This window comes from Streptomyces sp. NPDC001480, from assembly GCF_042894725.1.
In the GTDB taxonomy this organism is placed as follows: Bacteria; Actinomycetota; Actinomycetes; order Streptomycetales; family Streptomycetaceae; genus Streptomyces.
The window spans coordinates 504,681-721,708 of record NZ_JBIAVX010000002.1; the positions used below are offsets into that span (position 1 = coordinate 504,681).

A 217,028-nucleotide genomic window follows, 5' to 3' on the forward strand; every position below is an offset into this window, starting at 1 on the left:
CCGCCCGGCAGCTCGTGGATGCTGTGGCTGCCGTCCTTGCGCGCGCACAGCACCGGCACATGGCCGGCGCTGGAGCCGGTGACCCGTCCGTCGCCCGGGTCGATATGCAGCATGGTGCAGCTGGAGAATCGCGCCGCGCCCATCGTGACGAGCAGTTCGTTGGTGCGCGTCAGCACGGTTGCGGGATCCGGTTCGTGGGCGGCGATCGCGCGCATGGAGGCACGTACCTGTCCCATGGCAGCGGCAGCGTCCACGTCGTGCCCTTGGGCATCGCCGATCTCCATGGCGACCGTGCCGTCGGGCATCACGAAGGCGTCGTACCAGTCTCCGCCGATGTCCAGCCCGTCGCGGCTCGGCCGGTAGCGGGCGGCGACCTCCAGGCCCGCGAGGTGCGCGGGCAGCGTGGGGAGCATGGTCTTCTGCAGCGCCGTGGCCAGCTCGACTCGTGCCTGCTGCAATCTGATGCGCCTCAGTGCCTGGCCTGCCAGGTCGGCCAGCGTACCCATGAGGGTCCGCTCATCCAGGGACGGGCAGTATCCGCTGCCGTAGGTCACCAGCCACGCCCCGAGCGGCTGGTTGCCTGCCTCGCCGAGGGGGGTGATCGAGGTGGCGTAGTCGGAGCCGAGTCGGCCGAGCCGCGGAAATTCGGCCCCCTGCGGCCAACGACGGATGTAGTCCTCCCGGTCGAGGATGACCTGCGGCTTGCCGGTGCGGATCGCCTCGGGCAGGGCGCTCGGGTGGTCCAGCGGCAGGCCGTGCAGGACGTCGACCTCGCACATGGCTATTCCGGCATCGGTGGAGACGCTCAGGCGGCCTTCGTCGACGAGTGCGAGCAGGGCGCCGCTGGCGCCGAAGGTTGCGGCGAGCCGGGTGAGGGCGACCTGCTGCAGCTCCCGCTCCGTGGCTGCGGTGATCAAGGCGGAGGAGAAGTCGGCGATGTCTTTGGCGCGCTGTCGCTCGGCAGTCAGTGCGGCCTTCGCCTTCTCCTTGCGCTTCTCCTGCTTGGTGTCGTCGCGGAGCAATCCGAAGATCCGCTCGGGGCCGCCGTAACCCAGCCGGATCCGACGAGTCTGGGCGGTCAGTTGGTGCCAGCCCTCGTGCTGGGGGAGGTACCGCAACCTCACCCAGGGGGACTGCTGGGTGGAGGCCGAGCGCAGGAGCTGCCGCAGGGCCTCCCGGTCGGCAGAGTGCACTGCCGATATCACTGTGGAGAGCGACACAGTGGGGTCCGGAAAGAGTGCCGCCAGGGCGGGTGCGCCACCGAGCCACTCCAGCTGGTGCTCATCGGATGAATACATCCACAGGCCGAGGTGGGCGGCCGAGGTGGCCATCCGGAACGGGATCAGCAGGCTGGCCAGGTCGTTTCGCGCATCCAGGGCGTGCACCCAGACCAGCTGCTCGTCACTTGCAGGATCCTTCACCTGCTGTGCCTCGATCAAGGAAACAACGGGTGCTCCGCCTCGCCCGGGGAAGTCCAGCACCCGCATCGCGGCCGCCTTCGTCTTGGCGGCGTGAGCCACGAGACTCTCGGCCGACATCCGCTGGCCTGCGGGCCACAGATCACCGAAGCCACGCCCCAGGCACTGCTCCGCAGAACCGCCGAGCGCCGTGGCCATCGCGGCGTTGAGGCTGCGGATGACACCGTCCAGCGTCAGAAGAGCCGCCGGTTCAGCCCCTCGAAGGAGTTCGTCCGAGGCATCCATCTGTGACTCCCTGGCACATACCAAAACAGCCTCTTCAGCCATTTTCGCGCACTTTGCAGCGATGTTTCAGTGGAGGGCGTATCTGACCGCCCGCGTCGAGTGACGATGGCAGGGAACCCGCTGGAAACGGGAGACGGCCGCCCCGTGAAGAGGACCTACCGTTCCGCGCTCCGCTGCTGGTTCAGCGCCCTGGTCAGCTCGCGGTTGGCTCCGCGGGCGGCCTCCAACTCTGCGTCCTTCTCCTCCAGTCGCGCCGCCAGCTCGGTGTTTTGCTGCTCCAGACGGGTCACCTGGCGCCGCAGTTCCTCATGGTCGACGGGGGCGCCGAGTCCCGATTCGCGCCACGCCTGCTCACCCATGTACTCGGAGAGCCGTCGCTCCAAACGCCGGGTCTGCTCCACGAGCCGGGTATTGCGGGCTTGCGCGTTGGCCAGATCGGCCTGCAGCGAGGCGAGACTAACCGGCGGGCCGACCGAGGACGTCGAGCCAACGGGTTGGAGTTCGGCGGCGTGGATGAGGCCGAGGAGGTCGCGGTGGCGGTACAGGAAGGTGCGGTCGACCCCGGCCTGCCGGGCGATGCCGCTCACGCTGATCGCCGTGCCGTTGCGGGTGGCCTGCTCGATAGCGGATATCACCCGCTGGCGGCGGCGCTCGCCGTCAGCCCGGCGGCCGTCGGCCATGGCGTTGCTCATGCGGACCTCGTGGCGTGGCCGTCGGGCAGGGGTTGGCCGATGCGGGGCATGCCGAGCATCACACTGCGGTTGCGGTTGCGGCTGCGGCGTACGACGGCGACGGCCTCGCCGATCTGGGCCTGTTCCTCAGCGGTGAGGTCACCGAGATCGGCCTTGACCCCCTCGATCAGCCGGCGCACTCTACGGATCTCCTCTTCGGAGGGCATGGCCTCGCTGCGCGCCCAGTCGTCGGCGGCGAACGCCGACCTCAGCTTCTCCTGGCTGCGCAGCAGGCCGGCCAGGTACGCCTGCAGGTCAGGCAGGTAGGAGACGTCGGTACGGAAGTGGTCACAGCCCACGCACCGGAACCGGATCGGGCAGCTCTGGCCGCCGGCCGCGACGTTCGAGGGCTCCTGGCAGACGCCGTAGGGGACACTGACTTCGCCGATCGCCCGGCGGACGTGCTCGGAGTCCAGCAGCGACTGGGCCTTACGCCAGACACGAGTGCCGTTGCGGTCGAACTGCAAGGCGATGACCCGGTCCACGGCGTCACGCCGCCGCTCCTGGCTGACCCGGTAGTAGTTCTGGGTGGTCTTGAGATCGGAGTGGTCCATCAGCTCCTTCAGCACGTCCGGAGCCACACCGGCGTCCGCGTGCCGCTGGGCGTAGCTGTGCCGGTAGGCGTAGGGGAAGATCCGGCTCTTGTCGAAGGGCAGCAGGCGGGTGACCGCCTGCCCGTCCTCCTCTACGGTCGTGGGGACCAGGAAGTCGGGCAGCGCGTCGACCCAGGTGCGGTGGCCTTCGCCGATGGAGTGGATCGCCTTGGTGCCGTGCGGGTTGGCGCGCATGCTGGGCAGCAGCTTCAGCTCGCCACCAGGGGTGTCCGAGAACATGTCTCGCACCCGCTGCTGCTGGGTGGTGATGACGGCCGCGGTGGCCTTGCCGATCGGCAGCCGCCGGCCCATTCGGTAGGACTTGTGGTTGTCGTAGACCAGGACGAGGGAGCCGTCGCCTGCCCCAGGCAGTCCAGGGGCAGGTCGCGGATCTCCTCGGGGCGCCGGCCGGTGTCCATCAGCAGTTCGGTGCCCACGCGGACCTCGCGGCTGATGAGCTGCTCCAACTCGTCCAGGTGGTGGCATAGCTGACGCACGACCGCGTCGGGGAGGTCCTTGCCCGCCCCGGTGTCCTCGGGCTCGTCCGGGGTGTCTCCCCGCTGCAGGACGCCTGCCTCGGTACGGGCCTGAAGCCCGTAAAGGACCTCCGCGACGACCCGGTCCGGCAGTCCCCGCAGACACAGCTCTCGGTCGGCGTTGATGGCCGAGGTCGTAGACGACCAGCCCGCCCGCCAAGGCAGTGGCGGGCTCGTGGGTGTTCGACATCTTGTGGTCCGTTCGACCAACTGAGGGAACGGCGGGAATCGACCCGGGACGCCCTCCGGTCGGCAGTGGCTGGAGACGTGATGATCACGGCACAGCCCACCACCCGGAGGGAACACCCGATGAGCGACACCACAGTCCCCCTGAAACAGCGAGTCGGCCGGTACGGCGTCTGGAGTGTCGAACTGCGCTCGGAGGACCCGGCCCGGCGCGGCGAACTGGACGAGGCCGCGGCCGAACTGGAGGAACTCGAGTACGGCGCCATCTGGCTCGGGAACAACAGCACCGCCGACCATGCCGCCCCGCTGATCGGGGCGACGCGCCGCATCGTCGTCGGCACCAGCGTCCTGAACATCTGGCAGCAGGCGGCCGCCACGACCGCGGCCGGCTTCGCCGAGGTGGAATCGGTGCACCCCGACCGCTACCTGGTGGGTCTCGGTGTGAGCCACGGCCCGCTGGTGAAGGACTACAGCCGCCCGTACGCGGCGATGACCGACTACCTCGACGAGCTGGACGAGGCCGGCGTCGCCGCCGACAGCAGGGTGCTGGCCGCGCTGGGCCCGAAGATGCTGAAGCTGTCCGGCGAGCGGGCGGCCGGCGCCATCCCCTACCTGGTCACGCCCGAACACACCGCCCAGGCCCGCGAGATCCTCGGCGCCGGCCCGCTGCTCGCCCCGGAGCTGAAGGTGGTCCTGGAGACCGACCGGGCCCGGGCCCGCGTCCTGGCCCGCGATGCCCTCGCCATGTACCTCACCCTGCCGAACTACACCAACAACTTCCTGCGGCACGGTTTCACCGAGGCCGACCTGGCCGAGGGCGGCAGCGACCGCCTGATCGACGCGGTCTTCGCCTGGGGCGACGAGGACCGTGTTCGCGACCGCATCGACACCTTCCACCAGGCAGGCGCCGACCACGTGGCCCTCCAGGTGCTCACCGGCACCCACAGGGACAAGCTCCCGAGGGAGGAATGGCGCAGGCTCGCTTCTCTATGGGGATAACGGCCTCGGGAAACACCGGAACCGTGGTCATCCTGCCGAGGGCGAAACGGTCGAGCTCCCGACCTGACTCACTTCGGGGCCTACGCGCCCTGCTCTGCGAGTGTGGCCTTCCGGCCCGCGCGCGCCGCCTCTCGGATCCGCTCCAGCATGCGGTGTCGCCGCACGGCGTGCCGGAAGTCGGGAACGCCGTCCTCATCCGGCCCAAGGCTCCCGGTGATCTGGTCGCGCAGAAGCGCGTACTGGTGGGCGACGTTGCAGGCGGGCTCGGTGGATCGCTCGGTCCATTGCGTCAGCGACCGCTGGTAGCGGGCGGGGACCGGAAGTTCGACCAAGCCGCCGTCGTCGCCTCGGGCGCCGTACAGCCGCAGCCGCGCCATCCACCACAGGTCGTGGTCGGCCTTCACGACGAGATCGCCCTGGGTGCCGTTGATCTCCCAGTGGAACCCGGTGGCCCGGGATGTGCCGCCGCGGAAGTGCATCGCGGCCACGGCCCCCGATTCGAGCAGCCCGGTCATGGCGATCTGGTCCTCGGTGCTCTTGGCCGCGACCGCCCCGCTGGTCACGTGGGTGACCTCGGGACGCAGGTTCTCGATGTGAGCCGATACCTCGCGGAACTCGCCGAGCACCATGGTCAGCGCGTCGACCGAGTGCCCGAAGGGGATCGACAGCAGTGTGGCGCCGCTGGTGACGTCCAGCAGGTACGCATGGTCGTCGTCGTACGTGGCGCCCCAGGGCCCGCCCCAGCCGAGCATGCTGGTCGAGAGCACCCGCCCCACGGAGCCCTCGGCGACCAGGTCCCGCAGATAGCGAAGCGGCGGAGCCGATCGTGCCTGCAGGCCGACTCCTGTGAGCACGCCCCTGCGGTGCGCGAGGTCTGCCAGCTCCTCGGCCTGCGCAAGGTCGGCACCGAGCGGCCACTCGCTGAGCACCATCTTCCCCGCCTCCAGCGCGGGCCGGATGAGCTCCAGGTGGTGCGGAACCTTCACCGTCACCACTACGAGATCGACTTCCTCACTGCGGGCCAGCTCCTGTGCGCTGCCGAAGGCCAGCGGCACCGCGTACTTCTCGCCGGCCGCACGCGCGGATTCGGCGCTGCTGGCGCTCAGCGCCCGCAACTCGTATCCGTCGCTTCCTGCCAGTGCCGGCACATGGGCGGTGGCCGCCCACCCGCCGCTCGCGCTCAGTCCTACGACACCGACGCGGATCGGCTCCTGATGAGGGGAAGTGGACGTCATGTGCACCCCAGCGATTGCGGTCACCTGCTCTCTCATCTCAAAACGGCCCATAGCCATGGAGGACACGGTCTGAGCAACCCGGTCAGCTACATGCCGATTGGCTTGCCGTTCGTTTTCGCGGCACCTCACTCGGCGAGTTCGCTCCGAAGCGCCCTGCCCTACTCGTCGGCACAGACGACGTTCACTGAGTGAGCCCTGGGCAATGACCACCTGGTCGGAGTAGGTGGGGACGCCCACAGACTTGATGTTGACCCCGAACTGACTCGACCAGAAGACCGGAACCGCGAGGTGGGGGCGCCGCGGCGGCCCGGGACTGATCATGTTGTGGGCCGCCACCTCGGCCTGCGTGACCGCGTTGCCCCAGTGCTCCAGGGAGAGCATCTAGTAGTCGAAGAGCGGGTGGGGGAAGCGGGAGACGTCGCCGGCCACGAAGACGTCGTCGGTGACGATCCCGTACATGTCGAAGGCGCGGCACCCCGCATCACAGGCGACCCCGTGCGGGCCCGCCGCTAGCCCGGAATCCGCCAGCCACTCCACGTTGCGGACGGCACCCAGGGCGATGACGCACACGTCCGCGTCGATGTGGCTGCCGTCGGAGAGGTCGGCTCCGGTGAACCGCCCGCTGGCGTTCCCGCACAGCGCGGTGACCGTCACTCCGCAGCGCAGGTCCACGCCGTGGGCCCGCTGCAGGCCGGCTGCGAGCTTCGCCAGTGTGCCGCCGAGGGCGCCCACCAGCGGTGCGGTGCCGCGTTCTGCGACCGTGACCTCGATGCCCCGCTCCCGGCAGGCCGAGGCGATCTCCGAGCCGGTGAAGCCTGCGCCGATGACCAGCACCCGGCGCGGCCCGGCGGCCAGCCGCTCGGCCAGGCACCCGGCGTCGTCACGCGTGCGCAGGGTGAAGACTCCGTCCAGGGCGGCCTGCTCCGGTTGGGGCCAGGGGCGCGCCCGGGTTCCGGTGGCGATCAGCAGCCGGTCGTAGGGCAGGGACTCGCCGCAGCCCAGCAGGACCTGACGGCCGACCGGGTCGAGCCCCGTGGCACGTACTCCGAGCCGCCAGTCGGCGTCCGGGTCGCGGCGCATCGGCAGCCCGGTGGTGTCCGCCGCAGACATGCCGAGCAGCACCTGCTTGGACAGCGGTGGCCTGTCGTAGGGCGGGTGGGGCTCGTCCCCGACCACGGTGAGCGAGCCGGTGAAGCCCGTCTCGCGCAGTGCCTCAGCGGCCCGCAGCCCGGCCAGCGACGCCCCGACGATGATGATGGGGCCCTTGCGAAGGTCACCGGTCACCCGCTCTCACCTCCTCGCCCACGAGGATCGCCTGGACCGGCCACGCCGCCGCGGCTTGGCGTACGCGCTCCAGCTGATCGTCCGGGACTTCCTGGCGGTACTGCAGCGCTTCCTCGCCATGCAGCTCGAACATCTCAGGTGCGAGGAACACGCACTGTGCGTACGCCTGGCAGCGGGTGAGGTCCACGACGAGCTGCATCCCGAGCCTTTCCCTCCGCCGCCTTGAGCTCCCTGTCTCTTTCTAGGCTCGGAATGCGCCAGGCGCTCGCTCGGCTACTCCGTCGGAACCAGATCCAGCGGACAAGGGCATTCGAGAACGCGCAGGTGGGCCGGAACGAGGCTGCGATCGGGCACCAGGAACGTAGGGCGCCGTGAAAGCGATCAGTGTGGGGATCATCGGCGCCGGCCCAACCGCGGGTACACGATCACACAGAGCTGTACCACCACGTCAGCCTCGCCCAGACCGGCCCTGACCGCATGCCCAAGAATGCAGACATGTCCATCGCGGCCCAGCCCAGAGTCAGCCGATCGCGAGCTGTCCGCCGCGCGCCTCGAGAACCGCGCCGGTGATGTAGCTGGCACGGGAGGAGGCAAGGAACACAACCACTTCCGCGATTTCTTCAGGGTCGGCGACCCGCCCCAGTACGGTGGTTCGCCCGATCACCTGGAGGGTTTCATCTCCCATCTCCTCCGTCCCGGGGGTAGAAACAGGGCCCGGGGCCACGGCATTCACGCGGACGCCGTGGGCGCCGAACTCGTCAGCCCATACGCGTGTGAGAAGTTCGAGTGCAGCTTTGGAGGCCCCGTAAGCGCCCGTTTCCCGCACCGGCGTGGTAGCCGCCGCTGTGCTCAGACTCACGATGGCGCCACGCCCCCGTGCAGCCATTCCCGGGGCGAGGGCACCGACCAGGAGCATCGGCGCGCGTGTGTTGACGGCCATGTGAGTGTCGAACATCTCGGCGGTGGTGTCCGGCGTACTGGCGAACCGGTAGATACCGGCGTTGTTGATCAGAATGTCCACTTCGCCTGCTTCAGCGGCAAGACGCAGGACATCTTCAGAGCTGCTCAGATCTGCAGCGACGAACCGGGCCTTCCCGCCTGCGGCAGCGATCTCTTTGACGGTCTCAGCACCTCGCCGCTCGTCCCGCCCGTGGACGATGACCGAGGCCCCCGACGCTGCCAGGCGAAGGGCAATGGCCCGGCCGATGCCAGCGGTGGCGCCGGTGACGAGAGCGGTGGATCCGTCCAGTTCTGCAGCCATGGAAAGCTCCTCCAAGCCGAGAGGAACGACATGCTGTCGGTTGTTCCTCGTGTAACCGATGATCCTGAGGGTTCGTTGCAGGGCGGGGACGGACCCACGCCGGGCCGATCGTTGATCATGGTCCACTGCTCGTGGAGATTGACGAGTGCGCTGCGTCCGGACCGGTGACGACGAATGACTGGTCGAGCACATCGGTGAGGCCACTGTGGCGCCGTTCAGCAACCGGCTGAACCGCGGCGTCCGTCTCACCTTGTTCCCGGCTCAGCCATAGGGTGCGTCAGACCTCGCGGCCATCGCCGTCCTCGTCCTGCTTGGGCGCGTACGAGTTACGAAAGCGCCGCGGAGCGGCAGCCGCGGGGGGCGAGGCGCCACCCGCTGGCCGGCCTGCCACTGCCCCGGCCCTGACAGCGGCAGTCGTACACCACGCCGTGAGATCCACCTTCGAAGAACAGTCATGAACCTTGACAAACCTGATTCCACATAATGCCGATTATGTGGAATCAGCACTGTCAAGTTCCCGGCGGATGCTGTGCCGTTCGTTCTCAGCCGGCGCGGGCCGGTGGCTCGGTCTCGGGCTCGGGTCACACGGCCGTGCGGCCACCGTCGACGGGCAGCGCCACACCGTGCACGAAACTCGCGGCGTCGCCGGCCAGGTATGCGATCACTGCGGCGATCCCCCTCGGGGTAGCTGCCGTCCGGCGGGCGCCTGGGATGCGAGCCCTTAGCCGGATTTCCCACCGGTCCTGGGAGAGTTTGTACAGCTCAGCAAGCGGGCGCAGCGATGGCCGTAGGGGTGGCTACCAGGGGCGGATGAGGACGGTGCCGACCTTGCCGGGCCGTACCGCGTGTTCCACAGCCTCTGCCAGGTCGCCGAGACCGTAGGTGGCGGCTACGTCGAACTGGTCCCTGAGCTCCATAGCGATCAGCTTCGCGGCGGCGACGTCGGAAGCCTGTCTCTCGGCGGAGGTGTCTGACATCCAGCGGCCGATGGTCTTGCCGCGCAGCGTCAGCGATTTGTGCAGCAGCGTCGACGCGGGCAGTGAGATCGGCTCCGCGGCCATCTGCCCGTAGCAGATGAGTTTTCCGCCCGGCGTCAGCAGGTCCAGAAGGCTCTCGGTGAGTTTTCCGCCGATCGGATCGAGGGCCACGCTCACCGGACGGCCGTCGGCCGCGCTGCGGACGTCATCGGCCCAGCCTGCATGCTCCGTCGCCACCACCGGCACGTCCGGGAAGCGTGTACGCAGTTCCGCGGCACCGCGTTCGCTGCGGACAACGTTGACGATCGAGATGTTATGGGCCAGGCACACAGCGGTCAGCAGTCGTCCGACCGACGAGCCGGCGGCGGTCTGCAACAGAACGCCGTCGTACCCGATCGAGGCGTGTGCCTCCGCCTCTCGGCGCAGCATCACGGCGGTGATCGGGTTCACCAGCATCTGCGCGGCGACCTCGTCCGGCACTTCTGCCGGTACGGCGACCACCACCCGGGCGGCCGCCGTGATCCACTGGGACCAGGCGCCCGGGTGCGGGAAGACCGTCACCCGCGCGCCGGGGGCGACCCCCGGTGCCACCAATGTGTCCGGGCCGATGGCCTCCACCACGCCAGTGGCCTCGACACCGGCCGGGGCCGGTTGTCCGCTGTTCCCTGGATACGCCTCGACGGCCTGGAGATCGCCAGGGTGCACGGGGAACGCGGTGGTGCGGATGAGTACGTGACCGGTCTGCGGCGCTGCCGGCTCCGGCTCCTCGATGACGGTCAGGGCGTCGGCGGGCGCCCCGCCGCGGGTGTGGACGACACGACGGTTCATGACGCTCCTCCTGTGTGTGCTGGGCGTGCGTGTCGGGGGTGACCGAGGTCTGGGGCGTCAGCCGGCATCCTGAAGCAGGAAGTGCCGTGCGCTGAGCGGGCCGTCGAGCTGCATCAGCCGCCCGCCCTCTCGCAGACCACCGAGGTCCAGTGCGGCGAACCCGAACTCGTCCAGCAAAGCGGCCACGGGCGCCTTCGCGTCGGAGTCGTCGCCCGCGTAGAAGACCACCTGGCGGCCTTCCTCATGCCGGGGGTCGGCGGCAATGAACGCGGCGAACAGGGTGTTGAACGCCTTCACAATCCGCGCTCCGGAAAGGCGCTCGGCGACCCATTCGCTGCCCGTGAGGTCACCGACGTCGTACCGGCCCCGCCAGGGGCTGGCCGCGGCGAACTGATTCGTCGTGTCGACGACGATCTTCCCGGACCAGTCGGTAAGACCGGTCAGGTCCGGTACGGCGAAGAACGGCACCGCGAGGAAGACGAGGTCCGGCTGCGCCGCCTCCTCGGCCGTCACTGCGTGAGCCTTCGGCCCCAGCTGCGCCACGACCGCCTTGAGTGTCTCCGGGCCCCGGCTGTTGCCGATGACTACCTCATGTCCGTGACGGACGGCCTTGTCGGCGACGGCCCGACCGACCTCTCCCGCGCCGAGAATGCCGATGGTGCTGTGTGCGGCCATACTGCTCATCCTTGATCGTGTGTCGGGGCCGTTCCGGGCGGCCCGGCAGCGGCTGTGTGATCGATTCCGGCCGCTTCCTCTCGGGATGGTCCCGGCTTCAGCGGCAGGTGCGGCGGCGCCTACGCGCGATGCGGGTTGAAGTCCAGGAGGACCTTGCCGTTCTTCCGGAAGTACGCGAGTGCCTCGGGGAAGTCCGCCGCCTTGTAGACGGGCGCGGAGGGCAGGACGAGTTTCCCCTCGGCGACCAGCCGCGCGGACTCCGCGTGCAGAGCCGGAAGGCGGGGCAGAAACCTGTCCTGGTACATCCAGAACTCCGTCGTGGTGATGTTCTTCGTCTTCAGCGCGTCCGGGTCGGGCGTGAACGACCGGCCGCTCAGGTACCCGTAGATCACCAGCAGGGCGCCGTCGGTCAGCACGTCCAGCAGCAGCGTGGTCGCCGTTCCGCTGACACCGTCGAGGCCCAGCAGCACCGGATCGGATCCGATGGCTTCCCGTACGCGCGCACCGGCGTCCGCCGAGTCGACGACCACGACGGTGGCGCCGAGATCTCCGAGTTCGTTCACGAGTTCCGCACGGCGCACGATGTTGATCGTTCGCAGCCCGCGCTCCTTCGCGAACACGATGACGGACCGGCCTACCCCGCTGTTCGCCGCGTTCTGCACCACCCAGGAACCGGCCGGAAGGTCGCGCAGGCCGACCAAGAGCCCCGCGGTGACGGGATTGATGGTGAGCATCGCGGCCTGATCGAGGCCAATGGACTTGTCCAAGACGCTCAGGTCCGCTGCCTCGGCCACGACCTGTTCGGACCAGGAAAAGACGCCGAAGGGAAGCAGGACCCTGTCGCCGGGACGGACCTCCGTGACGTCGGGCCCTACGGACACGACCGTGCCGACGCCCTCGTTGCCGATGGCGGTGGGCAGCTCAGGGCGAACGGGGTAGATGCCCTGCGCCAAGAGGAGGTCGTGGTGGTCGAGCGGGGCATACTCGACCTGGACCAGCGCCTGCCCGGCGGTCGGAGCCTGGGGCTCGGGCACGTCCACCACCTTCAGGCTCTTCTCCGGCTCCCCGAACTGGGTGAGGTGAATGGCGAGCATGGGACACGACTCCTTGTTGCGAGACATCGGGTGCGGACGAAGTCATTGCTCAGGGACGCGCTCTCATCGCAGCTTGAACCTCCCGTCTCGGCGGCTTTTCGCGCCTCCCGCCGGGAATCAACCGATCTCGCGGAGCGCTCCCACAATGACCTGAGTCACCTCGTCGGCGTAGAAGAGCGCGACGGCGTGGGAGCCACCGCTGATCTCGGTGACGGTCGCCCCGATCCGCTCGGCTGGGGCACGCTCGGCGTCGGGATTGATGGCGCGGTCGGCGCCGGCAACGACGAACCATCTCGGGAGCGTCTTCCAGCCCGGCTCGATGGCGAGAGGCTCGTCGAACGCCGTCTCGGTTGCGGGCCGCTGGCTGGCGGCGAGCACGGCGGCCTCGTCGTCGGGCACGTCCGCGCAGAACACCGAGTGGAAGCGTTCCGGCTGGATGGAGAACTCCGTTGCCCGTCTCCTTTCCGCGCGGAAACGTAGCAGTGCGCTGTCCAGCTCGGCGGGCGGGAAACACTGCGCATACGCCGGGCAATGGGTGAGGTCCACGACGATCCGCATCCCAAGCCACTCCCTCCGTCGCCTCAGCTCCCCGTCTCTTTCTAGGCGCGGGCGGGATGAGGCGCTCGCCCGGCTAGTCCGGCGGAGCCCCCACGGGGCACAGCACAATGTGGGCCACATGTCGTCCCTGAGCAGCAGTCTCTACGGGTTGCTGCTTGCGGTGTCGATCCCGGTGTGCCGTGTGGCAGCGCAGGGGGCTTGTTCGGCTGAACGAGTGAATGTGGGCAAGGGCCAGCTGACATGACGTTGGGGCACCCGGCGTGACGCAGGATCGGATCCTGGACGAGGCCGTCGACTACTTCTCCAAGCGCTTCCGCAACCGCACCATGATGCGGGGCTCGCTCTCACGAGTCCTGCTATCGGAGCGTGACCTTCCGGCCGGTCTGTGCCGCGTCCCGGACCTGTTCCAGCATGCGGTGCCGTCGGACGGCGTGCAGGAAGTCGGGAACGCCGTCCGTGTCCGGCGCGAGGCGCCCGGTGATCTGCTCGCGCAGAAGCGCGTACTGGTGGGCGACGTTGTAGGCGGGCTCGGCGGATCGCTCGGCCCACTCCGTCAGCGACCGCTCGTAGCGGAGGGGAACCGGAAGTGCGGTCAACGTGCCGTCGCTTCCCCGGGCGCCGTACAACCGCAGACGCCCCGACCAGCACTGAGCCTGATCGGCCTTGACGACCAGATCGCCCTCCGTGCCGTTGATCTCCCAGTGGAACTGGGTAGCACGGGACGTTCCGCCGCGGACGTGCATCGCGGCCACGGCACCCGACTCCAGCAGACCGGTCACGGCGATCTGGTCCTCGGCACTCTTGGCCGCGACCGCGCCGCTCGTCACGTGGGTGACCTCGGGACGCAGGTTCTCGATGTGCGCCGACACCTCGCGGAACTCCCCGAGCACCATGATCAGCGTGTCGACCGAGTGGCCGAAAGGGACCGACAGCAGAGTGGCACCGCTCCTGACGTCCAGCAGGTACGCATGACTGTCGTCGTACGTGGCGCCCCAGCCCCCACCCGACCCGAGCATGCTGGTCGACAGCACCCGCCCCACGCAGCCCTCGGCGACCAGGTCCCGCAGATACCGAAGTAGCGGAGCCGACCGGGCCTGCAGACCGACGGCCGTCAGCAACCCCCTGCGGCGCGCACGGGCGGCCAGTTCCTCGGCCTGCGCGAGATCGGTACCCAGCGGCCACTCGCTGAGCACCATCTTCCCCGCATCGATCGCAGGCCGGATGAGCTCCAGATGCTGCGGAACCCTCACCGTCACGACCACGAGATCGACTTCCTCACAGCGGGCCGGCTCCTCTGCACTGCGGGCGAAGCACCGCCGGTCTGGTCCGGCGGGGCTGCCGGCTCGCCGCTCTGGAGGACGCGGAGGAGTGAGGCGGCGACGGCACGGGCTGTGCGGCCGATCGGCAGCACACTGCACATAGGACTGGATGGACGGCCCTGGACGGCTTCCACGACATGTGCCATGTGGTACCGCGGCCCACTCGCTGGCACCACGTACCACTCATCAAGATCCGGACCAGGTGCGGACCGACTCAGCCTGGTACTCGACGTTGCCTCTCTTTGTCGCAGGTCAGGAGCGAGGTCAGGCGTGTACCACCAGCAGACGAAGAACCTGCTGGTGTCGTACTCCCCGAAGAAGCTGGGCTTCTTCTAGGCCCGGCGGCCGGGCCCAGCGAGCGGTCGCGGCGGGGCAGCGTCAGCCGGCGCCGGACCGGCTCGGGCTCCAGGTCCGGTCCCAGATCGCCTTCACGTCGAACGTGTCCGCCTGCCAGGTGACCGAGGTCAGCGTGCCGCGGCCCTGGTAGGCGCGCATGATGGCGACGTGCGGCGGCCAGGCGATGAAGCCGTGCAAGGCGGCTGGGTCGCGCCATACGGCCACGGCCCCGCACCGGCGGGCGGTGGGGATCGTCCAGAGGCGCATCCCGTACGCCCCCGCGAGCTCGGGCCAGCGCGCCGCCAGTCGGCGGGCCTGCCGGTAGACGCCGGGCAGGTCCCTGATGCTGTCGAGCCTGAAGTCGGTGACGCTGACCAGCACCGGGCCACTGTGGTCAGGGGCCTGGCCAGGCGTCCACGAGGACCTCAGCATGTCGTGTCACGGCCGGCCGGGCTGTGGCGCGCGTCCGCTGCCGCATCGCCGGACGGGCCGCGCCAGCCCGGCGATCGGCCCAGGGTCGTCAGGATCCGTTCCAGCGTGGTCGCGCCGTCGCCCACGGGCAGTGCGGTCCTGAAGGCGCTGTCCGGGGCGAGGCGGAAGTCGCCGTCCGGGACGGCGCGGGCCAGGGGCAGTGCGGCGGCCAGGAGTTCGGGACCGGGGTCGTACGCGACGTCCAGGCTGCGGGCGACGTCCCAGCTGTGGACCACGTAGTCGATGAGGTGGAAGCCGATGGCCTGGGCGGCGGGGAACCTCCGGTCGGCCGACAGTTCGGGCAGAGCGAAGGGGCGCTCGGGGGCGGCCACGGCCGCGAACGCGGTGATGACCTGTTCCGCCGCTTCGCCGTACTCCATGACGGCGTCCTCGGCGGTGGCCTCCTCGGTGGTGGCGTCCTGGGCGGGAAGGCGGACCCGCCAGTGCGCGAGGTCCTCGCCGTGCCCGAGCGCGGCCGCCGCGAACCCGCGGTGCTGGCCCGTCATATGGGCGAGCAGATCGCCCAGCGTCCACGCCGAGCAGGGTGTCGGGCGGAGCAGGTCATCGGCGGTCACCCGGCGCACCAGGGCCACGCTGTCCCGGACCGCCTGCGCGTCGAGGCGCCGTAAGCGGTCCAAGTGTGCGGAGGAATTAGTAAGCATGCGCCTATGATGTGCACGCACCTATCAACAGTCAACGGGTATTTTCTTGGTCATGGCCGACAACGCAGATCAGGAAGGCACCGCAGGCGCCCCGCCGGAAGGACGAGCGACCCGCCCCGACCTCGCCGCGATGGTCGCGCCGCTGCTGCGCACCCTGATGGCCGCGGAACAACCCGTCCTCGACGCACACGGGCTGACGATGTGGGCGTATGCCGTGCTGCTGCACCTCGACGAGACCCCGATCCGCACTCAGGCCGCACTGGCCGACGCCATCCGGGCGGACAAGACCCGCATCATCGCGGTCCTCGACGACCTGGAGAGCCGTGGACTGATCCGCCGCCGGCCCGACCCCAATGACCGGCGCGCGCGCCTGCTGTCCCTCTCCGCCGAGGGGCGGCGACTGCGGGACACCGTCCAGTCCGCCATCCAGAAGGGCGAGGAACGGCTGCTCGCCCAACTGCCGCCCGCAGACCGCGACGGTTTCCTCAGGGGCCTCCAGGCCCTGTCCGCCCTGGCGGAGCCGGGAGCGGGTGGGTCCGGCCGGTAGACGAATCGCATCCGGTACGCAAGGACCGGCCGTGGTGCCTGTCGGAGGATGCTCAGTCGAGACCGAACTCGTCGCCCTCGACGTCCTGCATCAGGACGCACGAGTCTTTGTGTACGGGTCAGCGCTCCTGAAGTGCCGCCAGGGCGTGGACGGTTGCCGAGGTCTGCGGGTACAGCCGCCGGTAGAGTGCGTACAACTCGTCGTAGCGAGCAGTGTGCTCGGGGCGGGGCTTCACCGTCTCGCGCACCGGGTTCCATTCCTCGACGGAGGCGTTCCCGACGAGCTGTGCCGCCAGCAGCGCGCCGCCGTAACTGGCGCCGATGGTGACGGTGCGCAACTCCTGCGGACGGCCGGCGATGTCGGAGACGATCTGTGTCCACAGGGCGCCCTGAGTGCCACCGCCGACGGCGACCACACGGCGGATGTCGCCACCGGCCGCCTCGATGACCTCGATGTTGTGCCGGACACCAAAACCGGTCGCCTCGAGTGCGGCCCGGTACAGATCACCGCGGGTGTGGGACAGGGTCAGCCCCGCGATGACACCGCGGGCGTCCGGATCCATGACCGGGGTGCGCTCGCCGGAGAAGTACGGGAGCATCAGCAGGCCGTTGGCGCCCGGGCCCGACTCGGCGGCCAGGCGGGTGAGTTCGGCGTGGCCGGTACCGGCGAACAGGTCGCGCAGCCAGTTGGTGACCGCACCGGAGGTGGCCATGCCGCCGGCCAGGTTGCGGGTGCCGGGCAGGGCACCGACCGTGCCCCACAGGGACGGGCTGGTGAGCGGCTTGGGCACGGTGTGGATGAGGAACATGGTGGTGCCGTACATCAGCATCAGATCACCGGTGTGCTGCGCACCCACGCTCAGCGCCTCGGCCCAGGCGTCGATGGTGCCGGTGGTGACGGGGATGCCGGCGGGAAGGCCGGTCGCCCGGGCTGCCTCGGCGGTGAGAGTGCCGGCCGGTTCGCCCGGCCATCGCAGCGGCGGCAGATCGATGCCGGGGGCCACCGCGGCGGCCCAGGGGGTGTACCACTCGCCCGCGAGAGTGTCGTACAGCGGGGTGCACTGGCTGCCCGAGTGGTGGTCCAGGACGTAGGCCCCGGTGAGCTTTCTGACCAGCCAGGAGCTCGGCATGTAGAGGCGGCGCGCCCGGGCGTAGAGTTCGGGCTCCTCCTCGGCGATCCAGGCGATCTTCGGCCCGGCGGCCTGGGTGCTCAGGGCGGAGCCGCCGCGGCGGATGATCTCGTCGGCGCCGAGCCGTGCCTCGATGCGTTCGATCTGGTGGACCGAGCGGGTGTCCACGCCGTAGAGGACGGCGGGGCGCACCGGGGTGTCGTGCTCGTCGGTCAGCAGGACGCAGGGGCCCATGCCGCTGACCCCGACGGCGATCACGGAGGTGTCGTCCGGGGCGGTCAGTTCCCGGGCGAGCTCGGTGAACTCACGCCACCACACGGAAGCGTCCATTTCGAAGCGGCCGGGGCCCGGCCTTGCGGGAGCGTGCTCCCGTACGGCCGAGCGGATCAGCGCACCGTCGAGACAGACGAGGACGCCCTTGCTGCTCGATGTGCCGATGTCCACACCGATGACTGCGTTGCGGGGCATGATCAGGACGCTGACAGAAATCGGTCGCAGCTTCAAGAGTGCGCGCGAGCGGCCGCTTTGCGCCGGAAGGACCCTACGCGGCCTGGCGCACGGACAGCGTGTCCCTGTGCCGTTGCCACCGATGCGGGGCACACATGGCGGGATTTGGCCAGGGCCGGGGCAGGACGAGGCCGGGCCGCGCGTCGTCTGCTCCCTCTACTCCCCGACGGCCACGGCACCGGCCCCCCACCGGATCCGCAGCGCGCACAGCGACACGATCAGGGCCGAGGCGGCGACCGCGGACATGCCGACGGTGAGGCCGCCGGTGCCGGCGATGAAGCCGATCAGGGCGGGGCCGGCCAGCAGGCCGGTGGTGCCCATCGCGGCGACCAGGGCCAGCGCGTCGGGGCCGTGCGCCGCCGCCGCGACGTACACGCAGGGGGTGATCGCCGCCGCCCCGAGGCCCACGCAGGCGAAACCGGCCAGCGTGGGCAGTACCCCGCCGGCCGCGAGGGCGAGGGCAAGGCCGAGGCCGGCGACGGCGCCGCCGACGCGGACGACCTGGCCATCGCCCCAGCGGCTGCGCCAGCGGTCGGCGCACGCGCGGGCCAGCAGCATCATGACCGAGACGACGGCGATGCCCAGCGGCGCGACGGACGGTGAGGCCTTGACGACGTCCTTCAGGTAGAGCGCCGACCAGTCGTTCATGGCGCCTTCGGTGATCGTGCCGAACGCCATGGCGCAGCCCATCAGCAGCGTCATGGGAGCCGGCCGGGTCAGCACGGAGCGGCGTGCCCTCGGTTCCTCCGGCCGCTGTTCCGGCGGACTGTCGGTCAGCAGCCGTGACCGGGCCCGGCCGAGCAGCACCAGCAGCAGGACGGCGGCCACCGCGAAGTGGGCGGTGACGGCCGGTGTCACCGTGTTGACGCCGGAGGCCAGGAGTGCCGCGCCCAGCAGTCCGGCGCTGAACGTCGCGTGGAGCTGGGACATGGCGGTGCGGCCGTACTTGGTCTCCAGCGCGGCTCCCTGTGCGTTCATGGCGACGTTCAGGCAGCCGACGGCGACGCCGTCGCAGCAGATGACCAGCAGCGCCGTCGGGTAGTTGGGCGCCACGGACAGGGCCAGGAGCAGCGCGGCCAGGCACAGGGCGGAGCCGAGCGCCAGGCGCCGTGAGCCCAGTCGCCGGGTCAGGAACGCGACGAGCGGGAAGGAGGCGGCGGCGCCCGCGCCGCAGGCCATGAGCAGCAGCCCCAGTTCCTGCTCGGTCAGGTCCAGCCTGCTCTTCAGCGCCGGGAGCCGGGAGGCCCAGGTGGCGTACTGGAAGCCGAGGAAGCAGAACAGGGCCGCGATCGCCCACTTCTCGCGGCGGAATCCGTCGTGGGCGCGTGGCGTGTGCTTCAGCATCTGCGTGATCTGCATCAGCCCGGCTCCTCGTCGTCGTGCGGGGCGCTGGTGCGCAGCCCGGTGGACATGTACACCGCGTCGCTGCCGTAGCCCGGCGGGAGGACGGCCTCGTGGTGGGGGCGGTAGCCGTGGGCCTGCCAGTAGGTCTCCATGCCGCCGACCGCGACCAGCGAGATGCGTTCGAAGCCGCTCGCCCCGGCGGCGGTCGTCAGCCGGCGCAGCAGCAGACTGCCCAGTCCGCGGCCCCGCAGGTCCTCGGCGACGACGATGTCGTGCAGGTGGAGGTTGCGGGAGTGGAAGACGGTGTCCTCGGGTCTGGTGAGGTCCGGGTAGTGGAACCTCGGGTAGGGCAGGGAGAGTACGTAGCCCGCGATCCGGCCGCCGAGTTCCAGGACGAAGCAGGTGTCCGGGGAGCCGCGGCCCCTGGACTCCAGCGCGTCCTGGCCCTCCGAGAGCGAGCGGTCCGCGTACGCGGCGGCTTCCAGGGCCGCCACGGCCGGCCAGTCGGCGCCGGCCACGGGGCGGATGCGTGCGATGTCGTGCGGAAGTGGGCGGAAGCCGTTGAAGTGCTGGGCCATGTAGCTGGTGGCGTAGGCGCCGGCGGACAGGATCCAGACCGGGTCGCCGGAGGCCAGGTCCCCCGGCACGCGCACCCGGTGGTGCCCGGCTCCGTAGGTGTCGTCGCTGTCGCAGGTCGGGCCCGCTACGACTGCGTGGACGTACTCCGTCCCGTTGCGGCCCGCGTGGCCGGGGAAGACCAGCCGGTAGCCCAACTGGTCCATCTCGTAGAGCCCGTTGAACTTCCCCACGCTCAGGTACAGCCAGTGCTCGGCGGCTCCGTCCGGTCGCCGGCGGGCGGTCATCCGGTACACGTGGGCCCGGACCGCGCCGTGGTCCGCCACCAGGTGACGGCCGGGCTCCATGACGAAGTCGAGGGGGCCGGAGCAGGCATCCCGAAGCCGCTCCATGCCTTCGCGGATGACGGCGAACATCTTGTCCAGCGGGGGTTCCAGCCGGTGGCCCCAGCGGTCGAGGTAGCCGAGCGCGGGCAGGCCGCCGCCGAGGTTGACGTGGTCCGGCACGATGTCCCGCCCGCGCAGTGCCACGAGCACCTCGGCGAGGGTGTCGAAGGCGTCCTGCCAGGCCTCGGCCGTCATCTGCTGGGAGCCGACGTGCACGGACAGCCCCGCCGGGGTGAGGCCGGCCGCGCGAGCCGCTTCCAGCACCCGTACCGCGTCGTCCGGTGAGCAGCCGAACTTGCGGCTCAGCCCCCACAGGGCTCCCTCCCCGCTGGTGGCGAGGCGGCAGAACACCCGGGCGCCCGGCGCGTGGGCGGCGATCGCGGCCACGTCCTGCACGCTGTCGGTGGCGAAGGTCCGGACACCGAGCCGGTGGGCCTCGGCGATCGCCGCGTCGGACTTGACGGTGTTGCCGTAGTGGATACGGTCCGCGGGTACGCCCGTCCGCAACGCCTGCCCGATCTCGGCCGGGCTCGCCGCGTCGAAGCCGGCACCCCGGTCGGCGAGGCAGGTCAGCACCTCGTCGACGGGGCACGCCTTGACGGCGAAGCGGACGGCCACGCCGGGCAACTCCCGTACGAGAGCCTCGTACTGGGCCTCGATCCCGAGCAGGTCGAAGACGACGGTGTCCTCGGAGGCGGCGGCCAGAGCGGCGGACAGCGCGGCGGACAGCGGCGCGGACACGTCCCCGCTCACCGGTCCGAGCCCCTGACTCCGGTCCCCCGGTCCGCGCCCCCGAGCCCCGTCGCCCGTGCCGCGTCCACCAGCGCGGGCCAGGCCTCGATCAGCAGCGCGAAGTCCTCGATGTCCCGCCGGGCCTCGTCCAGCAGCCGTTCGCGGCGCACGGCCAGCAGGTCGGCGAAGTCCGCGTATCTGCCGCCGAGTTTGCGGTACGCGTTGTCGATCCGGTCCAGCCGCCAGACGTTCTCGGACCGGTCGAGGCGGGTGCTTCCCCGCAGGAAGCCCACGACGGCGTCGGCCCGGACGCGGTGCCGGTCGTCGAGGAGGGCGGCGCCCGATTCCGCCATCCGGTCGTAGACGTGGTGGAAGTAGAGCATCGACAGCAGGAACTTCACGAACCGCGTCTGGTAGGCGAGGAAGCCCGAGTGGGTGCGCCGTTCCGGGGTGTGGAAGTTCTCGATGTGCCGGTTGTGCAGGACTCCGGGCAGCGTGGCGTCGTGGACGAGGTGGAGGAGGAAGTAGTCGCTGCCGATGGTGTCGGTGGCCGGCGGCAGCGGCACCCGCTCGTACACCTCGTGGTGGAGGGCGATGTTGCACATGTCCACCCGCATGGGGTCGACCAGGGTCAGCGTCGAGTGGTCCCCGGCGAACGGGGCGGTGCCGGCACCCTTGAAGGACTCGGCGACCAGCTCCCGCTTGCGTTCCTCGGACCAGTCACCGGGCGCCCAGAGGCTCACGACCTCGTGGTGGAGGTCCTGGTCCAGGCGCTGTATCTCGCCGATGTCCACGGAGAGTTCGCCGATGAAGGACGCGCCGGCCAGTGACACCGGGCGGTCGGCGTGCGCGGGGTCGAGGTCCGTCTCCGAGACGTTCGCCGCGGCCCGCGCGGCGGGCATGCCGAGCGACGGCAGTTCGTGGTGCACGGGGAACACCGGCTCGCCGTTCGCCGACTGGTAGGCGCTGTCGGAGTCCCGGCGGTGCACCGACCGGCAGCCGAGCGCGCTCGCGATCAGGAAGGCCCGGTTGGTGCAGGCACCGTAGGAGACGCCGGACGGGAGCATGAGGTCGAGCATCCGGTCCGGGGCGGCGGGAGCGGCCCGGTGGATCACGTCCCGCAGGAAGTCCCGCTGGCCGGCCTCGTCGAGGTGATGGATGGTCAGCCCCGGCACCGGGGGCAGTGCGGCCAGGACGCGGGCGTGCTCGGACCGGGTCCGCTCGTCGCAGGAGTCGAGGACCAGCAGACGCACCTCGGCGTCGGAGTGGCGGGCCGCGTGGGCCGCCTCCTCGGCGACGGCGGCCAGGGTCGGGGCGCAGGCGCGGTTGGTGGGAAGGGCGAGGCAGATCCGGTGCGTGCCGGTCCCCGGGGTCACCGCTCGTCCCCCTGTCCGTGCCAGGAGTCCAGCCCCAGGAGCCTGCGGCCCAGGCCGTCGAGGTCGGCGGGGCCGTAGCGGAGGGCCTCGGGCCGGCGTGCGTCGCCGAGCAGGGTCGCGTTCCAGTCGGGGGTGCTGAGGGTCCGCCAGGACTCGACGCGGGAGGCGCGCAGGTCCGTGTGCTCCTCCAGCGCGGGCATCATCGACAGGTACTGGACGGCTCTGACACCGTTGTCGGAGAGGTTCGGCGCCACGCCGTGCGCCAGCAGCCCGTTGAAGATCAGCAGGTCGCCGGCCTGGAGGTCGGGCCGTACGACGGGGAACTCCGCGCGGTCGATCGCGGGCCGGATCGGATCGCGGCCGGCGGGCTGGGCGACGCGCCATTCTTCGAACCGCCGGAACAGATCGGGCGCGCACTGGAAGCCGCCGAGTTCGGGGCGGGTGTCGGTGAGGGCGATGATGCCCTGGACGCGCTGCGGGAGCACCCCGAGGGTGGTGTCGACGTCCCAGTGCAGCTCGATGTCGAAGCCCTCGTCGGTGGGTTCGATCAGGGAGCGCGAGCGGTTGCCCCGGTTGGGCGGGTTGAGGTTGAGCCGGTCCAGCGTGACCCAGAGCTCTGCGCAGTCCCACACGTCGGCGAAGGCGTCGTACACCCGCTCGGCCTGGCGGCTGTCCCACAGGAGTTGGTGGTGGTAGGCCTCGACGAAGCCGTAGACGTGCAGGTCGCGGTCGAGATCCGAGCGGAACTCCCGCTCCTCGTACCAGGTTTCGGGGCGGTCGGGGTCGAGTCCCTGGAACTCCCAGGCGAACTCCAGCAGGCTCTTGGCGGCGCCCGGGGAGATGGCGTCCCGGACGACGACGTAGCCGTACGTCTGCCAGAAGGCGAGGTCCGCCTCGGACAGCACGCGCAGCGGCTGTGACTTCTCGATGTCTCTCAGGGGCGTCTGTGCGAGGTACGTCTCGCCGTCCGCGCTGAAATAGGGGCGGTCCGATGCCGCTCGGAAGAGGTGGCGGTGGCGGTCAGGCGTCGGCATACGGCGACTCCGGGTTGATCGAACTGACGTGTCCTCACCTTGGACTAGACCACTTCACGCTTCAACGGATCACGGCCGAATTGCCGCCAACTGCCTGTCAAGTGCCGGTTGTTGAACAAAAGTGAGCGCCGGCGGGCACAGGGCCCGGCCGGCGCTCGTCGGTACTGCCTCGTCAGCCCGTGACGACGCGCTCCGCCGCCGCCACCGCGCAGACACGGGCGGCGCCGTGCGTGGCGATGTGCAGGGCGCCGCGCGGTGGTGCCTGCGGTACGCCCATCTCGACCACGACGGTGTCCGGGCGGGCGGCGAGGAGGACGTCCAGGGCCGCGCGCATCCAGTCGTGCCGGTGCTCGTCGCGGACCACGGCGACGATCCGGCGGCCACCCGACGCCTGGAGAGCCGCGCCGCCCGCGTCGGCCCCGGTGAAGGAGCCGGTCGTGGTGCCGGGCAGCGAGCGCTCCAGCTCGGCGCCGATGCCCCAGGGGGTCTCGTCGCCCACTGCGATGTTGGCGGCCGGGTTGAAGGTGGCGACGTACACCGGCTCGGTGACCAGTGCGGCGGGGCCCGAGCGGGTCACGGTCAGCGCGCGGCGCGCCGCGACCAGACCGATCTCCGGGGCGGGTTCGGCCGCGGCCTGAGGATCGCGCCGCGCCTCGGCGGTCCAGCGCGCCAGCTGCCGCACCCGGGCGGCGGCGTCGGCCAGGCGTTCCTCGGGCAGTTCGCCGGAGCGGACGGCGGCGACCAGCGCGTCCCGCAGCCCCAGCACCGTGCCCTCGTCGCACAGTCCGCCGCCGACACAGATCGCGTCGGCGCCCGCCGCGATCGCCAGGACGACGCCGTGCTCCAGGCCGTACGTCCCCGAGATGGCCCGCATCTCCATGCCGTCGGTGACGATCAGCCCTTCGTAGCCGAGCTCGCCGCGCAGCAGCTCGGTGAGGATACGGCGGGAGAGGGTCCCGGGGTGCCGCGGGTCCAGGGCGGGGACGAGGATGTGCGCGCTCATGACGGCGCGGGTGCCGGCCTCGATGGCCGCGCGGAACGGCACCAGTTCACGCTCGTACAGGGTGTCCACGTCGACGTCGATGCGCGGCACGGCGTGGTGGGAGTCGACGTTGGTGTCGCCGTGGCCCGGGAAGTGCTTGGTGCAGGCGGCGACGCCGGTGGACTGGAGGCCCTGGACGTAGGCGGCGGTGTGCCGGGCCACCAGGTCGGTGCCGGCGCCGAAGGAGCGTACGCCGATGACCGGGTTGTCGGGGTTGGCGTTGACGTCGGCGGACGGCGCCCAGTTGAAGTTGACGCCGCACGCGGCCAGTCGGCGGCCCAGCTCCCGGGCGACACCGCGGGTGAGGTCCGGGTCGTCGACGGCGCCGAGGGCGTGGTTGCCGGGGAAGGAGGAGCCGGTGCGGACCTCCAGGCGGGTGACGTCGCCGCTCTCCTCGTCGATGGCCACCAGCAGGTCGTCCCGCTCGGCCCGCAACTGGGCGGTGAGAGCGGTGACCTGTTCCTGACCGGCGACGTTGCGGCCGAACAGGGCGACGGAGGCCAGCCCCTCGCCGAGTCGGCGGCGCACCCAGTCCGGCGCGGTGGTGCCGGCGAAGCCCGGCTGCAACACGGCGAGCGCGTCGCGGGTCAGGGTGTCACCCGCGGCGGAGCCGCTGTCGAACGCGGTGGTGGCGCGTGTGGTCATCGGGCGTGTCATCCCTTCACGGCGCCGTCGGTCAGGCCGCTGACGGCCTTGCGCTGGAGAACGATGAAAAGGATCAGGATGGGCAGCGCGAACAGCGTCGACGCCGCCATCGTGGCCCCCCAGTCGTCGCCGAAGGCGGTGCGGAACTGGGACAGCCAGATCGGCAGGGTCTGCTTCTCGATGCTCTTGTTGAGGATCAGCACGAGCGGGAACTCGTTCCACGCGGTGATGAAGCCGAACAGCGAGGTGGCCATCAGGCCGGGCGCCAGCAGGGGGAAGATGACCCGCACGAAGGCCTGGACGCGGGTGCAGCCGTCGACCATCGCCGACTCCTCCAGCTCCTTCGGCACCGCGGCCACGTAGCCGCGCAGGGTCAGGATCGTGAGGGGCAGCACCATCATCGTGTAGAAGGCGGTGAGCGGGACGAGGCTGTCGAGCATGTCGTTGTCGCGGACCAGCATGTAGATGGCGATGATCATGACCTCCCAGGGGGCCATCTGCGCCAGCATGAAGGTCACGATGAGGCCGCGCCGCCCCTTGAACCGCATCCGGGCCAGGGCGAAGGCCGCGAAGAGCGAGATCACCAGCGAGAAGACCACCGAGCACACCGTGACGATGACCGAGTTGGCGACCAGGGTCCAGAAGTGGTCCGCGTGCAAGGCCTTGGTGAAGTGGGTGAACGTGATGTCCGTCGGGAACCACACCGGGTTGTCGGCGATGATGTCGCCGGCCGGCTTGAACGCCGTTGCGAACATCCAGTAGACGGGGAACACGAAGCCGACGAAGAGGACGAGGGCGGTCGCGTTGGGCCAGATACGGCCGAAGAGTGAGCGCTTCACAGCTCGTCCTCCTCTTGCTTGAGCACCATGCGCAGGTAGTACGAGGTGATGACGAGCAGCACCAGGATGGTGAGGAACGAGATCGCCGCGCCCACCCCGAAGTGCTGGTTGCCGACGCCCTCGACGAAGGCGTAGATGGGCAGGGTCTCGGTGAGCCGGTCGGGGCCGCCCGCGTTGATCGCGAAGATCTGGGCGAAGGACTTGAACACCCAGATGACCTGGAGGAAGGTCGTGGCGTAGAGGAACGGCCTGAGGAAGGGGAAGGTCACCGAGGTGAAGCTCTTCCAGGCGCCTGCGCCGTCCAGCGAGGCGGCCTCGTACAGCTCCTTGGGGATCGTGGTCGTGGCGGCGTAGAGGTTGATCGCCACGAACGGGATCGACTGCCAGACGATCAGCAGGGTGACCACGGAGAAGGTGGAGAACTGGCCGCCGAGCCAGTTGTAGTCGGCCATGGAGTGCCAGCCGAGCTTGTCCAGCACCCAGTTCACGACGCCGAACTGCTGGGCGAAAAGCCACTGGTAGACGGTGGTGGCCGCGATGACGGGCATGGCCCAGGCGAGGACGAGGCCAAGCATCAGCGTCAGCCTCATCTTCTTGCCCAGGCGGGCCAGCAGCAGGCCGGTCAGGGTGCCGAACAGCATGATCAGCACGACGTTGACCGCCGTGAACACCACGGAGCGCTCGACGACGTGCCAGAAGTCCGCCCCCTGGAGCACGGACTTGTAGTTCTCGACGCCGTTCCACTCGGTGAGGTGCAGGATGAGCTGCCGGGGGTTGAGGTTCTGGAACGACAGCATGCCGTTCTTCACCAGCGGCCAGCCGAGCAGGATCAGTGTGGCCAGCAGCGCGGGCAGCAGGAGCAGGTAGGGAGCGGCGGCACCGCGCCGCGCTGGGCGGCCGGCCCCACGCGCCTCACCCCTCGGGGGCACCGGCGCCTCGGCCTTGCGGACAGCGGGCTCCCCGGCCGTGTCCGTGCCTTCGGTCTGCACTGACATGAGTTGCCATCTCTTCCATGGCCGTACCGGCCGTATGCGTGCGTGATGCGTGCTGCCGGCCGTACGAACGACACGAATGAGCCGGGGGCGACGTGCGGCGCCCCCGGCGCGGGTTCATCAGTTCTGCTGGGCCAGACGCTTGTTGATGTCGCCATCCACCTGCTTGGCGGCGTCCGCGGGGGACTTACCGTTCAGCACGGCGGTCATGTAGGACTTGATCGGGTTCGGGGTGTTCTCCACCGCGGCCCACTCGGGGATCAGCGGGGTGGTGCCGCCGGCCGCGGCCGCCGGGGCCGCCGCCTCCGCCACGGCGTTGCCCTTGAGGTTGGTCTGGAGCGACTCCTTGTTGGGGATGACGCCGTTGAGCTTGGCCAGTTCGCCCTCGTACTTGTCGGACAGGGCGATCTTCAGGAACTCCTTGGCCAGCGCCTGCTTCTTGCTGCCCTGCGCGACCGCCAGGTTGGAGCCGCCGAGGAAGACGCCCTCGGGCTTGCCGGCCGTCTCACCGGGGATGGTGAAGTAGCCGAGGTCCTTCTCGATGGCCTTGTTGGCGGTGACGGCGGTGCCGGCCTCCCAGCCCATGCCGATGAAGGCGCCGGTCTTGCCCTTGGCGAACACCTCGGCCTGCTGCGGGGTGGCCTCGTCCTTGTCCTTGGGGGCCGTGGAGTAGGAGGCGTACTTCTTGTAGATCTCCATGGCCTGGGCAACCTTGGGGTCGGCCAGGTTGGAGACGTACTTGTCGCCGTCCTTCTTCACCAGGTCGGCGCCCTGTCCGATGGTCAGGCCGTCGAAGAAGTACCAGTTCTGGCCCGGCAGGTAGATCGGGTCGGCGTCGGTCTTCTTGTCGATGGCCTCGAGGTCCTTGTAGAACTCGTCGCGGGTCTTCGGGGTGGACTTGATGCCCGCCTTGGCCCAGATCTTCTTGTTGTAGATGACCACGCGGTTGGCGAAGTACCACGGCGCGGCGTACTGCTTGCCGTCGTAGACGGAGGACTGGGAGACGGACGGGGTCCAGTCCGAGCCGATCTGCTGCTTGAGGTCGGCGAGTTCGGCGAGGCCGCCGGTGGCCGCGTAGGCCGGGGTCTGGGTGTTGCCGACCTCGATCACGTCCGGCGGGTTGTCCTCGGAGAGAGCCGTGGTGATCTTCTCCTGGATCCCGTCCCACTTCTGGATCTCGAACTTCAGCTTCGCGCCGGTCTTCTTCTCGAAGGCGGCCTGCACGTCCTTGGTCCACTGGGCCGGCGCGGATCCGTCCATCGTCCAGACCCGCAGCGTCTGGCCCTTGAAGCTGTCCGGTCCCGCGTTCTTGCCGCTGTCGCCGTCGTCGCCGCCGCACGCCGCGACGGAGATCATCATGCCTGCGATACCGATCGCGGCTATCAGCTTGCGCTTCACGCCACCCTCCTCAGGGATGCCACTGACCCCCCACGCCCCCTGCCGTGACCTGCGTATGCCGCTGCCGCACGTGGGACTCGGGACCTGGCCACTAATGGTGTAGACCAGTACGGTGGAGCTTGGCCTAGACCTTTAGGGGTGTCAAGGGTGGTTCGGGAAGCCGTGCGGTCCGTTACGAGAAAGTCACCGGACGGCCGGCGGGCCGCCCGCGCGGCATGCGCGGCGCCTCTCTGGTTGGACTAGACCATAGGGCAGTTGGGGGCTATAACGGGAGACCGCCGAGTGAGCCGGGAAGGCAGGCCATGACCATCGACGTCAGCAGCGCCCACCGCGGGGGGACGCCCGGGCGCGGCGCGCGCGTGCCGAAGTACTACCGCATCAAGCAGCAGATCCTCGAGATCACCGAGGCCCTCAGACCCGGCTCGGCCATGCCCGCCGAACGGCTGCTCGCGGTACGGTTCGACACCTCGCGCACCACCGTCCGGCAGGCGTTGCAGGAACTCGTGGGCGAGGGACGGCTGGACCGCATCCAGGGCAAGGGCACGTTCGTCGCCCGGCCGAAGCTGTACCGCACGCTCCGGCTCACCTCGCACACCGAGGACATGCGGGCCCAGGGCCTGGACCCCGCCTCGCAGATGCTGGACATCGGCCATGTCGCCGCGGACGCGAAGCTGGCGGAACTGCTCGGGATCGGCGTGGGCGACAAGGTGCTGCGCATCGAACGGCTGCGGCTGGCCAGCGGCGAGCCCATGGCGATCGAGACCACGCACCTGTCCGCGCGCCGCTTCCCGGGCCTCAGGCAGTCGCTGAACACCTGCGGCTCTCTGTACACGGCCCTCGCCGAGGTGTACGGAGTGCGGCTCGCGGAGGCCGAGGAGACGATCGAGACCTCCCTGGCGACACCGCGCGAGGCCGGGCTCCTGGCCACCGACGTGGGGCTGCCGATGCTGCTGCTCTCCCGGCACTCCCGGGACGCCGACGGCACCCCGGTGGAGTGGGTCCGCTCAGTGTACCGCGGCTCCCGGTACAAGTTCGTGGCCGCGCTGATGCGTCCCGCGGACCGGGGCCGAGGGCACGGCTGACTCGGCCCTGACCGGAACCTCACAACAGCGGGACATGGTTGACGCATTGCCCGGCCGGGACCGCACGGCGACCGGCCGGGACCGCACAGCAACAGGACACGGTTGACGCACCCCCGACCGGGACCGCACAACAAGATGGGCTTGTCGTGACCGAAACGCCGACCCCGGAGACGCTCGCGGCAGCTCTGGTCGACGCGCGTGAGGCGCTGGGCCTCACGCAGGAGGGACTGGCGGAGCGTTCGGGACTGAGTGTGCGGGCGATCCGCAACCTCGAGACCGGCCACACCGCCCGGCCCCGCAAACAGTCCCTGCTCCTGCTCGCCCGGGCCCTCGGCCTGCCGCCCGGACGGCTGCCGATGTCGCCGCGCCCCTGCGGTCCGGCCGGTCCGGTGGCCGGTCCGGTGCCCGCGGAACTCCCCGCGGCACCCCGTCACCGGCTCGCCGGAAGGGAAGCGCTCATCGCCTCACTGAAGGGCCGTCTCGCCGGGGAGGAGCGCCGCGGGACCACCGGGCCGGCCGTCGTCGTGGGACCGCCCGGCGCGGGCAAGACCTCACTGGTCCTGCGGGCCGCCCACGGCGTGCGCGGCCGTTTCCCCGACGGGCAGGTCTTCGTGGACCTGCGTCCCGCCTCCTCCCTCCCCGTCACCCCGGACGCGGTCGTGCGCCGCGTCCTGCGCTCCCTCGGCGTGACGTCGACCGCGGACAGCGCGGAGGAGGCCGCCGCCCGGCTGCGGGACGCGCTGAGCAGGCGCCGCGTCCTCGTCGTCCTCGACAACGTCGACAGCGAGGCGCAGGTCCGCCCGTTGCTCGTGGACGAGGTGCGCAGCGCCGTCCTGGTGGCCGCGCGGCGCGAACTGCCCGCGCTCGCAGGGCAGTTACGTCACCAGGTCGGCGCCCTGGCGCAACCGGACGCCCACCGGGCGCTGGAGGACCTGGTCGGGGTCGCGCGCACCCGGGCGGAACGGTCCGCCGCCCTGAGCATCCTGCGCTCCTGCGCCGGGCTGCCGCTGGCCCTGCACATCGCCGGTCTGTGGCTCACGGCCCGGCCGCACCGGTCCCTGCGCGACCTGGCGGACCGTCTCGCCGACGAGCGGGCCCGCGTCCCGTTCCTGCGGGTCGGGGACCTGTCGCTGCGGGCGAGCGTGACGGCCTACCACCGGTTGCTGCCACCCCCGCTCAAGGAGTCGCTGCGACGACTCCAGCCCGTGCGGGGCGACTTCGGCGTGGACGACATGCTGGCCCGGGTGACACCATCCCCGGACCTCGCCGTCGACCTCCTCGAGGACCTGCTCCACCGCCAGATGATCCATGTCGCCGGGGCCGGGCGGGACGGCGCGATCCGCTACCGGTTGCACGACGCGGTACGGCTGTACGTGGCGCACTGTGCCGCGGAACCCCGGCCGCTCGGCACCGGCACCTGAGCCTTCCGGCCCCGGGTCGCGGCGGGCCGGTGAGCGGCGCACGATGGAGGCAGGGGATGAAGGAGGGGGACTCTGCCGAGGAGGTCAGCCATGGCCGACGTACGGCCGGGCGGCGTCGAGTCCGAGAACCATCCGTGGAAGATACGTCTCGTCGACCACCCCCCGCGTTTCGACTCCGATTTCTTCAAGGCCGCGAAACGCACGGCGCACAAGATCCTCGCCGAGGCCGCGGACGAGGAACTGCCTTACGGGCCGCGTCCGGTGGGTACCGAGCACTGGGAGATGCACCACGGGGGCAGCCTGTGGGTGAAGGGAGCCCGCGGCTGGCGGATGTACCGGGCCCGGGTCGGGATCGAGTGGAGCATGCAGTTCTGCGCCGACCCCGCGAAGGTGGACCGGCTGAGGCAGGAGGCCGCCGAACTCGTCGACGCCTTCCCTCTGACCCTGCCCGCGCTGGCGGCACTGGGGTACGAGGACGCCGAGGAACTGCTGCGCACCCCGGTGAAGGACGCCAAGGGCGTCGAGGCGTGGACCGACTCCCTGTTCAACTCGTGCGTGCCGCTCAGCCACGCCGACCACCAGGCGATCCTGCCCACCGTGCCGCCCGGTGAACACCATTACCCGTGGCCGGTGAAGAGCGCGGACTACATCCGGTTCGACGACTTCCAGCTGTGGGTCACCCTGCCCGACGGAACCCATGGCGCCGTGGCCCCGGTGGACCGGCGCGGCTCCGGCGACGGGCACGTACGGCTGGCCTTCGTGTCCGAGGGCAGCGAGGCGGCGCACGCCCTGGCCGAGGCGGAGGAACAGGGCAAGATGGCGGTCCTGCCACCGGACAGCCCGGTCGCGCTGGAGGCGTTCGCGAGGCAGATCGCCCCCGGGCGGCACACCGCGTCCGGCCCGCTCGCCCGCTGACCAGAACGGCAGTTGCTCCATCAGCATGTCCACAAGGGCTCGGGCGGACTTCGCCGCCGTCGCCGTCCACACCAACGGTCCCTGTGGACCCTGACGGGCCGGCGCTCCCGTCCCGTGCCCGCGGACGCGGTGCTGCACGCCGGCGTCCGGCTGCGGCGGAAACCAGATCCCGGCTGCCGCCCGGACCTGCCCGGCCCGGCGGACGGGGCCCGGTGGGCCGACCCGGACTGACGAAGCCGGTCCCGCCGCCCGGAGGCTGACCCGGACGCGAGCGCTCAGGGGCCTGCGACGTCCCAGTCCGCGAGCCGGTGCAGTGCGGCGGCGGTCCGGCTGAATCCGTCGTCGCCCAGCACGCGGCGGAGTTCGGCGTTGAACCGGTCGGCCTCGGGCTGCGCGGCGGTCAGGGCGGCCTGCCCGGCGCCGGTCAGTTCCAGGGCGACGGCCCGGTGTTCACGCGGGTGCGGGTTCCTGGCCAGCAGCCCGGCCGTGGTGAGCCGCCGGACCAGCGCCGTGACGGCGGGCTCCCCGAGGCCCAGCGTGCGGGCGAGCTCCCCCTGGGTCACCCCCGGGGTGTCGCGCACCGCGTACAGCGCGCCGAGCTGGGCCGTGGTGATCCCCGCGGCGGCCAGGCAGCGCCGGTCGGCGGCGGTGCGCAACTGGTGCGCGGCGCGCTGCAACAGGAAGAACAGGCGCTGGTCGGGCGGCTCGGACATGGGCCGATCTTGACAGACGGGCCGTGCCCGCGCCAGCCTGACTTCACTAGTGAAGTGATAACCGCACCGCGAGGGAGCCCGTGGCGACCGTGGAGACCCTGGAACTGGAAAGCGCCCGGAAAGCCCTGGCCGGGCAGCCCTTCAGCGTGCTGCTCGGCACCCGGCTGACGGCGTTCGGCGACGGCTCGGCGGAGCTCGAACTGGACATCCGCGCCGAACTGCTCCAGCAGTACGGCTTCGTGCACGGCGGCGTCCTCGGCTACGCGGCGGACAACACCCTGACCTTCGCCGCGGGCTCCGTGCTCGGCCCCCGGCTGATCACCGCCGGCTACACCATCGACTACCTCCGCCCGGCCCGGGGAACGATCCTGCGGGCCCGGGCCGAGGTGGTCCGGGCCGGTCGCACCCTCGCCGTCTGCCGGTGCGACGTGTTCACGGCCGACGCGGAGGGCCGGGAGACCCTGTGCGCCGTGGCCCAGGGGACGATCGCGGTGGCCGAGCACGCGCGGACCGCCCCTGGACGCCTGCCCGACGAGCCGTGAGACTGGGGCGTCAGCCAGCTCTCCCAGGCTCCGGGACGGTGACCATGGACCAGGAACAGACGGCGCCACGCGTCGAACTCACCCCGCAGGCCGCCGACCTGCTGCGCCGACTGCGCGCCGAGCACGGACCGCTGATGTTCCACCAGTCCGGCGGCTGCTGCGACGGCAGCGCGCCCATGTGCTACCCGGACGGCGAGTTCCGCACCGGCGACTCCGACGTGCTGCTGGCCGAACTGACGGTCGAGGGCGTCGAAGAGCCGGTGACCTTCTGGATGTCGAGGAGCCAGCACGAGGTGTGGAGCCACACCCGGCTGATCGTGGACGTGGTACCCGGACGGGGCAGCGGATTCTCCCTGGAGGCACCCGAGGGGGTGCGTTTTCTCACCCGTTCTCGCGTAGTCGACGCGTAGCGACCTCGCCGGACACCGCGGTCTGGTGCACTTCCCCCGAGTCCTGGGATATTTGACGTGACATCAGGGGGGACAGTGACGCGTCGTCGGAAACGGTACGCGACGGGCAGAGCGGTCGGCACGGTTCTCACGGCGTTCGGTGTGCTGGCCGGTGCCGCCCTGACGGGAGCGGCACCGGCCGCCGCCGTGCGGGGCACCGGCACCGAGATCGCGCCGGGCGTCACCTACGAGCAGTTCGACCTCCCGGCCGTCAAGGGCATGACCCACGCCCATCTGCTGACCGTGGACCTGCGCGACAAACACGTACACCTGGACCTGCTCCACCCGGGCGCGGTGGCCGCCCGCGCCCCCGTCTCCCAGCTGGCCGACACGGCGGGCGCGGTCGCGGCCGTCAACGGCGACTTCTTCAACATCAACGAGACCCAGCACCCGGGCGTCGAGGCGACGGGCGCCACGGTGGGACCGGCGATCGCACACGGCCGGGTGCTCAAGGGGGCGGTGCCGGACGGGCAGCGGTTCGGCCCCGCGCTGCCACCCGGCACGACCACCGAGGACGTCCTCGGCGTGGGCACCGACCGGCGGGCCCGCCTGGACCGGCTCCGCCTCGAAGGCGCCGTGGGCACGCCCGTGGGGCGGCTGCCGCTCGGCGGGCTCAACCAGTACGCGTTGCCGGTGGACTCCGTCGGCGCGTTCACCGCGCGGTGGGGCAGCGCCTCGAGGGTCCGCGCCACCTGCGGTACGGACACCGACCGGGCGGCCCCGTGCAGCGCGGACACCTACGAGGTGACGGTTCGTCACGGGCGGGTGGTGTCGGCCTCCGACAAGCCCGGCAGCGGTCCCATCGCGGCGGGCACCACGGTGCTGGTCGGCCGGGAGGCGGGCGCGCAGCGGCTGCGGAAGCTCTCCACGGGCAAGCGGGTGAGCGTGCGGTACCGGCTGGTGGCGTCCACCTCCGGGGTCCGGTACCGCTTCGCGCTGGGCGGCTATCCGGTGCTGCGGGGCGGGCAGCCGCTGTCCGGGCTTGACCGCGTCACCTCGGCGGTGCGGACGGCCGTGGGCATCGCGGGCGGCGGCCGCCGGCTGCTGCTGCTGGCGCTCGACGGCGCGCCGGACTACCGCAGTGGTCTGACGATCGCCGAAGTAGCCGACGAGATGCGGGCGTTGGGCTCGGTCGACGCCTTCAGCCTGGACGGTGGCGGCTCGACCGAGCTGGTCGCGCGCGAGCCGGGCGCCACCGCGGTGTCGGTGCGCAACCACCCGAGCGGTGGCGCAGAGCGCCCCGTACCCAACGGCATCGGGGTGTTCTCGGCGCCCTGACGCGCCGGCGGCTCACGGCCGTAGGCTGCCGACCAGTTCGGCGGTCGCGGCCAGTCCGCTGTGGATGGTGGGCGCCATGCTCGTGCTGGCCAGGTAGAAGCCGAGCAGGGCACAGACCAGGGCATGGGAGATCTTCAGTGCGCCGTTGCGAATGAAGATCACCGCCATGATCAGGAACAGCAGCACCACAGAGATGGAAACGGCCATCGCGAACCTCCTCCGCCACATCCACATCGCGGCTTTCGCCCGTAAGTGTGGCGTAGCGGAGGGTTCGTCCTGTGGGCTGACATGTCCGCCGTTCGTGTGATGTTTACGCGTTCGGGTGGGCGTCCAGGAATGCCTCCAGCCCCGCGAGGTCGTCGGTGTTGAAGTAGTCGACGCCGGCGGCGAGCAGCTCCGTCCACAGCGCGTCCCGCGCCGGACCGGCCGTGTCGGGGGTGGCCCAGAACCGCACCCGCTGCCCCCGGGCGTGCGCGTCCGCGATGATGCTCCGCAGCTTTAGCCGCTCGGCGTCCGGGAACGGACCGTCGCCCAGCCAGCTGAAGTTGAGCGTCCAGTTGTCACTGATCAACGGGATGAAGGAGGCGGGCGCCGCGCTGCCGAGGTCGGTGAGCCGGCCGTCGTAGAAGGCCCGGCGCACGCTCTGCGTCTCCATGGGGGTGCGGGCGGCGCGGTCACCGGAGATCACGGCGGTGACGGGACCGGGGCGGACGCGTCCATGGGCGAACGTGGTGAACAGGTGCTTGTGGCGCAGGAGGTGGCGGTCGAGTTCGAGATACGTCGAGGAACCCTCGGTCTTGATGTCGATGAGGAGCTGCAGCGGCCTGCGCCGACCGCGGTAGACCGAACCGTGGTTGGCCTTCACGCGGGCGGCGAGCGGGTCGAGGTAGAGGGACTCCAGGGTGCGGGACGGGTCGAGCTCGGTGGCGTCGTGGCCGATGAGCAACTGGTCGCCGACGAGGAAGATGTCGGCCTCGACGCTGCCGAAGCGGTGGTCGAGGGCGTCGAAGAGGGGACGGGGGTGCTCGTAGTCGTTGTGCGCGTGGGCACGCCACAGCGGGCGCGGGCCGTGCGTCCGCCGCACCGCCGACGCCTGCGTGCCGGGCAGGGCGAGCGGACCCGCGAGGGCGGCGCCGAGGGTGGTGAGGGCTCTGCGACGGGTGGTGGGGGCCATGTCATGCCTCCCTGTGAGGGCCTGTGGGATCTCAGTGAGTATGGGGTCCTTGAGCTCCCAAAAGACCTGAACCCGGCAGGAGTTGGCCGGACTGCCCATGTCTGTTCACCGCCCGCCGCCGGGCACACGAAAAAGCCCGCCCCAAGTGGGGCGGGCTCTTCCTGCTGTACGTCAGGGGGCTTGCAGGTCGACCAGTTCGGCCACCGCGGCACGGTGGGCGCCCGCCGTGCCGTAGGCGATCGAGTCGGCCTTGGCCCGCTTCAGGTACAGGTGGACGGGGTGCTCCCAGGTCATGCCGATACCGGCGTGCAGCTGGAGCGCCTCCTCGGCGGCGTGGACGGCGACCGGCGCCGCGTACGCCTGGGCCACGGCGACCGCCACGTCGATGTCCTCACCGGTCGCCAGCGCGTCGGCCGCGTTGCGGGCGGCGGCGCGGAGGTTGACGACCTCCAGCCACAGCTGGGCGAGCCGGTGCTTGAGCGCCTGGAAGCCGCCGACGGGCCGGTTGAACTGCTTGCGCTCCTTGAGGTAGCGCACCGTTTCCGTCAGCGTCCAGTCCGCCAGCCCCAGTTGCTCGGAAGCGAGGAGCCCGGCCCCGGCGCGCAGGGCGCGGCGTACGGCGGGTTCGGCGTCACCGATCCGGCGGGCGACCGCCCCGTCGAGGGTGACGGTCGCGAGCGGCCGGGTGAGGTCGAAGGAGGTCTGCGGCGTGACGGTCACGCCGTCGGCGCCGACGTCGAAGGCGTACAGTCCGCCGTCGTCGGCCGGCACCAGCAGCACGTCGGCGGCGGCCGCGTCCGCGATACCGGTCAGCTCCCCGTGCAGAATGCCGTCGTCGTGGCGTACGGCCTTGAAGGCGCCGCCCGGAGCGACGTTCAGCGCGACGGCGAGGGCTGCGGTCCTGCGCCCCGACGCCAGCTCGGCGAGCAGGTCGTCGGCGAGGTCGCAGGCGAGCAGTGCCTCGGTGGCGACGACGGCACTGGTGAGGAACGGCACGGGGGCGACGGCGCGCCCGAGCTCCTCCAGGACCACGGCGGCCTCACGGTGCGTGGCGCCCTGACCGCCCCGCTCCTCGGGCACCAGCAGGCCCGCGAGGCCCATGCCGTCGGCGAGGGCCTTCCAGGCCTTGAGGTCGTGCGGGGCGTCGGACTCGGTGCGCGCGATGACACCGGGCGCGTCGCAGTGGTCGGCGAGCAGGTCCCGTACGGCGGCCCGCAGCGCCTCTTCCTCCTCCGAGTACAGCAGGTCGGGCTGTGTTGTCATCGGGCGAGGTCCTTCCACGCGACGTCCTTGTCGGTGCGCGGCTCGGCGGGCAGGCCCAGGACGCGCTCGGCGACGATGTTCAGCAGGACCTCGGTGGTCCCGCCCTCGATGCTGTTGCCCTTGGAGCGGAGGTAGCGGTAGCCGGCGTCGCGGCCGGTGAAGTCGACCAGCTCGGGGCGGCGCATGGTCCAGTCGTCGTACAACAGGCCCTCTTCGCCGCGGAGTTCCACCTCCAGGCCGCTGATCTCCTGGTTGAGGCGGGCGAAGGCGAGCTTCATGCCGGCGCCCTCGGGGCCGGGCTGGCCGGCGACGAGCTGCTGGCGCAGGCGTTCGGCGGTGAGGCGGGAGACCTCGGCCTCGACCCACAGCTTCAGCAGCCGCTGGTGCAGGTCGTGGGTGCGCAGTTCGGGGCGTTCGCGCCAGGTCTTCGACACCGGGCCGATCATGCCGCCCTCGCGGGGCAGCCGCATTCCGCCGATGGCGACGCGTTCGTTGTTCAGCGTGGTCTGCGCGACCCGCCAGCCGTCGCCGACCGCGCCGAGGCGGTGGGCGTCGGGGATGCGGACGTCGGTGAGGAAGACCTCGTTGAACTCGGCCTCGCCGGTGATCTGCCGCAGCGGGCGGACCTCGACGCCGGGGTCGGTCATGTCGCACAGGAAGTACGTGATGCCGGCATGCTTGGGCACGTCCGGGTCGGTGCGGGCGATGAGGATGGCCCAGCGGGAGTTGTGTGCGCCGGACGTCCACACCTTCTGCCCGTTGACCACCCAGTCGTCGCCCTCACGCACCGCCCGCGTGCCCAGTGCGGCCAGGTCGGATCCGGCGCCGGGCTCGCTGAACAGCTGGCACCAGACCTCCTCGCCCGTCCACAGCGGCCGCAGGAACCGCTGCTTCTGCTCCTCGGTGCCGTACTTGAGGATCGTCGGCGCGGCCATGCCGAGCCCGATCCCGTTGCGGCGCGAGTCGTTGTCGGGGGCGCCGACGGCCTCCAGCTCGGCGTCCACCACGCCCTGGAGGGAGCGGGGCGCGCCCAGTCCGCCGAGGCCCTCCGGGTAGTGCACCCAGGCGAGGCCCGCGTCGAACCGGGCCCGCAGGAAGTCCAGCCGGTCGGTGTCGGCGGGCGGGTGTGCGGCCAGCAACTCGGCTGTGCGGCGCTTGAGTTCCGCTGCGTCGGTCATGCTGCGGCTCCGTTCTCCAGGGACGGCACGACGGCGACCCGGCCGATGGTGACCCCGTCGCCGACCCGCTGCACGGCCGCCGCCGCGTCGGCCAGCGGCACCCGCTCGCTCACCAACGGCAGAATCGCGCCCCGGGCGGCCAGCTCGGTGAGCTGCTCGTGGCAGTGCTGGACCAGCTTGGGGTTCTTGGTGTTGTACAGGCCCCAGTGCAGGCCGAGGATCGAGTAGTTCTTCACAAGTGCGTGGTTCAGCCCCGGGCTGGGGATGCTGCCGCTGGCGAAGCCCACGACCACGATACGGCCCTCGAAGGCGACGACCTTGGCGGACTGCGTGTACGCCTCACCGCCGACCGGGTCGTAGATCACGTCGGCGCCCCGGCCGCCGGTGGCCTCCTTGACGGCCGCGACGACGTCCTCGGCACGGCGGTCGATCACGACGTCGCAGCCCAGCTCGCGGGCGACGGCGGCCTTGTCGGCGCCGCCGACGACACCGATGACGGTGGCGCCGGCCGCCTTGCCGAGCTGCACGGCCGCGCTGCCGACCCCTCCTGCGGCAGCGTGGACGAGCAGCGTCTCACCGGCTTCGAGCCCGGCCCGGCGGTGCAGGCCGAACCACCCCGTCTGGTAGCCGATGTGCAGGGCGGCGGCCTCGGCGTCGTCCAGCGAGTCCGGCGCGGGCAGCAGAGCGGCGGCGTCCGCGACGGCGTACTCGGCGAATCCGCCGTACGGCAGCGCGGGATTGGCGAGCACGCGTCGGCCGTCCTCGGTCTCGCCGCAGATCTCCACGCCCGGTGTGAAGGGCAGTGGCGGGCGGACCTGGTAGTGGCCCCGGGCCATGAGCACGTCCGGGAAGTTGATGTTGGCGGCACGCACCTTCAGCAGGACCTGGCCGTCGCCGGGCGTGGGCCGCTCCACTTCGGCCAGCCGCATCACCTCGCTCGGCTCGCCGTTCTCGTGCACTTGCCATGCCTGCATGCGGGTGCCTCCACACGACTGCTTCGTCCGACGGGGTCGACTGCATACTAAGCGGTCGCTTGCCGTTCGGGGAACAGTCGCGTGCGTCACGCCTTCCGGGGCCGCGCCCGGACGTGCATCCGCTCCCCCTGCGGACCGAACAGGCTGAGGAACTCCACCGGCCCCTCCCCCGTCGACCCGAACCAGTGCGGCACCCGCGTGTCGAACTCGGCGGCCTCCCCGGCCGTGAGCACCACGTCGTGCTCGCCCAGCACCAGCCGCAGCCGCCCGGACAGCACGTACAGCCACTCGTAGCCCTCGTGGGTGCGCGGGTCCGGGACCGGCTCCCGCCGCGGTTCCAGCACCTTGTACGCCTGCAAGCCGCCGGGCTGCCTGGTCAGCGGCCAGTGGGTGCGCCCACCCCGCACGATCGGCTCGGCCCGCACCCGCGGATCCCCCACCGGCGGCGCACCGACCAGTTCGTCCAGCGGCACCTGATGGGCCTGCGCGATAGGCAGCAGCAGTTCGAGGCTGGGCCTGCGCAGTCCGGACTCCAGCCGGGAGAGGGTGCTGACGGAGATCCCGGTCGACTCGGAGAGCGCGGCCAGGGTCACCTCCCGCTCCTTGCGGATGCGCCGGAGCCTCGGACCCACCTCGGCCAGTACGTCTTCGGTCGTCATGGGCGTTATTGCAGAACCGGCAACAGCGTTTGTCAATGCGGCAGGTCGGCCGGGGTCACCGCGCAGCGGCGAGCTGCTGTTCGCCGGCCTCGACGCGGCCGCGGGGGTGTGGCCCAGGCGGCCCCGTAGCACCATGGCTGCATGCTGCTGTCCCGGCTCGCCCACGTCTCCCGCGAGGTCGCCGCCACCTCGGCACGGTCCCGGAAGACCGCCCTGCTCGCCGAACTGTTCCGGGAGGCGGAGGCGGACGACGTGCCGATCGTCATCCCGTACCTGGCGGGACGGCTGCCCCAGGGGCGGCTCGGGGTCGGCTGGAAGGTGCTCTCCCGCCCCGTCCCGCCCGCCGCCGAGCCGTCCCTCACCGTGGCCCAGACCGACGCCCGGCTCACCGAGCTCGGCAAGGTCTCCGGGCCCGGCTCGCAGGCGGAACGGACGCGGCTGGTCGGCGAGCTGATGGGCGCGGCCACCGAGGACGAGCAGCGCTTCCTGCTCGGGCTGATCACCGGCGAGGTGCGGCAGGGCGCCCTGGACGCGGTCGCCGTGGAGGGGCTGGCCGGGGCGACCGGCGCGGACGCGGCGGACGTACGGCGGGCGGTGATGCTCGCCGGTTCGCTCCAGACGGTCGCCGCGGCGCTGCTCGCCGAGGGGCCAGGGGCGCTGGACCGTTTCCGGCTGACCGTCGGCCGGCCGGTGCTGCCGATGCTCGCGCACAGCGCCTCGTCGGTCGCCGAGGCGGTCGACAAGCTCGGCGCCTGCGCGGTGGAGGAGAAACTGGACGGCATCCGCGTACAGGTCCATCGGGACGGGGCCGCGATCCGGGTGGTCACCCGCACCCTCGACGACATCACCGACCGGCTGCCGGAAGTGACCTCGGCCGCGCTGGAGTTGGCGGGTGAGCGGTTCATCCTGGACGGCGAGGTGATCTCCTTCGACGCGGCCGGGCGGCCCCGCTCCTTCCAGGAGACGGCGGGCCGGGTCGGCTCGCGGGTGGACGTGGCGAAGGCCGCCGAGGAGGTGCCGGTCTCCCCCGTCTTCTTCGACGCGCTCGCGGTCGGCGGCCGCGACCTGCTCGACCTGCCGTTCGCGGAGCGGCACGCCGAACTGGCCCGGCTGGTGCCCGAGCCGATGCGGGTGCGCAGGACGCTGGTGTCCGGGCCCAAGAACCCCGAGGACGTCGCCGAGGCCGAGCGGTTCCTCGCCGACACCCTCGCCCGCGGCCACGAGGGCGTGGTCCTCAAGGCCCTCGACGCCCCCTACAGCGCGGGCCGGCGCGGCGCGTCCTGGCTGAAGGTCAAGCCCGTGCACACGCTCGACCTGGTCGTCCTGGCCGCCGAATGGGGCCACGGCCGGCGCACCGGCAAGCTGTCCAACCTGCATCTCGGCGCCCTCACCCCGGACGGCGGCTTCGCCATGCTGGGCAAGACCTTCAAGGGCATGACCGACGCGATGCTCACCTGGCAGACGGAGCGGCTCGCCGGACTCGCGGTCCGGGAGCACGGCTGGGGGGTGACCGTACGTCCCGAACTCGTGGTGGAGATCGCCTACGACGGGCTCCAGCGCTCCTCCCGTTACCCGGCCGGCGTGACCCTCCGTTTCGCCCGCGTCGTCCGCTACCGTGACGACAAGCGCCCCGAGGAGGCGGACACCGTCGAGACGCTGCTGGCCGCGCACCCGGAGGTGAGGCCGTGAGCCCGAGCGTGCCCAGGCGCAGCGCCGGACTGCTGTTGTTCCGGCACGTGAACGGCGGCCTGGAGGTGTTGCTCGGCCATATGGGCGGCCCCTACTTCAGCAAGAAGGACGCCGGCGCCTGGACCGTCCCCAAGGGTGAGTACCAGCCCGACGAGCCCGCCTGGGACGCGGCCCGCCGGGAGTTCCAGGAGGAGCTGGGCCTGCCGCCGCCCGACGGGGAGGCCGTGGCGCTGGGCGAGGTCCGGCAGACCGGCGGCAAGATCGTCACGGCCTGGGCGGTCGAGGCCGACCTCGACCCGGAGACGGTCGAGCCCGGCACCTTCACCATGGAGTGGCCACCGAGGTCGGGCCGCTTGCGGGAGTTCCCCGAGCTGGACCGCGTGGCGTGGTTCGGCCTGGACCGGGCCCGTGCGCTGATCGTCACGGCACAGGCCGCGTTTCTGGACCGGCTGGCGGAGCACTCGGACCCCAGGTGAGCCGTCCGGCGGCTCGCCCGGACAGACACGTCCGCTCCGCGTTGCGGCGCCGACCGCCGCGCGGGAAGGTCGTATCAGGCCCCGCTCCGAGGGAGGTCAGCCATGCCCATCGCGACGGTGAACCCGGCGAACGGTGAGACGCTCAAGACGTACGAGGCCATGGGCGAGGAGGAACTGGAGCGCCGGCTCCAGCTCGCCGAGGCCACGTTCCGCACCTACCGGACGACGTCCTTCGCGGAACGCGCCCGTCTGCTGACCAGGGCCGCCGACCTCCTCGACGAGGACCAGCAGGAGATCGGCCGGGTCATGACCACCGAGATGGGCAAGCCGGTCAAGCAGGCCCGCGCGGAGGCCGCGAAGTGCGCCAAGGCGATGCGCTGGTACGCCGAACACGCCGAGGAGCTGCTGGCGGACGAGGAGCCCGCGGAGTCCGACGTGAAGGACTCCGGTGCCTCCCGCGTCCGGGTGCGCTACCGGCCGCTCGGCCCGGTGCTCGCGGTCATGCCGTGGAACTTCCCGCTGTGGCAGGTGATCCGCTTCGCGGCCCCGGCCCTGATGGCGGGCAACGTGGGCCTGCTCAAGCACGCCTCCAACGTGCCGCAGACCGCGCTCTACCTGGAGGACCTGTTCCACCGGGCGGGCTTCACGGAGGGCTGCTTCCAGACCCTGCTGATCGGCTCGGGCGCCGTCGACGACATCCTGCGCGACGAGCGGGTGAAGGCGGCCACGCTCACCGGCAGCGAGCCCGCTGGCCGGGCGGTCGCCTCCACCGCCGGGGAGATGATCAAGAAGACGGTGCTGGAGCTGGGCGGCAGCGACCCGTTCGTCGTGATGCCGTCCGCCGACATCGACCGCGCCGCCGAGGTCGCGGTGACCGCGCGGGTGCAGAACAACGGGCAGTCGTGCATCGCCGCGAAGCGGTTCATCGTGCACACCGACGTCTACGACCGCTTCGCCGAGCGGTTCGTCGCGGGCATGAAGGCCCTCAAGGTCGGCGACCCGCTGGAGGAGGACACGGAGGTGGGGCCGCTCGCCAGCGAGCAGGGGCGGACCGATCTGGAGGAACTCGTCGACGACGCCCGGCGCGGCGGGGCCGAGGTGCTGTGCGGCGGGGAGCGGCCGGAGGGGCCCGGCTGGTACTACGCGCCGACCGTCATCGCCGGCGTCACCCGCGAGCTGCGCATCCACCGCGAGGAGGCGTTCGGGCCGGTGGCGACCCTCTACCGGGCCAGTGACCTGGACGAGGCGGTGCTCATCGCCAACGACTCCTCCTTCGGGCTGAGTTCGAACGTGTGGACGCGTGACGAGGCCGAGGTGGACCGGTTCGCCCGGGACCTGGAGGCCGGCGGGGTCTACGTCAACGGCATGACGGCGTCCCACCCGGCGTTCCCGTTCGGCGGTGTGAAGAGGTCGGGGTACGGACGTGAGCTGTCCGGGCACGGAATCCGGGAGTTCTGCAACATCACGACTGTTTGGCAGGGTGCGTGACGGTTGCACGACTACCATCCCGTCTGTGAACCGCGAAGTGACTCTGCCTCTGATCGTCGACGACCGCGGGACCTTGCAGGTGGCTGCCTCCGAAGTGAGCAAGCTGTTGCGGACGGTCGGTGGGCGGTGGCTGCGTCTCGTAGAGGCCGGGGAGGACGGCCTGGACGAGGACACGGTGGCCGCGCTGACCATCGAGCTGGCGAAGCTGGCCGATCGGATCGACGTCGCGTGCATCGCCCACAGCAGCGGGGGTGCGCCGTAGGTCAGGGTCACCAATCTGGAGTAATCCGACGCGAGATCGTCGCTCTCTCGGGTGATCGTGGATGGACCACCCCCTGAGGTGAACCACCTTCTGACCGGCGGGTGAGAACCCGCCGGACGGCGAAAGCAGGCACGGTTCATGGCGACTTTGTGCAGACCCTCGGTGTCGGTTCCGGAGTACGTGATCACGATGGAGGAGACGCTGGAGCTGGCGCGCTCCCGCCACGCGGACCACCCACAGCTGCCGCTGGCTCTCCGGCTGATCGAGAACACGGGCGTCAAGACCCGGCACATCGTGCAGCCGATCGAGGAAACCCTGAAGCACCCGGGCTTCGAGGAGCGCAACAAGCTCTACGAGGCCGAGGCCAAGGCCCGCGTCCCCGCGGTCATCCAGCGGGCGCTCGACGACGCGGAACTGCTCACCAGCGACATCGACGTGATCGTCTTCGTCTCGTGCACGGGCTTCATGATGCCCTCGCTCACGGCATGGCTGATCAACGAGATGGACTTCGACAGCACCACCAGGCAGATGCCGATAGCCCAGTTGGGCTGTGCCGCCGGTGGCGCCGCGATCAACCGGGCCCACGACTTCTGCACGGCCTACCCCCAGGCCAACGCGCTGATCGTGGCGTGCGAGTTCTGCTCGCTGTGCTACCAGCCCACCGACCTCGGCGTCGGATCGCTGCTGTCCAACGGCCTGTTCGGTGACGGCATCGCCGCCGCCGTGGTCCGCGGCAGGGGCGGCAACGGCGTGGAGCTCGAACGCAACGGCTCGTACCTGATCCCGAAGACCGAGGACTGGATCATGTACGACGTCCGGGCCACCGGCTTCCACTTCCTGCTGGACAAGCGGGTGCCGGCGACGATGGAGCCGCTCGCCCCGGCGCTCCAGGCCCTGGCCGGCACGCACGGCTGGGACGCGTCCGACCTGGACTTCTACATCATCCACGCGGGCGGTCCCCGAATACTCGACGACCTCAGCAAGTTCCTGGAGGTCGAACCGCACGCGTTCCGCTTCAGCCGGGCCACGCTCACCGAGTACGGCAACATCGCCAGCGCCGTCGTGCTGGACGCCCTGCGGCGACTGTTCGACGAGGGGGGTGCCGAGCACCGGGCGCGCGGGCTGCTGGCCGGGTTCGGCCCCGGGATCACCGCGGAGATGACCCTGGGCCGCTGGAACGAGAACGAAGGCACGTCATGACCCAGGACGTGGTGAGGCCCCGATGACGGCGACCGAGGGGCTGCTCGTACCACCCGGCCACGGCCGGGTGGTACAGACGCCGGCCCAGCGCGTGACCTTCAAGGTGACCGGCACGCACTCGCGGACGGCCTCCACCTTCGAGGTGGAGGTCCCGCCGGGCTTCGACGTGGGCGCCCATGTGCACACCCGCAGCGAGGAGTTGTTCTACGTGCTGGAGGGTGAGCTGGACGTCCTCGCGTTCGAGCCGCGTATCCGGACCCCGGACAACTGGCAGCGGTGGGAGTCGAGTTCGGGCAACCGGGTGGTCCGGGCGACTCCGGGCACCGTCATCGTCGTACCGCCGGGGTGCCCGCACGCGTTCGCGAACCCGACCGAGGCGCCGGCGAGGATGTTCTTCCAGGCCTCCCCGCCCCCGGACCACGAGCGCTACTTCGAGGAGCTGCTCGAGATCCTGGGGAACGGCGGGCCGCCGGACCACGAGGCGATCGAGGCGCTGCGCAAGCGCTACGACATCGAGCAGCTCACGCCCCTGCGGCACCGGTGAGCCGCGGGCTACCGGATCGGCATCCCGGCGAGCGTCCGGGCGATCACCAGGCGCTGGATCTCGCTCGTCCCCTCGAAGATGGTGTAGATCGCGGCGTCGCGGTGCATGCGCTCCACCGGGTACTCGCGGGTGTAGCCGTTGCCGCCGAGGATCTGTATCGCCTGGGCGGTGACCGTCTTCGCGGTCTCGCTGGCGAACAGCTTCGACATCGAGCCCTCGGCCGCGGTGAACGGCTTGCCGTTGACCGCCATCCAGGACGCCCGCCAGACGAGCAGCCGGGCGGCGTCGATCTGCGTCCGCATGTCCGCGAGCTGGAAGGCGACGCCCTGGTTGTCGATGATCGGGCGGCCGAACTGCTCACGGGTCCTGGCGTAGTCGAGGGCGACCTCGTACGCGGCCCGGGCGGTGCCCACCGCCATCGCGCCCACCGCCGGACGCGAGGCCTCGAACGTGGCCATCGCCGCGTTCTTCACCCGCTCCCCGCCCTGCCTCGCCCGCTCCCGGGCCCGGGCGAGGCGCTCGTCCAGCTTCTCCTTGCCGCCGAGCAGGCAGGAGCCGGGGACGCGCACGTTGTCCAGGATCACCTCGGCGGTGTGGGAGGCGCGGATGCCGTGCTTCTTGAACTTCTGGCCCTGCGCGAGGCCCGGCGTGCCCGCGGGGACGATGAAGGAGGCGTGGCCCTTGGAGCCCAGCTCCGCATCGACGACGGCGACGACGACGTGGACGTTGGCGATGCCGCCGTTGGTCGCCCAGGTCTTCGTGCCGTTGATCACCCACTCGTCCTTGGCCTCGTCGTACACCGCGCGCGTGCGCATGGAGGCCACGTCGGAGCCGGCGTCGGGCTCGGAGGAGCAGAAGGCGGCCACCTTCACGTCATTGGCGTCGCCGTACATCTGGGGGATCCAGGTGCCGATCTGCTCCTCGGTTCCGTTGGCGAGAACGCCCACGGCGGCGAGGCCGGTGCCCACAATGGACAGGGCGATGCCCGCGTCGCCCCAGAACAGCTCCTCCATGGCCATCGGGATACCGAGACCGGTGGGGTCGAAGTACTGCTGCGCGTAGAAGTCGAGGGAGTAGATGCCGACCTTCGCGGCCTCCTGGATGACCGGCCAGGGAGTCTCTTCACGCTCGTCCCATTCGGCGGCCGCGGGCCGGATGACGTCGGCGGCGAAGCCGTGCAGCCAGTCCCGGACCTCCTTCTGTTCGTCGTTGAGCTCCATGGTGAACTCGGCCATGTCCCCTCCAGCGGCGGCACGTGCATGTTACTAGCGGTAACACGAGTCTGTTACCCGTCGGTAGGAAAAGTCAACTCCAGAGGGCCCCTCGGCATCCCGTTCGATGTCAGGGGCATCGTCAGTGTTAGTTTGCGCTGGCGTCACCGAATCAGCACGGGTGGGGAGAGCACATGGACACCACACAGCGGACCGATCAGCAGCGTTCCGCCGACCGCCGACGGCGCGAGCTGCTGGAGGCCGCCGACCGGGTGGTGCTCCGCGACGGCCCGCAGGCCTCGATGAACGCCATCGCCGCGGAGGCGGGCATCACCAAGCCGATCCTGTACCGCCACTTCGGCGACAAGGGCGGCCTTTACGCCGCCTTGGCCAAGCGGCACACGGACGCCCTGCTCGATTCGCTGCGGGCCGCCCTGGACGCCCCCGCGGAGCGGCGGGAGCGGGTCGAGGCCACGCTGGACACCTACCTCGCCGCCATCGAGGCCCGGCCCCAGGTGTACCGCTTCCTGATGCACCCGTCGGAGGGCGGCCAGGGCGCCGACCAGGGCTTCGACGTCGGCAAGCACTCGGCTCCGCTGCTGCGCCGGATGGGCGAGGAACTGGCCCAGGTCATCGAGGACCGGCTGGACCTGGGCCCGGGAGGCCAGCAGCTGGCCCGGGTGTGGGGGCACGGGATCGTCGGGATGATGCATGCGGCGGGCGACTGGTGGCTGGGCGAACGCCCTTGCTCCCGTGCGGAGTTGGTGCGCAGCCTGGCCGACCTGCTGTGGGGCCGCCTGGCGGCCGCGGGGGACCGGATGGGCGGGCCGGGATTCTGAGACGCGGGCGCCGGGGTCATCGCCCCCACGGCGCTCGCGCGGCCTGCCGCAACACCCTGCGCTTGCGCCACCCGGTGAGGTGATCCACGTAGACGCGGCCCTCCAGGTGGTCGCACTCGTGCTGCAGGCACCTGGCGAAGAACCCCGTGCCGTGCACGGTGACCGGCTCCCCGGTCACCGTGCAGCCCTCGACCACCGCGTGGTCGTACCGCTCCGTCCCCGCTTCCAGCCCAGGCAGGGACAGACAGCCCTCCGGACCCCGGATCACCACACCGTCCGCCTCCACCAGCCGCGGGTTCACCACATGTCCGAGATGCCGCACATCGTCGTCGTCCGGGCAGTCGTAGACGAACACCCGCAGCGGCACCCCGATCTGATTCGCGGCCAGTCCCACACCCCGCGCCGCGTACATCGTGGCGAACAGGTCCTCCACGAGGGCCGACAGCTCGGGGCCGAAGTCGGTGACCTCCCCGCACGGCTCGCGCAGCACCGCGTCGCCGAGCAGGGTGAGAGGCCGGGCCCGCCCGCGGGCGCCCGGGATGAAACCGTGTCGCATGGCCGTAAGGGTACGGTTCCTTCGGCCCACACCCGCCGCGCAGACGTGGGCCGCGGTTCGGGCACGTGAGTGGATCTCGATAGGCTGAGGCCACACCACGTTGCCGGTTGGCTTCAGGCGCGGCGCGTACGCAAGGAGGATCGAGAACTGATGGCAGGCAACTCGGACCCGCTCACGCCGCGGGCCAAGCTGGCCGTGACCGCGGGCAAGGCGGTCGCGGCGGCGTCGCGCGCGGCGGGGCGCGGCAGCGGATCGGTGATCGGCGGCCGGGTGGCACTCAAGCTCGACCCCGACCTCCTCGCCCGGCTCGCCCAGAACCTGGACGTCGTCCTGGTCTCGGCGACCAACGGCAAGACCACGACCACCCGGCTCATCGCCGAGGCCCTGCGGGCGGCCGGCCCGGTCGTGTCCAACGCGCTCGGCGCCAACATGCCGGCCGGCATCACCTCGGCGCTGGCGGGCGGGTCGGAAGCCAAGTTCGGCGTGATCGAGGTCGACGAGAAGTACCTGGCCGGTGTGGCCCGGGACACCGACCCCAAGTGCATCGCGCTGCTCAACCTCTCCCGCGACCAGCTCGACCGCGCCGCCGAGACCCGGATGCTCGCCGAGAACTGGCGCGAGGGCCTGGCCGGCACCAAGGCCGTCATCGTCGCCAACTGCGACGACCCGCTGGTGGTGTGGGCCGCGTCCTCCTCCCCCAATGTGATCTGGGTCGCCGCCGGGCAGATGTGGAAGGACGACGCCTGGTCCTGCCCGTCCTGCGGCGGTGTGATGCAGCGGCCAGGCGACGACTGGTTCTGCGGCGAGTGCGGCTTCCGCCGTCCGACGCCGAGCTGGGCGCTGTCCGGGGACCACGTCCTCGACCCGCACGGCTCCGCCTGGCCGATCCACCTCCAGCTGCCGGGCCGCGCCAACAAGGCCAACGCCACCTCCTCCGCGGCCGTCGCCGCCGTCTTCGGGGTGCCGCCGCAGGTCGCCCTGGAGCGGATGTACCAGGTGCAGGCGGTCGCCGGACGGTACGACGTCGTGCAGTTCGAGGGCCGTGACCTGCGTCTGCTGCTGGCGAAGAACCCGGCCGGCTGGCTCGAGACGTTCTCGCTCATCGACCCGCCGCCCGCCCCCGTGATCCTCTCCGTGAACGCCCGCGGCGCCGACGGCACGGACACCTCCTGGCTGTGGGACGTCGACTACACGCGGCTGACCGGCCACCCGATCTTCGTCATCGGCGACCGGAAGCTCGACCTCGCGGTACGTCTGGAGGTCGCGAACCAGCACTTCCAGGTCTGCGAGAACCTGGACCAGGCCGTGCAGATGTGCCCGCCGGGCCGGGTCGAGGTCATCGCGAACTACACCGCGTTCCAGGACCTGCGCCGCCGCGTCGGCAACTGACCACGAAGGACGATCACTTGATGAGCGACAACCAACTGCGGCTGGTGTGGATCTACCCGGATCTGCTGAGCACCTACGGCGACCAGGGCAACGCGCTGGTCATCGAGCGGCGGGCGCGGCAGCGGGGTCTGGACGTGGCGCGGCTCGACGTGCGCAGCGACCAGCCGATCCCCACCTCCGGCGACATCTACCTGATCGGCGGCGGTGAGGACCGGCCCCAGCGGCTCGCCGCGGAGCGGCTGCGCCGCGACGGGCACCTGTACCAGGCGGTGCAGAACGGCGCGATCGTCTTCGCGGTGTGCGCCGGCTACCAGATCCTCGGTCACGAGTTCGTCAACGACCTCGGCCAGCGCGAGCCCGGCCTCGGCCTGCTCGACGTCACCACGGTGCGCAACGAGGGCGAGCGGTGCGTCGGCGACGTCCTCGCGGACATCGACCCGCGCCTGGGTCTCCCCCCGCTGACCGGCTTCGAGAACCACCAGGGCATCACCCACCTCGGCCCCACCGCCCGCCCCTTCGCCCAGGTCCGCCTCGGCAAGGGCAACGGCACCGGCGACGGCACCGAGGGCGCGTACAACGACACCGTCTTCGGTACGTACATGCACGGGCCCGCCCTCGCCCGCAACCCGCAGATCGCCGACCTGCTGCTGAAGCTGGCGCTCGACGTCAACGCGCTGCCGCCGATCGACGACCGGTGGTACGAGGCGCTCCGCAACGAGCGCATCGCAGCCGCGCAGCAGCCTGCCTAGGAGGTCCCTGCCCGGGCGGCCGTTTCCGCCGGTCGCGAGGTCCGGTCCGAGGTCCGGTCCGAGGTCCGGTCTAGAGGTACTGAAGTCGCCTTCAAGCGCCCTCCGCCAGGGTTGTCCGCAGGCCCGCCTGACGGCGCGTCCGCTCACATGTGCGGGCACGTCCAGCAGGCGGACGCCTGCTACGGAGCCACCCCCACACGCCGGTAGGGTGGCCGGGATCCAGCCGGACAGCGTGGTCCGGTCCCCGGCCCACGTCGAGAAGGTATTCGGGCTATGCGCATTGGTGTCCTCACGTCCGGCGGCGACTGCCCCGGCCTGAACGCCGTCATCCGGTCCGTCGTGCACCGTGCCGTCGCCGACCACGGCGACGAGGTCATCGGATTCCGGGACGGCTGGAAAGGCCTCCTGGAGTGCGACTACCTCAAGCTCGACCTCGACGCCGTGGGCGGCATCCTGGCGCGCGGCGGCACCATCCTCGGCTCCTCCCGGGTCCGCCCGGAGCACCTGAGGGACGGTGTGGCGCGGGCCAAGGGGCACGTCGAGGAGCTCGGGCTCGACGCGATCATCCCGATCGGCGGTGAGGGCACGCTGAAGGCGGCCCGCCTGCTGTCGGACAGCGGCCTGCCCATCGTGGGTGTGCCGAAGACCATCGACAACGACATCGCCGTCACGGACGTCACCTTCGGCTTCGACACGGCCGTCGGCGTCGCCACCGAGGCCCTGGACCGGCTGAAGACCACCGCCGAGTCCCACCAGCGGGTGCTGATCGTGGAGGTCATGGGCCGCCACACCGGCTGGATCGCGCTGCACTCCGGCATGGCGGCCGGCGCCCACGCCATCGTCGTACCGGAGCGGCCCTTCGACATCGACGAGCTGACCCGGAAGGTCGGCGAGCGGTTCGAGGCGGGCAAGCGGTTCGCGATCGTGGTGGCGGCCGAGGGTGCCAAGCCGAAGCCCGGTGCCATGGAGTTCGACGAGGGCGGCAAGGACATCTACGGCCACGAGCGCTTCGCCGGGATCGCCCGGCAGCTCTCCGTCGAGCTGGAGCAGCGGCTCGGCAAGGAGGCGCGGCCGGTCATCCTCGGGCACGTGCAGCGCGGTGGCACGCCGACCGCGTACGACAGGGTGCTGGCCACGCGCTTCGGCTGGCACGCGGTGGAGGCGGTGCACCGCGGTGAGTTCGGCAGGATGACCGCGCTGCGCGGTACGGACATCGTGATGGTGTCGCTGGCCGAGGCCGTGGAGACGCTGAAGACCGTGCCCTCGGAGCGGTACGACGAGGCGGAGTGCGTGCTCTGAGCCCGCGGTCCGAGTGGACCTGCCTGCCCCCGGTCGCGGACGTGACCGGGGGCGGTTCTACTCTTGGGGGCGGACAGACGCGTACAACCCCCACGAATCAGGAGCCGGCGGATGGATCACAGCGGGCACGGCATGGTCATGGATCTGCCGCCGTTCACGCTGGGGCGGGGTCTTCAGTGGTCGGCCGACCCGTTCTTCCTCGTGGCCTGCCTGGTGGGGCTGGGGCTGTACGGGTGGGGTGTCGTACGGCTGCGGCGGCGCGGTGACGCGTGGCCGGTCGGCCGGACGGTGTCGTACGCCGTGGGCGTGCTGACCATAGGGCTGATGATGTGCACCAGGCTGAACGACTACGGCATGGTCATGTTCAGCGTGCACATGGTCCAGCACATGGTGATCAGCATGCTGTCGCCGATCCTGGTCCTGCTGGGCGCCCCGGTCACCCTGGCGCTGCGCGCGCTGCCGGTCGCGGGCAAGGGCCGCAAGGGTCCGCGCGAGCTGCTGCTGGCGCTGCTGCACAGCCGGTACATGCGGGTGATCACGCATCCCGTGTTCACGATCCCGCTGTTCATCGCGAGCCTGTACGCGCTGTACTTCACGCCGATCTTCGACTTCCTGATGGGGTCGAAGACGGGGCACGTCGCGATGATGGTGCACTTCCTCGCGGTGGGCGTGGTGTTCTTCTGGCCGATCATCGGCGTGGACCCGGGACCGCACCGGCCCGGTTACCTGCTGCGGATGCTGGAGCTGTTCGCCGGCATGCCGTTCCACGCGTTCTTCGGGATCGCGCTGATGATGGCCTCGACGCCGATGGTGGACACGTTCCGGAACCCGCCCGCCTCGCTCGGCATCGACGCGCTCTCCGACCAGAACGCGGCCGGCGGGATCGCCTGGGCGTTCAGCGAGATCCCGTCCGTGCTGGTGCTGATCGCGCTGCTGTTCCAGTGGTACGGCTCGGAGCAGCGGCAGGCCAAACGCAAGGACCGGGCCGCCGACCGGAACGGGGACCAGGAGCTGGAGGCGTACAACGCCTATCTGGCCTCGCTGAACGCACGCGAGAACTGAGTCACCGGTATGCCGTAGCCGGGCCGTTCGGGGCACCATGGAGGCACGGACCCTGAGGAGGCTGGTGCGATGCCCGGTTCGACGAACGGCTCCACGAAGGCCATGGGGGTGCTCACCGTCGGCGGGCTCGTCGTGGTCACGGCCTACACGGTGGCGCTCGGCAGCAACGGCTGGCTGTGGTTCGGCTGGGTCGTGCTGGGGCTGCTCACACTGGCGATGGTCATGACGCAGAGCCCCTGAGCTGCTGAGTTCGGCGGTCCTCAGTGCACGCCGGGCTGGTACTTCGGCAGCCGTGCCGTGATCTTCATGCCCGCGCCGACCGCGGTCTCGATGACGAGGCCGTGGTCGTCGCCGTAGACCTGACGGAGCCGGTCGTCGACGTTGGACAGGCCGATGCCGCCCGAGGGACCGACCTCGCCGGCCAGGATGCGGCGCAGCAGGCCGGGGTCCATGCCGACACCGTCGTCCTCGATGACCACCAGTGCCTCGGCGCCCGCGTCCTGCGCGGTGATCTGGATGTGACAGGCGTCGGCCTTGCCCTCCAGGCCGTGCTTGACGGCGTTCTCCACGAGGGGCTGAAGGCACAGGAAGGGCAGGGTGACCGGCAGCACCTCGGGCGCGATCTGGAGGGTGACGGAGAGGCGGTCGCCGAAGCGGGCCCGGACCAGCGCCAGGTAGTGGTCGATGGCGTGCAGCTCGTCGGCGAGGGTGGTGAACTCGCCGTGCCTGCGGAACGAGTAGCGGGTGAAGTCGGCGAACTCCAGCAGGAGCTCCCGGGCCCGCTCGGGGTCGGTCCGCACGAAGGAGGCGATCACCGCGAGCGAGTTGAAGATGAAGTGCGGGGATATCTGGGCGCGCAGGGCCTTGATCTCGGCCTCGATGAGGCGGGTCCGGGACCGGTCGAGGTCCGCGAGCTCCAGCTGGACGCTCACCCAGCGGGCGACCTCGCCGGCCGCCCGGACCAGGACCGCGGACTCGCGCGGGGCGCAGGCGACCAGCGCGCCGTGCACCCGGTCGTCGACGGTGAGGGGCGCCACGACGGCCCAGCGGACGGGACAGTCGGGCATGGCGCAGGTGAGCCGGAAGGCCTCGCCGCGGCCGCTCTCCAGCGGCCCCGCCAGCCGCTCCATGACCTCCGCGCGGTGGTGACCGCCCACTCCGTCCCAGACCAGTACCTCCTCCAGGTCGGTGAGGCACAGCGCGTCCGTGCCCAGCAGGGTGCGCAGTCCGCGCACCGACTTGCGGGCGGTCTCCCCGGTGAGCCCGGCCCGCAACGGGGGCGCGGCGAGCGAGGCGGTGTGCAGGGTCTGGAAGGTCGCGTGCTCGACGGGAGTGCCGAGATCGCCCAGGGTCCCGGGACGCGCGGTGCGCCGCCCGAGCCAGAAGCCGGCCGCGAGCAGCGGCAGGACGGCGACGCAGAGACCCGCGAGAAACCCGCTCACGTCGTCACCTCCGCCCGCGGCACACCACCGCCATGCACCGACCGCAGGACGGCCCCCGCCGGCCGGACACCCGGCGAGCCGGTCCCGGGACGCACGGTGACCCGCCACCACCCCGAGTTCGCCGCCGGCCGCGACAGCAGCACACGCAGGCCCGCGAGAAACCCGCTCACCCCGTCACCTCCGCCCGCGGCACACCACCGCCATGCACCGACCGCAGGACGGCCCCCGCCGGCCGGACACCCGGCGAGCCGGTCCCGGGACGCACGGTGACCCGCCACCACCCCGCGTTCGCCGCCGACCGCGACAGCACCACGCACAGGTTCGCCGCCGGCCGCGACAGCAGCACAGGCAGGCCCGTGAGGGAGCCGCTCACGCCGTCACCTCCGCCCGTAGTTCCTCGGGCAGGTGGAAGCGGGCCAGGATCGCCGCCGTGCCAGGGGGTATTCGGGTCGGGGTGGCCAGGGACACCAGGACCATGGTGAGGAAGCCGAGCGGCACCGACCACAGGGCGGGCCAGGCGAGCAGGGCGTGGAGTGGTCCGGTGCCGGTGAAGTCCGCCATGGTCGCGGTGACCGCGAGGAACGCCGAGCCGCCGCCCACCAGCATGCCCGCCGCCGCGCCGGGCGGGGTCAGCCGCCGCCACCAGATGCCCAGGACGAGCAGCGGGCAGAAGGAGGACGCCGACACGGCGAAGGCCAGCCCCACCGCGTCCGCCACCGGCAGCCCGCCCACCAGCGTGCTCGCGGCCAGCGGCACGGCCATGGCGAGCGCCGTGCCCAGCCGGAAGTGCCGTACCCCGCGGGAGGGCAGCACGTCCTGGGTGAGTACGCCGGCCACCGCCATGGTCAGCCCCGAGGCCGTGGACAGGAACGCGGCGAAGGCACCTCCCGCGACCAGCGCGCCCAGCAGGTCGCCGCCGACGCCGCCGATCATGCGGCCGGGCAGCAGCAGGACCGCGGCGTCCGCGTCGCCGCCGAGGGTGAGCTCGGGGGCGTACAGCCGGCCGAGGGCACCGTAGACCGGCGGCAGCAGGTAGAAGCCGCCTATCAGGGCGAGGACGGCGACGGTGGTGCGGCGGGCGGCGCCGCCGTGCGGGCTGGTGTAGAAGCGGACGACGACGTGCGGCAGGCCCATGGTGCCGAGGAAGGTGGCCAGGATCAGCCCGTACGTGGCGTAGAGCGGGCGTTCCTCGCGGCTCGCCGCGAGGGAGGTGGACATGCCGCCGTTGCCGCCGCGGTCGGCGGCGGGGACGGGTGTGCCCCGGGCGAAGGTCAGGCGGGTGCCGCCCTCGATGCGGTGGGTGCCCGTGGGCAGGCGGAGCCGGGTGTCGTCGTGGGGGCGGCCGTCGACCGTGCCGCTGACGGTGACTGTGAGCGGCTTGTCGAGCCGGAGGTCGACGGTGTCGGCGACGAGCACGGTGCGGGGGTCGCGGAAGGCGGCCGGTTCCGTGAAGGCGGGTCTCGGGCCGCCGTCGGCCTGCCAGGCGAGGACGAGGAAGAGGGCGGGGACGAGGAGGGCGGTGAGCTTGAGCCAGTACTGGAAGGCCTGCACGAAGGTGATGCTGCGCATGCCTCCCGCGGCGACGGTCGCCACCACGACCACGGCCACGATGACCCCGCCGAGGGGCTCGGGGGCCCCGGTGAGCACCGCCAGCGTCAGCCCGGCGCCCTGGAGCTGGGGCAACAGGTACAGCCAGCCGACGCCGACCACGAAGGCCCCGGCCAGCCGTCGCACCCCCTGTGAGGCGAGCCGGGCCTCGGCGAAGTCCGGCAGGGTGTAGGCGCCGGAGCGGCGCAGCGGGGCGGCGACGAAGAGCAGCAGGACGAGGTAGCCGGCCGTGTAGCCGACGGGGTACCAGAGCATGTCCGGGCCCTGGACGAGGACCAGCCCCGCGATGCCGAGGAAGGAGGCGGCCGAGAGGTACTCGCCGCTGATGGCGGCGGCGTTGAGGCGGGGGCCGACGGCGCGGGAGGCGACGTAGAAGTCGGAGGTGGTGCGGGAGATGCGCAGGCCGAACGCACCCACGAGGACGGTCGCGACGACGACGAGGGCGACGGCGGGGACGGCGTAACCGGAGTTCATCGGTCCTCGAAGTTGTCGTCCTCGGAGCTCTGGTCCTCGTCGGTCATCGGTCTTCCACCAGGCGCACGAAGTCGCGCTCGTTGCGTTCGGCGCGGCGCACGTACCAGCGGGCGAGCAGGATCAGCGGCGCGTACAGGCAGAAGCCGAGCACCGCCCAGGCGAGGCGGCGGGCGTCGGGCGCGGCCGCGAAGACCAGCGGGAGCGGGCCGACGAGCAGGACCAGGACCGCGAATCCGGTGAGGGCGGCACGCAGTTGGGTGCGCATCAGGGAGCGGAGGTAGGTGTGGCCGAGGGTGGTGAGCTCGTCGATCTCGGCGCGCGGCCGGTAGTAGCCGGAGGCCCTGCGCGCACGGCGGGGCGGTCCGGTGACGGTGACACGGCGTTCGGTGGGCTCCACTGCGCCTCCCTACCCCGCGGTGCGGCGCATCAAAAGGTCCCGCAGCTCGCGGGCGTGCCGTCGGCTCACCTGGAGTTCCTCGCCGCCGACCAGGACGCACACGGTGCCGGCGTCCAGGCGGAGCTCGCCGATGTGGCGCAGGGCGACGAGGTGGCGGCGGTGGATGCGGACGAAGCCGCGGGCGCGCCAGCGGTCCTCCAGGGTGGACAGCGGGATGCGGACGAGGTGGCTGCCGCGGCCGGTGTGCAGCCGGGCGTAGTCGCCGTGCGCCTCGACGTGGGTGATGTCGTCGACGGCCAGGAAGCGGGTCACGCCGCCGCGCTCGACGGGTATCTGGTCGGGGTCGGGTTCGTGCACGGGGATCGGCGGAGCGGTGCCGCGCAGTTCGGCGACCCGGCGGACGGCCTCGGCCAGGCGTTCCTTGCGGACGGGTTTGAGTACGTAGTCGACCGCCTTGAGATCGAACGCGCGTACGGCGAAGTCCTCGTGGGCGGTGACGAAGACGACCAGCGGCGGCCGGGCGAACCCGGTCAGCAGCCGGGCCATCTCCAGGCCGTCGAGGCCGGGCATCTGGATGTCGAGGAAGACCACGTCGATGGCGTCGGGTCCGGCCGGCCCGGACTCCAGGGCGCGGGTGATGCGGCGCAGTGCCTCGGTGGCGTCCCCCGCTCCTTCGGCGCTGCTGACGCGCGGGTCGGCGTGGAGCAGGTAGAGGAGTTCCTCGAGCGAGGGGCGTTCGTCGTCGACGGCGAGGGCGCGCAGCATGAACGTGGAGTGTAGGGGCGATCCGCATGCCTGGACATGTGCCGGGCGTGCGCGTTCCCGCTGGATACAGTGCCGACATGAACAGCAGGACCGCCCCGTTCGACGAGCTCGACCGGAAGATCGTCACCGCGCTGATGGCGAACGCCAGGACCAGCTTCGCCGAGATCGGTTCGGCGATCGGGCTGTCGGCCACCGCGGTGAAGCGGCGCGTGGACCGGCTGCGGGACACGGGCGTGATCACGGGGTTCACGGCCACCGTGAAGCCGTCCGCGCTGGGCTGGCGCACGGAGGCGTACGTGGAGGTGTACTGCGAAGGGGCGGCGCCGCCGAGGCGCCTGGCGGAGGTGGTCCGCAACCATCCGGAGATCACGGCCGCCATGACCGTGACGGGCGGCGCGGACGCGCTGCTGCACGTGCGGGCGCGGGACGTGGAGCACTTCGAGGAGGTGCTGGAGCGGATCCGCACGGAACCGTTCATCCGGAAGACGATCAGCGTGATGGTGCTCTCCCACCTCCTCCCGGAAAGCCCGGAAGCGGGAGCGACTCTCGCCGCACCGGAATGACCCCGGGCATGCGCATCACTCCTGCGTGTGGCGCCAGGAGAACGCAGCGATGCTGCGCAGGCGCGCAGCCTTTCTTCCTTGTCGTCCGTCTCCCTCCCTTCCTACCTTGGTGTCATCCCTCAGTGACACACCGGAAAGCGGAGGAAACCCTCTGTGTCCGAAAGCCGTGAGCCGCGCCCTCGGCGCTTCCTCGTCTGTGAACCCAGACATTTCGCGGTGCAGTACGCGATCAATCCCTGGATGCATCCCGACCGCCCCGTCGACGTGGACCTCGCCCGGGACCAGTGGCAGACGCTGATCCGTGCCTACCGTGCCCACGGGCACACCGTCGAGTCGGTCGAGCCGGTACCGGGCCTGCCGGACATGGTCTTCTCCGCGAACGCGGCGTTCGTGGTCGGCGGCCGGGTCTTCGGTTCCCTCTTCCACGCGCCCGAGCGGCGCCCCGAGTCGCCCCACTACGACACCTGGTTCAAGGCGGCGGGCTACGACGTGTACCGCCCCGAGTCGGTGTCCGAGGGCGAGGGCGACCTGGTGTGGACGGGCCGGTACGTGCTCGCCGGCACCGGGTTCCGCACCACCCGCGAGGCGCACCGGGAGGCGCAGGAGTTCCTCGGCCACCCGGTGATCGGCCTGACCCTGGTGGACCCGTACTTCTACCACCTGGACACGGCTCTGTTCGTGCTGGACGACGACAACGTCTGCTACTACCCGGAGGCGTTCTCGGCGGGCAGCCGGGAGGTGCTGCGGCGGCTGTACCCGGACGCGGTGCTCGCCACCCGGGACGACGCGATGACGTTCGGCCTCAACTCCGTGTCCGACGGCCGGAACGTCTTCATCGCGCCCCGCGCCGAAGCCCTCGCCGAGCGCCTCGCCGGCCACGGCTATGTCCCCGTCCCCGTCGACCTGTCGGAGTTCCACAAGGCCGGCGGTGGCATCAAGTGCTGCACCCAGGAGATCCGCTGATGACCGCACCCGCGCGCACGCGCACGTCCGCCGACCTGATCCGTGCGGAGGAGCCCGTCCTCGCGCACAACTACCACCCGCTGCCCGTGGTGGTGGCACGGGCCGAGGGCACCTGGGTGGAGGACGTCGAGGGCAACCGCTACCTCGACATGCTCGCCGGATACTCGGCGCTGAACTTCGGCCACCGCCACCCGGCGCTGATCGAGGCCGCGCACCGCCAGCTGGACCTGCTGACCCTCACCTCCCGCGCCTTCCACAACGACCGGCTCGCCGGGTTCGCGGAGCGGCTCGCGGAGCTGACCGGCCAGGACATGGTGCTGCCGATGAACACCGGCGCCGAGGCGGTGGAGAGCGGCATCAAGGTGGCCCGGAAGTGGGCGTACGAGGTGAAGGGCGTCCCCGCCGACCGGGCCACGATCGTGGTCGCGGCGGAGAACTTCCACGGCCGTACGACGACGATCGTGGGCTTCTCCACCGACGAGACGGCCCGGGCGGGCTTCGGCCCCTTCGCGCCGGGCTTCCGGATCGTCCCGTACGGCGACCTGGCCGCGCTGGAGGAGGCCGTCGACGAGACGACGGCGGCGGTGCTGATCGAGCCGATCCAGGGCGAGGCCGGGGTCGTCATCCCCGGCGAGGGCTATCTGACCGGTGTCCGTGAGCTGACCCGCCGCAAGGGCTGTCTGTTCATCGCGGACGAGATCCAGTCGGGCCTGGGCCGCACCGGCCGCACCCTCGCGGTCGAGCACGAGGACGTCGTCCCTGACCTGCTGCTGCTCGGCAAGGCGCTGGGCGGCGGGATCGTGCCGGTGTCGGCCGTGGTGGGCCGGCGCGAGGTGCTCGGCGTGCTGCGGCCGGGAGAGCACGGCTCCACCTTCGGCGGCAACCCGCTCGCGGCGGCCGTCGGCACGGCCGTGGTCGAACTGCTCGAGACGGGCGAGTTCCAGCGCCGGGCGACGGAGCTGGGCGGCGTGCTGCGCGACGGACTGGCCGATCTGGTCGGCCAGGGCGTGGTCGGCTTCCGCTCGCGCGGGCTGTGGGCGGGCGTCGACGTCGACCCCGCCATCGGCACGGGCCGCGAGGTCAGCGAGCGCCTCATGCGGGAGGGAGTCCTGGTCAAGGACACCCACGGCTCCACGATCCGGCTGGCCCCGCCGCTGACCATCACGGCCGGGGAACTGCGATCCGCGCTGGGCGCGTTGGAGCGGGTGCTCGTCCGGGAGCACTGACTGCAATCCATCCACGGCTGCTTTTCGTATCAGTTCACAGGAGGCAATCTCCGGACAAACTGATGTACGGAACACCTGGGGTCACGATGCACCACCCCCATGCAGCCGAATTCGGCTTCACAACGTTGGGCGTGTGCTGCGCGGTCGGCAATTCGCTGCTGCACACGGCCCTCGTCACCGACCACCTCGAGGAGATGTTCTACATCGGCGTCCTGTTCGCCGTGGGGAGCGCCGTGATGCTCGCGGTGGCGGTGGCGCTGGTCGTCATGCGGCGCCCCCTGATCGCCTGGCTGACCGGGAGTGTCGTCAGCCTCGGCATGATCGTGTGCTTCGCGCTGTCACGCACCGTCGGCCTGCCGGGCGGCTACCACGAGGCCGGCCTGGAGCCGCCGTACGGTCCCGCGTCCCTGCTGGTCGAGGGACTCTTCGTCATGGCGTTCGTCGCCTGGCTCGGCGACCGGGTGGCTCATGGCGACGCGCCGGCACTGCCGTACCGGACGCACCGCGAACCGGTCTCGTTCGGGGCCGACGTCTCACATCGCTGATACCGGTCTGAGTATCCGTCAGGACGTGTGAACGGGTTCGGTTCCGATACGGCCGGATCCCGTTCCGCGCGCCTGCGTCGCCACTTACACTGACACCCCACAACGCGCCGGTTGACCTGCTGGAACGCGGCGGTTGAGCCGATCCGTCAGAGTGAGGAGCGACCCCTTGTTCTACCGCCTGCTCAAATACGTGCTCTTGGGGCCGCTGCTGAGACTGGTGTTCCGGCCCCGCATCGAAGGCCTCGAGCACGTGCCCTCCTCGGGCGCGGCCATCGTCGCCGGCAACCACCTGTCCTTCGCGGACCACTTCCTGATGCCGGCCATCCTCAAGCGGCGCATCACCTTCCTCGCCAAGGCCGAGTACTTCACCGGACCGGGCGTCAAGGGCCGCCTGACCGCGTTCTTCTTCCGCAGCGCGGGCCAGATCCCGGTCGACCGTTCGGGCAAGGACGCGGGCCAGGCCGCGATCCGCGAGGGTCTCGGCGTGCTCCGCAAGGGGGAACTGCTCGGCATCTATCCCGAGGGCACCCGCTCGCACGACGGCCGCCTCTACAAGGGCAAGGTCGGTGTCGCGGTGATGGCGCTGAAGGCCGGGGTGCCGGTCGTCCCCTGCGCGATGATCGGCACTTTTGAGGCTCAGCCGCCGGGCCGGGTCGTCCCGCGCGTCCACCCCATCACCATCCGCTTCGGCAAACCCCTCGACTTCTCCCGCTACGAGGGAATGGAGGACGAGAAGGCCATCCTGCGGGCGGCCACCGACGAGCTCATGTACGCCATCCTGTCACTGTCCGAACAGGAGTACGTCGACCAGTACGCGGCCGTCGTCAAGGCGGAGCAGGCCGCGGCCCGGGCGGAGAAGGAACGCCGCTTCCCGCGGCTGCCGCTGAGCTGACCCCGCATGACCGAGGGGCGGCCGGAGATCCGGCCGCCCCTCGTCGCCATGGTGGGCGGTTACGGCTTGGGCGTGGCGTGCGGAGCGCAGGTGACGTCCGCGGTGTCCAGCTTGCCGGTGAGCAGGTAGGCGTCCACCCGGTCGTTGATGCACGGGTTGACCAGTCCGGTCACACCGTGGGAGCCCGCGTCCTTCTCCGTGATCAGGCGGGAGCCCTTGAAGCTCTTGTGCAGTTCGACGGCGCCCGCGTACGGCGTGGCGGCGTCACGCGTGGACTGCACGATGAGGACGGGCGGCAGGCCCTTGTGGGTCTTGACGTGCACCGGGGTCTGCTGCTTGACGGGCCAGGTCGCGCACGGCAGGTTCATCCACGCGTTGGCCCAGGTCATGAACGGGTAGTCCTTGTTGAGCCGCGTGTTGTCGCGGTCCCACTTCCGCCAGCTGGTGGGCCACTTGGCGTCGGTGCACTCGACCGCCGTGTAGACGGCGTTGCTGTTCTCCGAGGCGATGTTGCCCGCGGTGTCGGACAGGTCCGGGGCGGCGGCGTCGACCAGCGCCTGGGTGTCGCCCGCGACGTACTTGCTGAACGCCGTCGCAACCGGCACCCAGGAGGAGTCGTAGTACGGGGCGCTCTGGAAGAAGGAGATCAGTTCGGCCGGGCCGACGACCCCGCCGAGGGGGTTCTTCTTGGCGGTGGCGCGCAGCTGGAGCCACTTGGCCTGGACGGCGGCGCGGGTGGTGCCCAGGTGGAAGCTCGCGTCGTTGGCGGCGACCCAGTCCTCCCAGTCCTTCCAGCGGCCCTCGAAGGCCACGTCCTGCTCCAGGTTGGCCTGGTACCAGATGTTCTGGCGGGACGGGTTGACCACGCTGTCGACGATCATCCGGCGGACGTGCCCCGGGAAGAGCGTGCCGTAGACGGCGCCGAGGTAGGTGCCGTAGGACACGCCGAGGTAGTTGAGCTGCTTCTCGCCGAGCGCGGCACGGATGACGTCCAGGTCGCGCGCGGTGTTCGGCGTGGTCATGTACGGCAGCATGCCGCCGCTGCGGTCGTAGCAGCCGTCGGCGTACTCACGGGCCAGCTTGCGCTGGGCGGTCTTGTCGGCCTCGGTGTCCGGCACCGGGTCGGCCTTGGGCGCCTTGACGAACTCCTGCGGGTCGATGCAGGAGATGGGTGCCGAGTGGCCGACGCCGCGCGGGTCGAAGCCCACGAAGTCGTACGCCTTCGCGGTGTTGGCCCACAGGGGGTTCTTGGTGGTGACCCGGCGCGGGAAGCGCATGCCGGAGCCGCCCGGGCCGCCGGGGTTGTAGACGAGCGCGCCCTGGCGCTCCTCCTTCGTCCCGGTGCTGCCGATGCGGTCGACGGCCAGCTTGATCTGCTTGCCGTACGGCTCGGCGTAGTTCACCGGTACGGAGACCCAGCCGCACTGGATCGGCTTCTCCAGCCCCCAGTCGGCGGGGCAGTCCTTCCAGTCGATCCCGGTCTTGGCGGCCCGGTCCGCGGCGATCGCGGCACCCTGGGCCTCACGGTCCTGTCCGTGCCGCTCGGCCGCACCGGCCGCGGGCGCCGAGACTGCTCCGGCCAGCAGGGTGGCCGTGACGAGCGCTCCGGCCGAACCGAGCGCCAGCACACGCTTCTTCGGTCTGATGTCCCTCAAGTGGGCCCCTCCCCGTACATAGCTGCGATTGGTCACGGGGATCCTCGCGGCTGTGAGCCGTCTGAGAACAGGGGTTGTTGACCTTCTTTGCCAATCCGATAACCGGATGATCACGTCCCGTTAGCGGAACACGCCCTCGTTCGCCTCGTCCAGTACCCGCCGCAGCCGCAGAGCATCGGCCGCGACGGCGGTCACCAGCACGGCGGGTCCGGCGAGCGGCGCCACGGCGGCCCCCTCCCCCAGCATCCGCGCCGCCACCGGCTCTCGCGCGAACTCGGGCCGCGCGATGACGAGTTGTCCGACGGCGCGGTGCCCCGCCAGCACGGCGGGCCCGTCCCAGCCGCCCGGGGCGCCGGGCCCGCATGCCAGTTCCTGGTCGAGCACGGTCCGTCCGGCGATCCGCACCGTGAGACGGCTGGTGAGGCGCCCGGGTTCCTCCCCGGCCCGCCCCAGCACCTGCTCCTCACGCAGCACGAGCCGGGCTCCCGCCGCGAGGTCGACGCACGTGGTGACGTACAGGTCACTGCCCCGCGCCGAAATCAACTGCTCGGGCAGCCACCACAGTTCGCCACCCTCGCCCACTCGGATCCGGACGTCGTACCGGGCCTCCCCCTTCCCCTGCCCCGGCAGCGCGATGGTCGCCGCGGCGGACCCGACGTGCAACCGGGCGCCCTCCCCCACCTCGGCCTCCACGGCGAACCGGTCACCGCCGAGCGGCCCGCTCATCGCGCCGACGAGCATGACCCGCGCCCCGGCCCCGCTCGCCCGGGTGCGGCGCGGCGCCAGCGGCCCCTCGCCCTCCAGCACGGGCAGCGCCGTACCGCCCCGCCCGTCGTCCCGGGCGACGATCCGGGCGGTCGCCCGCACCCCGGTCACGGTCACGCGACCCACGCGGCAAGCCGCCCGCGCACCCACTCGGCCACGTCCCCCACGCCCGCCGGGCTCCTGAGCGACTGGAACACCACCGGCAACTCGGCCCGCTGCGCCTTCGCGTCGGCGGCCATCCGCGCCAGGTCGGAGCCCACGTACGGCGCGAGGTCGGTCTTGTTCACCACGAGCAGATCGGCGGTGGTGACCCCCGGACCGCCCTTGCGCGGGATGTCGTCACCCCCGGCGACATCGATGACGAAGATCTGCGCGTCCACGAGCCCCCTGGAGAAGGTCGCGGTCAGATTGTCCCCACCGGACTCCACCAGGATCAGATCCAGCGGCCCCACCTCGCCCTCCAGGTCCTCGACCGCTTCGAGGTTGGCGGAGATGTCGTCCCGGATCGCGGTGTGCGGACAGGCACCCGTCTCCACGGCCGCGATCCGCTCCGGCGGCAACACCGCCTCCCTGAGCAGGAACTCGGCGTCCTCCCGGGTGTAGATGTCGTTCGTGACGACAGCCAACGACAACTCGTCGCGCAGCACCCGGCACAGCGCGGCGACGGTAGCGGTCTTCCCGGACCCGACGGGCCCCCCGAGCCCGATCCGCAGGGCACGGCGAGTGCCGTCGGGGCGGCGGGCGTCGGCGCTGAGGGCGGGGGTGGCGTGAGTGTGGCTGTGGTCGAGGTGCATGGAGACGGCTCCCAACTCTTTTGACTGAGCTTGGCCCTTACCAGCCCGTCCGGCGTTTGAGGACGAGGCCGTTCAGGCCGAAAGGGGGGTCCAGGGGGCGCAGCCCCCTGGCGGGGTCGAAGGGGCGGAGCCCCTGGGGACGGGAAAGGGTAGGGGCGGCGGGGGCGAAGACCCCCTACGAAGCGAACAGCCGCACGGACCACCCCGCATGCCACTCCGCCCCCACCTCCAACAACGGCGCCGACGCCGCAGGCAACACATCCACCCCCTCATCGGCCACCCGCCGAGCCGCCTCAACCGCCCGATCCGCGACACCGTCCAGCTCCGGCGCCAGCCGAGCCAGCACCCCCGTCGCATCGAACGGGTCCAGACCCAGCAACCGCACCGTCGCCGTCGCCGGCCCGCTCACACTCTCGTACGCCGCACAGTACGCCGCGTCCAACGCCCCCAGCCCGGCCACCCGCGCCACGACCCCCAGCACCACCGGCTGATGGACGCCCTTGGGAAACTCCCGTGCCAGCGCGTCCAGTTCCCCGGCCGGCCAGGCCACCCGCGCGGCCCGCATCAGCTGCCGCCCCAGCCGCCGAGCGGCCCCCCGCAACGCGGGCGACGGAGTCCGCGCGTCCGCCGCCGCGTCCAACGCCCCGGGATCCGCCCCGAGCGCGGCGGCCGCCGCGAGCGCGCCGGACACCAGCCCCACGGTGTGCAGCCGCCCCCGGCAGAAGTCCTCCAGGCTCCCGGCCCCGTCGATCCGCCCGGCCCTGACGGCCGCCTCGGCCCCGCCGGAGTGCGCGTGCCCGCCGGCGGGGAAGCGGCCGTCGGCCAGGACGAGAAGTGCTGCCCTGGACATCAGAAGAGGAAGTAACGCTGGGCCATGGGCAGTTCGGCCGCCGGTGTCGCCTCGACCAGCTCCCCGTCGATGCGCACGGCGAAGCTGTCGGGGTCGACCTCGACACGCGGCCGGGCGTCGTTCTCCTTCATGTCCGCCTTCGTCACCCCACGCGTCGACTCGATGGCGACGAAGCGCTTGCCCAGGTGCAATCGCTCCGGCAGCCCGTCGTCGATGGCGAGCGGCGCCACGAAGTTGAACGAGTTGGCGGCGGGCGCCCGTCCGATCGCCCCGTACATCGGCCGCGGGAGTATCGGCTGCGGCGTCGGGATGGACGCGTTCGCGTCACCCATCTGCGCGTACGCGATCTGACCGCCCTTGAGGACGAGTTGCGGCTTGACCCCGAAGAAGGCGGGCTCCCACAGCACCAGGTCGGCGAGCTTGCCGGTCTCCACGGAACCGATCTCCCGGCCCAGCCCCTGGGCGAGCGCCGGGTTGATCGTGTACTTGGCGACGTACCGCCGCACCCGCCGGTTGTCGGCCCGCCCGTCCCCGGGCAGCGCGCCCCGCCGGCGCTTCATCACATGCGCGGTCTGCCAGGTCCGCAGGACGACTTCCCCCACCCGTCCCATGGCCTGGGAGTCGGAGGAGATGATCGAGATCGCGCCCAGGTCGTGCAGTATGTCCTCGGCGCCGATCGTCGACGGCCGGATCCGGGACTCGGCGAAGGCCAGGTCCTCGGGGACGGCGGGGTTGAGGTGGTGGCACACCATCAGCATGTCGAGGTGTTCCTCGGCGGTGTTGACGGTGAACGGCCGCGTCGGGTTGGTGGAGCTGGGCAGCACGTGCGGCTCGGAGACCACGGTCATGATGTCCGGGGCGTGCCCGCCGCCGGCGCCCTCGGTGTGGTACGCGTGGATGCCGCGCCCGGCGATCGCGGCGAGCGTGTCGCCGACGAAACCGGCCTCGTTGAGGGTGTCGGTGTGGATGGCGACCTGGATGCCGGTGCGGTCGGCGACGGTCAGCGAGGCGTCGATGACGGCCGGGGTGGAGCCCCAGTCCTCGTGCAGCTTCAGGCCCAGCGCGCCGCCGCGGATCTGCGACAGCATCGCCTCGTGCGAGACGGTGTTGCCCTTGCCGAGGAAGCCGATGTTGAGCGGGTAGGCCTCCATCGCCTCCAGCATCCGGGCCAGGTGCCAGGGGCCGGGGGTGACGGTGGTGGCCTTGGAGCCCTCGGCCGGTCCGGTGCCGCCGCCGACCAGCGTGGTGATACCGGCGGAGAGAGCCTCGTCGGCGATCTGTGGGCAGATGAAGTGGACGTGCGCGTCGATGGCGCCGGCGGTGAGGATCCGCCCGTTGCCCGCGATGACCTCCGTCTCGGGGCCGATGACCAGGTCCGGGTGGACGCCGTCCATGGTGTCGGGGTTGCCGGCCTTGCCGATCCCGGTGATCCGGCCGTCGCGGATGCCGACGTCGGCCTTGACGATCCCCCAGTGGTCGACGATGACGGCGCCGGTGACGACGGTGTCGGGGGTGCCTTCCGCGCGGGTGGCGCGGGACTGGCCCATGGACTCGCGGATGACCTTGCCGCCGCCGAAGACCGCCTCGTCGCCGGCGAGTCCCAGGCCGCCCGAACGGTCCTCCTCGATCTCGATCAGCAGGTCGGTGTCGGCGAGCCGGATCCGGTCACCGGTGGTCGGGCCGAACAGGTCCGCGTATGCGGCGCGGGAGATCTCAGGCATCCAGGGCACCCCCGGTCTCCCCGCGCAGGCCGGGCACGACGCGGGCGCCGCCGAGCGGGACGAGTTCGACGTCGACGGGGACACCGGGCTCGAAGCGCACGGCGGTGCCGGCGGCGACGTTCAGGCGCTTGCCGCGCGCCGCGGCACGGTCGAACTCCAGGCCCGGGTTGGCCTCGGCGAAGTGGTAGTGGGAGCCGACCTGGACCGGCCGGTCGGCGGCGTTGAGGACGGTGAGCCTGGTGACCTCGCGGCCCTCGTTGTAGACGACCGGGTCGTCGGCGAAGAGGATCTCTCCGGGAATCATCGGGACGCCCCTCACACGATCGGGTCGTGGACGGTGACGAGCTTGGTGCCGTCCGGGAAGGTGGCCTCGACCTGGACGTCGTGGATCATCTCGGGGACGCCTTCCATGACGTCGTCCCGGGTGAGCAGCTTGCGCCCGGAGGACATGAGTTCGGCGACGGTACGGCCGTCACGCGCCCCTTCGAGGATGTGCGAGGTGATGAGGGCCACCGCCTCGGGGTGGTTGAGCCTGAGTCCACGGGCCCGGCGCTTGTCGGCCACGTCCGCCGCGACGTGGATCAGCAGCCTCTCTTGCTCGTGCGGGGTCAGTTGCACGTCCCACCTCACAGTCCTCGCTCCGGACCGTGCGGGGTCCGGTTGCCGCGGCCACGGGCCGAAGTCCCTGGTGGCGTGGACCGGCAGGCTAGTGCGAGCGGGTTTCGGGGACGTTAACCGAGTCGTGACCCGTCAGCCGCCGCACGGACGGACGGCTGGGGTGCTCATGGCGGGCGGAGCCCGCGCCGACGCTGTCGACGCCGGCCGCGAGCGCGCGCCCCGCTAGGAGCGGTCGTGCCCCCGGTGTTCCGCCGCGATGCCGAAGCGCCGGCGTTCGCCGCTAGCGGGCGCGGCCTCGTGGACGCGGGAGACGGAGCTGATCACCTGCTCCTCCTCCGGCTGGTCGAGGGCGTCCAATCGCTCCAGGTCGGCGGCGGAGACAAGGGCGACGAGGGGCTTGCCGTGCCGGGTCACGACGACGCGTTCGCCGCCGTACACCACTCGGTTGATCAGGTCGGCGAGTTCAGCCCTGGCTTGCGTCACCGGAATCTCGTAGGCCATATCCCCATTCTAACGTCACGTACGTCCTGTACATTTTTTACAGATGCCGGTCCACCGGAGACGGCTCTGCCGTGAGGAGGGGTATGCCATGACCCGACCGTTCGCCCGCCACGTCCTGCCCGAGTTCACCGAGCGCACCAGCACCGGTCACCGCACGCTCGATCCGTACTCGAAGCTGCTTCAGGGGCGGATCGTCTTCCTCGGGACACCGGTCGACGACGCCTCGGCCAACGACGTCATGGCGCAGTTCATGCATCTGGAGCACGACGCCCCCGACCGGGACGTCTCGCTGTACATCAACTCCCCCGGCGGCTCGTTCAGCGCGATGACGGCGATCTACGACACCATGCGGTACATCAGCTGTGACGTGCAGACGATCTGCCTGGGGCAGGCGGTCTCGTCCGCCGCGGTGCTGCTCGCGGCCGGTGCGCCGGGCAAGCGGTTCGCCCTGCCGGGCGCGCGGGTGGTGCTCCGGCAGCCGGCGCTGCCCGAGCCGACGCAGGGTCAGCCGAGCGATCTCTCCATCCAGGCGGAGGAATTGAGCCGGATGCGCGGCCTGCTGGAGGGGATGCTCGTTCACCACACCGGCCGCACCCCGGAGCAGGTCGCCGCCGACCTCGAGCGGGACCTGATGCTGGACGCCCGGGGCGCGCTGGAGTACGGGCTGGTGGACGGGGTCATCCCGAGCCGCAGGGCGTCGCACACCGCCGCTCCGGACGCGGGGTGAGCCGCCGATGCTGCCACCGGAACTGCCGCCGCTGCCGGCCCTGACCCGCGCCGAGGGCGAGCTGATCGACCGTTACCTGGACGTGGTCGACCTGCTGGGGCGCATCAACCCGGCGCAGCACGGTGACACCTACCGTGGACTGCGGGCCGCCCAGGCGCTGGTGAGCAAGGCGGTGCAACTGCGCGACGCGCTGACGCTGATGCACCAGCGGGGCGAGACGGAGCTGCACGCGGCCACCCTGGCCCGGGCGCTCAGGGTGCTGGACGGCGAGCGCCGTACCGCTCGCGTCACCGTGCCCCCGGACGGCGCCGGTTGACGCTTGCGCGCTCGGGTCTGAGTCGAAACGGCCCAAAAGACGTACCCACGTTCGGAGTAGCAGCGCATCCTTTTCCAGGGTTTCCGAAGTTGCGCGAACCGCCCGGCCGATGACCGCCGGGAGAGGCTTCCGCCCTGGTGGGAGGGTGCGCGGCTGTCCCGTCAGCGGCTCGAACACACACCTGTCCACCCGAACGGGCGAGTGGTGAGTAACACCACAAATCCCTGGTTCCGTTGGGATTTTCAGACAGTTGTGGGCGAAGATCCCTGTCTGACGACAAGCCCCCGCCACAACGGCGGGGCGATCCGAGCGGACGCCGAGTCCTGCCGCCGCCCGGATGACCGGTCGACAGGAGTGGATCGGCAGGAGTGGAGGACCCGAGCAAGACGGGTCGCCGGAGCGGACATCCGTTCGCCTCCGAGCAGCCCTTGGGGTGAAGCCGCGGCAACGCGGCCGGGCAACTTCGCCAGCCCGAATCCGACAGGTCATCCTTCACAGGCGGCTGACGAAGGGTTGCGCATGACTGCGCTCAATCGTGTCCCGTCGCTCATGGTCCGGGCCGGTACGGCCTCGGCCTTCGCCATCGCCGCCGTCGGCGGCTCGATAGCGGTACCCGGTGTCGCCCCCGACGCCGCTGCCGCGACTCCGGCGACGAAGGCACTCCAGATCGCCGCGTCCAAGAAGGGCTCCCCGTACAAGTGGGGCGCCACCGGGCCGCGCAGGTTCGACTGCTCGGGGCTCACGCTGTACTCGTTCAAGAAGGCGGGCAAGACCCTGCCGCGGACGGCCGCCCAGCAGTACAACAAGACCCACCACATCTCGGCCGGCAATCGCAAGGCCGGGGACCTGGTCTTCTTCCATTCGGGGTCGAACGTCTACCACGTCGGCATCTACGCCGGAAAGGGGAAGATCTGGCACGCCCCCAAGACGGGCGACGTGGTGAAGCTTCAGAAGATCTGGACGCGGAGCGTCTGGTACGGCCGCGTCAGCTGACCGGCCGTCACGCCTCGCACGGCTCCGGGTACAGGGCCATCCCCGGAGCCGTGCGAGGCCGTGCGGCGCCCTGTCAGGGCCGGTGTGGGGCCGGAACAGCCCCGTACCGGCCCTTGGGCTCCCGCCCCGGCCCTAGGGCTCCTGCTGCCCCGCTGTCGTGACCGGCCGGGCCGGCACCGCCCACGGCAGCTCGATGAGGACGGTCTTGCCGCCCTCTCTGGTGCGCCGCACCCTGAGCCTGCCGCCGCTCTCGGCGGTCAGCCAGCGGATGATGACCATGCCGCGGCCGTTGTCCTGCTGCACGGCCGCGGGGAGTCTCCTCGGAAGACGGGGATGGCTGTCGGTGACACCGATGCGCAGGTGTTCGTCACGGTCGAGCGCGAGGTCCACCGTGAAGGTGGGTGACTGCCCGAAGGTGTGCTGTACGGCGTTGGTGGCGAGTTCGGAGACGATGAGCCGGACGGTCTCGGCCGCGTCGGTGTCCGATGGAAGGCCCCACTCCGCCAGGGTGCCCACGACGTAGGTGCGGGCCGCGGCGACCGAGGCGGGATCGCTCGGCAGAGTGACGGATGCTTCCAGATGGTCTGCCATGACGACGTCGTCCCTTTCCCACGGGACCGGAGTCCGACACGGAGCGGATGGTTCGAGTACGGTCCCGGACTGGTGCTTCATCGCCAGACTGCCATCAGCGCGCCGGTCAGCGGGTGGGATCCACCAAGATATGCATATATCTGTCGCTCGAAGCGGTGAACCCTGCGACGGCAGACCGTATTCGGGTGGCACGTAAGGAGTAATGGCGAGTAAGGAGTGGCCCATGCAGAACGGTCCCGCGGTGCGTCGCCGGAAACTGGGCGACGAACTGCGCACGCTGCGCACCGGTGCGGGCCTCACCAGTGGCGAGGCCGCCCGTCTGGTGGGCTGGCACCAGTCGAAGGTGAGCCGGATCGAGACGGGCGCCAGCGGGGTGAAATCGGCCGATGTGCGGTTACTCCTGGACGCCTACGGGGTGACGGACCGCCAACTGCGTGAGCTGCTGATGGTGCTGGCGGGGTCGGACGAGGGCGGCGGCCGGCACCACTGGTGGCACGCCTATCGGGGGGTGCTGCCGCCCACCTACCGTGACTTCATCAGCCTGGAGTCGCAGGCGAGCCGGATGCGCACGCTGGAGACATCGGTGGTCCCGGGGCTGCTTCAGACGCCGGAGTACGCCCGTGCCGTCACCCGGGCGGCCGTGGGCGGGGGTGCCGACGACACCGAGGAGCGGCTGGACGCGCTGGTGGAGGTGCGGCTGGCCAGGCAGGACGTGCTGCGGTCGGATCCGCCGCTGGAGCTCAGCGCCGTACTGGACGAGGGGGTGCTGCGGCGGGAGGTCGGCGGGCCGGACGTGATGGCGCGGCAGCTTCGACGGCTCACGGAGGCGGCGCGTCTGCCGCAAGTGCGCCTCCAGGTGTTGCCGTTCTCCGCCGGGGCGCATATCGGTATCACCGGCCCTTTCGTTATCTTCTCATTTCCGCGCACTTCTGATCTGGATGTGGTTGTTCTCGACCACTTGACGAGTAGCCTCTACCTCGAACGGAAAGAAGACCTCCGGGCCTACTCAGAGGCCTTCAACTCCCTTCAGATCCACGCCCTTTCACCCGAGGACTCGTTGGATTACATCGCCGGTATAAGTGACGGCGCGTAAGGAGGCACCATGTCTGCACTGCCTCGGAACGTACCTTCCAGCACTGATCTGCACGACGTGCGGTGGCTGCGCAGCAGTCACAGCACCGGAGCGAACAACTGTGTGGAGACGGCGAGGCCGCGCTCCGGTCCCTGGACCGGGCTGCTCGCCGTGCGCGACTCCAAGGACCCGGCCGGACCCGCGCTGCTCTTCTCCCCCGGGAGCTGGGCGGGGTTCCTGGCCGCGCTCCGGTGACCTTCTGATCGGTTCCGATCAGATTCCGTCCAGGCGGCGCACGGCCGTGTCACGCCGACTCATGGTCGCGTCTCGCCGATGACTCGTACAGCGCGTTCGACCTCGGCCCCGGAGAGGTCCGCCCGGGCGGTCAGCCTGAGCCGTGAGATGCCGTCGGGCACGGAAGGAGGACGGAAGCAGCCCACGGCCAGGCCTGCCGCCCGGCAGTCCGCCGCCCAGCGCACGGCACTCTCCGGGGACGGGGCACGCACGGAGACGACCGCGGCGTCCGGACGCACCGCCTCCAGACCCGCCGCCGTCAGGCGTGCGTGGAGTTCGGCGGCCACCTCTCGCGCCCTCGCCGCCCGTGCCGGCTCACGGCGCAGCAGCCTGAGGGCGCCCAGGGCCGCGCCCGCCGCGGCGGGGGCGAGGCCCGTGTCGAAGATGAACGTTCGTGCCGCGTTGACCAGGTGGTCGATCACCCGGGCCGGGCCGAGGACGGCACCGCCCTGGCTGCCCAGCGACTTGGACAGGGTGACCGTGACGACCACGTCCTCGGCGCCGGCGAGCCCGGCCGCGTACGGGGCTCCCCGGCCGCCGTCGCCCAGGACACCCAGGCCATGGGCGTCGTCGAGGACCAGCCCTGCGCCGTGTTCCCGGCACGCCTCGGCGAGCGCGGCCAGCGGAGCCGCGTCCCCGTCGACGGAGAACACCGTGTCGGAGACGGCGACCGCGGCCCCCTCGTGCGTGTCCAGGGCCTTGCGGACCGCCTCCGGGTCGGCGTGCCCGACGACCTGGGTCGTGCCACGGGCCAGCCGGCATCCGTCGATGAGGGACGCGTGGTTGCCCGCGTCGGAGACGATCAGCGAGCCGTGCGGCCCGAGTGCGGTGACGGCCGCGAGGTTGGCCGCGTAGCCGGAGGAGAACACCAGGGCCGCCTCGAAGCCGCAGAACGCGGCCAGCTCGCGCTCCAGCTCGGTGTGCAGTTCCGTGGTGCCGGTCACCAGCCGGGAGCCCGTGGAGCCGCCGCCCCAGGTCCGGGCCGCCCGCACGGCCCCCTCGGTCACCTCGGGATGGCGGGCCAGACCCAGGTAGTCGTTGCTCGCGAGGTCGAGGAGCGGTGAGTCGGCGACCCGGGGCCGGAGGGTCCGTACCAGTCCGGCGCGGCGGCGCTGCTCCGCCTGGTCGTCGATCCAGCCGAACGCCATGGCTCCTCCGGGGATTTTGTAGGCAGTGGACAGACACTAACCGGACGCCCAGCCGCCCAGGATGTGGCAATACCCACACGGCCAAGCCGTCTCCGTTGTGCAAACTCTCCTTGGCCCGGAGCAGTCACGTAGGACAGGATCGGACCTCATGGACCTGCTGAACACGCTGGTGGACAAGGGGCTTCGGCGCGAGCTGCCGACCCGCGAGGAAGCACTCGCCGTGCTGGCCACCTCCGACGACGACGTACTCGATGTGGTGGCCGCGGCCGGCAAGGTGCGCCGGCACTGGTTCGGCCGGCGCGTGAAACTCAACTACCTGGTCAACCTCAAGTCCGGCTTGTGCCCCGAGGACTGCTCCTACTGCTCCCAGCGGCTCGGCTCCAAGGCCGAGATCCTGAAGTACACCTGGCTCAAGCCCGACCAGGCCTCCCAGGCCGCCGCCGCGGGCCTGGCCGGGGGTGCCAAGCGGGTCTGTCTGGTGGCCAGCGGGCGCGGTCCGACGGACCGGGACGTGGACCGGGTCTCCGAGACCATCAGGACGATCAAGGAGCAGAACGAGGAGGTCGAGGTGTGCGCCTGCCTCGGTCTGCTCTCCGACGGCCAGGCCGAGCGGCTGCGCGAGGCCGGCGCGGACGCGTACAACCACAACCTCAACACCTCCGAGGGGACGTACGCGGACATCACGACCACGCACACGTACGCCGACCGGGTGGACACGGTGCAGAAGGCGCACGCGGCCGGCCTGTCCGCCTGCTCGGGCCTCATCGCGGGCATGGGTGAGAGCGACGAGGACCTGGTCGACGTCGTCTTCTCGCTGCGCGAGCTGGACCCGGACTCCGTGCCGGTGAACTTCCTGATCCCGATGGAGGGCACGCCGCTCGCCAAGGAGTGGCACCTCACCCCGCAGCGCTGCCTGCGCATCCTGGCGATGGTCCGGTTCGTCTGCCCGGACGTCGAGGTGCGCATCGCGGGCGGCCGTGAGGTGCACCTGCGCACCATGCAGCCGCTGGCCCTGAACCTGGCCAACTCCATCTTCCTCGGCGACTACCTGACCAGTGAGGGCCAGGCGGGCAAGGCCGACCTGGAGATGATCGCGGACGCCGGGTTCGAGGTGGAGGGCGCCGGCGAGGTGACGCTGCCCGAGCACCGCGCGGCGGCCGGGGGTGGCTGCGGGTCGCACGCCGAGGCCGGCTGCGGTTCGCACGCGGACGCGGGGTGCGGCTCGCACGAGGGCGGCGGCGTCTGCGGTACCGCCGCGACCGCCACGGTGGCGGGCGAGCCCCGCACCGACCTCGTCGCCGTCCGCCGCCGGGGTGCCGGAACGGACCTCGCGCCCAATGCCTGACCTTTCCGGCCCGAGCGTGCCGGAGCTGCTGGAGCTGGACCGGCGGCACGTGTGGCATCCGTACGGCCCGATGCCCGGGCGGGTCGATCCGCTCGTCGTGGAGTCGGCGAGCGGGGTCCGGCTCCGGCTCGCCGACGGCTCGGGTGAACTCGTCGACGGCATGTCGTCGTGGTGGTCGGCGATCCACGGCTACAACCACCCGGTCCTGAACGAGGCGGCGCGCGAGCAGCTCGGACGGATGAGCCATGTGATGTTCGGCGGGCTCACCCACGAGCCCGCCGTCCGCCTCGCGAAGCTCCTCGTCGACATGTCACCGGAGGGACTGGAGCATGTCTTCCTGGCCGACTCCGGTTCGGTGTCGGTCGAGGTCGCGGTCAAGATGTGCCTCCAGTACTGGCGTTCGCTCGGCCGTCCGGAGAAGCGGCGGCTGCTGACCTGGCGCGGCGGCTACCACGGCGACACCTGGCAGCCGATGTCCGTGTGCGATCCCGAGGGCGGGATGCACGAGCTGTGGAGCGGGGTGCTCCCGCGCCAGGTGTTCGCGGACCCGCCGCCGACGGAGTACGAGGACGCCTACGCCGGCCGGCTGCACGATCTGATCGAGCGGCACGCCGGTGAGCTGGCCGCCGTGATCGTGGAGCCGGTGGTGCAGGGCGCGGGCGGGATGCGGTTCCACTCCCCCGCGTATCTGCGGACCTTGCGCGAGGCGTGCGACGCGCACGACGTGCTGCTGGTGTTCGACGAGATCGCGACCGGCTTCGGGCGCACCGGCGCGCTGTTCGCGGCGGACCACGCGGCCGTGTCCCCGGACGTGATGTGCGTGGGCAAGGCCCTGACCGGCGGGTACCTGACGATGGCGGCGACGCTGTGCACCGCGCGCGTGGCCGACGGCATCTCGCGGGGCGAGGTGCCGGTGCTGGCCCACGGGCCGACGTTCATGGGCAATCCGCTGGCGGCGGCCGTCGCCTGCGCCTCCCTCGGGCTGCTGCTCGGACAGGACTGGCTCGCGGAGGTCAAGCGGATCGAGGCGGGTCTGCGCGACGGGCTCGCCCCGGCCGCGCGGCTGCCGGGAGTGCGGGACGTACGGGTCCTGGGCGCGATCGGTGTCGTACAGCTGGACCACGAAGTCGACATGGCGGCGGCCACCCGGGCCGCCGTGCGCGAGGGCGTCTGGCTGCGGCCCTTCCGCGACCTGATCTACACGATGCCGCCGTACGTCACCGGTGACGCGGACCTGGCGCGGATCGCGCGTGCCGTGTGCGCGGCGGCGCGGGAGGGATGAGATGCCGGTACTGGTGATCACGGGGACGGGCACGGAGGTCGGCAAGACGGTCACGACCGCCGCCGTGGCGGCTGCCGCGGTGGCGGCGGGGCGGTCGGTCGCCGTGCTGAAGGCCGCGCAGACGGGTGTACGGCCCGACGAGCGCGGGGACGCCGACGAGGTCGCGCGGCTCGCGGGAGCCGTGACGACGGCTGAACTGGCCCGTTATCCGGAGCCGTTGGCTCCGGGCACGGCGGCACGGCGGGCGGGCATGGCACCGGTGCATCCGCACGAGGTCGCCGAGGCCGCCGCCAAGCTGGCCACGGAGCACGACCTGGTGCTGGTCGAGGGGGCGGGCGGGCTGCTCGTCCGGTTCGACGCGTCGGGCGGCACGCTCGCGGACGCGGCCCGGCTGCTGAAGGCGCCCGTGCTGGTCGTCGCCTCGGCCGGGCTGGGCACGCTGAACACGACCGAACTGACGGCGCGCGAACTGCGCTCCCGCAAGATCGAGTTGCTGGGCGTGGTGATCGGCAGCTGGCCCGGCTCCCCGGACCTGGCCTGCCGTTGCAACCTCGCCGATCTCCCTGAGGTGGCCCAAGTCCCGCTGCTGGGCGCACTGCCCGCCGGGGCCGGGGCGCTGCCGCCCGAGGAGTTCTCCGCGATGGCGCCGGGCTGGCTGGCGCCGCGGCTGTCCGGGACGTGGGACGCGGAGGCGTTCCGCGTGCGCAACGCTCCCTGAACGGGTGCCTCGGAGCCTGCGTCACATTCTGGGTCGGATCAGCGTACGTCGGCTGCCGCGTGCGGTCGCAAGGCGCCCGAGCGCCCTTGATGGGGGCTCCCGCGCCACGGGGCCCCGCGCGAGCGGAACCGAGAGGGGCGAGTGCGCGCCGGGCGGCGTGCGCCCAGCCGAGGATGTGACGCGGGCTCTCAGCGGCTGCCTGGGGCGTCGTCGTCCCCGAGCAGCCGTACCAGCTCGATCCGCGACCGGATGCCCAGCCGGGCGAAGACCCCGCGCAGATGGTGGTCGATCGTACGGGGGCTGAGGGCGAGACGGTCGGCGATCTCGCGGTTGGTGGCGCCCTCGGCGGCCATGCGGGCGATCATCAGCTGCTGGGCCGTCAGCCGGGCGGTCGGGTCGGTCTGTGCGGTGGGCCGCGGGGTCAACGGGGTGCCGAGGGCACGGAGTTCCGCCCGGGCCCGGGCCGCGCAGTGCGGGGCACCGAAGGACTCGAACGCTTCCAGGGCGCTGTGCAGCCGGTCGCGTGCCTCGCTGCGGCGGCGCAGTCGGCGCAGCGCGCCGCCGAACAGCAGTTCCGTGCGGGCCCGTTCGTAGTCGCGGGTGCCCCGGGCGTGCAGGTCGAGAGCGGTGCGGTAGTGGTCGACGGCCTCGGCGCCGGGGGCGAGCAGGGCCCGGCAGCGGGCGCTGAGGGCCAGGTCGTCGGGGCTGCGGACGGCGCTCGCCCAGCGGTGGTAGTCGGCGTGGGCGGCGCGCGCGACGCGGGTGTCGCCGGTGCGGACGGCGGCCTCCACGTAGTGCGGGGTGGCCAGGTGCCGGATGGCGCGGTGGCCGTGGCCGGGGCCGAATGCGGCGAGGGCGCGCAGCCGGGCCGCCGCGGCGGGGAAACGGCCGCCCGTCAGGTCGAGGAAGGCGAGCGCCCACTGGGCGAGGGCGGCGGGCAGGCCCAGGCCGCGCGGCAGGGCGTGGGCGCGGGCGGCCCGGGCGTGCTCGTGACAGGCCTCCTCGTCGCCGGTGACCGCCGCGAACATGGCCAGGGCGGCCCGCAGATGGCAGGCGCCGTTGTCCTGCCCGGTGGCGTACGCCAGCTCCAGCGCCTCCCTGGCGGCGGCCTCGGCGGCGCGGGAGCGGCCGGTCCAGAAGTCGGCGTAGGCACGGAACTCCATGGCCTGCGCCACGGTCGCGAGTGTGCCCCGGGCCCGGGCCGCGGTGGCCGCCCGGAGGGTGGCGGTGGCGGCGCGGTGGTCGTCGCCGAGCATCAGGGCGGTGATGCCGGCATGGATCAGCAGGGTGGGGTCGCCGCCGGGGCCACACCGTCCGGTGGTCCGCTTGAGCAGGTCCCGGGCGTCCTCGTAGCGGCCCTCCACCGCCGCGGCCAGCCCGCCGAGCGCGCCGGGCGGCGGCACGCCCAGCCAGTGGGCGACCAGGAACGCCTCCCGGCACCGCCGCAGGTCCCCGGTGTAGACGGCGGCCTCGGTGACCAGGGCCAGCAGTTCGACGGCCTCGCCCCCGCGCCCGCCCATCCGGCCCACGCCGGCTTCCTGAACCGGGCCCCCGGTGCGCGCGCTGTCGTACCCGACCACTCCGCCCGCACCGCCCCGCCCGGCTCCCGAACCGCCGTACTGGGCCGGACCCCCCGCTGGCCCGGACCGGATCGTCGCCGTCAGCAGTGCGTCGAAGGCCTCGGCCGCGTTGCCCGCGCGCAGGGCGAGGGCTCCGTTCAGGGCGGGGTCGTCGGTGCGGGCGGCCAGGGTGCGGGCCCGGTCCGCGTCGCCGGTGCGCCAGGCGTCGGCGGCGGCGCCGGCCAGCAGCCGGGTACGGGTGCCGGGGTCGGTACAGAGGGCGGCGGCGCGTTCGGCGAGCGCACCGGCCAGCGCCGTGTCGCCGGCGGCCCGGGCCCGGTCGGCGGACGTGCGGAGTTCCGCGGTGAGGCGCGCGCTGGGGCCGAGGGCGCCCGCGGCCCGGTGCCAGGAGCGGCGGGGCGCCTCGCCCCGGCCGCTCAGCACCCGGGCGAGCAGCCGGTGGGCCTCGCGCCGGTCCGCCGGGGACGCGGCGTCGTACGCGGCGATCCTCGTCCAGGCGTCGCGGAACTCCACCCCGTCGACGGCTGTACGGGCGACGCCCGCCACGTCGGCGGCCTCCAGCGGCCGGGTGTCGAGGCGGGCCGCGGCGACGGCGCGCAGGAAGGCGTGGGTGGCGACCGGATGCTGGTCGGCCGCGGCGAGGAGCAGCAGCAGCCGGGTGTCGTCGGGCAAGGTGCGGATCTCCTGCCGGTGGGCGCGCAGCAGCCGGGGCGCGACGGCGGCGGGTTCCGTGGGCAGCGGGTCGAGGCCCGCCGCCTGTCGTTCGGTCAGGCGCGGGAGGAGTTCGGCGACGGCGCGCGGGTCGCCGTACGCGACGTGCCGCAGCCGCGCGCGGACGCCCGCGGTCGGGGCGGGCCCCGCGTCGGGGAGCGGCGGTGGCGAAGTGCGGTCCAGAGGTGGGGGGTTCACCGGCGTCACCACACCATCGACGTTACTGGCGGGTCAGTTGACTCGTAAAGACTGGCGACTTCACCGATGCGGCGCGCGTAGACCCTTCCCCACACTCCTGGCGACCCCACCGTTTCAGGAGGCTTCATGCAACGCCACAAGCGTCGTATCGCCACGGCAGTTTCGGCGGTGACCGCATCGTTCCTTCTGTCCCTCCCCCTCACCGCGGCCCCGGCCCACGCGGCGAGTCACAACCCGGTCGTGTTCGTGCACGGGCTCAGCGGTTCGGCGAGCGGCTGGGACGACTGGGTCGCGGACTTCGAGGCCGACGGCTACTCCTCCTCGGAGCTGTTCGCGTGGTCGTACGACTGGACCCAGTCGAACGCCACCACCGCCCAGCAGCTGGCCACCGAGGTGAAGTCCGTGCTGGCGAAGACCGGCGCCTCGAAGGTGGACGTCGTCGTCCACTCCATGGGCGCGCTGAGCGGCCGCTACTACCTCAAGAACCTCGGCGGGACGTCGTACGTCGACGACTTCGTGTCGGTCGCCGGGGTGAACCACGGCACCTCCGTCGCCTCCCTGTGCGGGTGGCTGTACACGTCCTGCAAGGAGATGCAGACGGGCAGTTCCTTCCTGACCGCGCTCAACTCCGGTGACGAGACGCCCGGCAGCGTGTCGTACGCCGGCTACTGGTCGGACTGCGACGCGGCGGTCGTCCCGAACTCCTCTGCGCTGCTCAGCGGAGCGACCAACGTGGACGTCGGCTGCATCTCGCACACCGACATGAACGACGACCACGGCGTGTACGAGCAGGTGCGGGACTTCATCTCGTAGAGCCGTGTCCCGGAACCGTGCGAGGACACGGGGGTGCGACGGGCCCGTACGGGGGACAATCCCCGTAGGCCCGTCCTCTCCGGGAGGTCGCCATGCGGCTGCGCTCCACCGGCTCCGGCAAGGTGCCACGGGATCCCGTCCACCACCCGCTCTTCGCCCGCTACTACGCCCGCGTCAGCGCGTGCGCCGAGACCAGGCTGGGCCTGGCCGGGGTGCGCGAGCGGATGCTCGCCGGGCTGTCCGGGCGGGTGATCGAGATCGGCGCGGGCAACGGTCTGAACTTCGCGCACTATCCGGGAGCGGTCGCGGAGGTCGTCGCGATCGAGCCCGAACGCATGCTCAGACAGCTGGCCGCGAGGGCCGCCCTGCGCGCGGAGGTGCCGGTGGACGTGGTGCCGGGCGCGGCGGAGGCGCTGCCGGTGAAGAGCGAGGCCTTCGACGCGGTCGTGCTGTCCCTGGTGCTGTGCAGCGTCCGGGACGTGCCGCGTGCGCTGGGCGAGGTGCGGCGGGTGCTGCGGCCCGGCGGGGAGGTCCGGTTCTTCGAGCACGGCCGGGGCGGCGGCCGGGCGATGACCCTCACCCAGCGCGCCCTGGACGGGACCGTGTGGCCGGTGCTGAACGGTGGCTGTCATCTCTCCCGCGAGCCGGTCGCGGCGCTGCGGGCGGCCGGGTTCGAGCTCGGCCCGTACCGCGAGGTGCTGGTGCCGGAGAAGGGGCCGAGGCTGCCCACTTCGTTCTGCGTGCTGGGCTCCGCCTGGCGGCCCGGGGAACGGTGACCGCGGCACTCTCCTCCCCCGGGTGGAGAGTGCCCCTTACACCGGTGCCGGGGGTGCGACCTGAGGCGGAGACCCGCTCTGCCCCATGGGGGATACCGGGTGTGCGCCCCGTCACACTACGCTCGGCCGGGACGAGGACTCACGACGTCCAGGCGAGCGAGGAGGCGGCTTTGTCCACACCTGCTGCGGAGCACGCGCCCGGCCGGGCGCCCGGCGACGGGACCGCGGCCCGCGCCCGGGGACTGACCAAGGCGTACGGTTCCGGCGAGACCAGCGTGCTCGCCCTGGATTCGGTGGACGTGGACATCGAGCGCGGCCGGTTCACCGCGGTCATGGGGCCCTCGGGTTCCGGGAAGTCCACCCTGATGCACTGCCTGGCGGGGCTCGACACCGTCTCGGCCGGTCAGGTGTGGCTCGGCGACACCGAGATCACCGGGCTGAAGGAGCGCGAGCTGACCCGGCTGCGGCGGGACCGGATCGGCTTCATGTTCCAGTCGTTCAACCTCATCCCGACGCTGAACGCGGCCGAGAACATCACCCTGCCCATGGACATCGCGGGCAAGAAGCCCGACGAGAGGTGGCTGGACCAGGTGATCGACACGCTGGGGCTGCGGGGGCGGCTGAAGCACCGGCCCGCGCAGCTGTCCGGCGGGCAGCAGCAGCGCGTGGCCTGCGCCCGGGCACTGGCCTCCCGGCCGGAGCTGATCTTCGCCGACGAGCCGACCGGCAACCTCGACTCGCGGGCCGGACTTGAGGTCCTCGGGTTCCTGCGCGACGCGGTCGACGACCTGGGGCAGACCGTGGTCATGGTGACCCACGACCCGGGCGCCGCCGCCCACTCCGACCTGGTGCTCTTCCTCGCCGACGGACGGATCGTGGACGAGATGGAACGGCCCACGGCGGAGGCGGTCCTCGAACGCATGAAGCGTTTCGACGTCACGCGCGTCGCGGTCGACCGCGACGGCGCCGCCGAGGAGGACTGACCAGGTGCTCAAGGCGACCCTCCGCAGCTTCCTCGCCCACAAGGGGCGGCTGCTGCTGTCCGCGCTGGCCGTCGTGCTGTCCGTGGCGTTCGTCGCGGGCAGCCTGATCTTCTCCGACACGGTCACCCGCACCTTCGACCGGCTCTTCGCCTCCACCTCCGCGGACGTGACGGTGGAGCCGAAGACGGACCTCAAGTCGTCGGTGCCGACCGGCTCGGTCCAGACCGTGCCCGCCGCGCTCGCGGCCCGGGTCGCGAAGGTCGACGGGGTCGCCGCGACCCACGCGGACGTGTCCGTGCAGAACATCGTGGTGGTCGACAGCCGGAACAGGTCCGTGGGCCCGACCACCGGCGCCCCGACCATCGCCACCGACTGGTACCTCACCCACCGCAGCCCGGTGAAGCTGACCTCCGGTCACGCCCCGCACGGCGCGGACGAGGCGCTGCTCGACGCCGACACCGCCGACAAGAAGCACGTACGCATCGGCGACACGCTGACGGTGGAGGCGGCACCCGGCACCTTCCGGGTGAAGGTCGTCGGCATCGCCACCTTCACCACCACCAACCCGGGCGCGGCCCTGGTCTTCCTCGACCCCGCGGTCGCCGCCAAGGAGCTGCTCGGCTCGGCCGGCCGGGCCACCAGCATCTCGGTGGACGCGGCGAAGGGCGTGAGCGACGCCGAGCTCAAGAGCCGTGTCGGCCGGGTTACGGGCGCCGGGACCTACGACCTGAAGACCGCCGACGAACAGGCCAAGTCGGCCGCCGCCGACCTCGGCGGCTTCCTCGACGTGATCAAGTACGTGATGCTCGGCTTCGCCGGGATCGCCGTCCTGGTCGGGATCTTCCTGATCGTCAACACGTTCTCCATGCTGATCGCCCAGCGCACCCGGGAACTGGGCCTGCTGCGGGCGCTGGGCGCCGACCGGCGGCAGGTGCGGCGGTCGGTACTGACCGAGGCGGTGCTGCTCGGCCTGGTCGGCTCCACGCTGGGCCTCGCGGCCGGGATCGGGCTGGCGTTCGGGCTGATCACATTGATGAGCGCGTTCGGCATGAACCTCAAGGCGACGGAGATGGTCATCGGCTGGCCGACGCCCGTCTCGGCGTACGTCGTCGGCGTCGGCGTCACCTTCGTCGCGGCGTACCTGCCCGCCCGGCGCGCGGCGGGGGTCTCGCCGATGGCGGCGCTGGCGGACGCCGAGATCGCCGGGGTGGGACGGCCGCTGAAGACGCGCGCGATCGTCGGCGGCGCCGTCGGGGCGGCCGGTGCGGCCGCGCTGGCGGGCTGTGCGGCGGCGACGAAGACCGCCTCGGCGGCCTCCCTGCTGGGCGTCGGCGTCGTCCTGACCCTCGTCGCCACCGTCATCGCCGGGCCGCTGCTGGTCCGGCCGGTGATCCGGGTCCTGGGCGGCGTGTTCCCCGCGCTGTTCGGCTCGGTCGGCCGGATGAGCCAGCGCAACGCCCTGCGCAACCCCCGCCGCACCGGCGCCACCGCCGCCGCGCTCATGGTGGGGCTGGCGCTGGTCGGCGGGATGTCGGTGGCCAGCGCCTCCATGTCCCGGTCGTTCGACCAGCAGATCGACAAGACGCTCGGCGCGGACTTCACCGTGCAGAACGCCAACTTCCAGCCCTTCACCAAGGAGATCACCGACAAGGTGCGCGCCACCGAGGGCGTCCGGCTCGTCGTACGGCAGCGGTTCGTGCCGGTGGCGGTACGGCTGCCGGACGGCAAGCGGGTCGAGACGACCGCGTCGGGGTACGACCCGCAGGTGGACGACGTCGCCCACGTCACCTACAAGAGCGGCGACAGCGCGGCGGCGCTGGCCGGCGGGCACCTCGGCATGGACGTGAACTTCGCCGAGGACCACCACGTGCGCCTCGGGAGCACCGTCCCCGTGGAGCTCCCGGGCGGCAGGACCACCGACATGACCGTCGGCGCCCTCACCGACCAGGGCGGCTCGGGGTTCGGCATGCAGGGCGGGCTGTTCTTCGGCATCGCCACGGCCGAGAAGTACGTGCCCGGCGGCCAGGACGCGGCGCTGTACGTCGACAAGGCCCCCGGCACGAGCGCGGACCGGCTGCGCTCGCGCCTGGAGAAGACACTCGAGCCGTATCCGCAGGTCCAGGTCCGCGACCAGGCCGACTACAAGAAGCTGGTCCACGACCAGATCGCGGTCCTGCTCTATCTCGTGTACGCGCTGCTCGGCCTGGCGATCGTCATCGCGGTGCTCGGCGTCGTCAACACCCTCGCCCTGTCGGTCGTGGAGCGCACCCGGGAGATCGGCCTGCTGCGGGCCATCGGGCTGGCCCGGCGGCAGCTGCGCCGGATGATCAGGCTGGAGTCGGTGGTGATCGCGGTGTTCGGCGCGGTGCTGGGTCTCACCCTGGGCCTGGTGTGGGGCGTGTGCACCCAGCAGGTGCTGGCCCTCCAGGGCATGCACGCGCTGGCGATTCCCTGGGGCACGATCGTCGCGGTCGTGATCGGCTCGGCGGTGGTCGGTGTGGTGGCCGCCCTGCTGCCCGCGTTGCGTGCATCCCGCATGAATGTGCTGGCGGCCATCGCGCACGAGTGATGGAATCGCGGCGAAGACTCAAGTCGTCTACCGCCGAGGAGAGTTCATGCCGCGCCCGTTCCGCTTCGGGGTCAACCTGCTCACTGCCGCACCCGCCGGGGAGTGGCGCGCCAAGTGCCGCCGCGCCGAGGAACTCGGGTACGACGTCATCCTCGTCCCCGATCACCTCGGCTGGGTGGCGCCGTTCCCGGCGCTCGTCGCGGCCGCCGGGGCGACCGAGCGACCGCGGCTGGGCACCTTCGTGCTCAACGCCGGCTTCTGGAACCCGGCGCTCCTGGCCCGCGAGGTGGCCACCACCGACGCCCTGACCGGTGGCCGCCTCGAACTCGGGCTCGGCACCGGCTATGTGCGGGCGGAGCACGACACGGCCGGCCTGCCCTTCGGGTCGCCGGGCGAGCGGGTGGACCACCTCGCGCACACCGTGACGGAACTGGAGCGGCTGCTCGGCTCGGCGGAGCTCCCCCACTCTCGGCTTCGCTCGAGCGGGGGGACCCCCATGCCCACGCCCACACAGTCGCGGGTGCCGCTGCTGATCGGGGCCAACGGCGACCGGATGCTGCGGCTGACCGCCGAGCGGGCCGACATCGCCGCGTTCACGGCCGGGCGAGTGGTGGCCGGCAGTACGGACGGCAAGATCGCGCCGCTCACGCCCGAGGAGCTCGACGGGCGCGTGGCCCGCTACCGGGAGCTCGCGGCGGGCCGCGCGGAGCCCGCCGAGCTGAATCTGCTCGTGCAGATGGTGAAGGTCACCGACGATCCCGAGGCCGTGGTCAAGCCGCTGCTCGACCGCCGGCCGCAGTTGACCGTGGACGAGGCGCTCGCGCTGCCGATCGTGCTGGTCGGCACCCTGCGGGAGATCGTCGAGCGGGTACGGGCGCAGCGGGAGCGGTACGGGTTCTCGTACCTGACCGTGCTGGAGCCGTACATGGAGGACTTCGCGCAGGTGATCGAGGAGTTGCGCGGCGAGTAGGCCTCCGGCGGCCGTCCGCATGCTGGAATTCACGGGGCCGCTATGCCACCGATGGTCTGATGATCACATGACTGACTTGCATCTGCGGCCCGCCGGACCGGACGACCTCGACGCCGTGCTGGCCTTCTGGAAGACGGCCGCCGAGGGCACCAGCATCAGCGACGACCGGGACGGCGTCGAACGGCTGGTGACCCGTGATCCCGAGGCGCTGATCCTCGCCGAGAAGGACGGGGAACTCGTCGGCACCGTGATCGCCGGCTTCGACGGCTGGCGCTGCCATCTGTACCGGCTGGCCGTGCATCCGCAGCGGCGGCGGCTGGGCATCGGCTCGGCGCTGCTGGCCGCCGCCGAGGAGCGGTTCGTCCGGCTCGGCGGGCGGCGCGGGGACGCGATGGTGCTGGTGCGCAACGAGACCGCGCACCACGCCTGGCGGGCCGCCGGATACGCGCCCGAGGAGGGATGGCGGCGCTGGGTGAAGCCGTTCACGGCCGGCTGAGCGCACCCTCCACACTTCTTTGCCCATCCTTTACCATTGGAGGATCACTCGTTCCTGCATGAAAGGTTGTGAGTCCGCGCCCATGGGCGAGCCTCCTGGTCGGCGACACCGCGCGCCGCTTCCTGCCCTGTACAACCATGGGAAGGAGGTGACCCGATGACCGAAGTGCTCCTCCTGCTGGTGGCGGTCCTGCTCTCGCTCGCCTGCGGCGCCTTCGTCGCGGCCGAGTTCTCGCTGACCACGGTCGAGCGGGGCGAGCTGGAGCGCGCCGCGCAGCGCGGCGAGCGCGGTGCCGTCGGCGCCCTCAAAGCCGTACGGAGCCTGACGTTCCAGCTCTCCGGGGCGCAACTCGGCATCACGGTCACCAACCTGGTGGTCGGCATGCTGTCCGAGCCGTCCATCGCCACGCTGCTCGCCGGTCCGCTGCGGGCGCTGGGCATCTCACAGTCCGCGGCGAACTCGGTCGCTCTGGTGGTCGGCACGGCCCTGTCCACGGTGTTCCTGATGGTCGTCGGCGAGCTGGTGCCCAAGAACTGGGCCATCTCCTCACCGCTGGCCATGGCGAAACGGGTCGGCAATCCGCAGCGCTGGTTCAGCGCCGCCTTCCGCCCCTTCATCACCCACCTGAACAACACGGCGAACCGCGTCGTGCGCCGCCTCGGCGTGGAGCCCGCCGAGGAGCTCGCCTCCGCGCGCGGACCGCAGGAGCTGGCGGCGCTGGCCCGCCACTCCGCCAAGGAGGGCGCCCTGGAGCCGGACACCGCCGAACTGTTCGTCCGCACCCTCAACCTCGCCGACCTCACCGCGGAGAACGTGATGACCCCCCGGGTCCAGGTCGTCGCCCTCGACGTCCAGGCGACCTGCCAGGACGTGGCGAACGCGACCAGGGCGACCGGACTGTCCCGGTTCCCGGTCTACCGCGACAGCCTCGACTCGGTCGTCGGCAGCGCCCACATCAAGGACGTCCTGGCCGTCCCCGCCGAGCAGCGGACCCACCGCTCCGTCGCACAGCTGATGCGCGAACCCCTGCTGGTCCCCGAGTCGCTGACCGTCGACCGGCTGCTGGACCGGCTCTCCGGCAAGAACACCATGGCCGTCGTCATCGACGAGTACGGCGGTACCGCGGGCGTCGTCACCCTGGAGGACATCGTCGAAGAGGTCGTCGGCGAGGTACGGGACGAGCACGACCCGCACGAGACGCCCGACCTGGCGCCGGCCGGGGCCGACGAGCAGGGCCGCGCCCTGTTCTCGGCGGACGGCGCCACCCGCACCGACCAGCTCGCCCGGGTGGGCCTGCGGGTACCTGACGGGCCCTACGAGACGCTGGCCGGGCTCGTGGCGAGGTCGCTGGGGCGGATACCCGAGAACGGGGACCACGTCGAGGTCGCCGGGTGGCAGCTCGACGTGGTGGACGACTCGGGGCACCGGGCCGCCCGGGTGCTGCTGCACGCGCCGCTCGACGACGAACACCGGGAGGCCGTGCGATGACCGCCGTCCAGTTGCTGATCGGACTGGCGACGCTGGTCGTCAACGCCTTCTTCGTGGGCGCCGAGTTCGCGCTGATCTCCGTGCGGCGCAGCCAGATCGAACCGCACGCGGAAGCGGGCGACCGGCGCGCGAAGCTCGTGCTGTGGGGCCTGGAGCACGTGTCCGCGCTGCTGGCGGCGGCGCAGCTCGGCATCACGCTGTGCACGCTGGTCCTCGGTGTGGTCGCGGAACCGGCCATCGCGCACCTGCTGGAACCGGCGTTCCACGCGCTGGGAGTGTCCACGAGCGCGGGCCATGCCGTCTCGTTCGTGATCGCGCTGGCCCTGGCCACGTATCTGCACATGCTGCTCGGCGAGATGGTGCCGAAGAACATCGCGCTCGCCGAACCGGTGCGCAGCGCGCTGCTGCTCGGCCCGCCCCTGGTCGCGCTGTCCCGGACCCTGCGGCCGGTGATCTTCACGGTGAACGCCTTCGCGAACACGCTGCTGAAGCTGCTCAGGGTCGAGGCCAAGGACGAGGTCGCGGCGACCTTCTCCGACGCCGAACTCGCCGAGATCGTCAAGGACGCCGGCGAGGCCGGCCTGATCGACGACCGCGCCCGGGAACGGCTGCACGACGCCCTGGAACTGGGCAGCCGCCCGGTGCGCGACGTGGTGGTCCCGCTGGAACGGGTGGTGTACGCGCGCGTGGGCGTCACACCCGAGCAGTTGGAAGACCTGTCCGCCCAGTCCGGCTTCTCGCGCTTCCCCGTCGTGGACGAGGGGCGCCGGATCGTCGGCTACCTGCACGTGAAGGACGCCCTGGACGCCTCGCCGCAGGACACGGCGTTCCGCCTGCGGGACATGCGGCCCATCGCCCGGGTACGCGAGAGCACACCCCTCGACGACGTCCTCACCGCCATGCGGGGCAGCCGTACGCATGTCGCGGCGGTACTCGGGACGGACGGGCGGCTGGCTGGGCTGGTGACGATGGAGGACGTGCTGCGCCAGCTGTTCGGACAGCCTGCGTGACGATGCCGCCTGGCGGGGCAGGACGATCACCCTGCCTGATCGGAGCGGCGACCGCTCGGAGCGGCGACGACCCGAACCGGCGGACACGGGCAGGGCCGGGCGACGGACACGGGCGGGGCCGGGCGACGGACCGGGGCAAGCCCCGCGGGGGGGCCGGACCGGCGGAGCCCCGGAACCGGCCGGACCGAGCCCCGGAGCCGGCCGGAACCGGCGGACACGGGCAGAAACCGGGCTGACGGACCGAGGCAAGCCGCACGCGGTGCCGACCGGACCGGCGGAGCCCCGGAACCGGCCGGACCGGGGAACCCCGGTAAGGAGTGTCGCAAGGCAATCGGAGCGGCGACTTGAGCACACTGCCGACTGGACGCCCAGCGCAGTGCCCGGCACGGACTGACGACCGGATGACTGGCACAGCCCCCGCCACGCACTGACAGCCGGACGACCGCACAGCCACCGCCCCAGACTGACGAGCGGTGCGGCACCAGCGCGGGCCGGCAGCCGGACGCCGAGCGGCCGTCTGTGCGAATGTCGGCTCGACGCCCAGCACAGCCTTCCGCCACGCACTGACTGCCGGACGACCGGCATGTACCCACCACGCATTGACGGCCGAACAACCGCACAGCCACCGCCCCAGACCGACGACCGGCCCGGGCTCCAGCGCGGACCGGCGGCCGGGCAACCGACGCAGAGCCTGCGCCACGCAGTGGCGGCCGGACGACCGGCGTGGCACCCGGCGCGGGCGCGAGCCCGTGAGGGGTCCGGGGCGGTGGCCCGGCGGTGGCTGCGGGGCGGTTGGCCGAGGGGGACCGACCGGCGGGTATGGGGCCGGGATACCATCGCTGTCGCCATGCAGACGAATTCCGCATCCCAGCCCGCATTCACCAGCCTCGTCACCGTCGGGGACTCCTTCACCGAAGGCATGTCGGACCTGCTGCCCGACGGTTCCTACCGGGGCTGGGCCGACCTCCTCGCCGCGCGGATGGCCGCCCGCACCCCCGGGTTCCGGTACGCCAACCTCGCGGTGCGGGGCAAGCTGATCGGGCAGATCGTCGACGAGCAGGTACCCGTGGCGGCCGCGATGGGGGCCGACGTGATCACGCTGGTCGGCGGCCTCAACGACACGCTGCGGCCCAAGTGCGACATGGGCCGGGTACGGGGTCTGCTCACGGAGGCCGTGGAGCGGCTGGCGCCCTCCTGCAAGCAGCTGGTGCTGATGCGCAGCCCCGGCCGGCAGGGCCCGGTCCTGGAGCGGTTCCGGCCGCGCATGGAGGAGCTGTTCACCTGTGTCGACGAGCTCGCCGAACGGCACGGCGCGCTGGTGGTCGACCTGTACGGGGCGCCCTCGCTGGCCGACCCCCGGATGTGGGACGTGGACCGGCTGCACCTGACGGCGGAGGGGCACCGCCGGGTCGCCGAGGCGGTCTGGCAGACGCTCGGCCACGAAGCCGAGGACGAGGAGTGGCGGACTCCGATGGCGGCGACCGTGCCACCCGGCTGGGCCACCCGGCGGGTCGCGGACGTGCGGTTCGCCCGGCAGTACCTGCTGCCCTGGATAGGCCGGCGCCTGACCGGCCGCTCCTCCGGCGACGGCCGCCCCGCGAAGCGCCCCGAGCTGCTGCCGTACGAGGGCCCGGCGGCGTAACGTCCGTTCCATGGCCACCCGGGTGATCAACGTCAGGGGCCGGATCCACGACTTCGGCCCCCGGCTGGAACACGCCCCCGCGGACGTCGTCTACGTCGGGCGCCGCTGGACGATGGGCGGCTGGGATCTGCCCCGGCACCCGCTGTACAACCCGTTCGCCTACGACACCCCGAAGAGGAAACGGGACGGCACCCGGGCCGAGGTGATGGCGATGTACCGGGCGTATCTGCTGGAGCGGCCCGAGCTGCTGGACCAGGTGGCCGGGCTGCGCGGGCGGACGCTGGCCTGCTGGTGCGCGCCCGAGCCGTGCCACGCGGATGTGCTGGCGGAGCTGGCCGAGACCGGCGACCCGGACGGCGTGACCTGGGTCTCGTAGCTTCCGCCGAACCGGACCGTGGCGCTGGCCTGCACGAATCGCCAGTAGAATCCGTACACGTGACTTCTGCGCCCGCCAAGCCCCGCATCCCGAACGTCCTCGCCGGACGCTACGCCTCCGCCGAGCTCGCCACGCTCTGGTCGCCCGAGCAGAAGGTGAAGCTGGAGCGGCAGCTCTGGCTCGCCGTGCTGCGGGCCCAGAAGGACCTCGGGATCGAGGTTCCCGACGCGGCGCTCGCCGACTACGAGCGTGTCCTCGACACCGTCGACCTCGTCTCGATCGCCGAGCGTGAGAAGGTCACGCGCCACGACGTGAAGGCGCGGATCGAGGAGTTCAACGACCTCGCCGGGCACGAGCACGTGCACAAGGGCATGACCTCCCGCGACCTGACGGAGAACGTCGAGCAGCTGCAGATCCGGCTCTCGCTGGAACTGGTGCGCGACCGCACGGTGGCCGTCCTGGCCCGGCTGGCGAAGCTGGCCGCCGAGTACGGCGAGCTGGTCATGGCCGGCCGCTCCCACAACGTGGCCGCGCAGGCCACCACCCTCGGCAAGCGCTTCGCGACCGCCGCCGACGAGCTGCTCGTGGCGTACGGCCGGGTCGAGGAGCTGCTGGCCCGGTATCCGCTGCGCGGCATCAAGGGCCCGGTGGGCACCGCGCAGGACATGCTGGACCTGCTGGGCGGTGACGCGGACAAGCTCGCCGATCTGGAGCGGCGGATCGCCGGTCACCTGGGCTTCTCCCAGGCCTTCACCTCGGTCGGCCAGGTCTACCCGCGCTCGCTGGACTACGAGGTCGTGACCGCGCTGGTGCAGCTGGCCGCCGCGCCGTCCTCGCTGGCCAAGACCATCCGGCTGATGGCCGGCCACGAGCTGGTGACCGAGGGCTTCAAGCCCGGCCAGGTCGGTTCCTCCGCCATGCCGCACAAGATGAACACCCGCTCCTGCGAGCGCGTCAACGGCCTGATGGTCATCCTGCGCGGCTACGCCTCGATGACCGGCGAGCTGGCGGGCGACCAGTGGAACGAGGGCGACGTCTCCTGCTCGGTGGTGCGCCGGGTCGCGCTGCCGGACGCGTTCTTCGCCCTGGACGGCCTGCTGGAGACCTTCCTGACGGTGCTCGACGAGTTCGGCGCGTTCCCGGCGGTGATCGCCCGTGAACTGGACCGCTACCTGCCGTTCCTGGCCACGACCAAGGTGCTGATGGGCGCGGTGCGGGCCGGCGTCGGCCGCGAGGTCGCCCACGAGGCCATCAAGGAGAACGCGGTCGCCACGGCGCTGGCGATGCGCGAGCAGGGCGCCGAGCGCAACGACCTGCTGGACAAGCTCGCCGCCGACGAGCGCCTGCCGCTCGACCGGGCGCGGCTGGAGCAGCTCATGGCCGACAAGCTGTCCTTCACCGGCGCGGCGGCCGACCAGGTCGGCGTCGTCGTCGGCCGGATCGAGGAGATCGTCAAGCGGCACCCGGAGGCCGCGGGCTACACGCCGGGGGCGATCCTCTGACCCGGTTCACCCCGGCGGAACTGGAGGCCGCCCGTGACCGTCTGGTGCCGGACGTGGTCGCGGACGGTCTCCACGTCCTGTTCTGCGGCATCAATCCTGGGCTGATGACGGCCGCGACGGGCCACCACTTCGCCCGGCCCGGCAACCGCTTCTGGCCGGTGCTGCATCTGTCCGGGTTCACGCCCAGGCTGCTGAAGCCGTCGGAGCAGCGGGAGTTGCTGTCGTACGGACTCGGGATCACCAACGTCGTGGCGCGGGCGACGGCGCGGGCCGACGAGCTGACCGCGCGGGAGTACACCGAGGGCGGCCGGCTGCTGTCGGCGAAGGTGACGCGGCTGCGCCCGAGGTGGCTGGCCGTGGTGGGGGTGACCGCCTACCGGGCGGCGTTCGCCGACCGCACGGCCCGGGTGGGGCCGCAGGAGCGGACGATCGGGGACACGCGCGTGTGGGTGCTGCCCAACCCGAGCGGTCTGAACGCCCATTGGACGGCGGCGACGATGGCGGAGGAGTTCGCGCGGCTGCGCGAGGCGGCGGCGCCGGCTTGACCGGTCACGGCGGGTCTATGTCCGTGACCAGCCCCAGGAGTTGGAACGGCAGTTCCTTGTCCCACTGGGAGACGCCGAGGGCGACCCACCGCCCCGACTCGGGAGACTTCCACAGCAGCATGTCCGGCACGTGCGAACTCAGGGTCGCCCACGGCTCATCGACGGCCTCGCCCTCCATGCTCCGCCGGAAGACGCTGAACAGGCTGAACGCGCCCGGCGGCCCCCACCGCTCGGTGAGCCGCTCCGCCAGGCCGTCCCGGTCGGCCTCGTACTGTGTCTCGGTCTCCTCCCGCTCCGTACCGTCGTCCTCCCAGAAGTCCCGGCTGGTCCGTAATTCGGCTATGTGGTAACCGGGCCCGCTCTCGCCGTGCTCCGCCCTGCCGTGCGCCGGGGGGAACTCCCGGGTGCACAGCAGGTCGATGACGGCGAGGTGGTGCGCGATGTTCATGGGATCCAGTAAACCCGGCCCCACTGACAATTGGTGCGGAGTCAGGCGTCCCGGCGACCCACGCTCCACGCCCCCGCCAGCAATGCCGCCACCGTCCACAGCGCGGTCACCGCGAGCCCCGTCCACGGGCCGAGGCTGCCGTCCCAGTCGCTGTGCAGGACCACCTGCCCCGCCCGGTCGGGCAGGAAGTCGGCGACGCCGCCGGAGACATCGCCGACCACGAAGGACACGATCAGGAGGAACGGAATCAGGGTGCTCAGTGTCGCCACGCCGCTGCGCAGCACGGCCGTGACCCCGGCCGCGAACAGCGCCATCAGCGTGAGGTAGGCGCCGCAGCCGACCGCGCCGCGCACTCCCTCGCTCCAGGCCGGCACGGCCGTCGTGCCCGCTCCGAGCGCGGCCCTGCCCACCACGAAGGTCACCGCCCCGGTGACCAGACCGACCACGAGGGCGGGCAGCGCGATCGCCGTGGCCTTCGCCGTGAACCAGCGCCGCCGGTCGGGCACCGCGGCCAGCGTCAGCCGCAGCGCGCCGCCCCGGAATTCGGCGGCCATGGCCGCCGTCCCGAACGCTATCGCCGCGATCTGCCCGAAGCTCACCCCGAAGTAGACCGTGAACAGCGGGTCGGTGTCGGCCGCGTCGGCCGCCGACAGCGCGGAGAAGGCGGCGGTGGCGAGCACGACGGCGCCCAGACTGCCGATCAGGGAGCGCAGCGTGCGGATCTTGAGCCACTCGGCGTGCAGGGCGGGTGCGAAGGACATGGTCAGGCCTCCCGGCGGGCTGCGGCGAACTCGGCTTCGGTGGCTGTCAGATCGAGGTAGGCCTGCTCCAAGGTGGCCTCCTCCTGCGTGAGTTCCAGGACGGGCAGGCCCGCCTCGGACACCAGACGACCGATGTCCTCCACGCGTGCGTGCGGCACGGTCCACGCACCGTCGTCGCCGTGGGAGGCGTCGTACCCGTGCCGGTCCAGCAGGCCGCCGAGGGCCGTGCCGTCGGTCGTGCGGAGCCGTACGCGGGGCCGCACGCGCGCGTTGATGAACTCCCGCACCGGGGTGTCGGCCAGCAGGCGCCCCCGGCCGAGGACCACGAGGTGGTCGGCGAAGGACGCCGTCTCGTTCATCAGGTGGCTGGAGACCAGGACCGTGCGCCCCTCCCCCGCGAGCCGACGCAGCAACTCGCGGATCCAGATGATCCCTTCGGGATCCAGGCCGTTGGAGGGCTCGTCGAGCATGACCACCTCGGGGTCGCCGAGGAGTGCGGCGGCGATGCCGAGCCGCTGGCGCATACCCAGGGAGTACGTCTTCACCCTGCGGCGCGCCACCGAGGCGAGCCCTGTCTCGTCCAGGACCTCGTCGACCCTGCGGCCGGGAATGCGGTTGCTCGCCGCCAGGACCCGCAGGTGGTCGCGGCCGGTGCGGGAGCCGTGCGCGGCCTGTGCCTCGAGCAGCGCGCCGACGTGCCGCAGGGGTTCGTGGAGGCTCGCGTAGGGGCGGCCGCCGATCGTGGCGGAGCCGGAGGTCGGCCGGTCCAGGCCGAGCACGAGCCGCATGGTGCTGGACTTTCCGGCCCCGTTGGGGCCGAGGAAGCCGGTGACACGGCCCGGCAGGACGCGGAAAGTGAGGTCGTCCACGGCTCGTCGGCTGCCGTACTCCTTGGTGAGGTCTTGGACTTCGATGCTGGTCATGGCAGCAGCGTGGCCGGTGGTGCGAGGTCGGTTCCTCCCCCTGGCGTGGAGATCGTCTCCCCCGTGCGGGGGAGGATCGTTGTGCGTGGTCGCTGGCACGATGGCGGGATGGTCCGCTTGCTGCGCCCGTTCGGCCGGGCGGTGACATACACACGATGGCTGCACTTGTTCATCTCCGTCGTGTGGCCGTCCATGTGGCTGTTCATCGAGGAAGCGTGGTGGACCTGGGTGGTGGCGGCCGTGGCGCTCGCCCCCGCCGGACTCGTGCCGGCGATGCGCACCGTGGAGGGACTCCAGGCCAGGCTGCTGCTGACGGGGCACCGGCACGACAGCGAGAACACCGACATCGTCGTCGCGCCGTCCGCCTCCTGGGCCGACCGGGGGCGGCTCGTCGTGTGGCTGGAGGCGCGGCTGCTGCTCGGCTGTGCGGTCTCGATGTTCACCTTCCAACTGCTGCTCCTGGCGATCGACCTGGTGTCGGCGGCGTCCGGCGCCGACGTGGAGGAGGGCAGCCTGGTTCTTTTCGACGGACACCGGTGGTGGCATGTCCTGCTCGTGCCCCTGCCGCTGGTCACGCTGGCGGTGACGGTGCTCGCCTCGGGCCACGTCATCACCGCCCTCGCCCACCGTCTCCTCGGCCCCTCCGCCGCCGAACGCATCGCCGCGCTGGAGGAGCGCACCGATCTCCTCCTGGAGCGCACCCGCATCGCGCGCGAGCTGCACGACTCGATCGGTCACGCGCTGACCGTCGCCGTGGTGCAGGCGGGCGCCGCGCGCGCGGCCCGCGACCCGGCGTTCACCGACCGCGCCCTGGACGCCATCGAGGAGACCGGCCGGGCCGCGCTGGAGGATCTGGAACGCGTGCTCGGCATCCTGCGGGAGTCACAGCGGCCCGCGAGCAGCCGCCCGACGCTGACGGACGCGGGTCGTCTGCTGGAGTCCGCCCGTGCCTCCGGTGCCAAGGTCGACGCGGAGTTCTCCGGTCCCCTGGAGACGGTCCCCGGCCCGGTCTCCCGTGAGGGCTACCGCATCCTCCAGGAGTCACTGACGAACGTGCTGCGGCATGCGGGGACCGTCCCCGTCGGGGTCCGCGTCAACGTCACCGACGGCGCCGTCGCCCTCGAGGTCCGCAATCCGCTCACCGCCGGCATCACGGGGACCGGCGGCGGCAGTGGGCTGCGCGGCATACGCGAGCGCGCCGCCCTCCTCGGGGGTCGCGCGCACACCGGCCCGCACGAAGGCGACTGGCAGGTGCATGTAGAGCTGCCGCTGCGCTGATCTACGCTGGCCGGATGCCGGTCACCGTTCTCCTCGTCGACGACGAACCCCTGGTCCGCGCGGGTCTGCGGGCCGTGCTGGAGGCTCAGCCCGACATCGAGGTCGTCGGCGAGGCGGCCGACGGCGCGGCGGTCATCCCACTGGTCCGGCAGTTGCGCCCGGACGTGGTCGCGATGGACGTACGGATGCCGCTGCTGGACGGCATCGAGGCCACGCGCGCGGTGCTGCGCACCGTCGACAGCCCGCCGAAGATCCTCGTGGTGACCACCTTCGAGAACGACGAGTACGTGTACGAGGCGCTGCGGGCGGGCGCCGACGGCTTCCTGCTGAAGCGCGCCCGGCCGGCCGAGATCGTGCACGCGGTGCGGCTGGTCGCCGAGGGCGAGTCGTTGCTGTTCCCCGCATCCGTACGGCAGCTCGCCGCGCGGTACGGCGACCACGGCGACGGCGGCGATCGTGCCGCGCGGGCCGTGATGGAGCGGGCCGGGCTGACCGAGCGGGAGGGGGAGGTGCTGCGGCTGATGGCGCGGGGGCTGTCGAACGCGGAGATCGCCGGCCGGCTGGTCGTGGGGACGGAGACGGTCAAGTCGCACGTCAGCGCCGTGCTGGCGAAGCTCGGTGCGCGGGACCGCACCCAGGCGGTGATCGCCGCCTACGAGTCGGGATTCGTCGCGCCGGGCTGATCCGAAAGACCTGCCCGGAACGCGGGTGCCCGGCTCTCGCCGGGGTCGGGCCCGCCGAGTACCATCCGCCCCACACGGCGCACGAGCTGGGAGGACGGACGGTGGGGCGGCTGACCGGCGGGGATCCCTCGCTGCTGCGAAGGATCAATTCCGCGGTGGTGCTGCACGCGCTGCGTGCCACGGACTGCGCGACGCTGACGGAGATCACCCGGGTGACGGGGCTGTCCCGGCCCACCGTCGAGGGCGTCGTCGAGGGGCTCATCGAGGCCGGTCTCGTCGTGGAGAAGGCGGCCGAGGAGGGCGCCGCCCGGCGGCAGGGGCGGCCCGCGCGGCGGTTCCGGTTCCGGGCCGAGGCGGGGCACCTGCTGGGCCTGGAGATCGGGGCGCACCGCGTCGCCGCGCTCCTCGCCGACCTCGACGGGCGGATCCTGGGCTCCCAGGCGAAGGACGTCTCGGAGACGGCCGACGCGGACGAGCGCCTGGAGCGGCTGCGTACCACGGTGGCCGAGCTGCTGCGGCGGGCCGGGGTCGCGCGCGGCTCGCTGCGCGCCGTGGGGGTCGGTACGCCGGGGATAGTGGAGGCCGACGGCCGGATACGGCTGGGCACCGCGCTGCCCCAGTGGACGGGACTGCGCCTGGGCGAACGGCTCAGCCGCTCTTTCAGGTGCCCGGTCCTGGTGGAGAACGACGCCAACGCCGCCGCCGTCGCCGAGCACTGGAAGGGCGCCGCCGCCGAGTCGGACGACGTGGTGTTCGTGCTGGCCGGACTGAGCCCGGGCGCCGGTTCGCTGATCGGGGGCCGGCTGCACCGGGGCTACGGCGGGGCCGCCGGGGAGATCGGCGCACTGCATCTGCTGGGCCGGGAGGCGACGCCGGAGACACTGTTGTCGACCACGCACGAGCCGCTGCATCCGCTGGACGAGCAGGCGGTCGCCGAGGTGTTCGCGCTGGCGCGCGAGGGAGACCAGCGCGCCCGGGCCGCCGTCGACCGGTTCATCCAGCGGCTCGTGCACGATGTCGCGGCGCTGGTCCTCGCGCTCGATCCGGAGCTGGTGGTGATCGGCGGCTGGGCGGCCGGGCTGGACGGCGTACTGGAACCACTGCGGCGTGAGCTCGCGCGCTACTGCCTGCGGCCGCCGAGGGTGACACTGTCCCTTCTCGGGGAGGCGGCCGTGGCGACCGGTGCCCTGCGACTTGCCCTCGATCATGTGGAGGAGCAGTTGTTCGCGGTTGAGGGCACGGTCACGGCCCGGCGCTGACGGTGGTGTCGCGGCGGTCTAGGAGGCCTGGCGCTCGGGTCCGTGGTGTATTTCCACCCCGCCCGAGTCGGCGAAGGTCAGCCGGCAGGTGTCCGCGCGGTACGTGGCGACGGAGAGCGCCGCGGTGCGGCCCTGGGCGACGAAGCGGGTGGTGACGACGAGGACCGGGGCGCCGGGGAGCCGGTCGAGTTCCCTGGCGTCGTCCGCGCGGGCCGAGCCGAGTTCCACGGAGCGGTCCTGGCCCTCCAGCTCCAGGCGCTGGAGTTCGCGCAGTACGGCACGCGCGCGTGCGGGTCCCGAGGGCGCGTCGATCCCGGACAGCTCGGGGACCGAGGACGCCGGGACGTAGAGCAGCTCGGCGGCGACCGGCTGGCCGTGCGACACGCGGGAACGGCGCACGATGTGCACGGCCTCGTCGGGGCGGGTCTCCAGGACGGAGGCGACGGCGGCGGGCGGCTCGGCCTCCGCGCAGTCGACGGGCTGCCAGGCGTCACCGGGGGCGCCCGGCCAGGCCTGCTGCTCGGTGCCGACGGCCACGCCCACGCGCGGCGGTGCCACGGTCGTACCGACGCCGCGCCGGCGCTGGAGCCGGCCTTCCAGTTCGAGCTGTTCGAGGGCCTGGCGGAGCGTGGCGCGGGCCACGCCGAACCGGGCGGCGAGGTCGCGCTCGTTGGGCAGGATCTCGCCCACGGCGAACTCGGAGTCCAGTGCCTCGCTGAGCACGGTCTTGAGGTGCCAGTACTTCGGTTCCGGCACCGATTCCAGCTGCGTGGTCCCCACCCTGTCCTCCGCAATCGCCGTGGCCCGCGGCGTTTTTAGCGCCCTTGTTTATTAAAGGTTGTTGCACTTATCTGCGACCATAAGGCGGCCCCCACCCTTGGTCAAGACCAATCCTGGTTCGTATGGGGAACGCGGGGGTGTCCACCGGGAAGCGTTCACACGGCGTTATCGCCCACCTGGAGGGGGCCGAGGGCGCGGGGCGTCCGGGCGGGCGCGGGTGGCGCTGGAGACTTTCAACGTCGAGCTGCGCAGGGCCCGTTGACCGCTCGAATCGGACGGGGAAGAGGCGAAGGGGGAAGAGAAAGGCGGCTAGGGGCTACCCGTCGGTAGTAATTGCTGACAGGCTGTCTACCCACGGCCTCCAGCGAGTCCAGACGAGGAGCAGCACCATGTCCGCCACCGTCTCCTTCCCGGTCCCCTCACCGCACGGCCCGCGGACCGTGACCGTCTCCTACGCACGCGTGGGCAGCGGCGAACCGCTGCTCCTGCTGCACGGCATCGGCCACCACCGGCAGGCCTGGGACCCGGTGGTGGACGTTCTCGCGACCGAGCGCGAGGTGATCGCCGTGGACCTGCCCGGATTCGGCGCCTCCCCCGGCCTGCCGGAGGGCCTGCCGTACGACCTGCCCACGACGACCGCCGTGTTCCGCGCTTTCTGCGAGGCGCTGGAACTGGAGCGTCCGCATGTCGCCGGCAACTCGCTCGGCGGCCTGATAGCCCTGGAACTCGGCCGCGAGGAGCTCGTACGGTCCGTCACGGCCCTGTCGCCCGCCGGGTTCTGGTCCGCGGCCGAGCGGCACTACGCCTTCGCCATCCTGATGGCGATGCGCCAGATCTCCCGGCGGCTGCCGTTGCCGTTGGTCGAGCGGGCGGCCCGCACGGCGGTCGGCCGGGTGGCGCTGACGAGCACGATCTACGCCCGGCCCACCCGCCGCTCACCCGACGCCGTGGTCGCCGAGACCCTGGCGCTGGCGAACGCGACCGGGTTCGACGACACCCTCCGGTCCGGTACCGAGGTCCGGTTCACCGACGACATCCCCGGCCTTCCCGTCACCGTGGCCTGGGGCTCCAGCGACCGGCTGCTGGTGCCCCGCCAGGGCGTCCGGGCCAAGGGCGTCATCCCCAAGGCACGGCTGGTGCGGCTGCCCCGCTGCGGTCACGTCCCGATGAACGACGACCCGGCGCTCGTCGCGCGCGTGATCCTGGACGGCAGCCGCTGACCGACGGCGCAACCCCGCCGACGCGCCGGAACCCAGGACTACGCCGGCCCCCACGAGGGCGCTGCCCACGGCCTGGGCGGCCCCGTAGGAGCCCGTTCCGACGAGCGGCGCGGTGCAGGCGGCGGCCACCGGGATGAGCCCGGAGAACAGTGTGGCCCGCTCCGCGCCGATCCGCTGCATGCCCATGTACCAGCACACGAAGCCGACGACCGTGACGACCGCCGCCTGCCACAGCAGCGCGGCGGCCTCCGTGCCGTCGGGGCGCCGCAGCCAGCCGCCGCCGTCGAGGACGACCCCCGCTGCGGCCGCCTCGACGGCCGCCACACCGCAGACCGCGGCGGACAGCAGCCGTGGCCCGAGCGGCCGCAGAACAGGTACGGCGAGGACGGCGAAGCCCACCTCGCCGGCCAAGGCGCATGCCGAGAACGCGATCCCGGCGCCGTCGGCACGCCCCCATCCCTGGACGGTGAACGCGCCGACGGCGACCAACAACGCCCCGTGCAGCACGGCACGCTGAGGACGGCGCCCGTCGACGACCGGCACGACGACCGCCACCACCACGGGCGCGCACCCCACGAAGACCCCCGGAACCGCAGGTTCCGCACTCCGCTCCGCGGCGATGACGGCGAGGTTGAACCCGACCATGCCGACCGCCGCCAGGAGCGCCAGCCGGACCCACTGACGGGGCGCGAGCCCGCGCAGCGGTGCGCGTCCGCCCCGGCCGGTCAGCGGGAGGAGCAGCAGACAGGCCAGGGCGTAGCGCAGGAACTGACCGCCCGCGTAGGGGTAGTCGCCGAGGACGCTGTTGGCGGTGAAGGAGCCGCCGACGAGGACACAGGCGAGCGCGGCGAGGAGGGCGCCGCGGGTGGTGGTGGCGTTCATGACGGCGACGCTAGGACGACGTGCGGTCCGGTTTAAGGTCCAGTGCCATGACGACATCGGGGACCAATCCTGACGGGCTCCTCGGCTCCGCCGCGTGGGAACTGCTGCTCCCCGCCGCCTCGGCACCGGCACGCGCGCGTGGCCGCTCGCTCCAGGCGGCGCTGCGTGAGGCGATCCGCTCGGGCCGCCTGACGGCGGGCACGCGGCTGCCGTCCAGCCGGGACCTCGCGGCCGACCTCGGCGTGTCGCGGGGGCTGGTGACGGAGGCGTACGAGCAGTTGACCGCCGAGGGCTATCTGCGCAGCGGCAGGGGCGCCGGGACCTGGGTGGGCGAGGCCGTGCGGGCCGCCGCGCCCCGCGCGCGTGACCTGGCGCCGCGCCCCGCGGACGGGCGTACGGACTTCGTCCCCGGGACGCCGGACCTGTCGTTGTTCCCGCGCGCCGCCTGGGCCGCCGCGCAGCGCGCCGTCCTGGCCGAGCTGCCGCACCACGATCTCGGCTACCCCGACCCGCGCGGGCTGCCGCGCCTGCGCACGGCTCTCGCCGAGCTGCTGGCCCGCCGCCGGGGTGTGGTCGCCGACCCGGAGCGGATCGTGGTGGTCTCCGGTGTCGCCCAGGCCACCGCCCTGCTCGGCGCCGCGCTCCGCGCGCGCGGGACGCGCTCTGTCGGCGTGGAGGACCCGGGCAGTCCGCAGCACGACGCCCTGTACGCCTCGGCCGGTCTGGACACCGTGCCACTGCCCCTGGACGCCGAGGGCCTCGCGACCGGTCCGCTCCGCGCCTCGGGCGTACGGGCCGTGACGACGACGCCGGCCCACCAGTTCCCCACCGGAATCGCCTACTCCGCCCGTCGTCGCGCCGAACTGCTCGACTGGGCGCGGTCCGTGGAGGGTGTCGTCCTGGAGGACGACTACGACGGCGACTTCCGCTACGACCGTGCTCCCGTGGGCGCCCTCCAGGGCCTCGATCCCGACCGGGTGGCCTACACGGGTTCGGTCAGCAAGTCCCTCGCCCCCGGGCTGCGGCTGGGCTGGCTGCTGGTGCCCCCGTGGCTGACCGATGAGCTGGTGGAACGCAAACGGACCATGGACCTGGGCCACCCCGTCCTCGACCAGGCGCTGTTCGCCCGGTTCCTGGAACGCGGCGACTACGACCGCCAGCTGCGCCGCTGCCAGCGTGCCTACCGCGAGCGACGGAACGCCCTGGTCGCCGCGCTGGCGGAGCACTTCCCGGACGCACGGGTCTCCGGGATCGCCGCGGGCCTGCACGCCATCGCCGAACTGCCCGGGCGGTACGGGCCGGAGGAGGCCTTCACCGGGCGGCTCGCCGCGGCCGGTGTGGTGGTGCGCCCGCTGAGCGCCTACACGCACGCGCGTACCGACGACCGCGGGGTACGGCTGGTCCTCGGGTACGCCCACCTGTCGCCGACGCGGATCCTCGAGGGCGTGAAGCTGATGGCGCAGGCCCTGGCCGGCTGACGGCCGCCATCAACATCGCACGCCGGTTCCCCGCCACCGGCGGTCAGTTGTTCACCCGCGGTTTCCGTGCGCGCCGCGGCGCACCAGTAGTTGTGGCTCTGCACACTGGCCGGATCCCGTCCCTGGAGGCCCCGCATGTCCCACCGACCCTTCCCCGGCCGCCGCAGCGTCCTGCGCGGCTCCCTCGCCGCGTCGGCCGCCCTGACCCTGCCCACCGCCGTCGGCGCGGCGGCACCGGCGTTCGCCCTGTCCGGGCGGCCCGAGGCGGACTGGGGCGTGCAGGCGGGCGACGTGACCTCCGACTCCGGTCTGGTGTGGGTGCGCTCGGACCGGCCGGCCCGCATGATCGTCGAGACGTCGGCCACCGAGTCCTTCCGCAACCCCCGCAGATGGCACGGCCCGCTGCTCGGCGCCGGTACCGACTTCACCGGCACCACCCGGCTGCGCGGACTGCCGTCCGGCGAGCAGATCCACTACCGCGTGCTGCTCGCCGACCCGGACGACCCGCGGCGCACCGGCGCACCGGTGGCGGGCACCTTCCGCACCGCCCCCGCCCGGCGGCGCCAGGGCGTGCGCTTCGTCTGGTCCGGCGACCTGGCCGGACAGGGCTGGGGCATCAACGAGTCGATCGGCGGCTACCGGATCTTCGACGCCATGGCGAGGACGGACCCGGACTTCTTCCTGTGCAGCGGCGACAACATCTACGCCGACGGAGTGATCCCGGCGACGCAGGCCCTGCCCGACGGCAGCCTGTACCGCAACGTCACCACCGCCGAGAAGTCGCACGTCGCGGTCACGCTGGACGACTTCCGCGGCAACTTCCGCTACAACCTGCTGGACGAGGCACTGCGCCGGTTCAACGCTCAGGTGCCGAACGTCATCCAGTGGGACGACCACGAGGTCCGCAACAACTGGTACCCGGGCGAGGTCATCGGCACCGGCACTCCCTACCCGGCCGGCACGATCCTCGACGACCTGGCGCTGCGCTCGCGGCAGGCCTTCTCCGAGTACTTCCCGATCTCCACGATCAGCGGACGCCCGGACGGCCGGATCTACCGTGTCCACCACCACGGTCCGCTCCTCGACGTGTTCGTGCTCGACATGCGCACCTACCGCGACGCCAACTCGCCCGACGACCAGACCACCGACCCGCGGGGCATCCTCGGCCGTGAGCAGCTGGAGTGGCTCAAGCGCGAGCTCGGCCGGTCGCGTGCGGTGTGGAAGGTCATCGCCGCCGACATGCCGCTCGGCCTGGTCGTGCCCGACCCGGTCGAGGGCAGGGCGAACTTCGAGGCCGTCGCGCAGGGCGACCCCGGCACGCCGCTCGGCCGCGAGCTCCAGATCGCCGAGCTGCTGCGGTTCATCAAGCACCGCCGGATCACCGGCACGCTGTGGCTGACCGCCGACGTCCACCACACCTCGGCCCAGCACTACGACCCGTCGCGGGCCGCGTTCAAGGACTTCGAGCCGTTCTGGGAGTTCGTCTCCGGCCCGCTCAACGCCGGCGCCTTCCCGGCCAACGCGCTCGACGGCACGTTCGGCCCCGACCGCGTGTTCGTCAAGGCGCCGACCGCCTCGAACGTGTCACCGGCCGAGGGCTACCAGTTCTTCGGCGAGGTCGACATCGACGGCGACAGCGGCGAGCTGACGGTTCGGCTGCGCGAGTACGACGGCACCGTACTGTTCACGCGGGTGCTGCGGCCGGGCCGGGTCGGGCAGTAACTCCCGTACGCTTCTGCCCGGTGCCGCGCACCGGAGTCATCCCCCGGTGCGCGGCGCGCTTTCCCGGCCCCAAATCGCCACCCCGGAAGGTCTTTTCGCAGGTCGGAGCCGATTGTCAGTGGTCGCCTCTACGGTTTTGCCATGACGCGATCTCTACAGGCCGTGGCCTATCGGCGACCCTCCGTGCTGGAGTCCGCGGCGGGCGGACCCCGCCTCGGGCTGGAGACCTCCCGGGGTGCGACACCCACCGGTGTCGCGGACCATCCCCGGTTCTTCGCGGGCTTCCTGACCTCGCCTCAGGTGGCCGCCGCCGGGCTGCTCGCGGTGGCCGACGTGGCGGCCGCCCGGTACTACCAGCCGCAGCTGCGCGCCTCGCTCGACCCGGTGGTGACGGGCAACGGCGACCGGCTGCGCTTCGAGTCCTTCTCCGGCTGCGGCGGGGTGTACGCGCGCCTGGACATCCTCGGACCCGGCCTCGACGGCGGCGAGGTGGGCCACGGCACGACGAACGTGGACGTCAACAACCCGCTGCGCGAGGCCCTGGCCCGGATCGGGGCCGACGATCCGCTCCATCTCAGGGTCGGCCCGGAGGAGTTGGCGGTCACCACACTGGACGGGCCGGTGGTGGAGAAGAAGGTGCCGCTCCCCGACCGGTGGCTGCGCGGCTTCGCTGAGGCGCAGGTCATAGCGGCCGGTTTCGACCTGCGCGCCGAGTTGCCGGCGGCCGAGGCGGTCCGGTTCCTGCGGTCCCTGCCCCGCGGCGGGCCGAGGGGTGCCGCGAGCGGTCCGCGCTGGGTGGTTCCCGCGGGACGTGGGCTGCGCCCGACGACACGGGCGGTGCCCGGCGCGGTGTGCCTGCCGGGCCCGGAGCGCCTGGCCGCGCTCCAGCGGGTGCTGCGCCACGCCACGGCCCTGCGGGTGTACGGGCCGGCGGTCACCGGCGGGCCCGCCGGGGCCACGGCCGGTGCCTGGGAGGTCGTCCTGCCGGGCATGCGGCTCACCCTGACGCTGTCGCCCGACGCCTCGCGCGGGTTCTCCGGCGAGGGCGGGGTGCTGGACGCGCTCGCCACCGACGCGGCCGCCGAGGACGCGGAGCTCGTCGAGGTACTGCTGGCCTGGGAGCCCCGCATCGACGTCGGCGACCTAGCCGCCGCCTCCGGACTGACGCCGGAACGGGTGAAGGCGGCCCTGGTCAGGCTCGGCACCTCGGGCCGCGTCGGCTACGACACGGCGGAGGCGGCCTACTTCCACCGGGAACTGCCGTACGACGCCGAGCGCGTGGAACGCCACAACCCGCGACTGCGCGCGGCCCGCGCGCTGGTCGCCGCCGGCGCCGTCGCCCTGGACGGTGCCCTCGGGACGGTGACCGCCGAGGACGGACACGCGCACCGGGTGCGCGAAGAGGCGGGGGTGCTCAGCTGTAGCTGTCCGTGGTGGGCGAAGTACCGGGGCGGGCGCGGGCCGTGCAAGCACGCGCTGGCGGTGCGGATGGTGCGGCGGGGCGCCGCGGTGGAGCGGGCCGTGGCGGCAGCCGACGGGGGTGTGCGATGAACGCGCTGATGGAAGCGGTCCGAGCCGGGCGGACGGCCGAGGTCGTGTATGTGCTCGGCGGTATGCCGGACGCCGAACGACGGGCCTGCCTGCCCGAGCTGCGGGCGCTGCGCAAGGAGCTGCGGGCGGCTCCCTGGGAGGGTACAGCCCGCCGTGTCCACCCGGCGCTGCACGCGGCCGGGGCGGCCTGCCACACGGGAGCGGCGGCCGCGGCGAGCTGGATCGCCGCGTCCGACATGCGCTGGTCGCCCGCGTCGCCCAAGGTGCTGCTGCGGGTGCTGGAGGGCCGGGACAACGGGTGGCTGGCCGATGTCGCGAACCGGCTGGCGCAGCGGCCCGCGACGGCGGACGTGCCGTACGAGCTGGTGTGCGGGCTGGTGCACCGGTCGGGCTGCGACGTCCCGGCGACGGACGCCTATGTCCGGGGCTGGGTCGGGCACATCGCCGCCACCAGGCGGGGTGACAGCGTGATGGAGCGGCTGCGCGGCGAGCCGGATCTGGTCCCGCTCGTGGCCGCCCTCTTCGAGCTCGGTGACCTGCGTGGGATCGGGTGGATGTTCGGCGAAGGGCCGGGTTCCTGGCAGGCCGCCCTCGCGGAGCTCACCCGGGCGGGAACGCTGGACCGCAGGACCATGGTGGACGCCTGTGTCGCCAGGCTGCTGCGCGGCGGCGGCCCCTCCGACCACCGGGTGTTCCTCCCGCTGCTGGTCCGGCTCGAACTGACCCCGGACGAGCAGCGCGCACGAGCGGCCGACTGGACGGCCCTGGCCCGCGACGCCGTCTCGCCCGTCGCCTCCCATGCCCAGTCCGTGCTCGCCGCCCTCGCACTCGACGGGGAGCTGACCCCGCGGCAGCTGGCCGAGGCCTCCGAAGGGGTGCTGTTCCGCGGCGAGAAGAAGCTGGTGCGGGCCCAGCTCGTGCTGCTCGGCAAGGCGCTGTCCCGCGATCCGTCCGCCGCGGCCGAGCTGCTGCCCGTCGCCGCGCAGGCGTTCGGGCACGAGGACAGCCAGTTGCAGGAGCGGGCGCTGAAGCTGGTCGAGCGCCACGCGGGGCGGCTCGACACCACGACGGCCCGCGACGAGATCGCCCGGCACGCCGAGCAGTTGAGCCCGGCTCTGCGCGGCCGGGCGTCGGGCGCGCTGGGGATCGCCGAGATCCGTCGGGCGCCGGCCGTGTACGAGGAGGTGCTCCCGCCCGTGCCCGCGCCGGTCCGTCTCGCGCCGGTACCGGAGTCGGCGGTCGAGCTCGCCGAGGAGACCGGGGCGCTGCTGGCGTCGGACGGCGACGTGGGCGCGTTCGAGCGGGCACTGGACGGTCTGGTGCGCCATGCGTACCGGGACCGGGATGCCTTGCTGGAGGCGCTGGAGCCGGTGATCGAGCGGCGGTGGTGGGACACCGTGGCTGCGGAACACCGGTACCACACCGAGTCGTACTTCGGCGCCAGGCAGGGCTTTCCCGACGCGCGGTACGGCCTCGATCTCCTCCTGGTGACACTGCGGGGGAAAGTGAGTACCGCCACGCTTCACACGGCGGCACGGCACGGGGCCGCCGACTGCCCTTGCGTGCACAGCGCTCTGTCCCGTCCGTTCGAGGCCCGCCTCCGGGAGGTGGCCCACCGCCTCCGCGCCGACCCGCTTCCCCTGCTGCTGTCGACACCCACCTGGAGCACCGGAGCGATCGAGCCGGACGAGCTCGTCGAGCGTCTGGGCACGTACGGGCGCCTGGGAGCCCGTGTCTCGGGGGCCGACTTCGCCCAGGCCCTGCTGCGGGTGCGGCGGACGGACCGGGCGGCGCCGGCGGCGGCACGGGCGGCGGCACTCGGCACGCCGGAAGGGACTCGGCTCGCCCGCTGGCTGGCCTCGCCCGACCCGGCCCTGCCCTCGTACAGACGCGAGGCATCGGGAGCGCGGATCCTGCTCGAAGTCGGTGAGATCCTGGTGTTCCAGGAGGACTTCCCGCCGGCGTTCCAGAGACTTGGCCGGCCGGTGACGTCCTCGGGCGAGCGCCGGTACTGCTCGCATTGGAGCCAGGACCTGCACCGGCACTGGCCGGCCGTCCTCCCGGAACGGCGCGAGTTGGTGGCCGCGCGGCTCGTGCATGACCTCTCCCGGGCGGCCACGGACGACACCCGCGGCCCCGCCGCCACCCTTTCCCTGCTGGCCGAGTCCGGCGGCGAGGCGGGTGAGAGTGTGCATCTGTGCCTGGCGTACGGGCTGGGCGCGCGGCACGCGGAGGACCGGCTCGCGGCCGTGGACGCCTTGCTGGTGCTCGCCGCGCGCGGGCAGCTCGACCCGGCTCGGCTCGGCGCGGACCTCGGGCAGTTGGTGCGGCGCGGGGCGGTGAAGCCGGTGCGGCTGGCCGAGTCGGCGCGTTCGGCGGCGGCCACGGGGGCCAACGCGACGATCTGGTCCATACTCCGCCACGCCCTGCCCGTACTGCTCGCCGACCTGGCGACGTCGGGCCCGGCGGGCGCCCTGCCGGCCCGCGGGCTCGGGGACCTGCTGGCCGTGGCCGCCGACTGCGCCGAGCGGACGGGGGCCTGCGACCCCGTGCCCCACCTCGACCGGATCGCCGCCCGGCGCGGCTCGTCGCGGCTGATCGGTGAGGCGCGCCGGCTGCGCGGAGCGTTGGTGACGGAAGCAGCCGCATGACGAGCCATGCGGAGTCATAGAAAGAGCAACAAAAGGGACAGAAGCATGCTTTACCCATCGGTCACAAAGCGTTCGTGATCACGCAACACCGTTCCTTCACAGTGGCTGCATGACTCGAGACATGTCTGATGTGACGCGTGCCAGGGACGGACGTCCGGTGCACCACTGGCGGCGGGACCTCGTCGAACTCGCCGCTCTGTTCACGGCCGTCGCAGTGGCGGACGGTGTGGCCAACCTGATCGGGCACGGACCGGACGGTCCGGCGCTGCTGGTGATCTCGGCGGTCGCGCTGGCCGCGACCGCGGGGTTCCACACCTGGTGGGCGCGGCGCCACGGGCACGCGCCGCCGGCCGGTGATACCGGTGCCCGGCCGTCCGCCAAGATGCGGCAGGCCGGGCCGTCCGCCGAGCCCGCGGCGACACCCCAGGACGTGGCCGGGGCGAGCACGCTGTGGCGGATGCGGACGACGGTGAAGGACGAACCGGGTTCGCTGGCCCGCCTGTGCACGGCGCTGGCCGGACAGGGGGTCGACATCCTGAGCCTCCAGACGCATCCGCTGGCCGAGGGCACGGTGGACGAGTTCCTGCTGCGCGGCCCCGGCGAGGTCGCGGCGGCCGAGATCAGCCGGGCGGTCTCGCTGGCCGGGGGCACGAGCACGTGGATCGAGCGGGCGGACGCGCACGACCTGGTGGACGCGCCGACCCGGGTGCTCGGCCTCGCGGCCCGAACCGCGCTGGACGCGGCGGAACTTCCGCTCGCGCTGCGGCAGTTGCTGGGCCGGTGCACCATCCGTTCGCTGCCGGCCACCCCGGTCGGGGGCGGACGCGGCCCGGAGGCCGTACCGGTCGAGGGGGTGCTGGAGGAGACCGTCATGCGGTTGCGGGCGCCGGAAGGCGGAGTGATCACCGTGGAGCGGCCGTATCTGCCGTTCACACCGACGGAGTTCGCCCGGGCGCGGGCGCTGGTGGAGCTGGACTCCCGGCTCGGTCCGCGGATCCCGCACAGCCAGGACGTGCTGACGCTGCCCGAGGGCAACGCCATCACCGTGCGGCGGGCCGACACCCGCGATCTGAAGACGGCGAAGGCTATGCACGAGCGCTGCTCAGCCCGGACCCTCGGCATGCGGTACAACGGCCCGGTGGGTGACGCCGACCGCTACCTCAACCACCTGCTCAGCCCCCGCTTCGGGCGGACGCTGGCCGTGCAGACCGCGTCCGGCCGCGTCGTCGGCCTCGGTCATCTGCTGTGGGACGGCGACGAGACGGAGGTCGCGCTGCTCATCGAGGACGAGTGGCAGCGGCGCGGCATCGGCGGCGAACTGCTGGGCCGGCTGGTGGCGATGGCGGTCGAGGCGGGCTGCGCGAGTGTGTACGCGGTGACGCAGGCCTCCAACACCGGCATGGTCGCCGCGATGCGCGGGCTGGGCCTGCCCCTCGACTACCAGATCGAGGAGGGCACGCTCGTCATCACCGCCCGTCTGGACGCCACCCCGATCGTCTCACGTCTGCCGTACGACGGCGGGGCCGCACAACGGCCGTCCGGCGAGCGGATCTCCAGGGACTGAAGTCCGCCTTCGCGCGCCGGTCCGGCGGGCCGTGCCCGGGCGTACGGCCCGTCCAGCCGGGCCGTACGCCGGTGCGCGGCTCAGCCCACCGCCTGCCGGTGTCCCGCCGCAGCCGGATCCCCCACCCGCTCCCCCAGGGCCCGGTCGAGGTCCGCCCACAGGTCCTCGACGTCCTCCAGCCCCACCGACAGCCGCAGCAGCCGGTCGCCGACGCCGGCGCCCCGCCGGTCCTCGGCGTCGACGATGCGGTGGCTGATGGACGCCGGGTGCTGGATGAGCGTGTCGACGCTGCCCAGGCTCACGGCGGGCGTGACCAGCCGTACCCGCGCGATGACCTCGTGCGGGTCGCCGTGCACCTCGAACGCGATCATCGCGCCGCCGATGCGCGGGTAGCGGACCCGGGCCACACGGGGATCGGCCGTGAGGCGGCGGGCCAGCTCGGCGGCGTTCGCGGAGGCGGCCCGCACCCGCACCGGCAGCGTCGACAGCCCCCTCAGCAGCAGGTAGCCGGCCAGCGGGTGCAGGACGCCGCCGGTGGCGAACCGGACCTGCCGCAGCCGCCGCGCGAACTCCTCGTCGCAGGCCACCACGCCCGCCAGCACGTCACCGTGGCCGCCGAGGTACTTGGTGGCGCTGTGCAGCACCAGCCGGGCGCCGTGTTCGGCCGGGCGTTGCAGCACGGGCGTGGCGAAGGTGTTGTCGGCCAGCAGCGGCACGCTTCCGCAGGCGTGGGCGATGGCACGCAGGTCGAGCTCGGCGAGGGTGGGGTTGGCCGGTGACTCGACCATCACAAGACCGGTGTCGGGGCGCAGCGCGTCGGTGATCCCGGCCGGGTCGGTCCAGGTCACCTCCGTGCCGAGCAGACCGGCGGTCAGCAGGTGGTCGCTGCACCCGTAGAGGGGCCGTACGGCGACGACGTGCCGCAGGCCCGTCGCGCCGCGGGCGAGCAGGACGGCGCTGAGCGCGGCCATGCCGCTGGCGAAGGCGACCGCGGCCTCGGTGCCTTCGAGCCGGGCCAGGGCGGTCTCGAACCGGGCCACCGTGGGGTTGCCGAGCCGGCCGTAGACCGGCGGGCCGACGGGCTCGGCGCCGTTGGTGGCGAAGGCGTCGATGCGGGCGGCCTCGGCGCGGCTGTCGTAGGACGGGTAGGTGGTGGACAGGTCGATCGGCGGGGCGTGAAGTCCCTGCCGGGCGAGGTCGTCACGGCCGGCGTGCACGGCCTCCGTGGCGAGTGCCCTCGACGTGGTGCGCGCGTCGTGGTGTGCGCGGATGCTCGCTGAGTCCATGGGCGGAAGGGTGAACACCGAACGGTTCTCCGGTCGCGTACTCCGTGTTACGTTCGGGCCATGGCCGAATCCGTCGTACTGGATCCGGTGGATCTGCATCTGCTGCGGCTGTTGCAGAACGACGCCCGGACCACCTACCGCGACCTCGCCGCGCAGGTCGGTGTCGCGCCCTCGACCTGTCTGGACCGGGTGACCCGGCTGCGCCGGTCGGGCGTGATCCTCGGCCATCAGCTGCGGCTCGACCCGGCGAAGCTCGGGCGCGGACTTCAGGCGCTGCTGTCGGTGCAGGTCAGGCCGCACCGGCGGGAGCTGGTGGGGCCGTTCGTGGACCGCATCCGGGCGCTTGCGGAGTCCCGGACGGTGTTTCACCTGACGGGACCGGACGACTATCTGGTGCACGTCGCGGTCGCGGACATGGCGGATCTCCAGCGGCTGGTGCTGGACGAGTTCACGGCACGGCGCGAGGTGGCCCGCGTGGAGACCCGGTTGATCTTCCAGCAGTGGGACTGCGGGCCGCTGCTGCCGCCCGGGCACGCCGACAGCTGAATCGGGGTGACGCGGGCATCGGTCCGTACGAGGATGGGCCGCATGTCTGAGACCAAGAGCCCGCTGCCCCGCGAGGTCGCCGACGCCTACGTCGACGAGCTCATCGCCCTCGACCCGGTGATCGGTACCTACCTCGGCGTCAAGGAGAGTTCGAGCAGGCTTCCGGACCTCTCCCCCGCCGGTCAGGAGGCCCGGGCGGAGCTGATGCGCGCCACGCTGGCGCGGCTCGACGAGGCCGAGCGCCGGCCCGGCGCGGACAGTGACCGGGAGCGCCGCTGCGCACGGCTGCTGCGCGAGCGGCTCACGGCCCAGCTCGCGGTGCACGAGGCCGAGGAGGGCCTGCGCCAGGTCGGCAACATGGCCACGCCCGGGCACGAGGTGCGGGACGTGTTCACCATCACGCCGGCGCAGACGGAGGAGGACTGGGCGGCGATCGCCGAGCGGCTGCGGGCGGTGCCGGCCGCGCTGGCGGGCTACCGCGAGTCCCTGGCGCTCGGTCTGGAACGCAAGCTGTACGCGGCGCCGCGGCCCACGGCCACGTTCGTCGAGCAGCTCACCGAGTGGTCCGACACGGACGGCGAGGGCCGCGGCTGGTACGAGGACTTCGCCGCCGCGGGTCCCGAGGCGCTGCGCGCGGAGCTGGACGAGGCCGCCCGTGCGGCGACCGCGGCCGTGGTGGAGCTGCGGGACTGGATGCGGGACGTGTACGCGCCGGCCGTCGAGGGCGCCCCGAACACGGCGGGCCGCGAGCGCTACGCCCGCTGGGCGCGCTACTACAACGGCACCGACCTCGACCTGGACGAGGCGTACGCGTACGGCTGGGCCGAGTTCCACCGCATCCTCGCCGAGATGCGGCAGGAGGCCGAGAAGATCCTGCCCGGCGCGGAGACGCCGTGGGTGGCGCTGGCGCACCTGGACGGTCACGGCCGGCATGTCGAGGGCGTCGACGAGGTCCGCGACTGGTTGCAGGGCCTGATGGACCGCGCGATCGAGGAGCTGGACGGCACCCACTTCGAACTCGCCGAGCGGGTGCGGAAGGTGGAGTCCCGCATCGCGCCGCCCGGCGGTGCGGCGGCCCCGTACTACACGGCCCCGTCGCAGGACTTCTCGCGCCCCGGCCGCACCTGGCTGCCGACCATGGACCGGACCCGGTTCCCGGTGTACGACCTGGTCTCGACCTGGTACCACGAGGGTGTCCCGGGCCACCACCTCCAGCTCGCGCAGTGGGCGCACGTGGCCGAGGACCTCTCCCGCTACCAGGCCTCGGTCGGCATGGTCAGCGCCAACGCGGAGGGCTGGGCGCTGTACGCGGAGCGGCTGATGGACGAGCTCGGCTACCTCTCCGACCCCGAGGAGCGGCTGGGTTACCTCGACGCGCAGATGATGCGGGCCGCGCGGGTCATCGTGGACATCGGCATGCACCTGGAGCTGGAGATCCCGGCCGACTCGCCGTTCCACCCCGGTGAGCGGTGGACGCCGGAGCTGGCGCAGGAGTTCTTCCTGCGGCACAGCAGCCGGCCGGCGGACTTCGTGGAGAGTGAGCTGACCCGCTACCTGACCATTCCCGGCCAGGCGATCGGCTACAAGCTGGGTGAACGGGCCTGGCTGCGGGGCCGGGAGAACGCCCGCGAGCGGCACGGCGACGCGTTCGACCTGAAGGCCTGGCACATGGCGGCCCTCTCCCAGGGGTCGCTGGGCCTCGACGACCTGCTGGACGAGGTGTCCCGGCTCTGACCGTCACGGGGCCGCGACGGCGCGGGCACCCCGGTCACGTCACGAGCCGCCGCAACTGCACCAGCCCCAGCCAGGTCTCGGGGCCCGGCTTGGCGTAGGTGGCGCGGACCGCGTACGGGCCGGGCTCCAGCGGGACCCGCAGGTGTTCGGTCCGGTCCGTCTCCGTGCCCGGCCATGCCGAGTCGAAGAGGAGGACCGGGCCGGGCACGTCCCAGCGGACCTCGTGCTCCCAGACGGCCGTGTCGAGGGCGGCGGGGACACCGGCGAGCAGCTCGTCCTCGGAGCCCGCGGCACACCAGCGGACGAAGGTGCCGTGGTCGGGGAGGAAGGAGGTGGACGCCGGTTCGTCGCCGAGGACCAGGGCCGCGCTGTCGCCGACCGGGAGCAGACCGACGTACCCGTCGACCTCGCAGGCCCGGTCGTAGTCGGTGGCCAGGTCCTCGCCGTCGGCGCCCGCCCAGAACGGCAGCACAGCCTCCGGGACCGCCACCAGCGGGCCGCCGCCCGACTCGACCCACTCCACCGCGCCTGGATCCGCGTATCGCGCCATGGGCAGAGAACCTAGCAGCCGCCTAGCAGCCGCAGTCCCCCGCCACCGGTGCGGTCAGCGGGTCCGCGGCCCGGCGCTCGCGTCCCCGCCAGGTCTCGAACTCAAAGCCCTCGCGCACCCAGTACTCGAAGCCGCCGAGCATCTCCTTGACCTGGTAGCCGAGTTCGGCGAGGGCGAGTGCGGCGCGGGTGGCGCCGTTGCAGCCGGGGCCCCAGCAGTACGTCACCACCGGCACGGTCCTGTCGAGGAGCTGACCGGCCTGCTCGGGGATGAGCGCGGTGGGGAGGTGGACGGCGCCGGGGATGTGGCCCTGGTCCCAGGACTCGGTGGAGCGGGAGTCGAGGACGACGAAACCGGGGTCGCCGCCGGTGGCGAGCGCGGCGGCCACGTCGGAGACGTCGGCGTGGAAGGCGAGGCTCGCGCGGAAGTGAGCGGCGGCTGCTGCCGGTTCGGCGGGGGCGACGCGCAGAACGGGGTTCACGGCGGTGGTGGTCATGGCTGAAAATCTAGGCCCGTCGCCCCGGCTCCTGAAGTGAGGATCCACGGGCTTGACCTTGATCGGCCGGGTTTCCCCTGCTATTCACATGCGATGACCGTGTATTCCCCGGACGCCACCGACTGGCGCATCCTCGAGGTCCTCCAGCGGGACGGACGTGCCAGCTACGCGGAGCTGGCGCGCGCCGTCTCCATGTCGCCGAGCGCGGTCACCGAGCGGGTGCGCCGGCTGGAGGAGACGGGCGTCATCCAGGGGTACGCGGCCGTCGTCGACCCCGAGCGTCTCGGCCTGTCGATCCTGGCGTTCGTGCGGCTGAGGTATCCGAACGCCAACTACAAGCCGTTCCACGACCTGGTCGCAGCGACGCCCGAGATCCTGGAGGCGCACCACGTCACGGGCGACGACTGCTTCGTCATCAAGGTCGCCGCGCGGTCCATGGCGCACCTGGAAGAACTCTCCGGGCGGATCGGCGCGCTGGGCTCGGTGACCACCAGCGTCGTGTACTCCTCACCTCTGCCCCGGCGTCCGCTCGGGCACTGACCTCAGCGGACGCCCCGCTGCCGCAGCGCCGATCCCGTCCTGCCCTTGACGACCTCCAACTGCCCGTGGATCCTGCGGCGCAGGTCGGCGACGTGGCTGACGATGCCGACGCTGCGGTCGCGCTCCCTCAGCGAGTCGAGGACGTCGAGGACCTCGTCGAGGGTCTGGTCGTCGAGGCTGCCGAAGCCCTCGTCGATGAACAAGGTGTCCAGCCGCACCCCGCCGGCCTCGTCGGTGACGACGTCCGCGAGACCGAGCGCGAGCGCGAGGGAGGCGAAGAACGTCTCACCGCCCGACAGCGTCGCCGTGTCCCGCTCACGGCCGGTCCAGGCGTCGACGACGTGCAGGCCGAGCCCGCTGCGGCCGCGGCCGCTGCGGTCGGCGGAGTGCACCAGCGTGTAGCGGCCGGAGGACATCCGCTGAAGCCGTACGGTCGCGGCGGCCGCGACCTGTTCCAGACGGGCCGCGAGCACGTACGACTCCAGGCGCATCCTGCGTTCGTTGTCGGCGGAGGTACCCGCGGTGAGGCCGGCCAGCCGGGCCACCCGTTCGTACTCCTCGCGCAGCGGCGCCAGCAGTCGCACGCCGTCGGCCGCGCGGGCGGAGAGCCGGTCCAGCTCGGCGCAGCAGCGGGCGGCGGCGTCGCACGCGGAGGCGGCCTCGCGCAGCCGCCGGGTGGCCCGCAGCGCGCGCTCTTCCGCCGCCGTGGGATCGGCGGGCGGCTGCTGGGCGGCGGCCGCCGTGTCGGGTTCCGCCAGCACGGCCCGTACGGCGGCCTCCTCGTACTGCCAAGCGTCCAGGCGGTGTTGCAGCTCCCGGTGGGCCGCGTCGTCGAGCAGCGCGGCGGCCGCGGCCTGCGGGGTGTCGAAGCCGGCGCGGTAGGCGGCGTCGGCGAGCCGGGCGTCGGCGTCCTTGAGGCGCTCGGCGGCGTCCTCCGCGGCGCGTGCGGCGTCGGCGGCGTCGGTGAGCAGCGCGGCCCGCCGCTCCAGCTGGGCGGCCCGGGCGGCCACACTGCAGGCGCCGCCCCGGGCCTCGGCCAGTTCCTGCTCCAGGGTGGCCTTCTCGCGGTCGAGTGCCTCGCGCCGGGTGAGGTGTTCGGCGGCGCGGACCTTCGCCTGCTGCCGGTCGGTCAGGCGGCGTTCGCGCTCCTGCTCCGCCAGCCGCAGCTCTTCGTGCGCCGCGTGCAGGTCGGAGGCTGCCCGCCGGGCCCGCGTGTACTCCTGCTCCAGCTCGTCGGCCTGGGCGGCCAGTTGCGCGGTGGGGGTGTCGCCGGCCTCGGCGGTGGCGGCGGCCAGCGCCTCCCGTACGACGCCGAGGCGCCGTTCGTCGTCGGCGCGCTGTTCGTCGGCGCGCTGGTAGGCGGCGAGGGCGCGCTCCTCCGCCTCGCGGTCGACGTGCCCCGCGAACTTCTGTGCGGGCGCGGGGTGTTCGGTGGCCCCGCAGACGGCGCAGGGCTCTCCGTCGGCGAGGCCGGCGGCCAGTTCGGCGGCGATGCCGTTCAGCCGCTGTTCCTTGAGGTCGAGCCAGTGCGCCCGCGCTTCAAGGGCCCGGTGTTCGGAGGCGAGGGCCCCCCGCTGCGCCTCGTCGGTGTCCCGGCCCAGTTCGTCCCGCAGCCGTGCCGCCTCCAGCCGCCGGCGCGCGGGTTCGCGTTGTACGGCGAGTTGCTCGGCGCGGGTCGCGGCCTCCTGGGCGGAGTCGGCGCGGGCCTGGAGTCCCGCGCGGGTGGCGTCCCAGCCGGCGAGCCAGCCCTCGGCGTCGCGCAGGACGTCCTCGTCGTCCCGGTCCTGCCGGTCCAGGCGGCCGCGCTCCTCGACGACTTCGGCGAGTCTCCGCTCGGCACGGCGCGCGGACTGAAGGCCGCCCAGTTCCTCGGCGGCCCGGCGGGCGGCGGTCGCGAGCCCGGTCGCGCCGGCGCCCGCGAAGGCCTCCGGCAGCAGCGCACGCGCGCGTGCCTCGGCGGCGGCCGCCCCGCGGTGCCCGGCCTCGGCCGCCTCCCGCAGTTCCAGGGCCGGCGCCACGGCCTCCGCCTTCCGCGCCCGCCCCATCCGCTCCTGCGCCTCGCGATGGGCTCCGGCCCGCTCCTCCAGCCGTTCGGCGCGCTGCCGTGCCTCGGTGAACCGGTGCTGCAACCGCGCCAGTTCGCGTACCTCGGTCAGCGTGCGGTCGGCGGCGGTCTGCGCGGACTCGGCGGCGGTCAGGCGGCAGTGGGCGAGGGTGAGCCGTTCGCGGGCGGTGCTGCGGGCCACGGCGGCGGCGCCCAGGACGGCTTCGGCGAGGCCCGGTTCGCCGGCGGCCAGCTCCGGCAGCTCCATGGCGTCGCCGGCCTCCTGTTGCATGCGATGCGCGTCGGCCAGCAGCGCGGCGTCCCCCTCCCGCACCCGGGCCTCGGTCGCCTTCCTGCGCTCGGCGAGGCGTTTCTCGACCTCGGCGAAGCGCCGGGTGTCGAAGAGCCGGCCGAGCAGCCTGCCGCGGGCCTCGGCGTCGGAGCGCAGGAAGCGGGCGAAGTCGCCCTGGGGCAGCAGGACGACCTGGCAGAACTGCTCGCGGCTCATGCCGAGCAGCTGCTCGACCTCGTTGCCGATCTCCTGGTGGGAACGGCTGAGGTCCTTCCAGGCGCCGGCCGTGGCGTCGTACTCGCGCAGCCAGGTCTGGGCCTTGTCGACGGTCGTTCCCTTGCCACGCAGTTTGGGGCGTTCCCATGGCGGCTGCCGGGTGATCCGCAGCCGCCGTCCGGCGACGGTCAGTTCGAGGCAGACCTCGGTGCGGGTGCCCGCCTCGGCGTGATCGCTGCGCAGGTTCATGCCCTGATTGCCCTGCCGGGCGCCGGGCACGGCGCCGTACAGCGCGTAGCACACGGCGTCCAGGACGGAGGTCTTGCCCGCGCCGGTGGGTCCGTGCAGCAGGAACAGTCCCGCGGCGGACAACGCGTCGAAGTCGACCGTCTGGGCCCCGCCGAACGGCCCGAAGGCGGTGATGTCGAGCCGGTGCAGCCTCACCGGGCCACCTCCCGCACCGCTTCGTCGGCGCGCACGGCGTCGAACGCCTCGCGCAGCACGGCCTGTTCGGGCTCGTCGGGGCCCGCGCCGCGCACATGGGCGACGAAGTCCTCGGCGATCTGCTGGTCGCTGCGGCCCGCGAGGCGCCGGGCGTAGGAGACGGCGGGGTCGTCGGGGGCGCGGTCGGGGGCGAAGACGAGGCTGAGGGTGTGCGGGAACCGCTCGGCGAGGCGGGCCATGGGGTCGGCGGGGCGGACCGGGTCGGTGAGGGTGGCCTCGACCCAGGCGTCCTCGTGGCGGGCCAGTGCGGGGTCGGCGAGCAGGTCCTCCAGGGTGCCGCGGACGCGGGCCAGCGGACGCGGCACGGGGCAGTCGACGCGTTCGGCGGTGACCGAGCCGTCGGCGGCCAGGTCGACGAGCCACATGCTCTTGCGGTGGTCGGTCTCCGAGAAGGAGTACGCCAGCGGGGAGCCCGAGTAGCGCACGCGCTCGGTGATGGTCTGGCAGCCGTGCAGGTGACCCAGGGCCACGTAGTCGACGCCGTCGAAGACCCCGGCCGGTACGGCGGCCACCCCGCCCACGGTGATGTCCCGCTCGCTGTCGCTGGCCTCGCCGCCGGTGACGAAGGCGTGCGCGAGGACGACGGAACGGGTGCCGGGCGTCCGGGCGGCGAGGTCGGCGCGGACCTGGTCCATGGCGGCGGCCAGGACGGCCTCGTGTCCTGCCTTCTGCACCGCGAACGCGTCTTTGACCAGGGCGGGTTCGAGGTACGGCAGTCCGTAGAAGGCGACGTCCCCGAAGGCGTCGGCCAGTACGACGGGCGTCCCGCAGGCGGACGGCTCGGTCCGCAGGTGGATGCCGGCCCGCCCGATGAGGCCGGCGCCCACGCCGAGCCGGCGGGCCGAGTCGTGGTTGCCGGAGATCATCACCGTGGGCACGCCCAGCCCGGCCAGCCGGTGCAGGGCGTCGTCGAACAGCTCGACCGCGGCGAGCGGGGGCACCGCCCGGTCGTAGACGTCGCCCGACACGACGACCGCGTCCACGTCGCGCTCCCGCACGGTGGTGACGAGGTGACCGATGAACTCGGCCTGGGCGGTGAGCATGTTCACCCGGTGGAACGCCCGGCCGAGATGCCAGTCGGAGGTGTGCAGCACTCTCAAGAAAACACTCCGGCTCGTCGTCAGCAGCCACCACGCTAACGCCTGTCGGCCACTGATCCACCACGGACCTCGAATTCCGTCCACATCAGCTGCGATTCAGACGGAAATGTCCGTTACGCGTCCCCGTAGGCCTCCCCGCCCAGTTCGAACGCGGCCGTCCCCGCCGTGGCATCGGCCAGCCAGGCGCGGAAGGTGTCCACGTCGGCGTCCGGCAGGCCGATCTCGATGGTGACCGCCTCCCCGTAGCGCACGTCCCGCACCTCGCGTCCGGTCGTGTGCAGATCGTTCTGCACCTTGCCGGCGCGCTGGTGGTCGACGGTGACCGTGGCCAGCCGGAAGCGGCGCCGGGTGCGGGTGCCGACCGCGTCCAGGGCTTCGCCTACCGCGCCGCCGTAGGCCCGGATGAGGCCGCCCGCGCCCAGTTTGACCCCGCCGTAGTAGCGGGTGACGACGGCGACGACGTACCGCATGTCGCGGCGCAGCAGCATCTGGAGCATGGGCACGCCGGCCGTGCCGCCCGGTTCGCCGTCGTCGCTGGCCTTCTGGACGGAGGCGTCGGCGCCGATGACGTACGCCCAGCAGTTGTGCGTGGCGTCCGCGTGCTCCTTGCGGACCGCGGCGACGAAGTCCTGGGCCTCCTGCTCGGTGGCCGCCGGGGCGAGCGCGCACAGGAAGCGGGAGCGGTTGACCTCGGTCTCGTGCACGCCCGCGCGGGCGACTGTGCGGTACTCGTCCTGCATCCGGCCAGCCTATGCGCAGCCGGGCGGACGCCCCGCGCCCGGCTGCGCTAGCCCTTCTTGCCCCGGGGCACCGTCAGCGAGGTCAGCAGCGCCGCGCCCGGGGCCAGGTCCGGCCAGGAGGGTCCGTACCAGGTGAGGTCGGCGACGGCCGAGGTCGGGAACTTCGTGCGGACCCGGTCCAGGGCGTCGTCCAGGGCCTCCCCGGCCAGTTCGAGCACCAGGTCCTCCAGGCCGGGGTTGTGCCCGACGAGGAGCAGGCCGGCGACCTCGGACGGCACCTCGCGCACCACCTCCAGCAGCTCCGGTACGCCGGCCGCGTACAGCCGTGGGTCGAAGCGGACCGGGGGCGGGGTGCCCCACTGGGCCGAGGCCAGCTCCCAGGTCTGGCGGGCGCGCACGGCGGTGGAGCACAGGGCGAGGTCGGGCAGCGGGTCGGCCGCCGCGAGGGCACGGCCGGCGGCGGGCGCGTCGCGGCGGCCGCGCGGTGCCAGCGGGCGGTCGTGGTCGGGGACGTCCGGCGGCCAGGCGGACTTGGCGTGCCGCAGGACGATCAGACGGCGCAGCGGGCCGGCACCCGCACGGGCCGTCACGCGAGGCTCCCGATGTCCCGCACGAGGTCGAGGCCGAGGAGCCGGTCGGCGTAGGCGTACGTCTCGAAGCGGGCGCCGTCGGGCAGGCCCGGCTCGGCCTCCACCCAGCGCAGCACGCCGAGCACGCCGGGTACGTCCAGATCGTTCTCCCAGGCGGTGCGCAGCCGCCCGCGCACCTCCTCGGGGACCGGCCGCGACGGTTTCCGGGCCCAGCCGGCGACGGCCCGCCGCCAGCGCGCGAGGCTGCGGGCCGCCTCGTCGAGGGCGTCCGCGTCGAGCCGCAGGGAGGTCCCGTGGGGCGCGGCGAGCAGGGCCAGGCGCAGGACGGCGGGGTCGGCGACGCCCTCCAGGGCGACGCGTCCGGCCACCGGCGCGACCCCGACCAGGACGGCCCCGTCGGCCGAGGCCCCGCCGGCCGCCGGTCCCGGCCGCTCCGCCACGTGAATGACCTGTGCCTCGCCCAGCCCCGCCGCGAGGTCCTGGCCGTCCTCGAAGGGGCGGATGCCCAGGGTGGTGGCGGCCGCGCGGAGCTCGGCCTGCTGCCGGGCTCCGGTGAGGATGGCCCAGACGGGGTGGCCGCCGAGTTCCAGGGCACGGACGAGGACGTCGGCGACCAGCAGCACGCGCAGGGCCGAGGCGTCGAGGCCCGAGGCGTGCGCCTGGACCCGGGTCAGGCCCCGCCGGGCGGGAGCGGCCTCGACGGGCTCACCGGTGCGGGAGTCGATGATGCGGAGCACGGCCCGAGCGTAGGCGGACGGACGGTCGTATGCAGTCACTTGGCCGCGATCCGGGACATTGTGGCGGGTATACCGGGCACCCGGGCGGGTCTTTTGGACAGTCCGGTGGGAATCACCGCCCGGCGGCCGCCGTTTCCGCCGAGGACAGTCACCCCCCGAAGCCCGAGGAGGCCGGACGTGTACGGCGACGCAGCGACCATCCGCAGGATCCTGTCCGAGCTCGGCGACACCTGGGCCGTCGTCGGCCTCTCCGCGAACCGGAGCCGGGCCGCGTACGGCGTCGCCGAGGTGCTGCGGCGCTTCGGCAAGCGGGTGGTGCCCGTCCACCCCAAGGCGGAGACGGTGCACGGCGAGCCCGGCTACGCCTCCCTCGCCGAGATCCCGTTCGAGGTGGACGTGGTCGACGTCTTCGTCAACAGCGGCCTCGCCGGGCCGGTCGCCGACGAGGCGGTCGCCATGGGCGCGAAGGCGGTCTGGTTCCAGCTCGGAGTGGTCGACGAGGCCGCGTACGAGCGCGCCCGGGCGGCGGGGCTGGAGATGGTGATGGACCGGTGCCCGGCGATCGAAATTCCCCGTCTGCACCTGCCGTCTTAACATGTCTTACTCTCTTCTCACATTCCGTGTCTGAATACGAACATTCCGTGGCGGCGCCTGACCTGTGCAAAGAGCAGGATCGCAACGTTCCAGGTGAAAGGTCAAAACTTCGTAAGCAGTCTTTTGCGGTTTCGAACGCATCCCTAATCTGTGGCGGCATTGCTCGTTAAACCTGCGTTCAGAAACTGAGAGGCCACTTGACATGGTGAAAGTCGACCATGCTGTGCCGGAAGCCACGAAGAACCCCAGCGGTCTACGGAGGGACGTCGGGCTGATCGGACTGATGTGGGCCTCCGTGGGTTCCATCATCGGGTCCGGCTGGCTCTACGGCGCCGAGAAGGCGGTCGTGGTGGCCGGTCCCGCGGCGATCATCTCGTGGGTGATCGGCGCGATCGCGATCGTCCTCCTCGCGCTGGTGCACGCCGAACTCGGCGGCATGTTCCCGGTGGCCGGCGGCACGGCCCGCTACCCGCACTACGCGTTCGGCGGCCTGGCCGGCATGTCCTTCGGGTGGTTCGCCTGGCTCCAGGCGGCGACCGTCGCCCCGATCGAGGTCGAGGCCATGATCGGCTACGCCGGTCACTGGAAGTGGGCCCAGGGCCTCCAGCACGCCGACGGCACGCTGACGGTGAGCGGTTTCCTCACCGCCGTCGTCCTCATGGCCGTCTTCGTCGGCGTGAACTTCTTCGGCGTCCGCGCCCTGGCGCACACCAACAGCGCCGCCACCTGGTGGAAGATCGCCGTCCCGCTGGGCGCGATCTTCATCATCGCCGCCGGCAACTTCCACGCGTCGAACTTCACCTCGGAGGGCTTCGCGCCGTTCGGCGCCAAGGGCGTGCTCGGCGCCATCAGCTCCAGCGGCATCATCTTCGCGCTGCTCGGCTTCGAGCAGGCGATCCAGCTGGCGGGTGAGAGCCGCAACCCGAAGCGGGACCTGCCGCGGGCGACCCTCGGCTCCGTCGCGATCGGCGCGGTGATCTACATCCTGCTCCAGGTCGTGTTCATCGCCGCGCTGCCGCACGTCTCGTTCGCGCACGGCTGGGCCAAGCTGAACTTCGAGGGCATCAGCGGCCCGTGGGCGGGCCTGGCGACCCTGGTCGGCCTGGGCTGGCTGGGCTGGGTGCTCTACGTCGACGCGATCATCTCCCCCGGCGGCACCGGCCTGATCTACACCACCGCCACCTCCCGCGTCTCCTTCGGCCTGGCCAAGAACGGCTACGCGCCGAAGGCGTTCGCCAAGACCGACGCGCGCGGCGTGCCGTGGTTCGGCCTGATCATGTCCTTCGTGACCGGTGTGGTCTGCTTCCTGCCGTTCCCGAGCTGGCAGGAACTGGTCGGCTTCATCACCTCGGCGAGCGTCCTGATGTACGCGGGCGCGCCGCTGGCGTACGGCGTCTTCGCCGACCGCCTGCCGAACCACGAGCGCCCCTACCGACTGCCCGCCGGCAAGATCATCTCCCCGCTGTCCTTCGTGGTCGCCAACCTGATCATCTACTGGGCCGGCTGGGACACCCTGTGGCGCCTGGGCTTCGCGATCGTCCTCGGTTACGTGCTGCTCGGCAGCTACGCCTGGTACGCCACCAGCAAGGGACTGGAGGACGCGCCCCGGCTGGACTTCCGCGCCGCGCAGTGGCTGCCGGCCTACCTGGTGGGCCTGGGCCTGATCTCGTGGCAGGGCGGCTTCGGCGGCCAGGGTCACATCGCCCTGTGGTGGGACATCCTGGTGGTGGCGGTCTTCTCGCTGGCCATCTACTACTGGGCCAAGACGACCGCCTCGAAGCCCGAGGAGATCGAGCGCAGCATCGAGGAGGTCGTGGTCACCGACGCCCCGGCGCACTGACCCGGTCCCCGTTCGACCGAGCGGTGTCCCGTCCGCCACGGCTCCCCGGCCGCGGCTGACGGGACACCGTCATAATGCTCGGGTGACACTCCCCTCCCCCCACCTCTCCCCTTCCGCGGAGCACCGTCCCGTCGTCGTCGTGGGCGCCGGGCCCGCCGGCCTCGCCGTCGGCAACGTCCTGCGGGCCGCCGCCGTCGACTGCGTGGTCCTGGAGACCGAGAGCCGGGAGTCCATCGAGACGAGACCGAGGGCCGGGATCGTCGAGGAGTGGGCGGTGCGCGAACTCGGGCGGCGCGGACTGGCCCGGAACCTGCCCGCCCGGGCGCAGGCACACACCCGGTGCGAGTTCCGCTTCGACGGTGAACGGCACCGGTTCCCCTACACCGACCTGACGGGCCGGCACCACTACGTGTACCCCCAGCCGCTGCTGGTGACCGACCTGGTGCGCGAGTACGCCGACGTCCGCGGCGGCGACATCCGCTTCGGCGTGCGGGACGTACGGCTGCACGACCTGGACACCGACCGTCCGTCGGTGTCGTACCTCTGCCCGGAGACGGACGAGCGCCGGGTGATCCGCTGCGAGTTCGTGGCGGGCTGCGACGGCGCCCGCGGGGTGACGCGGGACGCGATGCCGTCCGGGCGGACCCGGATCGCACGCCACGACTACGGCATCGGCTGGCTGGCGCTGCTCGCCGAGGCGCCGCCGTCCTCCGACTGCGTCGTGTTCGGCGTCCATCCGCGCGGGTTCGCCGGGCACATGGCCCGCAGCCCGGAGGTCACCCGCTACTACCTCCAGTGCCCGCCCGGCGACGACCCGGAGAACTGGGGGCACGAGCGCGTCTGGGCCGAGCTGCGGGAGCGGCTCGGGGCGGCGGGGGCGCCGGCGCTGACGGAGGGGCGGCTGATCGAGAAGCGGGTGCTGGACATGCACGACTACGTCGTGGAGCCCGTGGCGTCCGGGCGGCTGTTCCTCGCGGGTGACGCCGCGCACCTGACCGCGCCCATCGCGGCCAAGGGCATGAACCTGGCCCTGCACGACGCCTTCCTGCTCGGCGACGCGCTCGCCGCGCGGCTCACCGAGGGCGACGACGGCGGGCTGGACGGCTACTCGACGGCATGCCTGCGCCGGGTGTGGGACTACCAGGAGTTCTCGCAGTGGCTGTCCGGCATCTACCACGGCGCCGCCTCCGGCGATCCCTACCGCGCGGGCACGACGACGGCCCGGCTGCGGCGCCTGTTCACCTCACCGGTGGCGGCGGCCGCGTTCGCGGAGCAGTACCTGGGGACGGCGGCGCGCTACTAGTCCCCCGGTGCCGTCAGTCGTGCGGCGGACGGTCGCTGAGCCGGTGGTCCGCCACGTTCAGCGCCTCGTCGACGAGGCGGCGCAGATGACCGTCGCGCAGTGAGTACACCACCCGGCGGCCCTCCTTGCGGGTGTCCACCAGCCCCGCGAGCCGCAGCCTGGCCAGGTGCTGGCTGACGGCCGGCCGGGCCGCCCCGCACGCCGCCGTCAGGGTCGTGACGTCCGCCTCCCCCTCCGTCAGGGCGTGCAGCAGCGCGAGGCGGGTGCGGTCGCCGAGCAGGGCGAGGAGTTCGGCGGCGAGCGCGAACTGCTCCTCGCCCGGGCTGCGCGGGTGCGCATCGTGCGCAGGTGACAGGTGCATGCGTGCGCTCATACGCACATAATGGCCCCGTGGGCGGCCGTCCGTCCACCTCCCGCGCACCGGAAGGGGAACCCCGTGAGCGACCGGCACCACCACCCTCACCCTCACCCTCACTCTCACCACGAACACCCACACCGTCCCGCTGTCCGCCCCTCGGTCCGCCACCGGCTGGCCCACCTCCTCACCCCGCACTCCCACGAGACCGCCGACAAGCTCGATCCCGCGCTGGAATCGAGCGCGCGCGGCATGCGCGCCCTGTGGGTGTCGCTGGCGGTGCTGGGCGGGACGGCGCTGGTACAGGCGGTCGTGGTGGCCGCCTCGGGGTCGGTGGCGCTGCTCGGCGACACGGTGCACAACGCGGCGGACGCGCTGACCGCCGTCCCGCTGGCCATCGCCTTCGCACTCGGCCGCCGCGCCCCCACGCGCCGCTTCACCTACGGATACGGGCGCGCCGAGGATCTCGCGGGCATCGCGATCGTGCTGACGATCGCCGCGTCCGCGGCCTTCGCCGCGTGGACGGCGGTGGACCGGCTCCTCGACCCGCGGCCCGTGGCGCACGTCCCGGCCGTCGCCGTCGCCGCCGTGGCCGGATGCGCGGGGAACGAGTGGGTGGCCCGGTACCGGATCCGGGTGGGCCGGGCGATCGGCTCGGCCGCGCTGGTCGCCGACGGTCTGCACGCCCGTACGGACGGCTTCACGTCACTGGCGGTGCTGGTCGGCGCCGGAGGATCCGCGCTGGGGTGGCCGCTCGCCGACCCGCTCGTGGGGCTGGCGATCACCGCGGCGATCGGGCTGGTGCTGCGGGACGCGGCGCGCGAGGTGTTCCGGCGGGTGATGGACGCCGTGGACCCGGCGCTGGTGGACCGGGCCGAGCGGGCGCTCAGGGAGGTCCCGGGGGTGCGGGAGGTCGGCGAGCTCCGGCTGAGGTGGATCGGGCACCGGCTGCGCGCGGAGGTCGCGGTGGTGGTGGACGGCGAGGCGACGGTCCGGCAGGCGCACACGGTCGCCGTCGAGGCCGAGCACGCCCTGCTGCACGCCGTGCCGAGGCTCACGGCTGCCCTGGTGCACGCGGATCCGGCGCCCGCCCCGGGCGAGACGGACCCGCATCTGCCGCTGGCCCACCACGTGACCGCCTGACGTCAGGCCACGCCCAGACCCTCCAGCACCACCGCTCCGGGCAGCTCGGCGAACGCCTTCCCCGGCACCAGCAGCTTGCCGCGCCGGCGTCCGCTGCCGACCAGGACGTACGGCAGGTCGACGACGGCCGAGTCCACCAGCACCGGCCAGCCGACCGGGAGCCCGATCGGGGTGACACCCCCGTACTCCATGCCGGTCTCCCCCGTCGCGGTCTCCATCGGCGCGAAGGAGGCCTTGCGTGCGCCGAGTTGGCGGCGCACGACGCCGTTGACGTCGACCCGGGTGGTGGACAGGACCACGCACGCGGCCAGGGTGGTCTCGCCGCCCCGTTTGCCCGCGACGACCACGCAGTTGGCCGACTGCTCCAGCAGCTCGCGGCCGTAGTGCTCGACGAACACGGCGGTGTCCGCCCACTGCGGATCGGTGTCGACGTAGACGATCTGGTCGGCGGGGACGCTGCCGCGCCAGTCGCGTACGGCGTCGGCGACCGGGCGGGTCAGCTCGTCGAGGCGGTCCGGGGCGGGCGTGGCGGTGTCGAAGTGTCCGATGGGAGCGCGCATGACGGCACGCTAACAGCCGTGGAGCGAGCGGCGGCCGGGCATCTCAGGGGACGGGCGGCACCGAGACGGCCATCACCATCTCCATCGGCACGTCGCCTGTATTGCCGTACGTGTGGGGCGTGTTGGCCTCGAAGGAGGCGCTCGCGCCGGCCGGGACGCGGTACTCCGTGCCGTCGACGGCGAGGGTCAGCTCCCCGGCCGTGACGTGGAGGAGTTCGACCGTGCCGGCGGGGTGCGGGTCGGACGAGCTCTGCTCGCCCGGCATCAGGCGCCAGTCCCAGATCTCCAGCGGTCCGGGGGCCTCGGTGCCCGCGAGGAGCCGGTTGTAGCTGCCCGCGTCCGTGTGCCAGAGCCGTACGGCCTGCTCGGCCGGGACGATCCGGACCTTCGGGCCCTGCTCGTACTCGAGCAGGGTGGTGATGCTGACACCGAGCGCGTCGCCGATCTTGACGACGGTGCCGAGGCTGGGGTTGGTGCGGGCCTGCTCGATCTGGATGAGCATGCCGCGGCTGACGCCGGCCCGGGCGGCCAGCACGTCCAGGGTGAAGCCGCGCACCGCGCGCCAGTGCTTGACGCTGCGCGCCAGGGACTGGGTCAGCAGGTCGAGGTCCGACACATTCCGTCCAATATTTTAGATGACAGGGTTCAGTAAACTGAACTACGGTGGGTGTACCGATCGTTCACCGAACTGTACTAAGCGAGGACCCGTGACAGCATTCTTCGCCCTGGCCACCAGCCTCCTGTGGGGCCTGGCCGACTTCGGCGGCGGGCTGCTGACACGGCGCAACCCGGCACTCACGGTCGTCGTGCTGTCCCAGGCGACAGCGGCCGTGGTGCTGGGCGCGATCGTGGTCGCGACGGGCGGCTGGAGCGAGGCCGGTCCCCGGCTGTGGTTCGCCTTCGCCGCGGGCCTCGTCGGCCCGGTCGCCCTGCTGTCCTTCTACAAGGCGCTCGCTCTGGGGCCGATGGGCGTCGTGTCGCCGCTCGCCACCCTCGGCGTGGCCGTCCCCGTCACCGTCGGCCTGTTCCTGGGTGAGCGTCCGGGCCCGGCGCAGGTCGCAGGCATCGCGGTCGCCGTCACCGGCATCGTGCTCGCGGGCGGCCCGCACCTGCGCGGCGCGCCCGTGCAGCGGCGGGCGATCCTGCTCACGCTGGTCGCGGCGCTCGGTTTCGGCACGGTGTTCGCGCTGATCGCGGAGGCCTCGACCACCGTCACCGGCCTGTTCCTCGCGCTGTTCGTGCAGCGCGTGACGAACGTGGCCGCGGGTGGCGCCGCGCTGTACGTCTCGGTCAGGCGGGGCACCCCCGCCCTCCCCGCGGCCGGCTTCCCCTGGGCCGCCCTGCCGGCGCTCGCCTTCGTCGGGCTGGCGGACGTGGCGGCCAACGGCACCTACTCGGTCGCCGCCCAGCACGGCCCGGTCACGGTGGCCGCGGTGCTCGCCTCGCTGTACCCGGTGGTGACCGCCCTGGCCGCCCGGGGCTTCCTCCACGAACGCCTGCGCGCCGTCCAGGCGGCGGGCGCGGGCCTCGCCCTGCTGGGCACACTGCTGCTGGCGACGGGCTGACTCAGCTCTCCGTCTCCAGCTCGGCGAGCCGGGCCACGTCCCGCTCGTCCAGCTCGGCCAGCGCCAGCAGCTGGTCCGGGGTGACGCCTTCCGGGATCGGCACCGGGGGCGGGGTCCGGAGCGGCGGCTGCCAGCCGTCGGCGGGGGTCCAGCGTCGTACGACCCGGGCGGGCGCGCCGGCCACCACCGCGTGGTCGGGCACGGTCCCGCGGACCACCGCCCCGGCGGCCACGACCACGTTCCGGCCGATCCGCGCGCCCGGCAGGATCACCGCGCCGGTGCCGATCCAGCACCCCGGGCCGATCTCCACCGGCTCCATCCGCGGCCACTGCCTGCCGATGGGCTCGTGCGGGTCGTCGTAGGAGTGGTTGGTGGACGTGACGTAGACGTACGGGCCGAAATAGCAGTCGCTGCCGATGGTGACCGTCGTATCGGCTATGACGTGGCTGCCGCGGCCGAGCACGACCCCGTCGCCTATGCGCAGGATGGGCTCGGGGCCCAGGTCGAGGTCGGGCATGAGGCCCGCGGTCAGGGTGACCTGCTCGCCGACGATGCAGTGGGCGCCGAGGTGGATCCAGGGTTCACCGAAGACGGTGCCCAGCGGGAAGGCGAGCCTGGTACCCGTTCCCATGGCGCCGAAGCGCAGCCGTCCCGGGTGCTCGGCGGTCACCGAGCCCGTGCGCTGCACCCACGCCCAGCCCGCGTGCACGGCGCGCTGGAGGAGGCCGCGCCGCCAGGAAGAGAACGAGAACGTGTTCTTGGGCTTGGGCACCCGCTCACGGTACTCAGCGTGCGGTCCGCCCAAGAGACCGGAGGGCTGTGATCTTCGCCCCACCGGGTGGCGTACGGTGCCAAGACAGCGACGACGAGGAGAAGGCGATGACGCACAAGGCGTTGATCACGGGCATCGGCGGCAGGGAACCGAAGGTCGACCCCGAGGCGTTCGTGGCGCCCACGGCCTCCGTGATCGGGGACGTGACGCTGGGGGCCGGGGCGAGCGTCTGGTACGGGGCGGTGGTGCGCGGGGACGTGGAGCGGATCGGCGTCGGGGCGAACGCGAACGTCCAGGACAACGTGACGCTCCATGCCGACCCCGGCTTTCCGGTCAGCGTCGGGCAGCGGGTGTCCATCGGGCACAACGCCGTGGTCCACGGGGCGACCGTCGAGGACGACTGCCTGATCGGGATGGGGGCGACGGTGCTCAACGGCGCGGTGATCGGGGCCGGGTCGCTGGTCGCCGCGCAGGCGTTGGTGCCGCAGGGGATGGTGGTGCCGCCGGGTTCGCTGGTGGCGGGCGTACCGGCGAAGGTGAAGCGGGAGCTGACGGAGGAGGAGCGTCAGGGAGTCACGCTCAACGGCACGATGTACGCGGAACTGGCGAAGGCGCACCGGGACGTGCACCAGGGCTGAGCCCCAGGGCTCTCCTTCGGGCCCCTCGGTCCACGGTCGGTGGCCGGGCGGTCCTCAGTCGGCGGCGGGGACGGGCTCCGGTTCGGCTTCCTGCCTCTCGGCCGCCGCCTTCTTCGCCTTGCGCCGGATCACCAGCATCGACGTCAGTCCGATCAGCAGCGCCACCACCAGGCCCAGGTACGAGAAGCGCTTGAGCCAGTCCTCGGCGACGACTCCGACGTAGTAGATGACCGCGGTGGTGCCGCCCGCCCAGCAGATGCCGCCGAGGACGTTGGCGATCAGGAACTTCCAGTAGGGCATGTGCAGGACACCGGCGAGCGGGCCGGCGAAGATGCGGAGCAGCGCGACGAAGCGGCCGAAGAAGACCGCCCACATGCCCCACTTCTCGAAGGACCGCTCGGCGGTGGCCACATGGCCCTCGCTGAAGTGCCTGGGGAACTTCCCGCCCAGCCAGGCCAGCAGCGGGCGGCCGCCCTTGCGGCCGATGGCGTAGCCGATGGAGTCACCGATGACCGCGCCGGCGGTCGCGCACGCGCCCAGCACGAAGGGATTGACGCCGGAGTGCTGGGAGGACATCAGGGCCGCCGAGACCAGGATGATCTCGCCGGGCAGCGGGATGCCCAGGCTCTCCAGACCGATCACGAGGGCCACCACGGCGTAGACGGCGGCCGCGGGCACCGAGTCGAGCCATTCCTGGACGTGCACCGCCGGTTCCTCCCCTGTCGGACCTCATTGCTGCGGGATCGCTGCGGACGTCACCCGACGCGCGCCCCCTGTGAAGGCTACCGGTTCACCGCCGGACGGCGGCGCCCGTGCGCGCGACCCCGCCACCGATCCGCCGACGCCGCGTCGGTTCCCGGACATCCGGACGACACGCGAGGCCGCCCTCGGCCGGCCCTGTGCCTCTGTCCCCTGTTGCTCGTGGCGGTCTGGGGGCTGGCGAATCGTCCCCTCGCCCGGGAGGGAGCCGTCCGGCCGACCCGGGCGGACCCCTGGTGGCTGCTGATCGGAGTCGGTTGCACCTGCCCGGGCTGGGTCGCCGCCGCGTGCGCACGGCAGCGCGCCGTGCCGGACCGGCTGCCTCCGGGGCTGCTGCCGGCCCGCAGTTCGCCGCCGGCGCCGCGAACCACGCGCTGCACCGCGGGATCGGCGCGCACCCCCGCCCGCCTGGGCCACGGCCACCGGGACGGGCACACAGCCTTGCAGCAGCGGCATCGCGGTGGCCCCGCCCCGCAGGGCGAGCACCCGGCCGGGCCGGGTGTGAGCTGCCGCGCGTCGGCCAGGGTGGTGCACAGCAGCCCCGTCACCGGGCGCCGCAGGGGACGTGCGACCAGCGGAGGTCACGCGCGGCGGTCACTCGCGCCGGGCGACCAGGCGGTAGGCGTTGGACAGACCGAGGCGGTGGGACAGGGGCCGTACCGCGAACCGGTCGAGGAGCGTGGCCGCGACGAACACCGGCGCGCCCGCGAGGAGCACCGCGCCGCGCAGGCCGCGCCGGAGGGCGCCCGGCGGCTCGGGCAGCCAGGGGGCGTCCTCGCGCGGCGCGATGTGGTCCAGGGCCAGCCAGACGGCGGCGAGCAGGTCGACCGGGTCGTGCGGCTCGGCGTGCTGTTCGGCGACCACGGTGAAGCCCAGCTCGGTGAGCCGCCGGCGCAGATTGCCGACCGGTACGAGGTGCAGGTGCTGCGGCTGGAGCCAGGGCAGCCACCAGCGGCCGAGGACGCGGGCGTAGCGGCTCTCGGGGTCGGGGACCTCGATGAGCAGGTGGCCGCCGGGGCGGACGGCCTGGTGGGCGGCGCGCAGTTCGCGGTCGGGGTCGGCGCTGTGTTCCAGGTAGTGGAACATGCTGACGACGTCGTAGCGGGCGCCGAGGTCGGGGGCCAGCTCGGGGAAGGACCCGCGGTGGCCGTGCTCGACGCGGCCCTCGCGTTCGGCGATCTCCACGCCGTCGGTGAAGTCGAGGCCGTCGAACGTGGTGCCGGGCAGCACCTCGCGGGCGGCGGCGCAGAAGTGGCCGTGGCCGGTGCCGACGTCGAGCCAGTTCTTCGGGGTGGGGTCGTGCGGCAGCATCGACTCGGCGCGGCCCCGGTACATCCCGGTGCGGCCGCCGAAGGTCCCGCCCATCCGCTGTTCGCCGAGGCCGTCGTAGAAGTCGCGGTAGTAGAACTCCAGGCCCGTCTCGTTCAGCGCCGGATTCTGGAAGGTGTGCCCGCAGGCCTCGCAGCGGTCGAGGACGAAGCGGCCCGGCTTGTGCTGGAGCAGGTCGGTGGTGCGCAGCCGGGTGGTCAGACGGTCCGAGCGGCACCAGGGGCAGGTGGTGCGGCGCGGCGCGAAGAAGCGGTCCACGCCGTCGGCCAGGTCGGCCTGGTAGGCGGGGCGCAGCGCGGCGACCCGGGTGGCGCGGTCGCTGCGGTCATTGCGGTCTGCACGGTCGGTGCCGTCAGGGCCCTGGGTTTCGTTGCTCATCGGCTCTCCTCCGGGCGTGCGTCGGCGGCCAGTCGCTCGAGGTGGACGGCGGCGGCGGGGGCGCCGCCCGCCGCCCGGAAGGCGGCGCGGACCCGTCCGGCGGCGGCGCGGTGGGCGGGTTCGTGCAGGACGGCGTCGAGGGCCGGGCCCAGCCGGGCCGCCGTGACCCGGCCGAACCGGACCCGGACGCCCGCTCCGGCGTCGACGACCTGGGCGGCGACCACGGGCTGGTCGTCGCGGATGGGGGCGACGACGAGCGGGACACCGTGCCAGAGGGCTTCGCAGACGGTGTTGTGCCCGGCGTGGCACACCACCGCGTCGACCCTTTCGAGGAGCGGGAGTTGGGGCACCGAGGGCAGGACCAGGACGTCCTTGTCGTCGCCGGACGCCGGCAGGGTGCCGCCGGGATCGGCCACCACCGCCTGCACCCTGTCGGTCCGCGCCCGCAGCGCGTTCACGCACTCGGCGAGGAAGCGGCCGCCCACGTCGGCGTTGGCGGTGCCGAGGGTGACCAGGACCTTGGCCCGCCCGGGGTCCAGCCACTGCCAGGGGAAGCCGGGGGCGGCCGGGCGGTCGGCGATCGAGGGGCCGACGTAGTGGATGTGGTCGCCCCGGGCGGCCGACGGGCCGGCGAGTTCGGGAGAGCTGAAGGCCAGCAGGAGGTGGGGCGAGAAACGCGGATCGGTGTCCCCCGCCGGGTCGCCGATGCGGGCGCGCAGTTCACTGAGCCTCGCCCGGAGCCAGTCGGCGACCTTGGGTATGCCGTCGTAGGCGCCGGTGAGTTCGGCCGAGGTGGTGGCCGAGGTGGCCCAGGGCAGGCCGAGTCGCTCGGCCACCAGGGCTCCGGCGAAGGCCTGCTGGTCGACGACGACCGTGTCGGGCCGGAACTCCCCGACGGCCGCCCGCACCCCGGGTGCCATCGCGTCGGCGAGCGGCAGCAGGTACGCCTCCCACAGGTACTTCAGCGCCTCCGGCCCCCGCAGCTCCGGCGGGCGCGCGGCCGGGACGGGTCCCGCGCAGGGGAGGACGGCGGCGTCCGGGCCCGCGAGCCGCCGTACCAGCGCGGGGTCGGCGCACGTCCAGGCCACCCGGTGTCCGCGCGCGGCGAGTTCGGCGGCGACGCCCACCGTGGGGTTGATGTGCCCGACCAGGGGCGGTACGACGAACAGGAACCCGCTCACCGGACGGCCTCGGCGCCCGCCGAGCGGATCAGGTCCAGGACGTGCCCGCCGACCGCCCCGGCCGCCTCCACCAGCACGGAGTGCTCGTGTCCCGGCAGCACGACGGACCGGAAGTCGGCGAGCAGGGCCTCCTTCAGCGGCACCAGTTCCACCACGTCCGAGTCGCCGCCGTAGACACCGAGGACGGGGCAGCGTACGGCCCTGATCTCGGACTCGGTGAGCACCCGGCTGGCGGGGACGTCCCGGCCGAGGGTGGTCTCCCGGGCCAGTCGTCCGGCGCCCTTGGCGAGGCGGGCGGTGTGGTGGCCGCGGTTGGCGCTGATCCAGGCGAGCGTGTCGGGCTCGTTGTACGTCAGTTCGGAGACCACCCGGTCCAGGATGCCGCGCAGCTTCGCCGCCCAGGCCTCGGTCGCCGGCTCGGACTCGATGAGGGCGAGGCTGGCCACTCGCGCCGGATGGCGGGCGGCGTAGCCGAAGGCGATGGTGCCGCCGTAGGAGTTGCCGACGAGGTGGACGGGCCCGGTGATGCCCAGCCGGTCGAGCAGTGCTTCGAGGTCGTCGATGTTGTCGTCGAGGGTGTAGCCGGCCGGCGGTCGTTCGCTGCGGCCGTGGCCGCGCAGGTCGTACATGACCACGTCGACGCCCGCCGCCGCGAACCCCGGGGCCACCGTGAAGTAGTAGCTGGCCAGGCTGTCGGTGAGCAGGCCGTGCACGAGCACGGCGGTGGCCACCGGGGCGCGGCCGTCCTCGGGGCCGATCCTCTGCACATGCAGCCGGATGTCGCCGGCGTCGACCATGGCCATCCGTCAGCCCGCCTCAGCGGCCTTCAGGCTCTGCACGACGTGCTCCACGAGCCTGCCGACGGTGAGCTCGATGATCTCCTCGAACTCCATGCCGGCCAGGAACTCGGCGAAGTTGACCCGGTTCCCGTAGTGCTCCTTGAGCAGACCCGCGAGGGCCACGAGATCGATGCTCTCCAGTTCGAGATCGCGGTTGAACGTGGTGTTCATGCCGATCTCGAGGTCCTCGTCGCCGTACTCCTCCAGCAGGGTCAGGAGCAGGGCCCTGATGTCGGCGAGCACCACCTCCTCGTCGGCGTACGCGGGGGTCGGCTCCGTGGGATTCATCGCTCCTGCTCCTCTTCGTCGTCGCCCGCCGGGCCCGTCGTCCAGGCCACGACGTAGTCCCGGGCCGGCAGTGCCGGGGGATTGCTGACCGGTGCGAGGTGCACCGTGTAGACGCGTTCCAGGCGGCCCGAGACCAGCAGCCGGTCTCCGGCCGGTGCCGCGTGGAAGACGGCGAAGTCCCGGGGGCGGCCGCCGAATCCGGTGCCCTCCGCCTTGGCGACGGCCTCCTTGGCGGCCCAGAACCGGGCGAACCACAGCGAGGCGTCCCCGGCCGCCGACAGGTCGCGCAGCAGCCGGAGTTCGTCCGTGCCGAGCGCGGCGGCGAAGGCCGCCGGGTCCCGTTCGGTGACCTCTTCGATGTCGATGCCGGGGCCCGGGCCGGGTTTGTGCGGCCGTACGATCGCCACGCCCGCCTCGGCCCGGTGGGCCAGCGAGACGTCGAGCGCGGGCAGGGTGCGGCCGTGGACGCCCGTGACGTACGGGCGTCCCAGGTCGTCGTTGCGGACGCGGATCTCGGCCGGGAAGACCGGCCCCTCGCCGTGCTCCCACAGCCGGCGCCGTACGGCGTCCTTGACCGCGATCCGGCCGAGCAGCCACTGCCTGCGGCCGCGCGGCGCGTGCTCGGCGTACTCCGCGCGCTCCGGGCCGGCCAGCGAGTTGCGCATGATCAGCTCGCGGGAGGCGAGGTCCGGCCACCGCTCGTGCAGCAGTGACCAGCCGCCGGGCCGGGGCTCGGAGAGGGTGTTGCGTTCGGGGAACCGTTCGACCGGGCGGGTCTGCGGGTCGTTGTCGAACCGGCGGTCCTGCCAGCCGGTCAGCAGGGCCCACACCCGTCCGGCGACGGTCAGTTCCACGTCCGCCTCGAGGACGGTGTCGGTGAGCGAGGTTATCCGCACCAGGCACTCGACCCGCGTGCCAGGGGCGGGATGCGGTCCGTGGAACCGCATGTGCCGCATCTGCACGGGGAACACCACGGTCCGCTCGGTCCGGGTCGCCATGATCCAGTAGCCGAGGATCTGCCCCACGTTGTCGAGCAGGGCGCCGGGGGCGGAGGGCGTGGTGATGACCCCGCGTACGTGCCGGTCGCCGATGCCGGTGAGTTCGGTGACCCCTTGGTACGCCGGTCCGTGGAACATCCAGCGCTGGGTGTAGAGCTGGGCGGCGGTGTGGTCGGGGGCGCGTTCCGGGGTGGGCGGGGGGGTGCGTGTCGCCGGCGGTGCGGGGTGCCGGGCGGCGAGTTCGACGACGGCGCGGGCCGTGGGGCCGAAGGAGACGGCGAAGCGGTGCGGGTCGTCCGGGGTGCGGGTGACGGTGACGGGGACGTCGACGGGCGGCGTCGCGGTCAGCCACCGGTCGAACCGCGCCCCGTGCACGGCGACCGCCCGCATGCCGGGCGCCGCCCGCTCCGCCGCGTCCATCATGTGCCGCACGATCGTGGTCGCCGGCACGACCGGCCACCGGTCCGCCACGTCCGGCCAGCCGGGGCGCTGCGGGAAGAAGCAGTGGTCCAGGAGGTGGGGCATGGTGTCGGGGGACACGCGGACGGTGGTCTGCCAGGTGACCGGGGGGACGGGCACGGCCGTCCCCGACGTGGCCTCAGGGGCACGGGCCGGGGGCTGTCCGAAGGCCGTGGGGTCACCGCCGGGCTTCGGCCCGGGGGGCGCGGGGGCCGGGGCGGCTGTGCGGTCGGTGGCCGCGAGTGTGCGGCGGCCTCCTTCGGCGGGACCGGCGTGAGCTGCGAAGCGAGCGGGGGCCTGCCCGGTGGCCGCGGGGACGGGGGTCACCGCCCCCGGCGTGGCCTCAGGGGCACGGGCCGGGGGCTGTCCGAAGGCCGTGGGGTCGCCGCCGGGCTTCGGCCCGGGGAGCGCGGGGGCCGGGGCCGGGGTGGGCCCGGCAGCGGTGGGTAGCGGGCCGGTCGGCAGGTGGGGGGCGGCGGCGGAGCCGGGGGCGGCGCCGGTCTCGGGCGGGTGTGCGTGGTGGCCATGGCCACCCGCCGTGATGAGTGCGGCCGCCGTGTACGCGGTGTCGCGCAGGAGCGCGTTCAGTTCGGCGGCGGCCGGGAAGCGTTCGGCCACGGCGTCCAGCGGGGACGGCGGTCCGGCGGCCGGGGTGGGGGCGGCGCCGGTCCGGTCTCGGGTTTCCCTTCCGGGAGGCGTCGCGCGTAACTCCGCGCGCAGTGCGGTCAGGGCCGGACCGTCGAGGGACACCAGCGCGCCGCCCAGGTCCAGCCGGACCGGCGGACGGTACGGCGGGGCGGCGGGCACGGCGGCGCGCGGCCGGGGCAGTGCCGGCGCCACCGGCGCCCCGGCCACCCACAACGCCGTGGCCAGTCGGCGGAGTTGGGCGAGGCCCGGGCGATGGGGCGAGTTCGCGGCGACGGCCAGGTGATCGCGGTCGCCGAGGGTGTCGTCGATCAGCGAAGCGAGCTGGCCGGGGCCCATCTGGACGAAGGCGCGGTGCCCGGCGTCGTACAGGGCTTCGACGAGCTCGCGGAAGCGGACGGGTTCGAGGAGGTGCCGGAGGAAGAGGGCCCGTACGGCGGCCTCGCCCGCGGGGAACGGTGCCGCCGTGGTCCCGGACCAGATGGGGACGGTGGGCGGGTGGAGCCGGAAGCGGTCGGCGGCTTCCTTGATGGGCGCCAGGTAGGGCTCGAGCATCGGCGTGTGGAACCCGGACCGGAAGGGCAGCACCTGACACAGCACGCCCCGGGCGCGAAAGGCCCGGACGAACTCGCCGACCGCCGTGTCCGGCCCGCACACCATCGACTGGCTGGGCGCGTTGTCGTGGGAGAGCACGATCCCGGCGTCCGCCCAGCCGTCGGCGAGGACGGCGGCGACCTGCGCGGCGGGTGCGCCTACGGCGCCGAAGGCCAGGCCCGGTACGGCCACCGCGTCCGGGTCGAACCCGGCCATGAACGAGTCGACCTCGGCACCGGAGTACAGCCCTGCCACCGCCATCGCGGTCCATTCGCCGACGCTGTGCCCGGCCACCGCGTCCGGCACGACGCCCAAGCGGCGCAGCGCCGTGTCGAGGAGCCGGCCCACGCCGACGACACCGGCGCCGTGCCGGCCCACGTCACCGACCCGCGGCTCCTCGGCCGGGGCCCCGGGAAGCGGGGGCATGCCGAAGTGGGCGGCGATGTCGTCGACGCGGGGCGTGAACTCGGCTTCCAGGCCGGGGAAGACGAAGGCGAGCCGCCCCTGCCCGGGCCCTAGGAGCGGCCGGGTCCGGAACCAGACGTCGCCGCGGCCCTGCCAGGCCCGGCCCTTGCCCACCGCCCGCCGTGCCAGCGCCAGCCGCTTGGCGGTCGGGTCGACGATGCCCAGCCGGACCGGACCGGCCTCGGGGTGCGTCCCGTCGCTGTCCAGTCCGGATTCGAGTACGGCCAAGTCGTCCGCGGCGAGCAGCGCGGCGAGCCCCTCCGGGTGGTCGGCGGCGAGCAGGAGGACCCGCTCGGGTTCGCTGACCCGGACGGGAGTGTTCGGGGACCCGTCCCCGGCCTGCACCGAGCGCTCGGGCCGGTCGGCGCGTTCCGCGGCACGAGGCTCCTCGTCCCCGACGGCCCCGAAACCGGCGGCCCCGGAACCGGCGCCGGCCGGCGCCGTGTGCCCCCCGGGCGGCTCCTCCAGTACCACGTGGGCGTTGATCCCGCCGAAGCCGAACGCGTTCACCGCCGCCCGGCGTACCGGCCGGTCCGCGGTGGTGTCCCAGGGCACCGCCTTGCGCAGCGGGCGGAAGCGGGTGCGGGCGAGCGCGGGGTGGGGGTCGTCGCAGTGCAGGGTGGGCAGGAGCGTGCCGTGGTGGACGGCCAGCGCGGCCTTGACGAGGCCGGCCACTCCGGCGGCGGGCATGGTGTGGCCGATCATCGACTTCACCGAGCCGAGCACGGCACGGTCCTCGCTGTCCGGGGCGCCGGGGTCTCCCCGGCCGAACACCTCTGCCAGCGTGGCCAGTTCGGCGGCGTCACCGGCGGGGGTGGCGGTGCCGTGCGCCTCCAGCAGGCCGACCGCTCCGGGGGCGGCCGGGTCGAGGCCGGCGGCCCGCCAGGCCTGGCGTACGGCGTGCGCCTGGCCGCCCGGATCGGGGTTGACGAGGCCGGACGTACGGCCGTCGCTGGCCACGCCCGTGCCCCGGATCACCGCGTAGACGCGGTCGCCGGCGCGCTCGGCGTCGGCGAGACGCTTGAGGACGACCACGCCCGTGCCCTCACCGATGAGGATGCCGTCGGCGTCCCGGTGGAAGGGGCGGATGCGCTGGCTCGGGGAGAGGGCGCGCAGCTGGGAGAACACGCTCCACAGGGTGATGTCGTGGCAGTGGTGCACTCCCCCGGCCAGCATCAGGTCGCAGCGCCCGGCCGCGAGTTCGCCCACCGCCTGGTCGACGGCGACCAGCGAGGAGGCGCAGGCTGCGTCCACGGTGTAGGCGGGCCCGCGCAGGTCGAGCCGGTTGGCGATGCGGGAGGCCGCCAGGTTGGGCACCAGGCCGATCGCGGACTCGGGGCTGTCCGGTCCCAGCCGTTCGGTGAACGCCTCCCGGACCCGGCCCAGTTGGTCCGGTGTCAGGTCGGGCAGCAACTCGCCCAGGGTGCGTACGAGTTGTCCGGCCGTCCGGACCCGCTGGTCGAGCCGGACCAGGCCGGGGGTGAGGTAGCCGCCCCGGCCCAGGACGACGCCGACGCGGTGCCGGTCGGGCAGCCGGTCCGCGCCGCCCGCGTCGGCGATCGCGGCGGCGGCCACGTGCAGCGCGATCAGTTGGTCCGGCTCGGTGCCCGCCACCGAGGCGGGCATGATGCCGAACCGGGTGACCTCCACCTCGGCCAGGCCGTCCACGAACCCGCCGCGCCGGCAGTACACCTGGTCGGCGACGGCGGGCCCGGTCGCGGCCGAGGGACTGTAGTAGTCGGCGTCCCAGCGGCTCTCGGGCACGTCGGCGATCGCGTCCACGCCGTCGCGCAGGTTGTGCCAGTAGGCGTCGAGGTCGGGGGCGCCGGGCAGCAGCACCGCCATTCCCACGATCGCCACCGGCGTCTGACGACCCATCACATCCGTCATGTCCGTCACGTCACCAGCCCGAGGCGGTGTAGACGACCGCGCGGGCCGACTCGTCGCCCCATGCGAGTTCCCGGAGCAGGGCCGCGGTGCCCTCTTCGGGGTCGATGAGCCGCACCCCGCGCCGGGCGTACTCCCGGCCGAGTTCGGGGCTGACCATGCCGGTGTGGCCGCCGGTGGGCGCCCACGGTCCCCAGTGCACGGTCAGCGCGCGGTGGCCGGTGCGGGCCGCCCAGTCGGCGCCGAGGTCCTCCAGGGCGTCGTTGGCGGCCGCGTAGTCGGCCTGGCCGCGGTTGCCGAGGACGGCGGAGACGCTGCCGAACAGGACGGCGAAGCCCGGCCCGGTGGGGAGTTCCTCCAGGGCGGCCAGCAGGGTCGCCGCTCCGGCGGTCTTGGTGCCGTACACCCGTTGGAAGGACTCGGCGGTCTTCTCGGCGACGAGCCGGTCCTCGATCACTCCGGCGGCGAACACGACCCCGTCGAGCCGGCCCTGCTCGGCGTGGATCTCCTTGACCGCCTGGAGCGCCGCGTCCCGGTCGCGGAAGTCCACGGAGCGGTAGCGGGCGTCGCTGCCGAGCGCGGCGAGCTCCCCGAGCGTCGCGGTGATCTCCCGCTGCGCAAGGAGGAGTTCGGCGGCCCGGTTGACCTCGGCGGGCGTGCGCGGGCCGCCCTCCGCGCCGGCGGCGAGCGCCGCGCGCAGTTCGGCAGGGGTGCGGGCGGCGGCGGTCCGCGGGTCCTCGGGGCCGGTGGGTGCGGGGGTCCTGCCGATCAGTTCGATGCGGCAGCGGCCGGCGGCGGCGAGCGTGGCCGCGAACCTGGCGGTGATCCCGCGGGCGCCGCCCACCAGCAGCACCACGGAGTCCCGGTCGAGGCCGAGCGCGGCGGCCTCGGCGGCGCCGTCCCCCGCGGGACCCGCGCCGGTGGTGCCGAGCGGACCCAGGGGTGCCTCGACGAGTTCCATGCCGTGGCGGCCCCCGGCCGTGCGCAGGACGACGGGGGCCGCCTGCTCGGACGCCGGCGCGAGCAGCTCGGCGAGCAGGGCGTCGGCGACGGCGGACGGGGCGGTGTCGTCGAGGCCGACGACCCGTGCGAGGGTCTGCGGGTACTCGCGGGCGATGGTGCGGAACAGGCCGTACAGCCCGGCCGCGGGCAGTGCGTCGGGGCCGTCGGCGGGCCGGGCGGCCAGCAGCCGGCGCGGGCCGAGGGCCAGGGCGGCCCGCAGGACGGGGAAGGCGTCCGGCAGGACGGGGACGTCGGTGCCGGGCAGCGCGCCGAGGTAGAGGACGCCGTCCAGTGGGCCGTCCGTCTCGGTGAGCAGGTGCTCCCGGCCGGCGGTCACGACGTGGGCACCGTATCCGGTGAGCCGTGCCTCGACCTGCCCCGCCGCGCCGGCGCCGTCGCCGAGGACGGCGAACCGCTGCCCGGCGAGGACGGCGGTGGGGTCCGGCGGGCCGTCGGGCAGGGGCACCGGGCGGAGCTCGAACCGCTTCGGGGCCTCGCCGGTGATACCGGAGGGCTCCTCCGCGGGCCGGGGGGTGGCCTCCGGTCCGGCCGCCGTTCGATCGTCGGCCGCGCCGAGCCGCGCCGCCAGCCAGTCGGTGACCGCCGCGGCCGTCCTCGCCTTGGCCAGTTCCTCCAACTCGGCGTCTTCCAGCGCTGTCTGGAGGTCGGTGGCGCCGCCGATGCCCAGCCGTTTGGCGAGTTCGCCCGCGATCTCGGCCCGTTTGATCGAGTCGATGCTCAGGTCCGCCTCCAGGTCGAGGTCGGGCTCGATCATGTCGACGGGGTAGCCGGTGCGTTCGCTGATGATCTCCAGGACGACACGCTGGACGTCGACGTCCGTGGGCGCGCCGCTGCCCTGGGCGGGCTCGGGCACCGGCGGCCGGGGCACGGCGGCTTCGGCGGGCGGGAGATCCGCGGGCAGCAGCTGGGCGGGCGCGGTCTGGGGCAGCGGCCCGGAGGCCGGGGGCGCGGGGATCGACGCGCCCGGTGCCGCGCCGAAGTAGGTCAGGAGGACGTCTCGCTGGGCGGCGATCATCTCCCGGCTGGTGCGCAGGAACTCGGAGATCAACGCGTCCCGGTCGGCGGGGGCGCCGTGCGGGGCACCGTGCGGGGGGTTCGTCGTCACAGTCGTCTCCACGACTCGTCGGGCCGGTGCGAGCGCATCGGGGAGGAGGTCTCCGGCGGCGGTGCGGACCAGCTGTCCGTCGACCGTCCACCCGGGCCGCTTGGGCGCCGGTGTGCGGACCGCGTCGACGGCGTCGCGTCCTCTCAGGAGCCAGGCGGTGCGCACCGGCCTTCCCGAGACGGCGAGTTGGGCGAGCGCGTCGAGCCAGCCGCGCAGGCCGCTGCCGTCGCGTGGCTCGCAGGCGACGGTGCGGTGCGGGCGGTCGCCGAGGATCTGCCGGACGAGGCGGGTGAGGACCGTGCCGGGGCCCGCCTCCACGAAGGTCCGCGCCCCCGCCTCGTACATGGCCTCGATCTGCCGGACGAAGGCGACCGGGGCGCCGATCTGCGCGGCGAGTCCGGCGCGCACGGCGTCGGGGTCGGGGTCGTAGGGGGCGGCGGTGCGGTTGGACCACACCGGGAACTCGGGCGGCCGTACGGCCTTGTCCTTCAGGACCTTGGCGAACCGCTCGCCCGCGCCCGCCACCAGGGGGCTGTGGAAGGCGCAGGCGACCGGGACGCCCTTGGCGGTGTGTCCGGCGGCGCGCAGCAGCCGTACGGCGGTGGCGACGTCCTCGGTGGGGCCGGAGATCACCGTCTGCTCCGGCGAGTTGTGGTTGGCGACGACGACCGTGGCGGGTGCGCCCGAGGCGCGCAGGGCCTGTTCGACGTCCTCGGCGCCGGCGGCGACGGCGGCCATGGTGCCGGGGTCGTCGCCCGCCGCGGCCAGGATCGCCGTGGCGCGTTCGGTGCTGAGCTCCAGCAGCGTCTCCGGGTCGAGGGCGCCCGCCGCGCAGAGGGCGGCCAGTTCGCCGTAGCTGTGTCCGGCCGCCATGTCGGGCCGTACGCCGGCGGCGGTGAGCAGGGCGTGCGCGGCGAGGCCGGTGATGCCGAGCGCGGGCTGGGCGGCCCGGGTGTCGGTGAGCGCGGCCCGCTGCCGGGCCCGTCCGGCCTCGTCGAAGGCGGCGGGCGGATACATCCGCTCGGCGTGCTCCGGCGCCGGTTCCAGGAACCGCTGGAGTTCGGGGAAGGCGAGGAACACCTCGGCGAACATGCCGGGGCGCTGGCTGCCCTGGCCGGGGAAGAGGAAGGCGACCTTGCCCTCCGCGAAGGTCTCTTCCTGCCGCGCCAGATGGATGCCGGCGGCCGGGTCGTGCTCCCCCGCCAGCGCCCTGCGCAGCTGCCCGGTCAGGCCGTCGACGTCGCTCGCCACGATCGCCGCACGCACCGGTTCCGGGGAGGCGTCGGCTCGCCCGGCCGCGCTCAACGCCAGGTCGCGCAGCCGCCAGGGGCGTCCCTCGGCCTCGGCTGCCGTCAGCAGTTCCCCGATGGCGCGGTGGGCCGCCGGGAGGTCCTTGCCCCGGAAGAGGAACAGCTCGGCGGGCCAGGCGTCCATGGCTTGCTCGGGCGGTACGGCGTCGCCGTGAGCGCTGAGGACCACATGGAAGTTGGTGCCGCCGAAGCCGAACGCGCTGACCCCGGCGACCCGTTCCCCGGCCGGGGCCGCCCACGGCCGGGCCCGCGTATGGAAGGCGAAGGGGCTCTCCCCCTCCCGCCAGGCGGCGTTGGGCATCTCGACGTGCAGGGTGGGTGGCTTGACGCCGGTGTAGAGGGCGAGCGTGGCCTTGATCAGGCCCGCGAGGCCGGCGGCGCACTTGGTGTGCCCGATCTGCGACTTGACCGAGCCCAGCGAGCAGCCGCCCGCGTCGGCGCCGGCGGTGCCGAAGACCTCGCTGAGGATGGTGAGTTCGGTGCGGTCGCCGACCACGGTGCCGGTGCCGTGGGCCTCCACGAGACCGACCTCGGCGGGCGAGACGCGGGCGTTGCGGTACGCCCGTTCCAGCGCGGCCCGCTGCCCCTCCGGCCGGGGCGCCGTCAGGCCGAGTGAGCGGCCGTCGCTGGAGGAGCCGAGCCCCTTGATCACGCCGTAGATCCGGTCGCCGTCGCGTTCGGCGTCCGCCAGCCGCTTCAGGACGACGCAGGCGACACCCTCGCCGAGCGCGATGCCGTCGGCCGAGCTGTCGAAGGCCCGCGAGCGGCCGGTCGGGGAGAGCGCGTGCACCGAGGAGAACAGGACGTAGTCGTTGATGCCGTTGTGCAGGTCGGCGCCGCCGCACAGGACCACGTCGCTGGTCCCGGCGACGAGTTCCTTGCAGGCGACGTCGACCGCGGCCAGTGAGGAGGCGCAGGCGGCGTCGACGGTGTAGTTGGCCCCGCCGAGGTCGAGGCGGTTGGCGATCCGGCCCGAGATGACGTTGGAGAGCATGCCGGGGAAGGAGTCCTCGGTGAGCCGGGGCAGCTGTGCCTCCAGCCCGTCCGGCACCTTTCCGTAGTAGGACGGCAGTACGGCGCGCAGTGTGGCGGCGTTGGACAGGTCGCTGCCCGCTTCCGCGCCGAAGACGACGGAGGTGCGGGAGCGGTCGAACTCCCGTCCCGTGTCGCCGTATCCGGCGTCGTCCAGTGCGCGCCGGGCCGCCTCCAGGGACAGCAGCTGGACGGGTTCGATGCTGCCGAGCGAGGCGGGCGGGATGCCGTAGCTCAGCGGGTCGAAGGGGACGGGGGGCAGGAAGCCGCCCCACTTGGACGTGGTGTTGCCGTCGGCGTGGTGGACGGCCGGGTCCCAGCGCTCGGGCGGGACCTCCGTGATCGCGTCGTGCCCGGTGACGACGTTCGCCCAGAAGGCGGGCAGATCGGGGGCCTGGGGGAACATGCAGGCCATGCCGATGACAGCGATGTCGAGCGGGGCGGGCGCCTCCGGTCGCGCGGTCCGGTCCGTGCCGAGCCGTTCGGTCAGGCGCCGCGTGCGGTCGGCGAGGAAGCCGGCCGCGCCGTCGGTGACCGAGCGGTGCAGGGTGTCGATCGTGGTGGTCGCCGAGCGCAGGACGGCCACGTCTCCGGCCATGAACATGCCCTCGTGGAGCTGGCGTCGCTCGTCGACGGGGGTGAGTTCCCCGCCGTCGCGCCGGTCCATGCCCTTGCTGGCGATGCGCAGCCGCCCGACGTTGAGCCGTTCCAGCTCCTCCCAGATCCGCCGGTCCGGTACGCCCCGGGCGCGCAGCTCGGCCTCCCGGTCGCGGTAGTCGCGGGTGAAGGGGCTGGGCACGCAGCGGGTGGCGTGCCCGGGGGCGGTCTCCAGCAGGGCGGTCGTGGTCGCCGCGACGACCTGCCGCTGGAACAGGGGCTGGATGGCGCCGCGTTCGACCGCCTCGGCCGTGAACAGGTAGGCGGTTCCCATGAGGACGCCGACCGCCGCGCCCCGGGCGGTGAGGGGTGCGGCGAGCGCGGCGACCATCGCCGCCGAGCGCTCGTCGTGCACGCCGCCCGCGAAGAACACCTCGATCCGCCGGGCGGTCTCGTCGTCCGTGCCGGCCAGGAACTCCTCCAGGACGGCGAGTTGGGCCTCCCACAGCGGGAAGCTCGCCCGTGGTCCGACGTGGCCGCCGCATTCCGAGCCCTCGAACACGAACCGGCGGGCCCCCGCCTGGAGGAACTGCCGGAGCAGGCCCGGCGAGGGCACGTGCAGGAAGGTGCTGATCCCGGCCCGTTCCAGCGCCTCGGCCTGCGCGGGCCTGCCGCCCGCGATGACCGCGTGGCTGGGCCGCAGTTCCCGTACGGCTTCGAGCTGGGCGTTCCTGACGTCCTCCGGCGCGAACCCGAGCACGCCCACGCCCCACGGCCGGCCCGCCAGCGCCGCCCGGGTCTCGGCCAGCATCGCCCGGGCCTGCTCGCCGCTCGCGAGGGCCAGCGCCAGGAACGGCAGCGCGCCCCCGTCGGCCACGGCGGCGGCGAACCCCGCCTGGTCACTGACCCGGGTCATGGGCCCCTGCGCCACGGGCAGTCGCGTGCCGAGGGCCCGGCTCATCGGGGAGCCGGGGAGCAGGGCACCGCCGGGAGCGCTCGCGGGGGAAGCGTCACCGGACTCGGCCGGCGAACCCTCCGCCAACGATTCCCGCACGGCCGCCGTGAGCCCGCGTACCGTGCCGCGCACGTCCCGCCACCGCTCGGCGAAACGGGCCGCGAGGAACCCGTCCTGTCCCACCGGCAGCAGTTGGTGGTGCGGGTCCTGGGCGCCGAGCAGGGCCGCGACCGCCGCCGGGTCGTCATCCGGCAGGGGCGGCGCGTGCGGGCCCCGGCGGCGCAGTACGCGGTGCCCGCCCACCACGACGGTCTCCGAGCCGTCCAGGGAACGCAGGGCGGCGGCCGTCGCCTCGGGCAGCTCGGACTCGGCCAGCAGGGCCAGTTGGCCGTCGAGCACCACCCCGGCCGCCCCGCCGGCCACGGCGGCCGCCGCCGTACGGGGCCCGATGCCGCCGCAGGCCCACACCGGCACGCCCAAGTCCGGTTCGGTCAGGAGCTGTTGGAGGAGTACGAAGGTGCTGAGGCAGCCGATGCGGCCGCCGCTCTCGCCGCCCCGGGCGATCAGTCCGTGCGCCCCGGCGCGGACCGCCTCGCGGGCCGCGTCCAGGTCCGTCACCTCGGCCAGAACCCGGTGGCGAGCGGCGATCTCGTCGACGCGCCACGGCGCGTCCGGTGCCAGCACCACGGTGTCCGGCGCCCGCACAACGGTGCCCCGTGCGCCCGCACGCTCCTCCCCCGGGCCCGTCGTGCCAGGTGCGAGGAGGCCCTCGGGCCGCATCCGGCAGTGCGCGGCCACCCGCACCCCGTACGGCCCGGGGGTCATCCGTCTCAGGCGAGCCAGCGCCTCACGGGTTCTTCGGTCGCCGGCTCCCAGGTCCAGGACGCCGAGTCCGCCGGCCCGGGATGCCGCCGCGGCGAGCCTGGCATCGGGTTCTCCGAAAGGGGTGACACAGATGATCAGGTCCAGGGCGCGCACGGCAGACGTCATGATGCTCCGAGAAAATCGGTGGACCACTACGGTGGGGGACTTGTGCGACGGTGAACTCCTGTGCGAGGCCACCGGAAACTAGCGAGCGACTTACTCGCCGGTCAATATCGGCGCGGGCCTTCCCCATGCCGTCGAATTGATTCGGCCAGCCATCGGAACTCACCGCAAGAGCCGAAAATCCGAGCAATTCCCTTCAGTCCCACCACCGCGCAGGCCACACCCGGGCACGCACCACACCACCGCAAGCCCGTCAAAGCGTCCGGGGATTCACCCCCCACTCACCCCTGCGCAACACACCGGGCCGCCGCGCCGCACTCTGTTAAATCCGCATGTCCGCCGCGCCGTGGCTCGATCGGGGCGACGCCCGCGGGAAACCGCACGGCTCCCTAATTCCCGCGGGCGAAACACGAATCAGGGAAAATTAACGTAAACCATTGAAGTAACGGCCAGTGACGGGTGAGGGCTAGCCGAATGCCGACACCACGGTCGTCACGCTCCCGGTCACGCCGGACGGGACGGAGGCGAGGTCGCCGACCGGTGCGGTGAGCGACCCGACGATATCGGTGGGCGGTGCCGGTGACGTCTCGGCCGGTCCGGTGTCCGCGCAGCAGCCGACCTGGGCGATGCGGGTGCGGTGGTCCTCGGGCGGCGGCGCGGGCCGGTCCTGTGGTGCGTCCGCTCCCGGGGGTGCGGGGGCGGACGTCTGCTCCGGCGCCGGCTGCCGGGGCGTCCCGCCGCCGGGCGCCTTCGGCGGTGCCTGCCCGGTCAAGGGCTCCAGCGTCCACCGCTGCCGCTCGGAGCCGTCGCGGGCGGTGACGGTCACGTGGGTGCGGGACGCGCCGGAACCGGGGGCGACGGCCAGCCGCCCGGGCCGGCGGAGCAGGAGTTCGCCGCGGACGGTCAGGTCGTAGGACACCTCACCGGCGTGCACGACGCAGCCGGCCAGGACGACCGACCGGGTGTCGGGGTCGGCGGCGAGGCACAGCGCCGGATCGGCGCCGTTGCGCAGCATTCCGTCGTCCTCGTACGACCACTGCTGGGACCGGGCGAAGGAGCACGCCGCGAGCAGCGCGCGGGCTCCGTCCCGGGCCCGGCCGCCGCGCACGTCCAGGCACAGCCCGGCGGCGCGGCTGCGCAGCCTGCCCTGGCCGACTTCGACGGTCCGGCCGGCGGAGGCGGCCGACGGGGACGGCACCGGGGGCGCCTCGTGGCCGGCGCTCGGACGGGCGGAACTGCCGCTGGGGGCGCCCCAGGTCGCGTGGGGGCGGGGCACACCGCGTTCGTCGGACCAGCTTCTCGCGGCGAGGACGGTGGCGAGCAGCGCGAGGCAGGTGAGACCGACGCCGATCACCAGCGCCTTGCGGCGACGACCTCCGGACGCGGTGCGGTGACGTCCACCGGCCGCCGGGTGGACGGGGACCGGCGCGGGCGGCCGCTCCTCGGCGGTGCCGCGCCCCGCGCGCGAGTCGAGATAGCGGCGGGCGCCCCAGCCGAGCACGGTCTCGGCGAGCAGCACGTCGAGGCCGTCCGCGAAGTGGCTGAGCTGTTCGGCGGCGTACCGGCAGTACCGGCACTCCACCAGGTGCCGTCGCACATCGGGCAACAGGGCGGCGCCCCGGTGAATGGGGACCTCGAGCAGACGGTTGTAGAAGCGGCATTCCTTGGTGGGGGCGAGTTCCCGGTGGGCGCGTACGCAGGCCACCCGGAATTGCTCACGGGACTGTTTGAGAGCGGCCGACGCGGTGGCGGTGTCGACCCCCAGCAGACCGGCTGGTATGTTTATCGGTTCGGCTTCGACCTCGGTGTGCCACAGAAGGCATTGCGAGGCTCCCGGGAGTGCCCGGAATGCGCGTTCGGCCAGTTGACGCCTTTCGGGGGTGCCGGGCATCGCCGCGCGTAGACCTCGGCCGCCGTTGGGTTTGCGCAATTCCGGCAGGACGATGGGAATCACGTCGTCGGCGGCCCAGGCCCGGACCGTCTCGCGTACGGCCACCAGGAGCTGCGGGCGCAGGGCGCCACCGACCGCCCCGCCCGACAGCCGGCCGAGTACCCGGCTGAAGGCGGAGGTTGCCACCAGCTGGGCCGAACTCGTGGAGGTCGACAGGCAGATGACCGCGTAGTCGCAGGTCGCGCGCCAGTGCCGGGCCAGCAGCAGGGCGACCGCGCGGTGGCTGTCCTCGGCCGTGCCACGCAGCTGGGCGACGAGGTCGCGGTCGGAATCCCCTGGTCCGGATCCGGGGCGCGGCGGGTACGGCGGGCGTGGGGGGTGAGGGGGTTGCACTGGACCTTTTCCTTCCGAGCCGCAGGCGGCACGGGGAATGCGCGCCCTGCGGAAATCAGTGCTGATTGGTGCGTACCTTAGGGGCGCTCGGCCTTCCTCCGTGAGCCCGGCCTCGCCCCTCCCGCGGGAGGCTCACCTTCGCACACGCGCCTCACAGGAAACAAGAAGTTCGAGTGACCCAAGTTCAGGGTCCGGGAAATTCAGTGGAGTTACCGGCGGTATCCGCACCCTCATTCGAAAGCGGCGGTCCGGGAAGCAACAACCAATGGTCGGCTAAAGCCGGATGACGCACCGTCCACAGGCTTCTCCCATGACTCTCCCGGCGCGCTCTCATCCCCGTGCCCCAGCATGGGGCGCATGATCGCCCCCCCCACTCACCAGCCGGCCCCGCCCTCTCCCGCACGGTGCGCAAGGCCGTCGTCCCGGCCGCCGGGCTGGGCACCCGGTTCCTGCCCGCGACCAAGGCGACGCCGAAGGAGATGCTGCCGGTCGTCGACAAGCCGGCCATCCAGTACGCCGTCGAGGAGGCCGCCGCGGCCGGCCTCGACGACATCCTCGTGGTCACCGGACGGCACAAGCGCGCCATCGAGGACCACTTCGACCACGCCCACGAACTGGAACAGGCCCTCGCGGCCAAGGGCGACACCGTGCGCCTCGACGCCGTGCGGGACCCGGCGCGCCTCGCGGACATCCACCACATCCGCCAGGGTGACCCGCTCGGCCTGGGCCATGCCGTCCTGTGCGCCCGCCGGCACGTCGGCGACCAGCCCTTCGTCGTCCTCCTCGGCGACGACCTGATCGACCCGCGCGAGACCCTGCTCAGCCGTATGCTCGACGTCCGCGACCGGTACGCCGGCAGCGTGGTCGCCCTCATGCGGGTCGACCCCGCCCAGATCCACCTGTACGGCTGCGCGGCCGTGTCACCGACCGGCGAGGACGATGTCGTGCGCGTCACCGGTCTGGTGGAGAAGCCGTCCCGCGAGACCGCCCCGAGCGCCTACGCGGTGATCGGGCGCCATGTCCTCGACCCGGCGGTCTTCGGCACCCTGGAGCGCACGCCGCCCGGCCGCGGCGGCGAGATACAACTGACGGACGCCCTCCAGGAACTCGCGGCGAACGGCACGGTGCACGGCGTCGTCTTCGTCGGGCTGCGCTACGACACCGGCGACAGGGCGGACTACCTCCGGACGGTGGTCCGCCTGGCCTGCGACCGCCCGGGCCCGGAATGCGTGGCCTGGCTCAAGGAGTTCGTCGCGGGACCGGAGGGCGACTCGGCCAGGCGGGAGGAGGGGCGGCGGGCAGCCTGAGAACGTGAGGTCAGCTGTTCGGCCGCAGCGTCCACACCACCGTCATCTCCCCGGTGACGGCACCGTCCTCCCGCTGGATGGCGACGGTCACCGGGAACTCCGGGCGCTTGCCCTCGTCGAGTTCGGCGACGACGTCCGCGGCGGGGCGGCCGAGGGTCGCCGTGGCCTTGACCGGCCCGAGGGCGATCTTCTTGAACGCGATCTCCGCGGTGACCGGGAGCGGCACGGCACGCGAGAGCTGGTCGCCGAAGGCGGCGAGCACGATGGCACCGCTGGCCGACTCGCCGAGGGTGAACATCGCCCCGGCGTGCGGCCCGCCCACGTGGTTGCGGTACTCGCTCTGGTCCGGCAGGGACAGCACGGCCCGTTCCGGGGTGGTCTCGAGGTACTCGAGGTTCAGGGTCCGCACCATCGGCACCGTGGCGGCCAGCAGCTCGCCGATCGACATCTGGTCTGCGCTCATGACCCCCATGTTACTCACGAGTAGCGGATCGTGGCCAGAGCCCGTACGTCACCCACTAGGGTTACGTGCCATGTGGCCAGGACAGCAGCCGCCCGGGGGCGAGCAGAACCCGCAGAACAACCCGTACCAGCAGCCGGGCTACCAGCAGCCGAATCCGTACCAGCAGCCCGGCTACCAGCAGTACCAGCAGCCCAACCCCTACGCGCAGCAGCCGCAGTGGGGCGCTCCGGCACCCGTCGGCACCCCCCAGCCGCCGCAGCCGCCGCAGGGCGGTGGCGGCGGGAACCGGACGAAGCTGGTCGCGATCGTGGCGGCCGCCGCCGTGGTCGTCGCGGCCGGCGTGACGGGATTCCTCGTGCTGGGCGGCGGCAAGGACGACAAGGGAGGCGGCTCGAACGGCAAGGCGAGCACCTCGCCGACCGCCACCTCCTCCACCTCGAACGACAACCCGCGCGGCGACGAGACCGACAAGCCGACCGTCGCGGGCTGGAAGGTCGTGGTCAATCCGAGGTGGGGCACGGCCTTCGACGTCCCCGCCGACTGGCAGGTCGACCCCCCGGGCTCCAACATCGCCTTCCCCGACGAGAAGTCGTCCGACGGCAAGCTGGTCGACACGATGTCGGCACCGGCCGAGTACAAGCCCAAGTGGTGCACGTCCGACGACGACAAGGACGGCCGGACCTCGGACACCTCGCTGGCCGCGGCGGGCACGAAGGGCGCGAGCGGCGCCAAGGGCCCGGACGGCGCGGCGATCGGGGAAGCGCCCACGTGGGTGTACGGCGGCTACACCCAGCCGGACAAGAAGAGCGTCACGTACGACAAGAAGGCCACCTCGTACACGACCGCCGCGGGCGTCAAGGGCGCCTACGCCTGGGCACATTCGACGAACACCCCACGCAAGGGCAAGTGCGCGAGCGACGGCAAGGCACTCAGCTTTGGCTTCAAGAACTCCGCCGGGGACCTGGTGACGTTCAACATCTTCGGCGCCAAGGGCGTGAAGGGCGAGGTCGACACCGCGACCATCATGAAGATCCTCAGCACCGTACGGCTGCACGGGGAACCGACGGCGAGCTGACCGGTCAGCCGATGCCGAACGCCCCGTCGGGCGGCGCCGGTGACGGCACGGCGTCCTCGTCCCGCACCGGTGCGGCGGCGCCGGTGAACTCCCGCAGCGCGGCGCCGTGTTCGACCCGGGCCGGGAAGGCGTCGGAAGCGGTGCGCCGGGCCAGGGTCGCCGTGTCGAGTGGGTGGTGCGCGGCGACCAGCACGGCGTTGCCGAACCGGCGGCCGCGCAGCACACCCGGCTCGGCGATCAGCGCCAGCTCCTCGAAGACGGCCGCGAAGGTGGCGAGCTGGGAGCGGAGGAAGGCGAACGGCGCGGCGTCGGCGAGGTTGGCGAGATACACCCCGCCGACGCGCAGCACACGGCCGGCCTCGCGGGCGTAGGCGAGCGAGGTGAGGTGCGCGGGGACCCGGGAGCCGCCGAAGACATCGGCGATCAGCACGTCCGCCGAGCCGGCCGGCGCGGCCTCGAGCCAGGCACGGGCGTCGGCGGCGTGCGTCGTGATGCCGGCGCCGTCCGGCAGCGGCAGGTGCTCGGCGACGAGCTCCAGCAGCCCCCGGTCGGCCTCCACTACGTCCTGCCGGGACCCCGGCCGGGTGGCCGCGAGATACCGCGGCAGGGTGAGCGCGCCGCCGCCGAGGTGCAGCGCGTCCAGCGGCCGCCCCGGCTCGGCGACGGTCTCCAGCACGTATCCGAGCCGCCGCGCGTACTCGAACTCCAGATGCGTCGGCGCGTCCAGGTCCACGTACGACTGCGGGGCCCCGTCGACCGTGAGCAGCCATGCCCGCTCCCGGTCGACGTCCGGCATCAGTTTGGCGGTGCCGTGGTCGGTGACCCGGGAGACGGGTATGGGCTCGTTCACCTTCCCATTGTGCCTAGTACACGGCGGTCACCGTGCCCGCTCCGACAGTCCTGCCGCCCTCCCGGATCGCGAACCCGAGCCCCGGCTCGAGCGGCGTCTCACGTCCCAGCTCCACGGTCAGGTTCACCGTGTCCCCGGGCCGCGCCACCGCCGCCTCGCCGAGGTCCACGTCCCCGACCACGTCCGCCGTCCGGATGTAGAACTGCGGCCGGTACCCCGTGGAGACGGGCGTCGCACGACCGCCCTCCCGCGCCGACAGCACGTACACCCGCGCCGAGAAACGGCGCCGGGGCACGACGCTGCCGGGCGCGGCGACCACGTGCCCCCGCCGCACGGCGTCCCGCGGCACCCCGCGCAGCAGCAGCGCCACGTTGTCCCCGGCCTGCGCCTCCGCCATGGGCTTGCCGAAGGTCTCCAGACCGGTGACGACCGTCTCCACACCGGCGCCGAGCACCTCGACCCGGTCACCGACCCGGACCGTGCCCCGTTCGACGGCGCCCGTGACGACGGTCCCGCGCCCGCTGATGGTGAGCACGTTCTCCACCGGGAGCAGGAACGGCGCGTCCAGGTACCGCTCCGGCATGGGCACGTACGTGTCCACCGCGTCGAGCAGCGCCTCGACGGACGCCGTCCAGCGCGGGTCGCCCGCCAGGGCCCTGAGGCCGGAGACCCGTACGACGGGGGCGGCGTCGCCGCCGTAGCCGTTCGCGGTGAGCAGCTCGCGTACCTCCAGCTCGACCAGGTCGGTGAGCTCCTCGTCACCCGCGTCGGCCTTGTTGAGCGCGACCACGATGTGGTCCACGCCCACCTGCCGGGCGAGCAGCACGTGTTCGGCGGTCTGCGGCATGATCCCGTCCAGCGCGGAGACGACGAGGATCGCGCCGTCCAGCTGGGCGGCGCCGGTGACCATGTTCTTGACGTAGTCGGCGTGTCCCGGCATGTCCACGTGCGCGTAGTGCCGGGTGTCGGTCTCGTACTCGACGTGCGCGATGTTGATGGTGATGCCGCGCGCGGCCTCCTCCGGGGCCCGGTCGATGCGGTCGAAGGGCACGAACGTGCCGGTGCCGCGCTCGGCGAGGAACTTGGTGATGGCGGCGGTCAGGGTGGTCTTGCCGTGGTCGACGTGACCCATCGTGCCGATGTTCAGGTGCGGTTTGGTGCGTACGTATGCCGTCTTGGGCATGGCTGGGTACCTCGAAGCCTCTGCGTAGGAGAGATCCGGGAAAGATCCAGGAGAGATGGGGACCCCGAGGACTCGCCGACCCTCCCCCTGCGGGGTCCGCCGGACGTTCCGGAGAGGGTCAGCTTCGGGCGCCGTCGACAGCGGCCAGGAAGAGCGGGACGGCAGCCTTCGGGGCATCCGCGACCGCGGATGCTGCGAGGAGGAAGGCGTACCGGAACATGACGCAGATCATGGTCGACGCTCCGTCCCACGTCGAATGGTTTTTCGCGCGGTCCTCGGCCCCGGATGCCACCCGACCGACAGCTTCCATACGGCGATCACACACGTTCGTCGGTTAATGTCACCGGATGCTCGATGCCACCAACCGCTCTGGGGGCACCGCCACGGCCTCTCCCCGGGCCGCCGCCACGGAGTTCGCGGTCGCCGTCCCCACGGCCGCGACCGCCCCGCCCCTCTCCCCCGCCCTGCCCGCCGCACGGTCGGTGCCGGCGCCACGACAGGGCCTGGCCGCCCGCTGTACGCGCGTGCTGCTGTCGCCGTGGTCGCGGCTGTCGCTGCTCCTGGCACTGCTCGCGGCCGCCGCGGCCTGCGTGCTGCTGTTCGAGCCGCAGCGGCTGATCACGCACGGCTGGCCGCCGCAGCTGGGCGGGGCCGCCGCGGCGGCCGTGTTCGCGGCGGCGTACGGACTGTGCACGGTGGCCTTCGTGCCCCGGCCGCTGCTGAACCTCGCGGCGGGCGCCCTGTTCGGCTCCCAGGTGGGCCTCGGGACGGCACTGACGGGCACCGTGCTCGGTGCCGGGGTCGCCTTCGGGCTGGGCCGGCTGCTCGGTCAGGACGCGCTGCGTCCGCTGCTGCGCGGCCGGTGGCTGAAGGCGGCCGACGGACAGCTCAGCCGGCACGGCTTCCGCTCGATGATGGTGGCGCGGCTCTTCCCCGGCGTGCCGTTCTGGGCCGCGAACTACTGCGCCGCCGTCTCCCGGATGGGCTGGCTGCCGTTCCTGCTGGCGACGGCGCTCGGCTCGGTCCCGAACACCGCCGCGTACGCCGTCGCCGGGGCCCGCGCCTCGGCGCCGACCTCGCCGGCGTTCCTGGTGGCGATGGCCCTGATCGCCGTACCCGCGCTCGTGGGCACGGTGGTGGCCTGGCGCAAGCGCCACCACCTGCGCGCCCGTTGAGGACCTGGACGAGCCGTCAGACGGCCTCCAGGATCATCGCGTTGGCAAGCCCGCCCGCCTCGCACATCGTCTGGAGCGCGTAACGGGCGCCACGCTCACGCATCGCGTGCACGAGCGTCGTCGTGAGCCGGGTACCGCTCGCGCCCAGCGGATGGCCGAGGGCGATCGCGCCGCCGTGCGCGTTGACCTTGGCGAGGTCGGCCCCGGTCTCCTGCCGCCAGGCCAGGACCACGCTGGAGAAGGCCTCGTTGACCTCGAAGAGGTCGATGTCCGCGAGGCTGAGGTGGGCCCTGCGCAGTACCTTCTCGGTCGCCGGGATGACGCCGGTGAGCATCAGCAGCGGGTCGGAGCCGGTGACGGCGAAGCTGTGCAGCCGGGCCAGTGGACGCAGGCCGAGCCGCCGCGCGGTCTCCGCGGAGGTGATCAGTACCGCCGAGGCGCCGTCGTTGACGGGGCTGGCGTTGCCCGCGGTGACGTTCCACTCGATCTGCGGGAAGCGTTCGGCGAACCCCGGGTCGAAGTAGGCGGGCTTGAGCCCGGCGAGGATCTCCGGGGTGCTGCCGGGCCGCACGGACTCGTCGCGGGAGACCCCGTCCAGGGGCGCGATCTCGGCGTCGAACAGTCCGCTGTCCCAGGCGGCGGCGGCCTTCTGGTGCGAGGTGACCGCGAAGGCGTCCATCTGCTCGCGGCTGATGGACCACTTGGCGGCGATGAGTTCGGCGCTGATGCCCTGCGGGACGAGCCCCTCGGGGTAGCGCGCGGCGATCCCGGGGCCGAAGGGGTCCTTTCCGGGGGGCACGTTCGACCACATCGGCACCCGGCTCATCGATTCCACGCCACAGGCGACGACGATGTCGTAGGCGCCCGCGATGACGCCCTGGGCGGCGAAGTGCACCGCCTGCTGGGAGGAGCCGCACTGCCGGTCCACGGTGGTGGCCGGGACGGCCTCGGGCAGGCCCGCGGACAGGGCGGCGTACCGGGTGGTGTTCATGGCCTGCTCACCGACCTGGTCGACGGTGCCGCCGATGACGTCGTCGATCAGGGCGGGGTCGACACCGGAGCGCTCGACGAGGGTGCGAAGGGTGTGGGCGAGGAGTTCGACGGGGTGGACGTGCGCGAGGGCGCCGTTCGGCTTGCCCTTGCCGATGGGGGTGCGTACGGCTTCGACGATGACTGCGTCACGCATGGTGCGGGCCTCCACGACTACGGGAACTACCGGTGAGTAGGAAAACCAAACTCACCATAGCTCTCAGAGTTGGAAAATCAAACCCTCCCCTAGACTGGGCCCATGGCCGCCACGAAAGACCCGCGCCCCTGCTCCATCGCCGACGCCCTGGCGCTCGTCGGGGAGAAGTACTCGCTGCTCGTCCTGCGCGAGGTGTGCCTCGGCAACGGCCGCTTCGACCAGCTGGTGCGCAACATCGGCGCCCCGCGCGACATCCTGGCCACCCGGCTGCGCCGGCTCGTGGACGCGGGGATCCTGACCAAGCGGTCCTACAGCGAGCGCCCGCAGCGCTTCGAGTACCGGCCCACGCAGGCGGGCCTGGAGCTGGAACCGGTCCTGATGACCCTCATGGCGTGGGGCGACCGCCACCTGCGCCAGGACGACGACCGCCCCATGGTGATCGAGCACGTCTGCGGCCACGAACTGGTCCCGCTCGTCACCTGCCGGGCCTGCGGCGAGCCCGTACGCCACGAGGACCTGACGGCCCATCCGCAGGCCGAGGGCTGGACGGTGACGGGTCCGACGGCCGCGTAGCCCCTGCCGTCAGGCGGGCCCCGGACGCGCGTCGAGCGCGTACACGTCCAGCCGCCCGCACATGCCGAACCTCCCGTACTCCGACGGCTGCTCGGCCCGTACCACGGCACCGGCCAGGTGGGAGGCGTCCCCTCGCTCGAGCCGGTCGAGCTGCTCCCCCGTCGCCGCCGCGGCGGCCTCCGCGCCGCGCCGCCAGCGCTCGCGCCACTCGGCGATCCGGGGCCGTACGAGCGCCGCGGCGGCCCGGTGGAAGGCCGCCAGTGCCTCCGGGCCGGAGGCCTCGCACAGCGCCCGGAACCCCTCCAGCGCGAGGTCGCGCCGGGCGCGGGCGATCCGTTCCCGTTCCGCCTCCGGCGCGTCGGCCGGGACGGTGGTCGCGGCGGCGTAGGTCTCCGGATCGGTCAGGTACTCGGGGGGCAGGGTGAGCACCGCGTCGCCCGCCTCGGGCAGCCCGCTGTTCTGCATGAGGACGGTGATGCGCAGGTCGTCCTCGTTGACGAGCCGGTGGACGGTCCCCGGCGTGAACCAGGCCACCGTGCCGGGCACGAGGGGCGTGACCTCGTACCCGGACGCTGTGAGCGTCTGCACGGCACCCCGACCGCCGGTGACCACGTACGCCTCCGAGCAGGCCAGGTGCAGATGGGGAGTTCCGCCGCGGACGCCGTCGGCGGCGGGCCAGTCGTACACGCACAGCCGGGAGACGGCGACGCCGCCCGGCAGGCCCGTGAACTCCCCGCCGCTCACCACGGATGCGCCTCCAGGTACTTGGCGATCTCCGCGCGCTCCCACGCCCCGTCCGCCACCACGACCCGGTAACGCCGGCGCAGCGTGTCGCCGGGGGCCAGTTCCAGCTCGTCGAAGAACGCCCAGGAGGGCGCGACGGCGGCGAACGGCTCGCTGCGCACGAACCAGTGGGCCGGGTGGGTGCCGTCGGCGCCGAGGTGGTCGTTCTCGGGAGCGTGCGCGAAGACGAGCGTCGCGTGCCCGTCGGAGACGTCGTGCTCGCCGGAGTAGGCCAGCCAGGGTGCCTGGGCGCCCATCAGGCCGGGGCCCTCGGCGTCCGGGCCGATGATCCGGCCGTCACGGAAGGCTCGCGGGCCGCGCCAGAACAGGCCCGTGTACCCGGCCATCTCGCGGCCCGCGGTCGTCGGGCTGCCGAAGCGCAGCGGCTCGGCCCGCCGGTTGGTGATGGCGCTGGTCCAGGTCAGTGCCCAGGAACCCGACGCCGGGTGCACGTCGTGCACCTCGATCCGGCGTGCCTCCTCCGCCCACAGTTCACCGCTGTACGGGTGCCAGGTCAGCCGTTCCGCGATGACCACGCGGTCGTCGTGCGCGGCGACCTCGTCGAAGGCGACGTGCGCCATCGAGCCGACCCGCTCCGGGAGTTCGAGGTAGCCCTGGCCGTGGACGTAGGAGTTGCCGCCCCACAGGTTGGCGCCGGACAGGTGCGAGGCCGTCAGCTGGAGGCCCTTGTGCCAGCGGTGGTCGTTGGGCCGGTAGTCGGTGACGACGTCTCCGGCCAGGGTCCGGATCGGGTGGAGGTACGGCTTCGGCGCCTCCCACGCGGCCTCCGGCCGGTAGACGTAGGCGAGGAGTTCGACGCCGGTGCCGGGCTCGGTGACGGTGATGCGGTCACCGTGGGCGTGGACGACGCGCAGCCGGCTCGTACGGGTCACGCGGACACCTCCTCCGCGGCGACGGGTGCCCAGCCGGGCGCTCCCCCGTGCATCGCCGTGTAGAACGGGTCGCCGGGTCCGATCTCGCCCGCCTTCACCGTCGTGTCGGTGAACGCCGACTTGTACAGCGCGGTGATCAGCTCCAGGCTGGTGCGCCCGTCCGCCCCGCTGCTGCGCGGCCGCTCGCCCGCGCGCATGCTCGCGACCAGTTCCCGCAGCTGCTCCAGGTGCGAACTGGGCACGTCGGCGCCGAAGTCCCGCCAGGCGGCGGCCTCGTCCTCCGGCACGTCCCGGGCCGGGGTGATGCGCCAGTTCTCGTTGCTGTGGCCGTAGAGGTGGGTGAGCTCGACGGTGGCCCGTTCGCAGTCGATGCGGATGCGGCTCACCTCGTCGGGGCTCAGGACGCTGTTGACGATCGTCGCCATCGCGCCGCTCTCGAACCGGACCAGCGCCGTGGAGACGTCCTCGGTCTCCACGTCGTGGACCAGCCGCCCGGCCATGGCGCGCACCTCGCTCCACGGGCCGAGCAGGTCCAGCATCAGATCCATCTGGTGGATGCCGTGGCCCATGGCGGGCCCGCCGCCCTCGGTGTGCCAGCGGCCCCGCCAGGGCACGGCGTAGTAGGCGGTGTCGCGGTACCAGGTGGTCTGGCAGTGCGCCACCAGCGGACGCCCCATCGCCCCCTCGGCGATCAGCCCGCGTACGTGCCGGGAGCCCGAACCGAAGCGTTGCTGGAAGACGATCGAGGCGTACGGGCCGCCGTCCGTGCCCTCCTCCGCCTCCACGGCGTCGTAGTCGGCGAGCGTCGGCACCGGCGGCTTCTCGCACCACACCCAGGCCCCGGCGCGCAGCGCGGCCACGGACTGCTCGCGGTGCAGCGTGGGCGGGGTGCAGACGCACACCAGGTCGGGCCGCTGCTCCTCGAGCATCCGGTGCAGATCGGTGTAGGCGTGCGGGATGCCGGCCTCGGCGCAGAACTTTTCGACGGCCCGCGCGTCGACGTCCACGGCGGCGACGACCTCCGTCTCGCCCTCCTCGGCGAGCCGCGCGAGCGCGGGCAGATGGGAACCGCGTCCGATGGCGCCGGTGCCGACGACGGCGGCCCGGATGCGCCGGCCGGTGAGCGGGGTGGTGGGGCGGGGCATGGGCGTGATCAGCACTCCTCCGGGGACGGCGGGCGTGCGCGGACCAGCACGGCAAGCGCTTTCCCTGTCGGCTGCAACGTATGTGGCGACATCGCGGCCGGTCAACACCCCCGGCCCCGCCCACCTGCCCAACCCCTCTGTCGGGCCCTTCACGGCGGGGCGGTACGCTGCCCCTCGCGGCACAAGATCACCGCCGGATCACCGCGGGACCACCGCAGGATCATGGTCGGACCACCGCGGGATCGCCCCCCGAACCCCTCGGCCTACTCAGCACTTGGACGCCATACCTCCATGTCTTGGTTTGAATCCCTCGTCCTCGGACTCGTCCAGGGGCTGACCGAGTTCCTCCCCGTCTCCTCCAGCGCGCACCTGCGGCTGACCGCGGCCTTCTCCGGCTGGAAGGACCCGGGCGCGGCCTTCACGGCGATCACCCAGATCGGCACGGAGGCCGCGGTGCTGATCTACTTCCGCAAGGACATCGGGCGGATCGTCTCGGCCTGGTTCCGGTCACTGGCCGACAAGGAGATGCGGCGGGACCACGACGCCCAGATGGGCTGGCTGGTGATCGTCGGCTCGATACCCATCGGGGTCCTGGGCGTGACGCTCAAGGACCAGATCGAGGGGCCCTTCCGCGATCTGCGGGTCACCGCGACCATGCTGATCGTCATCGGCGTGATCATCGGCATCGCCGACCGCCTGGCGGCGCGTGACGAGAAGGGCGGGCGGCACCGGGCGCCCAAGCAGCGCAAGACCCTCACCGACCTCAGCGTCAAGGACGGCCTGGTCTACGGCCTCTGCCAGGCCTGCGCCCTCGTCCCCGGCGTCTCCCGCTCCGGCGCCACGATCAGCGGCGGCCTGTTCATGGGCTACAAGCGCGAGGCCGCCGCCCGCTACTCCTTCCTGCTCGCCGTCCCGGCGGTGCTCGCCTCCGGGGCGTTCGAGGTGAAGGACGCGGTGGGCAGCGGGCATGTGGCGTGGGGGCCGACGCTGTTCGCCACGGTGATCGCCTTCGCGTCCGGGTACGCGGTGATCGCCTGGTTCATGAAGTTCATCTCGTCGAAGAGCTTCATGCCGTTCGTCTGGTACCGCGTCGCCCTCGGCATCGTCATCATCGCCCTGGTCACGGCGGGCGCGCTGAGCCCGCACGCGGCCGAGTCGGCGAGCTGAGAACCCCCGCGCCCCGGCCGGCCCCGATCGGCCGGGCCGTGACCAAGCCCATACGGTCTGCGTAGCGGTGCGGTAGCGCAGTGTCAGTGCTTGCCCCTAGGCTTGTCCGCGTGTCCCCGGATTCCATGACCCCTGGTTCCGTGCGGTCTGCTGCCGAGGTGAACGAGCAGATCCGCGCTCTGTGGCTGCGTGCGGGCGGGTCCCTCTCGGTCCAGGAGCGGACGGAGTACGAGCTGCTGGTGATCGAGTGGGCCGAGGCGATCCGGGACGGGATCATCGAGGCGGCCTGACGGCCCTCGCCTCGGCGAACCCCGCCCGTCCCGCTCCGCAGGGCATCCTCACGACGCCGTCGGCATCACGACGTGCTGTCTGACGAGTTCGTACGACCTCAACCGGTCGGCCAAGGCGTAGACGGGCGTCACGAGCATGAGTTCGTCCGCACCGGTCACGTCCACCAGATCCGTCAGCCGCTTCGCGACGGCCTCGGGTGAGCCGTGCGCCTGCTGGGCGCAGAAGTCCCTTAGTGTCCGCGCCTCTTCCGGGGCGAACGAGTGAGCGGCCGCCTCGTCGGGCGTGGGGAAGGGGAGGTCGCCCCGTCCCTTGAGGAGTCCGGCCTTGATGACGTTCATGGGGCCGGCGAGCCGGGCGGCCTCCTCGTCCGTGTCGGCGCACACCGTTTCCACGCAGATGAGCACGCGCGGGCGCGCGCACCAGCGGGAGGGGGAGAAGTGCTCGCGGTAGTGGGCGAGCGCGGGCAGGGTGTTGTCCGGACGGATGTGGTGGGCGAAGGCGATCGGCAGTCCCAGTTCCGCGGCGAGCGCCGCACCGGCCGTGCTGGAGGCCAGCAGCCATGGCTCCGGGAGCGGGCCGAGCGCGACCTCGTCCACGAGGAGACGCAGAGTCGCCGCCACGTCCTCGCGGTACTCGTCGTCCGTCGCCGGACCGGCCCCACGGCGCAGGGCTCGCGCGGTGGTCTCGTCGAAGGTGCCCGGCCCACGGCCGATACCGAGGTCTATCCGGCCCCCGTGCAGCGCGGCCAGCGTGCCGAACTGCTCCGCCAGCATGATCGGGGCATGGTTCGGGGCGAGCACGCCCCCGGAGCCGAGCCGGATGGACGACGTCAGCGCGGCCGCGTGAGCGGTCAGGACGACGGGCGGGAACGCTCCGATGGCCGGCGAATGATGATGCTCGGCGTACCAGAGCCGCTGGTACCCGAGGTCCTCGAGGCGTCGGACGAACTCGGTGGTGTCTCGTAACGTGTCTGCGGCCCGGGCTCCCGCCTGGACCATGGCCACTTCGAGCGCGCTGAGCGGAACGCTGATCATCCGGTCAGTATAGGAACGTCCATCAGCTCCAACGCCCCCTGCCGGCAAGGCGATTCGGCCACATCCGCCTCCCGCCCGACAGGCCCGCCATCGAAGGTGCCCCACCAGGACGTGGCGGCTCGCGCGGGAGGCGTGCGGATCGGGGACTCCGCGAGTGTCCGCCCGGCGGTGTTACCGTGCCGCGTCGTGAGTACGGACATCCATGGCGGCATCGAGTTTCGTCACCCCGGCGTCGACACCGACCACTACGACGGCGAACCGTGGGTGGCCGCGATGGACCTTTGGCCCCTGTACGACCAGACCGACTACGCGGCCTTCGGCTGTCTCTTCGGAGTGCGCAACTACTCGGGCTTTCAGCCGCTCGCACCGGACCGCGGCCTGCCCGTCGATCTGTCGAGCGGGGTGCGCTCGCAGCTGGGGCCTGGTGTCGCGGCCGGCGACCTGCGCGGCGCGAGCTGGGTCAGCTGGGCGGAACTCGCCTCGCTCGATCTCGCGACCGCACCTGACCAGTTCGTCGGCCGGCTGACCTGGCGCACGAAATCTCCGCCATCGACGCTGCATCAACAGCTCGTGTCCGATCCGTGGCCGTCGCAGGCCCTGTCCGCGGTAGGCGAGCCGCCCGCGGACCTGCGCAGCGCGACCAGAGGTGTGGAGTGGTCCACCGACGAAGTGACGTGCGTGTACGAGCCGTTGACCGTCGGCGCCGTCCTGGGTCCTGAAACGCACTGGCCGCATGTCTTCGCCGTGATGAAGGCGCTGGCAGGCCGCTTCGGTGATGACGGCGTCCGCCTGGTCGTGGCGTTCGGCTGACCGCGCAGGGCAACGACGTGCGGACGCATCAAGCCGCCCTCACGACCCCGGGGGCAGGCTTCGGACGACCACGACCCGGCGCCCGCGCGTGTGGCCGGCACGGCTGTCGGTGTGCGCCGCCGCGGCCTCGGCGAGTGTGTACGACTTCTCGACCGGAATGCGGAGTCGCCCGCGCGAGATGAGGCCGACGGCCTCGGCGAGCGCTTCCGGCATGCTCCCGGCCACACCGGAGAAGCGGACACCGTGCTCCGGCGCACCGAGATCGGCAATGGAGACCACGTTTCGCGGATCCCCGGTCAGCTCGACGAGCTCGCGGATCACGCCCGAGCCGGCCAGATCGAGAGCCGCGTCGACATGGCCGAGGTGCCGCACCCGCTCGACCCAGCCCTCGCCGTACGTCGTGGCGACGGCACCCAGGCTACGCAGATAGTCCTGGTTCTCGGCCCCAGCCGTGCCGATCACCGTGATACCGCGGTCGCGGGCGATCTGAAGCACCGCGGATCCGACTCCCCCGGACGCACCGCTGACCAGCAGCGTCTGCCCGGACCGCACACCGACCTGGCGGATGATGCGCAGCGCGGTCTCCACCACGGAGGGGTACCCGGCCGCCTCTTCGAACGTCAGACCCTCGGGCATACGGGCCCAGGCCGACAGCACGGCGAACTCGGCATAGGTGCTCGAACCTTCACCGAACACGCGGTCGCCGACCTCCACCCCTTCGACGCCCTCGCCGACTTCGTCCACCACCCCTGCGGCGTCCTGCCCGACTCCGGCAGGCAGCTCGATCGGATGGACCTCTTGGAACTGGCCTTCACGGATCCTCCAGTCGACGGGGTTGACGCCCGCCGCCCGCACGGCGACGCGTACCTGACCGGGACCCGCGTGGGGCTCCTCGGTGTCCACCAGCCGAAGCACGTCCGGACCGCCGAACTCGGCGAAGCTCACTTTCTTCATACGGTGGACCGTAACACTAACGGTTAGCTTTTAAAAACAGTTCCACCTTTGTATCTGGTAGCGTTAGGGCATGACCGTGCCGTCGGGGCGCCGCGAGCGCAAGAAGGCCGCGACCCGCCAGAAGATCGCTGACACCGCCCTGCGGCTCTTCCTGGAGCGCGGGTACGACGCGGTGGGCATCCGGGACGTGGCCGCTGAGGCCGACGTGGCCGTCACCACGCTCTTCTCCCACTTCGCCTCGAAAGAGGCCCTGGTGTTCGAGCGGGACGAGGACTTCGAGCAACGCCTCACGCAGGCGGTCACCGGCCGGGCGCCGCACGAACCGCTCATCCCCGCGCTGCGGCACGAGATCCAGGCCCTGGTACGCCATTGCACGGCGGACAGCGCCGCCCCCGTCTGGCGCATGATCGACGAGTCACCCGCCCTGCGGAAGTACGAGGAGTCGATGAGGCTGCGCCACGCCGAGTCGCTGGCCACGGCCATCGCTGCCGATCTCGGCCCGTCACAGGCCACGACGGCCTGCCGGGCGATCGCGAGATTCGTGATCGACGCCTATTCGCTGGCCCGTGATGCGGCCGATCCGGAGGCCGCGGTGGACGAGATCTTCCCGATGATCGAGGCGGCCTGGGAGGTCGCCTGTCCTTCTGGACGCGGGCGAGGAACCGTCCCTTCAGACAGGGCTGGGGCCGGTCGGGCTGTCACGACTCCATGAGGCTTGGCCCCGGGCCGGGCCGATGAGCCGTCCCTGGGCCTTTCACGCTTGCCGCCGGAACTCGCACGTCGCGACCGGACGCGTGGAGTGGACCACCGACTGATCCACGTCGCCCGCCACCGAGTCGGCGACTCCGCCTCGCGCCGCCCTTCCAACGCCGACCTCCGTCACGTCTCCGCGCTGCCCCCGGTACGGTCGTCCGTCCCGCGGGTCCACAGGGAGAGGCCCCGCGCCGGTACTGTCGCTACCGGCTGGGACACTGCCGTCATGGACACCACAGCCGAGCAGATAAGCGCCCGGACGGCGGCCGCGTGGACCGTCGCGCTCGCGGTCCTCGGAGGATTCACCGGCTACGCATGGGACGGGCCCTTCCTCGCCGTCGCCTGCGCCCTTTCCCTGGGAGGCGGTGGCGCGCTGGGCACGATCCTGTCCCGCCGTCGCATGATCGCAACCATTCGGGAAGGCCAGGGCAGGGCCGCCGCGCTCGGATACGCCGACGGAGTCGCGGACATGATGGTGCTCGGGATATCGGCATACAGGGCCGCCGTCTTTCCGCTGTCCGGACCCGACGCGGTGGACGCCGCAGAGCGCATGGCGCGCCGCAAGGCCGCCTACCGCCTCACGGCCGCCGACGGGCTTCCCCATCGGATCCGTGAGGCCGCGGCGGCCGCTCTCGCGGCGATCGATGACGGGCGTGACGGTGAGACCCGGTCAGCCATGGAGGAACTCATGAAGGCCGTCCAGGAGCAGCGCCGCGGGGCGTGACCGCGGCAGGAGCGGACCGGAGATCCGCATCAGCCGTGGTCAGTCGTCCGCGGAGCGCTCACGGCCACCGAAGAACATCCCCGTGTCCCCGCACGCCTCTTGGCTCCTTCGGCCCGTTGCCCAACACTGTGCCGATGACGCAGCGTGTGGAGCTCGCGACCGTGATGGACCGGCTGGCCGTGGACGGGCTGGTGACCGACTACGCGGTGGCCGTGGACGACGGTGACTGGACGGCCTACCGCGGGCTGTTCACGGCGGACGGGCGGGCGGACTACCGCAGCGCCGGCGGCATCGAGGGGGACGCGGGGCAGATCGCCGGGTGGCTCGCGGAGAATCTGGGACTGTTCGCCATGCGGCAGCACCTGATCGTCAACCGGCGGGTGCGGTTCGGCGTTCTGGAGCAGGACACCGGGGACACCGCCCGGGTGCAGGCCGACTACGTCAATCCGATGCGGTTCGCGGGCGGCGCCGGCGGGTCCACCGTGCCGGATCTCGTGTGCGGCGGGCGCTACACCTTCGCCCTGCTGCGCACGGCCGACGGCTGGCGCCTGCGCGAGGTCGTCGTCCAGGAGAAGTGGCGCCGCCTCCCCGACCCGCGGCCGGCCCCGGCGGCGGGCTGAGTCCAGGTCTCCTGTCCGAGATCCCGTTTCGGCGCGCACACTGGAGCCACCCGCCGGTAATCGGTGTGCACATGCTGCCGTCCACTGGGTAGGTAGGCGATCTATGAACATGTTCGACCGCTGGCTCGCCTCCTCGTGGCGGCGCTCCGTCGCCGCCGCGCTCGTGGGTGCCCTGCCCGTGTTCGCGTTCCCCGCGCCCTCGCTGTGGTGGTTCGCGTTCGTCGCGCTGGTCCCGTGGCTTCTGATCGCGCGCACGGCGCCTACCGGGCGGCGGGCGGCGTACGACGGCTGGTGCGGCGGGTTCGGGTTCATGGTGGCGGTGCACCACTGGCTGCTGCCGAGCCTGAACGTGTTCATCTTCCTGCTGGCCGCCCTGCTGGGTGCCCTCTGGGTGCCGTGGGGCTGGCTGACGCGCCGGTTCCTCGGTGACCGGCCGGCGGATGGCGGGCCCGGGCCCGGCCGGGGTCTGGCCGCGGTGCTGGTGCTGCCGTCGGCCTGGCTGGGGGTGGAGCTGGTGCGTTCCTGGCAGGGGCTGGGCGGGCCATGGGGCATGCTCGGCGCCACGCAGTGGCAGGTGGCCCCGGCGCTGCGGCTCGCCTCAGTGGGCGGGGTGTGGCTGCTGAGCTTCCTCGTGGTGGCCGTGAACGTCGCGATCGCCCAGCTGGTGGCGGTGCGCGAGTCCCGGGTGCCCGCGGTGGCCTCGCTGGTGGCCGCGGCCGCCGCGACCTCGGCGGCCTGGGTGTGGTCGCCACGGCCCCATGTGGACGGCGGGGTGCGCGTCGCGGTCGTCCAGCCCGGCGTGATCAAGGGGCCGACTGCACGCTTCGACCGTGAGGAGGCGCTCACCCGGCGGCTCGCCGGGCAACACGTCGACCTGGTCGTATGGGGCGAGAGCAGCGTCGGCTACGACCTCGACGACCGCCCCGACCTGGCCCGCCGGCTGGCCGCCCTGTCCCGCGCGACCGGCGCCGACGTACTGGTCAACGTGGACGCCCGCCGCTCCGACCAGCCCGGCATCTACAAGAGCTCGATCCTGATCGGCCCGGACGGCCCGACCGGCGAGCGGTACGACAAGATGCGGCTCGTGCCCTTCGGCGAGTACATACCCGCGCGCTCGCTGCTCGGCTGGGCCACCTCGGTGGGCAGGGCGGCGGGCGAGAACCGGCACCGCGGCACCCGGCAGGTCGTGATGGACGTCGGTCACGGGCTGCGCGTCGGTCCGCTGGTGTGCTTCGAGACCGCGTTCCCCGACATGAGCCGCCATCTCGCCGAGGACGGCGCGGACCTCCTGCTCGGCCAGTCCTCGACGTCGTCGTTCCAGGGCAGCTGGGCACCCGCCCAGCACGCCTCGCTGGCCGCACTGCGCGCCGCCGAGACCGGCCGTCCCATGGTGCACGCGACGCTGACCGGCGTCTCCGCCGTCTACGGGCCCGCCGGGCAGCGCGTCGGCCCCTGGCTCGGCACGGACGCGAGCACCACCCGGGTGTACGAGGTGCCCCTCGCCCACGGCATCACCCCGTACGTCCGCTACGGCGACTGGCCGGTCCACGGCGCCCTGCTCGTGCTCGCCACCCTGGCCGTCACCGAAGGCCTGCGCGCCCTCAGGCAGCGCCGGAGGACCCCGCCGCAACCGCGTGTGCAACCCGCCCGCACAGCCCGCGAGTCGCCCGTGCCTCCCGGGCGCTGACCACCTGCCCCACACGCCCCCTACCGCGACCGGGCCATGCACTGCACGCACACCACGCCGCGCGCCAGCAACGACCCGCGATCCCTCAAACCGCCCCCGACGCCCCCTCCAGAACCGCGCTCACCACCCGCCCACACCACTCGCAAGTCGCCCGTGCCCCCAGGCGCTGAGCACCCGGCCCACGCATCCGCCACCGCGATCACGACCGGGCATTCACTGCCGCACGCCATCCCGCGCGCGAGCAACGATCCGCGGCCCCTCAGACCGCTCCCGACGCCCCCTCCAGGACCGCGCGTACCACCCGCTCGCACAGCTCGTGAGTCGCCAGTGCGTCCCGGGCGCTGAGCGGCTGGCCCGCGCGCACGGCGTCGAGGAACGCCAGTACCGCCTGTTCGATGCCGCGCTGCCGGGCGACCGGCACCCAGTCGCCGCGCCGCCGCAAGGTCGGCTGGCCCTTGTGGTCGATTATCTCGGCGAGGTTGATCACCTGGCGCTTGGTGTCCTGGCCGGAGACTTCGAGGATCTCCTCCGCCGAGCCGCTGAGCCGGTTCATCACGCCGAGCGCGGTGAAGCCGTCCCCGGCGAGCTGCAACACCACGTGGTACAGCAGGCCGCCCTCCGTGCGGGCGCGCACGGTCACGTCGTCGACCGGGCCCGGGACCAGGAACCGCAGGGTGTCGACGACGTGGATGAAGTCGTCGAGGATCATCGCGCGCGGTTCCTCCGGCAGCCCGACCCGGTTCTTCTGCATGATGATCAGCTCGCGCGGATGGTCGGCACACTGTGCGTACCCGGGGGCGTACCGCCGGTTGAAGCCGACGGCGAGCGGGACGCCGCGCCGCTCGGCGAGCGCCACCAGCCGCTCGGAGTCGGCGAGTTCGTAGGCCAGCGGCTTGTCGACGTACGTCGGTACGCCCGCCTCGAGCAGCCGGGTGACGATCTCGGGGTGCGCAACGGTGGGCGCGTGCACGAAGGCGGCGTCGAGGTCCTGGGTGAGCAGGGCGTCCAGGGTGGGGTGCCGCCGGCCGGCCGGGAGGTGGAGGCCGTCGGCGACCCGGGCGAGCGTCGCGGGCGTGCGGGTGTGCAGGTGCAGGTCGATTCCCGGCTGCGTGGCCAGCACCGGCAGGTAGGCCTTCTGCGCGATGTCGCCGAGTCCGATGCAGCCGACCTTCACGTGCGCTCCCTGTCGTGGTTGCCCGCCGGTGTGCTGCCGGAAGCAGCCGGTGTCCTGCCGGAAGCATACGGGGGCCGCCAGTCGGCGATGCCGTCGAAGCTGCGCAGCAACAGCGCCGGTGCGGCCTTCGAGAGCACCGCGATCGCGGTGTCGCGTACGGCGACGGTCACGCGGCCGTCGGCCATGCTCAGCCGGGCGGCCCTGACGGCCTGCCGGGCGATGGCGGTCGTGCGGGGCAGCCGGGCCGCCGTGTAGGCGGGGAGGTCGCGGGCGTGGCACGCGAGGACCACGGCGTCCTCGATGGCCTGGTTGCCGCCCTGTCCGAGGGTCGGGGGCATGGCGTGCGCGGCGTCGCCGAGGAGGGCGGTCCGGCCGTGGTGGAAGGCGGGCAGTGACTCGGCGAGGTGGTGGACGTCGTGGCGCAGCACGTCCTTGGGGCGGGCGGCGGCGAGGACGGCCGGGATCGGGTCGTGCCAGTCGCCGAACCGGCGCAGAAGCTCGGCCCGTTCGTCGTCCGGGGCGCGCACCCCGGCGGGGGCCGTCGCGGCGGCGTACGCGTACACCCGGCCGTCCTTGAGCGGATGCGTGCCCCACAGCCGGCCCCGGCCCCAGGTCTCGTGCGAGGCGAAGCGGGCTCCGGGTACCGGGAGCACGAGCCGCCAGGTGGTGAACCCGGCGTACACGGCCCCCGGCCGGCCGGGGAACAGCAGGCTCCGCGCGCGGGAGTGGACGCCGTCGGCGGCCACCACGAGGTCGGCCTCCAGCTCGTCGTCGGCGGTGGTCACACGGGCGGGCCGGTCGCGGTCGCCGGGGTCGGCGAGGACCGCCGCGGCGGCGGTGCGGACGGTGCCCGGCGGGAGCAGCGCGGCGAGGCTGCTGACCAGGGTGGCCCGGTGCAGCAGGACCAGGGGACCGCCGAAGCGGGCGGCGGCGGCCTCGGCGTCGGAGCGGGAGAGCCAGCGGCCGCGCGGTGCCCGCAGTCCTCCGTCGCCCTGCCAGGCGGCCAGGTCGCGGATCTCCTCGCCGATGCCGAGGACGTCCAGGGCGCGCAGGGCGTTCGGGGCCAGCGAGATGGCCGCGCCGACCGGCTCCAGGGAGCCGGCCCGCTCCACCACGGTGACCTGCCATCCGTCCCGGTGCAGGGCCGCCGCGGCGGTCAGGCCCCCGATGCCGCCCCCGATGACGACGGCACGCGACTGTGCCATGGCTCCTCCTCCGGCGCGGCGCACCGCGCACTACAGGCGTAGTGAAGCAGTACCTCGACCGTACTACAGGTGTAGTCAGGGCGGTAGGGCTGACTGACTACAGACGTAGTCCGGACGGTAGGTTGACCGGCATGTCCGTACACCCCGCGGGCGCCTCCCGCGCCGACCTCGTCGCCGACACCGCCCTCGCCCTGCTCGCCTCACGCGGTATGCGCGGGCTGACGCACCGGGCGGTCGACGAGGCCGCGGAGCTGCCACAGGGTTCCACGTCCAACGTGGCCCGCACCCGGCAGGCGCTGCTGGAGCTGGCGGTGCGCAGGCACGCCGAGCGGGAGGCGCGGGTGCTGGCCCTGGACGAGATGCCGGACCCGCGCGCCGGGCTCGACGCGCTGGCGGACGCCCTGGCCCTGGCCACACACCGCTCGATCACCCGCAACCGCGACCTGCTCGTCGCCCGTTACGAACTGGCTCTGGAGGCGACCCGCCGGCCCGAACTGCGCGCCTTCTACGACGCGACGGGCGCCGTCTTCCGCGACCAGCTCTCCGCCATGCTCACCGCGGCCGGCTCGACGGACCCCGCCCGGCACGTGCTGTCGCTGGCCGGCTGGGCGGACGGGCTGATGTTCTCGTGCGTGGCCGGGTCGTTCAACGCGCAGGCGCCGAGCCTGGCGGAGGTGCGGGCGGGGGTGCGGGAGCTGCTGCGCGGGATGCTCGGGCGCTGACCGGGGCACTGGGCGGACGCGGAAAACGCCTGGAAGGGCCGGGCGCGTTGGGCGAGGATGCGGCTATGACGACCAAGCGGGAAGAGCCTGCCCAGAACGCCGACGAACGCACCATGCTGGAGGGCTGGCTGGACTACCACCGCCAGACGCTGGCCTGGAAGTGCGAGGGCCTGACCGACGAACAGTTGCGCACGGCGTCCGTGCCGCCGTCCGAGCTGTCGCTGATGGGGTTGGTGCGGCACATGGCGGAGGTGGAGCGGGGCTGGTTCCGCAAGGTGCTGGCCGGCGAGGATCCCGGGCCGATCTACTACAGCGACCAGGACCCGGACGGCGAGTTCCACCTCACCGAGGCGGACACCTGGCAGGAGGCGTACGGCACCTGGCAGGCCGAGATCGAGACCGCTCGACGGAACGCGGCCGGGGTCGGTCTCGACGACCTCTCCGTGGGCACCGGCAGGTCCACCGGGGAGCCGTTCAACCTCCGCTGGATCTACACCCACATGATCGAGGAGTACGCCCGCCACAACGGCCACGCCGACCTGGTCCGCGAGCGACTGGACGGCGCCACCGGCGACTGACGTCACCCCCGGCGCGCCCGCACCCCCCGTACGGGGTACGAGATCACCCGTGCGGGGCACCATCCGCCCCAGTGCCGTTTCCAACCCGGCCGGTACCCACCAGAGTTGCCCGGGTGCATCGAACGACGACCACCGCAGCGCTCCTGGCCACCGTGGCCGTCTCGGCCCTCTCCGGCTGTGTGACGGTCCAGCGCCCGCCGGCGCCCGGCCCGCCGCCGGGTACGGCACCGCCACAGACCTCGGTCGCCCGGCCGGACGGCAGCGCCCGGCCGCGGGTCGTGCAGGCGCCGGCCCGGGAGGCACTGGAGATGGTCGGCCCGTCCCGCCGGCCCGGCCACCCGGCGACGCCCGCACCGCGCCGTCCGGCGGCCCCTGCGGTGCCCCGGCAGCCGCCGCCCCAGGTCACGCCCCCCAGGCCGCCTCACAAGCCACCCGAGCAGCCGCGCGTGAAGATCCCGAGCACGTCGCAGTCCGTACCGAAGTCCGTGCCGAAGAACCCGGACGTGTGCGCCCTCGGCAAGCAGTACGGCGGCTGGCGCCCGGACAGCCCGCAGGCGGTCATCTGCGACCAGGCCTACGGGCACTGATCCCGGCAGGGGCCGGGCGGAGCTACGTCGGCCGCTGTCTCGGCGGGCCCCAGGACTCCCCTCCGGAGGGGCCCTCCCCCAGCCGCAGCTCCAGCCGGCTGATCGCCGCCCGCACCCCGTCCCCGTAGCCGTCCTCGCCGAGCGCGTCGGCCGCCCCTCGGGCACGTCGCAGATGGGTCCGGGCGGCCTCGGAGTGGCCCAGTTTCACATAGTCGGCGGCGAGGTTCAGGTGCAGGCTGGGGTAGAAGGCACGCACCGCGGCCGGACTCTCGTCCCCGGCCTCGTGCTCCTGGGCCAGTTCCTCCGCCGCCGACAACGCCCGCAGGTCCCAGGCGAGTTCGTCGGAGGGGTCGTCCTGGGTGTCGGCCAGGTAGTGGGCCAGCGTGCAGCGGTGCAGCGGGTCCCCGTCCTCCGCCAGCTCCGCCCACAGATCCAGGAACCGGTGCCGGGCCTCCTCGCGGTCCCCGCCGTGATGCAGCATCACGACCTGCCCGATCCGCGTCAGCACGGCGTCCGGCGCCGCCTGCTCCTGTCGCTCCGCCACCGCGTCCTCCGGGCACACGTAGGGGCCTGTACCGGACGACGCTAACCGTCGGCACCGGCAAACCCGGTCAGGCGGCCCCGTACGACACGGGACCGCCCGGCCGCGGTCAGCCGAGGTTCGGGATGCTCCAGTCGATCGGGGCGTGGCCCTGGGCGGCGACGGCCTCGTTGATCTGCGTGAACGGACGGGAACCGAAGAACTTCTTGGCCGACAGCGGCGAGGGGTGCGCGCCCTTCACCACGGCGTGCCGCTCGGCGTCGATCAGCGGCAGCTTCTTCTGCGCGTAGTTGCCCCACAGCACGAAGACCGCCGGGTCGGGCCGGCCGGCCACCGCGCGGATCACCGCGTCCGTGAACCGCTCCCAGCCCCGCCCCTTGTGCGAGTTGGCCTCGCCGCCGCGGACGGTGAGCACCGCGTTCAGCAGCAGGACGCCCTGCTGGGCCCACGGCATCAGATAGCCGTTGTCCGGGACCGGCGTGCCCAGCTCCTCGTGCATCTCCTTGTAGATGTTGCGCAGGGACGGCGGGATCCGCACGCCGGGCCGGACCGAGAAGCACAGGCCGTGGCCCTGGCCCTCGCCGTGGTAGGGGTCCTGACCGAGGATCAGGACCTTCACCTTCTCGTACGGCGTGGCGTCCAGCGCGGCGAAGACCTCCTCGCGCGGCGGATGAACGGGACCCTTCGACCGCTCCTCCTCGACGAACTCGGTCAGCTCCTTGAAGTAGGGCTGCTGAAGCTCGTCGCCCAGAATCCCGCGCCAGGACTCGGGCAGCATGGCGATGTCGGTCACGTCAACGTCCTCACGATGTGCGGTCACTTCCAGGTCTCAGAACCTACAGGCGACCACTGACAACGGTGCCCCGTCCTCGGAGAACGCCTCCGCTACCAGCTGGTCTTCCGGAACAGCTCCCACATCATCATGATCGTGGACGGGTCGACCGAGCGCTCGGCGCCGGAGATGTCGTCGCTCACGGCCAGGTACTGCTTGCCCTGCCACAGCGGCAGCAGCCGCACGTCGTTCGCCAGGATCGTCTGGGCCTCCTGGAACTCCTTCACCACACGGCCACGGTCGGCCTCCCGACGGGAGCGGGGCAGCAGGTCGTCAGTGATCTTGGGTGCCGAGTAGGGCGTGCCGACGGCGTTCTGGTTGCCGACGAACGGCGCGATGAAGTTGTCGGCGTCGGGGAAGTCGGGGGACCACCCGCGCCCGAACACCGGGTACTGGCCCTTCCGGTAGCCCTCCACATAGGTGTTCCAGGGGGCACCGTGCAGGGTGACGGTGAACAGGCCGGAGGCCTCCAGCTGGCTCTTGATCTCCTGGAACTCCTTAGCCGTCGCCGAGCCGTAGCGGTCGGTGGTGTACCAGAGCGTGAGAGGCACCTTCTGGGTGATGCCCGCGTCTGTGAGGATCTTGCGGGCCTTGGTGACGCTGGGGTCCCCGAAGTCGTCGAAGAAGACGGAGGAGTGCCCGGTCAGGCCGGCGGGGACCATGGAGTAGAGCGGTTGGACGGTGTCCTTGTAGACCTGGTGGACGATCTCGCTGCGGTTGATGAGCTGGGCGATGGCTTTCCGCACGGGAGTCTTGCGGGCCCACGGGTCCTTGGGGTTGAACACCAGGTACTCGATCTCGTTGCTCGATCCGTCGAGGAGATCGATGTCCTTGCTGCCCTGGCTCTGGAAGGAGATGATGTCGTCGGCGGCGAGGCCGCGGAAGATGACGTCGATCTTCTTGTCACGCAGGTCACTGGCCAGCAGCCGAGAATCCTGGTAGTAGCGGATGGTCACCGCGTCGTTCTCGCGCTTCGCGAAGCCCTTGTAGCTCTTGTTCGCGACGAGCACGGCCTCCTTGCCCTGCTGGTAGGACTTCAGGTCGTACGGCCCGGACCCGACCACCTGGCCGTCCTTGCGCAGCGCGTCCTTGGAGTACTCCGCGGGGTCCACGATCGACATGCCGGGCGTGGCCAGCACGAACGGGAACGTGGCGTCGGGCTTGTTCAGGTGGAAGACGACCTCGCGGTCGCCCACCGCCTGGACCCGGTCGAGGCCGGCCAGCAGCCCGGCGGGGCCGGTGCTGACGTTGATCTTCTTGATCCGGTCGAACGAGTACTTGACGGCCTGAGCATCCAGTTTGTGCCCGTTGGAGAACGTCAGGTCCGGGCGGAGCTTGCAGGTGTAGACGGTGTTGGACGCCGAGAACCGGCAGCTCTCGGCCGCGTCGGGCTGCGGAGTGGTCGCGCCGACAGGGTAGTTGAGCAGGGTCTGGTAGATGTTGCGGAAGAGTTCCCAGGACTGGTCCCAGGAGGCGGCCGGATCCAGGGTGCTGGGCGCGCTCGTGGTGCCCACCACGATCGGCCCGCCGCTGTCCTGGCCACCGTCGGAGAGGATTCCGCAGCCGGCCACCAGGGATATGGACAGGACCGCAGCCACCTTCTGCAGGCCTCGGTTCCGCTTGAACACGCGCACGCTCCTCGATCTGCCATACCAAGGGTCGGCAGACCATACCGCAGCGTCACGCCCCCTGAACCACCCTGTGACCAGGCTCCTTGATCCACTGTGCTATGACGACGTTGTCATCGCCATTGTCCGGAGCCCGTGCGACGCGAGAACGGGCGCCGCTCCCCCTGGGGAACGGCGCCCGGAGCGCATGAGGCGGTCGCCGTCAGGCCACGCCGGCGTTCAGGAAGATGCCGCCGTCGACCACGAGCGTCTGCCCGGTGATCCAGTCGGACTGCGCCGAGGTCAGGAAGGCGGCGGCGCCGCCGATGTCGGAGGGCACACCGAGCCGGGCGAGCGGGTAGGCGGCGGCCGCCTCCTCCTCCCGGCCCTCGTACAGTGCCTGCGCGAACTTGGTCTTCACGACGGCCGGGGCGATGGCGTTGACCCGCACCTTGGGCGCGAACTCGTGCGCCAGCTGCTGGGTCAGGTTGATCATCGCGGCCTTGCTGACGCCGTAGGCGCCGATGAACGGCGAGGGCGCGAGGCCCGCGACCGAGGCGATGTTGACGATCGCGCCGCCGTTGTCCTTCTGCCAGGCGTGCCAGGTCTTCTGCGCGAAGCCGAGCGCCGAGATCACGTTGGTCTCGAACACCTTGCGCGCGACATCCAGGTCGAGGTCGGCGATCGGCCCGAACACCGGGTTCGTACCGGCGTTGTTGACCAGGAAGTCGACGCGGCCGAAGGCCTCCATCGTGCGCTCGACGGCCTCGGCCTGGTGGGCGAGGTCGTGCGCCTTGCCGGCGACGCCGATGACCCGTTCGGCGCCGAGCTGATCGACGGCCTCCTTCAGGGCATCCTCGTTGCGGCCGGTGATGCACACCCGGTCGCCGCGCGCGACCAGCGCCTCGGCGACGCCGTACCCGATGCCGCGGCTGGCGCCCGTGACGAGGGCGACCCGGCCGGAGAGTTCAGGAAGTTCAGTCATGTCCGTGGTCCCCAGTGTTCCTAGTTCAGCGGTCCGCCGGCGACGTACAGGACCTGGCCGGAGACAAAGCCGGCGGCCTCACCCGTGAAGAACGCGATGGCGTTGGCGATGTCCTCGGGCTCGCCCACGCGCTGCACCGGGATCTGGGTGGCGGCGGCGGCCTTGAACTCCTCGAAGCCCATCTTGACGCGCTCGGCCGTGGCCTTGGTCATCTCGGTGGCGATGAAGCCGGGGGCGACGGCGTTGGCGGTGATGCCGAACTTGCCCAGCTCGATGGCGAGGGTCTTGGTGAAGCCTTGGAGACCCGCCTTGGCGGCGGAGTAGTTGGCCTGGCCGCGGTTGCCGAGCGCGGAGGAGGAGGACAGGTTGACGACGCGGCCGAAGCCCGCGTCCACCATGTGCTTCTGGACGGCCTTGGTCATCAGGAAGGAGCCGCGCAGGTGCACGTTCAGGACGGTGTCCCAGTCCGAGGCGGTCATCTTGAACAGCAGGTTGTCACGGAGCACACCCGCGTTGTTGACCAGGATCGTCGGGGCGCCCAGTTCCTCGACGACGCGCGCGATGGCGGCCTCGACCTGCGCCTCGTCGGAGACGTCGGCGCCGACCGCGATGGCCTTGCCGCCGGCCGCGGTGATCTTCTCCACGGTGTCCTTGCAGGCGGCCTCGTCGAGGTCGATCACGGCGACCGCGCGGCCCTCGGCGGCCAGTCGTACGGCGGTGGCGGCGCCGATGCCGCGCGCGGCGCCGGTGACTACGGCGACCCGCTGCTCAGTGGTGGACATTGCTGTTTCTCCTCGCCCTAGAGAAGGTACGCCCGATGGGTGAGCGACCGCTTAGTACCTTCGACACACGTGACGCTAGAAGCCCTGGCACCCGGTGTCAACGGCACACAGGGTGCGTGTGATCCATTACCTCACCAGGAGGTCCAGCAACCGCTCCGCCTCGCCCGCCGGATCCGTCGTCAGCCCCGTGTGCACGGGCCCGGGCCGCACGACCGTCGAGCGGGGCGCGATCAGCCAGCGGAAGCGCCGCCCGGCGTCGTCCCCCGCGGCCTGCCCGGCCGCCCCGCCCCCGGCGCACACGCCCTCGACGGCGCCCAGCGCGGCCCGCACACCCGCCACGTCCGCATCCGGATCGAGGGCCAGCAGCCGGGCCTCGTCGAGGTGGGTACGGGCGCCGACGTACGCCTGCGCGCGGCAATAGACGACGACTCCCGCATTGATGCACTCGCCCCGCTCGACGCGGGGTACGACCTTGATCAGCGCGTACTCGAAGACGTCGCGGTCTCCGCCCTGGCCCGCCCGGGTGATGTGGCGCTCGGTCACTTGTCCCCCTCGATGCCGTGGATGCCGTCGATGCCGCTGACGCGCTCGTGGATGCCGGCGGCCCGCGTGAGCAGCGGACGCGCATAGGCCCGCCGGAGATCGTCCGGGGTGGCGAAGCCGGGTTCACCGGCCAGCCAGGCGTCGGGGATCTCGGCGGTGACCTCGGCGAGGAGTTCCTCGGTGACCAGGGGCGCCAACGCGGCGGCAGCCGAGCGGACATCGGGCGCGAAGCGCGCGAGGGCGTGGTCCGAGGCGTCGTACGGACGGCCCGCGGAGGTCTCGGCGGAAGGCCAGTTGTGGTGCCAGATCATGGTGGCTCCGTGGTCGATGAGCCACAGCTCTCCCCCGTGCATCAGCAGGTTGGGGTTGCGCCAGGAGCGGTCGACGTTGTTCACGAGCGCGTCGAACCAGACGATCCGCCCGGCCTCCTCGCTGCTCACCGTGAAGGCGAGCGGGTCGAAGCCGAGGGCACCGGAGAGGAAGTCCATGCCGAGGTTGGTGCCGCCGCTGGACCTGAGCAGTTCCTGCACCTGCTGGTCGGGTTCGCCGAGCCCCAGGACCGGGTCGAGGTCGATCGTCACCAGCCGGGGCATCCGGAGGCCGAGACGCCGGGCCAGTTCGCCGCAGACGACCTCGGCCACCAGCGTCTTGCGGCCCTGGCCGGCGCCGGTGAACTTCATGACGTACGTCCCGAAGTCGTCGGCCTCGACGAGCCCCGGCAGCGAACCGCCCTCACGCAGGGGCGTGACGTAGCGGGTCGCGATGACTTCCTTGAGCATCGCCCCAGGTTACTCAGGCTGCGGAGATGCCCGCACCGACAGCGGAACGACAGCTGTGGTTTACGTTCGCCTCATCTCCAGGAAGACAGGATCTCGATGCCGTCTGAACAGGTGGTGCCCCGAGACCGTACCCCTGGACGGATCACGAAAGCTCCGCGGAAGGGAATCCCTCATGACCAGCGCATCGCCCACTCCCGCAGCGGGTCCGGCCCGTCGTACCGTCGTGGCGGCGGCCGGAGCGGCGGGACTCGCCGCCGCGCTGACCGCCTGCGGGTCGGACGACAAGTCGTCGGACTCCTCCGGCGCGGCCGGGTCCACCGGAACGACGGGATCGGCCGGTGCCGCCGCCGGTGCCGGCACCGGCGGCTCACCCAGCGCGCAGGCGAGCGGCGGCAGCGCCGGTGGCGCCGCGCTCGCCAAGACCTCGGACATCCCCGAGGGCGGTGGCAAGATCTTCAAGGACCAGGGCGTCGTCGTCACCCAGCCGACCGCGGGCACGTACAAGGCGTTCTCGTCCAAGTGCACCCACGCGGGGTGCGCGGTGGGCAGCGTCGCAGGCGGCGTGATCGTCTGTCCGTGCCACAACAGCCACTTCTCCGCCGCCGACGGAAGTGTGAAGCAGGGGCCCGCGACGCAGCCGCTGGCCGCCGCGAACATCACCGTCTCCGGGGACGAGATCAAGCTGGCGTGAACGTTGGCGTCAGCCCCGGCGGCGCGGCCGCTTGAGGCAGCCGAGCACCTCGTCCGTGGTCGCGACCGTGGCGACCAGCGCGAGGGTGTTGCGGACCATCGCGGGGGTGTAGTCGGCGGGCACCCCCGCGATGGCGTCGGCGGGCACGACAACGGTGTAGCCGAGGTTGACCGCGTCGAACACGGTGTTGGGGATCGCCACGTTGGCCGAGACCCCGGTGACGACCAGTGTGCGGCAGTCCAGGTTGCGCAGCAGTGCGTCGACCTCGGTGCCCTGCACCGGCGAGAGACCGTGCAGCCGTCGTACGACGATGTCCTCCTCGGTGACCTCGATCGGCGCCGCGACACGCACCGCCGAGGTGCCGGACAGCTGCTGCACCGGCAGCCGTTCGGCGGCACGGAACAGACGGGCGTTGCGGCTGGCGGCCCGGCCGTCGGGGCGGCGTTCGGCGACGGCGTGGATCACCTGGACGCCGCTTTCGTGCGCGGCGGCGACCAGCCGGGCGATGTTGCCGAGGGCTCCGGAGGAGCGGGCCTGACGGGCGAGTTCGGGCAGTGCGCTGTCCGGGCCGACCACGCCCTGCTGGCACTCCACGGTGAGCAGGACGGTGCTCGCGGGGTCGAGGACTTCACCGAGCTGCTCGTGCGAAGCCATTTTCGCGCCCTTTCTCGGGAGTTCGGGGCGGGCGAGACTAACCGGCATTGCGTCCGAGGGGAAGACGACTCATTCTTTTCTGACGTGATGTCAGAGGATCTAGGCACCGGACAGGACCCGGACCGTCTCCTCTGGCACGACGTGGGAGAAGAGGGGGACGCATGACTGCCACTCAGCGCCGGGGCCGGAAGATCATGATGACGACGGGGGAGGTGGACGAGTTCCTCACCACTCAGCGCACCTGCCGGGTCGCCACCGTGTCGGCGAACGGCGCACCGCACGTGAGTGCCCTGTGGTACGCCTGGGACGGCGTGTCGCTGTGGCTGTACTCGGTGGTGCGCAGCAAGCGCTGGACGGACCTCAGCCGCGATCCCCGGGTGGCGATCGTCGTCGACTCGGGCGAGGAGTACGACCAGCTGCGCGGCGTCGAACTGACCGGCACGATGGAGTTCGTGGGCGAGGTGCCGCGCATCGGGGAGCTGTGCGCCGAACTGGACACCGCGGAGACGCTGTTCGCGCGCAAGAACTTCGGCCTGGACGAGATGCCCCACGACGGGCGGCACGCCTGGGCACGGCTGACGCCGGACAAGATCGTCTCCTGGGACTTCAGCAAGCTGGGGCCCGCGTAAGGCCGCCGGGGCGGTTCAGCCGACCTGCCCGGCCGCCGCCCGCAGCGCCTCGACCGCCGCGCGGATGGACGGGCGGCGGTCGGCGTCCGCGCGCCAGACGACGTACACATGGCGGCGCACCCGCTGCTTGAGCGGCACCGTGACGACGCCGGGGGGCACCGGGTGGCGGCCCAGCACCGGCACGATGCACACGCCGAGCCCGGCGGCGACCAGGCCCAGTTGGGTGTGGGTCTCGGCGGCGCGGTGGCCGATGATCGGCTCGACGCCGCGCGAACGCAGCGTGAACATCAGCCACTCGTGGCAGAACTCGCCCTCGCCCCAGGTGATCCACTCGTCCTCGGCGAACTCCCCGAGGTCCACCTCGTCGCGGTCCGCGAGCGGGTGGCCGACCGGCATCGCCACGTCGGCGGGGTCGTCGAGCAGGGGTGCCTTGACCAGGCCGTCGGGCACCGGCATCGGCTTGTTGTACCAGTCGAGCACGACCGCGAGGTCCAGGTCGCCGCGCACCACTGCGGCGATGCCGTTCTCCGGCTCCAGCTCACCGGAGCGCACCCGCAGCGCCGGGTGCCGGGCGCGCAGGTCGGCGAGGGCGGTGGGGAACAGGCCCCGTGCGGCGGTCGGGAACGCCGACAGCCGCAGCTCTCCGGCGACCTGGCCCCGGTGCGCCTCCAGGTCTGACTGGGCGAGCTCCACCTGGGAGAGGATGCGCGCCGCGTGCTCGGCGAGCAGCCGGCCGCCGTCGGTGAGCCTGACGCCCCGCCCGTTCTTGGCCAGGAGCCGCTGGCCGACCTCCCGCTCCAGTTTGCCCAGCTGCTGGGAGACCGCGGACGTCGTGACGTGCAGCGCCTCGGCCGCCGCGCTGACCGAGCCGTGCCGGGCGAGGGCGTCGAGGGTTCGCAGGCGCTCCAGGTTCAACATATAAGTAATACTAAGAGGTGGCGCTGTGGAAATCTCAATTGTGCTACGAGGTTGACTGAAGCATCGTGGAGGCCATGACCACCGCCGCTGCCACTCGCACCGAAGCCCGACCGACCGCCGCACGCCCCCGCGCCCGCCTCGACTGGCGCCTCCGTTTCGGTGCCCTGTCCCTGATATGGGGCTTCAGCTTCCTGCTCATCAAGGTGGGCACCGAGGGCTACGCGCCCTTCCAGGTCACGCTCGGGCGGCTGGTCTTCGGTACGGCGGTGCTCGCGGCCGCGATGGCGGTGAAGCGGGAGCGACTCCCGCGCGGGGCCCGCACCTGGGGCCATCTGGCGGTCGCCGCGTTCCTGCTCAACGCCCTGCCGTTCTCCCTCTTCGCCTACTCGGAACTGACGATCCCGTCCACGCTGGCCGGCATCTGCAACGCCACCTCGCCCCTGTGGGGCATGGCCCTGTCCTTGGTCGCCCTCTCCGAGGACCGGCCGACGCGACTGCGGGTCGCCGGGCTCGGCCTGGGCTTCTTGGGCGTCCTGACGGTCCTGGGCGCCTGGCAGGGCTTCGCCGGCCCCGACGCCACGGGCACCGCGCTGGCCCTGCTGGCCTCGCTCAGCTACCCGGTCGGCTGGATATACGTCCGCCGCACACTCGCCGGCAACGGCCACTCCCACCTGTCGATGACGGGCGCCCAACTGCTCCTGGCCGCGCTCCAGCTGACCGTCGTCACCCCCCTGTTCACCACCGCCCCCGCCCACTTCGCCCTCATACCGCTGCTCGCCGTCGCCGCCCTCGGCGCCCTCGGCACCGGCCTCGCGGTCCTCATCCAGTACGGCCTGGTCGCCGAGGTCGGCCCGACGACGGCCCAGATGGTCACCTACTTCATCCCGGTCATCGCCACCGCCGCCGGCGTCGCCATCCTGGACGAGACACTGCACTGGACGACTCCGGTGGGGGCGCTGATCGTGCTGGCGGGGGCGGCACTGACGCAGGCACGGGGCAAGCGGGCGGCCTAGGCGTCCCTAGACGTAGCTGCGCACCGGGGTCGGTCCGACCGCGGAGGCGATCGCGTCCGCCAGCGGGGCGGCCTCGGCCGGGGCCAGGGTCGAGACGGTGATCCGGATGCCGGGCGGGGAGTCGAGGCGGAAGCGGGCGCCGGGCGAGACGGCCCAGCCGGCGTGCAGGAGACGGGCCACCGCGCCGGTCTCGTCGGGAACGGGCACCCAGACGTTCATCCCGCTGCGCCCCTGGGCGCGGACCCCACGCTCGGCGAGCGCGTCGATCAGCAGCTCCCGCCGGGCCCGGTACGCCGCCGCCACCGCCGGTCCGTCGACCGCGCCGCTCGCCCGCAGCCGGACCACCGTCCGTTGCAGCAGCAGGCTCACCCAGCCCGGCCCCAGCCGCTGCCGGCCGCGGACCCGGTCGACGGTGACCGGGTCGCCGGTGAGCACGGCGTGCCTGAGGTCAGGGCCGTAGGCCTTGGCGGCGGAGCGGACGAACGTCCAGTGGCGGGTGACGCCCGCGAGGGGGTGCAGCGGCAGGTCGACGATGCCGTGACCGTGGTCGTCCTCGATGAGCAGTGTCTGCGGGTGCTCACGGAGGACGGCCCGCAGGGCACGCGCGCGTGGGGCGCTCACGGAGGCGCCGGTGGGGTTCTGCGCGCGGTCGGTGACGATCAGGGCCCGCGCGCCGGAGCGCAGGGCCGTGCGCAACGCCTCGGGTCGCGGCCCCTCGTCGTCGACGCCGACGGGGATCGTGCGCAGTCCGAGCGCGGAGACGAGGTCGAGGGTGCGGCCCCAGCCGGGGTCCTCGACGGCGACGGCGTCTCCCGGCTTGAGATGGGCGGCGAGGACGCGTTCCACCGCGTCGAGTGCCCCGGAGAGCACCGCCAGCGGGCCCTCGGGGACACCGTCGGCGTCGAGTTCGGCCCGTGTGACCCGGGCCAGTTCCGGCTCCACGGGATCGTCGCCGTACAGCACCGGCTCCCGGTCCGCCTCCTCGGCGACGGCCGCCAGCGTCGGGGCGAGCGGCGGCAGCAACGCGGGGTCGGGGTTGCCGTCGGACAGGTCACGCACGCCCGCCGGCACGTCCACGCGCACCTTCTCCCGGCCGGTGGTGGCCGGCTTGGGCCGGATCCGGCTGCCCCGGCGCCCCGCGGTCTCGATGACCCCCCGCTCGCGCAGGGTGCGATAGGCGGCCGCGACAGTGTTCGGATTCACCCCCAGCCGGACCGCCAACTCCCGCATAGGAGGGAGCAGTTGTCCGGGCTCCAGGGTCCCGGCGCCCACCGCGCCCTCGATACTCGCGGCAATCTCCGCTGCGCCGCGCCCTTCGATCGGATACTCTCCTAGCACAAAACCAATTATGCACTAGTGCAATAAAAATGCAAGGGAGACCGTCATGCCGAGCACCCAGCAGACGCCACCGCAGCCGGCCGCGTACCGCCCGACCGACCGCACCGTCCCCACCCGTGCCGCGCAAAAGGCGTCGTACGACAAGGAACTGGTGCACGCGATACTCGACGAGGGCTACGTCTGCCACCTCGGCTTCGTCCGCGACGGCGCGCCCGTGGTGCTGCCCACCCTCTACGCCCGGACCGGCGAGCGCCTGTACGTGCACGGTTCCACGGGCTCGCGCCCGCTGCGGATGACCGGCCAGGCCGACCCGGGGCTGCCGGTGTGCCTGACGGTCACCCATGTCGACGGCCTGGTGCTGGCCCGCTCCGCATTCCACCACTCGATCAACTACCGCTCCGTGGTGGTGCACGGCACCGCGTACGAGGTCACCGACCCCGAGGAGAAGCGGCTCGCCCTGGACGCGCTGGTCGACCACGTCGTCGCGGGCCGCGCCGCCGACTCCCGCCCCGCCAACAAGAAGGAGCTGGCCGCCACCGCCGTGATCCGCCTCGACCTGGAGGAGGTCTCCGCCAAGCTCCGCACCGGCGGCGTGAACGACGAACCCGAGGACCTCGCCCTCCCCCACTGGGCCGGCGTGGTCCCGCTGCGCAAGGGGTACGACGCTCCGCTCCCCGAGGCCGACCTGGCTCCCGGCACCGCGCTCCCCGACTACCTCACGGCCCTGTGATGCTGATCCACCCCTGGGACGCACCCCACGACGACGCCGAGTGGCAGACCTGGCTGGCCGCCCACGACTTCGGCCAGCTCGCGGTCACCGGCCCGCCCGGCGAGCCACCGCTCGTCCAGCCGCTGCACTTCGCCTACGCCCCCGACCGCGGCGAGGCCGTCACCCACCTCGCCCGCCCCAACCCGCTCTGGCCCGCCATTGAAGCGGCGCCACGAGTGCTGCTGAGCGTGGTCGACGACTACGTCTACGTTCCGGGCCCCTGGCAGGCCCCACCCGACACCCCGCCCGAGCACGGCGTCCCCACGAGCTTCTACGCGGCTGTCCAGCTCAGCTGCACCGCGCACGTCGTGGACGACCCGGCGGAGAAGGCCGCCCTCCTCAACCGCCAGGTCGGCCACTTCCAGCCGGAGGGCGGCTCGGCCCGCGCCACCCCTGGCGAGGCCCCGTACGGCCGCCTCCTGTCCGGCATCCGCGTCCTGCGGCTGGAAGTGACGGACGTCCGGGCCAAGTTCAAGTACGCGGGAAAGCGATCAGGAGAGGTCCGCCGGCACATGGTGACCGCCCTGACGAACCGCGACGGCCCACGCGACGCGGCGGCGCGGGAGCATCTGATACGGCGGGGGGCCTGAGCGACAGCCCCGGGCGACGCATCCCGGTCGGCTCACACGAGGACCGGTCGCTCCTCCCCCGTCCCTCGTCGCGCCTCGCGTGCCTCCGCGACGGCGAGCCCCGTGACCGAGCCGAGCATCAGCGGCGTGCCGGTCACGCCGGGCGCGTTCCCGGAGGCTCGCCTCAGGCGGCCGGGGGCGGCAGGACGAGTGCGTTCGACGGCATGCTCGCCACCCTAGGCGGCCGTTCCTCGCGCGGACAACTTCCTTCCGGCTCCCCCGCCCGCCACCGGCTCCGCCGCGCCCTTGGCCGGTGTCGAGGACTGCGCGATGAACGCGCCGAGCAGGACGACGGCACCCCCGGCGACCTGTGGCGCCGAGAGGTGCTCGCCGAGCAGCACCCAGGCCAGCACGGTCGCGATCACCGCTTCCAGGCAGGCCACCACGCCCGCGACCTGTGGGGAGAGCCGACGCACGGACAGCACGCCGGTGACGTAGGCGACGGCCGTCGCGACCAGCACGATCCAGGCCAGCAGGGCGACGGCCGGGACCTCGGTGCCGTTCATGCGCGCGGTGCCGGACAGCACCGACCAGTCCATGATCCAGGGCCGGGCGACGAAGGTCAGCACGACGGCACCGACGAGGAGTCCGTAGGCGATGACGCCGAGCGGGTCCGGCGCCTCCTCGCCGTTCCCGGCGCCCTGGTCCGACAGTACGAAGTAGCCGACCTGGCAACAGGCTGCGCCGAGCGCGAGGAGCAGCCCCACCGCGTCGAAGCCCAGGCCGGACCACACCTCGACCACGCAGGCGAGGCCGCCGACGGCGAGGACCACCCCGAGGGCGGCCGCCCTGGTGACGGGCCGCCGTTGCACGAACCGCACCCAGCCCAGCACGAGCGCGGGCGCGAGGTACTCCACGAGCAGCGCGACGCCCACCGGGATACGGGAGAGCGCGGCGAAGTAGCAGGCCTGGACGCCGGCCACGGCGAGCAGTCCGAATCCGGCGAGCAGCGCGGGGCGGCGGCGCGGCAGGGCGCGATGGCGTACCGCGAGCGGCAGCATCAGGAGCGCGGCACCCGTCACCCGCAGCCACACCACGTGCAGCGGGTCGAGTCCCGCCTCGATCAGCGGCTTGGCCGCGACCCCGGATCCCCCGAAGGCGAGCGCGGAGCCGAGCGCCAGGCCGAGCCCGACGCCCTTCCCCCCACCGCCATGACTGCTCTCAGACGTACGCACCGGCACATGATGACAGGCGACGACATGAGCGTCACCCCCGTTGACACCTGTCTCAGCGGCTGGACGGAGCCGGGTCGCCGGCTACCGCTCAGCGCGACCTTCCGCCCTCGCCGACGCACTCCGCCGGCGCGCGGTCGAGCCGCGCGAGCAGGTCCGTCGCCTCGACTCCGGCGCGCCGGAGCACCTCGACCGCCCGAGCCTGCGGATCGGCGGCGAGCGCCGCGAGGAGGTCGATGCCGCGGGCCCGTTCCTCCCCGCGCCGCCCGGAGCGGTCGCGGGCACGCCGCATGGCGGTCGCGGCGACCGGCGACCAGCCTTCGGCGTCCTTCAGGAAGGACAGCGCGCCGGAGTCCTCCACACGGCTCTGCCAGCGCAGGCCGTAGCCGATGCTGCGCTGCACGAGGTAGCCGAGCAGTCGGACGACCTTGCGGGCGTCACCGATGGCGGCGCGCACCTCGGCGTCGGTCTCCAGGAGCGAGTGCAGCAGATGGGCGGTGTCGATCTGCCGGTCCCCGTCCCGGACGGCCCTGCGGCGCGCGACGGCGACCACCGCCGCCAGCTCCGCACCGAGCCCGGCTTCGTCGTCCGCTCGGTGGACGCCCTGGTCGCGGGCGCACTGGCGGGGAATACAGGGTTGCACACCCCCTACCTCATCAGTCCCCCGCGTCCGTGTCATCGGCGAAGGGAACCATGTCGACCTCCCACGGAGAGTGGACACCGGCGTTCGGCATCTCCTCCTTACGGAGGAGATCAGGACCGTACGAGGACTACGGACCGTACCGACCTCCACATGTTCTGACGGTTCGTCAGTATTGAATGTTCGGGGCCCTGCGGCTACGTTCCGCGACACCGTAGCCCGACACGAAGGGGTGGTCGCATGGCCGAAGTCAGCGCGGAGGAACGCATTCAGGCACCGGCCGAGAAGGTGTGGGCGAAGCTCACGGACTGGTCGGCGTACGGGGAGTGGAACGCGACCCACACCAGCTTCCCCAAAGGCGGCCCCGAGGCCCTGGAGGTGGGCGGAACCTTCCAGGAGAACATGAAGCTGATGGGCTTCCCGGCTGAGGTCGAGTGGACCATCGAGGAACTGGAGCCGATCCGGGTGTTCGCCATTCGCGGCAAGGGTCCGATGGCGGTGACCGTCGCCACGCGCTACACGCTCACCCCCGACGGCGACGGCACCGCGGTGCGCATCGACGGCGAGTTCACCGGCGCGGCCGTCTCCCTGATGGCGGGCAAGCTCAAGGATTCGGCGACGGCGGCCCTGAACGAGTCGCTGCGCAAGCTGGGCGGCCTGGTGACCTGACCCGGCGACCCGCCCCGTCCGCACTCACCCCCGTGCACGACGAAGGCGCCCCGCGGATCGCTCCACGGGGCGCCTCGACGGCCGTACGGCTGTCAGTCCTCGTCGGCGAGGATCAGGTACAGCTTCTTGCGGGCGTCGTTGATCACGGCCAGCGCCTTCTCGCGCTGCTCCTTGCTGCCGGTCTTCCAGACCTGGCTGAAGGCCTCCATCAGACCGAAGCCGGCCTGGCGGATCTCGCCGAGGACCTCCCAGTCGACGCCGCGGGACGCCTCCTCCCAGGGGGCCTCGGGGCCCGCCTCGGCCGCGGTCCGGCCCTCGTCGGTGAGGGAGAACAGCTTCTTGCCGCCCTCACTCGCGCTGGCGATCAGGCCCTCGTCCTCCAGCAGCTGGAGGGTGGGGTAGACCGAGCCGGGGCTGGGCTTCCACGCGCCGCCGCTGCGCTCGGCGATCTCCTGGATCATCTCGTAGCCGTGCATCGGCCGGTCCCGCAGCAGGGCCAGGATCGAGGTCCGCACGTCACCGCGCCGCGCCCGCCCCCTCGGGCCACCGCGCCCTCGCGGCCCCCAGGGCCCCGGCCCGAAACCGGGCCCGCCGGGCCCGAACCCCGGACCGCCCGGCCCGAAGGGCCCGAAGGCCGCCCGCATACCGTCCCGGCCGCGCCGGTGGGGGCCGTCCTGCCGATGTCCACGCTCGAATCCGTGGGTACGCATCGCAATCACTCCATCCATCGTTGATCTGTCGCGATGCTTCAACGATATATCGGAACCGATCGCATGACAAGACCCGGAGAACGGTGACCGCGCTACCCGGCCGCGGGGGTGAAGGCGTGCAGTTCGTCCGCGCCCTGGTGCACGACGCCGTAGCTGCTCTCGGGAACCTGGTTCCAGGCACCGGGCAGATCACCGGGGGGCTCGGAGACGACCAGGCGGGTGTCGTCGGAGATGTGCCGGAGAAAGCCCACATCGGGGTGGAGTGCCCGCAGTGTCTCGATCCGGGTGCTGTAGTAGAGCGAGCGTGAGGCGCCCTGACTGGAGTAGCGGAAGGCCCACAGCCGGCGTCCGTCCGTGACCGCCACCGTCATCTGGATCGGGTACTCCACCCCTTGCCGGCGGCCTGTCCGCTCCACCAGACCCACCATCCGCGCGACGGCACCCGGCGGGTCGTGCTCCAGACCGAAGGTGAGCGCGAGGAAGAACATCATCTCCGAGTCCGTCGAGCCCTCGATGTCGGAGAACAGTCCCGGGTCGACGGCCAGGGCCAGATCCCGGCGCACCCGGTGGAAGTCCGCGATCGCCCCGTTGTGCATCCACATCCAGCGGCCGTGGCGGAACGGATGGCAGTTGGTCTGCTGCACCGCGGTACCGGTCGAAGCGCGGATGTGGGCGAAGAACAGCGGGGAGCTGATGTGATCGGCGAGCTCCCGCAGGTTGCGGTTGTTCCACGCCGGAGTGGTGTCCCGGACGATCGCGGGAGTGTCGACGTCCGGCGCGTACCAGCCGATGCCGAACCCGTCGCCGTTGGTCGTCTCGACTCCCAGCTTGGAGTGCAGGCTCTGGTCGATCAGCGAGTGCGCGGGTTTGTAGAGGATGGTGTCGAGCAGGACGGGGGTTCCTGAATAGGCGAGCCATCGGCACATCGGTGGCACCTCCCTGTGGTTCTGAAGGAGAAGTTCACCCGGACCCACCGTGCGGGGCATCGCCTGTAGCGGGTGATTTCCGCACCGAGTGCCCTACGGACTCGCCCCCCGGTCGGTCCAGTGGCCGGTGATTGGCCTTGGCCACGCGGGAGCCCCACGCCCTAGCGTCAACGCATGCGTATCCGAATCGTCGACGCCTTCACCGACCGCCCGTTTGCAGGCAACCCCGCCGGGGTCCTGCTGCTCGACGCCTTCCCGGACGACGACCGGCTCCAGAAGGTCGCCATGGAGGTCAACCACGCCGAGACGGCGTTCGCCCACCGCCTGCCCGAAGGCGGGGACGCGGACTGGGCGCTGCGGTGGTTCACTCCCGTCACCGAGGTGGCGATGTGCGGCCACGCGACGCTCGCCACGGCCCACGTCCTGCACACCACCGGCGCCCACGCGGGACCGGTACGGTTCGCCACCCGCAGCGGCGTGCTCATCGCCACGCCCGGCGCGGACGGCTCGATCACCCTGGACTTCCCGACCGCCCCGCTCACCCCGGTCGAGATCCCGGCCGGCCTCGCGGAGGCGCTCGGCGCGGATCCGGTCGCCGCCGTCGACACCGGGCCCAACGTGGGCGACCTGCTGCTGGAGCTCGCCGACGAGAAGACCGTCCTCGGGCTCTCCCCCGACCACAAGGCCCTCGCCGCCCACTCCGCGCGCGGCGTCATCGCCACCGCCCGCGCCGAGGACCCGGCCCGCGGCCACGACTACGTCTCCCGCTGCTTCTTCCCGAACGTCGGCATCGACGAGGACCCGGTCACCGGCAGCGCCCACACCGCCCTCGCCCCCTACTGGTCCGAGCGCCTCGGCCGCCGCGACCTCACGGGCCTCCAGGCTTCCCGGCGCACCGGCCTCGTCCGCACGGGCCTGCGCGGCGACCGCACCCTGCTGACCGGTCGCGCGGTCACGGTCATCGAGGGCGAACTCCTCACCTGAGCGACACGAAAGGGGGCGTACGACGGCCTCGTACGCCCCCTCCCCGGCTCTCACGGCCGGCTCCTCACGCCGTCGGCAGCCAGCCCACCTTTCCCGCCAGCAGCGCGTAGCCCACGAACGCCCCGATGTCGAGCAGCGAGTGCGCCACCACCAGGGGGCCCACCCGCCCCCAGCGCCGGTACAGAAGGACGAACACCACGCCCATGACCATGTTGCCGACGAAACCGCCGATGCCCTGGTACAGGTGGTAGGAGCCGCGCAGCACGGAGCTGGCCACCAGCGCGGTCCCCGGGGTCCAGCCCAACTGGCCCAGCCGGCGCAGCAGGTAGCCGACCACGATCACCTCTTCGAGGATGGCGTTCTGCATCGCCGAGAGGATCAGCACGGGGTACTTCCACCACACGTCGGGCAGCGCCTCGGGCACCACCGTGAGGTTGAAGCCGAGACCGCGTGCGGCCAGGTAGAAGGCGATGCCGGTGCTGCCGATCACGGCCGCGACGCCGGCCCCGCGGCCCAGGTCGGGCCAGGGGCGGTTCCGGTCGAAGCCGATGGTGCGCAGGCTCTCGCCCTCGCGCAGCAGGAAGTGCGCCACCAGGGCGACGGGGACCAGCGCCGAGGCGATGCCGAACAGCTGCCAGGCGAGATCGAGCCAGGGGCGCCCCGGCGCGGCCGAGGCGTTGAGGGTGGCCGCCTGGTCCTTCAGGCCGCCGGGTCTGGTGACCGATCCGATGAAGCTGATCAGAGCGGACACGCCGCTCGCACCGAGCGAAAGGGCCAGAACGAGCAGGGTCTCGTCCCGGAGGATCCGTCGCGAGGCCGGCCCCTGCGGAAGGGAATCGGCCACCGAGCCTGCCTGCACCTGCACACCTGCCTCCAGTTGGGTGCGCCACAGGCTGTCGGGCGACATGGAGGGGGCACCACCGTCACGGGAGGACCCAGCTTGCCCGATCACCCCGGACCGAGCACGACCGACCCCCGTCCCACCCCTCTCGTCCCACCCCTATCGTGCCGCTCCCGCCCGCGCGGCTCCTAGCCGAGCGGCACCGGCTCCGGCAGCCCCACCGGCCAGGTGTGCACGGGCTCCCCTAGGTGCATGAGCTCGCAGTAGCGACGGGTCGTGGCCGCCAGGGCGCCGTCCCGGGGGAGTCCCTGTTCCAGGGCCCGGTGGAAGGTCGCCGCCTGCCAGGACGCTCCGTTGACCCGGCGCCGGCACCGCTCCTCGATGACACCGAGGTAGAGGTCACGGTCGGCGGCCTCGACGCCCCACCCCTGAAGCCCCGCCTCGGCGAGCGGCAGCAGCTCGTCCCGTACCAGCGTCACCGCGTCGACCTCGCCCGTGCCGCCGTACCGCCCGCGCCGCGGCCAGACCAGGCGCGCGTCGATGCCGTACCGGCACGCGGCGTCGAAGTTGGCGGCGGCCGCCTCGAACGGCATCCGGGTCCACACCGGCCGGGGCTCCTCGGCGAGGGCGCGCACCAGGCCGTAGTAGAAGACCGCGTTGGCGATGACGTCGGTGATGGTGGGCCCGGCCGGCAGCACGCGGTTCTCCACCCGCAGGTGCGGCACGCCGTCGGCGACGTCGTAGACGGGGCGGTTCCAGCGGTACACCGTGCCGTTGTGCAGGACGAGTTCGGCGAGCTTGGGCGCGCCGCCCGCCTCGATGACGTCGAGCGGGTCCTCGTCGTCGCAGATGGGCAGGAGGGCCGGGAAGTAGCGCAGGTTCTCCTCGAACAGGTCGTACGCCGAGGAGATCCACCGCTCCCCGAACCAGGTGCGCGGCCGCACGCCCTGGGCCTGGAGCTCGGGCGGGCGGGTGTCGGTGGCCTGGAGGAAGAGCGGGGGGCGGGACTCGCGCCACAGTTCGTGACCGAAGAGGAACGGGGAGTTGGCGCCGACGGCGATCTGCGGCGCGCAGGCCACCTGGGCGGCGTTCCACACGTCTGCGAAGCGGCCCGGGGTGACCTGGAGGTGCAGCTGTACGGAGGTACAGGCGGCCTCGGGGACGATGGAGCGGGAGGTGCAGGTGAGGTGCTCGACCCCGTCGATGTCGAGGCGGAAGTCCTCACCGCGGGCGGCCACGATCTGGTCGTTGAGCAGGGTGTAGCGGTCGACCTCGGAGAGGTTGGAGGAGACCAGGTCGTCGCGGTCCAGGGTGGGCAGAATGCCGATCATCACGATTCCGGCGTCCAGCTCACCGGCCTTGCGGTCGGCGTACGCCAGCGAGGTGCGGAGTTCCTCGGCGAGCCGGTCGAATACCCGCCCGCCCAACCGGTGGGGGGCGATGTTGACTTCCAGATTGAACATGGCGAGTTCTGTTTGGAAATCGCGGCTCGCGATGCGTTCCAGCACCTGCCCATTCAGCATTTTCGGCAGTCCGTCGGAGCCCACGAGATTCAGCTCGATCTCCACACCCATCAGGTTCTTGGGCCGGTCGAACCTCTCCTGGGCCAGCAGTTGCTCCAGCCCCGTCAGGCACCTGCGGAGCTTTTCCCGGTAGCGCTGCCGATCGGACAGGTCGAACGGCCCTGCCACGACCTTCTCCCCCATCGAAGCGTCCCTCCTCGGATGGGCGGGCGGAAGATCCGGCCGCCGGGGTCCTGGGTCAGGTGGGATGATGCCCACCCGACGCGATCGATAACGTCCCGCGCGGGCCCCATCCCCGCTACTCTGTTGGAATGTGTCCCGCGGCACATTCACGGGGCATGGGGCAGCTTGCACCTTCGTGTGCCCCATCGGCCTCGTGAAAAACGCCGACGAGAATGGGCCGTCCGCTACGACGGCGTATTCCGAGGTCAGAGGGCCACGGTAGGCCCGGAAATCGGGATGATTCCCGCGAATCGCCGACCGAATACGAACTTGCTCTACTCACCGGAAACGGCTAGACGAAACATCGTCTGAACACAAGTCGTATAAACTCCGCGAAGAAGGCAGAAGGTTGGCGCCCACCGTTCTGGTTCCCGCCGTCCAGGCGACGTGCGGCAGGCCGCGTCCGCACCTCTCGTTCTCCGCCCCGGGCCCCCGCCTCTCTGACCCATGAGCTGACAGCGCCGTCCGCCCACCCCCGCCCTCGCGCCATCGCGTCGCGCCTGTCGAATGAGAGGCGACCCACCATGCCCCTGCACGTTCCCCCTGCCCCCGCGCCTGCCCTGCGCTCCGTTCTCACGGCCCTCGGTTCCCCCACCGCCGTCCGCGAGGCCCGCACCCCCTCCCTGCGAGCCGCCCAGGGACCCACCACACCCGAACTGCCCCTGCCCCTGCACGTACTGGACCGGATCACCGCCGAGGGCGTGTCAGCGACCCGGCTGACCGGCTGGCGGTTCCTGATCCGGTGCGGAGACCGCGCGGTGGCCGCGGCCGAGACCCGGCTGACCCCCGACGGCTGGACTTTCTCGCACTTCTTCGAGGGCCCCTACATCGCCTCCACCGAACGCGCCCTGCGCCAGGCCGAGACCACGCAACAGCCCTATCAGGCCCGCCTGCTGTCGGTGCCGGGCCTGTACATGCTCACGCTGTGGCTGCACGGCGACTGCGCCGCGGACGGCGCCGAGGGCCATCCCGCCGCCACCGACCTGCTCGTCCCGCTGGCTCCCGCGCCGCCCGGCATCGCGGCCCACCGGCCGCACCGGGTCGCTGAGTTGCTCCCGGTGCTGACCCACCGGGTGACTCCCGTCCCGCTGCTCGGCTCCCCCGCCTGACGCCGCCCCTTTCTCCCCCTGCTCAGGCTCTCCTTTCGTACCCCGCCACCACTTCGGTGGCGGGGTACGCGCACATATACCCGGCACCATTGTGCTCGTACGAGCATTTGGCCGCTCCTAAGAGCCGCTAAAGCCATCGGTATCAACCTGACTAGCCCCATCCGGCCACCGAGAACCACCCGAAATGACAGTGCGGTGCGGATGAACCGAGCACGTGGGCGATGCGTCATCAACCTGTGAGAAGCGGTGCTGCGAAATACCTGCGGATTGACGCCCGGAGGGCAACACTGGGTTCCGACCGACTTATCACCACGGGGGGCGGACATGACCACGACAGAGCGAGAGATCCCACCCATGTGCCAGCACAAGCCACCGTGCCCGACAGCCGAATCCGCCGACCGGGAGTCCGCCCGCCTTGTGGCGCACCACCCGGAGCAGGGATGGAGCCTGCTGTGCAACGGCGTTCTGCTCTTCGAGGACACCGGTGAGCTCCTGCCCGACGGCCAGATCATCGCCCCGCACCGCCCGCTGAACCCCAGCAGGGTGATGACGGCCGCCTAGGCCTTTTCGGCACCACCCCGGGCGGCCCCGCGCCGCCCGGTGACCTGAGGGGCCGGCTCGCACACACTCGGTGCGCACCGGCCCCGACGCATGTCCGGGGCCGACTACTGAGGGTGTCCGGTCGTCAGCCGAGCGCGTCGCGCAGTGCCTCGTACGCGGGCTTCGGCTTCAGCTGCTCGTCCCACGGCAGGGCCGCGCCCTCGCCCGGGAAGAAGGCCGGGATCCACGAGTACTTGTCGGTGTAGTCCCACACCGTCACCCCCGCGCACCGGCGCACCGCGAGGCAGGCCTCGGTCAGATCCCGGTACCAGGTCGCCTGCTCGGTCAGCTTGGCGTCGGTCGCGGGCAGCTGCATACGCACGTCGACCTCGGTCAGCGCGGTGTCCAGGCCGAGGCGGGAGAAGCGGCGGAGATTGTCCTCCAGAGTGGTGGGATAGCCGTACTGGAGGGCCAGGTGGGCCTGGAGGCCGATGCCGTTCAGGGGCACGCCCCGCGCCTTGAGGTCCTTGGCCAGGGCGTAGTAGGCGTCGCTCTTCGGGCCGGTCGCCTCGATGTTGTAGTCGTTGAGGTACAGCTTGGCGTGCGGGTCGGCCTTGTGGGCCCAGCGCAGCGCGTCGGCGATGTAGCCGGGGCCGAGGGTCTTGTACCAGAGGGTCTCGCGGTAGGTGCCGTCCTCGTTGAATGCCTCGTTGACCACGTCCCAGGAGTAGACCTTGCCCCGGTAGTGCCGTACCTCTTCGGTGATGTGCTTCTTCAGCACCGCCCGCAGCTCGCCGGCGGTCCACTCCCGTGAGGTGAGCCAGTCGGGCAGCTGGCTGTGCCAGACCAGGGTGTGGGCGCGGACCCGCTGGTGGTTGGCGCGGGCGAGAGCGACGATCTCGTCGCCCTTCGACCAGTCGAAGACGCCCTGCTGGGGCTCGGTCGCGTACCACTTCATGCCGTTGCCCGGCGTGATCATGTCGAATTCGGTGCCGAGGACCTTCGTGTACGCGCTGTCGGTCAGCTCGGGGTTGTCGGTGGCGCTGCCGAAGTAGCGCCCGTGCCGGTTGGCGAGCTCCGCAAGGGTGGGCTGCCGTCCGTGCGCCTGGGCGGCGGGGCCGGTGGCGACGCCCGCGGCCACCAGAACGGCCGCGAGGGCGCCGGCGAGTCTGAGGCGCGTACTGGTCCTGGGCATGGTGCGACTCCTCACTGTCGGATGTGCGGGGGGTCGTACTCGTCTGGGGGTCGTACTCGTCGGTGCGCGTCAGCCCTTGGTCGCGCCGGCGGTCAGACCGCCGACGAGCTGGCGTTCGGCGACGGCGTAGAAGGCGAGGGCGGGGACCATGGCAAGCACGAGGTAGGCGAAGACGCGGGCGTACTCCGCCGAGTACTGTCCCTGGAACTGCGCGACGCCGAGCGGCAGCGTCCACCACTTCGAGTCGGTGAACACCAGCAGCGGCAGCATGAAGTTGTTCCAACTGGTGACGACGGCCAGCACCGACACCGTGCCGAGTGCGGGCCGCGCCATGGGCAGCAGCACCCGCCAGAAGAACCCGAAGGCGCTGCACCCGTCGAGCGTGGCCGCCTCCTCCAGCTCGCCGGGGATCTGCCGGAAGAAGCCACGCAGGATGATGATGGTCATCGGCAGCCCGAAGGCGGCCTGCGGAAGGATCACGCCGAGCGGGTTGTCCAGCAGGCCGAGGTAGCGCAGCAACAGGAAGAGGGGCAGCGCTGCCACCGCGAAGGGGAACATCAGCCCCATCGTGAAGAAGGTGAACAGCACCTCCCGCCCACGGAAGGCGAACCGCGCGAAGGAGAAGGCCGCCAGCGCGGACGCGGCGACCACCAGCACGGTCGTCGCCACCGCGACCAGCGTGCTGTTGCCCACCAGCCGCCAGAAGTCACCCGAGCCGAGGATGTCCGTGTAGTTGCCGGTCAGCCAGTGCTCGGGCAGTCCGAAGGGGTTGCGGGAGAGCTCGGCGGTGGACTTGAAGCCGGACAGGACGGCGTACAGCAGGGGTACGACCATCACCGCGCCGACCGCGACGAGCACCAGGTGCAGCGGCAGTTCGCGTGCGCGTACGGCCTTGGTCCTGCGGGTCACTTGCCGTCTCCCCTCATCGTCGTGGTGGCCCCTTCGAGGTCACGGCGGAGCACGAACCGCTGGTAGGCGAGGGCGAAGGCGAGGCAGATCCCGAACATGACCACGCTGATCGCGCTCGCGTAGCCGACCTGGTAGCGCTTGAAGCCGTACTGGAACATGGTCACGGCCATCGTCTCGGAGTGGTGGTCGGGCCCGCCCTGGGTGATCACCCAGACCAGGTCGAAGAGCTGGATCGCCCCGATGACGGACAGGAAGACGCTGATGCGCAGGGTGGGCGCGAGCAGCGGCAGGGTGACGTTGCGGAACCGCTGCCAGGGATTCGCCCCGTCGATCAGCGCCGCCTCGGTCAACTCGGCCGGGATGGCCTGTAGTCCGGCGAGGTAGAGCATCATGTGGAAGCCGAAGTACTTCCAGGTCATGACTAGGAACAGCGTCGCCATGACGTAGGAGGGGTCGGCGAACCACTCCCCGCCGACGCCGCCCAGCCCGATGGCGCCCAGGACGTGGTCCGCGAGCCCGTCGTCGGGGGCGAAGATCATGCTGAACAGCACGCCGGTGATCGCCTCGGACAGGACGTAGGGCGCGAAGAACAGCATCCTGTACACGGCCCGCCCGCGCAGCCGCTGGTTGAGCGCGACGGCCATGGCGAGCGCGAACGGCAGTTGCAGCGCCAGGGACAGGGCCACCAGGAGCAGACAGCGCCACAGGTCTCCCAGGAAGACGTCGTCCTGGAAGAGCTGGGTGAAGTTGTCCGTGCCGATGTAGTCGGAGGGCATGCCGAAGCCGCCCCAGCGGAAGAAGGCGGCGTACAGCGCGAACAGCATCGGCAGCAGCACCAGCCCGATGAACAGCACCAGCGCGGGCACCTGGAAGCCGACCGCGGTCAGCCAGTTCAGCAGGCGCCGGCGCGCCCGTCCCCGGGCCGGCGTCGCCGCCGGGGAGGGGAGGGCGACGCCTGGGCCCGTCTGCTTGTCCGGGAGGAAGGTCGAGGTCATCGCCGGCTACTACGCTTCCTTCGCGGCCTTGGTGATCGACTGGGTGACCTGCTCGGGTGACTTCGAGCCGGCGATCAGCGCGGAGACGCTGTCGTTGACCTCCTGGCCCACGGCGGGCGCGTACGCCTGGTCGAGGTAGAGCTGGAAGCCGGTGGCGCTCTTCAACTGGGCTTGTACTGCCTTGGTGTTGGGGTCGGAGAGCGCCTTCTCGGCGCCGGGGACCACCGGAAGGGTGTTGGTCTTCTTGACGAGTTCCAGGTCGGTGGTCTCGGAGGCGAAGAACTTCAGGAAGTCGACGGCCGCCTGCGGGGCACCCTTGCGCAGGGCGTGCCCGCCGCCACCGCCGAACACCTCGGTGATCGCGCCCTTTCCGCCCTCGACGGCCGGGAAGGGGAAGAAGCCGAGGTTCGAGCCGAGGCCCTTGCCCGCGTCGGCCTCGACGACCGGGGCCCACTGCCCCATGAGCTCCATGGCCGCCTTGCCGTTGCCCACGGCGGCCGCCTGGCCGGTCGGGGTGGAGTACGAGGCGCCCAGGAACCCCTTCTGGAACGGCTGGAGTTGCACCAGGTCCTTGAGGTGCTGTCCGGCCTGGACGATCCCGGGGGCGGTGAAGTCCTTGGCCTCGTCCGCCTTCTTCAGCGCGTCGATTCCGGCCGTGCGCATGGCGAGGTAGGCCCAGTAGTACATCTCGGGCCACTTCTCCTTGCCGGCCACGGCGATCGGAGTGATGTTCTTCGCCTTCAGCTTCCTCACGGCGTCGAGGAAGCCGCTCCAGGTGGTGGGTGGGGCGCTGATGCCGGCCTGCTTGAAGAGCGCCTTGTTGTACCAGAAGCCGATCATGCCGATGTCGAACGGGACGCCGTACAACTTGCCGTCACTGATGTACGGCTGCTTGGCGACGGACAGCATCCCGTCGCCCCAGGGCTTGGTCCTGTCGGTGAGGTCCTCGACGAGCCCCGCGTCGATCTGTTGCTGGAGCACGCCGCCGCCCCACGTGTGGAAGATGTCCGGCAGCTTCCCCGAGGCGATCAGCGCCGTCATCTTCGCCTTGTAGGCGTCGTTCTCCAACTGGACGATCTTTATCTTGACCTTGGGGTTCTGCGCCTCGAACTTCTTGGCCAGACCGGCCCAGACCGTCTTCGTCGGCTGGGTGGTGGAGATGTTCCACCACTCGATCGTGGTCGTGCCGTTCGACGACCCTCCGTCCGAGTCGCCGCCGCAGCCGCTCAGTGCCGTCATACCCAGACCTGCCGCGGCGGAGGCCGCCAGGAAGCCGCGGCGGGAGAGTGCCGGGTCGCCCATCATGCGCTCCTTCTCTTCGAAACTTTCGGAACTATCCCGGAAAGCTGCGCTGCACCCTAGAGACCGCTCTCGGCGAGTGGCAACCCTTTGTACGACGCCTGTTGCGGCGGGATCTGGCGCCCCCGTGACCGAAAGCGCCGCAGTCGTACGTGCGGCTCACGCATTGCGGCTTCTGAACTGACGTTGGGGACGGGCTCCCCGGACCGTGCCTAACCGAAACATTCGGCGATCACATCGAACGTTCCGAACGGCGACTCTAGAAAGGCCGTTCGGGGGCGTCAAGGTGTCGCGCACGAGCTCGTCGACCCGGTCGGCCGGCAGCCGAACCCGTCGAAGGCGGCGTGGTCGGTTTCGCCGGCACTCTCGACCGAGAAGGAAACGGTGTCGGGGCCGCGAGTCCCTGCCGGACGGGCCCGATCCGGGCGACCACACTCACCACTCCCCCGCCAACCCGGGGTCGTAGTGGTGCGCCTCGCCCAGAAGCAGGGACAGCCAGGCCCGCCCGGCACCGCCATCGACCAGGGCGGCGGCGTCGATCAACTCCGCCGGCGGCGCACGGAGTTGCCCGCCCTGTGAGCACGCAGCGTCACAGCCGCCGTCCGCCCAGACCGTTCTTAACGCAAGCTTGACGCCCACCACCCCATGAATCAGAGGCCCACGCGTCACTCTCCGCATACGCTGATTGCCGCCGTCCGAGTGATGGCCGGAAACCCACTGAGCCCCACCCAGGAGCACGGCGATGGTCACGACCGAACACCCTCCTCCCAGCCGCCTGCGCGCTTGGATGCTGGAGGGTCTGTCCGACATGGGCAAGGCCGGCGGCCACGCGGGACCGCACGCGGAGCCCGAGCCTCCGCACAAGGGTCAGCGCTGGTGGCGGGTGATGTGCCTGACCGGCGTGGACTACTTCTCCACCCTCGGCTACCAGCCGGGCATCGCCGCCCTGGCCGCCGGACTGCTGTCGCCGATCGCGACCGTCGTGCTGGTCGTGGTCACCTTGGCCGGCGCCCTGCCGGTCTACCGCCGGGTGGCCGAGGAGAGCCCGCGGGGCGAGGGTTCCATCGCGATGCTGGAGCGGCTGCTCTCCTTCTGGCAGGGCAAGCTCTTCGTGCTCACCCTGCTGGGCTTCGCGGCCACCGACTTCCTGATCACCATCACCCTCTCCGCCGCCGACGCCTCCACCCACCTCGTGGAGAACCCGCACCTGACCAGCACGCTCCACGGCCACCAGATGGTGATCACGCTCTTCCTGGTGGCCCTGCTCGGCGCGGTGTTCCTCAAGGGCTTCCTGGAGGCGATCGGCGTCGCCGTCGCCCTGGTCGGCATCTACCTCGCGCTGAACGTCGTCGTGGTGATCGTCGGTCTGTGGCACGTCGCCACGGCCGGGCACGTGGTCACCGACTGGACCAGCGCTCTGACCACGGAACACAGCAACGTCTTCGTCATGATCGGCCTGTCCCTGCTGGTCTTCCCGAAGCTGGCCCTGGGCCTGTCCGGCTTCGAGACCGGCGTCGCCGTCATGCCACACGTCCAGGGCGACGACAGCGACACCGAGGAGCACCCCAAGGGCCGCATCCGCGACACGAAGAAACTGCTGACCGCCGCCGCCGTCATCATGAGCGCCTTCCTGATCGCCACCAGCTTCATCACCACGGTCCTGATCCCGGAGCAGGAGTTCAAGACCGGCGGCCAGGCCAACGGCCGCGCGCTCGCCTACCTCGCCCACGAGTACCTGGGCAACGGATTCGGCACGGTCTACGACGTCTCCACGATCGCCATCCTGTGGTTCGCGGGCGCCTCCGCGATGGCCGGCCTGCTCAACCTGATGCCGCGCTACCTGCCCCGCTACGGCATGGCCCCGCACTGGGCGCGCGCCGTCCGCCCGATGGTCATCGTCTTCATCCTCATCGCCTTCCTCGTCACCTGGATCTTCGACGCCGACGTCGACGCGCAGGGCGGCGCCTACGCCACCGGCGTGCTGGTCCTGATCAGCTCCGCCGCCATCGCCGTCACCATCGCCGCCCGCAAGGCGGGACAGCGGAAATGGACGATCGCCTTCGCCGCCATCTCCGCCGTCTTCCTCTACACGACGGTCGTGAACGTCATCGAGCGCCCGGACGGTGTGAAGATCGGCGCCTGCTTCATCGTCGGCATCATCCTGGTCTCGCTGCTGTCCCGGCTGGCCCGCGCCTTCGAACTACGCGTGACCCGGGTGACGCTGGACGACATGGCGCAGCGGTTCGTCCGCGACATAGCCAGCCGCAAGATCCGGCTCATCGCCAATGAACCCGATCGGCGGGACAAGGCCGAGTACCGCGACAAGATCGAGCAGATCCGGGCCGACAACGACATCCCCGCCCAGGAGGACTTCGTCTTCGTCGAGGTCACGGTGACCGACCCCTCCGAGTTCGAGGCGGAGCTGACCGTACGCGGCGAGGTGCTTCACGACCGCTACCGCGTCCTGACCCTGGAGTCCTCCTCCATCCCCAACGCTCTCGCCGCCCTGCTCCTGCACGTCCGCGACACCACGGGCTGCATCCCGCACATCTACTTCGAGTGGACCGAGGGCACGCCCTTCGCCAACTTCCTGCGCTTCTTCCTCTTCGGCCAGGGCGAGGTCGCCCCCGTCACCCGGGAAGTCCTGCGCGAAGCGGAACCGAACCGCGAACGGCGGCCGCGCGTCCACACCGGGTGACCTGCGGGCAGCGAGGACGACCCTTGGTCGGACCGGGTGGCCGCGGTCAGGCCGCCGTCCCCCTCCGCAGGAACCGGCGCCGCGGCGGCCCGGTCACGACCCGGCCATAGCTCATCCGCCCGCGTATCTCCACGCGCAGGACGACCGGTATCCCGGGCTCAACCGCCGGACGCGACCGGATCTTCGCGTAGCCGATCGCGAGGGAGTCGGTGTCCACGACCACTCCCGGCCGGGTCACCAGCCGCAGGGTGCCGCCCCGCATGTCCAGGTCGATGCCCAGGGTGTCGTGTGCGATCACCGCCCCGGTGAAGTCCAGCGTCACGTCGCCCCACGACGAGTCGATCTCCAGGCGCCGTGGAACCACCCAGCCCTGACCACGCAGGGCGGAGCCGCCCTGCTGCTCGATCCGGACCACGTCCTTGACCGGGACCGGCGCGGCCGCCTCCGGCAGATCGGACGTCAGCCCGGCCAGCTCGCCCAGGGTCCGGGCGGCCAGGGCCGCACCCACCCGCTCGTCGAGCTCCTCGCCCGTCAGCCGGCCGTCCCCCGCCGCGGCCGTCAGCACATCCACGACACGGTCCCGGTCCGCGTGTGCGGCCCGCAGCTCAGCCGACATGCCCCTCACCCCGATTTCCGATCGGCGACCATGACCAAGAAGAACGCGAACTAAAGATATATCGCGTTATACCCAACGGACAACCCCCCTCCACGGTCCCCAGCGCATTCGCCCTATCGTGACCGGCATGCAGTCCTACACGATCGGCCAAGCGGCGCGGCTGCTCGGCGTGAGCCCGGACACCGCCCGCCGCTGGGCGGACGCGGGCCGGGTGGCGACCCATCGCGACGAGGCGGGGCGGAGGCTCGTCGACGGCAAGGACCTCGCCGCGTTCTCCGTCGAGCTCGCCAAGGCGGGCGGCGGCGAGGATGACACGGGCACCTCCTACACCTCGGTCCGCAACGCCTTCCCCGGCATCGTCACCGCGATCAAGCTCGGCGACGTCGCGGCCCAGGTCGAGATCCAGGCCGGGCCCCACCGCCTGGTCTCCCTGCTCACCCGCGAGGCCGTCGAGGAGCTGGGCCTGGAGGTCGGCATGGAGGCCACCGCCCGAGTGAAGTCGACGAATGTACATATCGACCGGGTGTGACACCGGGCACCCGACGACGCCGCAAATCCGCATATACCCTGCCTGAATGCCCTCGCCCACTACGGTGTGGGGCCATGACCCTGAGCATCCGCAACCAGCTTCCCGGCACCGTCACCGCCGTCCACCCCGGGGAGGTCATGACCATCGTCAAGGTCCGCCTCGACGGTGGCCAGGGCCTCACGGCGGCCATCACTTCGGAGGCCGCCGAGGAGCTCGCGCTCGCCCCGGGTGCCGCCGTCCGCGCCCTGGTGAAGGCGACGGAGGTCTCCCTGGCCACCAGCCGGGTCGACGGCCTCTCGATCCGCAACCAGGTCCCCGGCACCATCACCCATCTCACGATCGGAACTGCCATGGCCTCGGTGAGGGTGACCGTGGACGGTGGCGAACTCACCGCGGCGATCACGAAGGAGGCGGCCACCGACCTCGGCCTCTTCGTGGGCTCCGACGTCGTCGTCCTGATCAAGTCGACCGAGGTGTCGCTGGCGACGGCGTGAACGCGCAAGGGCCCCGCCCGGACACGGACGGGGCCCAGGGGCCTGGCCTGCGGCTTGCTCAGTCCTCGTACGCGTCCAGCGGCGGGCAGGAGCAGACGAGGTTGCGGTCGCCGAAGGCCTGGTCGATGCGGCGCACCGGCGGCCAGTACTTGTCGGCGGCCGAGACCCCGGCCGGGAACACGGCCTCTTGGCGGCTGTAGCCGTGCTTCCATTCCCCGCCGAGCGCGGCGGCGGTGTGCGGGGCGTTCCGCAGCGGGTTGTCCTCGGCGGGCCACTCGCCGGCGCCGACCTTCTCGATCTCCGCGTGGATCGCGATCATCGCGTCGCAGAACCGGTCCAGCTCGGCCAGGTCCTCCGACTCGGTCGGCTCGATCATCAGCGTGCCGGCCACCGGGAAGGACATCGTCGGCGCGTGGAAGCCGTAGTCGATGAGCCGCTTGGCCACGTCGTCCACGGAAACGCCGGTCGCCTTGGTCAGCGGGCGCAGGTCGATGATGCACTCGTGCGCCACCAGGTCGCCCGGGCCGGTGTAGAGCACCGGGTAGTGCGACTCGAGGCGCTTGGCGATGTAGTTGGCGGAGAGCACGGCCACCTGGGTGGCGCGCTTGAGGCCCTCGCCGCCCATCAGGCGGACGTACGCCCACGAGATCGGCAGGATGCCCGCCGAGCCCCAGGGCGCGGCCGAGATCGGACCGACGCCCGTCTCGGGGCCGGCCGCCGGCTGGAGCGGGTGGTTCGGCAGGTAGGGCGCAAGGTGCTCGCGCACGGCCACGGGGCCGACGCCGGGACCGCCGCCACCGTGCGGGATGCAGAACGTCTTGTGCAGGTTGAGGTGGGAGACGTCACCGCCGAAGTGGCCCGGCTTGGCGAGACCGACCAGCGCGTTGAGGTTGGCGCCGTCGACGTACACCTGGCCGCCGGCGTCGTGGACCCGGGCGCAGATGTCGGCCACGTGCTCCTCGAACACGCCGTGCGTCGACGGGTACGTGATCATCAGCACCGCCAGCTCGTCACGGTACTGCTCGATCTTCGCCCGCAGGTCCTCGACGTCGATCTCGCCGTCCCCGGCGGTCTTCACCACGACGACCTTCATGCCCGCCATCACGGCGCTGGCGGCGTTGGTGCCGTGCGCGGAGGACGGGATGAGGCAGACGGTGCGCTGGTCGTCACCGTTGGCGCGGTGGTAGCCGCGTACGGCGAGCAGGCCGGCGAACTCGCCCTGCGAACCGGCGTTCGGCTGGAGCGAGACCTTGTCGTATCCGGTGACCTCGGCGAGACGCTCCTCCAGCTCACGGATGAGCGTGAGATAGCCCTGCGCCTGCTCGGCGGGCGCGAAGGGGTGCAGCTGCCCGAACTCGGGCCAGGTGACCGGCTCCATCTCCGTGGTCGCGTTGAGCTTCATGGTGCAGGAGCCCAGCGGGATCATGCCGCGGTCGAGCGCGTAGTCGCGGTCGGCGAGCCGGCGCAGGTAGCGCAGCATCGCGGTCTCGGAGCGGTACTGGTGGAAGACGGGGTGGGCGAGGTAGTCGTCGGTGCGCAGCAGTGCCTCGGGGAGGGCGTCCGCGCTCGCCGCGTCCAGCGCCTCGATGTCCCCCTCGACCCCGAACGCCGTCCATACGGCGCTCAGCTGGGCGCGGGTCGTGGTCTCGTCACAGGCGGCCGAGACGTGGTCGGCGTCGACGAGCCGCAGGTTGACCCCGTTCTCCCGGCCGGCGGACACGACCTCGGCGGCCCGGCCGGGCACACGCGCGGTGACGGTGTCGAAGAAGGCTCCGTGGGCGACCTCGACGCCCCCCGCCCGCAGTCCCTCGGCCAGGAGGGTGGCGTACCGGTGGGTGCGCCGCGCGATGACCTTCAGGCCCTCGGCTCCGTGGTAGACGGCGTACATGCCGGCCATGACGGCGAGCAGCACCTGGGCGGTGCAGATGTTGCTGGTGGCCTTCTCACGGCGGATGTGCTGCTCGCGGGTCTGAAGCGCCAGCCGGTAGGCCTTGTGGCCGTCCGCGTCGACGGACACGCCCACCAGGCGGCCGGGCAGGCTGCGGGCGAACTTCTCGTGCACCGCCATGTAGCCGGCGTGGGGGCCGCCGAAGCCCATGGGCACGCCGAAGCGCTGGGTCGTACCGATCGCGATGTCCGCGCCGAGCTCACCCGGGGAGGTGAGCAGGGTCAGCGCCAGCAGGTCGGCGGCGACGGTGACGAGCGCGCCGAGCTCGTGCGCCCGGTCGACGACGGGCTTGATGTCCCGTACGGCCCCGGAGGCGCCCGGGTACTGGATCAGCACGCCGTTGATCTCACGCTCGGCGACCTCGGCCGGGATGCCCTCGCTGAGGTCGGCGACCACGACCTCCACGCCGGTCGGTTCGGCGCGGGTCTGGATCACGGCGATGGTCTGCGGCAGCGCGTCCGCGTCGACCAGGAAGAGGCCCTTCTTGTTCCTGCCCATGCGCCGGGAGAGTGCCATCGCCTCGGCCGCTGCCGTGCCCTCGTCGAGCAGCGAGGCACCGGAGGTCGGCAGCCCGGTGAGCTCGGCGACCATGGTCTGGAAGTTCAGCAGGGCCTCGAGCCGTCCCTGCGAGATCTCCGGCTGGTACGGCGTGTAGGCGGTGTACCAGGCCGGGTTCTCCATCACGTTGCGCAGGATGACGGGCGGTGTGAAGGTCCCGTAGTACCCGAGCCCGATCATCGAGTCGAGGACCTGGTTGCGGTCGGCGAGCGAACGCAGCTCGGCGAGCACCTCGGCCTCGGTACGGGCACCCGGCAGGTCCAGGGCGTCGGCATTCTTGATCACATCCGGCACCGCGGCGGCGGTCAGCTCGTCGAGCGAGCCGTAGCCGACGTGCGCGAGCATCTTGGCCCGCGCCTCCTGGTCGGGCCCGATGTGGCGCTGCTCGAAGGGGATGCCCTGTTCGAGCTCGGAGAGCGGAGTGCGGTGGGCGGTCATTGCGGAGGCCTCCTGGTCTGACGCGACCTTCGAGGGGCACCCCGGCGCGGGTACCCCGACGGCCTCCCCCTCTGTCATCTCAACCTGAGAGCTTCACCGGGTCACCCGAGGGCCCCGGCTTTCACCGTCGGTGAGAGCGGAAGCCGTCGAGACACCGCCCTGCTTTCCAGAGTGACCTCGTCCGTGCGGTACGTGAGCCTGAGAGATTCCGGGGAGGAGTTGCTCCTTCGGCGCCTCCGGTGATGTCCGGAGGACTCTCCCGCACGGGGTCAGCAGCCGCTTGCCAGCGTACCAGCGAGGTCAACGCATGTTCCTTCGAGTGGCCACCTTGGTGAATGTGCTCTTTTGTAGTGCTTACGGATGAGTTGCGACCAAGAGGAGGGACCGTGCGAACCGACATCGATCCGCGCCACCTGATCGGCCGCAAGGCGTTCGACCGCAACGGCGACAAGATCGGCACGATCGACGAGGTCTACCTCGACGACGCGACCGGCGAGCCGGAGTGGGCGGCCATACGCACTGGCCTGTTCTCCAGGGACGCCTTCGTCCCACTGGAGCCCAGCGAACTGATCGACGGCACCCTCCGGGTCCCCTTCGACCGGTCCCTCATCAAGGACGCGCCCGATTTCGGCGTCGGCCGCCATCTCTCGCCCGAACAGGAACTCCAGCTCTACCACCACTACGGCCTCGACGTGACCTCGTCTCCTCCGCCCCCGGACCGCGACTTCGGCCATTTGGCGGGCACGGACGAGACGGCGGGACCGGCGCAGTGACCCGTCCCGACCCGCCCCGTCCGCAGCCGCCGGTCATACCCCACAGAACGGCCCTGTGCCGGCCGCTTCCGCCCGGAGTACCGCCCCGGGCACGCACCCGATCCCTCGTCCGCCTCAGCCCCGTCCGCACCGCGGAGGGACTCATCCGTACCGCGTCAGGGCGTGCCGGCACCGCTTTGCGATCCCTCCGCACCGATTCCGGCCCGGTCCGCACCACTCGCGTGTCCGCCCGCACCTTTCTCGGGCCGGTCCGCACTCCTTCCGAGCCTCTCCGCACCGATGGGAGCCCGCTCCGCATCACTCCCTGACATCTCCGCATCGCCCCCGGACCCCGCCGTTCCGCCCCCGGCGCCCGCCGCATCTCCATGGAGCCCGCTCACAGCGGCCGGAGCGGTCAACGGCAGCGGATCCGCCGGTTCCAGGGCCGGGTCGTCGACCTGGAAGGTCCGCACGCGGCCGGGCTCCGAGCCGGGCGTCTCGAAGCGCACGGTGACCCGCCCGAGCCCGCTGCCCTGCACCCAGCCGTGCCCCCACTCCGCATGCCGCACGTCGTGCCCCGCGGGCCAGCGCCGCTCGCCCGGTGTCGGCTGTTCCGCCACGGGCTCGGGCACCGCTTCCTCCGCGGCCGTTTCCGCCAGCTCACCCGCCGCCTGGGCGAACAGGTCCTCCTGCGTGTAGTCGGCGAGACCCGACACGCCCACCCCGAGCAGCCGTACGCCACCGGTCGTGTCTACGGAGTCCAGCAGCCGGGCCGCCGCCTCCCGCACGACCGCCGGATCGTCCGTGGGCCCACGCAGCGTCTCCGACCGGGTCAGTGTCGAGAAGTCGTACCGCCGCACCTTCAGCACGATGGTCCGCCCTGACAGCCCGGCGTCGCGCAGCCGCCGCACGCACCGGTCGGCGAGTCGCCGCACCTCCAGGCCGACCCGGAGCCGGTCGTGGATGTCGACGTCATAGGTGTCCTCGACCGATACCGACTTGGCCTCCCGCTCCGCCACCACGGGCCGTTCGTCGTGCGCAAGCGCCATGGCGTACAGGGCTTGACCGTGGGCCTTGCCCAGCAGCCGTACGAGCTCGTCCTCGCCCGCCTCGGCGAGTTCGTCGACCGTGGTGATCCCGGCGCGTCTGAGATGGTCCCCGGTCGCCGGCCCCACCCCGGGCAGCGTCCGTACCGACATCGGGCCCAGCATCGCCCGCTCCGTCCCCGGCTCGATCAGTACCAGCCCGTCCGGCTTGGCCTGCTCGGAGGCGATCTTCGCGAGCATCTTGGAGGCGGCGAGCCCCACCGACCCCGTCAGTCCGGTGACCGCCCGTATGTCCGCGCGCAGCTTCTCCCCGGCCAGCCGCGCCGATTCCTCGTCCCGCGCCGTTCCCCCCGCCTCCAGGTCCACGAACGCCTCGTCCAGGCTCAGCGGCTCGACGAGCGGGGACAGTGCCCGCAGCAAGCCCATCACCTGTTCACTGATCGACCGGTACAGCCCGAAGCGCGGGACGAGATAGGCGGCGTTCGGGGCGAGCCGGCGCGCCTGGCCCATGGGCATCGCCGAGTGCACCCCGAAGACCCGTGCCTCGTACGACGCGGTGGCGACCACTCCGCGCGGCCCCAGCCCGCCCACGACGACGGCCTTCCCGCGCAGGCTCGGCTTGGATGCCTGCTCCACCGAGGCGAAGAAGGCATCCATGTCGAGATGCAGGATCGTGGGCGCGTTTCTCACATCTCCGATGCTGCACCACGCCACTGACAATGCCTCGGCAGCCCGTACGCGGGACGCACGGCGTCCTTCGCCACCGAGGGACGGGCACGGCGGGCGCGGTCAGACCGCCCGGTTGCGTCGCCGCGCCAGCTCGTCGGCGGGGTTCTGCCCGACGAGCGTCTCCCCGGTGTCGATGCGCTCTCCGTGCAGCTGGGAGAGAGCGCTCTCCACGTCCCGCCACACCACGCCCACGGCGATCCCGAAGATCCCCTGGCCGCCCTGGAGCAGGGCGTGGACCTCGTCGGGGGACGTGCACTCGTAGACCGTGGCGCCGTCGCTCATCAGCGTCATGCGCTCCAGGTCACGGAAACCGCGTTCCCTGAGGTGCTGGACGGCGGTGCGGATGTTCTGGAGCGAGACGCCGGTGTCCAGAAAACGCTTCACGATCTTCAGGACGACGACGTCCCGGAAGCTGTACAGCCGCTGTGTGCCCGACCCGTAGGCGGGCCGCACGCTCGGCTCGACGAGGCCGGTGCGGGCCCAGTAGTCGAGCTGCCGGTAAGTGATGCCGGCGGCCGCGCAGGCCGTCGGACCGCGGTAGCCGATCTGCTCGGACGCCATGGACGCCGCCCCTCCGCCGCTCGGCACGGCCGTCGGTCGCTGCGGAACGTGGTCGGCCGCGCCACCGTGGGAGGGATACCCCGTGCCCGAGCGGAGCCGAGAGCCTGGGGGAGGGTACGGACCGCTCTCCCCGAAACCTCGTCCGGGGGCACCCCCAGCCGTACCGTCGCCGCTGCTTCTCACGCCGACCTCCGTCCTTGACCTGCCTTCTCGACGGTAGGCAGTCACCGGGGGTGCGTCAACGATCGCCACACTCGGCACGCCGAGTGATAATCACCCTAAGAGTGGTTTACCGTACCTCACCGCGGGGAAAGGCTAGCCGAATGCGCCGACGGGGAGCGCCAGGGCGCTCTCACTGGCTGCTGGTACCGAAGTCCTCGGGCGAGATCTGGTCGAGGAACTCGCGGAACTTCTCCACCTCGTCCTCCTGCTCGTCCGGGATCGCGATGCCCGCGTCGTCGAGCACCGTGTCGCTGCCGTAGATCGGCGTCCCGGTGCGCAGGGCCAGTGCTATGGCGTCGGACGGGCGGGCACTCACCTCGACCCCGCTGGCGAACACCAGCTCCGCGTAGAAGACGCCCTCACGCAGATCCGTGATGCGCACTTCGGTGAGCTCCTGGCCGACGGCCTCCAGCACGTCCTTGAACAGGTCGTGGGTCAGCGGTCGCGCGGGGGCCATGCCCTGTTGGGCGAAGGCGATCGCCGTCGCCTCCCCCGGTCCGATCCAGATGGGGAGGTACCGATCGCCGCCCACTTCACGCAGGAGCACGATCGGCTGGTTGGAGGGCATTTCCACCCGGACACCTACGACATCGAGCTCGTTCACACAGCAACCCTAGGCCGTGCCCGGGATGTTTGGGTAGTCGGGCCGGGAACGGGCGCCCGATCCGGCCTCTCGCACACCAGTGCCGCTCAAGGCAGCCGAACCCCGAGCGCGGTCTGCACCAGGGCCGCGTGCAGCCGCACCGTAAGCGCGGCCAGTTCCTTCGTACGGGCCTCGGCGTGCGCCCTGGTCTGCGGATTGCGGTGCCGCTTGAGCGGGGCGACCACCTGGTCCACCAGCCCGGCCTCGCGGTCGGCGGCGGCCTTCATCACCCGCAGGTGGCGCGGCTCGATCCCGAACCGCCCCAGCTCCGCGACGAGGGAGGCCACCGTGACGGCCTCCGCGTCGTAGACCCCGCCCTCAAGAGGCGCGAGGAGTCCGTACGACTCCCACTCCTTCAGATCGCTCTCGTCGATCCCGGCGGCCGCCAGCAGCTCGGCCCGTCCGACGCGGGCGGCCGTGGGCCCCTCCGCGGGCTCGAGCACCGTCTCGCCGCCGCGCTGACGCCCCACGACCGGCAACTGCACGGCCTCGCCGCGCGCCATCGCGTCCAGGTGCTCGCGGATCACCCTGAGCGGCAGATAGTGGTCCCGCTGCATCCTCAGGACGTGACCGAGGCGCTCGACGTCCTCGGGACTGAACTTGCGGTACCCCGAAGGGGTCCGCTGCGGCTCGACCAGCCCCTCCGACTCCAGGAACCGGATCTTGGAGATCGTGACTTCGGGGAACTCCTCGCGCAGCACGTTCAGCACCGTGCCGATGCTCATCAGCCCACCGTCCGCGGCGGCGGTGCCGTGCCCGGCACCGCCGCTCGGTGTTCGAAGCATGGACCTTCCCTGGGGGGTTCCCCCGGACGGCGTCCGGGGGAGGGTCAGATGCCCTGCCGGCTCGCGTAGAAGACCAGCCGGTACTTGCCGATCTGCACCTCGTCACCGTTCGACAGAGCGACCTGGTCGATCCGTTCGCGGTTGACGTACGTGCCGTTCAGGCTGCCCACGTCGGCCACCGTGAAGGAGCCGTCCACAGAACGCCGGAACTCCACGTGCCGACGCGAGACCGTCACGTCGTCCAGGAAGATGTCGCTCTGCGGATGACGCCCGGCCGTGGTCAGCTCGCTGTCCAGCAGGAAGCGGCTGCCCGAGTTCGGCCCACGGCGCACCACCAGCAGCGCCGAGCCCATCGGCAGCGCGTCGACGGCCGCCTGCGCCTCCGGGGAGAGCATCGGCGTCTGACCGGTCGCCTCCGCGTCGTAGGCCTCCAGGCCCGAGATGGAGATCGTGCTCGTGGTCTCGGACGCACGCTCCGGTACGGCGCCGGGGCGCAGCGGCGCACCGCAGTTGGAACAGAAGCGGGCGTTCTCCGCGTTGCGGTTACCGCACCTCGTACACACCAGGACCGACATGGACGGATCCTCCTGCCCCGCCGGAGCGTTGGACGCGTACGGGCCGGAGGCAAACCCTCCACCCGTACCTGAGGTTGACGGTTGCCCGAAACCTATGCCGCCGGGCTGGGCAGGGTCAACAGACGGCGCGCCCTGACCTCCGGAAATGTCACCGCCCGGACCAGCCACCTGGTCGCGGAACAGCGGGCGCTGACCCTCTGCGTCAGGCTGTGCGCGATGGCGGGCGGTCGCGTTGTCGCTGCCCTCTCGCGCGCTCTTGCCGAACAACTTCGCAAACAACTTCACGGGCGATTCCCCTTGACCGAAACAGACCCGCCCGTGGGGCAGGACGAACCCTGATTGCCTACACCGGCCGACCCGGACACCTTCACAACGTCCGTAGCCACCAGACAGTTTCCACCACGCACCACCCCTTCGGTGCGTCGACCCCCCGCAACCTCATGCCCCTGCCGGACGTCCCGCATGCACTCTCGGTTCACTGCGAGGACGACCGAGCGTAGTCAGGCTGCTTCGCCGGTCGCAAGGCATTCACGACGATCTTGGTCGACCGCTCGACCGTCGCGGTGGCCTGCTCCTTCTCAAGAGTCTGTACCACGCCCCCGGGAATGTTGAGCGCCGGCTCGAGGTCCTGCGGCTTGCCGATGACCTTGAAACGATACGGGGCGTTGATCTTGTTCCCGTCGACGCTCACGCTCTTGGCGGAGTCAGTGAGGTAGGTACCGGCGACGACCCGGACACCGTTCACCTGGATCGCCTCCGCGCCGGCAGCGCGCAGCTCCTGGATCGTGTCGAGCAGCATGTCCGCCTTGACCGTCCCCTTCGTGTCGTCGATCGTCATCGTGATGCCGGGACCCTCGGCCGCCACGGTGCCCGCGAGGATGCCGAGTTGCTTCTCCTTCTCGGCGGTCTGCCTGCGCGCCTCCGCGGCCTGGTCGGAGCTGCTCTGAAGCTCCTGCCGCTGCTTGTCCAGTCCCTGCTTCTCGTCCTCAAGACGCTGAGTTCGGTCGTCGAGTTCATCGAGGATACGGACGAGATCCTCCTGGCGGGCGCCGCGCAGGGCGCTGTCGCTGTCACTGTTCGACGCCACCTGCACGGCCAGACCGAAACCGAGGCCGAAAAGCAGTATCGCGACGATCAGTTGGGCCCGGCTCACACGTGGCGGCCAGAGTCCCTGGACCAGGCGCTGCCGACCGGTCAGCGTCTGCTGGGGCTGCTCGTCCTGCGGCCGCTCCTGCTGCGGCTTCTCCTCGGCGGGCTGCTCGGGCGCGGGGGCCGGCGCGGGCACCTCGGCGGGCAGTTCCTTGCGCAGCCTGTTCTCCGGCTGCTCGTCCTGGTTGCTCATCTGTGTCACGCCCGGAACACGTGGCGCCGGATGGCCGCGGCGTTGGAGAAGATGCGGATGCCGAGGACCACCACGACGCCGGTGGACAGCTGCGCGCCCACGCCCAACTTGTCCCCCAGGAACACGATCAGCGCGGCCACGACCACGTTGGAGAGGAACGACACCACGAAGACCTTGTCGTCGAAGATGCCGTCGAGCATGGCCCGCAGGCCGCCGAAGACGGCGTCCAGCGCCGCGACGACGGCGATCGGCAGATAAGGCTCGACGACGGCCGGAACCTCAGGCCGGACCAACAGGCCGGCCACGACTCCCACGACGAGGCCCAGTACGGCGATCACGATGTGCCCTTCTCAGTGCTCGGCTGTGCTGTACGTACGATCACACTCGGTGCGGCGGGCAGCCGGACGTCGCTCTCGGTGGAGATGCCGGTCCGGATGCCGTAGTTCTGCTCCAGGGCGTGCAGATACAGCCCGTCGGCGCTGTTCTGGAACCTGGTGCTCAGCTTCTTCCCGTCCCCCACCGCCAGGACCGTGTAGGGCGGCACCAGCGGCTTGTTGTCGACCAGTATCGCGTCACCCGCGGCCCTGATCGCCGACAGGGCGGTCAACCGCTGCCCGTTGATGGAGACGGCCTCGGCGCCCGAGGCCCACAACCCGTTCACCACGCGCTGCATGTCACGGTCGCGCACCCGGCCGGTGTCGGAGAAGCCCGAGGTCTCACGCGGGTTGCCGTCGCCGCCGCTGGTGGCTTCCTTGGCATCGTTGACGACGAGCTTGACGCCGGGCCCGTGCACTGCCGTGGCGCCCGACAGAACGCCCGCCAGGTCCGCCTGCCCGCTGCCGCCGCTCTTCTTCAGCGCCGCCCGCTGGCGCTCGCTGACGTCGTCGCGCAGCTTGTCCACGTCGCCCTCGAGCTTGTCCGCCGCCGACGTCTCGCGGTCGATGCGGTCGATCAGCTCCTGGCGCTCCTTGGCGACCACGGGCGCGGCCACACGCGCCTGTGCCGCCCCTACGGTCACCACGAGCGCCGCGAGGACCAGACCCGCGGCGAGACCCAGCTTCGCCCGGAGCGTCTTGGGCATGCCGCCCGACTCGCCCTGCGCCTTCCTCCGGGCAGCGGCCTCGGCGTACCCGTCGTCGAGGCTGTGGTCCATGACGTTGGTGATCAACGACATGGAGGCATCCGGACGCGCGGGCCGCGAGGGTGTGCTCCGAATGGGGGGTTGCTGCGGCATGCCGCACATCGTCGCATGTCGCGGCCAGTACCTCCGAACGGCCCCACCCGCGTGCCGGACAGGCCCTCTTGGAGGACACTTGTCCGGCACGCGCGCGTGCGGCGTTTTCTACCGTCCGGCGCTGTCCACGACCGCCGACCACTCGTCGAGCAGGGCCTGCGCGGAGGCGTCGTCCGGCCCCTCCGCCCACAGGTGGGTGACCGCCTCGGCCGGGTCGGGCAGCACCATCACCCAGCGCCCGTCGGTCTCCACGACCCGCACACCGTCGGTGGTGTCGACGTAGCGTTCTCCGGCGGCCTCGACGACCCGGCGCATGACCAGTCCCTTGACGGCCCAGGGAGTCGCCAGATCCCGCTTCAGGACGTGCGCCCGCGGGATACGGGCGTCGATCTGGCTGAGGGTGAGCTGAGTACGCCCCACCAGCCCGATCAGCCGTACGAAGGCGGCCGCACCGTCGTAGACGCTGCTGAACTCGGGGACGATGAACCCGCCCTTGCCGTCACCACCGAAGATGGTGCCTTCCTCGCCTCCCACGCGCGTGAGGTCGTCCGGAGACGTGGTGGTCCACTCGACCTGGGTGCCGTGGTACGCGGCAACCTGCTCGGCGATCCTGGTCGTCGTCACCGGCAGCGCCACACGCCCGCTGCGCCGCTCGGCGGCCACGAGATCCAGCATGACGAGCAGCGCCCGGTCGTCCTCGATGATCCGGCCCTTCTCGTCGACGAGCGACAGCCGCTCGCCCACCGGGTCGAACCGGACGCCGAACGCGGCACCGGAGGACGCCACGATCTCTCCGAGCCGCACGAGTCCCGCCCGTCGCATCTCGGCGGTCTCCGTCGGCCGGGACTCGTCGAGACCCGGGTTGATGGTCAGCGAGTCCACACCGAGCTTGCCGAGCAGGCTGGGCAGCACGAGCCCGGCGCTGCCGTTGGAGGCGTCCACGACGACCTTCAGCCCCGATTCGGCGATCCCGGTCGTGTCGACGTTCCGCAGCAGCGACCCCGTGTACGAGTCGAAGACGCTCGCCGGGAAGTGCAGGTCACCGATCTCTCCCGGGAACGCGCGCCGGTACTCCTGCCGCGCGAACACCCGGTCCAGCTTGCGCTGGCTCCCCTGCGAGAGGTCCGCTCCGTTCCCGTCGAAGAACATGATGTCGACGGAGTCCGGCACACCCGGAGAGGTCCGGATCATGATCCCGCCGGCGCTGCCCCGAGCCGTCTGCTGCCGGGCCACCGGCAGCGGTACGTTCTCCAGGTCCCGTACGTCGATGGCGCTGGCCTGGAGCGCGGAGATGACCGCCCGCTTGAGTGCACGGGCACCACGGGAGTGGTCGCGGGCCGTGGTGACGGTGGAGCCCTTCTTGAGGGTCGTGGCATAGGCCCCGGCGAGCCGCACCGCCAGCTCGGGCGTGATCTCGACGTTCAGGATTCCGGTGACCCCGCGGGCGCCGAACAGGTGCGCCTGGCCCCTGGACTCCCAGATGACCGAGGTGTTGACGAAGGCACCGGCCTCGATCGTCTTGAACGGGTAGACCCGCACGTTGCCCTGCACGATCGATTCTTCGCCGATCAGGCATTCGTCACCGATGACCGCGCCGTCCTCGATCCGGGCAGCACGCATGATGTCGGTGTTCTTGCCGACGACACAGCCCCGCAGGTTGCTGTGCTGGCCGACGTAGACGTTGTCGTGCACGACGGCCTTGTGCAGGAAGGCGCCGCTCTTGACGACCACGTTCGAGCCGACGACCGTGTGCTCCCGGATTTCCGCGCCCGCCTCGACCTTGGCGTAGTCGCCGATGTAGAGCGGCCCCCTGAGCACGGCGTCCGGGTGCACCTCGGCGCCTTCGGCCACCCATACGCCCGGGGAGATCTCGAAGCCGTCGATATCGACGTCGACCTTGCCCTCGAGCACGTCGGCCTGTGCCTTCACATAGGACTCGTGGGTACCGACGTCCTCCCAGTAGCCCTCGGCGACATAGCCGTAGACCAGCTTGCCGTCCTTCATCAGCTGCGGGAAGACGTCACCGGACCAGTCCACGGGGACATCGGGCTCGACATAGTCGAAGACCTCGGGCTCCATCACGTAGATGCCCGTGTTCACGGTGTCCGAGAAGACCTGTCCCCAGGTCGGCTTCTCGAGGAAACGCTCGACCTTGCCTTCCTCGTCGACGATGGTGATGCCGAACTCCAGCGGATTGGGCACACGCGTCAGGCAGACGGTGACCAGCGCGCCCTTTTCCTTGTGGAAATTGATCAGCTCGGTGAGGTCGAAGTCGGTCAGGGCATCGCCGGAGATGACAAGGAAGGCATCGTCCTTCAACGCCTCTTCGGCGTTCTTGACGCTTCCGGCGGTACCGAGTGGCTTCTCCTCATTGGCATACGTGAGCTCCATTCCGAGCTCTTCGCCGTCACCGAAGTAGTTCTTGACGAGTGAAGCCAGGAACTGCACGGTGACGACGGTCTCGGTGAGCCCATGCCTTTTGAGCAGCCTCAGTACGTGCTCCATGATCGGGCGGTTCGCCACGGGCAGGAGCGGCTTGGGCATGCTCGAGGTCATAGGGCGAAGGCGAGTGCCTTCACCACCGGCCATCACGACGGCCTTCATGTCGGAAGCGTCCTCCTCTAAGAGACGACGGTCCAGCCGACTTCACCCGTCCAGATTGTCCCGCACTTTTCCGTCGCGGGCCATCGCAAGCCTCTACGTCCGGACAATCGGCGAGTTCAGCCGGCCATGGCGTCCGCACGAACCAGACGGCGGACTTGGACCACGTAGAGCACTCCTGCCCACCAATACAGGGTTGTACCCCACCCTGCGAACGCCCATCCGAAAATAGCAGCGAGTGACGAGATCCATCCGTGTCCGTCACTGAGCAGCAACAGGGGGAAGGCGTACATCAGGTTGAAGGTCGCTGCCTTCCCCAGGAAGTTCACCTGCGGCGGTGGATAGCCGTGCCGCCTGAGGATGCCCACCATCACCAGGAGAACCAGCTCTCGCAACAGGAGCGCTGCTGTCAGCCACACCGGCAGGATCTCCCGCCAGGTGAGTCCGACCAGCGTGGACAGAACGTAGAGCCGGTCCGCGGCGGGATCAAGCAGCCGGCCGAGGCTGCTGATCTGGTTCCAGCGCCGCGCGAGCTTGCCGTCCAGATAGTCACTGATCCCGCTCAGGGCCAGCACGAGCAGCGCCCAGCCGTCGCTGTTGGGACCCCCGAACTCCGGCCGGAGAATCAGCCACAGGAAGAGGGGTACGCCGACGAGCCGCGCCATGCTGAGGATGTTCGGGATGGTGAGGACCCGGTCCGTCTGGACGCGGGTCTCCTGGACCTCCACCCGGGGGCCTCCTGTGGGAAACGTACCAACGATGCCCCCTGACCTTACCTCAACGCAAAAAAGCTCTGGCTCCTGGGCCGATGCCCAGGAGCCAGAGCTATAAAAGGAGTTCGGCGGTGTCCTACTCTCCCACAGGGTCCCCCCTGCAGTACCATCGGCGCTGTGAGGCTTAGCTTCCGGGTTCGGAATGTAACCGGGCGTTTCCCTCACGCTATGACCACCGAAACACTATGAAACAAACAACCGGCAACGGTCGTTGTCTCAGAACTAACACAGTGGACGCGAGCAACTGAGGACAAGCCCTCGGCCTATTAGTACCGGTCACCTCCACCAGTTACCTGGCTTCCAGATCCGG

Annotated in this window: 205 protein-coding genes, 1 rRNA gene, 4 pseudogenes and 2 riboswitches (1 of these 212 only partly in view); of the genes and pseudogenes, 90 read left to right on the top strand and 120 right to left on the bottom strand. The window is 72.1% G+C overall.

Annotated features, from left to right (window positions below; genetic code table 11):
* The 3 genes from ACFY01_RS06190 to ACFY01_RS06200 all read right to left on the bottom strand — a co-directional run.
* Positions 1-1,703: the 5' portion of a SpoIIE family protein phosphatase gene (locus ACFY01_RS06190; RefSeq protein WP_390734454.1), read on the bottom strand. Its footprint begins 268 nt before the window's first position; 1,703 of the gene's 1,971 nt are visible here — the first part of the coding sequence; the start codon lies at positions 1,701-1,703; its stop codon lies beyond the left edge, outside the window.
* A 155-nt stretch (positions 1,704-1,858) separates the two neighbouring features.
* Positions 1,859-2,395, bottom strand: a complete 537-nt coding sequence (locus ACFY01_RS06195) for a DUF6262 family protein (RefSeq protein ID WP_390734455.1) — start codon at positions 2,393-2,395, stop codon at positions 1,859-1,861.
* Positions 2,392-3,339 (bottom strand): hypothetical protein, encoded by a 948-nt coding sequence (locus ACFY01_RS06200; RefSeq protein ID WP_390734456.1) that lies wholly within the window; start codon positions 3,337-3,339, stop codon positions 2,392-2,394. Before ACFY01_RS06200 ends, ACFY01_RS06195 begins: the two co-directional genes overlap by 4 nt.
* 533 nt (positions 3,340-3,872) lie before the next feature.
* On the opposite strand from ACFY01_RS06200, the gene ACFY01_RS06205 reads away from it, so the two are divergent.
* Positions 3,873-4,748, top strand: coding sequence for an LLM class F420-dependent oxidoreductase (locus tag ACFY01_RS06205; protein ID WP_390734457.1), 876 nt, complete (start codon positions 3,873-3,875; stop codon positions 4,746-4,748).
* An 80-nt stretch (positions 4,749-4,828) separates the two neighbouring features.
* Here the strand turns inward: ACFY01_RS06205 and ACFY01_RS06210 are convergent, their stop codons facing one another.
* The 12 genes and pseudogenes from ACFY01_RS06210 to ACFY01_RS06265 form a co-directional block, all read right to left on the bottom strand.
* The gene (locus ACFY01_RS06210) at positions 4,829-5,983 is read right to left on the bottom strand and encodes a Gfo/Idh/MocA family protein (protein ID WP_390734675.1); all 1,155 of its coding nucleotides are present in this window, start codon (positions 5,981-5,983) and stop codon (positions 4,829-4,831) included.
* A 171-nt stretch (positions 5,984-6,154) separates the two neighbouring features.
* Positions 6,155-7,267, bottom strand: a pseudogene (locus ACFY01_RS06215) (NAD(P)/FAD-dependent oxidoreductase); the annotation flags it as partial.
* Positions 7,257-7,466 (bottom strand): ferredoxin, encoded by a 210-nt coding sequence (locus ACFY01_RS06220; protein ID WP_390734458.1) that lies wholly within the window; start codon positions 7,464-7,466, stop codon positions 7,257-7,259. The pseudogene ACFY01_RS06215 and the gene ACFY01_RS06220, both read right to left, overlap by 11 nt.
* Positions 7,467-7,787: 321 nt before the next feature.
* On the bottom strand, positions 7,788-8,528 hold the full coding sequence (locus ACFY01_RS06225; RefSeq protein WP_390734459.1) for an SDR family NAD(P)-dependent oxidoreductase: 741 nt from the start codon (positions 8,526-8,528) through the stop codon (positions 7,788-7,790).
* 581 nt (positions 8,529-9,109) lie between these two features.
* Complete coding sequence (locus tag ACFY01_RS06230; protein ID WP_390734676.1) at positions 9,110-9,307, bottom strand: SDR family oxidoreductase; 198 nt, start codon at positions 9,305-9,307, stop codon at positions 9,110-9,112.
* 18 nt (positions 9,308-9,325) lie between these two features.
* The gene (locus ACFY01_RS06235) at positions 9,326-10,333 is read right to left on the bottom strand and encodes a zinc-binding dehydrogenase (protein WP_390734460.1); all 1,008 of its coding nucleotides are present in this window, start codon (positions 10,331-10,333) and stop codon (positions 9,326-9,328) included.
* A 57-nt stretch (positions 10,334-10,390) separates the two neighbouring features.
* Positions 10,391-11,008 (bottom strand): NADPH-dependent F420 reductase, encoded by a 618-nt coding sequence (locus ACFY01_RS06240; RefSeq protein WP_390734461.1) that lies wholly within the window; start codon positions 11,006-11,008, stop codon positions 10,391-10,393.
* Between the two features lie 119 nt (positions 11,009-11,127).
* Positions 11,128-12,102, bottom strand: a complete 975-nt coding sequence (locus tag ACFY01_RS06245; protein ID WP_390734462.1) for a zinc-dependent alcohol dehydrogenase family protein — start codon at positions 12,100-12,102, stop codon at positions 11,128-11,130.
* A 117-nt stretch (positions 12,103-12,219) separates the two neighbouring features.
* On the bottom strand, positions 12,220-12,660 hold the full coding sequence (locus tag ACFY01_RS06250) for an alpha/beta hydrolase (RefSeq protein WP_390734463.1): 441 nt from the start codon (positions 12,658-12,660) through the stop codon (positions 12,220-12,222).
* A gap of 356 nt (positions 12,661-13,016) precedes the next feature.
* Positions 13,017-14,162, bottom strand: coding sequence for a Gfo/Idh/MocA family oxidoreductase (locus tag ACFY01_RS06255; protein ID WP_390734464.1), 1,146 nt, complete (start codon positions 14,160-14,162; stop codon positions 13,017-13,019).
* Positions 14,163-14,357: 195 nt separating this feature from the next.
* Positions 14,358-14,696, bottom strand: coding sequence for a hypothetical protein (locus ACFY01_RS06260; protein ID WP_390734465.1), 339 nt, complete (start codon positions 14,694-14,696; stop codon positions 14,358-14,360).
* A gap of 44 nt (positions 14,697-14,740) precedes the next feature.
* Positions 14,741-15,448, bottom strand: coding sequence for a TIGR03086 family metal-binding protein (locus tag ACFY01_RS06265; protein ID WP_390734466.1), 708 nt, complete (start codon positions 15,446-15,448; stop codon positions 14,741-14,743).
* 52 nt (positions 15,449-15,500) lie between these two features.
* On the opposite strand from ACFY01_RS06265, the gene ACFY01_RS06270 reads away from it, so the two are divergent.
* Positions 15,501-15,995 carry a MarR family winged helix-turn-helix transcriptional regulator gene (locus ACFY01_RS06270; RefSeq protein ID WP_390734467.1) on the top strand — a complete coding sequence of 165 codons (495 nt, stop codon included), beginning with the start codon at positions 15,501-15,503 and terminating at the stop codon, positions 15,993-15,995.
* Between the two features lie 118 nt (positions 15,996-16,113).
* On the opposite strand, the gene ACFY01_RS06275 is transcribed toward ACFY01_RS06270, so the two are convergent.
* The 10 genes and pseudogenes from ACFY01_RS06275 to ACFY01_RS06320 form a co-directional block, all read right to left on the bottom strand.
* Positions 16,114-17,592 carry an FGGY-family carbohydrate kinase gene (locus ACFY01_RS06275; protein WP_390734468.1) on the bottom strand — a complete coding sequence of 493 codons (1,479 nt, stop codon included), beginning with the start codon at positions 17,590-17,592 and terminating at the stop codon, positions 16,114-16,116.
* A gap of 195 nt (positions 17,593-17,787) precedes the next feature.
* Complete coding sequence (locus tag ACFY01_RS06280; RefSeq protein WP_390734469.1) at positions 17,788-18,990, bottom strand: MFS transporter; 1,203 nt, start codon at positions 18,988-18,990, stop codon at positions 17,788-17,790.
* Positions 18,990-19,493: a GNAT family N-acetyltransferase gene (locus ACFY01_RS06285; RefSeq protein WP_390734677.1), complete on the bottom strand. Its 504-nt coding sequence runs from the start codon at positions 19,491-19,493 to the stop codon at positions 18,990-18,992. The genes ACFY01_RS06280 and ACFY01_RS06285 overlap by 1 nt, the downstream gene beginning before the upstream one ends.
* A gap of 9 nt (positions 19,494-19,502) precedes the next feature.
* Positions 19,503-20,678: pseudogene (locus ACFY01_RS06290) on the bottom strand (type III PLP-dependent enzyme); the annotation flags it as partial.
* 8 nt (positions 20,679-20,686) lie between these two features.
* On the bottom strand, positions 20,687-22,045 hold the full coding sequence (locus ACFY01_RS06295; RefSeq protein WP_390734470.1) for a DUF6271 family protein: 1,359 nt from the start codon (positions 22,043-22,045) through the stop codon (positions 20,687-20,689).
* The gene (locus tag ACFY01_RS06300) at positions 22,042-23,079 is read right to left on the bottom strand and encodes a phytanoyl-CoA dioxygenase family protein (RefSeq protein ID WP_390734471.1); all 1,038 of its coding nucleotides are present in this window, start codon (positions 23,077-23,079) and stop codon (positions 22,042-22,044) included. The genes ACFY01_RS06295 and ACFY01_RS06300 overlap by 4 nt, the downstream gene beginning before the upstream one ends.
* Positions 23,080-23,251: 172 nt before the next feature.
* Entirely contained in the window at positions 23,252-24,766 is a 1,515-nt protein-coding gene (locus ACFY01_RS06305) for a glycoside hydrolase family 3 protein (protein ID WP_390734472.1), read from the bottom strand.
* An 8-nt stretch (positions 24,767-24,774) separates the two neighbouring features.
* Positions 24,775-25,605: a carbohydrate ABC transporter permease gene (locus ACFY01_RS06310; protein ID WP_390734473.1), complete on the bottom strand. Its 831-nt coding sequence runs from the start codon at positions 25,603-25,605 to the stop codon at positions 24,775-24,777.
* Positions 25,602-26,600, bottom strand: coding sequence for a carbohydrate ABC transporter permease (locus ACFY01_RS06315; protein WP_390734474.1), 999 nt, complete (start codon positions 26,598-26,600; stop codon positions 25,602-25,604). Before ACFY01_RS06315 ends, ACFY01_RS06310 begins: the two co-directional genes overlap by 4 nt.
* 117 nt (positions 26,601-26,717) lie before the next feature.
* Positions 26,718-27,995 (bottom strand): extracellular solute-binding protein, encoded by a 1,278-nt coding sequence (locus tag ACFY01_RS06320; protein ID WP_390734475.1) that lies wholly within the window; start codon positions 27,993-27,995, stop codon positions 26,718-26,720.
* A 302-nt stretch (positions 27,996-28,297) separates the two neighbouring features.
* On the opposite strand from ACFY01_RS06320, the gene ACFY01_RS06325 reads away from it, so the two are divergent.
* From ACFY01_RS06325 to ACFY01_RS06335, 3 genes are all read left to right on the top strand, one after another.
* On the top strand, positions 28,298-29,077 hold the full coding sequence (locus ACFY01_RS06325; protein ID WP_390734476.1) for a GntR family transcriptional regulator: 780 nt from the start codon (positions 28,298-28,300) through the stop codon (positions 29,075-29,077).
* A 146-nt stretch (positions 29,078-29,223) separates the two neighbouring features.
* Positions 29,224-30,498, top strand: coding sequence for an NB-ARC domain-containing protein (locus ACFY01_RS06330; protein WP_390734477.1), 1,275 nt, complete (start codon positions 29,224-29,226; stop codon positions 30,496-30,498).
* 90 nt (positions 30,499-30,588) lie between these two features.
* A complete protein-coding gene (locus tag ACFY01_RS06335; RefSeq protein ID WP_390734478.1) occupies positions 30,589-31,413 on the top strand; it encodes a DUF6424 family protein in 825 nt (274 codons plus the stop codon).
* A gap of 275 nt (positions 31,414-31,688) precedes the next feature.
* Here ACFY01_RS06335 and ACFY01_RS06340 read toward each other — a convergent pair whose 3' ends face one another.
* Positions 31,689-32,126: a MarR family winged helix-turn-helix transcriptional regulator gene (locus ACFY01_RS06340; protein WP_390734479.1), complete on the bottom strand. Its 438-nt coding sequence runs from the start codon at positions 32,124-32,126 to the stop codon at positions 31,689-31,691.
* Positions 32,127-32,215: 89 nt separating this feature from the next.
* On the opposite strand from ACFY01_RS06340, the gene ACFY01_RS06345 reads away from it, so the two are divergent.
* The 3 genes from ACFY01_RS06345 to ACFY01_RS06355 all read left to right on the top strand — a co-directional run bounded on the left by ACFY01_RS06345 (position 32,216) and on the right by ACFY01_RS06355 (position 34,395).
* Positions 32,216-32,668, top strand: coding sequence for a PaaI family thioesterase (locus ACFY01_RS06345; RefSeq protein WP_390734678.1), 453 nt, complete (start codon positions 32,216-32,218; stop codon positions 32,666-32,668).
* A gap of 44 nt (positions 32,669-32,712) precedes the next feature.
* Positions 32,713-33,078 carry a DUF779 domain-containing protein gene (locus ACFY01_RS06350; protein WP_390734480.1) on the top strand — a complete coding sequence of 122 codons (366 nt, stop codon included), beginning with the start codon at positions 32,713-32,715 and terminating at the stop codon, positions 33,076-33,078.
* 75 nt (positions 33,079-33,153) lie between these two features.
* Positions 33,154-34,395: a phosphodiester glycosidase family protein gene (locus tag ACFY01_RS06355; protein ID WP_390734481.1), complete on the top strand. Its 1,242-nt coding sequence runs from the start codon at positions 33,154-33,156 to the stop codon at positions 34,393-34,395.
* A 12-nt stretch (positions 34,396-34,407) separates the two neighbouring features.
* Here ACFY01_RS06355 and ACFY01_RS06360 read toward each other — a convergent pair whose 3' ends face one another.
* The 6 genes from ACFY01_RS06360 to ACFY01_RS06385 all read right to left on the bottom strand — a co-directional run bounded on the left by ACFY01_RS06360 (position 34,408) and on the right by ACFY01_RS06385 (position 39,643).
* Complete coding sequence (locus ACFY01_RS06360; protein WP_132854882.1) at positions 34,408-34,602, bottom strand: hypothetical protein; 195 nt, start codon at positions 34,600-34,602, stop codon at positions 34,408-34,410.
* A gap of 103 nt (positions 34,603-34,705) precedes the next feature.
* Complete coding sequence (locus ACFY01_RS06365) at positions 34,706-35,569, bottom strand: phosphatidylinositol-specific phospholipase C/glycerophosphodiester phosphodiesterase family protein (protein WP_390734482.1); 864 nt, start codon at positions 35,567-35,569, stop codon at positions 34,706-34,708.
* 171 nt (positions 35,570-35,740) lie between these two features.
* Entirely contained in the window at positions 35,741-36,832 is a 1,092-nt protein-coding gene (locus tag ACFY01_RS06370; protein WP_390734483.1) for an acyl-CoA dehydrogenase family protein, read from the bottom strand.
* Entirely contained in the window at positions 36,829-38,010 is a 1,182-nt protein-coding gene (locus ACFY01_RS06375) for an acyl-CoA dehydrogenase family protein (RefSeq protein ID WP_390734484.1), read from the bottom strand. Before ACFY01_RS06375 ends, ACFY01_RS06370 begins: the two co-directional genes overlap by 4 nt.
* A complete protein-coding gene (locus ACFY01_RS06380) occupies positions 38,007-38,984 on the bottom strand; it encodes an NADPH:quinone oxidoreductase family protein (RefSeq protein WP_390734485.1) in 978 nt (325 codons plus the stop codon). The genes ACFY01_RS06375 and ACFY01_RS06380 overlap by 4 nt, the downstream gene beginning before the upstream one ends.
* Before the next feature lie 86 nt (positions 38,985-39,070).
* Positions 39,071-39,643, bottom strand: coding sequence for a helix-turn-helix domain-containing protein (locus ACFY01_RS06385; protein WP_390734486.1), 573 nt, complete (start codon positions 39,641-39,643; stop codon positions 39,071-39,073).
* 141 nt (positions 39,644-39,784) lie between these two features.
* On the opposite strand from ACFY01_RS06385, the gene ACFY01_RS06390 reads away from it, so the two are divergent.
* From ACFY01_RS06390 to ACFY01_RS06415, 6 genes and pseudogenes are all read left to right on the top strand, one after another.
* A complete protein-coding gene (locus ACFY01_RS06390; RefSeq protein WP_390734487.1) occupies positions 39,785-41,332 on the top strand; it encodes an ATP-dependent DNA ligase in 1,548 nt (515 codons plus the stop codon).
* Positions 41,329-41,808 (top strand): NUDIX domain-containing protein, encoded by a 480-nt coding sequence (locus ACFY01_RS06395; RefSeq protein ID WP_390734488.1) that lies wholly within the window; start codon positions 41,329-41,331, stop codon positions 41,806-41,808. The genes ACFY01_RS06390 and ACFY01_RS06395 overlap by 4 nt, the downstream gene beginning before the upstream one ends.
* Positions 41,809-41,910: 102 nt before the next feature.
* The gene (locus ACFY01_RS06400) at positions 41,911-43,296 is read left to right on the top strand and encodes an NADP-dependent succinic semialdehyde dehydrogenase (protein WP_390734489.1); all 1,386 of its coding nucleotides are present in this window, start codon (positions 41,911-41,913) and stop codon (positions 43,294-43,296) included.
* A gap of 25 nt (positions 43,297-43,321) precedes the next feature.
* Positions 43,322-43,558, top strand: coding sequence for a DUF6213 family protein (locus tag ACFY01_RS06405; RefSeq protein WP_132854892.1), 237 nt, complete (start codon positions 43,322-43,324; stop codon positions 43,556-43,558).
* A gap of 132 nt (positions 43,559-43,690) precedes the next feature.
* Positions 43,691-44,758, top strand: a pseudogene (locus ACFY01_RS06410) (type III polyketide synthase); the annotation flags it as partial.
* Positions 44,759-44,780: 22 nt separating this feature from the next.
* Positions 44,781-45,302, top strand: coding sequence for a cupin domain-containing protein (locus ACFY01_RS06415; protein ID WP_390734490.1), 522 nt, complete (start codon positions 44,781-44,783; stop codon positions 45,300-45,302).
* 8 nt (positions 45,303-45,310) lie between these two features.
* Here the strand turns inward: ACFY01_RS06415 and ACFY01_RS06420 are convergent, their stop codons facing one another.
* Entirely contained in the window at positions 45,311-46,537 is a 1,227-nt protein-coding gene (locus ACFY01_RS06420; RefSeq protein ID WP_390734491.1) for an acyl-CoA dehydrogenase family protein, read from the bottom strand.
* Between the two features lie 170 nt (positions 46,538-46,707).
* Here ACFY01_RS06420 and ACFY01_RS06425 point away from each other — a divergent pair, with 170 nt between their 5' ends.
* Entirely contained in the window at positions 46,708-47,352 is a 645-nt protein-coding gene (locus ACFY01_RS06425; RefSeq protein WP_390734492.1) for a TetR family transcriptional regulator, read from the top strand.
* Between the two features lie 16 nt (positions 47,353-47,368).
* Here the strand turns inward: ACFY01_RS06425 and def are convergent, their stop codons facing one another.
* A complete protein-coding gene (gene def / locus ACFY01_RS06430; protein ID WP_390734493.1) occupies positions 47,369-47,908 on the bottom strand; it encodes a peptide deformylase in 540 nt (179 codons plus the stop codon).
* Positions 47,909-48,058: 150 nt separating this feature from the next.
* On the opposite strand from def, the gene ACFY01_RS06435 reads away from it, so the two are divergent.
* The 5 genes from ACFY01_RS06435 (at position 48,059) to ACFY01_RS06455 (ending at position 52,647) form a co-directional block, all read left to right on the top strand.
* Positions 48,059-49,297, top strand: a complete 1,239-nt coding sequence (locus ACFY01_RS06435) for a MurT ligase domain-containing protein (RefSeq protein ID WP_390734494.1) — start codon at positions 48,059-48,061, stop codon at positions 49,295-49,297.
* Between the two features lie 20 nt (positions 49,298-49,317).
* The gene (locus tag ACFY01_RS06440) at positions 49,318-50,046 is read left to right on the top strand and encodes a type 1 glutamine amidotransferase (protein WP_390734495.1); all 729 of its coding nucleotides are present in this window, start codon (positions 49,318-49,320) and stop codon (positions 50,044-50,046) included.
* Between the two features lie 273 nt (positions 50,047-50,319).
* Entirely contained in the window at positions 50,320-51,345 is a 1,026-nt protein-coding gene (locus ACFY01_RS06445) for a 6-phosphofructokinase (RefSeq protein ID WP_390734496.1), read from the top strand.
* Positions 51,346-51,456: 111 nt separating this feature from the next.
* Positions 51,457-52,407 carry a cytochrome c oxidase assembly protein gene (locus ACFY01_RS06450; protein ID WP_390734497.1) on the top strand — a complete coding sequence of 317 codons (951 nt, stop codon included), beginning with the start codon at positions 51,457-51,459 and terminating at the stop codon, positions 52,405-52,407.
* Positions 52,408-52,476: 69 nt separating this feature from the next.
* Positions 52,477-52,647 (top strand): hypothetical protein, encoded by a 171-nt coding sequence (locus tag ACFY01_RS06455; protein WP_390734498.1) that lies wholly within the window; start codon positions 52,477-52,479, stop codon positions 52,645-52,647.
* 20 nt (positions 52,648-52,667) lie between these two features.
* Here ACFY01_RS06455 and ACFY01_RS06460 read toward each other — a convergent pair whose 3' ends face one another.
* The 5 genes from ACFY01_RS06460 to ACFY01_RS06480 form a co-directional block, all read right to left on the bottom strand.
* Positions 52,668-53,849, bottom strand: coding sequence for a sensor histidine kinase (locus tag ACFY01_RS06460; protein WP_390734499.1), 1,182 nt, complete (start codon positions 53,847-53,849; stop codon positions 52,668-52,670).
* 166 nt (positions 53,850-54,015) lie between these two features.
* Positions 54,016-54,222 carry a hypothetical protein gene (locus ACFY01_RS06465; RefSeq protein ID WP_390734500.1) on the bottom strand — a complete coding sequence of 69 codons (207 nt, stop codon included), beginning with the start codon at positions 54,220-54,222 and terminating at the stop codon, positions 54,016-54,018.
* Positions 54,219-55,931 carry a cation acetate symporter gene (locus ACFY01_RS06470; RefSeq protein WP_390734501.1) on the bottom strand — a complete coding sequence of 571 codons (1,713 nt, stop codon included), beginning with the start codon at positions 55,929-55,931 and terminating at the stop codon, positions 54,219-54,221. Before ACFY01_RS06470 ends, ACFY01_RS06465 begins: the two co-directional genes overlap by 4 nt.
* Before the next feature lie 43 nt (positions 55,932-55,974).
* Positions 55,975-56,328 carry a hypothetical protein gene (locus ACFY01_RS06475; RefSeq protein ID WP_390734502.1) on the bottom strand — a complete coding sequence of 118 codons (354 nt, stop codon included), beginning with the start codon at positions 56,326-56,328 and terminating at the stop codon, positions 55,975-55,977.
* A 9-nt stretch (positions 56,329-56,337) separates the two neighbouring features.
* Entirely contained in the window at positions 56,338-57,093 is a 756-nt protein-coding gene (locus ACFY01_RS06480; RefSeq protein ID WP_390734503.1) for a LytR/AlgR family response regulator transcription factor, read from the bottom strand.
* A 77-nt stretch (positions 57,094-57,170) separates the two neighbouring features.
* On the opposite strand from ACFY01_RS06480, the gene ACFY01_RS06485 reads away from it, so the two are divergent.
* The 5 genes from ACFY01_RS06485 (at position 57,171) to ACFY01_RS06505 (ending at position 61,282) form a co-directional block, all read left to right on the top strand.
* Positions 57,171-57,656 (top strand): Lrp/AsnC family transcriptional regulator, encoded by a 486-nt coding sequence (locus ACFY01_RS06485; RefSeq protein WP_390734504.1) that lies wholly within the window; start codon positions 57,171-57,173, stop codon positions 57,654-57,656.
* Positions 57,657-57,809: 153 nt separating this feature from the next.
* A complete protein-coding gene (ddaH, locus tag ACFY01_RS06490) occupies positions 57,810-58,619 on the top strand; it encodes a dimethylargininase (RefSeq protein WP_390734505.1) in 810 nt (269 codons plus the stop codon).
* On the top strand, positions 58,619-59,845 hold the full coding sequence (rocD, locus tag ACFY01_RS06495) for an ornithine--oxo-acid transaminase (RefSeq protein ID WP_390734506.1): 1,227 nt from the start codon (positions 58,619-58,621) through the stop codon (positions 59,843-59,845). The genes ddaH and rocD overlap by 1 nt, the downstream gene beginning before the upstream one ends.
* Positions 59,846-59,976: 131 nt before the next feature.
* On the top strand, positions 59,977-60,390 hold the full coding sequence (locus tag ACFY01_RS06500; RefSeq protein WP_390734507.1) for a hypothetical protein: 414 nt from the start codon (positions 59,977-59,979) through the stop codon (positions 60,388-60,390).
* 166 nt (positions 60,391-60,556) lie between these two features.
* Positions 60,557-61,282: a lysophospholipid acyltransferase family protein gene (locus ACFY01_RS06505; RefSeq protein ID WP_390734508.1), complete on the top strand. Its 726-nt coding sequence runs from the start codon at positions 60,557-60,559 to the stop codon at positions 61,280-61,282.
* Between the two features lie 59 nt (positions 61,283-61,341).
* On the opposite strand, the gene ACFY01_RS06510 is transcribed toward ACFY01_RS06505, so the two are convergent.
* The 8 genes from ACFY01_RS06510 to ACFY01_RS06545 all read right to left on the bottom strand — a co-directional run bounded on the left by ACFY01_RS06510 (position 61,342) and on the right by ACFY01_RS06545 (position 68,186).
* Positions 61,342-62,937: an alpha/beta hydrolase gene (locus ACFY01_RS06510; RefSeq protein ID WP_390734509.1), complete on the bottom strand. Its 1,596-nt coding sequence runs from the start codon at positions 62,935-62,937 to the stop codon at positions 61,342-61,344.
* Between the two features lie 120 nt (positions 62,938-63,057).
* On the bottom strand, positions 63,058-63,828 hold the full coding sequence (locus ACFY01_RS06515) for an urease accessory protein UreD (RefSeq protein ID WP_390734510.1): 771 nt from the start codon (positions 63,826-63,828) through the stop codon (positions 63,058-63,060).
* Positions 63,816-64,496, bottom strand: coding sequence for an urease accessory protein UreG (ureG, locus tag ACFY01_RS06520; RefSeq protein ID WP_390734511.1), 681 nt, complete (start codon positions 64,494-64,496; stop codon positions 63,816-63,818). The genes ACFY01_RS06515 and ureG overlap by 13 nt, the downstream gene beginning before the upstream one ends.
* A 175-nt stretch (positions 64,497-64,671) precedes the next feature.
* Positions 64,672-65,346 (bottom strand): urease accessory protein UreF, encoded by a 675-nt coding sequence (locus tag ACFY01_RS06525; RefSeq protein WP_390734512.1) that lies wholly within the window; start codon positions 65,344-65,346, stop codon positions 64,672-64,674.
* A complete protein-coding gene (locus ACFY01_RS06530) occupies positions 65,346-67,067 on the bottom strand; it encodes an urease subunit alpha (protein WP_390734513.1) in 1,722 nt (573 codons plus the stop codon). Before ACFY01_RS06530 ends, ACFY01_RS06525 begins: the two co-directional genes overlap by 1 nt.
* Positions 67,060-67,371, bottom strand: a complete 312-nt coding sequence (locus tag ACFY01_RS06535) for an urease subunit beta (RefSeq protein ID WP_390734514.1) — start codon at positions 67,369-67,371, stop codon at positions 67,060-67,062. Before ACFY01_RS06535 ends, ACFY01_RS06530 begins: the two co-directional genes overlap by 8 nt.
* A gap of 11 nt (positions 67,372-67,382) precedes the next feature.
* Positions 67,383-67,685: an urease subunit gamma gene (locus ACFY01_RS06540; protein ID WP_390734515.1), complete on the bottom strand. Its 303-nt coding sequence runs from the start codon at positions 67,683-67,685 to the stop codon at positions 67,383-67,385.
* 222 nt (positions 67,686-67,907) lie between these two features.
* Positions 67,908-68,186, bottom strand: coding sequence for a type II toxin-antitoxin system Phd/YefM family antitoxin (locus tag ACFY01_RS06545; protein ID WP_390734516.1), 279 nt, complete (start codon positions 68,184-68,186; stop codon positions 67,908-67,910).
* 88 nt (positions 68,187-68,274) lie between these two features.
* Here ACFY01_RS06545 and ACFY01_RS06550 point away from each other — a divergent pair, with 88 nt between their 5' ends.
* The 3 genes from ACFY01_RS06550 to ACFY01_RS06560 all read left to right on the top strand — a co-directional run bounded on the left by ACFY01_RS06550 (position 68,275) and on the right by ACFY01_RS06560 (position 70,222).
* Positions 68,275-68,913, top strand: a complete 639-nt coding sequence (locus ACFY01_RS06550; RefSeq protein ID WP_390734517.1) for an ATP-dependent Clp protease proteolytic subunit — start codon at positions 68,275-68,277, stop codon at positions 68,911-68,913.
* Between the two features lie 7 nt (positions 68,914-68,920).
* Positions 68,921-69,229 carry a hypothetical protein gene (locus ACFY01_RS06555; RefSeq protein ID WP_390734518.1) on the top strand — a complete coding sequence of 103 codons (309 nt, stop codon included), beginning with the start codon at positions 68,921-68,923 and terminating at the stop codon, positions 69,227-69,229.
* 304 nt (positions 69,230-69,533) lie between these two features.
* A riboswitch (cyclic di-AMP (ydaO/yuaA leader) is annotated at positions 69,534-69,745 on the top strand.
* Positions 69,746-69,748: 3 nt separating this feature from the next.
* Positions 69,749-70,222: a C40 family peptidase gene (locus tag ACFY01_RS06560; RefSeq protein WP_361435629.1), complete on the top strand. Its 474-nt coding sequence runs from the start codon at positions 69,749-69,751 to the stop codon at positions 70,220-70,222.
* 132 nt (positions 70,223-70,354) lie between these two features.
* Here the strand turns inward: ACFY01_RS06560 and ACFY01_RS06565 are convergent, their stop codons facing one another.
* Entirely contained in the window at positions 70,355-70,813 is a 459-nt protein-coding gene (locus ACFY01_RS06565) for an ATP-binding protein (protein WP_390734519.1), read from the bottom strand.
* Between the two features lie 223 nt (positions 70,814-71,036).
* Between ACFY01_RS06565 and ACFY01_RS06570 the strand changes: the two genes are divergently transcribed.
* Together ACFY01_RS06570 and ACFY01_RS06575 are read left to right on the top strand one after the other, a co-directional pair.
* Positions 71,037-71,906 (top strand): helix-turn-helix domain-containing protein, encoded by an 870-nt coding sequence (locus tag ACFY01_RS06570; RefSeq protein ID WP_390734520.1) that lies wholly within the window; start codon positions 71,037-71,039, stop codon positions 71,904-71,906.
* Positions 71,907-71,915: 9 nt separating this feature from the next.
* The gene (locus ACFY01_RS06575) at positions 71,916-72,140 is read left to right on the top strand and encodes a DUF397 domain-containing protein (RefSeq protein ID WP_390734521.1); all 225 of its coding nucleotides are present in this window, start codon (positions 71,916-71,918) and stop codon (positions 72,138-72,140) included.
* A 59-nt stretch (positions 72,141-72,199) separates the two neighbouring features.
* On the opposite strand, the gene ACFY01_RS06580 is transcribed toward ACFY01_RS06575, so the two are convergent.
* Positions 72,200-73,327 (bottom strand): 8-amino-7-oxononanoate synthase, encoded by a 1,128-nt coding sequence (locus ACFY01_RS06580; protein ID WP_390734522.1) that lies wholly within the window; start codon positions 73,325-73,327, stop codon positions 72,200-72,202.
* 148 nt (positions 73,328-73,475) lie between these two features.
* On the opposite strand from ACFY01_RS06580, the gene bioB reads away from it, so the two are divergent.
* The 3 genes from bioB to bioD are packed head-to-tail and all read left to right on the top strand — an operon-like array spanning position 73,476 to position 76,672.
* Positions 73,476-74,672 carry a biotin synthase BioB gene (bioB, locus tag ACFY01_RS06585; protein WP_390734523.1) on the top strand — a complete coding sequence of 399 codons (1,197 nt, stop codon included), beginning with the start codon at positions 73,476-73,478 and terminating at the stop codon, positions 74,670-74,672.
* A complete protein-coding gene (locus ACFY01_RS06590; RefSeq protein WP_390734524.1) occupies positions 74,665-75,954 on the top strand; it encodes an adenosylmethionine--8-amino-7-oxononanoate transaminase in 1,290 nt (429 codons plus the stop codon). The genes bioB and ACFY01_RS06590 overlap by 8 nt, the downstream gene beginning before the upstream one ends.
* A 1-nt stretch (position 75,955) precedes the next feature.
* Positions 75,956-76,672: a dethiobiotin synthase gene (gene bioD / locus ACFY01_RS06595; protein WP_390734525.1), complete on the top strand. Its 717-nt coding sequence runs from the start codon at positions 75,956-75,958 to the stop codon at positions 76,670-76,672.
* A 188-nt stretch (positions 76,673-76,860) separates the two neighbouring features.
* Here bioD and ACFY01_RS06600 read toward each other — a convergent pair whose 3' ends face one another.
* Positions 76,861-79,170, bottom strand: a complete 2,310-nt coding sequence (locus tag ACFY01_RS06600; protein ID WP_390734679.1) for a LuxR C-terminal-related transcriptional regulator — start codon at positions 79,168-79,170, stop codon at positions 76,861-76,863.
* Between the two features lie 117 nt (positions 79,171-79,287).
* Between ACFY01_RS06600 and ACFY01_RS06605 the strand changes: the two genes are divergently transcribed.
* From ACFY01_RS06605 to mug, 12 genes are all read left to right on the top strand, one after another.
* Positions 79,288-79,974 carry an esterase/lipase family protein gene (locus tag ACFY01_RS06605; RefSeq protein ID WP_390734526.1) on the top strand — a complete coding sequence of 229 codons (687 nt, stop codon included), beginning with the start codon at positions 79,288-79,290 and terminating at the stop codon, positions 79,972-79,974.
* A 92-nt stretch (positions 79,975-80,066) separates the two neighbouring features.
* The gene (locus ACFY01_RS06610) at positions 80,067-80,750 is read left to right on the top strand and encodes a class I SAM-dependent methyltransferase (protein WP_390734527.1); all 684 of its coding nucleotides are present in this window, start codon (positions 80,067-80,069) and stop codon (positions 80,748-80,750) included.
* Between the two features lie 170 nt (positions 80,751-80,920).
* Positions 80,921-81,733: an ABC transporter ATP-binding protein gene (locus tag ACFY01_RS06615; protein WP_390734528.1), complete on the top strand. Its 813-nt coding sequence runs from the start codon at positions 80,921-80,923 to the stop codon at positions 81,731-81,733.
* 4 nt (positions 81,734-81,737) lie between these two features.
* Entirely contained in the window at positions 81,738-84,302 is a 2,565-nt protein-coding gene (locus ACFY01_RS06620; RefSeq protein ID WP_390734529.1) for an ABC transporter permease, read from the top strand.
* A 46-nt stretch (positions 84,303-84,348) separates the two neighbouring features.
* Complete coding sequence (locus ACFY01_RS06625; RefSeq protein WP_390734530.1) at positions 84,349-85,272, top strand: LLM class F420-dependent oxidoreductase; 924 nt, start codon at positions 84,349-84,351, stop codon at positions 85,270-85,272.
* Positions 85,273-85,339: 67 nt separating this feature from the next.
* On the top strand, positions 85,340-85,768 hold the full coding sequence (locus ACFY01_RS06630; protein WP_390734531.1) for a GNAT family N-acetyltransferase: 429 nt from the start codon (positions 85,340-85,342) through the stop codon (positions 85,766-85,768).
* A 156-nt stretch (positions 85,769-85,924) separates the two neighbouring features.
* The gene (locus ACFY01_RS06635; RefSeq protein WP_390734532.1) at positions 85,925-87,256 is read left to right on the top strand and encodes a hemolysin family protein; all 1,332 of its coding nucleotides are present in this window, start codon (positions 85,925-85,927) and stop codon (positions 87,254-87,256) included.
* Positions 87,253-88,266 carry a hemolysin family protein gene (locus ACFY01_RS06640; protein WP_390734533.1) on the top strand — a complete coding sequence of 338 codons (1,014 nt, stop codon included), beginning with the start codon at positions 87,253-87,255 and terminating at the stop codon, positions 88,264-88,266. The genes ACFY01_RS06635 and ACFY01_RS06640 overlap by 4 nt, the downstream gene beginning before the upstream one ends.
* Before the next feature lie 847 nt (positions 88,267-89,113).
* Positions 89,114-89,908, top strand: a complete 795-nt coding sequence (locus ACFY01_RS06645) for an SGNH/GDSL hydrolase family protein (RefSeq protein WP_390734534.1) — start codon at positions 89,114-89,116, stop codon at positions 89,906-89,908.
* 10 nt (positions 89,909-89,918) lie between these two features.
* Positions 89,919-90,284: a DUF4326 domain-containing protein gene (locus tag ACFY01_RS06650; protein ID WP_390734535.1), complete on the top strand. Its 366-nt coding sequence runs from the start codon at positions 89,919-89,921 to the stop codon at positions 90,282-90,284.
* A 59-nt stretch (positions 90,285-90,343) separates the two neighbouring features.
* Positions 90,344-91,786 carry an adenylosuccinate lyase gene (gene purB / locus ACFY01_RS06655; RefSeq protein ID WP_390734536.1) on the top strand — a complete coding sequence of 481 codons (1,443 nt, stop codon included), beginning with the start codon at positions 90,344-90,346 and terminating at the stop codon, positions 91,784-91,786.
* Entirely contained in the window at positions 91,783-92,331 is a 549-nt protein-coding gene (gene mug / locus ACFY01_RS06660) for a G/U mismatch-specific DNA glycosylase (RefSeq protein ID WP_390734680.1), read from the top strand. The genes purB and mug overlap by 4 nt, the downstream gene beginning before the upstream one ends.
* Before the next feature lie 4 nt (positions 92,332-92,335).
* On the opposite strand, the gene ACFY01_RS06665 is transcribed toward mug, so the two are convergent.
* The 3 genes from ACFY01_RS06665 to ACFY01_RS06675 are packed head-to-tail and all read right to left on the bottom strand — an operon-like array spanning position 92,336 to position 94,463.
* Entirely contained in the window at positions 92,336-92,779 is a 444-nt protein-coding gene (locus tag ACFY01_RS06665; protein WP_390734537.1) for a hypothetical protein, read from the bottom strand.
* A 41-nt stretch (positions 92,780-92,820) separates the two neighbouring features.
* Positions 92,821-93,540: an ABC transporter permease gene (locus tag ACFY01_RS06670; RefSeq protein WP_390734538.1), complete on the bottom strand. Its 720-nt coding sequence runs from the start codon at positions 93,538-93,540 to the stop codon at positions 92,821-92,823.
* 2 nt (positions 93,541-93,542) lie between these two features.
* Entirely contained in the window at positions 93,543-94,463 is a 921-nt protein-coding gene (locus tag ACFY01_RS06675) for an ABC transporter ATP-binding protein (RefSeq protein ID WP_390734539.1), read from the bottom strand.
* A gap of 108 nt (positions 94,464-94,571) precedes the next feature.
* Here ACFY01_RS06675 and ACFY01_RS06680 point away from each other — a divergent pair, with 108 nt between their 5' ends.
* From ACFY01_RS06680 to ACFY01_RS06690, 3 genes are all read left to right on the top strand, one after another.
* Positions 94,572-95,741, top strand: coding sequence for a sensor histidine kinase (locus tag ACFY01_RS06680; RefSeq protein WP_390734540.1), 1,170 nt, complete (start codon positions 94,572-94,574; stop codon positions 95,739-95,741).
* Positions 95,742-95,755: 14 nt separating this feature from the next.
* A complete protein-coding gene (locus ACFY01_RS06685; RefSeq protein ID WP_390734541.1) occupies positions 95,756-96,424 on the top strand; it encodes a response regulator in 669 nt (222 codons plus the stop codon).
* A 101-nt stretch (positions 96,425-96,525) separates the two neighbouring features.
* A complete protein-coding gene (locus tag ACFY01_RS06690) occupies positions 96,526-97,683 on the top strand; it encodes an ROK family transcriptional regulator (protein WP_390734542.1) in 1,158 nt (385 codons plus the stop codon).
* A gap of 18 nt (positions 97,684-97,701) precedes the next feature.
* Here ACFY01_RS06690 and ACFY01_RS06695 read toward each other — a convergent pair whose 3' ends face one another.
* The gene (locus tag ACFY01_RS06695; RefSeq protein ID WP_390734543.1) at positions 97,702-98,463 is read right to left on the bottom strand and encodes a GntR family transcriptional regulator; all 762 of its coding nucleotides are present in this window, start codon (positions 98,461-98,463) and stop codon (positions 97,702-97,704) included.
* 389 nt (positions 98,464-98,852) lie between these two features.
* Between ACFY01_RS06695 and ACFY01_RS06700 the strand changes: the two genes are divergently transcribed.
* Complete coding sequence (locus tag ACFY01_RS06700) at positions 98,853-99,683, top strand: alpha/beta fold hydrolase (protein WP_390734544.1); 831 nt, start codon at positions 98,853-98,855, stop codon at positions 99,681-99,683.
* A 45-nt stretch (positions 99,684-99,728) separates the two neighbouring features.
* Here ACFY01_RS06700 and ACFY01_RS06705 read toward each other — a convergent pair.
* Positions 99,729-100,622, bottom strand: a pseudogene (locus tag ACFY01_RS06705) (EamA family transporter); the annotation flags it as partial.
* Here ACFY01_RS06705 and ACFY01_RS06710 point away from each other — a divergent pair.
* The 5 genes from ACFY01_RS06710 to ACFY01_RS06730 all read left to right on the top strand — a co-directional run bounded on the left by ACFY01_RS06710 (position 100,613) and on the right by ACFY01_RS06730 (position 109,531).
* Positions 100,613-102,043 carry a PLP-dependent aminotransferase family protein gene (locus ACFY01_RS06710; RefSeq protein WP_390734545.1) on the top strand — a complete coding sequence of 477 codons (1,431 nt, stop codon included), beginning with the start codon at positions 100,613-100,615 and terminating at the stop codon, positions 102,041-102,043. The pseudogene ACFY01_RS06705 and the gene ACFY01_RS06710 overlap by 10 nt on opposite strands.
* Positions 102,044-102,178: 135 nt before the next feature.
* Positions 102,179-103,765: an alkaline phosphatase D family protein gene (locus ACFY01_RS06715; protein ID WP_390734546.1), complete on the top strand. Its 1,587-nt coding sequence runs from the start codon at positions 102,179-102,181 to the stop codon at positions 103,763-103,765.
* 141 nt (positions 103,766-103,906) lie between these two features.
* Positions 103,907-105,316, top strand: coding sequence for an SWIM zinc finger family protein (locus ACFY01_RS06720; RefSeq protein WP_390734547.1), 1,410 nt, complete (start codon positions 103,907-103,909; stop codon positions 105,314-105,316).
* On the top strand, positions 105,313-107,967 hold the full coding sequence (locus ACFY01_RS06725) for a DUF6493 family protein (RefSeq protein ID WP_390734548.1): 2,655 nt from the start codon (positions 105,313-105,315) through the stop codon (positions 107,965-107,967). The genes ACFY01_RS06720 and ACFY01_RS06725 overlap by 4 nt, the downstream gene beginning before the upstream one ends.
* 121 nt (positions 107,968-108,088) lie before the next feature.
* On the top strand, positions 108,089-109,531 hold the full coding sequence (locus tag ACFY01_RS06730) for a GNAT family N-acetyltransferase (protein ID WP_390734549.1): 1,443 nt from the start codon (positions 108,089-108,091) through the stop codon (positions 109,529-109,531).
* Positions 109,532-109,611: 80 nt separating this feature from the next.
* Here the strand turns inward: ACFY01_RS06730 and ACFY01_RS06735 are convergent, their stop codons facing one another.
* Entirely contained in the window at positions 109,612-110,817 is a 1,206-nt protein-coding gene (locus tag ACFY01_RS06735; RefSeq protein ID WP_390734550.1) for a trans-sulfuration enzyme family protein, read from the bottom strand.
* 60 nt (positions 110,818-110,877) lie between these two features.
* Between ACFY01_RS06735 and ACFY01_RS06740 the strand changes: the two genes are divergently transcribed.
* Positions 110,878-111,363 carry an Lrp/AsnC family transcriptional regulator gene (locus tag ACFY01_RS06740; RefSeq protein ID WP_390734551.1) on the top strand — a complete coding sequence of 162 codons (486 nt, stop codon included), beginning with the start codon at positions 110,878-110,880 and terminating at the stop codon, positions 111,361-111,363.
* Positions 111,364-111,405: 42 nt separating this feature from the next.
* On the top strand, positions 111,406-113,097 hold the full coding sequence (locus tag ACFY01_RS06745) for a DUF885 domain-containing protein (RefSeq protein ID WP_390734552.1): 1,692 nt from the start codon (positions 111,406-111,408) through the stop codon (positions 113,095-113,097).
* Between the two features lie 34 nt (positions 113,098-113,131).
* Here ACFY01_RS06745 and ACFY01_RS06750 read toward each other — a convergent pair whose 3' ends face one another.
* A complete protein-coding gene (locus ACFY01_RS06750) occupies positions 113,132-113,647 on the bottom strand; it encodes an immunity 21 family protein (protein WP_390734553.1) in 516 nt (171 codons plus the stop codon).
* A gap of 22 nt (positions 113,648-113,669) precedes the next feature.
* On the bottom strand, positions 113,670-114,143 hold the full coding sequence (locus ACFY01_RS06755; protein ID WP_390734554.1) for a rhodanese-like domain-containing protein: 474 nt from the start codon (positions 114,141-114,143) through the stop codon (positions 113,670-113,672).
* Between the two features lie 93 nt (positions 114,144-114,236).
* Between ACFY01_RS06755 and ACFY01_RS06760 the strand changes: the two genes are divergently transcribed.
* A complete protein-coding gene (locus ACFY01_RS06760; RefSeq protein WP_390734555.1) occupies positions 114,237-114,683 on the top strand; it encodes an Lrp/AsnC family transcriptional regulator in 447 nt (148 codons plus the stop codon).
* A 2-nt stretch (positions 114,684-114,685) separates the two neighbouring features.
* Here the strand turns inward: ACFY01_RS06760 and ACFY01_RS06765 are convergent, their stop codons facing one another.
* The 5 genes from ACFY01_RS06765 to ACFY01_RS06785 form a co-directional block, all read right to left on the bottom strand.
* Positions 114,686-117,679 carry an AAA family ATPase gene (locus ACFY01_RS06765; RefSeq protein WP_390734556.1) on the bottom strand — a complete coding sequence of 998 codons (2,994 nt, stop codon included), beginning with the start codon at positions 117,677-117,679 and terminating at the stop codon, positions 114,686-114,688.
* A complete protein-coding gene (locus ACFY01_RS06770; protein ID WP_390734557.1) occupies positions 117,676-118,839 on the bottom strand; it encodes an exonuclease SbcCD subunit D in 1,164 nt (387 codons plus the stop codon). Before ACFY01_RS06770 ends, ACFY01_RS06765 begins: the two co-directional genes overlap by 4 nt.
* A gap of 113 nt (positions 118,840-118,952) precedes the next feature.
* Positions 118,953-119,579 (bottom strand): YigZ family protein, encoded by a 627-nt coding sequence (locus tag ACFY01_RS06775; protein WP_390734558.1) that lies wholly within the window; start codon positions 119,577-119,579, stop codon positions 118,953-118,955.
* 47 nt (positions 119,580-119,626) lie between these two features.
* Positions 119,627-120,169, bottom strand: coding sequence for a SixA phosphatase family protein (locus ACFY01_RS06780; protein WP_390734559.1), 543 nt, complete (start codon positions 120,167-120,169; stop codon positions 119,627-119,629).
* Positions 120,166-120,906 (bottom strand): hypothetical protein, encoded by a 741-nt coding sequence (locus ACFY01_RS06785; RefSeq protein ID WP_390734560.1) that lies wholly within the window; start codon positions 120,904-120,906, stop codon positions 120,166-120,168. Before ACFY01_RS06785 ends, ACFY01_RS06780 begins: the two co-directional genes overlap by 4 nt.
* Before the next feature lie 177 nt (positions 120,907-121,083).
* Here ACFY01_RS06785 and ACFY01_RS06790 point away from each other — a divergent pair, with 177 nt between their 5' ends.
* The 3 genes from ACFY01_RS06790 (at position 121,084) to ACFY01_RS06800 (ending at position 124,643) form a co-directional block, all read left to right on the top strand.
* Positions 121,084-121,500 carry a CoA-binding protein gene (locus ACFY01_RS06790; protein WP_390734561.1) on the top strand — a complete coding sequence of 139 codons (417 nt, stop codon included), beginning with the start codon at positions 121,084-121,086 and terminating at the stop codon, positions 121,498-121,500.
* A gap of 202 nt (positions 121,501-121,702) precedes the next feature.
* Positions 121,703-123,340 carry an APC family permease gene (locus ACFY01_RS06795; RefSeq protein WP_390734562.1) on the top strand — a complete coding sequence of 546 codons (1,638 nt, stop codon included), beginning with the start codon at positions 121,703-121,705 and terminating at the stop codon, positions 123,338-123,340.
* A gap of 82 nt (positions 123,341-123,422) precedes the next feature.
* Positions 123,423-124,643, top strand: coding sequence for a 4-hydroxybenzoate 3-monooxygenase (locus ACFY01_RS06800; protein ID WP_390734563.1), 1,221 nt, complete (start codon positions 123,423-123,425; stop codon positions 124,641-124,643).
* Positions 124,644-124,656: 13 nt separating this feature from the next.
* Here ACFY01_RS06800 and ACFY01_RS06805 read toward each other — a convergent pair whose 3' ends face one another.
* Positions 124,657-125,016, bottom strand: coding sequence for an ArsR/SmtB family transcription factor (locus ACFY01_RS06805; RefSeq protein WP_390734564.1), 360 nt, complete (start codon positions 125,014-125,016; stop codon positions 124,657-124,659).
* A gap of 63 nt (positions 125,017-125,079) precedes the next feature.
* Between ACFY01_RS06805 and ACFY01_RS06810 the strand changes: the two genes are divergently transcribed.
* On the top strand, positions 125,080-126,141 hold the full coding sequence (locus ACFY01_RS06810) for a cation diffusion facilitator family transporter (protein ID WP_390734565.1): 1,062 nt from the start codon (positions 125,080-125,082) through the stop codon (positions 126,139-126,141).
* A 2-nt stretch (positions 126,142-126,143) separates the two neighbouring features.
* Here the strand turns inward: ACFY01_RS06810 and ACFY01_RS06815 are convergent, their stop codons facing one another.
* Together ACFY01_RS06815 and ACFY01_RS06820 are read right to left on the bottom strand one after the other, a co-directional pair.
* Positions 126,144-126,701 carry a YbaK/EbsC family protein gene (locus tag ACFY01_RS06815; RefSeq protein ID WP_390734566.1) on the bottom strand — a complete coding sequence of 186 codons (558 nt, stop codon included), beginning with the start codon at positions 126,699-126,701 and terminating at the stop codon, positions 126,144-126,146.
* A 43-nt stretch (positions 126,702-126,744) separates the two neighbouring features.
* Positions 126,745-127,317, bottom strand: a complete 573-nt coding sequence (locus ACFY01_RS06820) for a helix-turn-helix domain-containing protein (RefSeq protein WP_390734567.1) — start codon at positions 127,315-127,317, stop codon at positions 126,745-126,747.
* A gap of 91 nt (positions 127,318-127,408) precedes the next feature.
* Between ACFY01_RS06820 and ACFY01_RS06825 the strand changes: the two genes are divergently transcribed.
* Positions 127,409-128,266 carry an EamA family transporter gene (locus ACFY01_RS06825; protein ID WP_390734568.1) on the top strand — a complete coding sequence of 286 codons (858 nt, stop codon included), beginning with the start codon at positions 127,409-127,411 and terminating at the stop codon, positions 128,264-128,266.
* Between the two features lies 1 nt (position 128,267).
* On the opposite strand, the gene ACFY01_RS06830 is transcribed toward ACFY01_RS06825, so the two are convergent.
* Positions 128,268-129,038: an acyltransferase gene (locus ACFY01_RS06830; protein ID WP_390734569.1), complete on the bottom strand. Its 771-nt coding sequence runs from the start codon at positions 129,036-129,038 to the stop codon at positions 128,268-128,270.
* 107 nt (positions 129,039-129,145) lie between these two features.
* Here ACFY01_RS06830 and ACFY01_RS06835 point away from each other — a divergent pair, with 107 nt between their 5' ends.
* Positions 129,146-129,676, top strand: a complete 531-nt coding sequence (locus tag ACFY01_RS06835) for a gamma carbonic anhydrase family protein (RefSeq protein WP_390734570.1) — start codon at positions 129,146-129,148, stop codon at positions 129,674-129,676.
* A gap of 54 nt (positions 129,677-129,730) precedes the next feature.
* Here ACFY01_RS06835 and ACFY01_RS06840 read toward each other — a convergent pair whose 3' ends face one another.
* The 8 genes from ACFY01_RS06840 to ACFY01_RS06875 all read right to left on the bottom strand — a co-directional run bounded on the left by ACFY01_RS06840 (position 129,731) and on the right by ACFY01_RS06875 (position 148,791).
* Positions 129,731-130,381, bottom strand: a complete 651-nt coding sequence (locus tag ACFY01_RS06840; RefSeq protein WP_390734571.1) for a DedA family protein — start codon at positions 130,379-130,381, stop codon at positions 129,731-129,733.
* Positions 130,382-131,029: 648 nt separating this feature from the next.
* Entirely contained in the window at positions 131,030-132,142 is a 1,113-nt protein-coding gene (locus ACFY01_RS06845) for a class I SAM-dependent methyltransferase (RefSeq protein ID WP_390734572.1), read from the bottom strand.
* Positions 132,139-133,323 (bottom strand): glycosyltransferase, encoded by a 1,185-nt coding sequence (locus ACFY01_RS06850; protein WP_390734573.1) that lies wholly within the window; start codon positions 133,321-133,323, stop codon positions 132,139-132,141. The genes ACFY01_RS06845 and ACFY01_RS06850 overlap by 4 nt, the downstream gene beginning before the upstream one ends.
* Entirely contained in the window at positions 133,320-134,126 is an 807-nt protein-coding gene (locus tag ACFY01_RS06855) for an alpha/beta fold hydrolase (protein ID WP_390734574.1), read from the bottom strand. The genes ACFY01_RS06850 and ACFY01_RS06855 overlap by 4 nt, the downstream gene beginning before the upstream one ends.
* A 3-nt stretch (positions 134,127-134,129) precedes the next feature.
* Positions 134,130-134,450: an acyl carrier protein gene (locus tag ACFY01_RS06860; RefSeq protein ID WP_390734575.1), complete on the bottom strand. Its 321-nt coding sequence runs from the start codon at positions 134,448-134,450 to the stop codon at positions 134,130-134,132.
* Positions 134,447-139,501 carry a beta-ketoacyl synthase N-terminal-like domain-containing protein gene (locus tag ACFY01_RS06865; protein WP_390734576.1) on the bottom strand — a complete coding sequence of 1,685 codons (5,055 nt, stop codon included), beginning with the start codon at positions 139,499-139,501 and terminating at the stop codon, positions 134,447-134,449. Before ACFY01_RS06865 ends, ACFY01_RS06860 begins: the two co-directional genes overlap by 4 nt.
* Before the next feature lie 10 nt (positions 139,502-139,511).
* Positions 139,512-146,510: an SDR family NAD(P)-dependent oxidoreductase gene (locus ACFY01_RS06870; protein ID WP_390734577.1), complete on the bottom strand. Its 6,999-nt coding sequence runs from the start codon at positions 146,508-146,510 to the stop codon at positions 139,512-139,514.
* A 463-nt stretch (positions 146,511-146,973) separates the two neighbouring features.
* Complete coding sequence (locus tag ACFY01_RS06875; protein ID WP_390734578.1) at positions 146,974-148,791, bottom strand: ricin-type beta-trefoil lectin domain protein; 1,818 nt, start codon at positions 148,789-148,791, stop codon at positions 146,974-146,976.
* A gap of 338 nt (positions 148,792-149,129) precedes the next feature.
* Here ACFY01_RS06875 and galU point away from each other — a divergent pair, with 338 nt between their 5' ends.
* Positions 149,130-150,098, top strand: a complete 969-nt coding sequence (galU, locus tag ACFY01_RS06880) for a UTP--glucose-1-phosphate uridylyltransferase GalU (protein ID WP_390734579.1) — start codon at positions 149,130-149,132, stop codon at positions 150,096-150,098.
* A 10-nt stretch (positions 150,099-150,108) separates the two neighbouring features.
* Here galU and ACFY01_RS06885 read toward each other — a convergent pair whose 3' ends face one another.
* Positions 150,109-150,546 carry a DUF4442 domain-containing protein gene (locus tag ACFY01_RS06885; RefSeq protein WP_132855047.1) on the bottom strand — a complete coding sequence of 146 codons (438 nt, stop codon included), beginning with the start codon at positions 150,544-150,546 and terminating at the stop codon, positions 150,109-150,111.
* 85 nt (positions 150,547-150,631) lie between these two features.
* Here ACFY01_RS06885 and ACFY01_RS06890 point away from each other — a divergent pair, with 85 nt between their 5' ends.
* Positions 150,632-151,636 (top strand): hypothetical protein, encoded by a 1,005-nt coding sequence (locus tag ACFY01_RS06890; protein ID WP_390734580.1) that lies wholly within the window; start codon positions 150,632-150,634, stop codon positions 151,634-151,636.
* A 4-nt stretch (positions 151,637-151,640) separates the two neighbouring features.
* On the opposite strand, the gene ACFY01_RS06895 is transcribed toward ACFY01_RS06890, so the two are convergent.
* Positions 151,641-152,486, bottom strand: coding sequence for a spermidine synthase (locus ACFY01_RS06895; protein WP_390734581.1), 846 nt, complete (start codon positions 152,484-152,486; stop codon positions 151,641-151,643).
* Positions 152,487-152,499: 13 nt separating this feature from the next.
* Positions 152,500-153,669, bottom strand: a complete 1,170-nt coding sequence (tuf, locus tag ACFY01_RS06900) for an elongation factor Tu (protein ID WP_390734582.1) — start codon at positions 153,667-153,669, stop codon at positions 152,500-152,502.
* A gap of 347 nt (positions 153,670-154,016) precedes the next feature.
* Here tuf and ACFY01_RS06905 point away from each other — a divergent pair, with 347 nt between their 5' ends.
* Positions 154,017-154,844, top strand: coding sequence for a TVP38/TMEM64 family protein (locus ACFY01_RS06905; protein ID WP_390734583.1), 828 nt, complete (start codon positions 154,017-154,019; stop codon positions 154,842-154,844).
* Positions 154,845-154,860: 16 nt separating this feature from the next.
* On the opposite strand, the gene ACFY01_RS06910 is transcribed toward ACFY01_RS06905, so the two are convergent.
* Entirely contained in the window at positions 154,861-156,030 is a 1,170-nt protein-coding gene (locus ACFY01_RS06910; protein WP_390734584.1) for a thiolase family protein, read from the bottom strand.
* 102 nt (positions 156,031-156,132) lie between these two features.
* On the opposite strand from ACFY01_RS06910, the gene ACFY01_RS06915 reads away from it, so the two are divergent.
* Positions 156,133-156,603 (top strand): winged helix-turn-helix transcriptional regulator, encoded by a 471-nt coding sequence (locus tag ACFY01_RS06915; RefSeq protein ID WP_390734585.1) that lies wholly within the window; start codon positions 156,133-156,135, stop codon positions 156,601-156,603.
* A gap of 9 nt (positions 156,604-156,612) precedes the next feature.
* Here ACFY01_RS06915 and ACFY01_RS06920 read toward each other — a convergent pair whose 3' ends face one another.
* The 3 genes from ACFY01_RS06920 to ACFY01_RS06930 are packed head-to-tail and all read right to left on the bottom strand — an operon-like array spanning position 156,613 to position 159,424.
* Positions 156,613-157,350 carry a cupin domain-containing protein gene (locus ACFY01_RS06920; protein WP_390734586.1) on the bottom strand — a complete coding sequence of 246 codons (738 nt, stop codon included), beginning with the start codon at positions 157,348-157,350 and terminating at the stop codon, positions 156,613-156,615.
* On the bottom strand, positions 157,344-158,279 hold the full coding sequence (locus ACFY01_RS06925) for a PmoA family protein (protein ID WP_390734587.1): 936 nt from the start codon (positions 158,277-158,279) through the stop codon (positions 157,344-157,346). Before ACFY01_RS06925 ends, ACFY01_RS06920 begins: the two co-directional genes overlap by 7 nt.
* A complete protein-coding gene (locus ACFY01_RS06930; protein WP_390734588.1) occupies positions 158,276-159,424 on the bottom strand; it encodes a Gfo/Idh/MocA family protein in 1,149 nt (382 codons plus the stop codon). The genes ACFY01_RS06925 and ACFY01_RS06930 overlap by 4 nt, the downstream gene beginning before the upstream one ends.
* Positions 159,425-159,715: 291 nt before the next feature.
* Here ACFY01_RS06930 and ACFY01_RS06935 point away from each other — a divergent pair, with 291 nt between their 5' ends.
* Together ACFY01_RS06935 and ACFY01_RS06940 are read left to right on the top strand one after the other, a co-directional pair.
* Positions 159,716-160,591 (top strand): undecaprenyl-diphosphate phosphatase, encoded by an 876-nt coding sequence (locus tag ACFY01_RS06935; RefSeq protein WP_390734589.1) that lies wholly within the window; start codon positions 159,716-159,718, stop codon positions 160,589-160,591.
* Positions 160,592-160,701: 110 nt separating this feature from the next.
* Positions 160,702-160,881, top strand: coding sequence for a hypothetical protein (locus ACFY01_RS06940; protein ID WP_390734590.1), 180 nt, complete (start codon positions 160,702-160,704; stop codon positions 160,879-160,881).
* 48 nt (positions 160,882-160,929) lie between these two features.
* On the opposite strand, the gene ACFY01_RS06945 is transcribed toward ACFY01_RS06940, so the two are convergent.
* Complete coding sequence (locus ACFY01_RS06945) at positions 160,930-161,916, bottom strand: LLM class flavin-dependent oxidoreductase (RefSeq protein WP_390734591.1); 987 nt, start codon at positions 161,914-161,916, stop codon at positions 160,930-160,932.
* Between the two features lie 186 nt (positions 161,917-162,102).
* Here ACFY01_RS06945 and ACFY01_RS06950 point away from each other — a divergent pair, with 186 nt between their 5' ends.
* A complete protein-coding gene (locus ACFY01_RS06950; RefSeq protein ID WP_390734592.1) occupies positions 162,103-162,726 on the top strand; it encodes a hypothetical protein in 624 nt (207 codons plus the stop codon).
* Positions 162,727-162,765: 39 nt separating this feature from the next.
* Here the strand turns inward: ACFY01_RS06950 and ACFY01_RS06955 are convergent, their stop codons facing one another.
* Positions 162,766-163,680: an NADP-dependent oxidoreductase gene (locus ACFY01_RS06955; protein ID WP_390734593.1), complete on the bottom strand. Its 915-nt coding sequence runs from the start codon at positions 163,678-163,680 to the stop codon at positions 162,766-162,768.
* Between the two features lie 70 nt (positions 163,681-163,750).
* On the opposite strand from ACFY01_RS06955, the gene ACFY01_RS06960 reads away from it, so the two are divergent.
* The 4 genes from ACFY01_RS06960 (at position 163,751) to lnt (ending at position 167,464) form a co-directional block, all read left to right on the top strand.
* Positions 163,751-164,392, top strand: coding sequence for a TetR/AcrR family transcriptional regulator (locus ACFY01_RS06960; RefSeq protein WP_390734594.1), 642 nt, complete (start codon positions 163,751-163,753; stop codon positions 164,390-164,392).
* 267 nt (positions 164,393-164,659) lie between these two features.
* Complete coding sequence (locus tag ACFY01_RS06965; protein WP_390734595.1) at positions 164,660-165,157, top strand: hypothetical protein; 498 nt, start codon at positions 164,660-164,662, stop codon at positions 165,155-165,157.
* Between the two features lie 134 nt (positions 165,158-165,291).
* Positions 165,292-165,777, top strand: coding sequence for a nuclear transport factor 2 family protein (locus ACFY01_RS06970; RefSeq protein ID WP_390734596.1), 486 nt, complete (start codon positions 165,292-165,294; stop codon positions 165,775-165,777).
* A gap of 103 nt (positions 165,778-165,880) precedes the next feature.
* The gene (gene lnt, locus ACFY01_RS06975) at positions 165,881-167,464 is read left to right on the top strand and encodes an apolipoprotein N-acyltransferase (RefSeq protein WP_390734597.1); all 1,584 of its coding nucleotides are present in this window, start codon (positions 165,881-165,883) and stop codon (positions 167,462-167,464) included.
* Positions 167,465-167,723: 259 nt separating this feature from the next.
* On the opposite strand, the gene ACFY01_RS06980 is transcribed toward lnt, so the two are convergent.
* Positions 167,724-168,638 (bottom strand): Gfo/Idh/MocA family protein, encoded by a 915-nt coding sequence (locus ACFY01_RS06980; protein ID WP_390734598.1) that lies wholly within the window; start codon positions 168,636-168,638, stop codon positions 167,724-167,726.
* On the bottom strand, positions 168,635-169,843 hold the full coding sequence (locus ACFY01_RS06985) for an FAD-dependent monooxygenase (protein ID WP_390734599.1): 1,209 nt from the start codon (positions 169,841-169,843) through the stop codon (positions 168,635-168,637). Before ACFY01_RS06985 ends, ACFY01_RS06980 begins: the two co-directional genes overlap by 4 nt.
* Before the next feature lie 131 nt (positions 169,844-169,974).
* Here ACFY01_RS06985 and ACFY01_RS06990 point away from each other — a divergent pair, with 131 nt between their 5' ends.
* From ACFY01_RS06990 to ACFY01_RS07000, 3 genes are all read left to right on the top strand, one after another.
* Positions 169,975-170,565 (top strand): TetR/AcrR family transcriptional regulator, encoded by a 591-nt coding sequence (locus ACFY01_RS06990; RefSeq protein WP_390734600.1) that lies wholly within the window; start codon positions 169,975-169,977, stop codon positions 170,563-170,565.
* Between the two features lie 65 nt (positions 170,566-170,630).
* Positions 170,631-171,143, top strand: coding sequence for a DinB family protein (locus ACFY01_RS06995; protein ID WP_390734601.1), 513 nt, complete (start codon positions 170,631-170,633; stop codon positions 171,141-171,143).
* A 113-nt stretch (positions 171,144-171,256) separates the two neighbouring features.
* Complete coding sequence (locus tag ACFY01_RS07000) at positions 171,257-171,730, top strand: hypothetical protein (protein ID WP_390734602.1); 474 nt, start codon at positions 171,257-171,259, stop codon at positions 171,728-171,730.
* Positions 171,731-171,752: 22 nt separating this feature from the next.
* Here ACFY01_RS07000 and ACFY01_RS07005 read toward each other — a convergent pair whose 3' ends face one another.
* The 7 genes from ACFY01_RS07005 to ACFY01_RS07035 form a co-directional block, all read right to left on the bottom strand.
* Complete coding sequence (locus ACFY01_RS07005; RefSeq protein WP_390734603.1) at positions 171,753-172,274, bottom strand: hypothetical protein; 522 nt, start codon at positions 172,272-172,274, stop codon at positions 171,753-171,755.
* Between the two features lie 106 nt (positions 172,275-172,380).
* Complete coding sequence (locus tag ACFY01_RS07010; RefSeq protein ID WP_390734604.1) at positions 172,381-173,064, bottom strand: uracil-DNA glycosylase; 684 nt, start codon at positions 173,062-173,064, stop codon at positions 172,381-172,383.
* A 92-nt stretch (positions 173,065-173,156) separates the two neighbouring features.
* Complete coding sequence (locus tag ACFY01_RS07015) at positions 173,157-174,737, bottom strand: ABC transporter substrate-binding protein (RefSeq protein ID WP_390734605.1); 1,581 nt, start codon at positions 174,735-174,737, stop codon at positions 173,157-173,159.
* 196 nt (positions 174,738-174,933) lie between these two features.
* Entirely contained in the window at positions 174,934-175,695 is a 762-nt protein-coding gene (locus tag ACFY01_RS07020) for an SDR family oxidoreductase (protein ID WP_390734606.1), read from the bottom strand.
* 20 nt (positions 175,696-175,715) lie between these two features.
* Positions 175,716-176,477, bottom strand: coding sequence for a 3-oxoacyl-ACP reductase FabG (fabG, locus tag ACFY01_RS07025; protein ID WP_390734607.1), 762 nt, complete (start codon positions 176,475-176,477; stop codon positions 175,716-175,718).
* Between the two features lie 126 nt (positions 176,478-176,603).
* On the bottom strand, positions 176,604-177,020 hold the full coding sequence (locus tag ACFY01_RS07030; RefSeq protein ID WP_390734608.1) for a DUF3037 domain-containing protein: 417 nt from the start codon (positions 177,018-177,020) through the stop codon (positions 176,604-176,606).
* Positions 177,017-177,799, bottom strand: a complete 783-nt coding sequence (locus ACFY01_RS07035) for a HipA family kinase (protein WP_390734609.1) — start codon at positions 177,797-177,799, stop codon at positions 177,017-177,019. The genes ACFY01_RS07030 and ACFY01_RS07035 overlap by 4 nt, the downstream gene beginning before the upstream one ends.
* Before the next feature lie 172 nt (positions 177,800-177,971).
* Between ACFY01_RS07035 and ACFY01_RS07040 the strand changes: the two genes are divergently transcribed.
* Positions 177,972-178,490 (top strand): Rieske (2Fe-2S) protein, encoded by a 519-nt coding sequence (locus ACFY01_RS07040; protein ID WP_390734610.1) that lies wholly within the window; start codon positions 177,972-177,974, stop codon positions 178,488-178,490.
* A gap of 9 nt (positions 178,491-178,499) precedes the next feature.
* On the opposite strand, the gene ACFY01_RS07045 is transcribed toward ACFY01_RS07040, so the two are convergent.
* The gene (locus tag ACFY01_RS07045; RefSeq protein ID WP_390734611.1) at positions 178,500-179,144 is read right to left on the bottom strand and encodes a cysteine hydrolase; all 645 of its coding nucleotides are present in this window, start codon (positions 179,142-179,144) and stop codon (positions 178,500-178,502) included.
* 161 nt (positions 179,145-179,305) lie between these two features.
* On the opposite strand from ACFY01_RS07045, the gene ACFY01_RS07050 reads away from it, so the two are divergent.
* Positions 179,306-179,773, top strand: coding sequence for a pyridoxamine 5'-phosphate oxidase family protein (locus ACFY01_RS07050; RefSeq protein ID WP_390734612.1), 468 nt, complete (start codon positions 179,306-179,308; stop codon positions 179,771-179,773).
* Positions 179,774-179,788: 15 nt separating this feature from the next.
* On the opposite strand, the gene ACFY01_RS07055 is transcribed toward ACFY01_RS07050, so the two are convergent.
* Positions 179,789-180,691, bottom strand: a complete 903-nt coding sequence (locus ACFY01_RS07055) for a LysR family transcriptional regulator (RefSeq protein ID WP_390734613.1) — start codon at positions 180,689-180,691, stop codon at positions 179,789-179,791.
* A gap of 74 nt (positions 180,692-180,765) precedes the next feature.
* On the opposite strand from ACFY01_RS07055, the gene ACFY01_RS07060 reads away from it, so the two are divergent.
* Positions 180,766-181,704 (top strand): DMT family transporter, encoded by a 939-nt coding sequence (locus tag ACFY01_RS07060; RefSeq protein ID WP_390734614.1) that lies wholly within the window; start codon positions 180,766-180,768, stop codon positions 181,702-181,704.
* Positions 181,705-181,710: 6 nt separating this feature from the next.
* Here ACFY01_RS07060 and ACFY01_RS07065 read toward each other — a convergent pair whose 3' ends face one another.
* The gene (locus tag ACFY01_RS07065; RefSeq protein WP_390734615.1) at positions 181,711-183,042 is read right to left on the bottom strand and encodes an aminotransferase class I/II-fold pyridoxal phosphate-dependent enzyme; all 1,332 of its coding nucleotides are present in this window, start codon (positions 183,040-183,042) and stop codon (positions 181,711-181,713) included.
* Positions 183,043-183,088: 46 nt separating this feature from the next.
* Between ACFY01_RS07065 and ACFY01_RS07070 the strand changes: the two genes are divergently transcribed.
* Together ACFY01_RS07070 and ACFY01_RS07075 are read left to right on the top strand one after the other, a co-directional pair.
* A complete protein-coding gene (locus ACFY01_RS07070; protein ID WP_390734616.1) occupies positions 183,089-183,772 on the top strand; it encodes a pyridoxamine 5'-phosphate oxidase family protein in 684 nt (227 codons plus the stop codon).
* Complete coding sequence (locus ACFY01_RS07075) at positions 183,772-184,401, top strand: FMN-binding negative transcriptional regulator (RefSeq protein WP_390734617.1); 630 nt, start codon at positions 183,772-183,774, stop codon at positions 184,399-184,401. The genes ACFY01_RS07070 and ACFY01_RS07075 overlap by 1 nt, the downstream gene beginning before the upstream one ends.
* Before the next feature lie 215 nt (positions 184,402-184,616).
* Here the strand turns inward: ACFY01_RS07075 and ACFY01_RS07080 are convergent, their stop codons facing one another.
* Together ACFY01_RS07080 and ACFY01_RS07085 are read right to left on the bottom strand one after the other, a co-directional pair.
* Entirely contained in the window at positions 184,617-185,621 is a 1,005-nt protein-coding gene (locus ACFY01_RS07080; RefSeq protein ID WP_390734618.1) for a DMT family transporter, read from the bottom strand.
* Between the two features lie 82 nt (positions 185,622-185,703).
* A complete protein-coding gene (locus ACFY01_RS07085; protein ID WP_390734619.1) occupies positions 185,704-186,255 on the bottom strand; it encodes a Clp protease N-terminal domain-containing protein in 552 nt (183 codons plus the stop codon).
* Positions 186,256-186,492: 237 nt separating this feature from the next.
* Between ACFY01_RS07085 and ACFY01_RS07090 the strand changes: the two genes are divergently transcribed.
* The gene (locus tag ACFY01_RS07090) at positions 186,493-186,921 is read left to right on the top strand and encodes an SRPBCC family protein (protein ID WP_390734620.1); all 429 of its coding nucleotides are present in this window, start codon (positions 186,493-186,495) and stop codon (positions 186,919-186,921) included.
* Between the two features lie 92 nt (positions 186,922-187,013).
* Here ACFY01_RS07090 and ACFY01_RS07095 read toward each other — a convergent pair whose 3' ends face one another.
* Positions 187,014-187,631, bottom strand: coding sequence for a PadR family transcriptional regulator (locus ACFY01_RS07095; RefSeq protein WP_390734621.1), 618 nt, complete (start codon positions 187,629-187,631; stop codon positions 187,014-187,016).
* A 92-nt stretch (positions 187,632-187,723) separates the two neighbouring features.
* Positions 187,724-188,557, bottom strand: coding sequence for a class II glutamine amidotransferase (locus ACFY01_RS07100; protein WP_390734622.1), 834 nt, complete (start codon positions 188,555-188,557; stop codon positions 187,724-187,726).
* A 174-nt stretch (positions 188,558-188,731) separates the two neighbouring features.
* On the opposite strand from ACFY01_RS07100, the gene ACFY01_RS07105 reads away from it, so the two are divergent.
* On the top strand, positions 188,732-189,541 hold the full coding sequence (locus ACFY01_RS07105; RefSeq protein ID WP_390734623.1) for a PhzF family phenazine biosynthesis protein: 810 nt from the start codon (positions 188,732-188,734) through the stop codon (positions 189,539-189,541).
* Between the two features lie 64 nt (positions 189,542-189,605).
* Here the strand turns inward: ACFY01_RS07105 and ACFY01_RS07110 are convergent, their stop codons facing one another.
* Positions 189,606-190,406, bottom strand: a complete 801-nt coding sequence (locus ACFY01_RS07110; protein ID WP_390734681.1) for a CPBP family intramembrane glutamic endopeptidase — start codon at positions 190,404-190,406, stop codon at positions 189,606-189,608.
* 164 nt (positions 190,407-190,570) lie between these two features.
* Positions 190,571-192,088: a glutamate--cysteine ligase gene (locus ACFY01_RS07115; RefSeq protein WP_390734624.1), complete on the bottom strand. Its 1,518-nt coding sequence runs from the start codon at positions 192,086-192,088 to the stop codon at positions 190,571-190,573.
* 563 nt (positions 192,089-192,651) lie between these two features.
* Between ACFY01_RS07115 and ACFY01_RS07120 the strand changes: the two genes are divergently transcribed.
* Both ACFY01_RS07120 and ACFY01_RS07125 read left to right on the top strand, forming a co-directional pair.
* On the top strand, positions 192,652-193,236 hold the full coding sequence (locus tag ACFY01_RS07120; protein WP_390734625.1) for a hypothetical protein: 585 nt from the start codon (positions 192,652-192,654) through the stop codon (positions 193,234-193,236).
* Positions 193,237-193,590: 354 nt separating this feature from the next.
* On the top strand, positions 193,591-193,797 hold the full coding sequence (locus ACFY01_RS07125) for a DUF5999 family protein (RefSeq protein ID WP_390734682.1): 207 nt from the start codon (positions 193,591-193,593) through the stop codon (positions 193,795-193,797).
* 124 nt (positions 193,798-193,921) lie between these two features.
* On the opposite strand, the gene ACFY01_RS07130 is transcribed toward ACFY01_RS07125, so the two are convergent.
* From ACFY01_RS07130 to ACFY01_RS07150, 5 genes are all read right to left on the bottom strand, one after another.
* Positions 193,922-194,971, bottom strand: a complete 1,050-nt coding sequence (locus tag ACFY01_RS07130) for an endo-1,4-beta-xylanase (RefSeq protein ID WP_390734626.1) — start codon at positions 194,969-194,971, stop codon at positions 193,922-193,924.
* 69 nt (positions 194,972-195,040) lie between these two features.
* Complete coding sequence (locus ACFY01_RS07135) at positions 195,041-195,805, bottom strand: carbohydrate ABC transporter permease (RefSeq protein WP_390734683.1); 765 nt, start codon at positions 195,803-195,805, stop codon at positions 195,041-195,043.
* Positions 195,806-195,876: 71 nt separating this feature from the next.
* Positions 195,877-196,875 carry a carbohydrate ABC transporter permease gene (locus tag ACFY01_RS07140; RefSeq protein WP_390734627.1) on the bottom strand — a complete coding sequence of 333 codons (999 nt, stop codon included), beginning with the start codon at positions 196,873-196,875 and terminating at the stop codon, positions 195,877-195,879.
* 9 nt (positions 196,876-196,884) lie between these two features.
* Complete coding sequence (locus tag ACFY01_RS07145) at positions 196,885-198,177, bottom strand: extracellular solute-binding protein (protein WP_390734684.1); 1,293 nt, start codon at positions 198,175-198,177, stop codon at positions 196,885-196,887.
* 432 nt (positions 198,178-198,609) lie between these two features.
* Positions 198,610-198,924 carry a hypothetical protein gene (locus ACFY01_RS07150; protein ID WP_390734628.1) on the bottom strand — a complete coding sequence of 105 codons (315 nt, stop codon included), beginning with the start codon at positions 198,922-198,924 and terminating at the stop codon, positions 198,610-198,612.
* Here ACFY01_RS07150 and ACFY01_RS07155 point away from each other — a divergent pair.
* A complete protein-coding gene (locus tag ACFY01_RS07155; protein WP_390734629.1) occupies positions 198,917-200,872 on the top strand; it encodes an amino acid transporter in 1,956 nt (651 codons plus the stop codon). The two genes, ACFY01_RS07150 and ACFY01_RS07155, sit on opposite strands and share 8 nt — an antisense overlap.
* A 46-nt stretch (positions 200,873-200,918) precedes the next feature.
* On the opposite strand, the gene ACFY01_RS07160 is transcribed toward ACFY01_RS07155, so the two are convergent.
* Positions 200,919-201,488, bottom strand: a complete 570-nt coding sequence (locus ACFY01_RS07160) for a DUF1707 domain-containing protein (RefSeq protein WP_390734630.1) — start codon at positions 201,486-201,488, stop codon at positions 200,919-200,921.
* Between the two features lie 127 nt (positions 201,489-201,615).
* Here ACFY01_RS07160 and ACFY01_RS07165 point away from each other — a divergent pair, with 127 nt between their 5' ends.
* Together ACFY01_RS07165 and ACFY01_RS07170 are read left to right on the top strand one after the other, a co-directional pair.
* Entirely contained in the window at positions 201,616-202,017 is a 402-nt protein-coding gene (locus ACFY01_RS07165; protein ID WP_390734631.1) for a molybdopterin-binding protein, read from the top strand.
* Positions 202,018-202,091: 74 nt separating this feature from the next.
* The gene (locus tag ACFY01_RS07170; RefSeq protein ID WP_390734632.1) at positions 202,092-202,511 is read left to right on the top strand and encodes a molybdopterin-binding protein; all 420 of its coding nucleotides are present in this window, start codon (positions 202,092-202,094) and stop codon (positions 202,509-202,511) included.
* A gap of 58 nt (positions 202,512-202,569) precedes the next feature.
* Here ACFY01_RS07170 and gcvP read toward each other — a convergent pair whose 3' ends face one another.
* Positions 202,570-205,455 carry an aminomethyl-transferring glycine dehydrogenase gene (gene gcvP, locus ACFY01_RS07175; protein WP_390734633.1) on the bottom strand — a complete coding sequence of 962 codons (2,886 nt, stop codon included), beginning with the start codon at positions 205,453-205,455 and terminating at the stop codon, positions 202,570-202,572.
* A 176-nt stretch (positions 205,456-205,631) separates the two neighbouring features.
* A riboswitch (glycine riboswitch) is annotated at positions 205,632-205,727 on the bottom strand.
* 114 nt (positions 205,728-205,841) lie between these two features.
* On the opposite strand from gcvP, the gene ACFY01_RS07180 reads away from it, so the two are divergent.
* Positions 205,842-206,228 carry a PRC-barrel domain-containing protein gene (locus ACFY01_RS07180; RefSeq protein ID WP_390734634.1) on the top strand — a complete coding sequence of 129 codons (387 nt, stop codon included), beginning with the start codon at positions 205,842-205,844 and terminating at the stop codon, positions 206,226-206,228.
* 155 nt (positions 206,229-206,383) lie between these two features.
* On the opposite strand, the gene ACFY01_RS07185 is transcribed toward ACFY01_RS07180, so the two are convergent.
* The 11 genes from ACFY01_RS07185 to rrf all read right to left on the bottom strand — a co-directional run bounded on the left by ACFY01_RS07185 (position 206,384) and on the right by rrf (position 216,898).
* Entirely contained in the window at positions 206,384-207,943 is a 1,560-nt protein-coding gene (locus ACFY01_RS07185; RefSeq protein WP_390734635.1) for a DNA polymerase IV, read from the bottom strand.
* A gap of 99 nt (positions 207,944-208,042) precedes the next feature.
* A complete protein-coding gene (locus ACFY01_RS07190) occupies positions 208,043-208,726 on the bottom strand; it encodes a MerR family transcriptional regulator (protein WP_390734636.1) in 684 nt (227 codons plus the stop codon).
* A 169-nt stretch (positions 208,727-208,895) separates the two neighbouring features.
* Positions 208,896-209,369, bottom strand: a complete 474-nt coding sequence (locus ACFY01_RS07195) for a bifunctional nuclease family protein (RefSeq protein WP_026253112.1) — start codon at positions 209,367-209,369, stop codon at positions 208,896-208,898.
* Between the two features lie 86 nt (positions 209,370-209,455).
* Positions 209,456-210,193: a MerR family transcriptional regulator gene (locus tag ACFY01_RS07200; protein WP_390734637.1), complete on the bottom strand. Its 738-nt coding sequence runs from the start codon at positions 210,191-210,193 to the stop codon at positions 209,456-209,458.
* Between the two features lie 44 nt (positions 210,194-210,237).
* Positions 210,238-211,053, bottom strand: a complete 816-nt coding sequence (locus tag ACFY01_RS07205; protein WP_390734638.1) for an FHA domain-containing protein — start codon at positions 211,051-211,053, stop codon at positions 210,238-210,240.
* A 190-nt stretch (positions 211,054-211,243) separates the two neighbouring features.
* Positions 211,244-212,110: a DUF881 domain-containing protein gene (locus tag ACFY01_RS07210; RefSeq protein WP_390734639.1), complete on the bottom strand. Its 867-nt coding sequence runs from the start codon at positions 212,108-212,110 to the stop codon at positions 211,244-211,246.
* Positions 212,111-212,115: 5 nt separating this feature from the next.
* On the bottom strand, positions 212,116-212,448 hold the full coding sequence (locus ACFY01_RS07215; protein WP_003988855.1) for a small basic family protein: 333 nt from the start codon (positions 212,446-212,448) through the stop codon (positions 212,116-212,118).
* On the bottom strand, positions 212,445-213,284 hold the full coding sequence (locus ACFY01_RS07220) for a DUF881 domain-containing protein (RefSeq protein ID WP_390734640.1): 840 nt from the start codon (positions 213,282-213,284) through the stop codon (positions 212,445-212,447). Before ACFY01_RS07220 ends, ACFY01_RS07215 begins: the two co-directional genes overlap by 4 nt.
* A gap of 168 nt (positions 213,285-213,452) precedes the next feature.
* Positions 213,453-215,948 (bottom strand): sugar phosphate nucleotidyltransferase, encoded by a 2,496-nt coding sequence (locus tag ACFY01_RS07225; RefSeq protein ID WP_390734641.1) that lies wholly within the window; start codon positions 215,946-215,948, stop codon positions 213,453-213,455.
* A gap of 116 nt (positions 215,949-216,064) precedes the next feature.
* Entirely contained in the window at positions 216,065-216,673 is a 609-nt protein-coding gene (locus ACFY01_RS07230; RefSeq protein ID WP_390734642.1) for a CDP-alcohol phosphatidyltransferase family protein, read from the bottom strand.
* 108 nt (positions 216,674-216,781) lie between these two features.
* Positions 216,782-216,898, bottom strand: a 5S ribosomal RNA gene (gene rrf, locus ACFY01_RS07235).
* Between the last annotated feature and the right edge of the window lie 130 nt (positions 216,899-217,028).

Coding starts and splice junctions, on each gene's coding strand:
- ACFY01_RS06195 (WP_390734455.1), bottom strand. CDS start 2,395: ATGAGCAACGCCATGGCCGACGGCCGCCGGGCTGACGGCGAGCGCCGC.
- ACFY01_RS06200 (WP_390734456.1), bottom strand. CDS start 3,339: ATGGGCCGGCGGCTGCCGATCGGCAAGGCCACCGCGGCCGTCATCACC.
- ACFY01_RS06205 (WP_390734457.1), top strand. CDS start 3,873: ATGAGCGACACCACAGTCCCCCTGAAACAGCGAGTCGGCCGGTACGGC.
- ACFY01_RS06210 (WP_390734675.1), bottom strand. CDS start 5,983: ATGACGTCCACTTCCCCTCATCAGGAGCCGATCCGCGTCGGTGTCGTA.
- ACFY01_RS06220 (WP_390734458.1), bottom strand. CDS start 7,466: ATGCAGCTCGTCGTGGACCTCACCCGCTGCCAGGCGTACGCACAGTGC.
- ACFY01_RS06225 (WP_390734459.1), bottom strand. CDS start 8,528: ATGGCTGCAGAACTGGACGGATCCACCGCTCTCGTCACCGGCGCCACC.
- ACFY01_RS06235 (WP_390734460.1), bottom strand. CDS start 10,333: ATGAACCGTCGTGTCGTCCACACCCGCGGCGGGGCGCCCGCCGACGCC.
- ACFY01_RS06240 (WP_390734461.1), bottom strand. CDS start 11,008: ATGGCCGCACACAGCACCATCGGCATTCTCGGCGCGGGAGAGGTCGGT.
- ACFY01_RS06245 (WP_390734462.1), bottom strand. CDS start 12,102: ATGCTCGCCATTCACCTCACCCAGTTCGGGGAGCCGGAGAAGAGCCTG.
- ACFY01_RS06250 (WP_390734463.1), bottom strand. CDS start 12,660: ATGCGGATCGTCGTGGACCTCACCCATTGCCCGGCGTATGCGCAGTGT.
- ACFY01_RS06265 (WP_390734466.1), bottom strand. CDS start 15,448: ATGCTTACTAATTCCTCCGCACACTTGGACCGCTTACGGCGCCTCGAC.
- ACFY01_RS06270 (WP_390734467.1), top strand. CDS start 15,501: ATGGCCGACAACGCAGATCAGGAAGGCACCGCAGGCGCCCCGCCGGAA.
- ACFY01_RS06275 (WP_390734468.1), bottom strand. CDS start 17,592: ATGCCCCGCAACGCAGTCATCGGTGTGGACATCGGCACATCGAGCAGC.
- ACFY01_RS06280 (WP_390734469.1), bottom strand. CDS start 18,990: ATGCAGATCACGCAGATGCTGAAGCACACGCCACGCGCCCACGACGGA.
- ACFY01_RS06300 (WP_390734471.1), bottom strand. CDS start 23,079: ATGCCGACGCCTGACCGCCACCGCCACCTCTTCCGAGCGGCATCGGAC.
- ACFY01_RS06305 (WP_390734472.1), bottom strand. CDS start 24,766: ATGACCACACGCGCCACCACCGCGTTCGACAGCGGCTCCGCCGCGGGT.
- ACFY01_RS06315 (WP_390734474.1), bottom strand. CDS start 26,600: ATGTCAGTGCAGACCGAAGGCACGGACACGGCCGGGGAGCCCGCTGTC.
- ACFY01_RS06325 (WP_390734476.1), top strand. CDS start 28,298: ATGACCATCGACGTCAGCAGCGCCCACCGCGGGGGGACGCCCGGGCGC.
- ACFY01_RS06335 (WP_390734478.1), top strand. CDS start 30,589: ATGGCCGACGTACGGCCGGGCGGCGTCGAGTCCGAGAACCATCCGTGG.
- ACFY01_RS06340 (WP_390734479.1), bottom strand. CDS start 32,126: ATGTCCGAGCCGCCCGACCAGCGCCTGTTCTTCCTGTTGCAGCGCGCC.
- ACFY01_RS06350 (WP_390734480.1), top strand. CDS start 32,713: ATGGACCAGGAACAGACGGCGCCACGCGTCGAACTCACCCCGCAGGCC.
- ACFY01_RS06360 (WP_132854882.1), bottom strand. CDS start 34,602: ATGGCCGTTTCCATCTCTGTGGTGCTGCTGTTCCTGATCATGGCGGTG.
- ACFY01_RS06365 (WP_390734482.1), bottom strand. CDS start 35,569: ATGGCCCCCACCACCCGTCGCAGAGCCCTCACCACCCTCGGCGCCGCC.
- ACFY01_RS06370 (WP_390734483.1), bottom strand. CDS start 36,832: ATGACAACACAGCCCGACCTGCTGTACTCGGAGGAGGAAGAGGCGCTG.
- ACFY01_RS06375 (WP_390734484.1), bottom strand. CDS start 38,010: ATGACCGACGCAGCGGAACTCAAGCGCCGCACAGCCGAGTTGCTGGCC.
- ACFY01_RS06380 (WP_390734485.1), bottom strand. CDS start 38,984: ATGCAGGCATGGCAAGTGCACGAGAACGGCGAGCCGAGCGAGGTGATG.
- ACFY01_RS06385 (WP_390734486.1), bottom strand. CDS start 39,643: ATGACGACCGAAGACGTACTGGCCGAGGTGGGTCCGAGGCTCCGGCGC.
- ACFY01_RS06390 (WP_390734487.1), top strand. CDS start 39,785: ATGCTGCTGTCCCGGCTCGCCCACGTCTCCCGCGAGGTCGCCGCCACC.
- ACFY01_RS06400 (WP_390734489.1), top strand. CDS start 41,911: ATGCCCATCGCGACGGTGAACCCGGCGAACGGTGAGACGCTCAAGACG.
- ACFY01_RS06415 (WP_390734490.1), top strand. CDS start 44,781: ATGACGGCGACCGAGGGGCTGCTCGTACCACCCGGCCACGGCCGGGTG.
- ACFY01_RS06420 (WP_390734491.1), bottom strand. CDS start 46,537: ATGGCCGAGTTCACCATGGAGCTCAACGACGAACAGAAGGAGGTCCGG.
- ACFY01_RS06425 (WP_390734492.1), top strand. CDS start 46,708: ATGGACACCACACAGCGGACCGATCAGCAGCGTTCCGCCGACCGCCGA.
- def (WP_390734493.1), bottom strand. CDS start 47,908: ATGCGACACGGTTTCATCCCGGGCGCCCGCGGGCGGGCCCGGCCTCTC.
- ACFY01_RS06435 (WP_390734494.1), top strand. CDS start 48,059: ATGGCAGGCAACTCGGACCCGCTCACGCCGCGGGCCAAGCTGGCCGTG.
- ACFY01_RS06440 (WP_390734495.1), top strand. CDS start 49,318: ATGAGCGACAACCAACTGCGGCTGGTGTGGATCTACCCGGATCTGCTG.
- ACFY01_RS06445 (WP_390734496.1), top strand. CDS start 50,320: ATGCGCATTGGTGTCCTCACGTCCGGCGGCGACTGCCCCGGCCTGAAC.
- ACFY01_RS06450 (WP_390734497.1), top strand. CDS start 51,457: ATGGATCACAGCGGGCACGGCATGGTCATGGATCTGCCGCCGTTCACG.
- ACFY01_RS06455 (WP_390734498.1), top strand. CDS start 52,477: ATGCCCGGTTCGACGAACGGCTCCACGAAGGCCATGGGGGTGCTCACC.
- ACFY01_RS06470 (WP_390734501.1), bottom strand. CDS start 55,931: ATGAACTCCGGTTACGCCGTCCCCGCCGTCGCCCTCGTCGTCGTCGCG.
- ACFY01_RS06480 (WP_390734503.1), bottom strand. CDS start 57,093: ATGCTGCGCGCCCTCGCCGTCGACGACGAACGCCCCTCGCTCGAGGAA.
- ACFY01_RS06485 (WP_390734504.1), top strand. CDS start 57,171: ATGAACAGCAGGACCGCCCCGTTCGACGAGCTCGACCGGAAGATCGTC.
- rocD (WP_390734506.1), top strand. CDS start 58,619: ATGACCGCACCCGCGCGCACGCGCACGTCCGCCGACCTGATCCGTGCG.
- ureG (WP_390734511.1), bottom strand. CDS start 64,496: ATGCACCTCGACCACAGCCACACTCACGCCACCCCCGCCCTCAGCGCC.
- ACFY01_RS06525 (WP_390734512.1), bottom strand. CDS start 65,346: ATGTCCAGGGCAGCACTTCTCGTCCTGGCCGACGGCCGCTTCCCCGCC.
- ACFY01_RS06530 (WP_390734513.1), bottom strand. CDS start 67,067: ATGCCTGAGATCTCCCGCGCCGCATACGCGGACCTGTTCGGCCCGACC.
- ACFY01_RS06535 (WP_390734514.1), bottom strand. CDS start 67,371: ATGATTCCCGGAGAGATCCTCTTCGCCGACGACCCGGTCGTCTACAAC.
- ACFY01_RS06545 (WP_390734516.1), bottom strand. CDS start 68,186: ATGGCCTACGAGATTCCGGTGACGCAAGCCAGGGCTGAACTCGCCGAC.
- ACFY01_RS06550 (WP_390734517.1), top strand. CDS start 68,275: ATGACCCGACCGTTCGCCCGCCACGTCCTGCCCGAGTTCACCGAGCGC.
- ACFY01_RS06555 (WP_390734518.1), top strand. CDS start 68,921: ATGCTGCCACCGGAACTGCCGCCGCTGCCGGCCCTGACCCGCGCCGAG.
- ACFY01_RS06560 (WP_361435629.1), top strand. CDS start 69,749: ATGACTGCGCTCAATCGTGTCCCGTCGCTCATGGTCCGGGCCGGTACG.
- ACFY01_RS06565 (WP_390734519.1), bottom strand. CDS start 70,813: ATGGCAGACCATCTGGAAGCATCCGTCACTCTGCCGAGCGATCCCGCC.
- ACFY01_RS06570 (WP_390734520.1), top strand. CDS start 71,037: ATGCAGAACGGTCCCGCGGTGCGTCGCCGGAAACTGGGCGACGAACTG.
- ACFY01_RS06575 (WP_390734521.1), top strand. CDS start 71,916: ATGTCTGCACTGCCTCGGAACGTACCTTCCAGCACTGATCTGCACGAC.
- ACFY01_RS06580 (WP_390734522.1), bottom strand. CDS start 73,327: ATGGCGTTCGGCTGGATCGACGACCAGGCGGAGCAGCGCCGCCGCGCC.
- bioB (WP_390734523.1), top strand. CDS start 73,476: ATGGACCTGCTGAACACGCTGGTGGACAAGGGGCTTCGGCGCGAGCTG.
- ACFY01_RS06590 (WP_390734524.1), top strand. CDS start 74,665: ATGCCTGACCTTTCCGGCCCGAGCGTGCCGGAGCTGCTGGAGCTGGAC.
- bioD (WP_390734525.1), top strand. CDS start 75,956: ATGCCGGTACTGGTGATCACGGGGACGGGCACGGAGGTCGGCAAGACG.
- ACFY01_RS06605 (WP_390734526.1), top strand. CDS start 79,288: ATGCAACGCCACAAGCGTCGTATCGCCACGGCAGTTTCGGCGGTGACC.
- ACFY01_RS06610 (WP_390734527.1), top strand. CDS start 80,067: ATGCGGCTGCGCTCCACCGGCTCCGGCAAGGTGCCACGGGATCCCGTC.
- ACFY01_RS06625 (WP_390734530.1), top strand. CDS start 84,349: ATGCCGCGCCCGTTCCGCTTCGGGGTCAACCTGCTCACTGCCGCACCC.
- ACFY01_RS06630 (WP_390734531.1), top strand. CDS start 85,340: ATGACTGACTTGCATCTGCGGCCCGCCGGACCGGACGACCTCGACGCC.
- ACFY01_RS06635 (WP_390734532.1), top strand. CDS start 85,925: ATGACCGAAGTGCTCCTCCTGCTGGTGGCGGTCCTGCTCTCGCTCGCC.
- ACFY01_RS06640 (WP_390734533.1), top strand. CDS start 87,253: ATGACCGCCGTCCAGTTGCTGATCGGACTGGCGACGCTGGTCGTCAAC.
- ACFY01_RS06645 (WP_390734534.1), top strand. CDS start 89,114: ATGCAGACGAATTCCGCATCCCAGCCCGCATTCACCAGCCTCGTCACC.
- ACFY01_RS06650 (WP_390734535.1), top strand. CDS start 89,919: ATGGCCACCCGGGTGATCAACGTCAGGGGCCGGATCCACGACTTCGGC.
- ACFY01_RS06665 (WP_390734537.1), bottom strand. CDS start 92,779: ATGAACATCGCGCACCACCTCGCCGTCATCGACCTGCTGTGCACCCGG.
- ACFY01_RS06670 (WP_390734538.1), bottom strand. CDS start 93,540: ATGTCCTTCGCACCCGCCCTGCACGCCGAGTGGCTCAAGATCCGCACG.
- ACFY01_RS06675 (WP_390734539.1), bottom strand. CDS start 94,463: ATGACCAGCATCGAAGTCCAAGACCTCACCAAGGAGTACGGCAGCCGA.
- ACFY01_RS06680 (WP_390734540.1), top strand. CDS start 94,572: ATGGTCCGCTTGCTGCGCCCGTTCGGCCGGGCGGTGACATACACACGA.
- ACFY01_RS06685 (WP_390734541.1), top strand. CDS start 95,756: ATGCCGGTCACCGTTCTCCTCGTCGACGACGAACCCCTGGTCCGCGCG.
- ACFY01_RS06700 (WP_390734544.1), top strand. CDS start 98,853: ATGTCCGCCACCGTCTCCTTCCCGGTCCCCTCACCGCACGGCCCGCGG.
- ACFY01_RS06710 (WP_390734545.1), top strand. CDS start 100,613: ATGACGACATCGGGGACCAATCCTGACGGGCTCCTCGGCTCCGCCGCG.
- ACFY01_RS06715 (WP_390734546.1), top strand. CDS start 102,179: ATGTCCCACCGACCCTTCCCCGGCCGCCGCAGCGTCCTGCGCGGCTCC.
- ACFY01_RS06720 (WP_390734547.1), top strand. CDS start 103,907: ATGACGCGATCTCTACAGGCCGTGGCCTATCGGCGACCCTCCGTGCTG.
- ACFY01_RS06725 (WP_390734548.1), top strand. CDS start 105,313: ATGAACGCGCTGATGGAAGCGGTCCGAGCCGGGCGGACGGCCGAGGTC.
- ACFY01_RS06730 (WP_390734549.1), top strand. CDS start 108,089: ATGTCTGATGTGACGCGTGCCAGGGACGGACGTCCGGTGCACCACTGG.
- ACFY01_RS06735 (WP_390734550.1), bottom strand. CDS start 110,817: ATGGACTCAGCGAGCATCCGCGCACACCACGACGCGCGCACCACGTCG.
- ACFY01_RS06740 (WP_390734551.1), top strand. CDS start 110,878: ATGGCCGAATCCGTCGTACTGGATCCGGTGGATCTGCATCTGCTGCGG.
- ACFY01_RS06745 (WP_390734552.1), top strand. CDS start 111,406: ATGTCTGAGACCAAGAGCCCGCTGCCCCGCGAGGTCGCCGACGCCTAC.
- ACFY01_RS06750 (WP_390734553.1), bottom strand. CDS start 113,647: ATGGCGCGATACGCGGATCCAGGCGCGGTGGAGTGGGTCGAGTCGGGC.
- ACFY01_RS06755 (WP_390734554.1), bottom strand. CDS start 114,143: ATGACCACCACCGCCGTGAACCCCGTTCTGCGCGTCGCCCCCGCCGAA.
- ACFY01_RS06760 (WP_390734555.1), top strand. CDS start 114,237: ATGACCGTGTATTCCCCGGACGCCACCGACTGGCGCATCCTCGAGGTC.
- ACFY01_RS06775 (WP_390734558.1), bottom strand. CDS start 119,579: ATGCAGGACGAGTACCGCACAGTCGCCCGCGCGGGCGTGCACGAGACC.
- ACFY01_RS06795 (WP_390734562.1), top strand. CDS start 121,703: ATGGTGAAAGTCGACCATGCTGTGCCGGAAGCCACGAAGAACCCCAGC.
- ACFY01_RS06805 (WP_390734564.1), bottom strand. CDS start 125,016: ATGAGCGCACGCATGCACCTGTCACCTGCGCACGATGCGCACCCGCGC.
- ACFY01_RS06815 (WP_390734566.1), bottom strand. CDS start 126,701: ATGCGCGCTCCCATCGGACACTTCGACACCGCCACGCCCGCCCCGGAC.
- ACFY01_RS06835 (WP_390734570.1), top strand. CDS start 129,146: ATGACGCACAAGGCGTTGATCACGGGCATCGGCGGCAGGGAACCGAAG.
- ACFY01_RS06845 (WP_390734572.1), bottom strand. CDS start 132,142: ATGAGCAACGAAACCCAGGGCCCTGACGGCACCGACCGTGCAGACCGC.
- ACFY01_RS06855 (WP_390734574.1), bottom strand. CDS start 134,126: ATGGCCATGGTCGACGCCGGCGACATCCGGCTGCATGTGCAGAGGATC.
- ACFY01_RS06860 (WP_390734575.1), bottom strand. CDS start 134,450: ATGAATCCCACGGAGCCGACCCCCGCGTACGCCGACGAGGAGGTGGTG.
- ACFY01_RS06865 (WP_390734576.1), bottom strand. CDS start 139,501: ATGACGGATGTGATGGGTCGTCAGACGCCGGTGGCGATCGTGGGAATG.
- ACFY01_RS06870 (WP_390734577.1), bottom strand. CDS start 146,510: ATGACGTCTGCCGTGCGCGCCCTGGACCTGATCATCTGTGTCACCCCT.
- ACFY01_RS06885 (WP_132855047.1), bottom strand. CDS start 150,546: ATGTCGATCGGCGAGCTGCTGGCCGCCACGGTGCCGATGGTGCGGACC.
- ACFY01_RS06890 (WP_390734580.1), top strand. CDS start 150,632: ATGTGGCCAGGACAGCAGCCGCCCGGGGGCGAGCAGAACCCGCAGAAC.
- tuf (WP_390734582.1), bottom strand. CDS start 153,669: ATGCCCAAGACGGCATACGTACGCACCAAACCGCACCTGAACATCGGC.
- ACFY01_RS06905 (WP_390734583.1), top strand. CDS start 154,017: ATGCTCGATGCCACCAACCGCTCTGGGGGCACCGCCACGGCCTCTCCC.
- ACFY01_RS06910 (WP_390734584.1), bottom strand. CDS start 156,030: ATGCGTGACGCAGTCATCGTCGAAGCCGTACGCACCCCCATCGGCAAG.
- ACFY01_RS06915 (WP_390734585.1), top strand. CDS start 156,133: ATGGCCGCCACGAAAGACCCGCGCCCCTGCTCCATCGCCGACGCCCTG.
- ACFY01_RS06930 (WP_390734588.1), bottom strand. CDS start 159,424: ATGCCCCGCCCCACCACCCCGCTCACCGGCCGGCGCATCCGGGCCGCC.
- ACFY01_RS06935 (WP_390734589.1), top strand. CDS start 159,716: ATGTCTTGGTTTGAATCCCTCGTCCTCGGACTCGTCCAGGGGCTGACC.
- ACFY01_RS06945 (WP_390734591.1), bottom strand. CDS start 161,916: ATGATCAGCGTTCCGCTCAGCGCGCTCGAAGTGGCCATGGTCCAGGCG.
- ACFY01_RS06955 (WP_390734593.1), bottom strand. CDS start 163,680: ATGAAGAAAGTGAGCTTCGCCGAGTTCGGCGGTCCGGACGTGCTTCGG.
- ACFY01_RS06960 (WP_390734594.1), top strand. CDS start 163,751: ATGACCGTGCCGTCGGGGCGCCGCGAGCGCAAGAAGGCCGCGACCCGC.
- ACFY01_RS06965 (WP_390734595.1), top strand. CDS start 164,660: ATGGACACCACAGCCGAGCAGATAAGCGCCCGGACGGCGGCCGCGTGG.
- ACFY01_RS06970 (WP_390734596.1), top strand. CDS start 165,292: ATGACGCAGCGTGTGGAGCTCGCGACCGTGATGGACCGGCTGGCCGTG.
- lnt (WP_390734597.1), top strand. CDS start 165,881: ATGAACATGTTCGACCGCTGGCTCGCCTCCTCGTGGCGGCGCTCCGTC.
- ACFY01_RS06985 (WP_390734599.1), bottom strand. CDS start 169,843: ATGGCACAGTCGCGTGCCGTCGTCATCGGGGGCGGCATCGGGGGCCTG.
- ACFY01_RS06990 (WP_390734600.1), top strand. CDS start 169,975: ATGTCCGTACACCCCGCGGGCGCCTCCCGCGCCGACCTCGTCGCCGAC.
- ACFY01_RS06995 (WP_390734601.1), top strand. CDS start 170,631: ATGACGACCAAGCGGGAAGAGCCTGCCCAGAACGCCGACGAACGCACC.
- ACFY01_RS07020 (WP_390734606.1), bottom strand. CDS start 175,695: ATGACTGAACTTCCTGAACTCTCCGGCCGGGTCGCCCTCGTCACGGGC.
- fabG (WP_390734607.1), bottom strand. CDS start 176,477: ATGTCCACCACTGAGCAGCGGGTCGCCGTAGTCACCGGCGCCGCGCGC.
- ACFY01_RS07035 (WP_390734609.1), bottom strand. CDS start 177,799: ATGCTCAAGGAAGTCATCGCGACCCGCTACGTCACGCCCCTGCGTGAG.
- ACFY01_RS07040 (WP_390734610.1), top strand. CDS start 177,972: ATGACCAGCGCATCGCCCACTCCCGCAGCGGGTCCGGCCCGTCGTACC.
- ACFY01_RS07045 (WP_390734611.1), bottom strand. CDS start 179,144: ATGGCTTCGCACGAGCAGCTCGGTGAAGTCCTCGACCCCGCGAGCACC.
- ACFY01_RS07050 (WP_390734612.1), top strand. CDS start 179,306: ATGACTGCCACTCAGCGCCGGGGCCGGAAGATCATGATGACGACGGGG.
- ACFY01_RS07055 (WP_390734613.1), bottom strand. CDS start 180,691: ATGTTGAACCTGGAGCGCCTGCGAACCCTCGACGCCCTCGCCCGGCAC.
- ACFY01_RS07060 (WP_390734614.1), top strand. CDS start 180,766: ATGACCACCGCCGCTGCCACTCGCACCGAAGCCCGACCGACCGCCGCA.
- ACFY01_RS07070 (WP_390734616.1), top strand. CDS start 183,089: ATGCCGAGCACCCAGCAGACGCCACCGCAGCCGGCCGCGTACCGCCCG.
- ACFY01_RS07075 (WP_390734617.1), top strand. CDS start 183,772: ATGCTGATCCACCCCTGGGACGCACCCCACGACGACGCCGAGTGGCAG.
- ACFY01_RS07090 (WP_390734620.1), top strand. CDS start 186,493: ATGGCCGAAGTCAGCGCGGAGGAACGCATTCAGGCACCGGCCGAGAAG.
- ACFY01_RS07095 (WP_390734621.1), bottom strand. CDS start 187,631: ATGCGTACCCACGGATTCGAGCGTGGACATCGGCAGGACGGCCCCCAC.
- ACFY01_RS07100 (WP_390734622.1), bottom strand. CDS start 188,557: ATGTGCCGATGGCTCGCCTATTCAGGAACCCCCGTCCTGCTCGACACC.
- ACFY01_RS07105 (WP_390734623.1), top strand. CDS start 188,732: ATGCGTATCCGAATCGTCGACGCCTTCACCGACCGCCCGTTTGCAGGC.
- ACFY01_RS07115 (WP_390734624.1), bottom strand. CDS start 192,088: ATGGGGGAGAAGGTCGTGGCAGGGCCGTTCGACCTGTCCGATCGGCAG.
- ACFY01_RS07120 (WP_390734625.1), top strand. CDS start 192,652: ATGCCCCTGCACGTTCCCCCTGCCCCCGCGCCTGCCCTGCGCTCCGTT.
- ACFY01_RS07125 (WP_390734682.1), top strand. CDS start 193,591: ATGTGCCAGCACAAGCCACCGTGCCCGACAGCCGAATCCGCCGACCGG.
- ACFY01_RS07130 (WP_390734626.1), bottom strand. CDS start 194,971: ATGCCCAGGACCAGTACGCGCCTCAGACTCGCCGGCGCCCTCGCGGCC.
- ACFY01_RS07135 (WP_390734683.1), bottom strand. CDS start 195,805: ATGGTCGTACCCCTGCTGTACGCCGTCCTGTCCGGCTTCAAGTCCACC.
- ACFY01_RS07140 (WP_390734627.1), bottom strand. CDS start 196,875: ATGACCTCGACCTTCCTCCCGGACAAGCAGACGGGCCCAGGCGTCGCC.
- ACFY01_RS07145 (WP_390734684.1), bottom strand. CDS start 198,177: ATGGGCGACCCGGCACTCTCCCGCCGCGGCTTCCTGGCGGCCTCCGCC.
- ACFY01_RS07155 (WP_390734629.1), top strand. CDS start 198,917: ATGGTCACGACCGAACACCCTCCTCCCAGCCGCCTGCGCGCTTGGATG.
- ACFY01_RS07160 (WP_390734630.1), bottom strand. CDS start 201,488: ATGTCGGCTGAGCTGCGGGCCGCACACGCGGACCGGGACCGTGTCGTG.
- ACFY01_RS07165 (WP_390734631.1), top strand. CDS start 201,616: ATGCAGTCCTACACGATCGGCCAAGCGGCGCGGCTGCTCGGCGTGAGC.
- ACFY01_RS07170 (WP_390734632.1), top strand. CDS start 202,092: ATGACCCTGAGCATCCGCAACCAGCTTCCCGGCACCGTCACCGCCGTC.
- gcvP (WP_390734633.1), bottom strand. CDS start 205,455: ATGACCGCCCACCGCACTCCGCTCTCCGAGCTCGAACAGGGCATCCCC.
- ACFY01_RS07200 (WP_390734637.1), bottom strand. CDS start 210,193: ATGCTTCGAACACCGAGCGGCGGTGCCGGGCACGGCACCGCCGCCGCG.
- ACFY01_RS07210 (WP_390734639.1), bottom strand. CDS start 212,110: ATGAGCAACCAGGACGAGCAGCCGGAGAACAGGCTGCGCAAGGAACTG.
- ACFY01_RS07220 (WP_390734640.1), bottom strand. CDS start 213,284: ATGTCGTTGATCACCAACGTCATGGACCACAGCCTCGACGACGGGTAC.
- ACFY01_RS07225 (WP_390734641.1), bottom strand. CDS start 215,948: ATGAAGGCCGTCGTGATGGCCGGTGGTGAAGGCACTCGCCTTCGCCCT.